Source organism: Natrarchaeobius halalkaliphilus (assembly GCF_003841485.1).
Lineage (GTDB): Archaea > Halobacteriota > Halobacteria > Halobacteriales > Natrialbaceae > Natrarchaeobius > Natrarchaeobius halalkaliphilus.
In genome coordinates, this window is sequence record NZ_REFY01000003.1 from 454,667 (window position 1) to 639,802 (window position 185,136).

Annotated in this window: 187 protein-coding genes, 4 tRNA genes and 4 pseudogenes (1 of these 195 running past the window's edge); 100 read left to right on the plus strand and 95 right to left on the minus strand. The window is 62.4% G+C overall.

The features are described 5' to 3' along the window. Nucleotides 1-1,210, plus strand: partial view of a replication factor C large subunit gene (locus tag EA462_RS09200; RefSeq protein ID WP_124178271.1) — the 3' portion only. It extends 341 nt beyond the left edge of the window; the window shows 1,210 of its 1,551 coding nt (coding positions 342-1,551); the start codon falls outside the window, past its left edge; it ends in the stop codon at nucleotides 1,208-1,210. 17 nt (nucleotides 1,211-1,227) lie between these two features. On the opposite strand, the gene EA462_RS09205 is transcribed toward EA462_RS09200, so the two are convergent. The 5 genes from EA462_RS09205 to EA462_RS09225 form a co-directional block, all read right to left on the minus strand. Continuing rightward, complete coding sequence (locus tag EA462_RS09205; RefSeq protein ID WP_124178272.1) at nucleotides 1,228-2,469, minus strand: aminotransferase class I/II-fold pyridoxal phosphate-dependent enzyme; 1,242 nt, start codon at nucleotides 2,467-2,469, stop codon at nucleotides 1,228-1,230. A gap of 183 nt (nucleotides 2,470-2,652) precedes the next feature. Beyond that, nucleotides 2,653-3,222 carry a PKD domain-containing protein gene (locus EA462_RS09210; RefSeq protein WP_124178273.1) on the minus strand — a complete coding sequence of 190 codons (570 nt, stop codon included), beginning with the start codon at nucleotides 3,220-3,222 and terminating at the stop codon, nucleotides 2,653-2,655. 84 nt (nucleotides 3,223-3,306) lie between these two features. After that, on the minus strand, nucleotides 3,307-4,464 hold the full coding sequence (locus tag EA462_RS09215) for a pyridoxal phosphate-dependent aminotransferase (RefSeq protein ID WP_124178274.1): 1,158 nt from the start codon (nucleotides 4,462-4,464) through the stop codon (nucleotides 3,307-3,309). A 2-nt stretch (nucleotides 4,465-4,466) separates the two neighbouring features. Beyond that, a complete protein-coding gene (locus EA462_RS09220) occupies nucleotides 4,467-4,952 on the minus strand; it encodes an Lrp/AsnC family transcriptional regulator (RefSeq protein WP_124178275.1) in 486 nt (161 codons plus the stop codon). A 71-nt stretch (nucleotides 4,953-5,023) separates the two neighbouring features. Then, on the minus strand, nucleotides 5,024-5,767 hold the full coding sequence (locus tag EA462_RS09225; RefSeq protein WP_124178276.1) for a beta-ketoacyl-ACP reductase: 744 nt from the start codon (nucleotides 5,765-5,767) through the stop codon (nucleotides 5,024-5,026). A 265-nt stretch (nucleotides 5,768-6,032) separates the two neighbouring features. On the opposite strand from EA462_RS09225, the gene EA462_RS09230 reads away from it, so the two are divergent. Together EA462_RS09230 and EA462_RS09235 are read left to right on the plus strand one after the other, a co-directional pair. After that, nucleotides 6,033-9,278 carry an MMPL family transporter gene (locus tag EA462_RS09230; protein ID WP_124178277.1) on the plus strand — a complete coding sequence of 1,082 codons (3,246 nt, stop codon included), beginning with the start codon at nucleotides 6,033-6,035 and terminating at the stop codon, nucleotides 9,276-9,278. Beyond that, the gene (locus EA462_RS09235; protein ID WP_124178278.1) at nucleotides 9,275-10,027 is read left to right on the plus strand and encodes a TrmB family transcriptional regulator; all 753 of its coding nucleotides are present in this window, start codon (nucleotides 9,275-9,277) and stop codon (nucleotides 10,025-10,027) included. Before EA462_RS09230 ends, EA462_RS09235 begins: the two co-directional genes overlap by 4 nt. 113 nt (nucleotides 10,028-10,140) lie before the next feature. Here EA462_RS09235 and EA462_RS09240 read toward each other — a convergent pair whose 3' ends face one another. After that, entirely contained in the window at nucleotides 10,141-11,280 is a 1,140-nt protein-coding gene (locus EA462_RS09240) for a glycosyltransferase family 4 protein (protein ID WP_124178279.1), read from the minus strand. A 163-nt stretch (nucleotides 11,281-11,443) separates the two neighbouring features. On the opposite strand from EA462_RS09240, the gene EA462_RS09245 reads away from it, so the two are divergent. Together EA462_RS09245 and EA462_RS09250 are read left to right on the plus strand one after the other, a co-directional pair. Next, complete coding sequence (locus EA462_RS09245; RefSeq protein ID WP_124178280.1) at nucleotides 11,444-12,550, plus strand: Gfo/Idh/MocA family protein; 1,107 nt, start codon at nucleotides 11,444-11,446, stop codon at nucleotides 12,548-12,550. Between the two features lie 42 nt (nucleotides 12,551-12,592). Next, the gene (locus EA462_RS09250) at nucleotides 12,593-14,056 is read left to right on the plus strand and encodes a flippase (protein ID WP_124178281.1); all 1,464 of its coding nucleotides are present in this window, start codon (nucleotides 12,593-12,595) and stop codon (nucleotides 14,054-14,056) included. A 7-nt stretch (nucleotides 14,057-14,063) separates the two neighbouring features. Here the strand turns inward: EA462_RS09250 and EA462_RS09255 are convergent, their stop codons facing one another. Then, complete coding sequence (locus EA462_RS09255) at nucleotides 14,064-16,292, minus strand: right-handed parallel beta-helix repeat-containing protein (protein WP_124178282.1); 2,229 nt, start codon at nucleotides 16,290-16,292, stop codon at nucleotides 14,064-14,066. 391 nt (nucleotides 16,293-16,683) lie between these two features. Between EA462_RS09255 and EA462_RS09260 the strand changes: the two genes are divergently transcribed. Further along, nucleotides 16,684-17,808 carry a WD40/YVTN/BNR-like repeat-containing protein gene (locus EA462_RS09260; RefSeq protein ID WP_124178283.1) on the plus strand — a complete coding sequence of 375 codons (1,125 nt, stop codon included), beginning with the start codon at nucleotides 16,684-16,686 and terminating at the stop codon, nucleotides 17,806-17,808. Nucleotides 17,809-17,875: 67 nt separating this feature from the next. Here EA462_RS09260 and EA462_RS09265 read toward each other — a convergent pair whose 3' ends face one another. Both EA462_RS09265 and EA462_RS09270 read right to left on the minus strand, forming a co-directional pair. Further along, nucleotides 17,876-19,684, minus strand: coding sequence for an MFS transporter (locus EA462_RS09265; protein WP_124178284.1), 1,809 nt, complete (start codon nucleotides 19,682-19,684; stop codon nucleotides 17,876-17,878). Nucleotides 19,685-19,766: 82 nt separating this feature from the next. Continuing rightward, nucleotides 19,767-20,807 (minus strand): DUF1616 domain-containing protein, encoded by a 1,041-nt coding sequence (locus EA462_RS09270; RefSeq protein WP_124178285.1) that lies wholly within the window; start codon nucleotides 20,805-20,807, stop codon nucleotides 19,767-19,769. 254 nt (nucleotides 20,808-21,061) lie between these two features. Here EA462_RS09270 and EA462_RS09275 point away from each other — a divergent pair, with 254 nt between their 5' ends. From EA462_RS09275 to EA462_RS09285, 3 genes are all read left to right on the plus strand, one after another. Then, complete coding sequence (locus EA462_RS09275; protein WP_124178286.1) at nucleotides 21,062-22,072, plus strand: GNAT family N-acetyltransferase; 1,011 nt, start codon at nucleotides 21,062-21,064, stop codon at nucleotides 22,070-22,072. 177 nt (nucleotides 22,073-22,249) lie between these two features. After that, on the plus strand, nucleotides 22,250-23,863 hold the full coding sequence (locus EA462_RS09280; protein ID WP_124178287.1) for an alkaline phosphatase family protein: 1,614 nt from the start codon (nucleotides 22,250-22,252) through the stop codon (nucleotides 23,861-23,863). 85 nt (nucleotides 23,864-23,948) lie between these two features. Further along, on the plus strand, nucleotides 23,949-24,356 hold the full coding sequence (locus EA462_RS09285) for a hypothetical protein (RefSeq protein WP_124178288.1): 408 nt from the start codon (nucleotides 23,949-23,951) through the stop codon (nucleotides 24,354-24,356). Between the two features lie 42 nt (nucleotides 24,357-24,398). Here the strand turns inward: EA462_RS09285 and EA462_RS09290 are convergent, their stop codons facing one another. After that, complete coding sequence (locus EA462_RS09290; RefSeq protein ID WP_124178289.1) at nucleotides 24,399-24,824, minus strand: universal stress protein; 426 nt, start codon at nucleotides 24,822-24,824, stop codon at nucleotides 24,399-24,401. A gap of 161 nt (nucleotides 24,825-24,985) precedes the next feature. Between EA462_RS09290 and EA462_RS09295 the strand changes: the two genes are divergently transcribed. Both EA462_RS09295 and EA462_RS09300 read left to right on the plus strand, forming a co-directional pair. Continuing rightward, nucleotides 24,986-26,113, plus strand: a complete 1,128-nt coding sequence (locus EA462_RS09295; RefSeq protein ID WP_124178290.1) for a tyrosine-type recombinase/integrase — start codon at nucleotides 24,986-24,988, stop codon at nucleotides 26,111-26,113. A gap of 229 nt (nucleotides 26,114-26,342) precedes the next feature. After that, nucleotides 26,343-27,725 carry a sulfatase gene (locus tag EA462_RS09300; RefSeq protein WP_124178291.1) on the plus strand — a complete coding sequence of 461 codons (1,383 nt, stop codon included), beginning with the start codon at nucleotides 26,343-26,345 and terminating at the stop codon, nucleotides 27,723-27,725. 30 nt (nucleotides 27,726-27,755) lie between these two features. Here the strand turns inward: EA462_RS09300 and EA462_RS17265 are convergent, their stop codons facing one another. Beyond that, a complete protein-coding gene (locus EA462_RS17265) occupies nucleotides 27,756-27,893 on the minus strand; it encodes a hypothetical protein (RefSeq protein ID WP_165872038.1) in 138 nt (45 codons plus the stop codon). Nucleotides 27,894-27,996: 103 nt separating this feature from the next. Here EA462_RS17265 and EA462_RS09305 point away from each other — a divergent pair, with 103 nt between their 5' ends. Then, nucleotides 27,997-28,551, plus strand: coding sequence for a GMP synthase subunit A (locus EA462_RS09305; protein WP_124178292.1), 555 nt, complete (start codon nucleotides 27,997-27,999; stop codon nucleotides 28,549-28,551). Between the two features lie 318 nt (nucleotides 28,552-28,869). Continuing rightward, nucleotides 28,870-29,772, plus strand: a complete 903-nt coding sequence (locus tag EA462_RS09310; RefSeq protein ID WP_124178293.1) for an NmrA/HSCARG family protein — start codon at nucleotides 28,870-28,872, stop codon at nucleotides 29,770-29,772. A 14-nt stretch (nucleotides 29,773-29,786) separates the two neighbouring features. Here EA462_RS09310 and EA462_RS09315 read toward each other — a convergent pair whose 3' ends face one another. From EA462_RS09315 to trpC, 6 genes are all read right to left on the minus strand, one after another. After that, entirely contained in the window at nucleotides 29,787-30,323 is a 537-nt protein-coding gene (locus tag EA462_RS09315) for a hypothetical protein (RefSeq protein ID WP_124178294.1), read from the minus strand. A 131-nt stretch (nucleotides 30,324-30,454) separates the two neighbouring features. Then, complete coding sequence (locus EA462_RS09320; RefSeq protein ID WP_124178295.1) at nucleotides 30,455-31,027, minus strand: SprT family zinc-dependent metalloprotease; 573 nt, start codon at nucleotides 31,025-31,027, stop codon at nucleotides 30,455-30,457. Nucleotides 31,028-31,220: 193 nt separating this feature from the next. Then, complete coding sequence (locus EA462_RS09325) at nucleotides 31,221-32,018, minus strand: 2-amino-3,7-dideoxy-D-threo-hept-6-ulosonate synthase (RefSeq protein ID WP_124178296.1); 798 nt, start codon at nucleotides 32,016-32,018, stop codon at nucleotides 31,221-31,223. Between the two features lie 25 nt (nucleotides 32,019-32,043). After that, entirely contained in the window at nucleotides 32,044-32,949 is a 906-nt protein-coding gene (trpA, locus tag EA462_RS09330) for a tryptophan synthase subunit alpha (protein ID WP_124178297.1), read from the minus strand. After that, the gene (gene trpB / locus EA462_RS09335) at nucleotides 32,946-34,274 is read right to left on the minus strand and encodes a tryptophan synthase subunit beta (protein WP_124178298.1); all 1,329 of its coding nucleotides are present in this window, start codon (nucleotides 34,272-34,274) and stop codon (nucleotides 32,946-32,948) included. Before trpB ends, trpA begins: the two co-directional genes overlap by 4 nt. After that, entirely contained in the window at nucleotides 34,271-35,140 is an 870-nt protein-coding gene (gene trpC / locus EA462_RS09340; RefSeq protein WP_124178299.1) for an indole-3-glycerol phosphate synthase, read from the minus strand. Before trpC ends, trpB begins: the two co-directional genes overlap by 4 nt. Before the next feature lie 115 nt (nucleotides 35,141-35,255). Between trpC and EA462_RS09345 the strand changes: the two genes are divergently transcribed. Beyond that, the gene (locus EA462_RS09345; RefSeq protein ID WP_124178300.1) at nucleotides 35,256-35,726 is read left to right on the plus strand and encodes an MGMT family protein; all 471 of its coding nucleotides are present in this window, start codon (nucleotides 35,256-35,258) and stop codon (nucleotides 35,724-35,726) included. A gap of 75 nt (nucleotides 35,727-35,801) precedes the next feature. Here EA462_RS09345 and EA462_RS09350 read toward each other — a convergent pair whose 3' ends face one another. From EA462_RS09350 to EA462_RS09370, 5 genes are all read right to left on the minus strand, one after another. Next, nucleotides 35,802-36,632 (minus strand): phosphatase PAP2 family protein, encoded by an 831-nt coding sequence (locus tag EA462_RS09350; protein ID WP_124178301.1) that lies wholly within the window; start codon nucleotides 36,630-36,632, stop codon nucleotides 35,802-35,804. Then, nucleotides 36,632-38,416: an ABC transporter substrate-binding protein gene (locus EA462_RS09355; protein ID WP_124178302.1), complete on the minus strand. Its 1,785-nt coding sequence runs from the start codon at nucleotides 38,414-38,416 to the stop codon at nucleotides 36,632-36,634. The genes EA462_RS09350 and EA462_RS09355 overlap by 1 nt, the downstream gene beginning before the upstream one ends. 97 nt (nucleotides 38,417-38,513) lie before the next feature. After that, complete coding sequence (locus tag EA462_RS09360) at nucleotides 38,514-39,284, minus strand: DUF7001 family protein (protein WP_124178303.1); 771 nt, start codon at nucleotides 39,282-39,284, stop codon at nucleotides 38,514-38,516. Between the two features lie 166 nt (nucleotides 39,285-39,450). After that, nucleotides 39,451-40,380 (minus strand): sulfide-dependent adenosine diphosphate thiazole synthase, encoded by a 930-nt coding sequence (locus EA462_RS09365; RefSeq protein ID WP_124178304.1) that lies wholly within the window; start codon nucleotides 40,378-40,380, stop codon nucleotides 39,451-39,453. A 248-nt stretch (nucleotides 40,381-40,628) separates the two neighbouring features. Further along, nucleotides 40,629-41,066 (minus strand): cupredoxin domain-containing protein, encoded by a 438-nt coding sequence (locus tag EA462_RS09370; RefSeq protein ID WP_124178305.1) that lies wholly within the window; start codon nucleotides 41,064-41,066, stop codon nucleotides 40,629-40,631. Nucleotides 41,067-41,199: 133 nt separating this feature from the next. Between EA462_RS09370 and EA462_RS09375 the strand changes: the two genes are divergently transcribed. From EA462_RS09375 to EA462_RS09390, 4 genes are all read left to right on the plus strand, one after another. Continuing rightward, nucleotides 41,200-41,925, plus strand: a complete 726-nt coding sequence (locus tag EA462_RS09375) for a protein sorting system archaetidylserine synthase (protein WP_124178306.1) — start codon at nucleotides 41,200-41,202, stop codon at nucleotides 41,923-41,925. A gap of 72 nt (nucleotides 41,926-41,997) precedes the next feature. Further along, nucleotides 41,998-43,344, plus strand: a complete 1,347-nt coding sequence (locus EA462_RS09380) for a HEAT repeat domain-containing protein (RefSeq protein WP_124178307.1) — start codon at nucleotides 41,998-42,000, stop codon at nucleotides 43,342-43,344. A 72-nt stretch (nucleotides 43,345-43,416) separates the two neighbouring features. After that, a complete protein-coding gene (locus tag EA462_RS09385) occupies nucleotides 43,417-44,316 on the plus strand; it encodes a thiamine-phosphate synthase family protein (RefSeq protein ID WP_124178308.1) in 900 nt (299 codons plus the stop codon). 52 nt (nucleotides 44,317-44,368) lie between these two features. After that, nucleotides 44,369-45,058, plus strand: a complete 690-nt coding sequence (locus EA462_RS09390) for a class I SAM-dependent methyltransferase (RefSeq protein WP_207891647.1) — start codon at nucleotides 44,369-44,371, stop codon at nucleotides 45,056-45,058. An 83-nt stretch (nucleotides 45,059-45,141) separates the two neighbouring features. Here EA462_RS09390 and EA462_RS09395 read toward each other — a convergent pair whose 3' ends face one another. After that, nucleotides 45,142-45,555 carry an acyl-CoA thioesterase gene (locus EA462_RS09395; RefSeq protein WP_124178310.1) on the minus strand — a complete coding sequence of 138 codons (414 nt, stop codon included), beginning with the start codon at nucleotides 45,553-45,555 and terminating at the stop codon, nucleotides 45,142-45,144. 94 nt (nucleotides 45,556-45,649) lie between these two features. On the opposite strand from EA462_RS09395, the gene EA462_RS09400 reads away from it, so the two are divergent. The 3 genes from EA462_RS09400 (at nucleotide 45,650) to EA462_RS09410 (ending at nucleotide 47,260) form a co-directional block, all read left to right on the plus strand. Then, nucleotides 45,650-45,928, plus strand: coding sequence for a ribonuclease P protein component 4 (locus tag EA462_RS09400; RefSeq protein WP_124178311.1), 279 nt, complete (start codon nucleotides 45,650-45,652; stop codon nucleotides 45,926-45,928). A gap of 163 nt (nucleotides 45,929-46,091) precedes the next feature. After that, complete coding sequence (locus EA462_RS09405) at nucleotides 46,092-46,340, plus strand: YhbY family RNA-binding protein (protein ID WP_124178312.1); 249 nt, start codon at nucleotides 46,092-46,094, stop codon at nucleotides 46,338-46,340. Then, on the plus strand, nucleotides 46,337-47,260 hold the full coding sequence (locus EA462_RS09410) for a mechanosensitive ion channel family protein (RefSeq protein WP_124178313.1): 924 nt from the start codon (nucleotides 46,337-46,339) through the stop codon (nucleotides 47,258-47,260). The genes EA462_RS09405 and EA462_RS09410 overlap by 4 nt, the downstream gene beginning before the upstream one ends. Before the next feature lie 138 nt (nucleotides 47,261-47,398). Here EA462_RS09410 and EA462_RS09415 read toward each other — a convergent pair whose 3' ends face one another. The 5 genes from EA462_RS09415 to EA462_RS09435 all read right to left on the minus strand — a co-directional run bounded on the left by EA462_RS09415 (nucleotide 47,399) and on the right by EA462_RS09435 (nucleotide 53,411). Continuing rightward, complete coding sequence (locus tag EA462_RS09415; protein ID WP_124178314.1) at nucleotides 47,399-48,190, minus strand: LolA family protein; 792 nt, start codon at nucleotides 48,188-48,190, stop codon at nucleotides 47,399-47,401. A gap of 125 nt (nucleotides 48,191-48,315) precedes the next feature. Then, a complete protein-coding gene (locus tag EA462_RS09420) occupies nucleotides 48,316-49,113 on the minus strand; it encodes an endonuclease V (protein WP_124178315.1) in 798 nt (265 codons plus the stop codon). Between the two features lie 290 nt (nucleotides 49,114-49,403). Beyond that, nucleotides 49,404-50,357 carry a rhomboid family intramembrane serine protease gene (locus EA462_RS09425; RefSeq protein ID WP_124178316.1) on the minus strand — a complete coding sequence of 318 codons (954 nt, stop codon included), beginning with the start codon at nucleotides 50,355-50,357 and terminating at the stop codon, nucleotides 49,404-49,406. Between the two features lie 73 nt (nucleotides 50,358-50,430). Next, nucleotides 50,431-52,233 (minus strand): glutamine--fructose-6-phosphate transaminase (isomerizing), encoded by a 1,803-nt coding sequence (gene glmS / locus EA462_RS09430; RefSeq protein ID WP_124178317.1) that lies wholly within the window; start codon nucleotides 52,231-52,233, stop codon nucleotides 50,431-50,433. After that, nucleotides 52,233-53,411, minus strand: a complete 1,179-nt coding sequence (locus EA462_RS09435; protein WP_124178318.1) for a sugar phosphate nucleotidyltransferase — start codon at nucleotides 53,409-53,411, stop codon at nucleotides 52,233-52,235. The genes glmS and EA462_RS09435 overlap by 1 nt, the downstream gene beginning before the upstream one ends. A gap of 128 nt (nucleotides 53,412-53,539) precedes the next feature. Between EA462_RS09435 and EA462_RS09440 the strand changes: the two genes are divergently transcribed. The 3 genes from EA462_RS09440 to EA462_RS09450 all read left to right on the plus strand — a co-directional run bounded on the left by EA462_RS09440 (nucleotide 53,540) and on the right by EA462_RS09450 (nucleotide 54,784). Further along, the gene (locus EA462_RS09440) at nucleotides 53,540-54,319 is read left to right on the plus strand and encodes a hypothetical protein (protein WP_124178319.1); all 780 of its coding nucleotides are present in this window, start codon (nucleotides 53,540-53,542) and stop codon (nucleotides 54,317-54,319) included. A gap of 41 nt (nucleotides 54,320-54,360) precedes the next feature. Continuing rightward, a tRNA-Ser gene (locus tag EA462_RS09445) sits at nucleotides 54,361-54,444 on the plus strand. Between the two features lie 133 nt (nucleotides 54,445-54,577). After that, nucleotides 54,578-54,784 (plus strand): hypothetical protein, encoded by a 207-nt coding sequence (locus tag EA462_RS09450; protein WP_124178320.1) that lies wholly within the window; start codon nucleotides 54,578-54,580, stop codon nucleotides 54,782-54,784. Nucleotides 54,785-54,903: 119 nt separating this feature from the next. Here the strand turns inward: EA462_RS09450 and EA462_RS09455 are convergent, their stop codons facing one another. From EA462_RS09455 to leuS, 5 genes are all read right to left on the minus strand, one after another. Further along, nucleotides 54,904-55,368 (minus strand): hypothetical protein, encoded by a 465-nt coding sequence (locus EA462_RS09455; protein WP_243641389.1) that lies wholly within the window; start codon nucleotides 55,366-55,368, stop codon nucleotides 54,904-54,906. Nucleotides 55,369-55,398: 30 nt separating this feature from the next. Continuing rightward, entirely contained in the window at nucleotides 55,399-55,776 is a 378-nt protein-coding gene (locus EA462_RS09460; RefSeq protein WP_124178321.1) for a cupin domain-containing protein, read from the minus strand. A gap of 84 nt (nucleotides 55,777-55,860) precedes the next feature. Next, entirely contained in the window at nucleotides 55,861-56,463 is a 603-nt protein-coding gene (locus EA462_RS09465) for a DUF420 domain-containing protein (protein ID WP_124178322.1), read from the minus strand. Between the two features lie 41 nt (nucleotides 56,464-56,504). After that, entirely contained in the window at nucleotides 56,505-56,810 is a 306-nt protein-coding gene (locus tag EA462_RS09470) for a HalOD1 output domain-containing protein (RefSeq protein ID WP_124178323.1), read from the minus strand. A gap of 237 nt (nucleotides 56,811-57,047) precedes the next feature. Then, the gene (leuS, locus tag EA462_RS09475) at nucleotides 57,048-59,720 is read right to left on the minus strand and encodes a leucine--tRNA ligase (RefSeq protein WP_124178324.1); all 2,673 of its coding nucleotides are present in this window, start codon (nucleotides 59,718-59,720) and stop codon (nucleotides 57,048-57,050) included. A 169-nt stretch (nucleotides 59,721-59,889) separates the two neighbouring features. Between leuS and EA462_RS09480 the strand changes: the two genes are divergently transcribed. From EA462_RS09480 to EA462_RS09490, 3 genes are all read left to right on the plus strand, one after another. Beyond that, the gene (locus EA462_RS09480; RefSeq protein ID WP_124178325.1) at nucleotides 59,890-60,114 is read left to right on the plus strand and encodes a DUF7123 family protein; all 225 of its coding nucleotides are present in this window, start codon (nucleotides 59,890-59,892) and stop codon (nucleotides 60,112-60,114) included. 100 nt (nucleotides 60,115-60,214) lie between these two features. Next, nucleotides 60,215-60,655, plus strand: coding sequence for an SRPBCC family protein (locus EA462_RS09485; protein ID WP_124178326.1), 441 nt, complete (start codon nucleotides 60,215-60,217; stop codon nucleotides 60,653-60,655). Between the two features lie 5 nt (nucleotides 60,656-60,660). After that, on the plus strand, nucleotides 60,661-61,512 hold the full coding sequence (locus tag EA462_RS09490; protein WP_124178327.1) for a nitrilase-related carbon-nitrogen hydrolase: 852 nt from the start codon (nucleotides 60,661-60,663) through the stop codon (nucleotides 61,510-61,512). A gap of 255 nt (nucleotides 61,513-61,767) precedes the next feature. On the opposite strand, the gene EA462_RS09495 is transcribed toward EA462_RS09490, so the two are convergent. Next, nucleotides 61,768-63,324 carry an aldehyde dehydrogenase family protein gene (locus EA462_RS09495; RefSeq protein WP_124178328.1) on the minus strand — a complete coding sequence of 519 codons (1,557 nt, stop codon included), beginning with the start codon at nucleotides 63,322-63,324 and terminating at the stop codon, nucleotides 61,768-61,770. 113 nt (nucleotides 63,325-63,437) lie between these two features. Continuing rightward, entirely contained in the window at nucleotides 63,438-64,247 is an 810-nt protein-coding gene (locus EA462_RS09500) for an RIO1 family regulatory kinase/ATPase domain-containing protein (protein ID WP_124178329.1), read from the minus strand. Between the two features lie 141 nt (nucleotides 64,248-64,388). On the opposite strand from EA462_RS09500, the gene EA462_RS09505 reads away from it, so the two are divergent. The 3 genes from EA462_RS09505 (at nucleotide 64,389) to EA462_RS09515 (ending at nucleotide 67,036) form a co-directional block, all read left to right on the plus strand. Next, nucleotides 64,389-65,579, plus strand: coding sequence for a DUF7544 domain-containing protein (locus tag EA462_RS09505; protein ID WP_124178330.1), 1,191 nt, complete (start codon nucleotides 64,389-64,391; stop codon nucleotides 65,577-65,579). A gap of 97 nt (nucleotides 65,580-65,676) precedes the next feature. After that, the gene (locus EA462_RS09510) at nucleotides 65,677-66,822 is read left to right on the plus strand and encodes an acyl-CoA dehydrogenase family protein (protein WP_124178331.1); all 1,146 of its coding nucleotides are present in this window, start codon (nucleotides 65,677-65,679) and stop codon (nucleotides 66,820-66,822) included. A 34-nt stretch (nucleotides 66,823-66,856) separates the two neighbouring features. Continuing rightward, on the plus strand, nucleotides 66,857-67,036 hold the full coding sequence (locus EA462_RS09515; RefSeq protein ID WP_243641390.1) for a hypothetical protein: 180 nt from the start codon (nucleotides 66,857-66,859) through the stop codon (nucleotides 67,034-67,036). Nucleotides 67,037-67,114: 78 nt separating this feature from the next. On the opposite strand, the gene EA462_RS09520 is transcribed toward EA462_RS09515, so the two are convergent. Continuing rightward, on the minus strand, nucleotides 67,115-67,891 hold the full coding sequence (locus EA462_RS09520) for a DUF6517 family protein (RefSeq protein WP_124178332.1): 777 nt from the start codon (nucleotides 67,889-67,891) through the stop codon (nucleotides 67,115-67,117). A 183-nt stretch (nucleotides 67,892-68,074) separates the two neighbouring features. Beyond that, on the minus strand, nucleotides 68,075-68,533 hold the full coding sequence (locus EA462_RS09525; RefSeq protein ID WP_124178467.1) for a DUF2062 domain-containing protein: 459 nt from the start codon (nucleotides 68,531-68,533) through the stop codon (nucleotides 68,075-68,077). Between the two features lie 586 nt (nucleotides 68,534-69,119). On the opposite strand from EA462_RS09525, the gene tbsP reads away from it, so the two are divergent. The 4 genes and pseudogenes from tbsP to EA462_RS09545 all read left to right on the plus strand — a co-directional run. Continuing rightward, a complete protein-coding gene (gene tbsP / locus EA462_RS09530; RefSeq protein ID WP_124178333.1) occupies nucleotides 69,120-69,938 on the plus strand; it encodes a transcriptional regulator TbsP in 819 nt (272 codons plus the stop codon). Nucleotides 69,939-70,075: 137 nt separating this feature from the next. Next, nucleotides 70,076-70,780, plus strand: a complete 705-nt coding sequence (locus EA462_RS09535) for an RNase P subunit p30 family protein (RefSeq protein WP_124178334.1) — start codon at nucleotides 70,076-70,078, stop codon at nucleotides 70,778-70,780. After that, nucleotides 70,764-71,402 carry a class I SAM-dependent methyltransferase gene (locus tag EA462_RS09540; RefSeq protein WP_124178335.1) on the plus strand — a complete coding sequence of 213 codons (639 nt, stop codon included), beginning with the start codon at nucleotides 70,764-70,766 and terminating at the stop codon, nucleotides 71,400-71,402. The genes EA462_RS09535 and EA462_RS09540 overlap by 17 nt, the downstream gene beginning before the upstream one ends. Next, a pseudogene (locus EA462_RS09545) lies at nucleotides 71,399-71,731 on the plus strand (Rpp14/Pop5 family protein); the annotation flags it as partial. The gene EA462_RS09540 and the pseudogene EA462_RS09545, both read left to right, overlap by 4 nt. 33 nt (nucleotides 71,732-71,764) lie before the next feature. Here the strand turns inward: EA462_RS09545 and EA462_RS09550 are convergent. Then, on the minus strand, nucleotides 71,765-72,205 hold the full coding sequence (locus tag EA462_RS09550; RefSeq protein ID WP_124178337.1) for an acyl-CoA thioesterase: 441 nt from the start codon (nucleotides 72,203-72,205) through the stop codon (nucleotides 71,765-71,767). A gap of 139 nt (nucleotides 72,206-72,344) precedes the next feature. Here EA462_RS09550 and EA462_RS09555 point away from each other — a divergent pair, with 139 nt between their 5' ends. The 3 genes from EA462_RS09555 (at nucleotide 72,345) to purM (ending at nucleotide 75,857) form a co-directional block, all read left to right on the plus strand. After that, complete coding sequence (locus EA462_RS09555) at nucleotides 72,345-74,117, plus strand: TraB/GumN family protein (RefSeq protein WP_124178338.1); 1,773 nt, start codon at nucleotides 72,345-72,347, stop codon at nucleotides 74,115-74,117. After that, on the plus strand, nucleotides 74,114-74,749 hold the full coding sequence (locus tag EA462_RS09560) for a metalloprotease (RefSeq protein WP_124178339.1): 636 nt from the start codon (nucleotides 74,114-74,116) through the stop codon (nucleotides 74,747-74,749). The genes EA462_RS09555 and EA462_RS09560 overlap by 4 nt, the downstream gene beginning before the upstream one ends. 106 nt (nucleotides 74,750-74,855) lie before the next feature. Then, the gene (gene purM, locus EA462_RS09565; RefSeq protein ID WP_124178340.1) at nucleotides 74,856-75,857 is read left to right on the plus strand and encodes a phosphoribosylformylglycinamidine cyclo-ligase; all 1,002 of its coding nucleotides are present in this window, start codon (nucleotides 74,856-74,858) and stop codon (nucleotides 75,855-75,857) included. A gap of 18 nt (nucleotides 75,858-75,875) precedes the next feature. Here the strand turns inward: purM and EA462_RS09570 are convergent, their stop codons facing one another. Then, complete coding sequence (locus tag EA462_RS09570; protein WP_124178341.1) at nucleotides 75,876-76,445, minus strand: macro domain-containing protein; 570 nt, start codon at nucleotides 76,443-76,445, stop codon at nucleotides 75,876-75,878. A gap of 209 nt (nucleotides 76,446-76,654) precedes the next feature. Between EA462_RS09570 and EA462_RS17270 the strand changes: the two genes are divergently transcribed. Together EA462_RS17270 and EA462_RS09575 are read left to right on the plus strand one after the other, a co-directional pair. After that, the gene (locus EA462_RS17270) at nucleotides 76,655-76,822 is read left to right on the plus strand and encodes a DUF7331 family protein (RefSeq protein WP_165872039.1); all 168 of its coding nucleotides are present in this window, start codon (nucleotides 76,655-76,657) and stop codon (nucleotides 76,820-76,822) included. Between the two features lie 179 nt (nucleotides 76,823-77,001). Continuing rightward, a complete protein-coding gene (locus EA462_RS09575) occupies nucleotides 77,002-77,406 on the plus strand; it encodes a hypothetical protein (protein ID WP_124178342.1) in 405 nt (134 codons plus the stop codon). 107 nt (nucleotides 77,407-77,513) lie between these two features. Here EA462_RS09575 and dpsA read toward each other — a convergent pair whose 3' ends face one another. Further along, on the minus strand, nucleotides 77,514-78,059 hold the full coding sequence (dpsA, locus tag EA462_RS09580) for a DNA starvation/stationary phase protection protein DpsA (RefSeq protein ID WP_124178343.1): 546 nt from the start codon (nucleotides 78,057-78,059) through the stop codon (nucleotides 77,514-77,516). Between the two features lie 352 nt (nucleotides 78,060-78,411). Here dpsA and EA462_RS09585 point away from each other — a divergent pair, with 352 nt between their 5' ends. From EA462_RS09585 to EA462_RS09615, 7 genes are all read left to right on the plus strand, one after another. Beyond that, entirely contained in the window at nucleotides 78,412-79,389 is a 978-nt protein-coding gene (locus tag EA462_RS09585) for a hypothetical protein (RefSeq protein ID WP_124178344.1), read from the plus strand. Between the two features lie 184 nt (nucleotides 79,390-79,573). Continuing rightward, on the plus strand, nucleotides 79,574-80,983 hold the full coding sequence (locus EA462_RS09590; RefSeq protein WP_124178345.1) for a metal ABC transporter substrate-binding protein: 1,410 nt from the start codon (nucleotides 79,574-79,576) through the stop codon (nucleotides 80,981-80,983). Between the two features lie 46 nt (nucleotides 80,984-81,029). After that, nucleotides 81,030-81,770 (plus strand): metal ABC transporter ATP-binding protein, encoded by a 741-nt coding sequence (locus EA462_RS09595; RefSeq protein WP_124178346.1) that lies wholly within the window; start codon nucleotides 81,030-81,032, stop codon nucleotides 81,768-81,770. Nucleotides 81,771-81,805: 35 nt separating this feature from the next. Further along, a complete protein-coding gene (locus EA462_RS09600; RefSeq protein ID WP_124178347.1) occupies nucleotides 81,806-82,906 on the plus strand; it encodes a metal ABC transporter permease in 1,101 nt (366 codons plus the stop codon). Between the two features lie 160 nt (nucleotides 82,907-83,066). Then, nucleotides 83,067-85,163: an acetate--CoA ligase family protein gene (locus tag EA462_RS09605; protein WP_124178348.1), complete on the plus strand. Its 2,097-nt coding sequence runs from the start codon at nucleotides 83,067-83,069 to the stop codon at nucleotides 85,161-85,163. Then, nucleotides 85,160-86,302, plus strand: a complete 1,143-nt coding sequence (locus EA462_RS09610; RefSeq protein ID WP_124178349.1) for a phosphotransacetylase family protein — start codon at nucleotides 85,160-85,162, stop codon at nucleotides 86,300-86,302. Before EA462_RS09605 ends, EA462_RS09610 begins: the two co-directional genes overlap by 4 nt. Before the next feature lie 127 nt (nucleotides 86,303-86,429). Beyond that, on the plus strand, nucleotides 86,430-86,723 hold the full coding sequence (locus EA462_RS09615) for a PRC-barrel domain-containing protein (RefSeq protein ID WP_124178350.1): 294 nt from the start codon (nucleotides 86,430-86,432) through the stop codon (nucleotides 86,721-86,723). A gap of 18 nt (nucleotides 86,724-86,741) precedes the next feature. Here EA462_RS09615 and EA462_RS09620 read toward each other — a convergent pair whose 3' ends face one another. Beyond that, entirely contained in the window at nucleotides 86,742-88,190 is a 1,449-nt protein-coding gene (locus EA462_RS09620) for a DHH family phosphoesterase (RefSeq protein ID WP_124178351.1), read from the minus strand. A gap of 164 nt (nucleotides 88,191-88,354) precedes the next feature. On the opposite strand from EA462_RS09620, the gene EA462_RS09625 reads away from it, so the two are divergent. Beyond that, nucleotides 88,355-88,428, plus strand: a tRNA-Lys gene (locus EA462_RS09625). Between the two features lie 366 nt (nucleotides 88,429-88,794). On the opposite strand, the gene EA462_RS09630 is transcribed toward EA462_RS09625, so the two are convergent. Then, nucleotides 88,795-89,193 carry a hypothetical protein gene (locus tag EA462_RS09630; RefSeq protein ID WP_207891648.1) on the minus strand — a complete coding sequence of 133 codons (399 nt, stop codon included), beginning with the start codon at nucleotides 89,191-89,193 and terminating at the stop codon, nucleotides 88,795-88,797. Between the two features lie 90 nt (nucleotides 89,194-89,283). Between EA462_RS09630 and EA462_RS09635 the strand changes: the two genes are divergently transcribed. The 4 genes from EA462_RS09635 to EA462_RS09650 all read left to right on the plus strand — a co-directional run bounded on the left by EA462_RS09635 (nucleotide 89,284) and on the right by EA462_RS09650 (nucleotide 91,626). Further along, nucleotides 89,284-89,763, plus strand: coding sequence for an MOSC domain-containing protein (locus EA462_RS09635; RefSeq protein ID WP_124178353.1), 480 nt, complete (start codon nucleotides 89,284-89,286; stop codon nucleotides 89,761-89,763). A gap of 74 nt (nucleotides 89,764-89,837) precedes the next feature. Continuing rightward, nucleotides 89,838-90,635 (plus strand): YqcI/YcgG family protein, encoded by a 798-nt coding sequence (locus EA462_RS09640; RefSeq protein WP_124178354.1) that lies wholly within the window; start codon nucleotides 89,838-89,840, stop codon nucleotides 90,633-90,635. Further along, complete coding sequence (locus EA462_RS09645; protein ID WP_124178355.1) at nucleotides 90,632-91,219, plus strand: cysteine hydrolase family protein; 588 nt, start codon at nucleotides 90,632-90,634, stop codon at nucleotides 91,217-91,219. Before EA462_RS09640 ends, EA462_RS09645 begins: the two co-directional genes overlap by 4 nt. Before the next feature lie 44 nt (nucleotides 91,220-91,263). Continuing rightward, nucleotides 91,264-91,626, plus strand: a complete 363-nt coding sequence (locus EA462_RS09650; RefSeq protein ID WP_124178356.1) for a hypothetical protein — start codon at nucleotides 91,264-91,266, stop codon at nucleotides 91,624-91,626. Between the two features lie 68 nt (nucleotides 91,627-91,694). Here the strand turns inward: EA462_RS09650 and EA462_RS09655 are convergent, their stop codons facing one another. Next, nucleotides 91,695-92,447, minus strand: coding sequence for a DUF2797 domain-containing protein (locus EA462_RS09655; RefSeq protein ID WP_124178357.1), 753 nt, complete (start codon nucleotides 92,445-92,447; stop codon nucleotides 91,695-91,697). A gap of 89 nt (nucleotides 92,448-92,536) precedes the next feature. Here EA462_RS09655 and EA462_RS09660 point away from each other — a divergent pair, with 89 nt between their 5' ends. The 3 genes from EA462_RS09660 to EA462_RS09670 all read left to right on the plus strand — a co-directional run bounded on the left by EA462_RS09660 (nucleotide 92,537) and on the right by EA462_RS09670 (nucleotide 94,983). Then, complete coding sequence (locus tag EA462_RS09660) at nucleotides 92,537-92,794, plus strand: BsuPI-related putative proteinase inhibitor (RefSeq protein WP_124178358.1); 258 nt, start codon at nucleotides 92,537-92,539, stop codon at nucleotides 92,792-92,794. A 102-nt stretch (nucleotides 92,795-92,896) separates the two neighbouring features. Next, nucleotides 92,897-93,802, plus strand: coding sequence for a CbiX/SirB N-terminal domain-containing protein (locus EA462_RS09665; RefSeq protein ID WP_124178359.1), 906 nt, complete (start codon nucleotides 92,897-92,899; stop codon nucleotides 93,800-93,802). A gap of 2 nt (nucleotides 93,803-93,804) precedes the next feature. Continuing rightward, entirely contained in the window at nucleotides 93,805-94,983 is a 1,179-nt protein-coding gene (locus EA462_RS09670) for a DR2241 family protein (protein ID WP_124178360.1), read from the plus strand. A gap of 12 nt (nucleotides 94,984-94,995) precedes the next feature. Here EA462_RS09670 and EA462_RS09675 read toward each other — a convergent pair whose 3' ends face one another. The 4 genes from EA462_RS09675 to EA462_RS09690 all read right to left on the minus strand — a co-directional run bounded on the left by EA462_RS09675 (nucleotide 94,996) and on the right by EA462_RS09690 (nucleotide 96,861). Further along, nucleotides 94,996-95,577, minus strand: coding sequence for a DUF7524 family protein (locus tag EA462_RS09675; RefSeq protein ID WP_124178361.1), 582 nt, complete (start codon nucleotides 95,575-95,577; stop codon nucleotides 94,996-94,998). A 15-nt stretch (nucleotides 95,578-95,592) separates the two neighbouring features. After that, nucleotides 95,593-95,793: a methytransferase partner Trm112 gene (locus EA462_RS09680; protein WP_124178362.1), complete on the minus strand. Its 201-nt coding sequence runs from the start codon at nucleotides 95,791-95,793 to the stop codon at nucleotides 95,593-95,595. A gap of 78 nt (nucleotides 95,794-95,871) precedes the next feature. After that, nucleotides 95,872-96,570: a CPBP family glutamic-type intramembrane protease gene (locus EA462_RS09685; RefSeq protein WP_124178363.1), complete on the minus strand. Its 699-nt coding sequence runs from the start codon at nucleotides 96,568-96,570 to the stop codon at nucleotides 95,872-95,874. A gap of 6 nt (nucleotides 96,571-96,576) precedes the next feature. Beyond that, on the minus strand, nucleotides 96,577-96,861 hold the full coding sequence (locus tag EA462_RS09690; RefSeq protein WP_124178364.1) for a DUF5789 family protein: 285 nt from the start codon (nucleotides 96,859-96,861) through the stop codon (nucleotides 96,577-96,579). A 271-nt stretch (nucleotides 96,862-97,132) separates the two neighbouring features. On the opposite strand from EA462_RS09690, the gene EA462_RS09695 reads away from it, so the two are divergent. Beyond that, on the plus strand, nucleotides 97,133-98,206 hold the full coding sequence (locus tag EA462_RS09695; RefSeq protein WP_124178365.1) for a DUF7139 domain-containing protein: 1,074 nt from the start codon (nucleotides 97,133-97,135) through the stop codon (nucleotides 98,204-98,206). A gap of 266 nt (nucleotides 98,207-98,472) precedes the next feature. Here the strand turns inward: EA462_RS09695 and EA462_RS09700 are convergent, their stop codons facing one another. Next, nucleotides 98,473-98,973 (minus strand): metal-dependent hydrolase, encoded by a 501-nt coding sequence (locus EA462_RS09700; RefSeq protein ID WP_124178366.1) that lies wholly within the window; start codon nucleotides 98,971-98,973, stop codon nucleotides 98,473-98,475. Between the two features lie 53 nt (nucleotides 98,974-99,026). Further along, complete coding sequence (locus EA462_RS09705) at nucleotides 99,027-99,554, minus strand: CinA family protein (protein WP_124178367.1); 528 nt, start codon at nucleotides 99,552-99,554, stop codon at nucleotides 99,027-99,029. Between the two features lie 95 nt (nucleotides 99,555-99,649). Here EA462_RS09705 and EA462_RS09710 point away from each other — a divergent pair, with 95 nt between their 5' ends. Beyond that, nucleotides 99,650-100,750: a pyridoxal phosphate-dependent aminotransferase gene (locus EA462_RS09710; RefSeq protein ID WP_124178368.1), complete on the plus strand. Its 1,101-nt coding sequence runs from the start codon at nucleotides 99,650-99,652 to the stop codon at nucleotides 100,748-100,750. Nucleotides 100,751-100,818: 68 nt separating this feature from the next. Here the strand turns inward: EA462_RS09710 and EA462_RS09715 are convergent, their stop codons facing one another. Beyond that, nucleotides 100,819-101,202, minus strand: a complete 384-nt coding sequence (locus EA462_RS09715) for a hypothetical protein (protein ID WP_124178369.1) — start codon at nucleotides 101,200-101,202, stop codon at nucleotides 100,819-100,821. A gap of 268 nt (nucleotides 101,203-101,470) precedes the next feature. Here EA462_RS09715 and EA462_RS09720 point away from each other — a divergent pair, with 268 nt between their 5' ends. Next, a complete protein-coding gene (locus EA462_RS09720) occupies nucleotides 101,471-102,670 on the plus strand; it encodes an ArsA family ATPase (RefSeq protein ID WP_124178370.1) in 1,200 nt (399 codons plus the stop codon). A 170-nt stretch (nucleotides 102,671-102,840) separates the two neighbouring features. Here the strand turns inward: EA462_RS09720 and EA462_RS09730 are convergent, their stop codons facing one another. After that, nucleotides 102,841-103,452, minus strand: coding sequence for a DNA-3-methyladenine glycosylase family protein (locus EA462_RS09730; protein WP_124178371.1), 612 nt, complete (start codon nucleotides 103,450-103,452; stop codon nucleotides 102,841-102,843). Nucleotides 103,453-103,607: 155 nt separating this feature from the next. On the opposite strand from EA462_RS09730, the gene proC reads away from it, so the two are divergent. Genes proC through EA462_RS09745 form a run of 3 tightly spaced genes read left to right on the plus strand, consistent with a single transcriptional unit; the run spans nucleotide 103,608 to nucleotide 106,531 of the window. Continuing rightward, nucleotides 103,608-104,384 carry a pyrroline-5-carboxylate reductase gene (gene proC, locus EA462_RS09735; protein ID WP_124178372.1) on the plus strand — a complete coding sequence of 259 codons (777 nt, stop codon included), beginning with the start codon at nucleotides 103,608-103,610 and terminating at the stop codon, nucleotides 104,382-104,384. Next, nucleotides 104,377-105,210, plus strand: coding sequence for a glutamate 5-kinase (proB, locus tag EA462_RS09740; protein ID WP_124178373.1), 834 nt, complete (start codon nucleotides 104,377-104,379; stop codon nucleotides 105,208-105,210). The genes proC and proB overlap by 8 nt, the downstream gene beginning before the upstream one ends. Continuing rightward, the gene (locus EA462_RS09745) at nucleotides 105,203-106,531 is read left to right on the plus strand and encodes a glutamate-5-semialdehyde dehydrogenase (protein ID WP_124178374.1); all 1,329 of its coding nucleotides are present in this window, start codon (nucleotides 105,203-105,205) and stop codon (nucleotides 106,529-106,531) included. The genes proB and EA462_RS09745 overlap by 8 nt, the downstream gene beginning before the upstream one ends. A 24-nt stretch (nucleotides 106,532-106,555) precedes the next feature. On the opposite strand, the gene EA462_RS09750 is transcribed toward EA462_RS09745, so the two are convergent. From EA462_RS09750 to EA462_RS09760, 3 genes are all read right to left on the minus strand, one after another. After that, nucleotides 106,556-107,899: a RimK family alpha-L-glutamate ligase gene (locus tag EA462_RS09750; RefSeq protein ID WP_124178375.1), complete on the minus strand. Its 1,344-nt coding sequence runs from the start codon at nucleotides 107,897-107,899 to the stop codon at nucleotides 106,556-106,558. Nucleotides 107,900-107,982: 83 nt separating this feature from the next. Beyond that, nucleotides 107,983-109,452 (minus strand): flippase, encoded by a 1,470-nt coding sequence (locus EA462_RS09755; protein WP_124178376.1) that lies wholly within the window; start codon nucleotides 109,450-109,452, stop codon nucleotides 107,983-107,985. Between the two features lie 381 nt (nucleotides 109,453-109,833). Continuing rightward, nucleotides 109,834-110,583 (minus strand): GNAT family N-acetyltransferase, encoded by a 750-nt coding sequence (locus tag EA462_RS09760; protein ID WP_124178377.1) that lies wholly within the window; start codon nucleotides 110,581-110,583, stop codon nucleotides 109,834-109,836. A 180-nt stretch (nucleotides 110,584-110,763) separates the two neighbouring features. Here EA462_RS09760 and EA462_RS09765 point away from each other — a divergent pair, with 180 nt between their 5' ends. The 5 genes from EA462_RS09765 to EA462_RS09785 all read left to right on the plus strand — a co-directional run bounded on the left by EA462_RS09765 (nucleotide 110,764) and on the right by EA462_RS09785 (nucleotide 115,510). Then, the gene (locus tag EA462_RS09765) at nucleotides 110,764-111,858 is read left to right on the plus strand and encodes a succinylglutamate desuccinylase/aspartoacylase family protein (RefSeq protein WP_124178378.1); all 1,095 of its coding nucleotides are present in this window, start codon (nucleotides 110,764-110,766) and stop codon (nucleotides 111,856-111,858) included. A 135-nt stretch (nucleotides 111,859-111,993) separates the two neighbouring features. Continuing rightward, complete coding sequence (gene sdhC, locus EA462_RS09770; RefSeq protein ID WP_124178379.1) at nucleotides 111,994-112,422, plus strand: succinate dehydrogenase, cytochrome b556 subunit; 429 nt, start codon at nucleotides 111,994-111,996, stop codon at nucleotides 112,420-112,422. Continuing rightward, nucleotides 112,422-112,787, plus strand: a complete 366-nt coding sequence (locus tag EA462_RS09775; protein ID WP_124178380.1) for a succinate dehydrogenase — start codon at nucleotides 112,422-112,424, stop codon at nucleotides 112,785-112,787. The genes sdhC and EA462_RS09775 overlap by 1 nt, the downstream gene beginning before the upstream one ends. Nucleotide 112,788: 1 nt before the next feature. Further along, a complete protein-coding gene (locus EA462_RS09780; protein WP_124178381.1) occupies nucleotides 112,789-113,673 on the plus strand; it encodes a succinate dehydrogenase/fumarate reductase iron-sulfur subunit in 885 nt (294 codons plus the stop codon). A 1-nt stretch (nucleotide 113,674) separates the two neighbouring features. After that, entirely contained in the window at nucleotides 113,675-115,510 is a 1,836-nt protein-coding gene (locus tag EA462_RS09785; RefSeq protein WP_124178382.1) for an FAD-binding protein, read from the plus strand. A gap of 77 nt (nucleotides 115,511-115,587) precedes the next feature. On the opposite strand, the gene EA462_RS09790 is transcribed toward EA462_RS09785, so the two are convergent. Next, nucleotides 115,588-115,782 (minus strand): XapX domain-containing protein, encoded by a 195-nt coding sequence (locus EA462_RS09790; RefSeq protein WP_124178383.1) that lies wholly within the window; start codon nucleotides 115,780-115,782, stop codon nucleotides 115,588-115,590. A 284-nt stretch (nucleotides 115,783-116,066) separates the two neighbouring features. Between EA462_RS09790 and EA462_RS09795 the strand changes: the two genes are divergently transcribed. Beyond that, complete coding sequence (locus EA462_RS09795) at nucleotides 116,067-116,291, plus strand: helix-turn-helix domain-containing protein (RefSeq protein ID WP_124178384.1); 225 nt, start codon at nucleotides 116,067-116,069, stop codon at nucleotides 116,289-116,291. Nucleotides 116,292-116,320: 29 nt separating this feature from the next. Here EA462_RS09795 and EA462_RS09800 read toward each other — a convergent pair whose 3' ends face one another. Both EA462_RS09800 and EA462_RS09805 read right to left on the minus strand, forming a co-directional pair. Next, nucleotides 116,321-117,136: an HD domain-containing protein gene (locus EA462_RS09800; protein ID WP_124178385.1), complete on the minus strand. Its 816-nt coding sequence runs from the start codon at nucleotides 117,134-117,136 to the stop codon at nucleotides 116,321-116,323. Nucleotides 117,137-117,194: 58 nt separating this feature from the next. Continuing rightward, the gene (locus tag EA462_RS09805) at nucleotides 117,195-117,674 is read right to left on the minus strand and encodes a redoxin domain-containing protein (RefSeq protein ID WP_124178386.1); all 480 of its coding nucleotides are present in this window, start codon (nucleotides 117,672-117,674) and stop codon (nucleotides 117,195-117,197) included. Nucleotides 117,675-118,115: 441 nt separating this feature from the next. Between EA462_RS09805 and tatA the strand changes: the two genes are divergently transcribed. The 9 genes from tatA to EA462_RS09850 all read left to right on the plus strand — a co-directional run bounded on the left by tatA (nucleotide 118,116) and on the right by EA462_RS09850 (nucleotide 127,671). After that, a complete protein-coding gene (tatA, locus tag EA462_RS09810; RefSeq protein WP_124178387.1) occupies nucleotides 118,116-118,433 on the plus strand; it encodes a twin-arginine translocase TatA/TatE family subunit in 318 nt (105 codons plus the stop codon). A gap of 12 nt (nucleotides 118,434-118,445) precedes the next feature. Next, a tRNA-Arg gene (locus tag EA462_RS09815) sits at nucleotides 118,446-118,518 on the plus strand. Between the two features lie 356 nt (nucleotides 118,519-118,874). Further along, complete coding sequence (locus EA462_RS09820; protein WP_124178388.1) at nucleotides 118,875-122,249, plus strand: ATPase, T2SS/T4P/T4SS family; 3,375 nt, start codon at nucleotides 118,875-118,877, stop codon at nucleotides 122,247-122,249. Further along, complete coding sequence (locus EA462_RS09825; RefSeq protein ID WP_124178389.1) at nucleotides 122,246-124,312, plus strand: type II secretion system F family protein; 2,067 nt, start codon at nucleotides 122,246-122,248, stop codon at nucleotides 124,310-124,312. The genes EA462_RS09820 and EA462_RS09825 overlap by 4 nt, the downstream gene beginning before the upstream one ends. Nucleotide 124,313: 1 nt before the next feature. Continuing rightward, nucleotides 124,314-124,868, plus strand: a complete 555-nt coding sequence (locus EA462_RS09830) for a DUF7287 family protein (protein ID WP_124178390.1) — start codon at nucleotides 124,314-124,316, stop codon at nucleotides 124,866-124,868. Nucleotide 124,869: 1 nt separating this feature from the next. Next, nucleotides 124,870-125,508 carry a DUF7288 family protein gene (locus EA462_RS09835; RefSeq protein WP_124178391.1) on the plus strand — a complete coding sequence of 213 codons (639 nt, stop codon included), beginning with the start codon at nucleotides 124,870-124,872 and terminating at the stop codon, nucleotides 125,506-125,508. Beyond that, nucleotides 125,502-126,407, plus strand: coding sequence for a DUF7261 family protein (locus tag EA462_RS09840; protein WP_124178392.1), 906 nt, complete (start codon nucleotides 125,502-125,504; stop codon nucleotides 126,405-126,407). Before EA462_RS09835 ends, EA462_RS09840 begins: the two co-directional genes overlap by 7 nt. Beyond that, nucleotides 126,404-126,886 (plus strand): DUF7266 family protein, encoded by a 483-nt coding sequence (locus EA462_RS09845; RefSeq protein ID WP_124178393.1) that lies wholly within the window; start codon nucleotides 126,404-126,406, stop codon nucleotides 126,884-126,886. The genes EA462_RS09840 and EA462_RS09845 overlap by 4 nt, the downstream gene beginning before the upstream one ends. Beyond that, nucleotides 126,883-127,671: a DUF7289 family protein gene (locus tag EA462_RS09850; protein ID WP_124178394.1), complete on the plus strand. Its 789-nt coding sequence runs from the start codon at nucleotides 126,883-126,885 to the stop codon at nucleotides 127,669-127,671. Before EA462_RS09845 ends, EA462_RS09850 begins: the two co-directional genes overlap by 4 nt. Before the next feature lie 14 nt (nucleotides 127,672-127,685). On the opposite strand, the gene EA462_RS09855 is transcribed toward EA462_RS09850, so the two are convergent. The 8 genes from EA462_RS09855 to EA462_RS09890 form a co-directional block, all read right to left on the minus strand. Then, nucleotides 127,686-128,951 carry a hypothetical protein gene (locus EA462_RS09855; protein ID WP_124178395.1) on the minus strand — a complete coding sequence of 422 codons (1,266 nt, stop codon included), beginning with the start codon at nucleotides 128,949-128,951 and terminating at the stop codon, nucleotides 127,686-127,688. Between the two features lie 177 nt (nucleotides 128,952-129,128). Continuing rightward, the gene (locus tag EA462_RS09860) at nucleotides 129,129-129,647 is read right to left on the minus strand and encodes a chemotaxis protein CheD (protein ID WP_124178396.1); all 519 of its coding nucleotides are present in this window, start codon (nucleotides 129,645-129,647) and stop codon (nucleotides 129,129-129,131) included. Then, on the minus strand, nucleotides 129,644-130,903 hold the full coding sequence (locus EA462_RS09865) for a chemotaxis protein CheC (RefSeq protein ID WP_124178397.1): 1,260 nt from the start codon (nucleotides 130,901-130,903) through the stop codon (nucleotides 129,644-129,646). Before EA462_RS09865 ends, EA462_RS09860 begins: the two co-directional genes overlap by 4 nt. Then, nucleotides 130,900-131,505 carry a chemotaxis protein CheC gene (locus EA462_RS09870; protein ID WP_124178398.1) on the minus strand — a complete coding sequence of 202 codons (606 nt, stop codon included), beginning with the start codon at nucleotides 131,503-131,505 and terminating at the stop codon, nucleotides 130,900-130,902. The genes EA462_RS09865 and EA462_RS09870 overlap by 4 nt, the downstream gene beginning before the upstream one ends. A gap of 88 nt (nucleotides 131,506-131,593) precedes the next feature. After that, nucleotides 131,594-134,929, minus strand: coding sequence for a chemotaxis protein CheA (locus tag EA462_RS09875; protein ID WP_124178468.1), 3,336 nt, complete (start codon nucleotides 134,927-134,929; stop codon nucleotides 131,594-131,596). Beyond that, the gene (gene cheB / locus EA462_RS09880) at nucleotides 134,922-136,112 is read right to left on the minus strand and encodes a chemotaxis-specific protein-glutamate methyltransferase CheB (protein WP_124178399.1); all 1,191 of its coding nucleotides are present in this window, start codon (nucleotides 136,110-136,112) and stop codon (nucleotides 134,922-134,924) included. The genes EA462_RS09875 and cheB overlap by 8 nt, the downstream gene beginning before the upstream one ends. Further along, on the minus strand, nucleotides 136,109-136,471 hold the full coding sequence (locus tag EA462_RS09885; RefSeq protein WP_124178400.1) for a response regulator: 363 nt from the start codon (nucleotides 136,469-136,471) through the stop codon (nucleotides 136,109-136,111). The genes cheB and EA462_RS09885 overlap by 4 nt, the downstream gene beginning before the upstream one ends. 180 nt (nucleotides 136,472-136,651) lie before the next feature. Then, a complete protein-coding gene (locus EA462_RS09890) occupies nucleotides 136,652-137,428 on the minus strand; it encodes a chemotaxis protein CheW (protein WP_124178401.1) in 777 nt (258 codons plus the stop codon). 108 nt (nucleotides 137,429-137,536) lie between these two features. On the opposite strand from EA462_RS09890, the gene EA462_RS09895 reads away from it, so the two are divergent. The 5 genes from EA462_RS09895 (at nucleotide 137,537) to acs (EA462_RS09915) (ending at nucleotide 145,436) form a co-directional block, all read left to right on the plus strand. Then, nucleotides 137,537-137,989, plus strand: a complete 453-nt coding sequence (locus tag EA462_RS09895; protein ID WP_124178402.1) for a chemotaxis protein CheW — start codon at nucleotides 137,537-137,539, stop codon at nucleotides 137,987-137,989. An 82-nt stretch (nucleotides 137,990-138,071) separates the two neighbouring features. Beyond that, nucleotides 138,072-138,572 (plus strand): universal stress protein, encoded by a 501-nt coding sequence (locus EA462_RS09900; protein ID WP_124178403.1) that lies wholly within the window; start codon nucleotides 138,072-138,074, stop codon nucleotides 138,570-138,572. A 143-nt stretch (nucleotides 138,573-138,715) separates the two neighbouring features. After that, complete coding sequence (gene acs, locus EA462_RS09905) at nucleotides 138,716-140,686, plus strand: acetate--CoA ligase (protein WP_124178404.1); 1,971 nt, start codon at nucleotides 138,716-138,718, stop codon at nucleotides 140,684-140,686. 174 nt (nucleotides 140,687-140,860) lie between these two features. Continuing rightward, nucleotides 140,861-143,104: a bacterio-opsin activator domain-containing protein gene (locus tag EA462_RS09910; RefSeq protein WP_124178405.1), complete on the plus strand. Its 2,244-nt coding sequence runs from the start codon at nucleotides 140,861-140,863 to the stop codon at nucleotides 143,102-143,104. Nucleotides 143,105-143,411: 307 nt separating this feature from the next. Next, on the plus strand, nucleotides 143,412-145,436 hold the full coding sequence (gene acs, locus EA462_RS09915; protein ID WP_124178406.1) for an acetate--CoA ligase: 2,025 nt from the start codon (nucleotides 143,412-143,414) through the stop codon (nucleotides 145,434-145,436). A gap of 125 nt (nucleotides 145,437-145,561) precedes the next feature. On the opposite strand, the gene EA462_RS09920 is transcribed toward acs (EA462_RS09915), so the two are convergent. Continuing rightward, entirely contained in the window at nucleotides 145,562-146,014 is a 453-nt protein-coding gene (locus EA462_RS09920) for a universal stress protein (protein WP_124178407.1), read from the minus strand. Nucleotides 146,015-146,170: 156 nt separating this feature from the next. Further along, nucleotides 146,171-148,315 (minus strand): hypothetical protein, encoded by a 2,145-nt coding sequence (locus EA462_RS09925; protein ID WP_124178408.1) that lies wholly within the window; start codon nucleotides 148,313-148,315, stop codon nucleotides 146,171-146,173. Nucleotides 148,316-148,461: 146 nt separating this feature from the next. On the opposite strand from EA462_RS09925, the pseudogene EA462_RS17555 reads away from it, so the two are divergent. The 6 genes and pseudogenes from EA462_RS17555 to EA462_RS09955 form a co-directional block, all read left to right on the plus strand. Then, nucleotides 148,462-148,611 (plus strand): annotated as a pseudogene (locus EA462_RS17555) (Rpp14/Pop5 family protein); the annotation flags it as partial. Nucleotides 148,612-148,615: 4 nt separating this feature from the next. Continuing rightward, nucleotides 148,616-149,377, plus strand: coding sequence for an archaeal proteasome endopeptidase complex subunit alpha (gene psmA, locus EA462_RS09935; RefSeq protein WP_124178409.1), 762 nt, complete (start codon nucleotides 148,616-148,618; stop codon nucleotides 149,375-149,377). A 107-nt stretch (nucleotides 149,378-149,484) separates the two neighbouring features. Beyond that, complete coding sequence (locus EA462_RS09940) at nucleotides 149,485-150,210, plus strand: ribosome assembly factor SBDS (protein WP_124178410.1); 726 nt, start codon at nucleotides 149,485-149,487, stop codon at nucleotides 150,208-150,210. A gap of 245 nt (nucleotides 150,211-150,455) precedes the next feature. Continuing rightward, the gene (gene hflX / locus EA462_RS09945) at nucleotides 150,456-151,757 is read left to right on the plus strand and encodes a GTPase HflX (RefSeq protein WP_124178411.1); all 1,302 of its coding nucleotides are present in this window, start codon (nucleotides 150,456-150,458) and stop codon (nucleotides 151,755-151,757) included. A gap of 98 nt (nucleotides 151,758-151,855) precedes the next feature. Further along, entirely contained in the window at nucleotides 151,856-153,010 is a 1,155-nt protein-coding gene (locus EA462_RS09950; protein ID WP_124178412.1) for a thiolase family protein, read from the plus strand. Then, the gene (locus EA462_RS09955) at nucleotides 153,007-153,369 is read left to right on the plus strand and encodes an OB-fold domain-containing protein (RefSeq protein ID WP_124178413.1); all 363 of its coding nucleotides are present in this window, start codon (nucleotides 153,007-153,009) and stop codon (nucleotides 153,367-153,369) included. The genes EA462_RS09950 and EA462_RS09955 overlap by 4 nt, the downstream gene beginning before the upstream one ends. A gap of 23 nt (nucleotides 153,370-153,392) precedes the next feature. Here EA462_RS09955 and EA462_RS09960 read toward each other — a convergent pair whose 3' ends face one another. After that, a complete protein-coding gene (locus EA462_RS09960; protein ID WP_124178414.1) occupies nucleotides 153,393-154,163 on the minus strand; it encodes a DUF7547 family protein in 771 nt (256 codons plus the stop codon). Between the two features lie 250 nt (nucleotides 154,164-154,413). On the opposite strand from EA462_RS09960, the gene EA462_RS09965 reads away from it, so the two are divergent. Continuing rightward, on the plus strand, nucleotides 154,414-154,707 hold the full coding sequence (locus EA462_RS09965) for a HalOD1 output domain-containing protein (RefSeq protein ID WP_124178415.1): 294 nt from the start codon (nucleotides 154,414-154,416) through the stop codon (nucleotides 154,705-154,707). Here the strand turns inward: EA462_RS09965 and EA462_RS09970 are convergent, their stop codons facing one another. From EA462_RS09970 to EA462_RS09985, 4 genes are all read right to left on the minus strand, one after another. Beyond that, the gene (locus EA462_RS09970; protein WP_124178416.1) at nucleotides 154,708-155,103 is read right to left on the minus strand and encodes an acyl-CoA thioesterase; all 396 of its coding nucleotides are present in this window, start codon (nucleotides 155,101-155,103) and stop codon (nucleotides 154,708-154,710) included. A gap of 85 nt (nucleotides 155,104-155,188) precedes the next feature. Beyond that, entirely contained in the window at nucleotides 155,189-155,941 is a 753-nt protein-coding gene (locus EA462_RS09975) for a ribonuclease H-like domain-containing protein (protein ID WP_124178417.1), read from the minus strand. 113 nt (nucleotides 155,942-156,054) lie between these two features. Further along, nucleotides 156,055-156,687, minus strand: coding sequence for a DUF7504 family protein (locus EA462_RS09980; protein WP_124178418.1), 633 nt, complete (start codon nucleotides 156,685-156,687; stop codon nucleotides 156,055-156,057). A 590-nt stretch (nucleotides 156,688-157,277) separates the two neighbouring features. Then, complete coding sequence (locus EA462_RS09985) at nucleotides 157,278-158,534, minus strand: magnesium transporter (protein ID WP_124178419.1); 1,257 nt, start codon at nucleotides 158,532-158,534, stop codon at nucleotides 157,278-157,280. 349 nt (nucleotides 158,535-158,883) lie between these two features. On the opposite strand from EA462_RS09985, the gene EA462_RS09990 reads away from it, so the two are divergent. Continuing rightward, nucleotides 158,884-159,402, plus strand: a complete 519-nt coding sequence (locus EA462_RS09990) for a DedA family protein (RefSeq protein WP_124178420.1) — start codon at nucleotides 158,884-158,886, stop codon at nucleotides 159,400-159,402. A 204-nt stretch (nucleotides 159,403-159,606) separates the two neighbouring features. After that, nucleotides 159,607-160,383, plus strand: coding sequence for a hypothetical protein (locus tag EA462_RS09995; RefSeq protein WP_124178421.1), 777 nt, complete (start codon nucleotides 159,607-159,609; stop codon nucleotides 160,381-160,383). Nucleotides 160,384-160,407: 24 nt separating this feature from the next. On the opposite strand, the gene EA462_RS10000 is transcribed toward EA462_RS09995, so the two are convergent. Together EA462_RS10000 and EA462_RS17275 are read right to left on the minus strand one after the other, a co-directional pair. Continuing rightward, the gene (locus EA462_RS10000) at nucleotides 160,408-160,677 is read right to left on the minus strand and encodes a hypothetical protein (protein ID WP_124178422.1); all 270 of its coding nucleotides are present in this window, start codon (nucleotides 160,675-160,677) and stop codon (nucleotides 160,408-160,410) included. A gap of 44 nt (nucleotides 160,678-160,721) precedes the next feature. After that, the gene (locus tag EA462_RS17275; protein ID WP_165872030.1) at nucleotides 160,722-161,270 is read right to left on the minus strand and encodes a hypothetical protein; all 549 of its coding nucleotides are present in this window, start codon (nucleotides 161,268-161,270) and stop codon (nucleotides 160,722-160,724) included. Nucleotides 161,271-161,954: 684 nt separating this feature from the next. Here EA462_RS17275 and EA462_RS17990 point away from each other — a divergent pair. Continuing rightward, nucleotides 161,955-162,326 carry a DUF7344 domain-containing protein gene (locus tag EA462_RS17990; protein ID WP_449289205.1) on the plus strand — a complete coding sequence of 124 codons (372 nt, stop codon included), beginning with the start codon at nucleotides 161,955-161,957 and terminating at the stop codon, nucleotides 162,324-162,326. On the opposite strand, the gene EA462_RS10010 is transcribed toward EA462_RS17990, so the two are convergent. The 6 genes from EA462_RS10010 to EA462_RS10035 all read right to left on the minus strand — a co-directional run bounded on the left by EA462_RS10010 (nucleotide 162,311) and on the right by EA462_RS10035 (nucleotide 166,439). Then, nucleotides 162,311-162,652 carry a HalOD1 output domain-containing protein gene (locus EA462_RS10010; protein ID WP_124178424.1) on the minus strand — a complete coding sequence of 114 codons (342 nt, stop codon included), beginning with the start codon at nucleotides 162,650-162,652 and terminating at the stop codon, nucleotides 162,311-162,313. The genes EA462_RS17990 and EA462_RS10010 overlap by 16 nt on opposite strands. Before the next feature lie 361 nt (nucleotides 162,653-163,013). Then, nucleotides 163,014-163,087: transfer RNA gene (locus EA462_RS10015), tRNA-Thr, on the minus strand. Nucleotides 163,088-163,099: 12 nt separating this feature from the next. Then, nucleotides 163,100-163,606, minus strand: a complete 507-nt coding sequence (locus EA462_RS10020) for a GNAT family N-acetyltransferase (protein WP_124178425.1) — start codon at nucleotides 163,604-163,606, stop codon at nucleotides 163,100-163,102. Nucleotides 163,607-163,686: 80 nt separating this feature from the next. Beyond that, nucleotides 163,687-164,307 carry a CBS domain-containing protein gene (locus tag EA462_RS10025; RefSeq protein ID WP_124178426.1) on the minus strand — a complete coding sequence of 207 codons (621 nt, stop codon included), beginning with the start codon at nucleotides 164,305-164,307 and terminating at the stop codon, nucleotides 163,687-163,689. Nucleotides 164,308-164,399: 92 nt separating this feature from the next. Then, on the minus strand, nucleotides 164,400-165,161 hold the full coding sequence (locus EA462_RS10030) for a GTP cyclohydrolase III (RefSeq protein WP_124178427.1): 762 nt from the start codon (nucleotides 165,159-165,161) through the stop codon (nucleotides 164,400-164,402). A gap of 126 nt (nucleotides 165,162-165,287) precedes the next feature. Then, complete coding sequence (locus EA462_RS10035; RefSeq protein ID WP_124178428.1) at nucleotides 165,288-166,439, minus strand: acyl-CoA dehydrogenase family protein; 1,152 nt, start codon at nucleotides 166,437-166,439, stop codon at nucleotides 165,288-165,290. A 115-nt stretch (nucleotides 166,440-166,554) separates the two neighbouring features. Between EA462_RS10035 and EA462_RS10040 the strand changes: the two genes are divergently transcribed. Then, complete coding sequence (locus EA462_RS10040) at nucleotides 166,555-168,528, plus strand: 3-hydroxyacyl-CoA dehydrogenase/enoyl-CoA hydratase family protein (RefSeq protein ID WP_124178429.1); 1,974 nt, start codon at nucleotides 166,555-166,557, stop codon at nucleotides 168,526-168,528. A gap of 97 nt (nucleotides 168,529-168,625) precedes the next feature. Further along, nucleotides 168,626-169,198 carry a response regulator transcription factor gene (locus EA462_RS10045; protein WP_124178430.1) on the plus strand — a complete coding sequence of 191 codons (573 nt, stop codon included), beginning with the start codon at nucleotides 168,626-168,628 and terminating at the stop codon, nucleotides 169,196-169,198. On the opposite strand, the gene EA462_RS10050 is transcribed toward EA462_RS10045, so the two are convergent. The 3 genes from EA462_RS10050 to EA462_RS17280 all read right to left on the minus strand — a co-directional run bounded on the left by EA462_RS10050 (nucleotide 169,195) and on the right by EA462_RS17280 (nucleotide 172,843). Continuing rightward, entirely contained in the window at nucleotides 169,195-171,255 is a 2,061-nt protein-coding gene (locus EA462_RS10050; protein ID WP_124178431.1) for a PAS domain S-box protein, read from the minus strand. The two genes, EA462_RS10045 and EA462_RS10050, sit on opposite strands and share 4 nt — an antisense overlap. A gap of 223 nt (nucleotides 171,256-171,478) precedes the next feature. After that, entirely contained in the window at nucleotides 171,479-172,630 is a 1,152-nt protein-coding gene (locus EA462_RS10055; protein WP_124178432.1) for an acyl-CoA dehydrogenase family protein, read from the minus strand. Nucleotides 172,631-172,678: 48 nt separating this feature from the next. After that, entirely contained in the window at nucleotides 172,679-172,843 is a 165-nt protein-coding gene (locus EA462_RS17280) for a hypothetical protein (RefSeq protein ID WP_165872040.1), read from the minus strand. A gap of 265 nt (nucleotides 172,844-173,108) precedes the next feature. On the opposite strand from EA462_RS17280, the gene EA462_RS10060 reads away from it, so the two are divergent. The 5 genes from EA462_RS10060 to EA462_RS10080 all read left to right on the plus strand — a co-directional run bounded on the left by EA462_RS10060 (nucleotide 173,109) and on the right by EA462_RS10080 (nucleotide 177,447). After that, a complete protein-coding gene (locus EA462_RS10060) occupies nucleotides 173,109-174,422 on the plus strand; it encodes a cobyrinic acid a,c-diamide synthase (RefSeq protein WP_124178433.1) in 1,314 nt (437 codons plus the stop codon). A 121-nt stretch (nucleotides 174,423-174,543) separates the two neighbouring features. After that, nucleotides 174,544-175,467, plus strand: a complete 924-nt coding sequence (locus EA462_RS10065; protein ID WP_124178434.1) for a hypothetical protein — start codon at nucleotides 174,544-174,546, stop codon at nucleotides 175,465-175,467. Next, nucleotides 175,464-175,913, plus strand: coding sequence for a hypothetical protein (locus EA462_RS10070; protein ID WP_124178435.1), 450 nt, complete (start codon nucleotides 175,464-175,466; stop codon nucleotides 175,911-175,913). The genes EA462_RS10065 and EA462_RS10070 overlap by 4 nt, the downstream gene beginning before the upstream one ends. A 51-nt stretch (nucleotides 175,914-175,964) precedes the next feature. Beyond that, the gene (locus EA462_RS10075) at nucleotides 175,965-176,591 is read left to right on the plus strand and encodes a hypothetical protein (protein WP_124178436.1); all 627 of its coding nucleotides are present in this window, start codon (nucleotides 175,965-175,967) and stop codon (nucleotides 176,589-176,591) included. An 88-nt stretch (nucleotides 176,592-176,679) separates the two neighbouring features. Next, a complete protein-coding gene (locus EA462_RS10080; protein WP_124178437.1) occupies nucleotides 176,680-177,447 on the plus strand; it encodes a hypothetical protein in 768 nt (255 codons plus the stop codon). A gap of 62 nt (nucleotides 177,448-177,509) precedes the next feature. On the opposite strand, the gene EA462_RS10085 is transcribed toward EA462_RS10080, so the two are convergent. Then, the gene (locus tag EA462_RS10085) at nucleotides 177,510-177,728 is read right to left on the minus strand and encodes a hypothetical protein (RefSeq protein ID WP_124178438.1); all 219 of its coding nucleotides are present in this window, start codon (nucleotides 177,726-177,728) and stop codon (nucleotides 177,510-177,512) included. Nucleotides 177,729-177,911: 183 nt separating this feature from the next. Between EA462_RS10085 and EA462_RS10090 the strand changes: the two genes are divergently transcribed. After that, complete coding sequence (locus EA462_RS10090; protein ID WP_124178439.1) at nucleotides 177,912-178,343, plus strand: universal stress protein; 432 nt, start codon at nucleotides 177,912-177,914, stop codon at nucleotides 178,341-178,343. A gap of 6 nt (nucleotides 178,344-178,349) precedes the next feature. Here EA462_RS10090 and EA462_RS10095 read toward each other — a convergent pair whose 3' ends face one another. The 5 genes from EA462_RS10095 to EA462_RS10115 form a co-directional block, all read right to left on the minus strand. Then, entirely contained in the window at nucleotides 178,350-179,120 is a 771-nt protein-coding gene (locus EA462_RS10095) for a DUF5803 family protein (RefSeq protein WP_124178440.1), read from the minus strand. 1 nt (nucleotide 179,121) lies between these two features. Next, the gene (locus tag EA462_RS10100; RefSeq protein ID WP_124178441.1) at nucleotides 179,122-179,814 is read right to left on the minus strand and encodes a DUF2110 family protein; all 693 of its coding nucleotides are present in this window, start codon (nucleotides 179,812-179,814) and stop codon (nucleotides 179,122-179,124) included. Continuing rightward, the gene (gene tfe / locus EA462_RS10105; RefSeq protein WP_124178442.1) at nucleotides 179,815-180,339 is read right to left on the minus strand and encodes a transcription factor E; all 525 of its coding nucleotides are present in this window, start codon (nucleotides 180,337-180,339) and stop codon (nucleotides 179,815-179,817) included. Between the two features lie 86 nt (nucleotides 180,340-180,425). Then, entirely contained in the window at nucleotides 180,426-180,680 is a 255-nt protein-coding gene (locus EA462_RS10110; protein ID WP_124178443.1) for an amphi-Trp domain-containing protein, read from the minus strand. A gap of 186 nt (nucleotides 180,681-180,866) precedes the next feature. Continuing rightward, on the minus strand, nucleotides 180,867-181,073 hold the full coding sequence (locus EA462_RS10115) for a hypothetical protein (protein ID WP_124178444.1): 207 nt from the start codon (nucleotides 181,071-181,073) through the stop codon (nucleotides 180,867-180,869). A gap of 191 nt (nucleotides 181,074-181,264) precedes the next feature. Between EA462_RS10115 and EA462_RS10120 the strand changes: the two genes are divergently transcribed. Further along, nucleotides 181,265-181,498: a hypothetical protein gene (locus EA462_RS10120; protein WP_124178445.1), complete on the plus strand. Its 234-nt coding sequence runs from the start codon at nucleotides 181,265-181,267 to the stop codon at nucleotides 181,496-181,498. 24 nt (nucleotides 181,499-181,522) lie between these two features. On the opposite strand, the gene EA462_RS10125 is transcribed toward EA462_RS10120, so the two are convergent. From EA462_RS10125 to EA462_RS10145, 5 genes are all read right to left on the minus strand, one after another. After that, nucleotides 181,523-181,756 (minus strand): hypothetical protein, encoded by a 234-nt coding sequence (locus tag EA462_RS10125; protein ID WP_124178446.1) that lies wholly within the window; start codon nucleotides 181,754-181,756, stop codon nucleotides 181,523-181,525. Nucleotides 181,757-182,184: 428 nt separating this feature from the next. Further along, nucleotides 182,185-182,574: a DUF7845 domain-containing protein gene (locus tag EA462_RS10130; RefSeq protein ID WP_124178447.1), complete on the minus strand. Its 390-nt coding sequence runs from the start codon at nucleotides 182,572-182,574 to the stop codon at nucleotides 182,185-182,187. Continuing rightward, nucleotides 182,571-182,771, minus strand: a complete 201-nt coding sequence (locus tag EA462_RS10135) for a hypothetical protein (RefSeq protein ID WP_124178448.1) — start codon at nucleotides 182,769-182,771, stop codon at nucleotides 182,571-182,573. The genes EA462_RS10130 and EA462_RS10135 overlap by 4 nt, the downstream gene beginning before the upstream one ends. Before the next feature lie 110 nt (nucleotides 182,772-182,881). Further along, the gene (locus EA462_RS10140) at nucleotides 182,882-183,403 is read right to left on the minus strand and encodes a hypothetical protein (protein WP_124178449.1); all 522 of its coding nucleotides are present in this window, start codon (nucleotides 183,401-183,403) and stop codon (nucleotides 182,882-182,884) included. Further along, nucleotides 183,400-183,642 carry a hypothetical protein gene (locus EA462_RS10145; RefSeq protein WP_124178450.1) on the minus strand — a complete coding sequence of 81 codons (243 nt, stop codon included), beginning with the start codon at nucleotides 183,640-183,642 and terminating at the stop codon, nucleotides 183,400-183,402. Before EA462_RS10145 ends, EA462_RS10140 begins: the two co-directional genes overlap by 4 nt. Before the next feature lie 290 nt (nucleotides 183,643-183,932). Between EA462_RS10145 and EA462_RS10150 the strand changes: the two are divergent. Continuing rightward, nucleotides 183,933-184,943: pseudogene (locus EA462_RS10150) on the plus strand (tyrosine-type recombinase/integrase). A 94-nt stretch (nucleotides 184,944-185,037) separates the two neighbouring features. Here EA462_RS10150 and EA462_RS10155 read toward each other — a convergent pair. After that, nucleotides 185,038-185,136 (minus strand): annotated as a pseudogene (locus EA462_RS10155) (IS1595 family transposase); the annotation flags it as partial.

Sequence of the window (185,136 nt, forward strand, 5' to 3'; positions counted from 1 at the left end):
CGACTACGGTGGCTCTCGAGAAGTCACGCGGCTCGTCAAGGACGCGAGCCAGCCGGTCGTACTGGTCGCCAACGAGTTCTACGATATGAGTCAGTCGTTGCGAAACGCCTGCGAAACGATCGAGTTTCGCGACGTCTCGGCGCGGTCGATCGTACCGGTTCTCCGGGACATCTGCAGACGAGAAGGCGTCGAGTTCGACGAGGCGGCGCTCGAGAAGATCGCTGAGTCGACGAGTGGCGACCTGCGCTCTGCGGTCAACGATCTCCAGGCGGTCGCTGAAGAAACCGACCAGCTGACCGTCGAAGACGTGGTTACGGGAGAACGCGATCGGACGGAGGGGATTTTCGACTTTCTCGACGCGCTCATCAAAGAAGAAAACGCCGAGGGGGCGCTTCGTGCGTCATACGACGTCGACGAGACGCCGGACGAACTCCTCAACTGGATCGAGGACAACGTGCCGAAAGATTATCACGGAGCGGAGCTCGCTGATGCCTACGAGTTCCTCTCCAACGCCGACCGCTGGCTCGGCCGTGTTCGGGCCACGCAGGAGTACTCGTTCTGGCGGTACGCGACGGACAACATGACCGCGGGCGTCGCCGCGTCCCGACGCGAGGACAAAGGCGGGTGGACTCGCTATGGTCCGCCGAGTTACTGGTCGAAACTCGGACGAACCAAGGGAACGCGAAACACCCGCGATGCGATCGCTGAGCGTATCGCAGAGCGGCAAGGAACGAGCGTTGCGACGGCACGACGGGAGATATTGCCGTTCCTCTCGTCGATGACCCACCACTGTCGAAACCGTGATCTAACGGTTCGTATGGCGGCGACATACGAGCTGGACGAGAGCGAGGTCTCGTTCGTCACCGAAAGTGGAAAGGACACCAACAAGGTCCAGTCGATCGTCGAAGACGCAGAAGCACTCCGCACGCGAGAGACGGTCGAGCACTCGGGATCGGCGTTCTTCGGGGGCGATGCCGCGAACGGTGATGGAGAAAGCCAGGCGGGAGAGACGGAACGCACAGCAGGTGCCATGGAGGACGACGACGGTGGGAGTCAGGAGACGCTTACGACTGCGAGCGACGCGAACGAACCCGATGGACGAGGGAACGTGTCTGACTCGGGGTCGCAAGGGAACGACGTGGATCACGAACAGACCGCCGACTCGCGTTCACAGGACGACGATCAGTCCGGACTGAGCGATTTCTTCTAACGGCTCTCCGCTCGACCTCACAGCAGTCCAACGTCTTCACCGACGGTCCGGAAGGCCTCGAGACAGGTGACGATGTCCGCTTCATCGTGAGACGCCATCGGCGCGATGCGGACCCGCGTTTCGTCGCCGGACGTGACGGAGTGACCGAGCAGCGACGCGACGACGCCCCGATCACGAAGCCCCTGAACGAGCAACCGGGCGTCGGAACGGTCCTCGACGGCGAGCGGAAGGATCTGAGAATCGCCGGGGGCGTCGAACCCCATCGTCTTCAAGCCGTCGCGCAGATGGGCGACGTTGTTCCAGAGGCGTTCTCTGAGGTCGGTGTGTCGGGCGAGGTGTAACGCCTCACTTGCCGCAGCGGCCGATGGTGGTGCCAGTCCAGCAGAGGAAAGGAAGGGGCGCGCCTCGGAGATCAGACACTCGATCAACGCGTCGCTACCGGCGACGTAACCGCCCTGGCTAGCCAGCGCCTTCGAAAACGTTCCAACCTGGACGTGGACACGCTCTTCGAGTCCGTCGGCCTGAACGATGCCACCGCCGTCCGCGTAGAGGCCCGTCGCGTCGCTTTCGTCGACCAAAAGCCATGCCCCGAACTCCCCGGCCACATCAGCGAGCTCCGAAAGCGGAGCGACGGAGCCGTCCGCCTCGAAGACGGAATCGGTGGCGATCAGCCACGATTCGTGCGCGCCCGCGTCGGTCCTCGGGCCGCCGTCGGTGCTCACTTCGACGTGTTCCGCCCTCGTTTCCATCTCCGATCGGAGACTGGACGGATCACGATGGTCGTACGCTACGGTCTCACAGTCGGTAAGTCGACAGCCGTCGATCAGGCTCGCGCGAGTTCGCTCGTCTACGAAGACGACATCGGGTTCGAGTGCCGTGATCGCCCCGATACTCGCCGCGTATCCCGACGAAAACGTCAGTGAGCGGTCGGTCGATTTCGTCTCCGCCAGCAGCCGCTCGAGGTCGTGATGAACCATCGTATCGCCGGTAACGGGACGGCTCGAACCCGCCCCCGTCCCCACCGTCGCCGCAGCCTGTCTGGCCGCGTCCTGAACCCGCTGGTCGTCGGTCAGCCCGAGGTAGTTGTCCGAAGCGAACACCAGCGCCTCTTCGGACTCGAGAACCGGGAGTCCGCCGCCGGACGGTTCCGCGAAGTATCCGCGCTCTGCGACGCGATCGACGGGCGACAGCGTCCGTCTTTGCTCGTGCTTCTCGAGGGTCGCCAACCGGTCCTCGAGATCGAACCCGCGATGTTCCATTCGGGTGGATGAAATCAGTCCCACGCTTTCACTTTCACGGTTCCGTTCCGTCAGTCGGGTCCCTCCTCGCGCGACCGGACGCCGTGACCGATCGACCGTGGATATCCGTCGGTAGTTCGAGACCGATCAACGCCAGCCGGTAACCGGTAGATGGAAAACCACAGCTGACTGGTGTCGCGAGTTCTACTCGGTTTCGACTTCGATATCACCGGCTTGCGCTGCCTCGTGGTAGGAGCAGATGTAGACTGCCATCTCTTCGGATGCGACGACGCCCTCGAGCGTCGTCTCTTCGCCTTCTTCACCGACGTCGTCGCTCACGTAGTCGTCGACGACCTCGTCGTTCTCGTCCCGGATCTCGAGGTTGTGCACAACGTCATCGGCGTTCACCCACCTGAAGTCGTACTCCTGCCCCTCGATGAGGGTGATCGTCGGATTGTCTTCGTCGGCGATCATCTCCGGCTCGAGGCCGGACCAGGCTTCGATGCGTCCCTCGAAGTAGAACTCCCCGACGTCGGCCCATTCGCCGTTACCGGTTTCCTCGTCCGGTTCGCCATTCTCTTCGGACTCGTCAGTGTCTTCTTCCGTTTCGGACTCGTCAGTGTCTTCTTCCGGTTCAGCCTCACCGAGATCATCTGCTGAGGGTTCGTCGTCGGCTTCCCCTTCCTCACCCGGTCCCCCACATCCCGCGAGGGCAGTCACGCCGGCAGTTCCGGCGAGCAACAATGCGGTTCGTCGGGTAACTCGGTCGGTCATCACTCGATTTGTCACCGAGAACGATAGTAAAGGCCTATTGACGAGCAACGGAAAGTCAAAAAATTTCAAAACCGACCGCGGTCGTCAGTCGTTTTCCTCGACGAACGTCTCTATTCTCGCCAGCGCTTCCCGAAGTTCCTCGAGTCCGGTTGCATAGGACACGCGAAGGTGACCTGTACCGCCCTCACCGAACACGTCGCCGGGAACGACCGCGACGCCCTGTTCGTGTAGAACCTCTTCAGCGAACTCGGTTGCACTGACGCCCGCTGGCACCTCGGGGAAACAGTAGAACGCGCCCTTGGCCTCGAAGACGTCCATCCCGATCTCACGGAACCGTGAGAGGACGAACCGACGCCTGCGGTCGTACTGATCGACCATCTCCCGAACGTCATCGTGACAGGATTCGAGGGCCTCGAGTGCGGCGTACTGGGCAGTAGTCGGCGCCGAAAGCATGGTGTACTGGTGGATCCTGTTCATCGCACCGATGACGTCGGTCGGACCGAGCGCGTAGCCCAGACGGAGACCGGTCATCGCGTGGGCCTTCGAGAAGCCGTTGAAGACGACGGTTCGCTCGCGCATGCCCGGTAACGTCGCGATCGATACGTGCTCACCGTCGTAGGTCAACTCGGCGTAGATCTCGTCCGAGAGGACTGTCAAACCATGCTCACGGGCGAACGCCGCGATCGGCTCGAGGTCGTCCTCGCGCATGATCGCACCCGTCGGATTGTTGGGATAACAGAGAACGAGCAGATCCGCGTCCGCAGCGCCTGCTTCCTCGAGGGCTCCGACAGTGAGTCGAAAGTCGTCGCCTTTGCTCGTCGGAACGGAGAGGACCTCGCCGCCGGCGAAGATCACACCCGGTTCGTAGGAAATGTAGGCCGGTTGGGCGATCGCGACCGTCTCACCCGGGTCGACGAGCGCCCGGAACGCGAGATCGACCGCTTCGCTCGCTCCGGCGGTCACGATGATCTGTTCGTCGGGATCGTACTCGAGGTCGAACCGATCGGAGACGTACGTCGAGATGGCGTCGCGGAGCTCGCGTTTCCCACGGTTTGCGGTATAGGACGTTTTCCCTTGCTCGAGGGAGGCGATCGCGGCGTCGCGTGCCGCCCACGGCGTCGAGAAGTCCGGCTCGCCCACGCCGAGGGAGATGACGTCGTCGCGTTCCTCGGCTATCTCGAAGAACCGTCGGATTCCCGACGGCGGGACCGTCTTGACGCGCTCTGAAAGTTCGATCGTCATGGTCAGGGCGAGAACGAGAGTCTGTCGTCCTCATCGCCGTTCCCGAGTTCGATCCCGTTTTCCTTGTAGGAGGTCATCACGTAGTGAGTGACCGTCTGGGTTATCTCGGGAACGGGAGCGACCTTTTCGCTGACGAACTGGGAGACTTCGCGAATGGAGTCGCCTTCGACCTCCATGTCGAAGTCGTAGTCGCCGCTGACCAGCCGCAGTGCTGTGACCTGTGGGAATCGTGCGAGGCGCTCAGCGATGTCACCGTATCCCGTCTCTCGGTCGAGTCTGACGTTCAACTCGACCTCGGCGCGGACGCGTTCGTCTTCCAGTTTGTCCCAGTCGACGACCGGCTGATATCCACAGATCACGCCTGCATCCTCGAGCTCTTCGATCACCGCGTCGACCTCCGACTCGTCGAGGTCGGTCATTCGCGCGATATCAGCCGTCGAATACCGCGCGTTCTCACGAAGGGACTCGAGCACCTCGCGTTCGCTCATACAATCCCGAAGCGCGAGCGCGAGTAAAAACGTTGTTGAATTCGGTCACGAACCGCCGGCGGACGCCTGGATCACAGATCCATTCCGCCGTTGACGTCGATCACTTCGCCGGTAACGTACGACGAATCCTCGCTCGCGAGGAAGCGGACGACGGCCGCGACGTCTTCGACGTCGGCCAGTCGGGCGAGCGGAATGCCGGCGATGATCCGATCGAGAACCGTTTCCGGGACGCCCTCGAGCATATCCGTCCGGGTGAATCCGGGGGCGACGCAGTTCGCGGTCGAACCGCCCTGGGCGAGTTCTAGCGCGATCGTGCGCGTAAACCCGAACATACCGCTTTTCGCAGCGGCGTAGTTCGCCTGTCCGAAATTTCCCTGCTTACCCACGACGCTCGAGATGTTGATCAACCGCCCCTCGTCGGCGTTCCAGATGTCGTCGTAGAACGTCTGCGTGCAGTTGAACATCCCGCCGAGGTTGACGTCCATGACGCGGTCCCACTCCTCGCGAGTCATGTCGGTAAACTGCGTGTCGGCCGTGATGCCCGCGTTGTTCACCAGCACGTCGATCGGACCGAACGCATCGTGACACACAGACCGCATCGCCTCGACGTCGTCACGGTCTGCGACGTCGGCCCGTGCGGTCACCGCGCTCCCACCAGCCGTTTCGATCGCGTCGACCGCCTCGAGTGCCGCCTCTTCGGAGGATCGGTAGTTAATCACGACGTTCGCGCCGCGCTCTCCGAGGTGCTGAGCGATGCCGCGACCGATACCGCGGGCCGACCCGGTGACGACACAGGTCCGTCCGTCCATAGCCATGAGTGGGTGACTGTTCTACCTCCGACAGTAAATAGCCACCCGGCAGTTCGGGCACTCGACCGACGGGCCGTAGTTCGTGGAAACCGTCCTCGATGAGGGCGGTTGGAATCTCTTCGTCTACGTTGTGGCGTACGTATCAGTGGCCATTATTTTCAGGTATTCATTCATCTGCAAACATGTATTGGTGGGCGGGTTTTGTAGGATCGTAACAACAGATGATTTCGCGTCGTTACCGATCGAGTCTCGAATCGAACGGAGTGGTTCGATGAGGACGGCCGAACGGATCGCAACGCTGGTCACCGCTCACTCTCGCGTCGTTCTCGTCGTTCTCGTCCTTTCGACTGTACTGATCGGCGCTGGAATGTCGATGGTCGACGACGACTCCTCACTGGAACAGTTCGAAAGCGAATCGCCCGAAGCCCAGGCGATAGAGAAGATCGACGAGGAGTTCGGCGTCGACGACGAGAATGCGACGACGAGCGTCCAGATCATCACGCGCGCAAGCGCGAACGAAACCGAGACTGTCTCCGACGGCAACGTTCTCGCCCGCGACTCCCTGATCGAATCGCTCGAGTTCCAGGCCGAAGTCGTGGAGAACGAGTCGATCGACGAAACGCTCGCCGACGACGATCCGATCACTGGCGTCGAAAACCTCGTCGCGATCACGGCGGAGACGACACAGCAATTGGAGGAGATCGAAGAGCGCGGCGCTGCACTCGAGGAGCGCGAGGCCGAACTGAACGAGACGAGCGAGCGACTCGAGGACGGGATCGACCGGTCGATCGCCATCCAGCGCGAGTACGAGGAACTCGCCGCCACGTACGACGAGAGCGATCCCGAGTATCAACAGGGTGCCGGCGACCTCGAAGCCGAGTTCGATTCCGTCATCGAGGAGGCGACCGTTGGCCTCGACGACGATCAGAGGACGGAGTACGAGGAACTGGCACAGCAGGCGCGAGAAATCGAATCCGATCGGGTTGAAATCGAACGGACGACCGACGATCCGGAGGACGTCCCCGAGTACGCTGAACTGACCGACGCCCTCGAGGACGTCTACGCAGGCGCGACGATGGGCGTTCTGGAGGCCGATTACGAGCGACTCGAGGACGATGCCGACGAACTCGAGGAGCGACAGACCGACCTCGAAGACGACGAGCGCGCATCGATCGACGATCAGATCGATACGCTCGAGGGACTCGACGAGGACGAGTTCGAGGACGCACTCGACGCGACGCTGTCGGACGCCGAGGAGAACCAGAGTCCCGCGCTCGCGTTCATGCCCTCCGACTACGATCCGGGTTCGACGACGGCGGACGCGAGGATGACCGTCGTCACACAGGAGATCGGTGACGCCGACGTGGAGACGGGTGCGGTCGACGATGCGGTCCTCGAGACGCAACTGGATCTCCGCGACCTCGCGGCCGGACACGACCACGACCAGATCGTCTTCGGCGTCGGCGTTATCAGCGACGAAATCGATCGATCGATGGGAGACAGCCTGGCGATCGTCGGTCCGATCGCGCTCGCGTTCGTGGTCGCTGCGTTGCTGATCGCCTACCGTGACCCCCTCGATATCGTCCTCGGCGTCGCCGGCATCGGAACGGTGTTGGTCTGGACGTTTGGCTTCATGGGCTGGACGGGGATCGCGTTCAATCAGATGATGATCGCGATCCCGGTGTTGTTGATCGGACTCTCGATCGACTACGCGATCCACGTCTTCATGCGCTACCGCGAACGGCGCGAACGAGACGGCGTCCAGAGTTCGGTCCGAAAACCGATGGGGATCGCACTCGCCGGCGTCGGTATCGCGCTCGTCTGGGTCACGGCGACGACCGCGATCGGATTTCTCGCGAACCTCGTCAGTCCGATCGACCCGATCCGCGAGTTCGGCGTCGTCAGCGCGTTCGGCATCCTCGCCGCGCTGATCGTCTTCGGCGGGCTCGTTCCAGCGGCGAAAGTCGAGATCGACTCGATCCTCGAGTCACGCGGGTTCGATCGACACAAACGCGCGTTCGGGACCGGCGGTGGTCGTTTCAGCGCCGTCCTCGCGTCCGGTGCCGTCGCTGCCAGGCGAGCACCGATGGCTTTGCTCCTCGCCGTATTGCTCCTCACGGCCGGCGGCGTCTACGGCGCGAGTCAGGTCGACACCAGCTTCGACGAGGAGGACTTTCTCGCGGAGAGTCCGCCCGAGTGGACGGAGTCGCTTCCGGGGCCGATGAGTCCGGGCGAGTACCAGGCGGCTGACGATCTGGATTTCGTCAACGAGAACTTCCAGCGCGACGATCTCCAGGCCCAGATTCTGATCGAAGGCGACGTGGCCGACGGTGACGTCCTCGAACGACTCGCGAGCGCACAGGACGACGCGGGGGAGAGTCACGTCGTCTACACGCTCGCAAACGATGAGGCCGACGTCGAGGGACCACTGTCGGTGATGGAAGAGGTGGCGACACAGAACGAATCGTTCAACGAGACGTTCACCGCAGCCGATACGACCGGCGATGACGTTCCCGACGAGAACGTCAACGACGTCTACGATCATCTCTTCGAGATCGATGAAGACGCTGCGAGTCAGGTCCTCCACCGAAACGCGAACGGGGAGTACGAGTCGGCTCGCTTGCTCGTCGCTATCGAAGGCGACGCGCAGTTCGACGAGACGACGAGCGAACTCCGGGCTATCGCGTCGACCATCGACAGCGCAGGTGTCGGTGACGAGCGAGGACTCGAGGCGGATGCCGACGCGGCCGGCGCAGATGCCGACGCTATCGAGGACTCCGAGAACGCCACCACCACGAACGTCGATGACGACGGAGTCGTCAGCGCCATCGCCACCGGTGATCCCGTCGTCAGCTATATCGTCGAGCAGGATCTGTTCGAGACCGTCTTCCAGAGCCTCCTGATCACGCTCGTCGCCGTCTTCGGATTTCTAACGGTGGCCTATCGCGTGACCGGAAACGGTGCGACGCTCGGTGTGGTGACCTTGCTCCCGGTCGCGTTCGCCGTCAGCTGGATCCTCGGAACGATGTCACTCATCGGGATGCCGTTTAACGTGTTGACGGGGATGATCACCAGCCTGACGATCGGCCTCGGAGTCGCCTACAGCATCCACGTCAGCGCCCGGTACACGCTCGAGCTCGAGCGCCAGGGGAACGTCTGGTCGGCGCTTCAGACGACGGTCACCGGCACCGGCGGCGCATTGCTCGGCAGCGCCGCGACGACGGTCGGCGGGTTCGGCACGCTCGCGTTCGCCATCCTTCCGGTGCTTCGGCAGTTCGGCATCATCACGGCGCTGACGATCACGTACGCCTTCCTCGCGAGCGTGATCGTACTGCCGACGTTGCTAATCCTCTGGACGCGGTACCTCGGCCCCGACGTCTCTTTCGATACCCGACCCGTGAGACAGACCACTCCGGCGATGGGCGACGGCGGAACGACAACGGACGGCGAGCGCTCTCGAGAACCCGGTGACGATCGACCGACCTCTCCGGGCACTACCGGTGGTGACGACGAGTGAGCGTCGACGAGAACGACGCTATCGAGGCTTTCGAGCGCCTCGGGCTCACCAGCTACGAAGCAAAGGTGTTCATCGCGCTCCAGCGTCTCGGCTCCGGAACCGCACGCGACGTCGCCCGCATCGCGGACGTTCCTCGATCGCAGGTCTACAGCGTCGCCGAGCGTCTCGAGAACCGTGGTTTGCTCGACGTCCAGCAGGCGAGTCCGATCCGGTACCGACCGGTCAGTCTCGAGAAAGCCCAGAGAACGCTCGAGGATCGGTTCGATCGCGAGTGCGAGCGGGCGCTAACGTACGTCGAACAGGTTCGAAACGAGTCGACCGGCGAGGAGACCCAGGAGGATATCTGGACGGTTCGAGGCCGCGAGCGCGTCGACGATCGGGTTGTCAACCTGCTCTCGAGCGCCGACGAACGGATCGTCTTCGGCACGCGGCTCTCGGAACTCGTCGTCGATCCGATCGAACGGTGCCTCGAAGAGCAGGCGAACGAGGGAACGGCGGTCGTCGTGATGAGTCAGAACGACTCGGTCCGAAATCGGTTGGGATCGATCGAAGGCGTCTGCACTGACGCGCCGCCGAGTCACCACGAGGGTGACCGACGCTCCGGACGGATCGTCATCGTCGACGACGACGGCGTCTTGTTGAGCGTGATCGACGACGACGGCGGCGAGACCGCGATCTGGAGTTCCGGATCGCGCTTTGCCTCCGTCCTGATCCAGTTGATCGAAGTCAGTACGCAGACGCCGGAATAGGGGTTTCCGGCCGTCATCGTCTCGCTTTTGCGTACCGGACGGTCGGCTCCAGAGAATCACTGCCGATTGACGGCTGACGCCCATCTTACCGCTCGAGTACCCATCGTCCCGTCTCAACGCTCGAGTATCCGTCGCCAATCGTCGCGTGCAGCCGCGTACGAATACTCCTCGCGAACCGTCGGAGCCGCCGTCGAGAGTCGTTCGTGAAGGTCGTCCTCGGTGCAAAGCGTCGCGAGCGCGTCGGCGTACGCCGCCGGCGTTCGCTGATCGACGACGAGCGCCGTCTCGCGGTGGCGGGCGACGTCCGGAACCGAGCCGACTCGAGGGACGATGGCGGGCGTTCCGGTCGCCATCGCCTCGAGCAGGGTTAGCGGGAGCGCATCACGCGACGACGTCAGAACGAAGATATGGGCGGCAGTGTAGTGCTCGCGAGGATCGTCGACCCATCCCGGAAGTTCGACGGCGTCCTCGAGGCCGTAATGGTCGATCGCTCGCACGACGTCCCGGTGTTTCCCTCCCGAACCGACCATCGCGGCACTGAACTCGAGGCCGGCTTCCGAGAGCATCGCAAGCGCGTCCACGAACAGAAGCGGATCTTTCTCCTCGCTGAACCGCCCGACCCAGAGGAAGTCATAGCGCGGTTCGACCGGCTCGTCCGGCGGGGCGTACCGGTCGGTATCGATCGCGTTCGACAGGATATCGATCCGGTCGTCGTCGATCCCCATCTCGCGAAGTCGTCGGCTGTGAACCGATCCGGGAACCGACAGGGAATCGAATCGTCTCAGTGCGACACGCGTCAGCGGTGCGTACGGCCCCCTCGCGTGAACGTCCAGATCGGCACCGATGATTCCGAGGTGGGTCCGGGCACCGACGAGCGGGCGTAGTGCCAGCGCGTAACAGCCGTAGGGAATCAAAGAGATGGAGACGATCGTGTCGTACTCGTTGCGAACGCCCTCTACGAGCGCGGCGAAAAACAACAGGACGATCCCGAGCGGCCGCCATCCGAACGTCGGGACGGTTCGGTACGTGATCGACTCGACCGACTCGTCCGGGGTGAGACAGACCATCGTGGTCTCGCCTGCGACCGCCGCGAGCGGACCGTAGTGGCGTTCGATTTTCGACGCGTTCGGATGATCAGCGACGATCAGAATCGATTCGGTTTCGGCCGTTCCGGACCGGTCGCACTCGGACGATTCCTCTCCGACCGATGTCGACGCCTTTTCCTTATTATTCGCCCCTTCCACGCGGTTCATCGTTCGTCCGTTCGTCGCGACCGACCCGTTTTGTTAATCCCCGTTGCCGGAGCGTTGCGCGTCCGTAAGGGGATCACTACCGTCGACGCGAGCGATCGACCCGATCGGTAACGGAAAGTAACAGGTCCAAAACTAATACTGTCAGCAATCACGGTGAAGCCACATGGTCGTTCAAACTGCAGTGGTCGGTGCGGGAACGGTTTCTCGCACTCACCTTTCCGGTATCCAAAAGAATCCACGAGCGGAACTGATCGGACTCTGTGACACCAACGGATCGGCTGCGAACGCCAGAGCGCGGGAGTACGGAACCGTCGCGGTAACCGATCTCGATCGGCTCTTCGAGATGGAACCCGACGCACTCCACGTCTGTACCCCTGTCCAGACGCACTTCGATATCGCGAGTCAGGCGATCGAGAACGGCATCGCAACCATCCTCGAAAAGCCGGCGACGGTCACCGTCGACGAACTCGAAGAGTTAGACGAGCTGGCCGACTCGAACGACGTCCCGCTGACGGTCGTTCACAACCACCTCTTCTATCCGTCGGTCCGACGGGCTCGAGAGCTGATCGACGCGGGCGAGCTCGGTGACCTTCGAGGGGTCGATACGATCTACGCGGGAATCACCCGGCCCGACAGCGTCAAGCGCGGTTCGTGGGTGTTCGATCTCCCCGGCGGCGAGTTCGAGGAGGCGCTACCGCACCCGATCTACTCGACGCTCGGTATCGGCGGGTTCCCAGAACGCGCTGACGATATCTCCGCACAGACCGCGTGCTCTCGGGAGTACGACGGCGGATTTAGCTACGATCAGGCACAGATCCAGTTTACGTCGGCCGACGGGACGCTGTGTACCACGAAGATGCTTTCGGAGACGAAACCCCAGCGGATGCACGTCATCAACGGATCGGAGGGGTCGCTCATCGTCGACGAGATCAACCAGTCCGTCTATCGGATCGAGGACGATTACACGACCTCGCCTATCGCCCGCTCGAAGAAGGGACTCGATCTGTCGCTCTCCCAGCTCTCGAGTACGGTCGAAAACGCGACGATGATGGCCTCCTCCCGGATCGACGGCGGCTGGGAGCGCGAGGCAAAGTTGAACTCTCACTACGCGATTTTCGATCAGTTCTCGCGAGCGGTCGAGACCGGAAGCGAGGTTCCGGTTCCGGTCGAACAATCGAAGTGGACCATTCAGGCGATGGAAGCGATTAGAAACGCTGCAGAGGGAGACGATATCCCGGAACAGGAACAGTCGGTTGCGGTCGGACACTGATCGACGTCTTTCGGTCTCGAAGCGCACGCTACACCTCCTCTCATGTCGATAGCAAACCGAATCGGTCGCGGAGTCAAAGCCACGCTCGGGGCCGATGTCGCACGGCTGGCCGCGAAAGGCGGGATCACGCTGTTGCTCACGCGCGTTTTTCTCGAGCCCGACGAGTACGGACTGGTGTTTCTCGCGATCGCCGTCTTCTCGATCGCGACGGTCGTCGGCTCGCTTGGCATTCCGAAGTCGACCGCGAAGTTCCTCGCGGAGTACCGGGAGAAAGACGACGCGCAGGTGCATCACGTGGTTCGAATCTCCGCAACCGCGCTCGCCGCCGTCGTCGTCCTCGTCAGTCTGTCGTTTTATTTTCTCAGCGACTGGATCGCAGGCGTCTACGACGAGCCCGCGCTTGCGCCGCTGCTCGCAATCGGAGCCGCGTACATCGTCGTGAAAGTCGCGTACGTCTACGTCCGTATCTCGTTTCAGGGGTTCGGACGGGTTCCGCTTTCCGCGGCGACGACGGCGGTCTCGAGCGTCGGACAGCTCGGGTGTGTCGTCCTCTTTCTCTCACTCGGCTTCGGGACGATCGGCGCGATCGGCGGCTACGTCGCGGGGTACGCACTCGGCGTCGCGTTCGGCGCCGTCTTTCTCGGCCGACTGCTGCGGGAGTATCCACGCTCTGGTCCCCCCGAGTCCGGGCTGGCGCGAAGGATACTCGAGTACAGCGTTCCGTTGACCGCCTCACAGGGTGGAAACCTGCTGTACAAACGGGTCGATACGCTCCTGGTGGGATTCTTCCTGACGCCGCTCGCGGTCGGGTTCTACGAACTGGCAAAACAGGTCTCCGAGTTCGTCATCGCGCCGGCAAACTCGCTCGGATTCACCGTCGCGCCGACGTTTGGCGAGCACAAATCGGGTGCCAAACTCGAGCGTGCCGCACGCGTCTACGAGCAATCGTTCGAGGTGATTCTCCTCTTGTACCTGCCGGCAGTCGCCGGGATCGTCCTGCTCGCGGAACCCGGCATCCAGTTCGTCTTCGGTCCGGCCTACGCCGGAGCAGCGCCCGTCCTCCAGATCTTTTCGGCGTTCGTCCTGTTCCAGGCCCTCGATAAGATAACGAACGACAGCCTGGATTACCTCGGCAGGGCAACGGAACGAGCGATCGGCAAAGGCATAACGGGAACGCTCAACGTCGGCCTCAATATCGCGTTGATCCCGACGATCGGTGTCGTCGGTGCCGCGATCTCGACGGCCGTCTGTTTCGCGATTATGGTGACGTACAACGTTTACCTGATCGACTGCGAATTGCCACTCGATCGCCACCGAATGGCGAAGTCGATCGCCGCCGTGTCGGTCGTCACCGGCGGAATGACCGCCGTTGTCTACGCGGCCCAGCCGTACGTCGACGGACTGTTCACTCTGTTCGGAGCCGTCGCAGTCGGCGTATTCGTCTGGGCGGTTCTCTCGGTCGCCGGTGGCCTCCTCGATCTCGAGGAGGTCCGGTCTCAGATCTGAGAGCGGCTCAGAGCGAGAGCTGAGACGGATCGACGGTGACACCGTTGACCGCGACGCTCGCGTTGTCGTCGACCTCGAGTTCGGTTAGCTCTCCGGAGAACCGGAAGCCGTCCTTCCCGCCACGGACCCAGCCCTCGATGGTCTGGTCGTCGACGAACTCGCCCCCGGTCCCGTACTCGGAGTGGTACTCGCTCCGTTCGATCTCGCCGCCGACGGCGACGCGGTACTCCGAAACGTCCTGCCCGCCCTCGCCGTCGAAGACGACCGAGTTCAACAAGGGTTCGTCGTCGTCCTCGTTTTCGTCTTCGTCGCCATCCCCGACGACGGCGTCCGGATCGACGGCTTCCCCGTCTACGTAAACGGTCGCATCGCCGTCGACGTCGAGTTCGGTCAGTTCGCCCTCGAGGTGAAAGCCGTCCTTCCCGCCGCGGACCCAGCCTTCGATGGTCTGATCCTCGACGAACTCGCCCCCGGTTCCGTACTCCGAGAGTTCCTCGCTGCGCTGGATCTCGCCGGTTGCACCGAATCGATACTCCGTGATTTCCTGACCGCCCTCGCCGTCGAACGCGAGCGTCGACGGCGAGTCGTCATTTCCCTCTTCGCCCTCGTCATCGTCGTCGAACTCCGCGGGATCGACCTCGATACCGTTGACGCGAACGGCCGCGTCGCCGTCGACTTCGAGTTCGATCAGCTCACCCTCGAAGCGGAAGCCGTCGACGCCGCCGCGGACCCAGCCCTCGATGGTCTGGTCGTCGACGAACTCGCCCCCGGTTCCGTACTCGGAGTGGTACTCGCTGTGGTCGATGTCGCCGTCGACGACGAAGTGGTACTCCGAAACGTCCTGTCCGCCCTCGCCGTCGAAGACGATCGTGTTCGGCAGTTCGTTCTCGTCTTCGTCGTCATCGCCTGATTGTCCGTCGTCACCCGACCCGTCGAACGACGGGTTCGGATAGTCGTACGCGTCATCCCAGTCGAACTCGAGATCGTCGCGGTCGGCCGACGCCGGGCCACTCGAGAGCCCCGGACTGACGGAGATGTTCTCGACCGATCCGTAGTTCCCCGCGCTTCCGCCGAGGGCGGACGCGCCGGAGTCGTTCTCGGTGTCGAAGATACAGTCGGAGACGTCGACCGACGTACTGCGCTGGATTCCGATACCAGGGACGTCGGACTGGTCGAGCATGAACTGACAGTTTTCGACCGACAGATAGCGGTTGTCGAACATTCGAACTGCACCGGTCGCGTTCGTGACGTCTCGGTAGACGAACGAACAGTCCTCGACGAGACCGCCGTCGGAGGCGCGTTCGCGTCGATCGGCCATGATGGCCGATGCGTTCGTCGAACCGCGACCGGGATAGCTCGAGGTCGAGCCGTCGAGGTCGTGGTCGCCGTAGAACGTACAGTTCCTGACGACCTCGTTGTCCCCGCCGAGGCGGATGCTCGAGGGGCTGTTGTTCGCGAAGACGCAGTTCTCGACGAGCATCTCGCCGGGCATTCGGGTGTAGATCGCGTTGTTCGGAAAGCCGGCGAGAACCGAGTTTCGAACCGTGAGTCGACCGGATCGTGAACACCAGATCCCGACGCGGCTGTGACCGCCGTTGTACTGTGCGATGTTGCCGTTGTTGTGGATCGTGATCCCGTCCAGTTCCATGTGGCCGCCCGAGGACTCGGCACCGACGGCGAACGCACGCGTGTGTGCGACGTCCCACGTTCGCGGACCGTCGTTGGCGATGTGGACGTTTCGGATCGACGCGACGTTGTCGACGATACACCGCATGCCGACGCCCGGACGCCCGTCGGAGTCGAACGTGAGATTGTCGATCAGGACGTTGTCGCCGGTGACGTTCATGAAGAACTCCTGGCGACCGTTCGTTCCCCAGTTCTCGGGGAGCATGATAGTCACGTCGCCGTCACCACGGATCCCCCAGTTACGCCGCGAGAGGGCAATTCGGGAGTTCCACTCGTAGGTTCCTTCGGGGAGAACCAGGAGTTCGCCGTTGCTCGAGTTCGAGACGTGCGAGGAGATGTCATCGCCGTCCGAGACGTCGAGTACGCGTTCGGACATCGCGTCTGGGTCGGCCGCCTCGGGTTCAGACCGGGCGCTCTGTGCTGTGGCGGCCCCACTCGTTGCGAGCACCGCACCGACTGCGGTGCCGGTCCATTTCAGGAGTGATCGTCGATCGAGAAACGCGTCATTACTGCTCTCATCGCTGTCCAGTACCGATTGATCGCGTGCCATGCCTTCGAGTAATTCAAGCATAACGGTATAAACTTTCTGTTAAAATATTCCTAATTTAGACAGAATGTAATGTGTACGTGAGTAATAGTCACATAATCATTTATATTTAGGTAGGAAATATAGACATTCATGAAAATATTTGTGAGAGTCATCGGGCGACCGTCGTGCGGTTTTTCCACCACACTTCGATCGTTCGGTTCGATGATATCGAACTCCTGTCTCTCCCGTCCGTTGATCGATCAAAGAACCGAACCCACGAGATCGATTACAGTGATTCCGTTAACCGTCAGCATCTCCGGACTCTACGGTTTCGTGGACGCTCAGGGAGAGGATTACAAACCGTCGTTCGACCGTCGGAAACGAACGAGGCTGCGACGGGTTCGCACTACCGATGAAACTACAGACGATTCACGACGGACGAATTCTGGCGACGCAGGGACGTTCGATCCACCTCGAGCCCGACGGAACCGGGGATATTGGAGGGAGAGAACCGAAACGCGGTCGACTGCCCGCCCCGTCGTCGGCCGGGATCGGGTATCGGCTCAAAACGACGCGTCCCGCTCGATCGGCGGTCACGGCGATCACGGGACGATTCCCGGCGGTCAACGTCTGGTCGATCGACGACGCGACGCTGCTCGCGAGTGCCGATCGATGGTTGTTTCGGTCGGCTGACGGCGGACGGCACTGGAGCGTCGTCGAAACGCTGCCCGCATCCTCGGCACCGATGGGCGTGCTTCCGAGCGCCGTCTGTACGGCTGATGGAACCACGTACGTGGGGGAGTATCCACTCGACGGCCGAACGACACCCCGGATCCTCGCATCCGAGGACGGGGACACGTGGTCGACGGCCGCCGAACTCGAGGACGTTCGCCACGTTCACGGAGTTCAGGCGGATCCCTACGCGGACGAGCTGTGGGTAACGACCGGCGACGCGGATTCCGAATGCACGATCGGTCGCCTCCGAGACGGAGGGGTCGAACCGGTCGGCGGCGGCGACCAGTCCTGGCGGGCGGTCGAACTGGCGTTCACGTCCGATGCGGTGCTCTGGGGAGTCGACAGCGTCTACGCAGAACACAAGGCTATCCGGAAACTTCCGCGAGAGCACGTCGACGATCCAGATCCGACTCCGGAGACCGTCCACAGGGTCTCGAGTTCCGTCTACTACGCCGAAACGATCACCGTGGACGGCGAGCAGTGGGTCTGCTTTTCGACCGCAAAGGAAGCGGGGGCGGACAGCACCGGCCCCGAAACACAGACGGTTCACTCGGACCGGACGTCGGTAGTCGCCGCCTCGTCCGCGTCCGGATTTACCGACTGGCACGAACTCGTCTCCTACGACAGACGGACCGCGCTGGCGGACCGGCTGAACCCGCGACAGCTCGTTCCGAGGGCCAACGCCTACGTCTTTCTCGCGGGCGATCCGGATCGAGGGTTGTTCGTCAACCCCTACAACACGGACCGAGACGACGGCCGGATTCGACTGATTCCGATGCGCGCGTTTGCCGAGTTATCCTGACGACGAACGGAGGTCCAGAGCGGGCTGACTTCGAGGCGAAAAACGGATCGCACCAATCAGAGAGCGGTCACGTCCGAACGCGGTAGGTGGTGACCTCGCCGTTGGACTGGACGCGATCGATGTTCGGATCGGCGTCGAGCGAGGCGAAATCCGACTCGGAGTAGTGTAAGCCCTGGTAGGCGACGGTCTCTCGCTGATGATCGATCTCGGATATCACGAGGTAGCGGTCAGTTCCGTAGTACTCAGCGGGTCCGGACTCGAACGTGTCGGTTGTGACGGTGGCGTGCGCGCCGGTTCGCGTTTCTGCCGCGTAAATCGCATCGGCGTACCGGTTCGGCGCGCCGCCGAATCCGGCGAACTCGACGTCGGGATCGGCCGCGTCGAAGGCGCTCTCGTAACCTCCCATCTGCGCGCTCGAGACGTGGTGAGATTGGCTGTAGACGTACGGAGAGGCGAAGACGGACGCGAGCGACAACACGAGGAGAACCGCGAACAGACCCACGGCGATCGTTCGGACGGAACGAGTCGAGAGCCGCTCGGACAGCGAGAGGATTCCCGCGTGGAGCGCGATCGACCCGAGGATGACGGTAAACACCGCTATCAGCCCGAACACCCTGAAGTACATCTCGTTCGTTACGCTGACGAAGTAGACGACGAACAATAGCCCCAGACCACAGAGGCCGGCAGCCAGGTAGATCGTGACGGCCGAAACGTCCCGATACCGTCTCGGACGTCCGGTCAGGACGACGGCGAGAACGAGGAGACCCGTAAGCGCCGCGAAGACGAGATGCGGGAAAAAGAGCTTGACGAAGATCTCGGTCAGGCTCACGCCGATGGCCGCGAGCGACCCACCCTGGGCGCTGATCGACGCTCCGGCTTCGCCCGATCCCGTGAGAATGTACTCGATCGCGGACGTCAGTGCACGATCGACGAAGCCCGAGAAGAAGCCGTGGTTCGCAGACCAGAGCAAGAACACCGCGACCAGAAGTAGCGTGTGACCGTAGAGACGACGGTGGCCCGCGATTCGTCGAACGGGCCTCGTACGTGAGACGAACGGAATCCGTGGAACCACCAGCTGTAATCCACAGATCGCCAGACAGACGACGAGGACGTGTGCAACGTACTGCGGGTGGAAGACGACCGCCGCCGCCGCGACGATGGCGAAGACGAACGCCAGTCCGCCCGAAGCGCCGTCGCTTACCAGGTACTTGAGGAGGACGTAGACGAACAGCGCGAACAGTAAGATCGTCTGCGTCATCGCGTGGGGCTGCATGAACGTCGAGATCGTCGTCACCGGCAAGAGCAAGAACGCGCCGAAAGCGGCGATGGTGACGGCGAGCTGATCTGGGACGACCGTCCCGACGCTGAGGGGAACGAAAATGACGAACGCGACCGTCGAGAGCAACACGACGAGCAACATCGAACTCGAGAGCGGGATACCGGTGACCGAGTTGATGAGCACGGAGAGCGTGTGAATGCCGGGATAGAGGAGATCGAACGGGGAGATGGTGCCGTCTGCGATCCCCTGTGCCCAGCCGAGGTGTGTCAACGCGTCGTGGTGGCCGAAGAAGTGGTAGCCACGGATGATCGGTAATCCCGCGAAAGCGGTGATCGCGAGTCCGCCGAGAACGAGCGCGAACGATCGACTCTCCCAGCCATCCGCTCCGGACGGTGCGAACGAGACGGCAAGCGAGACGAGCAATGCCGTCCCGAGACCTGCCCAGATCCACGGCGACGTCATCGTGTAGATCGACAGTTCGTATCCGGTCGCAGGAGTCCGGTGCGCGACGAGTACACCGCCGGCGAGTGCGACGAAGCCGAACGAGAGCAACAGTTTACGAAACGGCTCGTCGGCGGAGACTGACTGTGATGACATTCGAAGCTGCTGCGATCGTTTGCCGATCTCGGTCCTTGTTATGCACCAGTTGCTGACTGTAAGTTATCGGATACTGTCATCGTTATTCATCCGACGAGGCGTCGATCTCGTCGACGATTTCGGTCCAGAAATAGCCGTAACGGTACGCGTTCTCGGTCGTCGGCGTCTCGGGTACGTCGTCTCCCTCGTAGAGCAACACCGCGATTCGGACGTCACCACCCTCCGCAACGGGCGTAACGTCGCGGTCGCCGTGGGCAGTGTCGCCGTCGGACACCGCAAAGTCGATCCGCTGTAACTCGTTTCGTTCGATGACGGTATCGTCACTGATCCACTGCTCCTGGACGACCACGGTGTACTCCGCGTCCTGTCCCTCCCGGTTCTCGACGCCGATCGTCAGCTCGAACGGCTCGCTCGCTACGACTTCGTCCGGATGTTCGGTGACCAGTTCGCCAGCGTCGTTCTCGGTGAGGATCTCGAGGCCGGTGTACTGTTCGCCCTGCTGTGGCGCGACCAGAGCGTAGCCGACGGTCGTCAGTGCGACGATCAGACTGGCGACCAGGACGACGTTGACGGCCGCGTGAAACGACGACCGCGTGTCGAAAATCCGGGCGCGTGCCGTCTCGACGGTCGGAACGAGACTGAACCGGTAGCGCTCGCTCGTCGGGACGCGGAGCCGTCTGATGGCACCGATCCAGGCAACGACGGTCGCGTACCCCGCGACGGTTGCGACGACGACGCCAGCCGAAAACCCCCACGCGACGGCGATCACCAGGCCGAGCAGCGGGAGGATTGCGACGCTGAGACCGAAAGCCAGTGCGACCCGTTCGAGAGGGCTCACACCGCATCGATCGATCGAGACCGGAGAGCCGGATTCGTGGTCGGGACCGCCACGCGGAAACAACGCGGCGACGGTCACGTATCCCGGCACGAAAAACAGGAGCGGAAAACCGATCGCGGCTCTGGCGAGGATCGATCCGACGTCGATTACGGCGAGCAGGACAACCGCGAGGGCGACGAATCCGACGACGCCAGCCAGATCGGTCGGAAGCCGGGCTGCGAGGTGTTTACTTCCCTGTCGGACGGTCGTGAACGGCTGGAACGTTCGTGTCGATCGGTCTTTCATCTATTCGGTAGCTATCGACTGATCGAAGGGTCCGGGCATAGTTACCCGTCGCATAACTCGCTTGGCGCGAGACTCGGTGTAGACGCCGTGTTCGAAACGGTGACGTCCGAGAGTCGACGATCGTTCCGCACGAAATCGCCCAAACCTCGCAGAAGAAACAGGATCGTTACAAAGTGAGTCCGAGGCGATCAAACCGGCATGGTACGCCGAGCGACCGAGCACCCAGACGAATCGGATACTGGAGGCGTCCGTCCGTGAGCATCGACGTCCGCCTCGCGACCGACGACGACCGCGAGCGCTGGAACGAGTACGTCAGGCGATCCCCGCAGGGGACGCTGTGTCACGAACTCGAGGCCCTTCGCGTGCAAGCGGAGTACGCGGACGCGACGCTTCACCCGTTGATCGGCTTCAAAGGACAGGAGGTCGTCGGGCTCTTTCCCCTCTTCGAGGTCAAAAAACGGTTCGTCACGACCGTGTTTTCGCCGCCGCCACATCTCCGCGTGCCGTATCTCGGTCCCGCGTTTCTGAACCTCGAGAAACTGAAACAGCGAAAGCGCGAGCGACGACGCCAGCGATTCATGGACGGCTGTTTCGAGTGGATCAGCTCGGAACTGAACCCGAAGTACGGGCACGTCCGAACGTCGACCGGCTTCGAGGACGCTCGGCCGTTCATCTGGGACGGGTACGACGCGACGCCGGAGTACACCTACGCCGTCGATCTGTCGATTTCGGAAGACGAACTTCTGATGACGTTCAGCAGCGACGCGCGTAGCAACATTCGAAACACGGACGAGGATCGCTACGAGATCGGCGTCGGCGGTCCAGAGGAAATTCGACTGATCCACGAACAGGTCAGAAATCGATACGAGTCACAGGGGATCGGCTTCGACGTTCCCCTCGAGTTCGTCCTCGATCTGGCCGATCGATCGGAAAACGGCCACGTTCGGCCCTACACGCTCCGCGTCGACGGCGAGTTCGTCGGCGGCATCCTGGCGCTCGAGTACCGCGGGACGACGAGCCGATGGATGGGCGGCGTTCGAACCGACGCCGACGTCGACGTTCCCACGAACGATCTCCTCGACTGGGCGATCATGGAAGACGGCCTCGAGTCGGGCCTCGAGACCTACGACCTCGTCGGTGCCGATACGCGTCGGATCAACCGGTACAAGGCGAAGTTCGATCCTGCGTTGCGAACGTACTACAGCCTCGAGTACGGCTCGTTGGGGATGCGAACGATCGCGTCGCTGTACGACAGCGTAAAATGAAGACGACGATCCGATCCGACTCGCTCCCCACGTCGTGGCCGACCCGTTTCTTTCGATAGCAGATTGACCTCCTCTCACGTGAAGACGCTGGAATCAGGCGGCTTTCGACGCGAAGGCGATGAATTCCGGGATTAACTCCGCCCATAACCAAGGGTCGGCCCGATGGACTCGTCACCGATGAACGACGGATCCGCCCTCCGGACCCTGCTCGTCGGAATCGACGCCGCCTGCGACCGGGTGCTGGCACCGCTTTTCGAGGACGACGAGATTCCAACGCTCGAGTCGATCTACCGAAACGGAACGAGCACGGCGCTCGAGTCACAGATTCCTCCCTGGACGGCCTCGGCGTGGCCCTCGCTGTATACGGGTATGAATCCCGGCAAACACGGCGTCTTCGGCTTCCTCTCGTTCGCCGGCTACGACTGGGACGTCGTGAACGCGACCGACGTCTGCGAGCGGACGCTGTGGGAGCTACTGGACCGCCACGGGATCACGAGCGTCGTCGTCAACGTTCCGGTCACCCACCCACCGCGATCGTTCGACGGCGCGTTGATTCCGGGCTACACCGCACCGGAAAACCCGGACTGCCATCCCGCGGGGCTGCTAGAGGACGTTCGGGAGTCGATCGGCGGATACCGCGTCTATCCCGACGAGAACGCGGCCGATCTCGAGACGGCGTACGGCGAGTGTGTCAGGATGCGCGGCGAGGCGTTTTGCTACCTCGTCGACCGGTTCGATCCCGAGTTCGGATTTCTCGAGTTTCAGGCGACCGATTCGATCTTTCACAAAGAGCCCGACAACGACGCAGCGATTCGATCGATCTATCGCGAACTCGACGCGCAACTCGCGGAGATCATCGAGACGTACGATCCGGACAACGTCATCGTCGTCAGCGATCACGGGATGGGGCCGTACGACGGAACGGAGTTTCGCGCGAACGAGTTCCTCCGGAACGAGGGGTTCGTCTCGACCCGTCGCGGCGGGTCCGGGATGCCGACGTGGGCGACGATTCGAGACGACGATCTGAAACGCGGGGCGGATTCGAGCGGGCGCGACCTCGGGTTCGGTGAACGGGCGATGGCGGCCGCGGCGAGCGCCGGACTCACGAGCCAGCGAATCGGGGCCGCACTCGAGCGCCTCGGCATCGACGACTTCGTCGCCAGACGCACGCCTGCAGCCCTCGTCAACGCGGGGGCGACTCAGGTGGACTTTCCGGCCTCGGCTGCGTACGTGCGCTCGCGGATCGAACTCGGCGTCCGGATCAACCTCGAGGGCCGCGAACCGGACGGCGTCGTCCCGGCCGAGGAGTACGAGGTCGTGCGAACGCAACTCATCGACGCGTTGCGATCGGTGAGGACGCCGGACGGTGAGCCCGTTTTCGAGGCGGTTCGTCCGCGAGAGGAGTACTTCCACGGTCCCGAGAGCGAGAACGCCGTCGACGTCGTCACCGTTCCCGCCGAGTTCGATCACTTCCTCTCGGCGACGCTCCGAGGCGAACGCTTTGGTCCACCCTCGGAGCCGTGGAATCACAAGCTCGAGGGAACGTTCGCGGCCTCCGGCTCCGATATCGACCACACGACCGGAGCTGGAGCCGCACATCTCTTCGACGTCGCGCCGACGGTCCTTGCGACGTTCGGTCTCCCGATCGACGAGCGAATGGACGGCCGCCCGCTCGCGTGCGTCGAGTCGAGCGGCGTTCGGTCCTATCCCCGGTTCGACGGTGCCTCGTCCGTCGAAACGGACGACGACGCCGTCGAACAGCGTCTGGCCGATCTCGGGTACCTCGAGTGAAATCGCGTTCGGATCGGCCGAGCACAGCGACCGCACGGATCGAGAGCACGTAGTTTAACGGTCACTGAATCCGTCACGTCAGCTAATGAGTTCCACAGAGCGTCGATCGCTGCTGTACGTCCTCCTCGCCGCCGCGGTGCTTCTCACGATCGGGGTTCACGTCTCGCTCGTCCCACGATACTTCCCCGACGATCCGTTCATGGCCGCGCTGTCGCTCGGGGTCGGTTGGCTCTCGTATACGATCGTCTTCTATGCGGTCGGACGCGTTCGTTCCCACCCTGGCATTCTCCCGAGCATGCGGACCGCGGACATCGGGGCCGCGCTCTTTCTCGTCTCGTTGTTGCTCGCGCTGGCACTCGATTCGCTCGGGTTTCCGCCCACGCTCGTGATCGAAGCCTACGCGCTCCCCGCCGTTGGCATCTACGTCGGACTGGCTCTCATCGGCTGGTCGGTGGGCCGGCGAACGAACGCGATCAACGCTGTCGTCGAGTGAGGCTTCCGGAAAGCGGTGAACAACGCGGGTGTTCGTCGCGGATCACTCCGGAATGAACACCGGGACGTCACCGAGGCGAACGACGTGGTCAGTAACGCTTCCCAGCGCCGCTCGCGTCACGCCACCGCGTCCTCGAGTCCCCATCACGATGAGATCGGCATCGACCTCCGTTGCGTACTCGAGAATCTCGCTTTCGGCCGGCCCCGTTCTGACGGTCCCCGTCATCTCGAGACCGGTCTCCTCGCCGCGGGAGACGATCGTTTCGACGGCCCGTTCTGCGCGCGCTCGAAACGCTCCTTCCGGGCTCGCCGCATCTCCCGGTAGTCGGATGCTCTCGAGCGGGCCGGTGTCAGCGACGGAGAGGACGTGGACCGCCGCATCGTGTGTCTTCGCGAGTTCGAGTGCCATCTCCGCGGCCGACTCTGCGTACTCGCTGCCGTCCGTCGGGACGAGAATCGTCTCGAACATATACCTCGTTTCTCGAGCGCCTCGAACGTGAATCTGTCTCCCGTTCCACCCCGCCGACACCGGCCGAGATCCGAAACACGGATTTAGCGCCGCGAACCAGTACCGGACGAACGGATGGTACCGCGTGTCGATTCGTATTCGGCCGACGAGGTGACCGATCCGTGACTGGTGTCGCGATCGCTGACGCGGTCGATGCCTTCCTCGAGCGAAAGGCCGTCGGAGATCCCGACGGGCCGGGTGCCGGAAGCTACGCGTCGAACGCCGAGTCGATCCTCCGTCGGTTCGTCACGTGGGCCGAAGCCGAACACGGTATCGTTACCCTGTTCTCGCTCGAGCCAGAGCACATGCGGGCGTACGCCGTCGAACTGGGCGACCGAACCGAACGCGGGGAGTACACCGCGTCGACGGCCGGAACCTACTTCGCGGTCGTCCGCGCGTTTCTCTCGTGGTGCGTTCGTGGGGGTATTATCCCGGAAAACCCGGCGGCGACCGAGACGGCCGAGTCCGCTCTACCCAGCGGTGACGACCGGTCGACCGACGACGGCTGGACGGCGAGCCAGCGGCGTCGACTCGAGCGCCACGTCAGAGTGCGAGCACTCGACTCGAGTGCCGACTCGGTCGGCGTCGACGACCGTCGATCCCGGCTGCGCGAGTACGCACTCGTCGCGGTACTCACACACTCGGGCGCTCGCGGCTCGGAACTGTTTCGCGTTCCCGAAGACGATCGACGGACCGGGGCGACCTGGGACGACGTCGACTTCTACACCGGCACGATTCGCGTCCTCGGAACGGGCCAGCGCGACGAAGAGGTCTCGTTACTCGCACCCGCGCGGACGCCGTTGCGTCGCTACCGTATCGTTCTCGATCCGCCGACGAACGACTGGCCGTTGTTTCCGACCCGACACGCACCTTCGATCGCCCGCCACGTCAGAGAGCGGCTTCGGGGACGTGGATACGGCGACGACGAGATCGAGGCGATGCTTTCGGACCGGACGGCGATCGAACTCGCCCGCGAGCGAGCGATCGCTCCACCGGCGATCACGACCGAAGGCGCCCGATCCGTTCTCGAGCGACTCTGTTCGGAGGCCGACCTCGACGTCGATGGCGTCTACCTGACGCCGCGTGACGGACGAACCGACGAGGCCGATCACGTTCGGCGTGAGGCAACCGGCTCGAAGCCGGTGCTTCGAAGCCCGGGCGAACGGTCGATCGCGGTTCCGATCGACCGAACGGTACGGGCTGACACCGCCGATTCCGACGAACCCGACGGAGATCCGGAGCGGAACTGACCCATGACCAGGTGCGTGTTGATGACGGGTTTTTTCGGCGTGCTGTCGGCACGTCGTAGCCGAAACCAGGACCGTGATAGCCGAACTCAGCGACGTGTTTCGACGCGTGTTCGACTGTCCGGCCCCCACTGAACTTGGACGGATCGACACCATCGACTTTCGACTGCGGGTAGTCGGCTACTGCGGGTAGTCGGGCGGTAACAAAGTCAGTCTTCACGAAGATACTGGTATGTCGAACAGTCCGGACGTGCTGTTTCTGGTGCTCGATTCACTCCGCATGGACCGCGTCTCGACGTACGATCACGACCGAGAGACGACACCCGCGCTCTCGACGCTGTCGACGTACGCGACGACCTACGAGAACGCGTTCGCGCCGGCCCCGTGGACGCTCCCCTCACACGCCTCGATGTTTACGGGGACGTTTCCGTCCGAACACGGGGTGACTAACGGATTTTCGGACGATATGTGTCGACTCTCGCCCTCACGATCGACGCTCGCCGACGTCCTCTCCGAAGACGGGTATCGAACCGCCGGCTTCTCGAATAACCCGTGGGTCGGTCAACTCTCGGGTCTGGACCGCGGGTTCGACGAGTTCGTCGAGTGGGATCTCGAGATCTCGAGCGAGGGTGACGATAGCGTTCACACCTCTCGCGAGGAGCTGTACTCGCGGTGTCACTCGCTGCTTGGAAAGGGAGCTCGTCAGCCGGTGTTCGCGCTGAAACGACGGTTCTTCACCGACAGCCTCGTCGATCGGACGAAACGGTGGATCGAACGCGGGATCGACTCTGCGGAACCGACGTTTACGTTCGTCAATCTAATGGAGGCACACAGCCCCTACTTCCCGCCGAAGCAGGCCTTCGAAGAACTCGGACTCGAGGTCCCCGGGCCGCTCGAGCCGCGGGTTCTCAACACAAAGCTCCTCGCCTACGTGATGGGGAAAACCGATCTCGACCCGGACACGAGACGGCGAATCATGGAGTACTACGACGCGAGTACCCGATACCAGGATCGGAAAGTCGAGGAAATACTGAGCCTGTTACAACGCGAAGGCGTCTTCGACGACACGCTCGTCGTCGTCGCCAGCGATCACGGGAAGACACTCGGTGACTACCCGCGCGACGAGCATCCGCCCCATTACCTCCGGGACATCAACCTCAACGTTCCCCTCTGGATCAAGCGACCGGGACAGCGCGAGGGGGAAACGCTCGAGGACATGTTCGAACTCGCGTCGCTGTTCGACGTCGTCCGCGACGGCAACCCGCCCTCGGGACGCTACACACGAGACGTCGCCATCGCTGAGGATTTCGTTCCGCACGCGGGTCGGACGACGCCCGACGAAGTCGTCCGCTGGCGTGTCGCTGCTGATGAGGGGAACAAGTACGTCCGAAACGATACCGGCGCGGAGTTCCTCTTCGATCGCTCGAGCGACACGCTCCTTCGCTCACCCGATCCGGAGCGGTGTGACGTGGCCGCCGAGACGTTGTCCGAACGCGTTCGACAGTTCGGAAGGGACGACGGCGCCGAGCACGGAGGTGACGACGAATCGAACGCACCCGGCCGCGAGATCGATTCGGGTGTCGAGGCACAGCTCAAAGACCTCGGATACATGTGACGGACGCCTGCAACGGTCTGGCGACGACCGTTACAGCGACGCGAAGACGAGCCAGGGAACGACGAACAGGACGACCGTCAACAGCGCGAGGATCAACAGATAGCCGACGCCCGTCCCGGCGGCCGCAATCCACGACGGATGATCGAACGTTCGAGTGTCGTTAGCCATACGAGTCGGTTCCGTTTCGGCGCAATAAGCGTACCGCCTCGTCGAAGACCGTCGGCATCGACTTCCGGACCGTTTTTACCGGGTGGACGGCTAGGAGTCGCCAATGACGAAGATCGTCGTGGTGGACAACCACGGACAGTTTACACACCTGGAGCGTCGGGCGCTTCGTGACCTCGGCGTCGAGACGGAGTTGATCGAAAACGACACGCCGCCTGCGGACGTCGACGCCGACGGAGTCGTTCTCTCTGGCGGTCCGGAGATGGACCGCATCGGCAACTCGCCCGCGTATCTCGAGGAAGACGTTCCCGTACTCGGGATCTGTCTGGGAATGCAACTGATCGCGGAGGAACTCGGCGGACGCGTCGAGAGCGGCGAGTACGGCGGGTACGCCGACGTTACGGTCGACATCGTCGACGGAGACGATCCGCTCACGGGATCGCTCCACCCGCAAACGCGTGTGTGGGCGAGTCACGCCGACGAGGTGACGGCGGTTCCCGACGGCTTCGAACTGACCGCGAGAAGCGACGTTTGCGACGTCGAGGCGATGAGCGACACCGACCGCGACATTTACGGCGTGCAGTGGCACCCCGAGGTGGCCCACACCGAGGAAGGCGACGAGATCTTCGAGAACTTCATCGGCATCTGCGAATCGCGCTAACGCGAGGGACTGATACGGATTACTGTGTGACTCGTCGCGTCGGATTCCGTGTTCGAACCGTCAACGAACGACGACGTTGCCGGTCTATCGACCGGTTGTCGAGTGCGACGGCGATCACGAACCCCACTCAAACCGGCGAACTCGACAACCGGTTACACCGATGTTAGGTAGTGTCGGATGTGTCGCCAAGCGATTTATAGTTCGTAATGAAAGCAGGTGACGTAATGAAACCACCCGAGCAACGTCCTTCAGTCGACGACAGTCCTGACCGAAAGCCGCTATCAACGACCGACGCAACCACTGCGGAGGTGTGCTAACGTGACGACGAGCGTTCTCGTCACCGGTGCGACCGGTAATCAGGGCGGAAGCGTCGTCGATCACCTGCTCGAGGCGGAGACCGAGTTCGACGTCTCCGGGTTGACGCGCGACGCATCGAGCGAGGCGGCACGCGAACTGGCCGACCGCGGCGTGTCGATGGTCGAGGGAGATCTGAACGATCCCGACTCGTTCTCGGAACACGTCTCGGACGTCGATGCCGTCTTCGTGGTGACGAACTTCTGGACGGAAGGATACGAACAGCAAGTCGAGCAGGGGACGAACGTTGCCGATGTCGCGAGTGAGGTAGGCATTGATCACTTCGTCCTCAGCGGCGTCGGTAGCCACGAGCGCGACACCGGGGTTCCGCACTTCGACTCCGCATGGGAGATCGAACGATACGCCACGGATCTCGACCTGCCGATGACCGTCCTCCAGCCCGTGTTCTTCTTCCAGAACCTCGAGGCGTTCGCGGAGGACATCGTCGAGGACGGCCGGCTCGAACTGCCCCTCGAGGAGGACGTCTCGCTGCAGATGATAGACACCGACGATGTGGGTCGCGTCGCAGCCACCGTCTTCGAACGACGGGATGCGTTCGTCGGGGAACGACTCGAACTCGCTGGGGACGAGCGAACGCTAACCGAAACCGCCGAGGTCCTCTCGACGGTGACCGGCGTCGACGTCGAACCCGTTCACGTTCCGATCGAAGACGCCTACGACACCTTCGGTGAGGAGTTTACCGAGATGTGCGAGTGGTTCAACGAAGTCGGTTACAGCGCCGACATCGACGCACTCGAGGACAGATTCGGATTCGAGTATACCGACCTCGAAACGTATCTCCGCGAGCACGGCTGGGAGGACAAAGACGGGATGGCGTCCGTTCCCGGCTGGGTCAAGGCGATGTGATCGGTGACTGCACGTCAGGTCCGGTTCGCGAGCAGATCCGTGTGAACGACGGCGCGGTACTGGCGGTCGGTCGCCTCCTCGAGACGTTTGAGCAGTCCCGCCGCATCGGAGAACGTCTCGGGCAGTTCGAACGGATCGTCCTCGTCCTCATCACGGCGTGTACATCGTTTGACGAACGTGAGAAGCACCGGATACGTTCCCGGACGAGCGTACACCACGCCGAGATCGCCGGAGAGCTGCTCTCGCCAGTGTTCGATCACCGGCTCGGCCTCGAGTCGGGGTTTTCGCCCCCGTTCGGCCAGTTCGGTCGCGTCGATGTCGTGGTCTTCGAGGACGGAATCGAGTGCGTCCTGTAGCTCGTCGGTGTTCTCTTCGAGCGACGGCACCGCCTCCTCGTCCTCGAGCAACCGGACGAACGCCTCGAGTTCGTCTCGCCGGACGGCGACGGGGTAGACGAAATCGTGCGTCGCCTTCGAGAGCGTGTACGACTTCCCGTCGACGCCCTGCTCGCCGGGTCCCGACGTTCCCAGCATCAGGTCGAGTATTCCCATAGGTAACACAGGTCGACTACGCCGAATAAGTGTTCCGTGGAACGGCCGCCGAAACCGGCGAACCGGACACCCCGGTCCGGCTCGAGCGAGCGTGACAAGTCGGACCTCTGTCCGCAGTTCGCGACGACTCCTCACCAGTCGTCACCGAGCGCAGCCTTCGATCCGCCGTAACCGCTCGCCGTCGTCCACGTCCGTCCGCTTTCCGCGTGTTCGACTTCGTAGGATCCGCCACAGGATCCACAGCGGTACCGATCCGGGGATTTGACAGGCTTCGAAGCGCGGTGGCGCGTCGCCTCCCAGTCGCAGTCGGTCTCGCGACACCGGAGTACGTACCGCGGCTCGGAGAACGACTGGCAGTGACGCGGTGCATCGAGCGCCGCGGCGCGTTCGCGAAAACGTGCCCCGTGACCGGACTCGCCAAAGCGCTGGTACTCCCAGGCGTGGACGAGTTCGTGTCTGACGACGCCCGCGAACGTCGGCCAGTCGTAGCGCTCGTAAGCCCGGCGCGCGAGGATGATCGTCGCTATTTCGCGGTTCGGGTCCCACCGACACGCCCCCGCCCGACGGCGAGCCCGCAGTGACGTCTCCCACTCGAGGGCGTCTCTATCGACCGACAGATCGTACTCGTCGAGAACCGTTCGAGCGTGAATTCGCGCCCGTGCGACGATTTCGTCGTCGATCGTCAGCTGTTCGCCGTCCGTCACCGGCTCGACCGAGGGAGGGAGCGTCGGAAGTTCTTTCGGTCCGTCCGATCAGTCCGAACGTATGAGCGGTGAGAACTCGCCATCGAGAACGCTGCCCGTGTCGGTGCCGGGTCGTTGAGGAGCTCGTTCGTGACGATCCGATCGATATCGGGTCCTGAGCGGAACGTGCGTTCGGTGTCGGTCTCCGAGACGGTCAGGCTTCGAGAGTCAGTCCGGCCGCCTCGAGCGCTTCGTCGGTCTCGAGGTCGGCGTGGACGACGCCGGAGACGGCTCGAGCGATCGCCTCGGGGTTCTCGTGCTGGAAGATCGACCGCCCCATCGAGACGCCAGCACCGCCGGCGTCCATCACGCCGCGGACCATCTCGACCGTTTCGCGGTCGGTCCCCTTCGAGCCGCCGGCGATGACGACCGGAAGCCGGGTCGACTCGACGACGTGCTGGAAGCTGTCCGCGTCGCCGCTGTAGCCGGTTTTGACGATATCCGCGCCGATCTCTTCAGCGAGACGAACCGCGTGGCCGAGCGCTACGGGATCCTCGGAGTCGACGCCGGAACCGCGAGCGTACGCCATCGCGAGAACGGGTATCCCGAACCGGTCGGCCGTCTCCGTAATCTCTGCGAGCTGGGTGAGCTGGTTCGGCTCGTGGTCGGAGCCGACGTTGATATGAAAGGAAACGGCGTCGGCACCCGCCCGGATGGCTTCCTCGACGGTCCCGGTAAGACGTTTGTCGTTTTCGTCGGGACCGATTGTCGTCGAGGCGTTGAGGTGGACGATGTACCCCTTGTCGTTTTTGTTCTCGTGAACGCGCGGGGCGATCCCTTTCTGCGTGAGGACGGCGTCGGCACCGCCGCGCGTGACGCCGTCGATGGTCGATTCGATCTCTTTTAATCCCTGGACGGCACCCATCGTGATGCCGTGATCCATCGGGACGATCACGTACGATCCCTCTGTGCCGATTCGATCGAGTCGTGCGGTGGTTCCTGTCGTCGTCATTTGCGGGAGAGTAACAAGCTTGCCGTTATGGGTGTTCTGGTTCCGGTGTCCGTTCTTGCTCGCCGTCCGTGGCGTCGGCGTCCGCTGCGGCGCGTTCGGCACCCGCCTTGAGCTCTCGGGCTTTCTCCTCGAGGTCAGCCGCGGCGGGTGCGTCACCGTCCGATCCGTGCGCGGCGACGATGTCGACGAGGGCGCTGCCGACGATGACGCCGTCGGCTCCCGCCTCGACTATCTCGGCGGCGTGGTCGCCCTTGCTGACGCCGAAGCCCACCGCCTTCGGAACGTCGCTATGGCCCTCGAGACGCTCGAGGCTGTCGTGGGTCGCACTCGAGACGTCCGCCCGCGCTCCGGTCGTCCCCAAGCGGGCCTGAACGTACACGAAGCCCGAGGCCCGGGACATGATCGTCTCGAGGCGGTCGCCCTCGGTCGTTGGCGCGACGATGAAGACGACGTCGAGTCCGAACTCGTCACAGGCCGCACAGAGCGGCTCTGCCTCCTCTGCCGGCAGGTCGGGAACGATGACGCCGGAGATCCCCGCGTCTGCGGCGCGTTCGACGAACGGCCTAACGTCGGCCTCGGCTCCGAACTGTAACAGCATATTGTAATACGTCATCACCAGCAGCGGCGCGTCCGTCTCGAGGCCGTCGACGAGATCGAAAAACCCGGCCGGCGTCGTTCCGGCGGCCAGTGCGCGGTTGATCGCGCCCTGGATCGTCGGGCCCTCCGCGATCGGCTCCGAGAACGGCAATCCGAGTTCGATCAGATCCGCCCCGCCGCGGTCGAGCGCCTCCACGTACGCCTTCGTGTCCTCGAGCGACGGGTCTCCGGCGGTGATGTACGCGATCAGCGCGGGGTGGTTCTCGTAAATCGCGGCTTCGATCTCGCTGTCGACCGCCGGCCGGTCGCTGGAATCGTCTCGGTCGTCGCTCACGAGTCGAACACCTCCACGTCCGGCGCGGCCGCGAGATCGCGCGCTTCGGTCTCCTCGAGGACGGTCTCGAGGTCCTTGTCGCCCCGTCCGGAGACGTTGACGACGACGAGATCACCGAGGCCCTCCTCAGCCGCCTCCTGTGCGTGCTGTTCGTTCGACGTCTTCGCCGCGGGTCCTGCCGCGCGCTCGAGATATCCCAGCGCGTGGCTCGACTCGAGTGCCGGGATGATCCCCTCGAGAGTCGAGAGCCGGTGGAAGGCCTCGAGTGCGGTTTCGTCGTCGACGTTTACAGGTCTGACGCGCCCGGTCTCGACGAGATGCGAGAGTTCGGGACCGACGCCCGCGTAGTCGAGGCCAGCGCTGACGCTGTGTGATTCCATGATCTGTCCGTCGTCGCTCTGGAGGAGCTTGGTCATCGCGCCGTGAAGGACGCCGTCGGATCCCGTCGAGAGCGTCGCGGAGTTGGGCGCGATCCCGTCGCCTTCGTCGATCTCGAGACTCGAGCCGCCGGCCTCGACCGCGACGAGGTCGACGTCTGCGTCCGGGATAAACGCGTCGAACGCGCCCATCGTGTTCGAGCCGCCGCCCGCGCAAGCGATGACGGTGTCGGGAAGCCGACCGGCGCTCTCGAGTAGCTGTTCGCGCGCTTCGTCGCTGATGACTGCCTGAAAGTCTCTGACCATCGCGGGGAACGGATGGGGGCCGACGACCGAACCGATCACGTAGTGAGAGGTTTCGACGGTAGTCGACCAGTCGCGCATGGTCTCGTTGATCGCCTCTTTCAACGTCCCGCTTCCGGCATCGACCGGATTCACCTGTGCCCCGTTCATTCGCATCCGGTAGACGTTCGGTCGCTGTCGGTTGACGTCGGTCCGCCCCATGTAAATCTCACAGGGCACGTCCAGGTGGGCGGCTGCCATGGCGGTCGCGGTGCCGTGCTGGCCGGCACCAGTTTCTGCGACGATCCGTTCTTTTCCCATGTACTTCGCGAGGAGAACCTGGCCGAGCGCGTTGTTCAGTTTGTGCGCGCCGCCGTGGACCAGGTCTTCGCGCTTGAGATATATCTCGCGTCCGTACCGCTCGCTCAGTCGATCCGCGCGCTGAAGCGGCGTCGGCCGGCCGCCGAAATCGCGCAGTCGCTCCCGAAACTCGTCCATGAAGCCGTCCTCGTTCTCCAGAACGTAGCGCTCGTAAGCGTCCTCGAGTTCCTGCAGCGCCGGCATCACGGCTTCGGGGACGTACTGACCGCCGTACTCTCCGAACGACCCGTGGCTGGTACGCTCGCGCTGGTCTCCTCGCTCGTGGTCTCGTTCGCTCGTGCTCATGTATTGGATCCGCTCGTATCGCTCCCGACGTCGTCGGCTCGAGTCAGCCGCCGCGTGTTCTCGCTGACGTCGGTTTCTCCTTCGGCGTGGTCCATGATAGCGCTGCCGACCAGCAGCGCATCGGCTCCCGCCTCGCGCATTCGGGTGACGTCCGCCGGACCCGAAATCCCGCTCTCAGCGATCAGCGTGATCCCCTCGGGAACGGCGCCCACGCCGGCTTCGCCGTCGGTCGCGGTTCCGGACCCTGTCAGCTCCGACACCGCCGGTGCCACCGATTCGAACGTCCCGAGATCGACATCGAGACGTGCCAGATCGCGGTTGTTCACGCCGATTATCTTCGCACCCGCCTCGAGTGCGGTCTCGAGTTCCGCGCGATCGTGAACCTCGACGAGGGGCTGGAATCCGCGCTCGCGAGCGGCGTCAACGAGGGACTCAAGGTCGTCGACGAACCTGACGATCAACAACAGGAGATCGGCTTCGACGAGATCCATGCCCTCCACGTCGAGGACGAAGTCCTTGCGAAGGACGGGAACGTCGACCGCCTCTCGAACGCGCGTCAGTGCGTCCGCGGAGCCGCCGAAGTGAGTCGGCTCGGTGAGGACCGAGATCGCCGTTGCACCGCCTGCAACCATCTTTTGAGCCAACTCGACCGGATCGTCGCTTCGCGTTCCATCGGCCGTCGGACTCGTCGGTTTCACCTCAGCGATCACCGGAACGCGGCCGTCCGCGTTCGCTCGTTCGATCGCGTCGGGAAGCGAGCGCGCGTCGACGGAGACGGGAGCTCCGTCAGCGCTCTCCACCGAGCGCTCCCGCGCTGTCGACAGTATCGATTCCACCGCGGAATCGAGTTCCGTTTCGGAGTTCATTATTGTACATCGACGTACTCATATGTACAAAAGCCTTGCGCCATTCGACCGCACACTCATCCCGGTAAGCGACCAACCGGCGAATATTCAAGTTCCGTCCGCCTAGGGACTATACATGGAGGACGTGACGGAGGCCGGAATCTACGGACGGAAATCGTCGTACCTCGACCGATACGTACAGCTGGGTGCAGCGAGCGGCCGAGTCATCAGCGTTTCGTTCCCCGACGTTCCCGAGGACGAACTCGACGACGACCACCCGGTTCTCGAGTTACTGTTCGAGTATCTCGACGGCCTCGAGCCGGTCGTCTTCGACGACGTCACCGTCGCACTCACGATGCCGACCGATCAGCGAGCCGTCCTCGAACAGGTCGGAGAGATCCCCTACGGGGATCAAGTCGACGTGGAAACGCTCGCCAGGACGGTTCCCGACCTCGACCCCGACGACGACGACGATATCATCCTGATCCGAACGGCTCTCGACGAGAACCCTGCCCCAATCCTGATCCCCGATCACCGAGTTCGTGACGGACCGAGCGCCGCCCCGCCGGCCGTCGAACAGAAGCTACGCTCGCTCGAGGAGTTGTGAACGGTCGGCATCGCTCGTGGCGTCGGATCTCGACTTCTATCCGGTTGTCGTAGAACGTATCGGTCCCCGGTAGCACTATCGGACACTCGACAGCCGTCCGTCGATCCACTCCCCAACTGACCAGCGTCCGACGAGGTGGGCCGCGAGTGCAACGCTGACGTACGCGAGGACGATTCCTGCGAGAACGTCGATCACCCAGTGAATTCCGAGGTACATCGTCGAGATCGCCACGGAGACGCCGAGTATCGTGGCGACGAGAAACCACCGCGGGTAGACGTCTCGAGTCCGGTACGCCAGAAACGTCACCGTCGCCGCGAGCGAGGTGTGAAGCGACGGGAAGACGTTCGTATTGCGATTGACCTGTCGCGTCAGATGCTGATAGCGCGGATACGTATCGTACAGTAACGCATCGACCAGCTCGGGCATCATGTTTCGCGGACCGTACGCGATAACGAAGACGTACAGAATCAACCCGACCGTGTAGTTGAGCGTGTACGCCGTCAGAAGCTCCCGCAACGGTCGGGTGTTCGAGAGCGCGAAGTACGCGATGACCGGAAAGACGAGCATGAAGACGTAGGCGTAGATGTAAATGAACGAGAAGTACGCGGTCACGGCGGGCGTCGCTTGCTCTTGCAACCAGAGGATGAACTGGCCCTCGAGGTCGTAGATCGCCCAGGTTACGTTCCAGCCGATCATCCACGAGAGCTCCGGGACGACCTGCCTCGCCACGCTGTTGAACAGGAGAACGATCGCGAGAAGTGCCGTAACCGGCACAGCGGCTCGAACGCGAGTTCGCCACTCGAGGCGCGTGTCTCGAAGCCGATACCGGCCGACGAAGACCGCGATCGAGACGAGCGTCAACAGCGTGACGACGACGACCAGCTGGACCAGGACGCGAACCAGCATCAGCGCCTCACCCGGAGACGCTCGCCGTCGTGTCGAAAGCCGGCTTCTTCGACGGCGGCCCTGACCGCCGCGAGGTCGATCTCGCCGTTCGACCCGAGAAACGGCGTTACGGGATCGTTTCCGTCCCACTCGAGCGATTCGGGAGTCCATCCCGGCGTCACCGGCGTCGCGATGGGCCGTGCGTGGCCGTCGAAGACGTTCTCGATCAGCCACTCCTTATCGACGAGTCCCGCAACGAGACGGCGGAAACGGGGATTGGAGAACGGCCCGCTCCTGGTGTTGAACCCCAGGTGGTAGAACGACCACGACGGCGACTCGAGCACCCGAACGTCGTCGGGCGTCGACTCGAGAACGTCGTCGACGACGTAGCTTTCGAGCGGGAGCGACGTGACGTCGGCGTCGGCTCCGTTGACCAGTTCGATCGCCGACGTACTCCGTGGATCGATGGCGATTCGAACGCGATCGACGGTCGGTTCCGGTCGGTCGACGTCGTCCCGAAGCGAGAAATGATCCGCGAAGCGCTCGAGTTCGACGTAGTCGCGCTCGGCCCACTCGCTGAACGCGAACGGGCCGCTGCCGATCGGTGGAACGTTGTCGGTGACGAGCGCTTCAGTCGTTCCGCGCGCGACTCGAACTCCCCTGACGGTCGGGGAGCTCGCTCGCTCCGACCAGACGTGTTCGGGAAGAATCGGTACCGTCAACGCCTGTTCGGCCGCCGGCCGTCCCGTGGCAAACGACAGCTCGAGTTCGTACTCTCCAGTTACCTCGATCGTCTCGACGGATTCGATTCGACCTCTGTATCGTGGTGTGGGTGCCGACACGTCGTCACCGAGCGTGGTATCGGAGAGAAACCGATAACTGAACGCGACGTCGTCCGCGGTTAGCGTCTCTCCGTCGTGGAACAGACAGCGTTCCCGGAGATCGATCGTCATCGTTTCTTCGTCCCAGTCCCAGCCGACGGCGAGCCAGGGGACGAGTTCGTCCTCGGCGTCGACTGATCCAAGCGAATCGTACAGCAGGTCGAGCATCGTCCCCTGATCGCGGTACTCGACCGAAATCGGATTGAGATTCTCGGAGAGTCGGGCGTCGGTGTGGACGACCCGAAGCGTTTCGGCTCCGGTGTCGGTTCCGGTTTCGCCTTCGCTCTCGATCGGCTCGAGACCGAGATATCCGTCTCGTCTGGCGAGATGGGCGTCTTCCCACCCGTCGAATCGGTCCGTTCTGGCGAGCCGGTACTCGTCGGGGAAACAGATCGGCACGAACGGCTGTTCGGTCGCAACCGCCTCGAGCGTCTCCGTGACGGCCGTCTCGCGGTCGTCCTCGGCGGCAGCCCGTTGGCGCTCGAGGAGGTCGTCGACGACCAGGTTCGCGAATCCAAACGGATTCTGCCAGCCCGCCTCGTCGACGTATCGCGAGTGAAGCGTTTCGTAGAGGTAGTCCGGATCGGTTCCGCCGGGGTGTTGGCCGACGTAGACGTCGAAATCGTGGTTGATCAGAATCGACCGAAGGAACTCCTCATGAGATCGCATCTCGATCGAGACGTCCATACCGGCGTCCTCGAGTACGTTTCGGAGCGCTCGAGCGATCTGGATGCTCTCTCTGTCGCCGTCGGCCGGAACGGTCGTGATCGTCAGCTCGAGCTGATCGATTCCGTCGCGGTTGACGACGCTCCGGAGCTCCCGGACGCAGCCGCTGATCGAGACGGTCGCTCCTGTCGTCGCCGCTAACATCGCTCGTCGACCGAAACGGCGTTCGCTGTCACCGTCCGGAACGGATCCGATCATCTGGGTTCGTCCGACGGTTCACTACGTTCGGATAACAGTATTGCGTTACCGAATTTAGGGATCGGACCGTCGGCTTTGCCGGCGCCACGCCGACCGGTCATTCGTCGGTCCCGTAGAGTCGGGCGTGTTCCGAGCAGAACGCCGGACGACGCAACTGAGCCTCGATCAGATCTTCGTGGTAGTGTGCGTTGAAGAGCCGACACCCCTCTCGCTCACAGAAACCGCTCCCTTCCTCTATGAAGTGGTAGGCCTGCAAGACGTATCCCGCGAGTGCGTCGGTCGAGCGTGGATCGTTCTCGATCAGGAACTCCCCGTCGACCTGATTCTCGAGGACCTCCCGTGGAGGTGTGTCCCCGGAGATGAGCGAGTGTCGTTGTTTTTCCTTGTAGTACGCCTCGGGCTTTGCGGGGGCTTCGTACAGCCCCGGAACCGAGACGAGCGCCGGCTGTCCGAGGACGTTCACCCGCTTGTGCCAGCGTCCGTCGTGGCCGCCCCAGGTTCCGATCGCGCGATCTATGATCGGCACGTGAAGCGTCTCGAGTTCGCGTTCGCTTGCCGGAAGTACGCTGTTGAGCGTCCGCTGGACCGAGACGCCGTCGTAGAGGACGCCGCCCTCACGGTCGGGGTTTTCTAGTGCGCGCTCTTCGTAGCGGATCGTCCCGAGCATCGTGTTCCCGGTAGCGCGTTCGTACGGCGACGTCACGCGAGCCTCTGCGAACCGTTCGGGGAGCTCGTCGCTTCGATGAACCTCGAGAAACCGATCGCGAACGGCCACGTCGACGTCGGTTCGTCGCTCCAACCACGTGGCGAGTTCGTCGACGTCGACGACGCTCGACGGTGCCCGATAAAGGATCACTCGATCGACCATACACCACCTAGTCGTACCACCCGATGAAACGCTTGCGATCGATCACGTCACTATCGATAGCGAGGAAGTATCGACTATCGGTCGAGACGCCGCCAGATAGCCCGATCATCCGTCACACCCGCGATCTGCGTACGGGTGTGGTGACACGTCGGTACGGCGGATCGTATCAGTCGTCAGCCGGCGCCGCGCGCGAGGTCAGCTCGACGGGATCGGCGTCGACCTCGAGTTCGTCGAGTGCGACCTGGGCGGCGCGTTTGCCCGAGACGAGCATGGCACCGAAGGTCGGCCCCATCCGCGGGAGACCGTACGTCGTCGCGGTCGCCATCCCGGTGGCGATGAGCCCGTCGTGGACGAGTCCGGTGTGCTCGACGACGGCGTCTTCTGACTTGCCGACCCACATCGAGTCGTGTCCGGGCGAGTCGTGACCGGGCGCGCCGTAGGTGTCGCCGTCGGTCTGATCCATGACCTGACCGCGCTCTCGAGCGTCCTGGACGCCCGGCGCGTCGAGGACGCCGCGTTCGTCGAGTTTGGTGATGGCCATCGCGTCGTGACCGGTGGCGTCGATGACGAGATTCGCCTCGACCGCGATCGGATCGACGCAGGTAATCTCGCGCGGGAGCGCGTGCACCGGCGTCCAGTTCATGACGATGCCCGACACCTTGTGGTCCTCGCGAATGACGATGTCGGTGAACTCCGTCATGTTCTGCATCTTCGCGCCCGCGTCGCAGGCGGCCTTGATGAGTCCGGAACAGGCCTCCGGTCCGTTGGCGACGAACAGTCCCTCGCTGTCCTGGGACCGCTTGTAGGAAACGTCGAGTTCGTCGAGGACCTGCTGGGCGGGGTCGCGAACGGTGACCTTGTTCATCAGGAAACCGCCGAGCCAGAAGCCGCCGCCGAGGTAATTGTTCTTTTCGACGACCATCACCTTCACGTCGCGCTCTGCGAGTTCCTTCGCGGCCGTCAGCCCCGACGGACCGCCGCCGACGATGATGACGTCCGAGTCCGAGAAATCCATGAACTCCTCGGTCCACTCCTGTCCGATCGCACGCGTTACGTCGGCTTCACCGACATCGCTGAACTTGTCGAAGTCGCTCATACAACTAGGTGGTAACATCCAGTAGTGAAAAGTCTGTCGCGATGCGACGGATAGACGAAATAGCCGTTAAAACGTCTGATGATCCACACGATGGTACTTTCCCGGTCACGGAGAGCGGTCTCGAATGGAGCGGTGGCCCGCCGATCCATCTCGAGTAAAGAAGTGGCTCATCGGCAGGTGTGAGTGACGCACAGCGGCTACGCTACCCCGCTCAGTGTTCCGGTTTCGGCGTCGATTCCGCCCGTTCTTTACTCGGTCACGATGACCGTTCCGTCCATTCCGCCTTTGATATGGGGTTCACAGAAGTAGCCGTACTCTCCCGGGAGTTCGAAGGTGTGTTCGTACGTTTCTCGAGTTCCAAGGCGACCGCCACGGCTCCGATGCCAGGCTTCGACCGCAGTGGCCTGATCCTCGTAGCCGCCGGTCGCGAAGTACTCCGCGCCGTCGGGAAGCGTTCGCTCGAAGGCCGTTACCGTGTGGTCGGCTCCGCTCGTATTCTTCCAGACGACGGTGTCACCGACGCTGACTTCGTATACGTCGGGAACGAACTCGTTTCGAGTCATCCCGATATCGCAGCCGTCGCCGCTACAGGGCTCGCCGTCGAGCACGCTGAGGAGGGATGTACAGCCCGCAATGCCGCTCGAGGCCGCGGTTCCGACGGCCGCGAGGTAGACGCGCCGGTGCATACCCGTCGGTTGGCAAGATCCGAATATAACCCCCGCGGTTCGTTCTCGGCCGGTCGGAAAGCGGATGCGATTTCGCGCGGAGGTCGTGGGGAAACGAAAACACGTAAGGTACCCGCCCGCCGAATCCGCGAACATGCTTCCGCGGTTCGTCGGGCGACTCGGCGTCGCCGACGCGGTGACGATCGCGAACGCCGCGCTGGGATTCGTCGCCGTCGTCGTCGCGTTCGTCGACATCGACCTCGCCGCCAGATTGATCCTGCTCGCCGCCGTCGCTGACGGACTGGACGGCATCCTTGCTCGCCGCTACGGCGGTACCGAGGCCGGCCCCTATCTCGACTCGCTCGCTGACGTCGCCTCCTTTGCGGTCGCGCCGGCCGTCCTCGCGTTCGTCGTCGTCACCGCCGGTCTCAACATCGGTTTCGAGACGGTGACGGCCGGGTTGCTCCTCGTGACGGCCGTCTGTGCGCTGTTCGTCGCGACGGCCGTCACCCGACTCGGCATGTACACGGCCTACGACGTCACCGGCAGCTACACCGAGGGCGTCCAGACCACGCTCGCGGCGACAATTCTCGGCGCGGCGATCCTCGCGGACGTCGCCGGACCGTGGCTCGTGCTCGCGATCACGGGTGCGTTCTGTTACCTGATGGTCTCGAGGATCGAGTATCCGGACCTGCTCGTTCGAGACGCGGCGATCATGGGCGTCGTCCACGTGCTCGCGGTTCTCGTCCCCGAGTTCGCGGCTCGCTCGTTTCCGTTCGCGCTGTTGATCCTCGGGATGGCGTACATGACGCTCAGTCCGTGGTTCTACTGGCGCGAGGGACCGGAGACGGGACGGGCGGGCGTGCATGGAAACGCTTAGGGCGATCCTGACACGACCGTTTCGTATGGACACTGTCACGCGTCGGCATCGTTTCGTACGGAGGGAACAGAGATGAGCGACGACGAGGCGAACGGTGACGGGTCAGCCGGCGACGAGCCCGCGGATTCGGAACAGCGAGACGTCGATCTCGAGGGGATTCGCGACCGACTCGAGGGGTTCCAGTCCGACCTGGAGGGACTGACTGCGGACCTCGAGGCGGCAGAAACCGAAGCCGACCTCGACGTCGTCGAGGCGGATATCGACGAGTTCCGTGCGGAAATCGAGGACGTCGAGGTTCCGGAGCCGCCGGAGACGGACGAGGACGAAGACGACGAGGACGACGAACAGACCCCCGAAGAAGCACTCGAAGAGACCTACGACGGGATCGAAAGCGACGTCTCGGACCTCGAGGACGACCTCGAGGATCAGCGCGGTCCCTACGCCGAAGACGTCGTCGACGAAATCGACGGCACGACGAGCACGATCACGGACACTCGCTGGACGACCGAGGGTGACGAGGAGCTGATCGAGGGCGTCGAAAGCTTCCTCGCGGACGTAACTGAGTTGCTCGACGAGTCCGTCTCGGTCGACGAGGGCGACGACGTTCCCGAGCGGCTGGCGGCGACGCTCGAGGAGTGTGCGGACGCGGTCGAAGCGGTCGACCTCGACGCGGACGAGGACGCGGCGACGATCGCCGGATTGCTCGAGGCGACTGACGATCTCGAGTCGGACGTCGACGAGGCGACCGCCTGGACCGACCTCGAGGTGCGCGAACAGCTCCGCCGGGAAGGGTTCTACGACGTCCTCGATCACGTCAAGGATTTCCCGCCGGAGTGGCACGCGCTCAAGGTCCACGAAAAGCGAGGAAACGTCGACATGATCCTGCTCGCCTACGAGAGTCTCGGGTCGGACTTCATGGAAGAACACTGTCTCGAGGCCTTAGAGCGAATGGGACCCGAGGAGGCGATGGAACCGATGCTCCAGAAGGCGAATCGTCGGGACACGACGGCGATGAGCATTCTGGGGAAGATCGGCGTCACGGACGAGGAGGTCGTCGAGACGCTTCTCGATTACGTCGATTCCAACCCCGACCTGCAGAAACCGGCGTTCAGAGCGCTGGGCGAGGTCGGTGCCGAGGACGCGGTCCAGCCGATCGCGAACCAACTCGAGGCGGACAATCCGGACGTTCGAAGCTGGGCGGCCCGCGCGCTCGGCCTGATCGGTGACACCCGCGCGATCGAACCGCTCTCTGACCGTCTCGAGACCGACGAGGAAGACCGGGTGCGAGCCAGTGCCGCCTGGGCGCTCAACCAGCTCGGAACGCAAACCGCCCTCGAGATCGTTGCCGAGTACGCAGACGATCGGGCGTATCTGGTTCAAGCCGAAGCCGAGCGAGCGGATCTCGAGCCGGTTGCGTAACGTTCGACCGATTTATCCGCGTCTCTCCAGCGATCAGTATTTCCCGCCGGGGCTCCTATCGCCACGTAACGAATGCAATTCGTCGAAGAGATCGTCGTCGACGAGTTCCTGCCGACCGTCCGGTCGATGCTCGCCACAGCGCTCCGCGAGCGAGGACTCACCCAGAGCGAGGTCGCCCAGGTTCTCGGAATCAGTCAGAGCGCCGTTTCGAAATACGCCCACGGCGACGTCACGACGAACGATCGCATCGCCGGAGACGAACGGATCGAGGCGCTGGTCGAGGAACTCGCTGACGGGCTGGCGTCGGGGGACGTCACGCCCGTCCGCGCGCTGATCGAGATCGAGGTGCTCGTTCGCGAACTCGAGACCGGCGGAGACGTTCTCGCCCAGCTTCACGAGGAGGCCGTGCCGGAACTCGCGGACCACGGCTCGAGTTTTCGCGTCCACGATCCGGAGAACGACCTCCGAACGAGCGAGCGCGTCCTCTCGTCGCTCCGGCGGGGGCTGCGCATCCTCGAGAACGCGAGCGGCTTCGCGTCGCTGATTCCGGCGGTCGGCTCGAACCTGGTCGCCTGTACGCCCGACGCCGACGACATCGACGACGTCGCCGGCGTTCCGGGTCGAATCTTCGACGTGAAAGGTCAGGCGACGGTGCCGACGGACCCCGAGTTCGGCGTTTCGGAACACGTCGCAACGATCCTGCTCGCGTCGCGTCGTCACGACGCGCCGGTCTCGGCGGCGATCAACATCGCCTACAGTCCCGAGTTACTCGACCGACTCGTCGAGTCGGGACACACGGCCGCCGAGTTCGACGAGTCGAACGACATCGTCTCGAGCGTCGGGGCGGCGGTCGAGAACGAGCCGGAGGCGACGGTGCTGTACCAGACCGGTCGGATGGGAATCGAGCCGCTGATCTACGTCCTCGGATCCGACGCGGAGTCGGTCGCTGACGACGTTCGGTCGCTGTTATAACGAACGGTTCGCACTCATGGCTTCGAACTCCCTTCTCACGACGGTCCGGTCGATGGCGACGGAGGATGCACAGGAGTTCTACGGCCGCTGGTCGGGGCTTTACGACGTAATCGCCAGACGAACGCCCGGGATTCCCCGCCTTCGACGACGGACGGCCGCGGCCTGCCGGCTCGAGCCCGGAGACACCGTCGTCGAGATGGGCTGTGGGACGGGGGCGAATCTGCCGTACCTGCGCGAGCGCGTCGGCCCCGAGGGAACCGTCGTCGGGATCGATTTCACCGGACCGGTACTCGAGCGAGCCCGCGAGGCCACCGCCGGCTACGACAACGTTCACGTCGTGAGAGGGGACGCGACTCGGTTACCGCTCGCCGCCTTTCCGGAAGGGACGACCGAGATAGACGCGATCCTCGCGACGTTCGTCGTCGGTATGCTCAGCGATCCCGCCGGAGCGGTCGACGACTGGTGCGATCTGGTTCGACCCGGTGGACACGTCGTCCTCGCGAACGCGGCCCGAAGCGACGCGTGGTACGCGCCGCCGGTGAACGCTGTCTTTCGAGCGATCGTCGTCCTCTCGACGCCACCGACGACGAAACTTCGCTACGAGAACGAACCGCACCTGCGACTCGACGAGAAAATCGACGCGGCACACGCGCGACTTCGCGATCGGTCGGTCGCGGTCGCGGACGAAACGCGCGTGTTCGGCGTCGTTCGGCTGACCGGCGGCCGCCTCCCAAAGCACTAGTCCGACCCGTCCACACGAAACGGCGACCCCGTCCGTCGGCTCGAGGTCGGAACTCCGCTCGTCGACTCGAGGGTGCCGTCGACTCACTCCGCCGCGGCGTCGAGGTTTTCCGACGTTTCGATCCGCGTTCGGACGTCGTCGGGAACCGGAGCCGGCTGAACCGTCTCGGGATCGACGTAGACCATCGTCGTCTCGGCGGTCGCCGCCACGTCGTCGTCGGTTCGGATTTCGTATCTCATCGTACAGCTCGTCTCCCCGAGTTCGGAGACCCAGGTCGCCACGGTCGGCTCGTCCGAGCGCGTGATGGGACGCTCGTAGCTGATCTCGAGATTCGCGACGACGTACGAGAGGTCCTGCGGTTTTTCCTCGAGAAGCGACTCGAAGTAATCGATCCGTGCGGTCTCGAGGTACGTCGCGTAGACGGCGTGGTTGACGTGGTTCAGCGTGTCGAGGTCGCGGTACCGGACGGGAACGTCGACGGTGAAAGGGTCGCTCACGTGTTGTCGACGGCGATTGAAACGGATGTACGCTCCGATTTCGAGGCTTCGGTTGGAACGCAACATCAATAGGTGGACCGACGAAAAACGGGGTATGGACGTCGCCGCCGAACGGATCGATCGGCTCCACGACCTGGCTCGAGCGGCGGCAGCGGCGGATGACGACGACCGAGCCAGAGAGTACGTCCGGCTCGCGCGTCGAATCGCGGAACGAAACCGACTGACGCTCCCGAGATCGTTCCGACGGTTTACCTGCGACTCCTGTGATTCGTACCTTCGGCCGGGGAAAAACGCACGCGTCAGGCTCCAGGACGGCCACGTCGTCGTGAGCTGTGACTGCGGTTCCCACGCCAGGTATCCATACGAGACGTAGCGGCCCCGTCGCCGTCGGTCGTCGGTTTGGGGAACTCTCCGTGTTTGGCCGCTCTCGGTTCTGGCCAGTTTCGGTTCGGGACACTCTCGAGGGACGACACCCACCTCCGGCCGGCGTTTCGATTCGCGAAGATTCAAATCACTCGGATTCCTTATCCAGGGTTATGGATCGAGAAGAGCGGATGCGGCGGGCACACGACCTCGACGTTACCGTCTGGGTCGGCAAGAGCGGAATCGAATCGGTCGTCGACGAACTCGACGATCAACTGACCAACGGCGATCTCGTGAAGGTGAAGTTCTTGCGTGCCGCCCGCGCCGGCAGTTCGACCGACGAAACGGCACAGGACCTCGCCGATCGAGTGAACGCCGACCTCGTCGATACCCGCGGCCACACCGCGGTTCTCTACCGATGAGCGCCGTCGCGACGCCCCTCCAGAACGGAGAACCGGGAGGGGATTCCGGCATCGTCGCGGGCGTACTCGAGGAGAGCCTCGGTGACGCGACGGTCGCTGCGACGGTCGAACGGCTGGTGCTGTTCGTCGTCGCCTTTCTCATCGTCTACGCCGTCGGTCGGTTCGTCGTGATTCCGCTGTTGAACCGGGCGTTCGACCGCCGGGACCTGGACCGTCACGCGCGGAGACCGCTGGTGAAGATCACGAAGTTCGGAATCCTGTTCGTCGCGCTCGCAGCAGCCTTCGGCGCGGCTGACTTCGGTAACTTCCTCGTCTCGCTGGCCGGCATCGCCGCCGCCGGTGCGCTCGCGGTCGGTCTGGCGATGCAAAACGTCATCAGGAACTTCGTCGCGGGCGTGTTCATCTACGTCGACAAGCCGTTCAAGATCGGGGACTGGATCGAGTGGGACGATCACGCGGGCGTCGTCGAGGACATCAGCCTCCGGGTGACCCGGGTCCGGACGTTCGACAACGAACTGCTGACCGTTCCGAACTCGGCGCTGACCGAGAACGTCCTCAAGAACCCCGTCGACGCCGACACGCTTCGACTGAAGTTCGTCTTCGGAATCGGATACGACGACGACATCGAGCGCGCGACGGAGATCATCGTCGAAGAAGGCGACCGCCATCCCGAAATCGTGGACGATCCCGGGCCGTCCGTTCGACTGACGGAACTCGGTGACTCCGACGTCGGCCTCCAGTCACGGTTCTGGATCGAAACCCCCTCGAGAGCCGACTTCGTCCGCATCAAAGGCGAGTACGTGACGGCAGTCAAAGAGCGCTTCGACGAGGAGGGAATCGACATTCCCTACCCCGTCCGGACCCTCGAGGGCGATCTCGCGGTCGAAAACGGGATCGAGACGGCCCAGGTTAGCGACTAGCGCTCGTCGATCGGCTGGCACGCTGGCGCTCGAGGTATGGGATATTCGTAAAACAGGTACTCACCGCTCGCACTCGAAGGACCAGTACCGGCGTGTTGGCCGCCGGTTCGCGAGCGGGATCGCGTTGCCGTTCACCGACTACTCGATCTCGTCGACCGTCACGTTCTCCGCGGGCTCGAACGCGAACGTTCCGTCCGGGAGGTCGTTGTTGAACGACACCTCCTCGAAGCGCTCGGTCATCGTCTTTCGCTCACCGTTCGGTCCCTCGAACACCAGCTCTTCTTTCAGCGGATACTCGTACTCCGCGTCGATCCAGATCGTCTGTTCGAGTGCGACGAGTTCGTCGGCCGGATCGACCGTCTCGAGCGCGTAGACGTACTCCGTATCGCCAACGAGGACCGAGATACCGTCCTCGACCACCTCGTCTTTCGCCTCGACCGTGAGGACGTACGTCTCCCGGTCCGCGACCGTCTCGGTTCCCAGATACTCGAGATCGTAGCGCTCGAGTTGTCGCTCGGCCTGGTCTGCACGCGCCGCCTCGACGGCCTCGTTTTCGTGGGGCTCGTCGACCTCGTAGACGCTCGCGGCGTTCGATTCCGGATCGTACCACCACGAGGCCGTCGCGTTCGAGACGTAGACGTCTCCGGCGGTGGCGGCCATCGAAGACTCGAGGACTTCGCTCCGGTACTCGACGTAGGGGCGCTCGACGACGGAGGCGACCTCGGTGACGGTTTCGTCGCCGTCCGTCACCGTCGTCGTCCGCTCGCCGCGGACGTCGACGAGGTCGTCGCCGTGGACGAAGGCGGCTTCGAACACCGTCTCCGGATCGGGTTCCGGATCGCTCGAGGGGACGTCGAGGACGGCACAGCCACCGAGGACGACGACCACCGCGAGCAGACAGAAAACGAGTGGCAATCGGCGGGCACCCATTGATCACAACCCGTGCAAGCGTCGTCCTAAGTTTTTCTATCCCACTTCCCAACCCGCTCCTGTCAGCCCTGGTCAGGGACCGATCCACCTGACCGGGATACGGATCGAAGCGGTGAACCGGCCGTCTACTCCTCGAGCGTCCGTTTCGCCTCGTCGGCGTAGGCGTCGGCCAGCCGGATCGGTTCGGGGAGTTTGTAGGTCGTCGCGAGTTCGAGCGCACCGTCGGCGGCCGTCTCGGGCCCGACCCGGTGGCCCGGGCTGACGTAGAGCGGATTGATGGCGCGGTCGGGCGAGTCGTACTGGCGCGTCTGGACCGCGTAGCCGAGTACCGTTCCCGCCGGAGCGTCGACCCGCGAGTTCGCGTCGATCGGAACGGTGGTTCCCGCCGGCAGATCGTCGACGTCCCCGCGTGGCTCACCACAGAGCAGGCTCTTTGCGATCCCGACGCTCGGCACGTCGAGGACGACGCCGATGTGAGTCGCGATCCCCGCCTGCCGGAAGTGGATACGCCCGCTGCCGTCGAACAGGAACAGGTCCGGCTCCGTCGAAAGTCCCTCGAGAGCCGCGAGGATCGGTCCGCCCTCGCGAAACGCCAGCAGCCCCGGAATGTAGGGTATCTCGAGCGGCGTCACGGCGTGGACGCGCTCGACGACCTCCCCGGCCTGCATCACCACGACGGCGCTCAACGCCCGTTCGCTCTCGAGGAGAAACGACTGATCGACGCCGGCGACGAGCGGTGGTTCCGGTCGGTCGCGGTCGCTCGAGGCCGCCTCGAGCGGATTCGAAAGCGAACCGACGGCGACGTCGTGATCGTCTTCGAAGATCGCGGCGGCGGCGATCTCGCGTTGCATGGCTTCCATCTCTTCGCGCTCGAGGTCGGCGTCGGGCTCGAGATCGGGACGTGGTGTTCGGGGCTGGCGCATCGGTCGTGCGCCGATACGAGGGCGATGAAAATCAGTTGGTGGGATCTGCTCGGTCCGACACCGTCGGACGGTGGCTGATCGACGGGGATACGTCGGTGTCGGTTACGTTTCGTCAGAAGTACGAAAACATACGCTTCGGCCGACGTCCTCCTATACTTCGAAGATCAAAGTAATTCACTTCGGATTTCAAAGTAACGGGTTCGAAGCGCGTCCAACGTAGTGGGTTCGAAGCACGCTCGAAATAACGGTTCGAAGAACGTGGCGTCCTCAAATCGGCACTCGAAGAGAACCTAGAACCGACGACGACCGCCGGGACCACCCGGACCGCCGGGACCGCCCGGGCCGCCACCGAGTTGGAACTGACTCGGTGCGCGGACGTTCTGGGTCCGTTTGACGTATTCACCGTAACCCAACCCGATAACCAGGCCGACGAGGTGGGCCATGTGAGCGACGTTTCCGCCGCCACCAGTTCCGATAAAGAAGACGCTGATGACGGCCGTTCCGGCCGTGAGCAGCCAGATCGGAACGGGGAGGACGAAATACAGGTAGACCTTGAGGCTCGGGTTCAGCACGGTGATGACGCCCATGATCGCGAGCGCCGCACCGCTCGCGCCGAGGACGCCGCCCGCGGCGGGAATCGCTCCGAGGCCCTGCGTGATCTGGATTCCGATCTGGGCGAGACCGGCGAGTGCACCGCTGACGACGAAGAGGATCGCGAACTTCTTCGAGCCGACGTAGCGCTCGACGAGCGGGCCGAAAAAGAAGATCACGATGCTGTTGAAGACGATGTGGAAGATGTTGATCGGGCTGTGTGCGAACACCGACGTGACCCAGGTCCAGACGTACTCCGGATTCTGTGGTGCGAGTACGAACAGGGCCCGGTGGAGGTTCGGAAAGCCGAACGCGCCGCCGACGGCGATCGCGATCCACTGCAACAAGAACGTGAGCCACATCAGCGCGAGGAACGTGTAGGTCATGTTCCCCCGGAAGTACGCGAGTGGCCCGCCAGGACCGGTATCGATCGGCAGTTTCTCGAGAACCCGCGAGGACGCCGAGGACCGGCCGCCGTTCTGGACGCTGTCGTCGAAGCCGCTGTCGAAGACGCCGTTCGGATCGTTCCAGTCTTTCAGGCCGGAACAGCCGTGATTCTCCGGGAGTCTGTGTTCAGCACAGTAGGTCCCGCCGCAGTGCCGACAGTTGTACGGCATGCTTTCGTCTTTCCCACACGCGTCGCACTTGGCCATTGGTCCGGGGTATGCGTGGCACTGCTAAGGGATTTGGGGTTCGCGATCCCACCTGGCCGTGGGACTCGCACCGTCACTCGACCGTCACGCTCTTCGCCAGGTTCCGCGGCTTGTCGATCGGTCGTCCGAGCAGGTCCGCCGTCCAGTACGCGAGCAGCTGTAGCTGAACGTTCGTCAGGATCGGAACGAGGTGTCGGTGGGTTTCCGGCACCTCGAGGACGTAATCCGCGACGGGTTCGACGGGAGCCGACGACGTCGTAACGGCCACGACGGGAGCGCCGCGCGCCTCCACTTCTCTGACGGTGCCGAGGGTTCTGTCGACGACGTCCTCGCTGCCGGTGACGAGCGCGACCACGGGTGTCCGGGGGGTCACCAGCGCGAGCGGGCCGTGTTTCAACTCGCCGGCGGCGAACCCCTCCGCGTGTTCGTACGTGATCTCTTTCATCTTCAGGGCCCCCTCGAGAGCGACGGGGTACTGGTACCGGCGGCCGACGAAGAAGTACGCGTCGGCGTCGACGATCTCTTCAGCAACGTGCCGGGCGCTCGAGGTGTCGAGGACGTGTTGAATCCTGGACGGAAGGTCGCGAAGCGCCCCGAGGAACGGCTGGGACTGGCGCTCGGCCAGAACCGAGGCGATCATCGCGAGCGTGACCTGCTGGCTGGCGAAGGACTTCGTGGCCGCGACGCTGATCTCGGGTCCGGCACGGATGTAGACGGCGGCGTCGCACTCCCTGGCCGCCGAGCTTCCGACGACGTTCGTCACGGCGAGCGTCGTCGCACCGGCCCGGTTCGCGGCTCTGAGCGCGCCGAGCGTGTCCGCCGTCTCGCCGCTCTGGGTGACGGCGACGACGAGCGTGTCGGGTTCGATCGGAATCGAGTCGGCGTCGTACTCGCTCGCGACGAACGGCTGGGCTGGAATCCCGTGTTCGCACAGGAGCGAGGCACCGTACTGCATCGCGTAAAACGACGTCCCACAGCCGACGAGCTGTACGCGATCCGTCCCGGAGCGGACGGAAGCGGGAAGCTCCGACAGCTCCAGTGAGCCGGCCATCTCCGTCACTCGCCCCCTCGTACACTGCCGAACGGCGCGTGGTTGCTCGTAGATCTCCTTTAGCATATAGTGGTCGTAGCCGCTTTTCCCGACGTCCGCCGGATCCCAGTCGATCGATTCGACGGTGGGATCGACGAGCGAACCGTTGCCGTCGGTGACGGCGACGTTCCCGGGAGTGAGTCGAACGAACTGTCCGTCCTCGAGATAGATCACCCGATCCGTGTGCTCGATGAACGCCGGCACGTCACTCGCCAGGTAGCGTTCTTTTTCCCCCAGGCCGACCACCAGCGGGGATTGTCTTCGCGAGGCGTAGATCGCGTCCGAATCCGCAACGACGGCGGCGATCGCGTAACTCCCCTCGAGCCGGTCGAGCGCCCGTTCGAACGCCGCTTCGGGCTCGGCTCCGTCGTCGAGGAACACCCGCATCAGGTGGGGGACCACTTCGGTGTCGGTTTCACTTTCGAATCGGTGTCCCGCCTCGACGAGTTCCGCCCGGAGCGCGTCCGCGTTCGAGATGATACCGTTGTGAACCACCGCGACTCGACCCTCACAGTCGGTGTGTGGATGTGCGTTTTCGTGGGACGGGGAGCCGTGCGTGCTCCAGCGGGTGTGTCCGATGCCGACGGCTCCGTTGAACTCCCGGTCAGCGAGCGAGTTCTCGAGCGCCGAGAGCTCGCCGGATCTCTTGTGGACGTCGAGCGTCGAGTTGGCGACCGCGATACCGGCCGAATCGTAGCCGCGGTACTCGAGTCGCTCGAGCCCGTCGAGCAGGACCTCCTGCGCCGGCTGTCGTCCGGAGCCGACGTACCCGATGATTCCGCACATCAGTGGCCGACCTCCGTTCGTCCGGTGTTGCGTCCGCTGACGATCGAGCCGGTTCGAACGACGGCATCCGAACCGACGATCGAACCCGGCGCGTATCGCGTTGCTCCGCGGTCCTCGACGCGATCGCCGAAGAGCGCACCGAGACGACGATCCTCGAAAATCCGGTCCCCGATACGTACGTCGCCCGGACCGCCGGGGACGACCGTTCCGGCCCCGATGTGGACGCCGCGTCCGATGACGCAGTCTAGGAGCGTCGCGCCCTGGCCGACTCGCACGTCAGCGTCGACGACGCACCGCTCGACGACGGCGTTCGAGCCGACCGTCGTATTCGCACCGAGACAGACGTCGGGTCCGACGACCGCTCCCGCCCCGATTTCGCAGCCCGGTGCGGCGACGATCGGCGGCCTGAGCGCCGCCGACTCGTGGACCCGCGTCGACGTGAGATCCACGTCGTCGACTCGCGAATCGGTTTCGACGATCAGGTCAGCGACTTCGAGCAGATCCCACGGATAGGTCGCGTCCGCCCAGAAGCCGTCCGATTCGACGCCGACGACGGAGTCGCCCGACTCGATCTGTCCCTCAATCGCGTCGACGATCAAGTGCTCTCCCGCCCGCGGCGTCGCTCGTCTGATAGCGTCGAAAACCGTCTGATCGAACGCGTAGACGCCCGAGTTGAGTCGATACTCCCGATCGTCTCGGGGAGCTTCGACGATTTCGGAGATGGTCCCGTTATCTGTCAACACGCCACCGTACTCACCGATATCGCTCCGTCGCAGGAGTCCGATCGTCGTGACGGCACGGCTCGCGGCGTGTCTCTCGAGGACGTCGCGAACGATGCGATTGTCGATGACCTGGTCGCCGTTGACGAGGAGAAACGATCCGTCGACGTGTGGCTCGGCCGGGAGGACCGCGTGACCGGTTCCGAGTTGCTTCTCCTGGACGGCGTACGTGAGCGGGACGTCGCGGTACGATGGGCCGAAGTGAGACTGGACGTCGGTTCGTTTGTACCCGACGACGACCACGATGGACGTGATCCCCGCGTCGATCAGCGCGTCGAAGACGTACTCGAGAATGGGACGAACTCCCGCGGGAAGCATCGGCTTCGGACGGTGTCGCGTAAGCGGTCGAAGCCGCTTTCCCTCCCCAGCGGCGAGGACGACGGCCGTTCGATCGGACATGGCAGTACGGCCCATGGCGACCACCATAAAGCACCACCCGGAAGCCTCGAGCGGGAACGTGATCGTCGACCGCCGCCAGCGGACGAGAAAGCGTCGCGTTCAAGGGGCGGGGCGGCGGACTGTCGGCCATGATCGTGGTTGTTCCCGTCGCTCCGCCGCGAACGGACCTCGCCTGCGCTTCGCTGGTCGAGACGACGCCGTTGACCGACGCCCAGGCTGTCGCCCTCTACGAGGCCGCCGTCACCGACGTCCTCCGCGCTGCCGCGGCAAGCGGTGGCGACCTGCTGGTGAACTATCGCGACGAGGGAACGATTCCCGACGGGGTCGGCGGAACCGGTGGAGCGAAAACCGACGAGGCCGGCGGATCGACCGCCGATCCGGAGGACGAGGTTCGCACCCTCGTCGGGGACGCGTTAGAGAGCGTCGAGGACGTCCGATTCGAGCGACAGGTCGGCTCGAGTCACGCGGCGCGGATCGGAAACACCGTGACGCACCTGCTCGAGCGCGAGGATGCGGGAACCGTCGGCGTTCTGGAGCCGACGGCACCGCTGGTCGGGCGCTCCGAGATCGACAGCGCGTCGATGTCGCTTCGCCGCTACGATGCGGTTCTCGGTCCGTCGTCCGGTGGCCGAGTCTACTTCGCCGGATTCTGCGACCCGATCGACTTCACCGACGCGTACGCGACGCCGTCGCTCGCGACGCTCGCGAGGGGGGTCGAAGCCGCAGGTCTGAATCTCGGCTTCGCACCCGTCGTCCCGACCATCGCGACGGAGTCGGGGCTCTGTGCGACGATCGCCGCGCTCGAGGCTCGCCGGATCGCCGGTCGTCCGGGTGCTACCGCGACCGGACGCGCCGTCGACGAGCTGGGGCTGACAGTCGGAGGGGATGGACGACTCGAGCGCGAGTAGACCGATAACCCTTTTTGAACGCGCCGGGAACGGGTAGACGAGGTGGGGTGGCAGAGCGGCCCAACGCGCCTGCCTTGAGAGCAGGTGGCTGTCAAGCCTCATGGGTTCAAATCCCATCCCCACCGTTTTCCACCGATCGATCGGTTTTTCCGGCGAGCACGAGCGACGAGCGAAGCGAGATTCCGCCGACGAACTCGAGACTCCGGCTAGCGCCGAGAACGGGAAAACCTATGTGGGTCCGATCGACAGCGGAGTGCAATGGACGAGAACAGAACCGTCGTCGACATACTCGAGCGGGTTCGCGAGTCGCGTCGACACAGGCGGTGTCCCGATTGCGAGGAGGTCTGCGTGATCCGCGGGTTCAGAGGAGAGTACCGCTGGGAGTGTTCGAACTGTGAGAGCCTCGGAATCGGATACGCGACTCGAGCCGCCGCACTGGACGGGATCCGAAACCGACGCGGATAGTCCGTATCTGCGGTGGCAGTGAGATAGATCGTTGATATTGACGTCAGCGTCAGCAAGAACGGTTCGAATGCGAGAGTGCGCGACTGCCACGAACGCCGGCGACCCTCCCGCCGAGCTAGTCATCGAAGGGCGTTCAACACGTCCTCCGGAGCGTCCTCGAGATCGTCCGGGAGCCGACGAATGTCCCAGGCGACGTCGGTCACGATGTGGACGTAGAGGACGACACCGGTGATGAGCCCGAGCGGAGTCGATTCGACGGCGACGACGGAAACGACCGCGACGGTGATCAGGAGGTGGCTCAGCAGTCGCGAGAGAAGACCGACGTCGCCCCGGTCGAAGAGACGGTCCTGATCGACGACGGCGGCGCTCGGATGTGTAACGCAAAATCGGAGTGCGTTCCAGTCACCCGTCCTGAGACGGGCGATGACGAAGTGGTCGAGGTCGATGAAAACGCCGATAGCGGTTCCGTAGGCGACGACGATACCGAGCGGGACGACGACGCCACCGACGTCGATCGGCGGGAGGAAGAAGACCAGAATTGCCGTCACGACGAGCGACGTGACGGCGTGGTGTCTCGAGTACATCGGTGGAGAGTCCGGAGCGTGGGGATCGCGCTAGCCGGCGAAACCGGTGAGCAGCCATTCGCCACCCTCGTCGTCGTCGTCACCGATGCTCGGTGCGCTCACGAGGACGAACGCGCTCTCTTCGTCGCCGTTTTGGATCTGGCGGGTCGACTCGGGCGGGATCCAGAGCGCGTCTCCCGTCTCCATCTCGATCGGATCCTCGTCGACGACGACCGTCGCCTCGCCTTCGATCAGGACGTAGACTTCCTCGTGATCGTTGTCGGCGTGGTCGTGAGACTGACTCATCCAGCCGGGGTCACACCGGGCGACCGTCACGCCGACGCGTTCGGTCTCGAGCGGATCGCTGAGAAAGTGCATCGCGCTCGAGACCTGATCGACGTCTTCGTAGTTCACCTTTCGGTAGGACATACGGACCCATTCGATGGGATAACAGTAAAACTACGCGTTCCGCGGGGGCCCAGCGGAACCGAGTCGACCGTTTCGTCGACGAGCCTAGAGCAGCGGAGCGACGACCGCGCTGAACTCGTACTCGTAGACGTGATTGAGCAACAGATAGGTGACGATTCCGAGAGCCAGACTCAGGATCCACGACCCGGCGGCGACGCGTCCGATTCGAGCGTGTGGCGTCCGTCGAAGTTCGTTCGGCGTGTGCGTGATGCCGAGAATCAGCGCGTAGAGAACGACGGGGACGGCCACGATCGAGAGGACGATGTGAATCGCCAGCATGACGAGATACGCGTAGTAGACGGAATCGGGGCCGACGAACAGCTTTTCGCCCCCGCCACCGACCCTGATCAGGTAGACGACCAGAAAGAGGAGGATCAACGCGAACGCGCTCGTCATCGCCAGTCGATGCCTGTCGACCTGGTCGGTTCGGATCCAGTACCAGCCGGCGACGAGCAACGCAAGCGTGAGGGAGTTGATCACCGCAATGGCGTGGGTAAAGAGCGTTATCTGTGGGTTCGTCAGATCCGGATAGATGGGTAACTCGAGGAGGAACGTCCCGATGACCAGCGCGTAGCCGACGATCGTCAACGCGATCGTTACGCCGAGGGGACGCTCTCGAAGTCGTCGTCTCGCACCCGCGGTTTCCATATCTGATTCTCGGAGAGACGCCGTATCTGTCTTACTGTTCGCTACGAATCTTCGAACCCTTCGAGTCCGGACCGCGGCTCCACCGTCACCGAGCCGTTCGGTTCGACCAGAATCCGATAGCCACAGTAGACGAACGAAACGGTGCCGCCGGATCGGTGCCGTCCATCGGGTCGATCCGCGAACAGCGAATCGAGCGCGTCCGGATCGATAACCGAGTTGAGCGGTTCGTACTCGGGTGGACAAAGCGCATCGGTCGGCACACCTTCGGCGCTGGCGACGGCTTCGACGACTGCGTGACTGGCCGATCGCTGTGTCCGTTCGTCGACGTCATTGCCGCCGCGCTCCATGTGTCCCGGCACTTTCGAATCCGATCGAATAAACCTGTCCTTCCGGGCCCATCGTTCGGCAGTTTCGCCACTCGAAACCTTCGATATCGAAGGGTTGGGTTATCGACGGAGTGTCACAACGGATCGAAACGAACGAGTCGCTCGAGTGCGACCCTCTCGTACGGTCCGTTATGATTCTTTACCGGTGATAGCTGTCCCGTCCGAGCGATCGCCGGTAAAACGGGACAACGATCCGTATCAGTCGATCCGTATCGCGGGCTTTCCGGGCCGTGCCTTCTCGCCCAGCGCTTCGTCATCCGCTGGCCGGCGGACGACGACGTCGGCGTCGAACTCGTCGACGATCAGCCACTGCGCCTGCTCTAAAAGCCGCCGCTCCTCGTCGGCATCGAGCCGATTGGGCGGACTCGCCCGCTCGCGACGGCCGAGGAGTTCGCCAACGGCCGCCGCGACCGTCTCGCGCTCGAGCGATTCGTCCACCTCGAGAACTCGATCGACGAGCGCTGAGACGTCGACGTCCGACGACTCCTGTTCGTCGAGCAGGTTCCTGATACGGTACTTCCACTCCGGTGCGATCACCAGTTCGATCCGTTCGGGCTCGTCGATGGCGGCAACGTCGACGATATCGCGGACGTCACCGAGCGTGGTTTCGACGAGTCGCCGCTCGAGAGAGCGGTTCGTGACGTCGGTTTCCGGCTCGGGCCAGTCGGCTTCGACGACCAGTCCCTCCCCTCGGAGCTTGTTCCACAGCTCCTCTCCGAGATGCGGAGCCATCGGTGAGAGCATGGCTGCAAGGGAAAGCAGCCCGCGGCGATAGACTCCCCCGTGGGGACTGTCGTACTCCCGATATCGACGAAGGAGCCGCGCGAGTTCTTGGATCTCGGTCGCCGCGCGGTGAAACCGAAACCGCTCGTACTCGTCGGTCACCACAGCGATCGTCCGATCGATCTCTCGCTCGACGTACGCGTCGTGGCTGCGTTTTTCGACGCGAGTGTCCGTCTCGCCGATGAATCCGGTCGCCATCCGATACAGGGTTTGCTGGAGGTCGTAGACGCCACGGACGTTGTTCGCGGTCCACTCGAAGTCCTGTTCCGGATGCGCCGCCGAGAGGACGAACAGTCGCGTCGTCTCCGCACCGTACTCGTCGGGAGCGACCACGTTCCCTTTCGACGTGGACATCTTCTCGCCGTCGTAGAGCACCGTCCCCTGACTGACGAGTCGATCGACGGGTTCGCGGTGCTCGAGCAGGCCGAGGTCCGCAAGCGCTCGCGTCATGAATCGGATGTAGAGCAGGTGCAAGATCGCGTGTTCGTCGCCGCCGACGTAGACGTCGATTGGGAGCCACTCGTTGGCACGCTCGGTGTCGAACGGCGCGTCCTCGAGATCCGGCGAGAGAAACCGAAGGAAGTACCACGAGGAATCGACGAACGTGTCCATCGTGTCCGTCTCCCGTCGTGCGGGTTCACCACACTCAGGGCAGTCCGTGCGACGAAACGAGTCGTGTTCCTCCAGGGGGTTCCCCGTCGTTCGGACGAACTCCGGCAACTCCACGGGGAGATCCTCGTCGGGAACGAGGACGTGTCCGCAGTCCTCGCAGTGGACGACCGGAATCGGCGTCCCCCAGTACCGCTGGCGCGAGATCAGCCAGTCCCGGAGCCGATAGGTCACGTCAGACTCGATCGTCGCGTGATCCGCCACCAGTCGCTCCCGCGCCCGCTCGCTCTCGAGACCGTCGTACTCGCCACTTCCCACGAGCGTTCCCTCACCGACGTACGGCGACGACCCGTCCGCAGATTCGTCGGACGTCTCGTCGTCGGGGACGATTACGCGCTCGACCGGAAGATCGTGCTCGAGCGCGAAGCCGTGGTCGCGTTCGTTGTGACCGGGAACGCCCATGACGGCACCCGTTCCGACGTCCTCGAGGACGTAGCCGGCGACGTAAACCGGGAGCCGCTCGCCGGTAATCGGATGGACTGCCGTCGCCTCGGTCCGGACGCCCGAGAAGCCGACCTCGTCGGGCCCCCGCTCGCGAACCGTCTCGAGGTAGCCCGCGACGTCTTCGTTCCCGTCCGCCAGCTCCCGGGCCAGCTCGTGTCCCGGCGAGAGCGCGAGGTAGCTCACGCCGTAGACCGTCTCGGGACGGGTGCTGAACACGTCGACGGAGTCGGGCGCACTCGTCACCGCCGGCGTCGACACCTCGAAGCTGATTCTGGCACCCTCCTGGCGACCGATCCAGTTTCGCTGGATCTCCCGAACGCCGTCCGGCCACCCCTCTAGGTCGTCCAGCCCGCTCGCCAGCTCCTCGGCGTAGTCGGTGATCGTAAAGAACCACTGATCGAGTTCTCGACGGTCGACCGGCGTTTCACACCGCCAGCAGACGCGGCTTCCGACCTCGCGCTCTTCGACCTGCGCGTCGGCAAGCACCGTCTCACAGTCCGGACACCAGTTGACCGTCGCAGCCTCGTACTCGACGAGTCCCGCCTCGTAGAGTCGCGTGAACAGCCACTGGTTCCACCGGTAGTAGTCGGGCTCACAGGTGGTGACTTCTCGAGACCAGTCGTAGCCAAAGCCCATCGTCTCGAGTTCCTCGCGCATCCGACGGATACACGCCTGCGTCCACGACTCCGGATCGCTCGCCCGCTCGTGGGCCGCGTTTTCCGCCGGGAGACCAAAGGCGTCCCATCCCATCGGATGGAGAACGTCGTCGCCACGCATTCGTCGGTATCTGGCGTACGCATCCGATATCGCGTAGTTGCGAACGTGGCCCATGTGAAGCGTTCCGGAGGTGTACGGAAACATTCCGAGGACGTACGTCGGATCGTCCGCGTCCTCGGGAAGCTCGTAGACGTCGTCTCGCTCCCAGACGTACTGCCAGAACTCCTGTACCTGCGCGTGATCGTAATAACTCGACATTGGCACCCGTTGCCCAACACTGGGCGTGCCGGCTATATCATTGTTCGGCCGCGAGCGAAGCGGGCTCGCCCACTCGAGGAGGGACGTCGTCCCCGTTACGCGGCCCAGAACGGACCGTTGCCCTGAAAAACAGTTAAGGCTCTGAACACCCTATAGCGTGGTACGGACGATGACCGACTATTCCGACGAAGAGCAACGGATTCTCTCGTATCTCCGCGAGAACGCCGCCCGCGGTGAGCGGTACTTCCGAGCGAAGAATATCGCGAAATCGATCGGACTCTCGTCGAAGCAGGTAGGCGTCCGTCTCCCACACCTCGCTGAAAAATCGGACGACGTCGATATCGAGAAGTGGGGACGCGCCCGCTCGACGACGTGGAAAGTCACCATTAGCTGAGTACGCCATCCGATCGCTGGTCGGGAACGAACCCTCGTTCTCGAGGAAGCCGCGTCCAGGGTCCACCGCCTTTTTACCCGCCACCGACTCAGATAGAGCCATGACTGTACGGGTCGACCGTTCGTTCGAGCTTCGGGCCTCGCCCGAGCGGGTCTGGGAGTTCATCGCCGATCCCGCGAACCGCGCCCGGGCGATCAGTGTGGTAGATCGATACACGACTACCGGTCCGGATGGGCGTGAGACGACGTGGCACGTCGAGCTACCGATCCCGTTCGTTCGGCGGACCGTCGCCGTCGAAACCGAGGACGTCGTTCGGCGGCCGCCGGAGTACGTTAAGTTCGTCGGCAGATCGAACGTCCTAAAGGTCACGGGTGAACACCGAGTCAGCGAAACGGCGACCGGCGCTCGTCTCGAGAACCACTTCGTCGTCGACGGCAAACTCCCCGGCGTCGAGACGTTCTTCAAGCGCAACCTCGACGACGAACTCGAGAACCTGCGACGGGCTCTCGAGCGCGACCTGCGGACGGCCGAGGAGGACTGACGCCGATGCCGGACGGGATCGACACGGTCGACGGGACGGATCGACCGAGTTCGCGACAGATCGCGCTTGCACAGATACGCATCGAGGCGGGAGCGCTCGAGGACAACCTCGAGCGAGCGATCGCGGCGATCGAGGACGCGGCGTCTCGAGGCGCCGATCTGGTTGCACTCCCCGAACTGTTCACGGTGGGCTACTTCGCGTTCGACCTGTACGGCCGGTATGCAGAGGCGATCGAGGGGGAGACGCTTTCCCGAGTGAGCGAGGCGGCCGGCGATGCCGGAATCGCGGTCCTCGCGGGAACCATCGTCGAGGACCTCGCCGCGACGGATAGCGTCGAGACGCCGGCAGCGGACGGGCTCGCCAACACCGCGGTGCTGTTCGACGCCGACGGCGACCGACGCCTCGTCTACCGAAAACACCACCTCTTCGGCTACGAGTCGGCGGAATCGGAACTGCTCGTTCCCGGCGAAACGATCGAAACCGCCACGGTCGGAGGAGTTACCGTCGGCGTGACGACCTGTTACGATCTGCGGTTTCCGACCCTGTATCGTCGGCTGGTCGATGCTGGCGTCGAACTCGTCCTCGTCCCGAGCGCGTGGCCCTATCCTCGACTCGAGCACTGGCACACGCTCTCGAGGGCGCGCGCGATCGAAAATCAGTGTTACGTCGCGACGATCAACGGATCGGGAGCGTTCGACGACGCCACGCTACTCGGGCGGTCGACGGTGTACGATCCGTGGGGGGTAAGTCGCGCCTCGAGTGGCGACGAGCCGGCGCTGGTCACGGCGGAGGTCGATCCGAAAGCGGTCGCCGACGTCCGAACCGAGTTTCCGTCGTTGCGCGACCGACGACTCTAACCGGTCCGGGCGACGGACAGCCGGCGGAGATCCGCAGGCCGTGACGGGCGACCGCTGACTTTTTACCTCGAGACGTATTCGGTAGAATCGCCGGTAGAAGGCGCTTTTCACGTCTATGCCGGCAGAAACGTCGCTCCGGCCCGTCGCTGGCTCGTTTCCCGGGAACGAGCCATCCACTCCCGTCTCCTCGTCTCGCCGTTTCGGCCGTCGAGTCCCGACCGTGAAGCCGAACGCTCAGACAGACGACGGCACGAATCACTCCTCTCGATTGTCGGATCGCTCCTCTCGAGCGAAGAGGTCGACGGAGAGTCCCTGTGCCATTTCGATTTCCGTGGAGTTGTTCATCGTCCAGGCCGTTCGTTCGGTCACCGCCTCGATGGCTTCCCGCGCCGAGGGGTAGCCGTTGCCGGACTTTTTGACGCCGCCGAAGGGGAGCTGGACCTCGGCACCGATACACGGAAGGTTCGCGTACGCCAGTCCGAGCTCCGCCCGGTCACGGAAGTGATTGAGCTGGCGGTAGTCCTCCGAGATGATCGCGCCGGCAAGACCGTACGGTGTGTCGTTGTGGATCTCGAGCGCTCGTTCGATACCGCCGTCGTACTCGATGAGTGCGACGTGAGGGCCGAAACACTCCTCGGTCAGACAGCGAAGCTCGGAGTCGTACTCGATTTCGTAGACGAACGGGCCGACCCAGTGACCCGCTTCGTGTCCGTCTGGAATCTCCTCGTCGGGCAGTTCGAATCGATCGACCAGCACGTTCGCCCCCTCCTGACGGGCGAGGTCGTTGTGTTCGCGGATCTTCTCGACGTGGGCGGCTTCGATCGCCGGTCCCATGAACGTCCCTTCCTCGAGCGGATCGCCGACGACGACGTCGGTAGCGAGGTCGACGAATCGGGTTTTGAACTCGTCGTAGACGTCCGTGTGAACGATCAGTCGCTCGGAAGAGACGCAGCGCTGGCCGGTCGTCTTGAAACTCGACACGACCGCCGAGTGGACGGCTGTCTCGAGATCCGCCTCCTCGGTGATGACGATACCGTTTTTGCCCCCCATCTCGCAGGCGGCCAGTTTTCCCGGTTCACCGCCGACGGCGTCCGCGATCCCGTGGCCGACCTCCGCCGAGCCGGTAAAGAGGACGGTGTCGACGCGGTCGTCGTCCACGATTGCGGCACCCGCGTCGCCAAAGCCCTGGATCATGTTGAAGACGCCCTCGGGAACGCCGGCGTCCGCCATCATCTCCGCGATGATCTGGCCACACCACGGCGTCTGCTCGGCGGGCTTCCAGACGACGACGTTTCCCTCGACCAGCGCGATCGCCATGTGCCAGAACGGGATCGCGACCGGGAAGTTCCAGGGGGTGATACAGCCGACGACGCCGCGAGGTTTGCGACGCATGTAGGCGTCCTTGCCCGCGACCTCCGAGGGAACGACGTCACCGTGTGGATGGCGAGCGTTGCCCGCCGCCCACTCGACCATGTGCCAGGCCTCGGTTACGTCGGCTTTCCCCTCCGAGAGCTCCTTTCCGCACTCTTTGGTGACGATCTCTCCGAGCTCGTCGTGACGGTCGCGAAGCTCGTGGTAGATATCCCAGAGGTACTCCGCCCGGTCGATGTACGACAGCGACCGCCACTCCTCAAACGCCGAGTCGGCCGCCTCGAGCGCGGTCTCGACGTCCGCGGTCGTCCCGCGCCGAAACTTCGCCAGCGTCTCGCCGGTCGCCGGGTTCTCGCTTTCGAACGTCTCGGAGCCGTGACCGTCGGTCCACTCGCCGCCGATGTAGTGACCGTGACTCCGCTCGGTGGCTTGCTGGCCCATAGTGACGTATACGACCGACGCGATCAAAAGCACTGGTGGTCGGACACACTGGCCACGATACGACGCGTCGAATCGCTCGTCCAATCGGCCGACGGATCGCTCGAGACGTCGGATTATCGCCGGCCGAGGTCCGCCGCCTTCTCGAGTTCGCTCCGAAGTCGGGTCGAATCGAACTCGTGATCTGGACGAAGCCTGACGAAATCGAGGAATCGGCGAGCCGAGAGGAGTTCGGATGGTCCGTAGGCCGACGACGCCGCCTGAACGGCCGCTCGAGGACCGATTCGGGGCTCGAGGACGGCCAGTGCACAGGCCAGATCGTAGGCGGTCGTCTCCGAGACCCGGTCCTCGTGGACGCTCGTAGCGTCGATGAAGTAGAGCTCGCCGTCACAGAACAGGATGTTCTCGGCTCGCAGGTCGCCGTGAGCGAGCCCGTTTTCGTGAAGGCTCGAAAGCATCTCGAACAGCTCGGGCGACCGTTGCTCGACGACGCTGTCGGAAACCGACTCCAGGGATTCGAATTCGGGGAGGTATTCGAGGACGAGGACGCCCAGGCCGTTCACCTCGAAGGCTTCGATCGGCCGGGGGGCGTTGACACCGATCGAACGCATTCGCTCGGTCGCTTCGTACTCGTGTTCGACCATCTCCCGTGGCGTGTCGAACCGATCGAAGAACCCGCCGGTTCCCGAGGAGACGGCACCGACGTTTCGTCCGGTCGTCAAGAGCGCGTGTACGAGCGCGTTCTGCCGGGAGACGATCTTGACGAACCACTCGTCGTCGATGACACACGGTGTCGACAGCCAGTTGTCCGCCTCGAGAAACTCGACGCGGACGACATCGCGGTCGTGGCGGTCCGCCAGCGAGCGGACGACGCGCTCGATACGTTCCCACTCGACGGTGCCTCGAGCGAGCTGGCGGATATCCATACGCCGAAGAGACGCGCTTCGAAGTTAAATGCGTCCCGAAGTGTCGCCATCGAAACGTCTCGCTCGAGCGAGGTCGTCGACGACGATCAGTCGAACGTCAGAACAGAATTATTTTCAACGATGCGACCATACCTCGTGAGTATGCACTCCGTTGACGACCTCAGCGACGCGATCGACGTGACGCGAGACCTCCTGTTACCGATCCGGGCGAAACTGTGGCTCAAACTCGCCATCGTCGTGTTCTTCGTCGGCGGAATGGGAATGGGTGGTGGCGTCCCGACCGGTGACGTCAGCATGTTCGGTGACGACGTCCCCGTCGACGGAGTCGACGAGGGTGTCGATGCGATTCCAGAAGACGTGTTGCTCATCGTCGGGGCGGTCCTGTTGGTGTTACTGGCGCTGTGGTTGCTCTTTCAGGTGCTCGCAGCGATCATGGAGTTCGTCTTCATCGAATCCCTCCGTTCGAAGGAGGTACACATCAGACGGTACGTCAGAGCGAATCTGGGGAGAGGCCTCCGACTGTTCGGATTTCGGCTGCTCATCGGACTGTTCGCCTTCGCGGTCGTCGCCGTTCCCACCGTACTCGTCGTTCTCAACGCCTCGAGCACCGAAGCGATCCTCGGGAGCGTGCTGTTGTTACTTCTGGTTGGCGTCGTCGTCTACCTCGGTTACGCCGTCGTCATGCGCTTTACCTCCGAGTTCGTCGCCCCGATCATGCTCCTCGAGTCACGTGGCGTCCTGAGCGGCTGGAGCCGGTTCCTCTCGACGTTCAAAGCGAACTGGTCGGAGTACGTCGTCTACCTGATCCTGGTGTGGATCCTCCAGCTCGTCGTCAGCTTCGCCGCCGGAATTCTCATCCTCTTTGCCATCATCGTCATCGCGATCCCGTTCGTGATCGTGATTTTCGGGCTGCTCACGCTCGGTGAACTCGGACTCTGGCTCGCGGTTCCGGTCGGTATCGTCGCGGGGCTGATCATGCTGCTCGTCGTTGCGCTCATCGAAACGCCGATCCGATCGTACTTCCAGTACTACGCACTGTTGATACTCGGAGACACGGACGCAGAGCTCGATCTCATCCCGGAACAGCGAGCGGCGGTCCGAGGAGATGGCGGAGCGCCGATCGATCGCGACGAACCGGCTCACGACGACGACCGCTGGGACGGTGACGAATCCGACGACACCGCAACCTGGGACGACACGGACAGCGACTCCTCGAGCTACTGGGACGATCCGGACACTGGGAGCGACTGGGATGACTCGGACGGCGGAAGCGACAGGGATGATCGCGACGACCGCGACGACCGCGACGACCGCGACGACCGCGGCTGGTAGGCGATTCCGTCCCGTCGTCGGTGGTCTCGACCGGATCGGGTCGGGCTGGACCGTGATCCGGCGGTGAGTTTATTCCGCGTGCCGGCGAGTGTTCCGTATGGATCTCGAGTTGCCTGACGAACACCGAATGATCCAGGAGACCGTCAGGGACTTCTGTGAGACGGAGATCGAGCCCGTCGCACAGGAGATCGAAGACGAACATCGGTTCCCGACGGAAATCTTCGACCAGCTCGCGGAGCTCGACATGATGGGAGTCCCGATCGACGAGCAGTACGGTGGTCTCGGTGGCGATACGCTCATGTACTCGCTGGTTGCCGAGGAACTCGGTCGCGTCTCGGGTTCGATCGGGCTCTCGTACGTCGCACACGTCTCGCTCGCCTCGAAACCACTCGAGCGCTTCGGGACCGAGGAACAGAAGCGACGATGGTTGCGGCCGCTCGCCGAGGGGACACACCTGGGTGGCTGGGCGCTGACCGAGCCCGAAAGTGGATCCGATGCGTCCGACATGAGCACGACCGCCGAACGAGACGGTGACGAGTGGGTTCTCGACGGAACCAAACAGTTCATCACGAACGCCTCGGAGGCCGGTTCGATTCTCGTCAAGGCCGTCACCGATCCCGAAGCTGGCTACGACGGAATCTCGACGTTCATCGTCGATCCGCGCGAGGACGACGGCTTCGAGGTAACGACGATCTGGGAGAAGATGGGACTCAACGCCTCACCGACCTGTGAGATTCACCTCGAGGAGGTTCGGCTCCCGCCGGATCGACTGCTCGGAGAGGTTGGCGACGGGTGGGAACAGACCAAAACGACGCTCGACGGTGGTCGAATCTCGATCGCGGCGCTCTCGACGGGGCTAGCCCAGGGGGCCTACGAGCACGCCAGAGAGTACAGTTTAGAGCGCGAGCAGTTCGGGCAGCCGATCTCGTCGTTCGACGCGGTCCGAGACAAGATCGTCGATATGCACCGCAAGACCGAGCGAGCACGGCTGCTCACGCGCCGAGCCGCACGAACCGCCGACGCCGGACGGCCGGTCACTCGAGAGTCCGCACTCGCCAAGCTCGACGCGAGCGAGGCGGCTCGAGAGGTAGCCGAGGACGCTGTTCAGGTTCTGGGCGGATACGGCTATACGACCGATTTCGCACCCCAGCGGTTCTACCGGGACGCGAAGCTCATGGAGATCGGTGAGGGTACGAGCGAGATTCAACATCTGGTTATCGGGCGAGAGCTCGGGCTCACGTAGTGCGATATTCGTCGCAATCGCGGGCGTCGGACTCGTGGCTCTCGGTCTGGCCGGCGTTCGGTACGCGCCAGCGATCGTCGCGGCGCAGCATCGCCAGGGCATGACGCCGGTCGAAGACGACGCGATCAGCGGGACCGACCGGATTCGAGTGACGAAAGGAACAGGGCTGGTCGTTGCAAGCCTCGGCGTCGTCCTCCTCGCGTACTGGCTCTGAGCCGCGTATCTTTCCGACCCGATCGAAGCGAACGCTCCAGCCGTCGCGGTATCCGAACCGTCGAAATCGCCGACTCCGCTAGCTCACTGAGCCGATGTTGATCCCGTCATCGTCGCCGTCCCCGCCGTCGTCCGAAGATCCGTCGTCGCCGTCCCCGCCGTCGTCCGAAGATCCGTCGTCGTCAGTGTCATCGTCATCGGCCGGCTCGCCCTCCTCGAGCGACGACGTGACGGCTTCCGCGAGCGCCCGAACGTTGTCGGACTCCCCGGAGCGCAGTTGTTCCGGATAGACGCCGATCGTGACGATCAGATCCTCACCCGCCGAGACCGCTTCGGTGACGTGAAGATCGACGTCGACCGTCGTTCCGTCGAACGCGGCTTCCGCCGAAAAACGAGACTGCGGCGTCGACTCCCCGAGTATGGAGACGGACCGCTCGTCCTCGAGCGAGACGTCACCAATGTCGTCGTAGTTGCTCTCGATCAGTTCGACGAGTTCGCCGGCCGACATCTCCTCGACGGGATTGAACTCTCGTCCGAGAACGTCGACTTTCGGTGTCGAGAGAACGGTGAAAACGGCACCTCGCTGTTCTCCGAGAACACCCATCTCGACGGACTTCTCGTACTCGGTCAGGTAGTTTTCAGCGACGACTTCCTCCGTCAGTGGTCCGAGCGAGAGTTCGCGCTCGACGACGACCGAGTCGACGTCCGTCTGTTCGTAGCCCGTGTCGTCGCTAATCGATGGTTCGACACCCGCTGGTGATGAGACGTGTTCGTCCAGTCCGAGGACGCCGAGACATCCGGACAGCGCTGCGATACCTGTCGCACCGATCCCAGCTATGACGTCTCTTCGATTCATGAGTAACGCAAACTGATCGCCTGTTCATAAATGTTTGCTGGATCTCGATCAGATCTGTTCGGGAGGAATCAAGAACCGAATGCATGACATCGCCCGCGCCGTGAATCACCTCGGGATCAAGCCCCGGTGAATTCTCCTATACCGCTTGTAAACGGCGTAGAAGCGGTGTCCGGACAGCGGTCACTAACTATCGACGGTCGGTGTTCGTCGACGATTGACTCGAGTGAGATGCAAGACGAGAGCGTACCCCGTTAGTGACAGTCCGGCAGCGATCACCAGATTACCGACGAGCAGCTGATGGATTGCGTCCCGTGCGGTTTCAGTCAAGTCCTCACCGATGGGGACGGGATCCGTTCCGAGGACCGTCGCACCGACTTGAAAGCTCGCGAGGTAGACTCCCGGTTTGACGAGGGGGTTGAGTACCGCAATCGACGCGAATATCGCGGGCTTGCTAATCCACGACCACATCGAGACGAGGACGAAAAAAAGGCCGATTCCGAGACCACCGGTAGGCATTGCCGTGACGAAGATACCGATGGCGAAACTCGAGGCGACCTGATGTGGCGTGTGTTCTTCCCGAAACGCGGCTGTAAGCTCGCGCCGAATCCGATCACGATATAGCGCGAGACGTTCCGTTACCATTCCTCTTCTCACTGAAGGTTTCTCCGGGGCAACCAGCAAAAAGGTATCGAGACACTGCGAGTGCTCGACAGGTGTCACGCCGTCGATGGCGGACCTTTTCTCTCCAGCGAGCGCCAGCACACGAGCAGGGAAGATCCCGGTTTCTGACAGACGCACGGATAGCCTCGGCTGACTACGCTGTCTGCGGCGGTAAGGCTGGTTCGAGACGTGACGATCGGGAGAGCTACGGTCCACCGTACGTGCTAACTCGCGTTGCACGCATCGTCTGTCGGCCGATCCAGTGTGGCTCTTCCGATGGTGACTGCCACTGGTTATCGATTGATTCGATCAGACCCCATTGGAATCGATCACAGCTCACACCCATACGATACTGCAATACAATAACGAGGATATATAATTATTGTAAGATATCTGTCTATGATCCGAACAATGTGAGCGGAACGCACGCGTCAAACGATTGTTCGATTCATCGACAAAGCAAGTCAATTTCGGACAAAAATTACCGTCAGCCATCGGTACGAGAACTTCTGGTGTGAGAACGGCCAGCAAAATTAAGTGATGTGGGTCCGTTTACTTGTGTATAGGCATGACCTCGAATTTACTCAATCACCAGATTGACGATATCCTCGAGTCGGTTCTCGAGGACGCACGTGGAGACGTCTACATGGTCAACCCCTCACGGGAGGCTATCGAAGAGTTCGTTACCGTTGCAACGTCGTTCGACGGAGCGGTCCCGTCCGTTCACATGCTCGCTGACGAGCGAACGTTAAAAGACGTCATGGACGACTTCATCGTCGCCTCGAACGCCGCCGACCTCATCGCGGACGGAACGCTCTCGCTTCGAACGATCGAGCAGGCTCCGGAAAACTCGCTGTTGGTAACCGAAGACCGCGTTATCGCGGTCGTCCACGCCGGTGACCGAGTCGGGGGGCTCGTCACCGACGAGGAGAGTTTCGTCGAGGATACGTACGACACCTACACGAACCGCTGGGACGACGCAGCGTCGTACAACCTTCGAACGCCACCGATTACGGACGTTCGTGAGACGCTCGCAGACGAGATCAGTCCGGATGCAGAAGACGACTTTACGGCGATCCTCAACTCGCTCGAGACCGCTCGCGGCGATGGCGACGGTCTCGACGAAGTCACGATCTCGCTGCTCGTCGCCGCGAAAAACGAAGCGTTGCTCTACGACATCAGCAAGTGGGGCGAAGACGTGGGGATCGCCTCCAAAGCGACGTTCTCGCGTACGAAGACGAAGCTCGAGGATATGGGCCTGATCGACACCGAGAAGGTTCCGATCGACGTCGGTCGACCGCGACTTCGGCTCAAAATCGGTGACGATCGCCTTCGCGAGGCTGACAACGGACAGCTCGCGACGGTTGCACAGAGCATCCTCAACTGAACTCGGCGTTCTTTCGCGTACAAATCGTTTCGACGGAGCGTACTGTCTCGATCGGAGTGAAACCGGGACGGCGCCGACTATCAACTGAGACTGGGGATGACGCAAGCCCCAAGTAAGCGCCACGCAACGAGTCGTGTATGTACGAGGCCGTCCACGCTCAGCCCGACGGAGAGAGCACGGTCGCGACGCTCGTTGAGACGGCGGCTGCGTACGGCTTCGAGGGCGTGGTCGTGCGAAATCACTCGAACGCTCGAGCGAGCTACGATGCGACCGAGCTCCGAGCGGAGCACGATATTGACATCGTTCGGGGCGTCGAGATTCGTGCGGAGAATCCACAGCACGCAAGCGGCGCAGTGGGAAACTTCCGGACCGACGAGACGATCGTCGTCGTCGAGGGCGGAACGAACGACCTGAACCGCTTCGCGGTCGAAAACGAGAAGGTCGACGTGCTCGCCCATCCGATGGCCAACGGCGGCGACGTCAATCACGTCATGGCGAAAGCCGCCGTCGAAAACGGCGTTCGACTCGAGTTCTCGCTCGCGGACGTCTTGCGAGACCACGGTGGCCACCGGGTTCGGGTCATCCAGTCGCTTCGAAAGCTCGCGGAGATCGTCGACTACTACGACGTCCCGTACGTCGTAAGCGCGGACCCGTTCTCTCACCTGGCGCTTCGCGCGCCGCGAGAGCTCCGTGCACTCGGTGATGCGATCGGCCTCTCGTCGACGTTCGTCGAGGACGGACTCGACGAGTGGGGGCGAATCGCAACCCGAAATCGTCGGATCCAGTCCGAGTCGTTCATTGAGCCCGGGGTCGAACGAGGGAGATATGAAGCGGACAATTGAGGAACACGCCGCTCGGTTCGACGAACAGGCAAGCGATTACGACGACGAGAAATCAGCGGAGTATCGCGCCTGTGCGAATCTGGTGATCGAACACGCCACGCCGGGCGACGACGATGTCGTTCTCGATCTCGGAACCGGAACCGGGGCCATCGCGCTTGCGCTTGCGCCCGACGCAGACCTCGTCGTTGGCCGCGACATCAGCGAGGGAATGATGGAAAAAGCCGAGACGAAAGCGGCGGACCGCGGGTTCGAGAACGTCGAGTTCGGGTACGGAACCTTCCGCGAGCCCGAGGTCGACCTCGAGTCGTCGGAGACGTCGGGCGTGGACATCGTCACGTCGAACTTCGCGATGCACCACCTCTCGGACGACGAGAAACGCGAGGCGATCTCGGTTATCGCGGCTCTCGGCGCGGAAAAACTCGTCCTGGGTGACATCATGTTCTTCGACGAGCCGGATTCGGATACCTCGTTTTACTCGCCGGTCGTCGACGATCCGGCGACCGTCGGTATCCTCGCCGACGCCGTCACTGACGCCGGCTTTTCGCTGACGGCCGTCGAACGGGTCCACGATCTGGTCGGAGTGCTCGTCGCTGAACGGTCCCGGCCGTCCGGAGACGAATGAAACACCTTCCGAAACACCTGCGTCCCCGGTGGCGATACCTCGTTGTCTCCCTCGAGACGTGGCCGGGAGACGCCGTCGACAGACGGTCGTTCCAGCGGGAGTGTTGGTACGCGGGACAGAACCTGCTCGGCGATCCGGGGAGTGCCCACGCCGACCTCTCGGTCGTCAGATTCGACTTCGAGAACGCGACCGGGACGGCTATCGTCAGGGTCCGTCACGGACGGACCGAACCGGCACGAGCAGCACTCGCCTGCATCGACGAAATCGACGGCGTTCCCGTCGGCGTACGCGTCGAGCGGATCAGCGGAACTATCCGTGCTGCAACGGACGAGACCACGTAGCTCGAGCAGGCTCAGGCGACGCTACGTTCCGTTTCCCTCGAGCGCTTTCGTTCGGAGCCGTTCGCCCTCTTTCGTCCCGGTTGTCAACTCGGGAACCGACGTCGGTCGGTTGTCGTCGTCGATCGCCACGTAGACGAAGTACGATTCGGTCGTCTTCTCGCGCTCTCTTGTCCGCAGGTCCTCGCGTTCGGTGACGAGCCGGACGCGAACGCTCGAGGTCCCGGCGTCGTAGACGTAGGCCGTAATGTACGCCGTATCACCGACGGGAATTGGCCGTTCGAAGTCCATACGATCGACTCGGACGGTGACGCAGGTTTCTCCGGCAAAGCGCATCGCTGACATCGCGCCGACCTCGTCCATCCACTTCATCACGTTGCCGCCGTGGGCGACCTCCAGCATGTTCGCGTGGTTGGGCTGAACCATCTCTCGGTTTTCGACCAGCGTCTCGACGAGATCGGTCATACGGCGACTTTCGGAAGGACGAAGATCAGTCTTGTCGTCGAGCCTGACTCGAGTCCCTCCCCATCTCCGGTGGCTGTCGAGTCGGGCTCGATCACCCAGTTCGATACTGGTAAAAGTCGCGGCCGAGTGTTCTGTCCTAATGAGCGATGCAGGCGACGCCGACGTACCCACGCCCCCTGAGACGCCGGAGCGCGAGCAGGGGTCGGTTCACGTTCTCGGGACGGCACACGTCTCGAAGGCGAGCGTCGACGACGTTCACGAGGCCGTCGACCGGGAACAGCCCGACGTCGTCGCCGTCGAACTCGACGAGGGTCGGTACCGCCAGATGCAGGGTGGAACCCCGGACGACATCGAGGCCAAGGACCTTCTATCGGGGAACACCGTCTTTCAGTTTCTGGCCTACTGGATGCTCTCGTACGTCCAGTCGCGTCTCGGGGAAAAATTCGATATCGAACCCGGTGCCGACATGCGAGCCGGAATCGAGGCCGCAGAGCGCAACGGAAGCGGCGTTGCCCTCGTCGACCGGGATATTCAGGTCACGATTCAGCGGTTCTGGCGGCGGTTATCGGTCGTCGAGAAACTCAAGATGGTCGGCGGACTCGCGCTCGGGATTACCGACCCCCGAACGATCGGACTTACGCTCGGTGCCGTCGCCGGTATACTGCTTGGCACCGTCGTTACCGTCTTTCTCGCGCCCTTACTCGGGCTCGAGGAGACGCTTCTCTTCGGGATCACCGCGACGACAACCCACCAGTACATCGGAGCCGTCGGCATCGGTGCCCTCGTCGGTGCCTTCGTCGGCTTGCTCTTTCTTCCCACGCTCGAGTCCACCGAGCGCTACACTGGCGGTTTTATAAACGGGTTCACGATGCGGATTCTCGCCGGCGTTGGGGTCGGTATCGCGGCCTGTCTCGCTCTGGTCGCGACCGAGACGTTCGTCGGACCGTTCTCCGCCGGACGGTTCGAGACCGCCGGGATCTACTCGATCCGCGGCGGCGCTGGCGTGATCGCCGGACTCGGACTCGGCGTTCTCGGCGGAGCGGTCCTCGGTCTGGTGCTCGACGTTCTAAGCGGTGACGTCGACGACGTCGAGGAAATCGACATCGAGGAGATGACCGACGGCGACGTCGTCGCGGCGATGATGGAGGAGTTCCGGCAGTTCAGCCCGCGCGGGGCGAACGCGCTGATCGACGAACGCGACGCCTACATCGCACACAACCTCCACGAACTCCGCCAGCAGGGCTACGACGTGTTGGCCGTCGTCGGCGCGGGACACAAAGCCGGCATCGAACGCTACCTCGAGAAGCCATCGACGCTGCCACAGATGGAGTCGCTGACCGGAACCGCCTCGGGCCGGCGCTTCTCGCCGTTGAAGATCTTCGGCTATCTGGTTATGGTCGGCTTCCTCGGCTTTTTCTTCCTGTTGATCATGGCGGGAGTCAGAAACACCTTCCTCCTCCAGCTCTTTGCGGCCTGGTTCCTGTTCAACGGGATCTTCGCGTTCACGCTTGCACGACTGGCAGGCGCACGCTGGGCCAGTGCGGGAGTCGGCGGATCGGTGGCGTGGCTGACCAGCATCAATCCGCTGTTAGCGCCGGGCTGGTTCGTCGGCTACGTCGAGCTCAAGTACCGCCCGGTGAACGTCCGTGACGTCCAGACGCTCAACGAAATCGTCGGTGACACGGAGCGACCGATCGGTGAGGCCGTCGAGGATATGTTCGACGTGCCGCTGTTTCGGCTCATCATGATCGTCGCGCTCACCAACGTCGGTAGCATGATCGGGACGTTCCTCTTCCCGTTCGTCGTCTTGCCGTGGCTCGCACCCGAGATCGGCGGCGTCGATGCGCTCATGGGCGAGTTGATCCAGGGTGCCCAAAACAGCCTCGAGCTGATTCGTTCGGTGATCGCATGAGCGTTCGCGTCGGTCGCCAGCCCGAGCCGGAACTGACGTTCAGCGACAGAGAGCTGTTCGATCTCGCTCTGGCGTGGATCACGCTGAGCGTCGCCTTCGCGCTGTTGTTCGCACCGATCCACCGGAGCGCTGGTACCGATCTCACGTTCTTCGCGACAATGGTCGGCATGAGCTTCGTGACCGTTGGCGTTGCCTTTCTGTTGCACGAACTCGCCCACAAGGTCGTCGCGATCGAGTACGGCCAGATCGCCGAGTTCCGAGCCGATTACAAGATGTTATTTCTGGCAGTCATGAGCGCCCTGATTGGGTTTCTCTTCGCCGCACCCGGCGCGGTCTACCACCGGGGACGAATCACCATAAAGGAGAACGCGATGATCGCGGTTGCCGGTCCAGTGACCAATCATCTGCTCGCACTCCTTTTCTTCCCGATGATGCTCTTCGGGGGCTACATCGGTCTGATCGGACACATGGGGGTGCTGATCAACCTCTTTCTCGCCGCGTTCAACATGATCCCCTTCGGTCCGCTCGACGGAAAGACGGTCCTCGAGTGGAACACGCCCGTCTTCGTCCTCGTCTTCGGTCTGAGCCTGCTCGTACTGGGCGGGTTCGTCTTCCTCTTCGGATTCTGGTGACCGGTTTCGAACCCGAGCGCTGGGTATTACTGTCCGCCGCTCCGCCGTCCCCGTCGCGTCGTCCGGGACCGGTGGTCTTTTGCTCGACCCACGCGGTCGTTCGCACATGACCGATTCAGCGGACGACGGACGCGAGGGCGACGGCGATCGGCTCACCTACGCCGAGTCCGGGGTCGATATCGAGGCGAGCGAAGACGCGACCGCGGCGCTGCTCGAGGCGTTCGGAAGCGACCTGCGGACGGAGTACGCCGGAGTGATCGACATCGGGAATCGGTACCTCGCGCTCGCGACGGACGGCGTCGGGACGAAGCTTCTGGTCGCAGAAGCGATCGGGGACTTCTCGACGATCGGCATCGACTGTATCGCGATGAACGTCAACGATCTCGTGGCAGCCGGCGTCGAACCGGTCGGGTTCGTCGATTATCTCGCGATCGACGAACCCGACGAAGCGCTAACGAACCAGATCGGAGAGGGACTCGCCGTCGGCCTCGAGCAAGCAGATCTGACGATGCTCGGCGGCGAGACGGCGGTGATGCCGGAAGTCGTCGAGGGATTCGATCTGGCGGGCACCTGCGTCGGTCTCGCGACCAAAGACGAGATCTTCGCGGGGAAGGCAAACGAAGGCGACGCACTCGTTGGCTTTCCGTCGAACGGGATCCACTCGAACGGGCTCACGCTCGCCCGCGAGGCGGTCACGCGAAATCACGACTACACCGACACCTTCCCGCTCGATCCCGAACGAACGATCGGGGAGGAACTGCTCCGGCCGACGCGGATCTACACTGATCTGCTCGAGTCGATGCGCGACCACGGCGTTCACGCGGCGGCACACGTTACGGGCGGCGGCCTGACGAATCTGCTCCGGATGGGTGAGTTCGAATACGTCGTCGACGATCCGTTCCCCGCACAGCCGATCTTCGAGTTCGTCCAGCAAGAAGGAAGCGTCACCGACGAGGAGATGCACCGAACGTTCAACATGGGAACCGGCTTCGTCGTTTCCCTCCCCGACGCACAGGCGGAGAAACTCGCAGCCGAAACGGACGGACGGATCATCGGACGCGTCGAAGAGGGGTCGTCGGTCGAGATACGCGGTCTCTCCCTGTCCTGACGATTCGATCGATACACGCTATGGGTTCGACCCCGTCGTCTCCTCGGATTCGGTGGCACTCACCGACTCCGCCGTATCCGCAGAACCAGTAGCACCTCGGACTGCGGTAGAAATCGTCTCGTATTCCTCGTCGCTGTAGGCGATGAACCGCACGTCTTCGAGGGAGTTCGGCTCGTATCGACCGATCTCCTCACCGATTATTTCGGCACCCGCCTCGAGGTCGAATCCGGCTACGCCACAGCCGAGTGCCGGGATCACGATCGACCGACAGCCGAGTTCGTCGGCGCGCTCGAGCGCGTTTCGGGTCGCGTCGCGAACGCTCGCCGCGGTCGCTTTCCCGTCGCCGTAGTGTGGCATGGCGGCCGCGTGAACGACGTAGTCGGCCTCGAGATCGTAGGCGTCCGTAACCGCAGCCGAACCCAGATCGACGGGACCGTTCTCCATCGCCGCGCGATTGATCTCCTCGCCTGCACCGCGTCGAAGCGCACCGGCGACGCCCGACCCCATTCGCAGGTTCGTTCCGGCCGCGTTGACGAGTGCGTCGGCGGACTGTACAGCGATGTCGCCCTGGATCACCTCGAACTCCATACGCGGATAGAGGTTCTCGAGTCAATTGAAACCTCGCGAGAGTAGCCATTGCGCGTCACTGGACAGATCGTACGACAGCCGTGCGATCAGTGCGTAAATCGGTGCGGTTGTTCCGACGGGAAGAACTCATCGGCGTGACGATACGTCGATATGACACAAATTAGGTCGACCAAAACCTTTTTAGATTTAGGGTCACCTAACTCATCGTGATGGACGCACCCGCCCGCAGGCAGGATTCCGACACCGACGACCGACTCGAGGAGCCGACAGCGATCGTAACCAGCCACGAGACGAGTCCGGGAAAGGTCGTATTCACCGAACGCGACAACACCGACGGCTGGATAGCGACCGACGTCGCGGTCGACCTCGAACCCTGAGACGGTCTATTGTAACGATTACCGGTGGGACCGCGACCCGTCTGCGGTCCCACCGGCAATGGCTTACAATAGCCCGTATGAGTCCGCGCGCGACGACTCGCGAACGCTCGCGTTCGGTGTGGACGACCTGGCGACCGCGATCACGAACTCGTTTTAGCCCTCGAGTGTGCGTCTCGACTATGGAGCGATTCCGACTCGCGCTAGCGAAGGGGTGTCTCGTGGCGATGGGTTTCTTTCTCGCCACCGGCGTCGTGACCGGCCTGCTCCCGACGTCGCTATTCGACCGGATGGTGTCTCGCTCCCTCCTCGACTACGCCTTTCTCTCGCTCACGTCGGTCCTCACGGGCGTCTACGTCGTCCAGCGTACGTCGCTCACCGAGTGTTCGGGTGATCGCTGTGCGTACGGTGGCGGTGCCGCCGGGTTTTTCGCCGTCGCCTGTCCGCACTGCAACGCGATACTGGCGTCGCTGTTCAGCGCGACGTGGCTCGCGACGTACGTCGATCCGATTCGGCCCCTGCTAGGTCTGATCGCCATCGCACTCTTTACCGTCGTGATCGCCAGCCGTCGGTCGCTGATGTCGTAATTCACGGCTGTTCACAGCCGTTCCTCTTCGCGTCGGATGTGTCGATCGACGGGAGAATCACCCCGCGTTCGCAAAAAATCGGTGTCCGTCGCGCCGTCGCAGTCGCGCTACTTCGTCGCCTCTTCGAGGACGAGGGTGTCGTCTTCGAGGTAGTGTTCGAAGTGGTGTCCGTCTTCCTCGAGCGTGACGAGGATCTCCCGGAGGATCTCCGCCGTCGCGTAATCGCCGAGGTTCTCCGCGAGTTCGATGCTGTCGCGCATCGACTCGATGATGTCGCCGTACATCTCGAGGTCGTTCTCGAACATCGTTCGGACGTCGTAGACGTCCTCGCCCTCGAACTCGACGGTCGCGCGTCGTTCCTGATTCGCCGGCCCCGAAACCGGAACGCCACCGAGCGCCTGAGCGCGCTCTGCGATGACGTCCGCTCCTCCTTCGACGTGTTCGTATGCCTCCTCTAAGAACTCGTGCAGCGGAAGGAACTCGGCTCCCTCGACGACCCAGTGGTGCTTTTTCAGCTGGTGATACAGGACGTACGAGTTCGCAAGTTCCGTGTTCAGTGCGTCGACGATCTGTTCTGCTTTCTCCTGGTCGAGTCGGAGTTCGTTCTCCTCGACGGCGTCGGCCGACTGACGGACGGTTTTCTGAGTGCTCATCGTACGACGTGAATACAGTCGCATTCCACTTAAAGCTTCGCCCTCTACGAAATGATGTTTACGTATTTGAAAAATTAATTTCCTAATTGAGAAATATTGACATCGGACGTCGTCCACCGGGTGAGTCGACCAGAACTCGAAGGGGTCGAATGCGACGTGCGTTTTCATCTCGCCTGCCACCGCGATCACCTGAACCTGGCCCGATGTGCCGGCGTCGTACTCGAGGGTTGTGCTCCCCCAACGGCCGAGATCTCGTTAAGATCTTGCTACGCATCTAGTAGGGTTTAGCTCCGCTTAACAATATCGTTAACTTCATTAGTAATCCATCACAACGAAGAGGTGGTGACTACGTATGACTGACAAGGCACGATCGACCTCTCGTCGAAAGCTTCTCGCAACCACAGGATCTCTCGCTGCGCTCGGAATCGCTGGCTGTCTCGGTGATGACGACGGTAGCGACGGAAACGGTGGTGACGATCACGACGACGACCACGATCACGACGATGACCATGACGATCATGATCACGACGATGACCATGACGATCATGATCACGACGATGACCACGACCACGATCTCGCAGTTGCTGAGTTCGAGGTCCTAGACCGCAACCACGACGAGGACGTTCTCGTCTACGTCCACGGAACGCACTGGCACCAGGATCCACTCGAGGTCCCCCACGACGATACCCTCTCGCTCGGTGCCTACGTCGAGGACGAAGACGGCAACGAGGTCGAACTCGGTGACGGAATCGAATTCACCGGTGCGGTCGTCGACGACGCGACCGAGCTCGTCGAGGTCGAGTCACACGGCGATCACGTCCACGTCCACGGCAACGAAGACGGGTTCACCGACATCGTCTTCCAGCTGATCGAGGACGGCGACGTCGTCTACGAGACGCCGGAACTCGAGACCGAGGTCGGCCATCACGACCACGACGATCACGATCACGGTGAGGTCGACGAACTCTCGATTCTGGATCGGGCCGAAGATCCACACGAGGAAGTCGCGACGTTCCACGACGGACACTGGGACGGGGAGGTACCACACGTCCACGTCGACGATAACGTCTCGCTCGGTGCGGAGTTCCTCGACGACCACGACGACGAGATTCCGATCGGAAGCTCCGAAGAGTACGAACTCGCGGTGATGCTCGCAGACGACGCCGAGGAAGGTGTCGTCGAGATCGATCCGGACGACCACTGGCACGGCGATCACGTCCACATCTACGGCAAATCCGAGGGCGAAACCGACGTCGTCTTCGCGCTCTGGCACGACGATCACGCCGACTGGGAAAGCGAACCGATCGCCGTTTCCGTCGAGGACCACTAGCGACGCTCGATCTCGAGGCGCGCGTGCTCGCTCGCTTTTCGGTTCGTCGGTTATCGAAGTCGGTTGTCGGTGGCTGTTTGTGTCTCGCTTCGTGTTACTAACACTACGCTAGCGTGTACCACGAGTTAATAAAAAACCATCATCAAGTAATAAGACTTTTATTCACGGGCCCGTAGGTACTGATATGACTCTCTCACGCCGTTCAGTACTGACGTGTGGCGGGGCCGCCCTCGTCGGCAGCAGTCTCGGAGGCTGTTTGAGCGAACCAAACGAGAGCGATCCGAACGGATCGGATGGGACGTCGAAGGGATACGCCGCGTTCTTCGCGCTGTGGGACTGGGCGAAACACGTAAGCGGTGAGGAGATGGGCTTCGAGAATCCGATCGAGGCCGGCGAGATGGGACACGGCTGGGAACCCCCCGCAGACATCCAGCGCGAAATCGCCGACTCGGACGTCTTCATCTATCTCGACACCGCCGAGTTCTCCTGGGCCCAGACGATCGCATCGGATCTCGAGATGGATTACGACGACGTCACGGTGATCGATGGGATGGCCGATCTCGAGAACGAGTTGCTCCCGATCGACAGGGAGACGGACGACGATCGCGAGCCGGCAACCGATTACGATTTCGATCCCGACTCCGTCTCGATCGGCGGGTTCGACGTGTACGACGGCCAATCCGGCGAGGAGGTCGCCTACTGGCACGGCGATCACTGGCACGGCTCCCTTCCGCCGATCCCCCTCGACGGATACGCGACCGTCGAGGGCGTTTTCGAGGACGGAGACGAGCGAGTTCTTCCACTCGGTGAGGACGAACAGTTTCGAATCGACGCGCGGATCGTCGACGGCGCAAACGAGGACGTCGTCGAAATAACGTCTCGAGGGGATCGCGTCGAGCTCCACGGTCTCGAGACCGGTCGGACGCGGATCGTGTTCGAACTGGTCGGTGACGGAGACGTCGTCTGGGATACCAGCGACGACAACATCACCACAGAAACCGTCGAGGAGTTGGACGAATCGACGGCACCGGAGTTCTACGATCCACACGTCTGGGTCGATCCGGTCATCGCACAGGACATCGTCCGAACGATCGCTGACGGTCTCGCTGACGTCGATCCGGACAACGCAACCGTCTACGAAGAACACGCAGCGACCTACACCGACCGGCTCGCGGACGTCGATCGGCAGTTCGAAGAGCTCGTTGAGGAGGCCTCGCGCGACGTTGCCGTCCTCGCCGGTCACGACTCGTTCCAGTACATAGAACACCGCTATGAGTTCGATATCCACACTCCGGTCGGTATTTCGCCCGACGCCGCCGAGACCGAGTCGGACATCTCCGAGACGATTCGGGTCGTCGACGAACACGGGATCGACACGATCCTCTACGATCCGTTCGAGACGCCCAACCCCGACGAAGACGTCCCTCAGATGGTCGAGCTCCTCCTCGAAGGTACCGACGCCGAAGAGTACGCCCCGCTTACTCCCGCAGAGGGGACAACAGCGGAGTGGAACGAGCAAAACTGGGGCTGGGTCGAACAGATGGAAGAGATCAACATTCCGTCGCTCCGACGAGCGCTCGGAGCGAGAGAATAGTGGAAGAACTAAGCGGGCCCACGTCAGAGAACGAAGTGAGTGTACAGTGACCTCGGTCGTCGACATTCGGAACGTAACGTTTGCCTACGGCGAGAAGATCGCGCTCGATGACGTCTCGCTATCGATCGAGGCGGGAGATTTCCTCGGCTTGATCGGACCCAACGGATCGGGCAAGACGACGTTGTTGCACATCATGCTCGGGTTGCTTACCCCCGACAGCGGTTCGGTCGATCTGTTCGGCCGGCCGATCGACGAGTTCGATCAGGGCGAGCGGATCGGCTACGTTTCACAGCAGGCGACCAGCGGCGGCGGCACGATGCCCGTTACCGTCCGCGAGTGTGTTCGGATGGGACGGTTCGCTCACGTCGGTCACTCGAGACTGAGCGACACCGACCGACAGATCGCAGACGAGGCCCTAGAGACCGTCGGCATCACGGGCCTCGCTGACCGTCGAATCAATCAACTCTCTGGCGGACAGCGCCAGCGTGCCTACATCGCGCGGGCGCTCGCCTCGGAAGCGGACCTCCTCGCACTGGACGAACCGACCGTCGGCGTCGACGCCGAATCGAGGGACGCGTTCTACCGGCTGCTCGATTCGCTGAACGACTCCGGGATCACGATCATCCTGATCGAACACGATATCGGCGTCGTCACGGACCGAGCGGACCAGATCGCCTGTATCAACACGAAACTGTACCACCACGGTGACACCGAATCGTTCGTCGAAAGCGACGCACTGAGCGAAGCCTACGGCGCGACGGGAACGGTCGTTCACCATCACCACTGACCGACGCGGAGCCATCGAGTACTGATACGATACTGATGAGCGGACCAAACGAACACGCAACGGAATCGACCACCGTCTCGGAACCGAACAGCCACGCGTCCGCCGATCGTTGGCGAGCGCTCGAGGTCGTCGGCGTTTCGATCGTCGGCGTTCTCGGCGCTCTAATGATCGGCGTCATCACGCTCGATTGGCTCCGACACTACCCGTCGCTCGGGAACGGTCCCGTTCTCCTGTTCGAGCAGCTTCGAATCGCAGGGATGTGGGCCGACCACTACCTGGGAACCGATGTCTTTGCCCACCCGTTCATGTGGCGTTCGATCGCCACAGGCGTGTTGATCGGAATCGTCGCACCGCTCGTCGGGACCTATCTGGTTCACCGACAGATGGCGCTCATCGGGGAAACGCTCGCACACACCGCCTTCGCCGGCGTGGCGATCGGCCTGCTGGTTATCGCGGTGACCGGATTCGAAGGATCGCTGTTGCTCGTCGCCCTCGTCGTAAGCGTCATCGGCGCGCTCGGCGTCCAGTGGCTCACGGAACGCACCAGCACGTTCGGTGACGTTCCCATCGCAATCATGTTGACCGGGAGTTTTGCGATCGGAACGTTGCTCATCAGCTGGGGGCGCGGATTCATGTCGGTCTCGATCGAGATCGAAGGGTTTCTGTTCGGGAGCCTCTCGGTCGTCAGTCCGAGCGGAGCGCGGATGATGGCCGTTCTCAGCGTCGCCGTCGTCGCCGTCGTCATCTACACGTACAAACAACTGCTGTTCATCACGTTCGACGAACAGGCGGCGCGGGTCGCACAGTTCAACGTCTCGGGCTACAACACGTTGCTCGTCGTCATGACTGCCGTCGTGGTCGTCGGCGCGATGCAGGTTCTCGGCGTGATCCTCGTCGCAGGGATGCTCGTTATCCCCGTCGCGGCCGCCACACAGATCGCACGGAGCTTCCGCGAGACGCTGTATCTCTCGATCCTGTTCGGACAGCTTTCGATCGGCGGCGGCTTCGCGTTCGCCATCAGCCAGAGCCTCCCCTCCGGCGGCTCGATTATCCTCGTCGCGATCGCCATCTACCTGGTTTCGATTTTCGTCTCGCTGCTGGCGGGTCGCTCGAGCGCTGCGATCTCGATGCACTGAGTCGACCCGTTGTGCCGGTATCCCGGCGAAACCGTCGGGCGTTCGCGGTCTCACCGGAACTGGCTCACGGCAGTCCCGACCGAGGCACACTCACACGCATCCACCCATTCGTCGGGAACAGGCCACGGTTTTAATCCGCGTCGGGGCGACCTGTCGAACGATGGGACGGCTATCCGAACTGTTCGATCCGGCGTCCGTCGGCGTCCTCGGTGCGACCGACCGGGAGGGTGCAGTGGGTCGGGCGATCGTCGAGAATCTCCGTGCGGACTTCGACGGCGACATCGTTCCGATCAATCCCTCCCGAGAGGAAGTCCTCGGGCTGGAGTGCTATGCCGACGTGACGACCGCACCGCAGATCGATCTGGCCGTCGTCGTCGTGCCGCCGCCGGCCGTCCTCGAAACGGTTCGAGAGCTCGCCGTGGCCGGAATCGAGAACGTAATCGTGATCACGGCCGGCTTCGCAGAAACGGGTGACGAGGGAGCCGAGCGCGAGCGGGAGTTGGCCGAGATCGCCGCCGAGTACGACCTGAACGTCGTCGGGCCGAATAGTCTCGGCGTCATCTCGACTGACGCCGGAATGAACGCCACGTTCGCTCCGGAGAACGCCCGCCAGGGATCGATCTCCTTTCTGAGTCAGTCGGGCGCGTTCATCACCGCCGTCCTGGAGTGGGCCAACGAGCAGGGGATCGGTTTTCGGAACGTCGTTTCGCTCGGAAACAAGACGGTGCTCGACGAGACGGACTTCGTTCGGGAGTGGGGACACGACCCGGAAACGGACGTCGGTATCGGCTACCTCGAGTCGATCGACGACGGACGGACGTTTATGGATGCGGCAGGGGAGGTGACAGCCGAAACGCCGATCGTTCTAGTCAAATCGGGACGAACCGACGCCGGTGCGCAAGCTGCGTCCTCCCATACGGGTGCGATCGCCGGCAGCGAACGCGCCTACGAGGCCGCTCTCGAACAGGCTGGCGTGATCCGCGCGACGTCGGTCCAGGAGCTCTTCGACTACGCGCGAGCGCTCTCCGGACTCACCGAACCCGAATCGGACGGCGTCGCGGTCGTGACCAACGCCGGCGGTCCTGGCGTGTTGACGACCGACGCGGTCGGTGACTCGAGACTCGAGATGGCGACGTTCACCGACGAAACGATCGGGAAGCTGACCGAGGTGCTGCCCGACGAATCCAACGTGTACAATCCGATCGACGCCGTCGGTGATGCGGACGCAGATCGCCTCGGTGACGCCCTCGAAATCGCGGTTTCGGATCCAAACGTCGGCAGCGCCGCAGTCGTCGCCGCCCCGACAGCAGTGCTCCAGTACGACGTCCTCTCCGAGACGATCATCGAAAAACGCGAGACGTCCGGAAAACCCATCGTCACCAGCCTGATGGGAGGCCAGTCCGCCCGAGCGGCCGAAGAAGTCCTGCGCGAGTTCGGAATTCCCAACTACTTCGATCCATCCCGAGCGGTCGCGGGGCTCGATGCACTCGCACGGTATCGTGACGTTCGCAGTCGAACCGTCGACGATCCGGAACGCTTCGACGTTGACCGCGAGCGCGCCCGGGAAATACTCTCTCGCGCCGCCCGCCGCGGAGACAACCGCCTCGGAGTCGAGTCGATGGAGTTGCTCGAGGCGTACGGGATTCCGACCCCGGCAGGCGAAATCGTCGACGATCCCGATCGGGCACGTGCGATGGCCGAATCGATTTCGGGCGACGTCGTCGTCAAGGTCGTCAGCCCCGATATCTCACACAAATCGGATATCGGTGGCGTGAAAGTCGGTGTGACTGATGAGCAGGTGTGCGATGCCTACGAAGACGTCGTCTCCCGAGCGCGAACCTACCAGCCCGATGCGACGATCCTCGGCGTCCAGATCCAGGAGAAACTCGACCTCGAAGGATCAACGGAGACGATCGTGGGAATGAGCCGTGATCCCCAGTTCGGACCGCTCGTGTTGTTCGGTCTCGGGGGAATCTTCGTCGAGATTCTCGAGGACACCTCAGTTCGCGTCGCCCCGGTCGACGAGGGGGCGGCTCGACAGATGATCGAGGAGATTCGAGCGACACCGCTGTTTCGGGGTGCTCGAGGGCGCGAATCCGCGGATATCGAGGCGATCAGCGAAACGATCCAGCGACTCTCACAGCTCGCGACGGACTTCCCGGCGATCCTCGAACTTGACGTCAACCCGCTCGTAGCAGGGGCCGACGGCGTACGGGCGATCGATCTCAGACTCACCGTCGACACGGAGGAGCTATGACTGACACGCAATCCGAACCGGAGCCGGAAGCGGAATCGAAAACTGAGCGAGAAGCAGAACCCGAACCGAAAACCGGGACTCGCCCGAAACCGATCCTCGTCGCCTCGCTCTCAGAGAGCACCGGAAAGACGGCGATCACGCTGGCGCTCGCCCGACTCGCTCGAGTCGACGGCCAGCGCGCCGGCTACATGAAGCCAAAGGGGACGCGCCTACAGAGCGACGTCGGCAAGACCCTCGACGAGGATCCGCTGTTGGCCCGCGAGCTGCTCGGTCTCGAGGCGGAAATCCACGATCTCGAGCCGATCGTCTACTCCCCGACGTTCGTCGAACAGGCGATCCGCGGACGGGAGAACCCCGACGAACTTCGGACGCGGGTTCGGGAAGCATACGAGACGCTTTCGGCGGATCACGACCGCATGTTTCTCGAGGGCGGCGGCGAGTACGGGATCGGCGGCATTGTCGATCTGACCGATGCCGATCTCGCGGAGCTACTCGACGCCCGCGTCGTACTCGTCGCCCCCTACGGCGTCCCCGCGGACATCGACGACGTACTCGGTGCCGTCGAGGACTTTGGCGACCGTTTCGCCGGTATCCTCTTCAACGACGTTCACGACGCGGCGTACGATCAACTCGAGACCGACGTCGTCCCCTACCTCGAGAACCGCGGCGTTCGCGTGTTCGGCGTAATTCCGAGCGAACGCCGGCTTTCGGGCGTCACGGTCGGAGAGCTTGCCGACGAACTCGGCGCGGAACTCCTGGTCGAGGCGGGAACGGACGCCTACGTCGAGCGCTTTTCGGTCGGCGCGATGGGTGCCGACAGCGCCCTGCGACGCTTCCGGCGGACGAAAGACGCGGCGGTCATCACCGGTGGCGACCGCGCCGGGATCCACACCGCTGCACTCGAGGCACCCGGCGTCCGCTGTCTGATCTTGACCGGCGGCCATCGACCCTCGGGATCGGTCCTCGGACGGGCGGCCACGAAGGATGTTCCGATTCTCTCCGTGCGAACGGACACCCTCACGGCGGTCGAACGCGCCGAGGACGTCGTCCGGAGCGGGCGCACGCGAGACGAAGAGACCGTCGATCGGATGACGGAACTTCTGGCAGATCACGCCGACGTCGAGTCGATGCTCGAGTGAACGCGACGTGGTCGACGACGAAAGCCTATCGCCACGACGAACGAGGTCGCCCTGCAGCAATGGCCGAGGTTCGATCGGCACTCTGGTCTGACCAAGAATTAAGAGCCAGCCATACGTGGGGGTAGGCATGGACGACACTCCACAGGAGATCACCTCCCTCGTCGGTCGCGAGATCTACTCGAACAACGGCGTCTTCGTCGGTGAAGTCGAAGACATACAGCTACACTTAAACGGCGAGGCCGTCACGGGACTCGCACTCGGCAACCTGAACGCCGAACTGTTTGCCGAAGAAGCGCGGACAGAACAGGGAATCATCGTTCCGTATCGCTGGGTCCGGGCCGTTGGCGACGTCATTCTCGTCAACGACGTCGTCGAGCGCGTCCGAGATCCCGACGAAGAACAGGACGAAGTGCTCGCCTAGACCGGACACCGCGGACAGCTAACTCCCGTTCGATCCTTCCGATCCGTCGACGCCCATCGCGTCGAACAACGTTCGTTTGACCGCCTCTTCTGTCAGCTCGAGTAACGTATCTCGAGTGTCCTCGGAGATTTCGATACCGGTGAAGATTCCGAGCGGAATCTCCGCGCTCGCCTGAGTCGAGTGGCCGGCCGTCTCCCCCATCTCGCCGTAGGCGTCGTCGAGGACTTTACCGATGTTGATCCGGATATCCTTCGAGCGACCGGCGAGGAAGATGGTCTCCTCGGCGATCCCGAAGACGGCGGTCGTGGTGACACCCTCGAGATTGAGGAGGTGGCTGGCGGCCTGGGTGAGCGCTTCTCGATCGCGAACCAGTCCGGCGTTCGAGACCAGGTGGCTTCCCTGAACGTCGCGATTGGTGATCGCTTCCGCAAGGACATCGAGCGTCTCCGGCGACATCGACGGCGACTCGACCTGCTCTAGCGTGTCGTGGTTTGCGAACGGGTAGAGATACGCGGCTGCGGTCAGATCCGCGGGCGTTGTATCGCGTTTGAAATCGAGCGTCTCGGCGCGGATACCGTACAGCAACGCGGTTGCGACCTCCTCGGAGACGTTCATGTCGAACTCCTGGATGTACTTCGTCATGATCGTCGACGTCGAGGAAACGTTCGGACGAATGTCGACGAACTCGGGTTCGTAATCGGCGTCCGGCTCGTTGTGATCGATGATTACGTCGACGGTCAGATCCATCTCTTCGGAGGTCGCGTGATCGACGAGCGCAACGGTGTCGTAGACAGAGTGATCTTCGAGTTCGTCCCACTGGATCAGGTCGATGCCGAGAAGGTTGACGAACGCTCGGTTTTCCTGGTGGCCCACGTCGCCCAGATAGATGATGTCCGATTCGACCCCCAGGTGATCCGCGATCGCCTGAAGTGCGGCTGCACTCGCGATCGAATCGGGGTCGGGACTATCCTGGGTGACGATCGCAAGCTCGTTCGAGGTTTCCTCGAGAAGCTGGGCCAGCTTTCCGGCGTTGTACTCGAGTTCGCCCGACTCGAGCGCACGCAGTGCGGATTCTGCGATCACCGAAGAGGGATTAATCACGATATCCGCGCCCAGCTCCTCGAGTTCGTCTCCGGAAACGGGATCGCTCGCGCGCGCAACGACGAACTGATTTTCGTTGTTCGCACGAATGTGCTCGACGGCCTGTTTGTTCGATTCGACGTCGGACGCGAGGATCAAGACGACGTCCCGATCGGCAACCAGGTCGGCGGTAGCCGGTTCGCGAATGTCGGCGCTCCGTGCGTCCAGATCCTGATCGCGAAGCGATTCGACCCGACTTTCGTCGCGGTCGACGATACGGACGTCTTTGCCCTGTTCGACCAGTTCCTCGGTGACCGCGTAGCCGACGCTTCCACAGCCAAGGATCGCATAGTCAGATATCGACGAGATCGTGACCCCCGTACTCATTGATCGTGTGGTCGGTCCGACCGCACTTAACGGTCCCGAAGATTGGTACGTCACGACAATACGGAATAACACGAATTATGACGATTCGAGAGCCCGTGGCGTTCTCTGGCATGCTCGAACCCAAGGGAAACGTATTTCACCAACCGACCAAAAGTCGTGGATGAGGGCCGGTAGCTCAGTTAGGCAGAGCGTCTGACTCTTAATCAGACGGTCGCGTGTTCAAATCGCGCCCGGCCCGTGCAACGAACTGGTGAGCGCAGCGAACAGTGAGTGAACCGGCAGGCACGATTTGAACGCAGAGAGGGCGTGCGCAACGGAGTGAGCACGTCCGACCGTGTGTTCAAATCGCGCCCGGCCCGCTTTTGCCACGAGCAATCACGCGAGGAGCAAAGTGGTTCTGCGATTTGAAGTAGACGAGTCACAGCCAGCGATAGATCTTCGATCCCTCGAGCAGTACGGCGAAAGTTAGACAATCGAAACGCGCTGCGACGGAGTGGCGCGAGTGGAGCGGCGCAGCGACAGCGCCTGAATCCACGCCGTCGACTGATCCCGAACGTGACGTCGATTCCTCGAGCGTAAAGAACGATAGGCAGCGAACGGGTCGTTAGTCGTCCTCGAGTGCGTCTGCGATTCGCTTGATCGCCCGCGTCTGATCGCGCATCTCGTCGCGAAGCTGTCGTACTTCACGAACGAGTTCCTCGTTGCTCTCCTCACCGCCGCGTCCGCCCGGACCGGGGGCACCGCCGGGGCCACCGGGACCGCCGCCCATCATGCCGCCCATCATCTGTGCGAACGGGTTTCCGCCGCCACCCATGCCGCCCGGACCGCCACCGCCGCCGCCGAACGGACTTTCCGGCGGCTCGCCCTCGCCTTCTTCGGCTCGTTTCTCTCGGATCTCCTCGACTCGATCGCGGAAGGATTTCTCCTCTCCGTCGTCGCCGTTGGATTCGTTTTCGTCCGACATACACTCGGATTCTCCATCTGCGCGGAAAAGGGTTGCCATGTTTTCGATTCACCGGAGTCGCTAGCGGAACTCGAGGCGCTCGTCGTCGGAAGACGAACGATATATTTCGATCCGACCCTATCTCACGGTATGGCCGGACACGTTCACGCGGTTCACGTCGCTCCCGTGCGGGGAGAACCCGTAGAGCGCATCGAGCGCGCAACCGCCGTCGCCGGCCGTGGACTCGAGGGTGATCGGTACTTCGCCGCCGAGGGCAGCTTCTCCGATCGGGAGGGGAGCGACCTGACGTTGATCGAAGTCGAGACGCTCGAGGCCGTCGAAGACGAGTACGGAATCGCACTCGAGTCGGGCGTCCACCGACGCAACGTGACGACGACGGGAGTGAAGCTCGACCAGTTGGTCGGGAGTCGATTCCGCCTCGGTGGCGTCCGCTGTGAGGGCGTCGAGCGCTGCGAGCCGTGTTCGTACCTGGAACGACATCTCGAGCGGGCGGGCGTCCGCGAGGCGCTCGTCCACCGCGGCGGACTTCGAGCTCGAATACTCGAAAACGGGACGATCACGCCGGGAGATCGAATCGAGATCGAATCGGGAGTACACGTGCCCGAGTGACGAACCGACGCTGCTTTCGAGAACCGAACCTCAACGATCATGACGCCGACCTCGAACAACCAGACAGACCGAGCATGAACGAACCAGGTATCCAGTCGCTGATGGACCAGGAAACGCTCGACGATCGAATCCGCCGCGGCGAGACGCCGCGGTGGGTCAGAGATCACTGGGAGTCCTTTCGGGACGGGCTCCTCGGCCGGCGAAACGGGACTCCGTTCCCGTGTTTTTTCGGCGCGGAGTCCGTCGCAAACGGAGACCCGCTGTACACCACGGTCCCCTCGATGAGCGACGCGGAGGCGCTGTTGACGCTCAGAGATCGAGTCCTCGAGTACCTCGAGGTGTATCGAGCCCACTCCGATCGGGCGTCGCTTGTCACCTTCTTCAAACCGCCGGAGACGCCGCTGTCCGAACGCGAGTATCACGAGTCGCTCTGGCACATCCTCCAGACGCTCCACCTCCACGATCCCGAACCCTGGCCCGAGGAGATTCCCACCGATCCGGACGATCCGTACTGGGAGTTCTGCCTCGGCGGCGAGCCCATGTTTCCGACCTGTCGCGCACCGTTTTACGACGCGCGAAAGAGCAGGTACTGTCCGATCGGCCTCGAGATCACGTTTCAGCCGCGAGCGCTGTTCGAACGGATGGGCGTCACCGCCGATACCGACGCGGGGGAACACGCTCGAGAGGTCATTCAGGGTCGCCTCGAAGGATACGACGGCGTCTGTCCGCACGCCGACCTCGGTGACTGGGGCGTCGAGGGCGACCGGGAGTGGTCACAGTACATGCTCTCTTCGGACGACGACCAGGCACCAGAAACGTGCCCGATCACCGTCACTCGAGAACATCCGAAACCGGCCGCGAGGATCCCGTGACCCAAACAGGCCAAGGCGACGCACGGACGAACCGTGGCGTACCAGACGACGCGGTGTTGCTCCTGATCGACTTTCAGCGGGGGTTCGACGATCCGTCGTGGGGAACGCGAAACAACCCCGACGCGGAACGACGGGCCCGACGGCTCCTAGAGCACTGGCGGGCGACCGACCGGCCGCTCGCACACGTTCGCCACGACTCCACCGAACCCGACTCGCCGCTCCGGGGAGATCGACCCGGGTTCGCGTTCATTTCGGAGACCGCGCCCGTCGAAGGCGAGCCGACGTTCGTCAAATCGGTCAACGGTGCGTTCGTCGACACCGACCTCGAGTCGTGGCTTCGATCGTCCGGCTACGAGACGCTCGTTCTCGCGGGACTGACGACCGATCACTGCGTCTCGACGACGGCGCGAATGGCCGAGAACCGCGGCTTCGACGTGATCGTCGTCGCGGATGCGACCGCGACCTTCGACCGGACGTTCGACGGCGAGCGGTTCGACCCGGAGACCGTTCACCGAACCGCACTGGCCCACCTCGAGGGTGAGTTCGCGACGGTCGCGGAGACGGACTCGATCGTTGACGGCTGACAGGTACCCCAAACGGGAACCCCATCGGCGTGGGAGGTGGGCGTATGACCGATGAGGGTTCGGACAGACCGGCGATCGTCAGCGAGGGACGGTACAGCATTGTGGATGCGAGCGCGGGCGAGCCAACCGATTTCTGGCTGGTCAGAGCGGACACCGAAAGCCGCGATTCGGGAGGGGTGGAAGTCGACGTCGCTCACCGCGTTCCGATCGACGACACGGAAATCGACGATCTCGATTCCACGATCTCTCGGTTTCGGAACACCCGAAGCGACACGACAGACGGCACAGATCAGGTCGAACTCGAGTGCCACGAGTGTGGCAAGCGCTGGACGTACACCGGCTCCGACGACCACGCGGCGTGTCCGAACTGCGAAACCGAGGTCCCCGTGAAGGGGATCGGACCCTGAGTCCCCGTCGAGATGTCGTCCTCGAAAACCCCGCATCGTGGACCGAGCCGAGGACACGGAGAACCGTCTCAGCCGAAGGAACCGAGCGACGACTGGAGGTTTCGGTCCGTCTCACCCGTCTCGAGTTCGTAGCCGACGAGATCGCGCATGTCGACGGCGTAGGTCGTCCCGCCGTTCTCGAGGACCAGCAGCCGCCCCTTCAGGCCGACGACGATTCCCGTCGCGATCGTCTCGCGAACGGGTCGGGTCTCGACGTCGAAGCCGTACTCGAGATCGAACCGGTCGATCACGTCGAACGACGTCAGGACGTCTAGCCAGGCGTCCTCGTCGACCCGACTGGCGAGCGAAGCGACTTTCGCGTCCGTTCGAACGCGGTCGACGAGCCGCCTTGCGATCTCGGCTTCGATCTGGCGGGCGATCCGGCCGTTCGAAACGGTGTGGACGTGAGCCGCACGGTCTGCACCCTGTTCGCGAAGACGGGTCTCGAGCCGCCGGCGTCGGGTGACGCCGACCTTGAACGTTTCGGGGGCGAACGCCGCGAGGTAGACCGCGTGTTCTTCGTAGCAGTCCATCTCGTCTTTCAGACAGGTTCCCGTACAGCGGGCACAGACCCAGGTGCTGGTATGAAAGTCACAGTACGGTGCGGCCGAGCGTTCGCAAGCGAGGTGCGTCCCGTCGTCGATCACGCCCGCACAGCGACGCGAGCCGAGGGCGTACGTGAGTCGGTCGCCGGGCTCTATCACCCGTCGTTCGATCGACCCGCCGTTGCTCACGAGAAGCGCCGACCCGCGTCCGCTCGGTTCGTACCCGACCAGTTGCACGCCTCCGGGTTGGACGCGGCCGCCGATATACTGTTCGTCTCGAGGCGGATCCAACCAAGAGATATGTCCGCCGGGCCGAAGCCGACCGCATGACGCTCGAGGGAACGCTCGAACCGACGGTCTCGATCGGCGGTGGGGGTACCCCTGCCGTGGAGTTCGCGTTCTCCGATGGGCGCGCGTTCGCTCAGGTGCTCGGCTCCGAGCGCCTCGATACCGACGACGTCGCGACGTACGACGGGAGCTGGACCGATGCACAGCCGGGCCAGTACACCGCCGTCGCTGAGCTGCTCGCACGAGAGACGTCCTGCGAGGCGCGCGCGGAGATAACCGTTCCACAGAACGGGTGAGCGGATCGAGAGACGACGAGTCCGACCCCGATCGCTGGGCGGATGGCGGTGACGACCACCGACAGCGAAGTCCCTAAATCGCTTCCAGCCTAACGACGAGCCATGCAAGCGCTGGTCATCGCGGCACACGGATCTCACCTGAATCCGAACGCTTCGGATCCGACGTACGCTCACGCGGACGCCATCCGAGAGACGGGCGCGTTCGACGAGGTTCGTGAGGCGTTCTGGAAAGAAGAACCACACTTTCGCGAGGTTATCCGAACCCTCGAGTCCGAATCGGTGTTCGTCGTTCCGCTGTTCATCAGCGAGGGCTATTTCACCGAGCAGGTCATCCCGCGCGAACTTCGACTCGAGGAGTGGGATCCGGCGCTGTGGGACTCGAACGGAACCGACGCCTCCCAGGCGACGCTCGAGGCGACCGACGTCGGAAAAACGATCCACTACTGCGGCCCGGTTGGAACGCACGATGCGATGACGGACGTGATCGTCGGACGAGCCGAAACCGTCACGGATGATCCGAGCGTGGGCGAGGGATTCGGCCTGGCGGTCGTCGGCCACGGTACCGAACGCAACGAGAACTCCGCGAAGGCGATCGAGTACCACGCGGGCCGGATTCGAGAGCGCGAACGCTTCGACGAGGTGAACGCCCTGTTCATGGACGAACCGCCCGAAGTCGACGACGTCACGGACTACTTCGAGAGCGAGGACGTCGTCGTCGTCCCGCTGTTCGTCGCTGACGGCTACCACACGCAAGAGGACATCCCCGAAGACATGGGCCTGACGGCGGATTATCGACGCGGGTGGGACGTCCCGGCAGAGGTCGACGGCCACCGCATCTGGTACGCCGGTGCCGTCGGGACCGAAGGGTTGATGGCCGACGTGATCCTCGAGCGGGCGGCCGACGCCGGGGCCGACATAGACGAGGCGATCGCAGCCGTCCGCGCGGCGACGACGGCCACCGGCGATGGTGGCGTGAATTCGGACGCGAGTACCGGAGCGGGTGACTGATCGTGACGGTGTCGAGGACACACGTCGAGTCGCTGCTCGAGCGCGCCGACGATGGAGTCGCGCTCGATGGATTCCGTCTCGAGCGATCCGAAGACGGCGACGGGCGATACGTTCTCGAGACGCCGGATCAGCGACGACCGTCGCTCGACGAATCCGCACTCGAAGGAGCACTCGAGTCGACAGCGGAGTACGTCACGAACTGGTCCTACTGGCAGGAAACGGTCGGCGGCGAGGGGACCGCCCGGCGTGCGTTTCTCCGGTGGTGTGAACGGGCACCGGTTGGGGAAACCGAACCGACGGCCGCCGGAAACGGAGACCGAGGAATCACGGAACGGGGGACGGCGGAGACCGAACCGATCCGCTCGCTCCCGGAGCGCTACGACGCAATCAGAACCGGCATCAGTCGCGAGTGGGGACAGCTTTCCATCACCGTGAGCTTCGACGACGGCGACGACCGTCGCGGGGGGCGCGTCTACGAACTTCGACACGTCGACGACGACGGGGCTCAGCGCGAGGATCTCGAGGCGCTGGACGAGCCTCGAGACGCACGCGATATCGCGACTACCGACGAGAACGGGCGCTATCGACCGCTGAAGACCGCGCCGACGCTCGAGTCGGGCTGGGTCTTTGCCGACCTCGCGGGCGACGACCTCGTCGAGGCCGTCGACTTTCTGTATCCGGCGACGATCGCGAACTGGCACCGCGAGCGACGGGGTAATCTGGACGTCGACCACTGGCTCGAGACCGCCGAGCGCCAGACGGGGATCTACGACGTGGTCGACGAACTACCCCGCGAGGCCGTCGAGTGGATGGCTGAAGCCTGCTGTGTCGACTCGCAGTGTCTGCGCCGTCGAGAGTGGGAGTACGAGGAGGATGCCGAACTCGACGTCGACGGTGGCGACGGCCAGTTCCCCTGTCGCGAGCCGTGTTCGCTCGTGATCGCCGCAGCCCGGAAGTGGACGATCCTCGAATCGGAGGACGAACGGACCTACGAACTCGAGTTGACCACGAGCGAGTTCAATCAGCTGACCGAGCTGATCGATGCGGTCGCGGAGGGACGAACCGACGAGGTTCGCGAGGCGGACGTCTACGACGGTGCGAACCGGTATCGGGCGCGGTACCTCCGAGCGAAGCGCTTCGACGACGGCGCGCTCACGGCGCGGTCGTCCGACGAGGAGTGAACCGCTTCGGCGCTAGTACAACAGCAACCACAGTGCAACGAGTACGCCGGCACCGACGATGGCGAGTCCGATCAGCGCCATCAGGCCGCCGATCGTCGCCGCGGTGATCGTCGCGATAGCGACCGCGATCGCGCCCAGTGCGAGGACGGCGATCGCTGACGTATCGAGGACGAGGCGGGAGAACAGTTGTTCGAAGGGGCTCGGTTCGGGCGTTGGTCGCGACGGTTTCGAAAGTGACCGATCGACGTCGATCCCGGTGTCTGGTGCGGGCGTAACCGTCAGATCGATCGTCAGGGATTCCGCGCCGTAGCCCGTCACAATTTCGAGTTGTCCGTCGACGGGCTCGTCGATTCGAGCCGAGTCGATCTCGACCGGAACGCCCGTTTCGACTCCCGGCTCGAGGTAGTAGTTCGACTGGTCGATCGAGACGATCCGATCGAGATCTCCCAGAATCCGGCAGTGAACGTGTGCTGGCCGTTCGTAACCCTGTAGATCGAGCGTGAACGTCCGATGAGTCTCTATCGACTCGGTCTCAGCTTCGAGCGAGTCGGTGGTGCCGCGGTTGACGTACACGGTGATCTGGGTCCCGGACACGGTCGATCTGGCCGATCAGGCCGGTGTTTCCTCGCGCATGTCGGGTGGCAGCAGGTTGGGAATTCCGTCTTCGATCCGGTATCGCTCGCCACATTCGACACAGACAAGCGTGCCGGCCACGATCTCATCGCCGTTCTCGCCGTATTCGGCGTCCTCGAGCTCGAGTTCGTGTTTGTCCATCGGACAGCGCAAGATATCCAGCAGCGACTCCTTCATAGTACGTAGGGAGAGCGCCTCCAGCAAAAGGTTTCGGGAACGAAACGATTCGGTCCGGTTTCGTGGCTCGCCGGACGCTCACAGCGGGATCGGCACCCACTCGAGGTACTGAAGTACCGGCGTCGGATCGAACAGCGGATCGTGCAGGATGAGCCAGTCGAGCAAGACGAGACCGGCACCGTGGGCGATGACGGAGGGGAGAATCGAGTTCGATTTGTAATCGACTGCGCCGAAGAGGACGTCGGTCGGTCCGGAGAGCAGGAATTCGATCGGGGGCTTCGAAGCGTGGTGAATCATGTAGACGATCGGGCTGATGAACACCGCCTTGAAGCCGATCTCCTTGATACCGACACAGAGCAGCCCCCGATAGTAGGTTTCGGTCGCCAGCGCGAGCAAGAACAGTTGTGCGGCGTGTGGCACGAACTCGCCCAGTGCGGCCGAGGTGTACCACATCGGATAGAACTCCCGAATCGTCGGGAGCGTCGAGCCGACGAGATAAAACGGGAGAACGAACAACGACAGCAAGACTGCGTTTCGGACGGCAACGCGGTTGATATTCCATCCGATGTGTCGGCCGTGAGTGAGTCCCAGCGCGAGCGGCCCGCCGATCAGGAGAATGCCGTCGACGACGATCCGCTCGTCCAGGTCGCCCGGAACGAAGTACATCCAGAGGAGCGTCAGTACTGCGCCGGTCAGCAGGGACTTCTGGACCCAGGAGAGTCGGTCGAACTGGCCGCGAATCCGGCGTTCGATCCGCGTTTCGTCCTCGGTCGCCACGGGTGGTTACTCGTCCGCTGTCGGAATCGGACCCGTCCCGATAACCGCGCGAACACAGCCCTCGAACTCCTGACTGCGCTGGAAGTACGTCTCGTCGACATCCTCGAGAATCGACGACAGCGGTGTGGGACCATCGGGCGTCCGAACGACGCTCTCTCCCTCGAGGCGGTCGATCTCGCTTTTCTCTTTCGGCCAGGTCAGTCGCGAAGTCACGCGGGCGAGGGGCGCGCCCTCGACGGGGGTGTGCTCTCCGAGTGAGACGGCAGGTTCCTCGTCCTCGTCGTCGCTCATACGACTGGGTTCGTGAGCGCGTCGATTCAAGGTTTCGCTTCTGACGGATCCTGATCGTCCGCTCTGGTACGGAACGATCGATCGGAGCGAACTCGAGTCGGTCCAGCGCGTCTCTGGACGGGCACCCAGGACGGGTGAATATCCGGAAGTATATTGCCACCAATTCCGCCCGATCAGCCGTGAAATATCGGGGAGGTTGACGATCGATCTCTCCGGAAATTGATCGGTGTCTGACGTACTGCTTTTGTGAGAGGAGTTCGAATGCCTACGCATGACAAGCCTGACGGACGTCTACGAGGGGAGCACCGGGGAGATGCGTGATCCCCGACGGCTGTACGCGGGGACGGCGCTCGTCCTGTTCGGCGCAATCCTTGCGGTTGTGGCCGTCCTCATGGCGGCGACCGACCTCTTTAGCGGATTCGTCACCGCGCTCTCCTGGGAGATGGCACCACAGTACGCGTCCGTCCGTATCGCCGGCGGACTCGCCGGGTTGGGCGTTCCAGCAGCGCTCGTCGGCGTCTTCATCGTTTTGCCCGCGAACCGACGCGTCAAGGCCGCAGCCGCGATCAGCGCGAGCCTCTGTCTGTTCGGTGTCGTCCTGTTCTGGCACGCCTATCCCTACCACTGGAACGGCGTCGGAGAGGATCTGACGTTTCAGGTTTCGGTTGTCTATCTGCTCGGACTCTTTACCGCGGTCTGGTGTCTGTTCACCGCCGTCGTCAACTTCAAGACGCGAAACGACCCCGGTGGAATGCTCGAGATGAACGTCACGCGTCACAATCAGACGATCCTCGAGGTTTCCGACGAAGACCGCGAGTCGAGTCAGTTCGGCGGAGTCGGGTTCCTGGGCGGAACGCCCGACGGTGAGGTCGAAACGCAGACCAACGCGCCCGGTGCTGGAACAGGCGACGAAAAAGCGACGACTGACTCGGAGGGGCGGTCCTCCGGTGACCCAGAACCCGCTCGATCGTCCGATCCGACAACCGCGGACGAAGACGGGGGGACGATCCTGTCTTCGGGATCGAAAACGGGACCCGATCGTTCGAACGGGCCGACGAAACCGCGCCGCGGACTCGGTGGCGTCCCATCGAGCGATGGTGGCTCTGCTGCGTCGGACGTCTCCTCACCCCTCGATGAGGCACCGACCGGCGAAAACGGAGCGGAGATCGTCGAATCAGCGGCTTCCGGGCCGAATCCCGACGAACCGACCGATCGATACTGCGGAAACTGTCGTCACTTCGAGTACGTTCGATCGACCTCCGGCATGGTTCCGTACTGTGGGTATCACGAGCAGGCGATGGACAATATGGACGCCTGCGAGGAGTGGATGCCGAACCGACGATAAGAGCCGCCGTCCGAACGGCGATATTCTGGCCTGAACTGACCGGTGAAACCACCGGCGTTCGGGCGGTTTTCATTCCTCATACGAATTACTATAAATCATTGCCGGCGCACCCGCCGCCCGGGTCGCGGGTGCGCCGGTAAATCGTTACAGTAATCCGTATCAGTGGACGGCCGATACGGACCGTTGTAAGCCGTTTCCGATAGGACCGCAGACGGATCGCGGTCCCAGCGGTAAATCGTTACAATAGATCGTCTGAAAGGGGATGGCTAGATTCCGATCGTTTGTCGTCCGAGTTCGAAGCCCCACTGTGGAACCTCGTAGACGATCGCTGCGGCGAGGGCTAGCTCACCAGCCGTGACGATCACCGTCACGACGGTTGCGTATTTGCTGCTCACTGCGACCCCCGTCGGCAGACTGTACTCCGTCGAGGACAGCGGATAAAACAACGCGATCCCTCGTCTGCTGCCCGCGACGTCCAGCACGTAGTGCGTGAGTACGCCGATCCAGACGTACTCGAGGTTGCCCGCGAACGCGTACGGGTAGGCGACGAACGCACCCAGGACCGCCAGATTGTGTAGCGTCTTCCGGTGTTTTCCGAACGCCGTGTCGACGTCCGGAAACAGCGCACCGAGAGTCACCGGAACGGCGATCATCACTATCGATTCGATCGTCGCCTGTGCCTGTGAGAGTTGCGTTGCCGGCTCGAGTAGGTATCCCAGTCCGATACTCAACAACACGGCGTTCAGGACGTGTCCCTTCTTGTTCATTCACACCCTACTCGGAAACCGACCGCCGAATAGCTTTCTCTCGAGACCGTCAGTTACGCCTTCATTTTCTCGCGATCCTCGATCGATTCGAGCAGGTCCTCGAGCGCCCGATCGGCGGTTTTCGCCCGAACCGCCGCGCGATCGCCGTCGAACTCGTAGCGGGCGGTCGTGGCGAACGAAGATTCGCTGTCCCAGGGGCCGGCGTATGCGATGCCGATGTAGACGGTTCCGACGGGGGTTTCGTCCGTCCCGCCGGTCGGGCCGGCGACTCCGGTCGTCGAAACACCCCAGGAGACGTCGGTGACGTCGCGGACTCCACGCGCCATCTCGCGTGCGACGGGTGCGGAGACGGCACCGTGTTCGTCGAGCGCCTCGCGACTGACCCCGAGGAGACGTCGTTTTGCGCCGTAGGCGTAGGTCGTCAGTCCGGCCTCGAAGTACTCGCTCGCGCCCGGAACGGCGGTGATCGCCGCACCGATCAATCCCCCGGTACAGGACTCGGCAACGGCGAGCGTCTCGTCGGTCGCTCGCAAGGCGTCCGCGACCGCCATCGGGAGCCCCCGGTCGATGTCGTCGTTCATGATCGCACCGACGGGCGGGACCACCGTGAAACCAGCGCCGGCCGAGGCCGAATCGAACGAAAAGAACGACGTGTTGCGACTCCTCACTCTCGAGCATGGAGTACGAGACGCCGCTGTTCTTTCGCGTCATCGAGTACGCCTCGCGCGCTGATCGCGACGTCATCGATATGGTGAGCGGCAAGCCGGACTGGGAACCACCGTCGGCGGTTCGGGACGGGCTCTCGGAGTACGCAACCCACCCCTCGGACGCGTTTCAGTATCCGCCCAGCGAGGGACTCTTCGAGTTGCGCGAGGAGATCGCGAGGCGACGGGGCGTCGACACCGAGCACGTCGTCGTCACCAACGGCGCTGCTGAGGCGAACTACCTCGCGATGGCGTGTGCACTCGAGCGCGACCGGGGCGACGAAATCCTGCTCACCGATCCGGTGTATCCCTATTATCCCGGGAAGACGACGATGCTCGGAGGGACGCAATCGTTCGTCCCGACTGACGCGACGGGACAGCTCGATCCGGCAGCCGTTCGCGCGGCCGCGAGCGACGAGACCGCGGCGATCGTCGTCAACTCACCGAACAATCCGACCGGTGCGGTCTATCCGGCGGAGACGATCCACTCGCTGGTCGCGATCGCGGAGGAGTACGACGCGATCCTCATCAGCGACGAGGTGTACGACCGCTACGATCTGTCCGGGGAGTTCGAAAGCGCCCTCGCAGCGAAGTCGAATCATCGAGTCGTCACGAACGCGTTTTCGAAGTCGATGGCGATAACCGGCTTTCGCGTCGGCTACGCGATTTTCCCGCCGAAGCTCGCGGCGAGCGCCAAGAGCCGACACATGCTGGTCAACGTCACCGCCAGCAGACCCGCACAGTACGCGGCGTTAAACGCACTCCGTGAGACCGACCCGGAGTACTACGATGGAAATCGCGCGCTGCTCCGCGAGCGCGTCGAAACGTTTACCGATGCTCTCGAGGCCGCGGGTGCGTCGTACACGACGCCGATGGGGTCGTTCTACGTGATGGCCCGCTTCGAAGAGTATCCCGGCACCCTCGAGAACGTCTTCCGGCTGATCGACGAGGCCGGCGTCGCGGGGATGCCCGGCGAGGCGTTCGGTGACTCGCGAGCGGCCTGGGTTCGGTTCGCGCTCGTCACCCCCCGCGTCGAAGCGGCGGCCGAGCGACTGGCGGCCTTCTTCGAGTGAGGGGGATCGCTGTCGCTGGGTGGCGGTACAACCGGAGATGTAGCCCGGAGCAGCAATCCGTCTGTCCTCTACCGCAGCGATCCGTCCCAGGAACACTCGACGCAGGTGAACAGCCCTGCGCCGTTGACCGTCGCTTCGCCACAGGCCGGACACGAGAGCCGCCCGGCAACGCCGGTCGTGTCGCACGCACGATCGGATCGGAGAACGCCGTTGGCGGACGGGGACGGAAGTTCGCTCGCGGTCTCGTCGATACGGTACGGAAACGGTTCGAGTACGTCGGTCGTACAAGCACTCGAGGAGGGATCCGTCGAGGGAGTCGCACCCGAATCGGTGAGCGGATCCGATCCGGTGTCGGTCGAATTCGTCGTGCTCGCACGTGGAGTCAGGTTCGCGGTCATGGGTGGTTCGCAGGCGGGTGATCGGACGGAATTCACACCACCCGCCGTTCGCATCGATCGACAACGAACTCGCATATAATGCTAGGCGTTATATGATAATACTGACCAGGGGTATCTCGATATTGTTTGTATAATATAATGGCGTTTGAGGACGACTCCGATCAAGGTTTGAGATCGGTTCCGATCGCCGTTTCGGGACCGCGCCGATCGAGAGTGAGGACAGTTTTGATCGGCGAGACGACGACCGTCTCGCCGGTCGGCGGTTGAAGACGGACGGAGACGGACCGACGAATACTCGTGTCAGCGGTGGATATCGACGGGTATGAGCGGGATCGACGTCGAGCCGGTCGAAGAGGAGGACCGAACCGAGGCGACCCACGACGACGGCGCACACGCGATCGAGGTGACGCCGACGGACGACGTCGGCTCCGCGAGCGACCGCGAGACGATCGAGGTCGAGCCCTCCGACGAGCCACTCGAGGGACCGGAGTACGTCCTCTACGGAGGAAAGGGTGGGGTCGGAAAGACGACGATGGCGGCCGCGACGGCGCTCGACAGCGCCCGCGGCGGTACGCGGACGCTGGTCGTCTCGACTGATCCTGCCCACTCGCTTTCGGATACCTTCGAGACGGACGTTCCGGCGGAGCCCGGTCGAATCCGCGACGACGTTCCCCTTTTCGGGGTGGAGATCGATCCCGAAGCCGCCATCGAGAGCGGGAAGGCGACGTTTCCCGGGACCGGAGCGGGCTCCGACGCGGGTGAAGGGGCGGCTTTCGACAGCGACACCGGCATCGGTGGCGGGGCTGGCGATCTCGGCGGACTCGGAGAGATGCTCGGGGGCGAAAACCCCATGGACGCCCTCTTCGGCGGAGCGATGCCCGGTGCCGACGAGGCGGCGGCGATGCAGCTCCTGCTCGAGTACCTCGACGATCCGCGCTTCGAGCGCGTCGTGGTCGATACGGCACCCACCGGTCACACGTTGCGGCTCCTCCAGTTGCCCGAACTGATGGACAGCATGATGGGACGACTGCTCCAGTTCCGCCAGCGGATCGGCGGTCTGTTCGACCAGATGAAGGGCATGTTCGGTGACGACGTTCCCGAACAGGCGGGCGGAATGGAGGACCTGGAGGCGCTTCGAGAGCGAATCGAGCGCCTTCGGGCAGCTCTTCGAGATCCCGAACGGACGGATTTCCGGATCGTCATGGTTCCCGAGGAGATGAGCGTCTTCGAGTCAAAGCGCCTCCGCCAGCAACTCGAGGAGTTCGACATCCCGGTGGACACCGTCGTCGTCAACCGCGTCATGGAACCGCTTTCGGACGTCACCGAGGACGTCACCGGCGAGTTCCTCCGGCCGAACCTCGAGGACTGTGCGTTCTGCCAGCGCCGCTGGGACGTCCAGCAACAGGCGCTCTCGGAGGCCCAGGAGCTGTTTCGAGGGACGGACGTCCGTCGCGTGCCGCTGCTGGCCGAGGAAGTTCGCGGCGAGGGTATGCTCGAGGTCGTCGCGGCCTGTCTGCGGTAACGCTCCGGTCACGAACCACTCACGAAACCAGCGGAGGGACGGATGGTTCGCCGGTGGCGTATCATACGGATTACTGTAACGATTTACCGGCGCACCCGCCGTCCGGGTCGCGGGTGCGCCGGCAATGATTTACAGTAAACCGTATCAGTGGTTCCTCGCACGGTCGTCGATCAGGACTCGTACTCCGCCCAGACGTACCGCGTCGCGAGGCTTCGATGCGGCCGCCAGGGTCTGGCGATTTCGCGCATCTCCGCTCGAGTCAGTTCCTGTCCGTCGTTGTATAGGGTCTCGATCCCGCGCCGGACGGCGAGGTCACCGAGCGGGAGGACGTCCGGCCGCTGAAGGACGAAGATGAGGTACATTCGGGCCGTCCACGGGCCGACGCCCGCGATCCGCGTCAGCTCCGCTCGCACCTCGTCGTCGGCGTGGTCGGCCAGCCCCGAACGCGTCAGGTCTCGCTCGAGAAACGCTCGAGCGGCGTTTCGGACGAAGTCGACTTTCGTTCGCGAGAGACCGGCGTCCCGGAGGTCGTCGCTGGAGGCCGTAAGTACCGCGTCGGGCGTGACCTCATCGTCGAGGACCGAAAACACGCGGTCGCGGACCGCGGCCGCGCTCGCGCTCGATAACTGCTGGTTGATGATCGACACGCAGAGGCGCTTGAACTCGTTTTCGGCGGGCTCGAGCGGATCGAGGTCGTGGCGGTCCATCACGGCGGCAAGTACGGGGTCCGATCCGAGCACGGACGCTCCGTCCTGACTCGTCTCGGTGTCGGGTTCGACCATCGTTCGAACGGAAGTACGGGCGACGGACCAAAAGGATCGTGGTCGACCGAGACGGAGATCCGATTCGATCGCGAGCGAGTCGCCGTCGAGGACGCTGGCGGTCGCTTCGAAATCAAAGTTGCTATGTGCCCCTCGCCCCGTCGAATGGACATAGAATGGTACGTGCCAGCGTCATCGGATGTGGAAACATGGGGAGTGCCCTCGTTCGAGGGCTTTCGCGGACCGGCAAACACACGATTACGGCGTACGATATCGATCCGGACGCGCTCGCGGCGGTCGAGGATCACTGCGCGGAGACGACGACCGATATCGAGCGTGCGACCGAACCCGATCTCGTCATCGTCGCCGTCAAACCCGATCTCGTCGCCGTCGTTCTCGAGGATCTCGACCTCTCGTCGGACCAGACGCTCGTCTCTATCGCCGCCGGCGTTCCGACGGAGTTCATAGAGGACCGAACGGACGCGACGGTCGTTCGAATCATGCCGAACCTGGCCGCCGAGACCGGCGACATGGCGGCCGCGGTGACCGGATCGGAGATCCCCGACGAGGTCAGGGCGCTCCTCGACGACGTGGGCGAGTACGTCGAGATCGACGAGGCCCGGATGGACATCGCGACGGCGGTCAACGGCAGCGGTCCGGCGTTCGTGTTCTATCTCATCGGCGCGATGAAAGGTGCCGGGGTCGACGCCGGACTCGAGGCCGATCAGGCCGAAACGCTCGCGGCACAGACGTTCAAGGGCGCAGCGGAGACGATTCTCCGGTCGGAAGAGTCGATCGAGGATCTGATCGACGCCGTCTGCTCGCCCAAGGGGACGACGATCGAGGGCATGGAGGTCCTCTGGGACAGCGCCGTCGAAGCGGAGGTCGGAGACGCGGTCGCCGCGGCCGAACGTCGCTCGAGAGAACTCGCGACGGAGTTTACGGATGAGTAATACGGCCGAACCCGGTGCCGTCGAGGCGGCGAGACGGCTCGCGATGGACGCCGAGCGGGTCGTCGTCAAGGCTGGAACGAACTCGCTGACCGACGAGGAGTCGAACCTCGACAACGAGAAGCTGGATAAGCTCGTCGACGACGTCGTCTCCCTGCTCGACCAGGACAGGGACGTTCTGTTCGTCTCCTCGGGCGCGGTCGGAGCCGGGACGGGTCGGGTCGGCTACACCGACGATACGGTCGAAGCCTCACAGGCGCTGTCGACCGTCGGCCAGTCCCACCTCATGCACCGGTATACGGAGAGTTTCGGGCGATACGACCGGAAAGTCGCCCAGATACTGCTGACGCAAAACGATCTGGACAACCCGGATCGGTTCACCAACTTCAAAAACACGGTCGAGACGCTGCTCGAGTGGGGTATCGTTCCGATCATCAACGAAAACGACGCCGTCGCCACCGAGGAGATCCGCATTGGCGACAACGACATGCTCTCGTCGTCCGTCGCGATCGGCGTCGACAGCGATCTGCTCGTGACGCTGACCGACGTCGGCGGCGTCTATACGAGCAATCCGAAAGAGGACCCCGACGCGGAGCGAATCGAGGCCGTCGGACGCAACTACGCGGACGTCCAGACGCTGGTCGATCGGAGCTCGTCGGCCAGTTTCGGCGGCATCCAGACGAAGGTGTCCGGCGCGCGAACCGTAAGCGAACACGGAATTCCGGCCGTCATCGCGAAGTCGACCGAAGCGGACGTCCTCGAGAAGATCGTTGCTGGCAAGGCAGTCGGGACACTATTCGTACCACCCAACGGATCAACCGATGACTGAGAAATCCACCGAATCCAAGGTCGAAGAGGCACAGACCGCCGCCCTGGAGCTTGCGAAGTACTCCAACGACGAGCGTTCGCGCGCGATCCGCTCGATCGCCGATGCGATCGACGCCCGCCGCGACGAGATCATCGCGGCGAACGCGACGGACGTCGAGGAGGCGGAGCGACTCCTCGAGGCCGGCGAGTACAGTCGGGCGCTCGTCGACCGGCTGAAGCTCTCGCCGTCGAAACTCGAGAGTATCACGGACATGGTCCGAAGCGTGGCCGGTCAGGACGACCCCCTGGGGAAGACCCAGACCGCGCGACGGCTCGACGATGATCTCGAACTCTACAAACAGACGGTTCCGATCGGCGTCATCGGAACGATCTTCGAGTCGCGTCCGGACGCGCTCGTCCAGATCGCAGCTCTCGCGCTCAAGTCGGGCAACGCGGTCATCTTAAAAGGGGGGAGCGAGGCGAGCGAGTCGAACAGGGTCCTGTTCGAGATCATCCGGGAGGCGACGAGCGAAGCGCCGGCGGGCTGGGCCCAGCTCGTCGAGGCCCGAGCGGACGTCGACGCGTTGCTCGAGATGGACGACTCGATCGATCTGGTCATGCCGCGCGGTAGCTCCGCGTTCGTCAGCTACATTCAGGACAACACGAGCATCCCCGTCCTCGGCCACACGGAGGGAGTCTGTCACGTCTACGTCGACAGCGAGGCGGATCTCGAGATGGCGACGGAGATCGCCTACGACGCGAAGGTGCAGTATCCCGCGGTGTGTAATGCGGTCGAGACTCTGCTGGTCCACGAGGAGGTCGCGGAAGCGTTCCTCCCTGCGACGATCGACCGGTACGCTGAGGCGGGCGTCGAACTCCGGGGCGACGACGCCTCGCGGACGATCGTCGACATCGACGCGGCGACCGAGGAGGACTGGGCGACCGAGTACGGCGATCTGATCCTCTCGATAACCGTCGTCGACTCGCTCGAGGCGGCGCTCTCTCACGTCAACGCCTACGGCTCGAAGCACACGGAGTCGATCGTCACGGAGGATTCGGATCGGGCGGCGACGTTCATGCGGAGTCTCGACTCCGCGAGCGTCTTTCACAACGCCTCGACCCGGTTCAGCGACGGCTACCGCTTCGGTCTCGGTGCGGAGGTCGGCATCAGCACCGGCAAAATCCACGCCCGCGGCCCCGTCGGTCTCGAGGGGCTGACGACCTACCAGTACTACCTCGAGGGCGACGGGCAGGTCGTCGGAACGTATGCGGGCGCGGACGCCAAGGAATTCGTTCACGAGGACTTCGACGGCTCGTGGACGCCCGGCTCGCGCTCTCGGTGAACCGTCTTCGAAAATCGAGTTTCGTTACTCCTCTTCTTCCGGCGTGTCGGACGCGTCGCGGTCGGTTCGTCGGCTGACGTCGACCCGGTAGTTTTCGAGGATGTCCCGACCGAGCAGGACGGGGTAGTCCATGTGACCGCGGTCCTCGACGCTCGCGGTGACGGTGTGTTGGTTTCCGCCGACGCCGACGACGACGTCGACCACGGGGCGACTCTTTGCGGTCTTCGAGCTGCCGGATCTGATCCGGGTGATCGACTTGATCGGACCGGCCCCGATGTCGGCGGCGAGGGCGGTGTCGATGCTCGTTCGGGTCGCGCCAGTGTCGGACTTCGCGAGGACGGATTTCGAGCCGCTCGTTCCCGAGAGGACGACGTCTTCGGTGTAGCCGATGACGGCCGTTTCCTCGGTTCCCGCGCTCGTCTGAACCGGCTGTGCCGTCGGCTGGGAATCGTCGAGGACGTTCGAGAGTTCCGCGACGCGCTCCTCGTCGACCTCGCCGCCGCCGCGTTCGATCGCGAGCTTTGCGATGTGTGGTGCGGGGCTGATGTGGGTCGCCTCGTACAGTCCCTTGAAGCCGGCCGTCGGATTGACCTCGAGGACGAACCAGCCGTCGTTGCTCTCGACGAGGTCGACGCCCGCGTAGTCGAGGTCGACGGCGTCGGCCGCGCGTCGTGCGAGGTCACGAACCTCCTCGGGAAGGTCCTCGGTCGCGTCCTCGACGCTGCCGCCGAGTGCGACGTTCGTGCGCCAGTCGTTGTCCGGCGCATAGCGGTACATCGCGGCGATGATCTCGCCGCCGACGACGTAGACGCGAACGTCGCGGTGGCGGGAGTCGTCCCGGTCGATGAGTTCCTGGAGGAACGCATACCGGTTCCCGACTTTCGCGTTGACCGGCTCGTTCGGGCCGACCTTCCACGTTCCGCCGCCGTGGGTTCCGATCGCCGTCTTGTAGACCGCCTCCTCGCCGTATCGGTCGCGGACGGCGTTCAATCGTTCGCTGTTGAGCGAAAGCGTGACGTCCGGCGTCCGAACGTCGTTCGCAGAGAGCGTCGTCGCCGTCGAGAGTTTGTGGATCGCCGTCAGCACCGAGGCGGGCTCGTTGAGCATCGGAACGAGCTGTTTGAACGTGTTCGCGAGGCCGAGTTCCTCGGCGGGCTGTTCGGTGTTCGAGAGCAACATCCGATTCGCGATCACGTCGACTGACGGCTCGAGGGAGACGGTTCCGTCCTCGACGCTGACGGACGTGTTCTCGTTGCGAAGCCACTCGGTGTCGTGGCCGAGGGATTCGACTGCGTTGAGGATCGCTTTCGTCTCTTTGCTCGTATGCAAACTTAATACGCCCACAGTAACTGGATCGACGCCGGTCATAGCGGATACACACAAACCAGTCGGATAAGTATTCCCAGTTGTCCGTACGTAGGGACGCTCTTACCCACGTTTGTCTTTCACAATCATCCGATGATCGAGCGAACCTCCCGCGGGTCGACGAATCCGCTCGCGATCACGAGCGCGGCCCAGGTGCAAGCGCCGAGCCCGATCGCGATCAGGAGCATCACCACGTTCGAGATCAGCGGCGTCACGAGCGAGACGGCGACGGCCATCGCGGCCGTGATCGTACAGATCAGCGCGATCGACCGCGCGAGTCGACCCACGCGCAACGAGAGCTCGAGGTGGACGATGTAGAGATTGACGACGACGTACACCGAGTGCGTGAGCACGGTCGCAATCGCAGCACCCACGACGCCCATCGTCGGGATGAGTAGAATATTCAGGCCGAAATTGGCCGCCGCGGTTCCGCCTTTCGCGACCGCTCGCGCCCGCGCTCGTCCGAGATAATCCAGGCTGTCGCTCGTCAGGTTCGTGATCGCCTGGAGGACGATAAAGCCCGCGAGAATCTGGAGGACCGGAACGGCACCCGCGTAGTCGGCCCCGAACACCATCGTGATGAACGGCTCAGCGACGATCACGAGACCGGTCGCTGCCGGGATGTACACCAGCATCGTGTGCGTTAGCGACGTCTCGTAGATCTCTCTGGCCTGCTCGAGCTTTCCCGTGGCCTTCTGTTCACCGAAGTTCGGAGAGATGGTAAATCCGAGCGACTCCGCGGGGGCGAGAACGAAGTCCGTGATCTGTTTGCCGAGCGTGTAGAACGCCACCGCGGCGGGCGTCAGGAAGACTCCGACGAGAACCGTATCGATCTGTTTGTCGACCACGTTCGCACTCCGGGTCGCGGTCAGAGGAACGCTGTACTCCGCGAGCCGTCGCGAGAGCCCCTCCTCGTACGTCTCGGCGGGCTCGTACGTTCGGTAGAACTGGAAGTAGAGGACGGTCAGGCCGAACGTGGCGGCGATCGCGTAGCCGACGACGTATCCGAGCAGTGCGCCGAGGGCGCCCAGTCCCAACAGCACGAACGCGACCGCAAAGAGCAATCGCGTCGCGCCGCCGATCGCCTGGACTGCCGCGCTGTAGCCGAGCCGATTGAACCCCTGGAACGCGATCTGGCTGAACACGTTAAACGAGTTGACGATCACGTAGAGAACGCCGGCAGCGAGAAACGGCGCGGCGTTCGGATCGCCAAGGAACACGGCGATTTGTTCGTAGAACAACAACAACGCCCCACAGACCACGCCGAGGGCGGCGAGCTTGTAGGAGACGACAGTCCGCAGCAGGTGCGGGATCTGTCCGGGATCGCTCTCGTTGTATTCCGAGACGTACCGAGCGAGGGACTTCCCGAACCCGAGGTCGGCACACAGCTGGACGACGGCGAGGATTCCGATCGTCCAGTACAGCGCGCCGTAGCCGTCGGGATCGAGCAGGTACCGCGCGAGGACGAACATCAACAGCGCGCTCGAGAGCATGTAGATCGCTCGAGCGACCAGCGTCGCCTTGAAGCCTCGAACGATGTGTTCCCGTGTGTTCATAGCATCATCAGTGGGTTCAAATGGACTCGAGACCGGCCGTGGTCCAATACTTCGATTATCAAAGTGGTGGATTGTAATGCGGATCCAACAGCGCCGCCCGACCGGCCGCCGACGATCGTTCGCGGGCGATATTCGGAGCCCCCATTCGACCGACCCGTCCCCACCCACTTCGTTAGGGCGAGCCGACCGCCGGGAACTCGAGCAGCGACATCGGTCGAACGAACGGTACAGCGTGGCTACTGACGGTAAGTGATGGGTATTCGATCAGTTCGACCCGGACCGGTGGACACCCGGCAGGGATATCGGATCTCGGTGTGACTTCCCCTGAATCTCGAGCGCGTCGGGTGAAAGCCGAACGTTATCCGGACGTCGGCGGGATCGCTAGAGGTACGACGAGTCCCAGCGGGTCGCTTTCCGCCGGTTTCCACAGACGTTGCACTCGATGCGCCCCATCGAGTCCATCGCGTTGTCGAGCGAGTCGCAGTTTCCACAGAGCCAGGCGTAGCGCTCCGCGCGGTCTGGACTGCCGTAGGCGGTGTAAAAGGGCGCTTTCGAGCCGCGGGCGGCCTCGCCGTAGCTGACGTAGACGACCTCGCCGTCGACCTCGAGTTCGTCGACCGCACCCCAGCCGTCGTCCTCGAGTTCGCCTTCGGCGTAGACGTTCTCGGTGAACGTCTCCGCGCCGATCTCGACCTCGCGCTGGCCCGCGCGCTCGAAGCCGTTGCTCCGGTAGAACTCGTTGCCGCCCTCGTTGTCCTCGAGGACGAAACACTGGATCCCTTCGGCACCCTCCCCGAGGAGGCGCTCTCTCGTTCGAACGAGCAGACGGACTCCGATTCCACCGCCTCGCGTCTCGGGGTCGATGTGAAGCCACAGGAGCCGTCCGGTCCTGTGTTGCTGGCCGATCAGGTCACTCTGTGAGAAGCCGACGATGTCGCCATCGCGTTCGACGACCAGAACGAGCGAGCCGTCGTCTTCGAGCTCGCTCGCGAAGGAGTCACCGTACCACTCCTCGATGGCGTCGTCGACGGTTTCTTCGTCCAGAAAGTCGGTGTACGTCGAGCCGAGCGAACGGTGAGCGAGCGAGCGGATCGTGTCGACGTCGGAGTCTGTGGCCTCTCGAATCTCCATGTCTGGTGGTAACACATCGATATACAAAACCTATGCCCACGTCGAGCCTCGGTCGACCGCCTCCGCCCGCGGGTCACGACGGCGGATTCCCCCTCGAGATTACACGGCGCTCCGGGGGGACGCGTTCTGTCCGTCCACCGAGAAGACAAGGTTCACGTCGCTTCCCGACCAGGCGTCCGTATGAACGACGAGGCCTCGAGCGGCGAGGCGCCCGACGGGCGATCCGACTCGGATTCGATCGAGGGTGTGTTCACCTACAACGGCGGTCGAGTCGATCCCGGCGAGTCGACGAACATCCGGTACAGCATCAGCGAGACGTATCTCGGTGATCCCGTCAAGATCCCCGTCACGGTGATCAACGGCAGACACCCCGGACCGACGGTCTTCCTCTCGGCGGCGGCACACGGCGACGAACTCAACGGGATCGAAGTCGTCCGCGAGGTGGCCCACGACTGGGACCACTCCGAACTCTACGGAACGCTGATCTGTCTGCCGGTGATGAACGTGCCGGGATTTCTCGCACAGGAACGATATCTCCCGATATACGACCGGGACCTGAACCGATCGTTCCCCGGTCGGGAAGGATCGACCAGCGCCCGGCGCATGGCACACGAGATCTTCACCAACTTCATCGAGCCGTGCGATCTCGGAATCGACTTTCACACGTCGACTCGCGGCCGAACGAACATGCTTCACGTCCGTGCGGACATGAGCGATTCGATCGTCTCCCGGCTCGCCAACGCCTACAGCTCCAACGTCATCATCGCCGGCGACGGTGCGTCGGGAACCCTCCGACGGGAGGCGACCGAGGCCGGCATCCCGACGATCACCGTCGAGATGGGAGAGGCCCATCGGTTCCAGCGCCGCCTGATCGACCGCGCGCTGACCGGCGTCGCGAGCGTCCTCGCCGAGTTCGGCCTCCATCGGGACTCGTCGGTCCACTGGCCGGGCTGGCGGACGATCATCGACGACGACGACGAAAAGACCTGGCTGCGCGCCGACGCGGGCGGCATCGTCGACATGAAGCAGGGACGCGGCGCCCTCGTCGAGGAAGACGACGTGATCTGTACCATCACGAATCCGTTCAAAGAAGAGGACGAGGTCGTCACCGTCGACGCTCCGTTCACCGGCCTCATCGTCGGCGTTCTCGAGAACCCCGTCGTCTATCCGGGCAATCCGCTCTGCCACCTCGTCGGGCTCTCGCCCGATACGCGCATCGCCCTCGAGCGAGAACGGACGGCCGAGCGGTCTCGAGCGGACCTTCGGTCGAGCTAACCTGATTCTCAGCTGAACGAAACGGTTTCCACGAAACGCTCGAGTGAACCGTCTCGGAGTCGAGCCTCGAGGTTTCCCGTAGAAGCCGCAAAAGTAACTTCTATACCTCCACGGTCTAACCGTCCACGTGAGCGTATGAGTCAGTCTTACAATCGCGGTCTCGTCGAGGACTTCGGTCGCTGGAAGGAGTTCTCGGCCGGCATGTGGGCGTGGATCTTCCACAAGTTTACCGGGTGGATACTGATCGGCTACCTGTTCACCCACATCGCCGTGTTGAGTACAGCAATCGGTGCAGCGAGCGGTGATCCATCACTTATTCAACAGGAGACGGACGTCTACACGACGACGATTCAGGGACTCGAGAGTCTCTTCATCGTCCGCGTGATGGAAGTCGGTCTGCTCGCGGTCGCCGTCTTCCACATCCTGAACGGGCTTCGACTGCTGATGGTCGACCTCGGTATCGGACTCGAGGCACAGGACAAGAGTTTCTACGCCTCGCTGATACTGACGGGAGTTATCACCGTCGCGAGCGTTCCGACGTTCATGAGAGGGGTGGGTTTCTAATGGCGGAGCGATACTCGTCGTTCGCCCCCGGCGGGACCGCGTGGCTCCTCCAGCGTGTCACGGCGGCGTTTCTCGTCGTCGTCCTCGCCTTCCACTTCTTCCAGTTGCACTTCGTCAATCACGCCGCTGACGTCACGTTCCTCGGAACGCAAGCGCGCATGGAGAACGTCGGCTACTTCCTCACGATGGTATTGTTCCTCATCGCGGGGACGTTCCACGGCGTCAACGGCGTCTACAACGCACTCGTCAACCAGGGCCTCGAGGGCACCCAGAAGAAGATCGTACTCGCCGTGCTGACGATCGCAAGTGTCGCACTGATCGTCCAGGGTATCTGGGTTGCACTCGCCATGGCGGGGATGATCTAACATGAGTACACAACAAGAACAACCACGCGAACCCGAATCGCAAGAGGCACCGAAAGACCCGGAGATGAAGGGGTCCAAGTCGCCACAGCAAGAGCGACTCCGGAAGAAAGAAGCGGGACTGGCCGACGAGCGATCGGAAGCCGAAGCCGAAGCGACGGGCGAGACGGTCCACATCAAAGTGTTCCGTTACGATCCCGAGGTCGAAGCCAAACAGGAACCGCGCTTCGACGACTTCCACGTCCCCTTCGAGAAGGGGATGACCGTCCTCGACGCGGTCATGTACGCCCGCGACGAGTTCGACTCCTCGCTGACGTTCCGACACTCCTGTCGACAGGCGGTCTGTGGCTCCGACGCGTTCTTCGTCAACGGCACCCAGAAACTCGGCTGCAAAACGCAGATTTCCGATCTGGAACAGCCGGTTCGTATCGAACCGCTCCCCCACCAGGAGGTCGTCAAGGACCTGGTCGTCGACATGGATCACTTCTACGACCAGATGCACGCCGTCGAGCCCTACTTCCAGCAGGAAGACCTTCCCGAGGGCGAACTCGAAGAGCAGCGCCAGTCGCGTGAAAACCGCGAGAAAGTCAAGATGTCCACGCGATGTATCTGGTGTGGTGCGTGTATGTCCTCGTGTAACATCGCGGCGGGTGACAACGAGTATCTCGGCCCGGCGGCGATCAACAAAGCCTACCGCTTTGCGATGGACGAACGCGAGGACGAGGAGATCAAAGAGCACCGACTCCGCATTCTCGAGCAGGAACACGGCGTCTGGCGGTGCCAGACTCAGTTCTCCTGTACGGAAGTGTGTCCGAAAGACATCCCGCTGACCGAGCACATTCAGGAGCTCAAGCGGGAGGCCGTGAAGAAAAACCTGAAGTTCTGGTAATATGTACGAACACGACGTTATCGTGGTCGGCGCGGGCGGTGCCGGCCTCCGAGCCGCGATCGCAGCGAACGAGGCGGGAGCCGACACGGCGATCGTCTCGAAACTTCACCCGGTCCGCAGTCACACCGGCGCAGCGGAGGGCGGAATCAACGCCGCACTCAGAGAGGGGGACGACTGGGAACTCCACGCCTACGACACGATGAAAGGGTCGGACTACCTGGGCGACGCGCCGGCCGTCGAGACCCTCGCACAGAACGCACCAGACGAGACGGTCAACTTAGAACACTGGGGAATGCCGTTCTCTCGCGAGGACGACGGCCGCGTCTCCCAGCGCCCGTTCGGCGGTCTCTCGTTCCCGCGGACGACGTACGCCGGCGCGGAAACCGGCCACCACCTGTTACACGTGATGTACGAACAGGTCGTCAAACGCGGCATCCAGGTCTACGACGAGTGGTACGTGATGAACCTCGCGACGACCGACGAGGAGGATCCGAACGACCGCCAGTGTGAGGGTATCGTCGCCTACGATGTCCAGTCCGGAAACGTGGAGGGCTTCAAGGCCAACCGGGGTGTCATCCTCGCGACCGGCGGTCCCGGACAGGCGTTCGACCACACCACCAACGCCGTCTCCTGTACCGGCGACGGCCACGCGATGGCTTACCGTGCCGGTGCGCCGCTCGAGGACATGGAGTTCATCCAGTTCCATCCGACCTCGCTACCGTCGACGGGCGTCCTCATTTCGGAGGGCGTCCGCGGCGAGGGTGGAATCCTCTACAACGAGGGCGGCGAGCGGTTCATGTTCGAGTACGGCTACGCGAACAACGACGGCGAACTCGCGAGCCGCGACGTCGTCGCCCGAGCCGAACTCACCGAGGTCGGAGAGGGCCGCGGCGTCAACGACGAGTACGTCCACCTCGACATGCGCCACCTCGGTGAGGAGCGCATCACCGACCGCCTCGAGAACATCCTCCATCTCGCGGAGGACTTCGAGGGCGTCGACGGCCTCGTCGAACCGATGCCGGTCAAACCCGGCCAGCACTACGCGATGGGCGGCATCGACGTCGACGAACACGGCCAGACCTGTATCGACGGACTCTACGCCGCCGGCGAGTGTGCGTGTGTCTCCGTCCACGGAGCCAACCGCCTCGGCGGAAACGCGCTGCCCGAACTGATCGTCTTCGGCAAGCGCGCCGGTCGCCACGCCGCGGGCGAGGACCTCGGGGAGCCGGAGATCCGGACCGGATACGGTGACGACGTCGAGGACGAAACCGACACCGAACTGCCGGTCCAGCCCGGGTCGGCCGGCCTGGGGACGGGCGACGACGTCGCCGCAGACGGCGGCGTTACCGCCGAGGTCGACGTCCTCGAGCACGCCGTCGAACGCGAGCGCGAGCGCGTCGAACACCTGATGAACAAAGACACCGGCGTCCAGCACGCCGAGATCCGCTCGAAGCTCCAGAGCGCGATGACCGACTACGTCAACGTCTTCCGGACCGGCGACGGCATCAAGAACGCGCTGAAGATCATCCGCGAGTGCCGCAAGGAGTACCAGGACGTCTACGTCGACGATCCGTCGAGGACGTTCAACACGGACCTCCAGCAGACCTACGAGACGCGAAACCTGATCGACGTCGCGGAGACGATCGCGCTGGGCGCGCTCGTCCGCAACGAGTTCCGCGGAGCCCACTGGCGACAGGAGAACCAGATCCGCGACGACGAGAACTGGCTCAAGCACACGCTCGTCTCCTGGGACGACGGCGAACCCGCAATCTTCTATCGACCAGTCATCCTCGAGGGCGGAGACAAGACCTACGAGCCGAAAGAACGCAGCTACTGAGACGGGCTCCCGTCAGTATTTTCGGTCTTATCGTGATCGTCGGGCGGCTATCCGGTACTGACTTACAGCAGACCGTATCAGGCACCGAGCGCCTCGAGGAGGTCGACGCCCACGTCGAAGTGATCGATCAGCCTGTACCCGACGTAGATTCCGACGATGCCCATCAAGCCGGGTAGTTCCGGCGGAGCGGGAATCGGGATGTTCAGGAACCGAAACAATGCGCCGGTGAGCAAGCCGGTCAACAGCGCCAGAACGGTGATCTGCGTCGTCATCGTATGTACCGACGGACGCCAGTCGTTGAAGCGTTTTCGACGGCACCAACAGGGGAACGCGACCGTATCAGCCCGCGACCGCTGGCGGTTCGTTCGCGAGGTGATTTCCGGTACGACGATCGTACAATCACCGATTCAGACGGAAACGACCGTCAAAAGGTGTTTCGCTCGGATTCGGGACGAACAGCTCGAGTTCGAGTCCCCGCATTCGGCCGGATCGAAGCAGGGATATCGACGATCGTTGTAACACAACTTTATTATCGTCGAAACCCAGGGATTCGAGTATGAACTCGAGCGTGGCCGCGGAAATCGAGATCTCGATTCCGCAGGAGATCAGTTCCGCGCAGGCGAAACTGGTCTACTATTATCTGGCGACGAACGGCGGCGGAACGGTCGACGATCTTCACGACGAACTCGATATCAGCAAGGGAACCGCACTCTCGATCACCGGAACGCTTCGTGACCAGGGACACGTAGAGCGGATTGACGGCCGGTACGAGCTCGTCTGATCGGTCGACCGGAGACGGCGAGCGAACGACTACAGCTCGATTCGTTCGACCAGCTGTTCGTGCGTTTCGTTCGTGTTGACCGCCACGATTCGGATACTGTCCTCGAGTCCCGAGCCCCGGAGTTTCGCCTTCAACAGGTTATCGACCTGATACACGCCGGCGGCGTTCGTCATCGCGATTTCGACGAGCACCGGACTCGTTTCGCCTTCGTGTAACGAGACGCGCTTGATCGCCTGACTCGAAAGCGTGTTGATTCCCCGACCGCCGTGTTCGTAGGGAATACGCGATCGGCCGCTTTCCATGTCGAGCGCGTCGGAGACGCGGATAACGCCTGCTTCAGTCGTCAGCGGCGTTTCTGCCGTGTGATGACAGAGGATCGCGTGCAACACTTCGCCCTTCACTCGAACGGTATCTGCAACGTCGTAGAACTCCGCGAGCACCCGGTCGAGGACGTTGGCTGCCAGCGGGATCGAGTAGTAGACGTGCTCGTCCCGGTGGACGACGTGGCCGATGTCGTGTAGCGTCGCCGCGAGGGCGATGATGACCGACTCGTCTTCTTCCTCCAGTCCCTGCTGGCGAGCGCCGTTGAAATCCACGTCGCTCGCTTTGAGCAGATCGTACAGACACAGGGCGCGATTGCGGACGATCTCGATGTGTTTTTGCCCGTGATCGTTGTACTGCATCCGATCGACCGCGTTGACGTTCTGTGCCTCGAGATAGGTCTGGATCTCCTCGTCGTCGTCGACGTACTCGAGGATCGCGTTCAGTTTTTCGTCCGGGAAGTTGTGATCGGCCCCGGGGGAGTAAACACGGTAGGACTCCGTTTCTGCGTCGGGATCGCTCATACGTCCCCGTCGGCAGCCGGCTAAAAAAGCTCTCCGACGAGAACTCGATCGGACGGATTCAGGCTGCCTCTTCGACCGCCGCTTCGACTTCGGCGTACTCGGGTTCGATGCCGGGATCGTCGCTCACCCACGAGTAGACGATCTCGCCGTCGGCGTCGACGACGAACACCGACCGCTTTGCGACGCCGTACACTCCGAGATCGTCGAAGTCCATCTCGATTCCGTACTCTCCGATAACCTCGCCGTTGAAATCGCTCAGCAGGCCGAACTCGAGGTCGTTTTGCTCGCGGAACTCGTTGAGCGAGAACGGCGAGTCACGGCTGATACCGTAGACGGAGGCGTCGACGGCCTCGAACGCCGAGAGTCGTCCCTGAAACGTACACATCTCGTCCGTACAGACGCCCGTGAACGCGCCGGGAAAGAACGCGAGAACGACCGGCGCTTCCTCCTCGAGCGCCGCCGAGAGGGTGAACGAATCGACGTCGCCGTTTGCAAGCGGTACCGTGAAATCGGGTGCAGTGTCGCCAGTTTCTGGCATCGGTTGCTCCTTACATTCTGGACGGAAAGACAGTTTCGTTCGCGGAACGGAGTCGACCGGGACTGGCACGTCGAGTTCGGAATGACTTCGAGTTCGGAATAAGGTCGTTCACGCGAAATTCGACGCGCCGAGATTTCACGATCGTACCACCAGCGTTTTGACGGCGTAAGCGGCGTTTCACTGCACCGCGAACGCGTTATTGCACACGTGGCCCCTCCACGAAACGGACGTGTTCCGAACGCCGATCTCAGTCCGAATCGGACACAACGCAGCGAACACTGAACGCGGCTCGAGACGTGAGCCACGGCGGTCGGTGGAGCTGGCCACTCACCGACCGCACTCGAGTGGGGATGTATTGACGTTCGACGAGCGCTATCGCCTCTCGCTTACCTGTTCGGTCCAAAAAGGTTATAATTGCCAGCCGGTAAGCCACGCATAGAGATGGTAGCCGAAATCGCACCGCTGTTCATCCCTGGAGCACCCGGGGGTCCGGAACTACTGATCATCCTTTTCATCGCCATTTTGCTCTTCGGGGCAAACAAGATCCCGAAGCTGGCTCGATCGACCGGGGAGGCTATGGGCGAATTCCAGAAGGGACGTGAAAAGGTCGAAACTGAACTCGAGGATATGCGTGACGGAGACTTCGAGGAACTCGACGAGGACGAGGACACCGAGTTCGTCGACACGGAGCCGGTCACGACCGAGGAAGCCGAGACCGATGCTGAAATCGAGACCGATACTGAAACCGAAACGAACTGAGCCGTTTTCCTGGGGCGTGTGGCCTAGCGGAGAGGGCAGAAGGTTCCTAACCTTCTGATCGCGGGTTCGAATCCCGCCACGCCCGTGCAGCGAGCCACACAGCGGCGAGCGAACCGGCATGGCGAGATTCGTGAACCCTGCCAGTCGCAGCGCGAACGTAGCGAGTGATCGTTCGGCGGGAATCGATCCACAGACGACGCAGGTCGAGTGCCTCGGGAGCGTGACCACAAGGCTGTTCACCGAAAACTCACGTTGAAATATCGGTGGTAGCGCCGATCATTATTTTGTTTCTGAAAATACGGAGCCCGATACGGGTTTGGTCCGTGGCTATTTATGGAAAAACAATGGCTTTTTCGCTGGTAATACGTCTCACTGCTGGGATTATCAGGGGTGATAATGTGCACATGAATTTTTTGAGGGGTGACCGATTGAATGGTACCAATGGCTATTGACGACGCCGATCGGTCGGATGCCGGGGATTTTGCCGAGGGCACGGCATCCGACGACGTATCGGAAGGGCAATCGGGACCCACCGACGGAACCGATTCCCGTTCTGTCGCTCGAGTTGGCGAGTACACCTGGGCAGCGTTCATGCGGGAGTATGGACACGGAGAAGAAGTGTCTACACTCTACCCGTACGAACCGGGATCGAACGCGCCGGGCGAACAGCTCGGCCTCGACACCGACGAAGACGAGTCGTGGGTACCATCGGGCGAAGACTGGGACGACGTCGAGTTCGACCCGGAGGCGTATCTCGGCTTTCCTCCCGACTTACTTTCCGATCGAATCCTTCCGGTCGCCGGGGACAACGCCGAGTTCGTAGAGCAAACGTTCCTCGAGTACGTCGATCCGGAGACGACGCCGGTCGTCAAGGACGTCTGGTCCTGGGAGCACTACAAGTGGGAGTACTACTACGACGAGAACGGTGATCGACCACGGGACGAAGCGGGTGAGATCGTTCCACACGACGAACACGCGGCGCTCGGGTTCGATCCGGGCGCCATCGAGGACGAACTCTCACGCGGAGACGACATCGCGATGGCCCTCGAGGAGATCGTCGACGAGCGAACCGTAAACGTCCAAGAAGACGTAGACGAAGACGAGTTCTTTTCGACCGTCGACGGAGCCACGACCGTCACTAATCGCTACGACCTCGAGAAGGCGGTCCCGTTCGAGAAAAAAACGCACTTTCGGGAGATCGAACGGTACTGGGTGAACAAACCCTACGCCTGCGTCGTTATCTTCCACTCGGAAAAGGAAAACGAGAAGAAATACTACGTCATCGAACCGTACCTCAACGAGATCGAAAGCGATCTTCAGGAGTTCCTCTCCGGAAAGCTCAGACGAGCGATCAAGTACTCCGAGGACGGGATCAAAGAGAAAGCAAGCGAGGACGGAAGACGATCCGTCATCGAAGCGGAAACGAGACGCCTGTTGAAACGGTACGATCTCTTCGAGAAGACGGCCGGGAGCACGAAGGCCGGACTCCTCGAGTCGGTTCGGACGATTCTCGCTGACGACGACGGCGAAGAATCGGAGGAACCAGCCGAACTCGACGGGATCGAGGTTCGACCGGAGCCGATTATTCTGGCCGAAGATCCGGATACGCTGAACGAATACCAGGTCGAAAAGCTCCTCTACCAGCTCAAACGAAATTTTATCGGCTACGAGCGGATCGACGGCATCAAACACGACATCAACGTCGAGGACGTCTCGTGTGATGGATACAACTCGCCCGTATTCGTCTATCACTCGGAGTACGAACAGATCATCAGTAACATCTATCACGGCGAAGACGAACTCGACGACTTCGTCGTAAAGCTGGCACAGCGATCCGGAAAGGGGATCAGCAAACGCCTCCCGCAGGTCGACGCGACGCTACCGGACGGCTCACGCGCACAGTTGACCCTCGGAAAGGAGGTGTCCGACCACGGGACGAACTACACCATCCGACAGTTCAAGGACGTGCCGTTCACTCCGATCGACCTCATCAACTGGAACACCTTCTCGCTCGACGAGATGGCGTTTCTCTGGCTGGCGATCGAAAACCACAAGAGCCTGATCTTCGCGGGCGGGACCGCGTCCGGAAAGACGACCTCGCTGAATGCGGTGTCGCTGTTTATTCCGAGCAACGCAAAGATCGTCTCCATCGAGGACACGCGCGAGGTCGAACTTCCACAGCGAAACTGGATCGCGAGCGTCACTCGCCCGTCGTTCAACGACGACGCGGCGGGCGACGTCGACGAGTTCGATCTGCTCGAGGCCGCACTTCGACAACGTCCGGACTACATCGTGATGGGTGAGATCCGGGGCGAAGAGGGTCGGACGCTGTTTCAGGTCATGTCGACAGGTCACACGACGTACACCACGTTCCACGCGGACTCCGTCGACGAGGTTCTCAAGCGGTTTACGACCGATCCGATCAACGTCTCGAAGACGATGTTCACCGCGCTGGATCTGGTCTCGATTCAGACCCAGACGCGGGTTCACGGCTCGAAGGTCCGCCGAAACAAGTCCCTCACCGAGATCAATCACTACGAGGCGGAACACGACGAGATCAACGTCCAGGACGTCTACCAGTGGCAAGCAGAAACCGACGAGTTCCTCAAGATGGGTGATTCGAACACCCTGGGAGAGATCCAGTTCGACCGCGGCTGGAGCAGAGAGAAACTCGAAGAGGAGCTGTTCAAACGCGAAGTCATCCTCGCCTACCTCATCAAAAACGGGTTGAACACCTACGCCGAGGTCGCAGCGACCGTCCAGGCGTTTATCAACGATCCCGACACGATACTCACCCTCATCGCGAACGGACAACTCGAGGAGAGTCTCACGGATCTTCGGGAGATGGAAAGCGTTCTGATCGACGTCGACAAGGAAAAAGAAGAACTCGTCCCACGTCCCTCCTCGACGACCGAAACGTACAACCTCTCGATGGATTTGCTCGAGCGGGCCGAGGAATCGCTGTTCGAGGAGTACCGTGGGCAGGTTCCGGGCGGCCTCGCGAGCGCACTCGGAGATATCACGGACGATGGACCGACCGAGGTCGAACCGGAGGACGAGTTCGACTTTTCTGGCGGTCTCGACGACGAATGGGGGTTCGACGACGCGACATCGTTCGAGTCCGGGGCCGACACCGGTGGCGACGATCCGTCGTGGGCGGACAACGACGCCGGTTTCGCGACGACCGCCTCGAGCGCAGACGGTCAGCTCGAGCCGGCGGACGCCAGCGTGAGAGAATCGGCTGCCGACCCGGACGAGACGAGCCGAACGGAGGCTGCGGGTATCGAAGACGAGCCGGCTGACGACGACGAACAGCTGGATGGTCTGTTCGACGATATGGACGCCACGCTAGATACGATCGAGCGGGACGAATCCGACCAGCGGACCGCGTCCAGTGGGCCGTCCGCGGGTCGCAGTCCGGAGCCGATGTTCCCCGAAGGCGAGTTGGAGATCGTCTTCGATCCGGACTCCGACGGCGACTCCTCGAGCGAATCTCGCGACGACGCGTCAGTCGCGGACGATCCGGAGGAATCACCGGATCGGAATTCGAGCGGGGATGACGAGCGGATCGACGATGTGACGTCAATCTTCGGAGCTCATCCAAACTCGCCGTTTGGCGGCGAAGCCGAGACGAAAGCCGGCAGCGGAGAGACCGAGCAGAATATCGACGCCGCCGGTGACATCGAGGGCGACGATCCGGGAGGGGGCGACGAACGACTGTTTGGCGGAAGCGACACGTCGCCCGGTGAGGGGTCGATCTTCGACACCGGTGGGGACACCACGGACGAATCCGACGACGAGGAGAGCGACGAATGAGCCTCCAGACCGATGATCGGGGGGCGGGTGGCGACGGCGACGTCTCGGCGCGGTCTGACGTCCTCGGTGATGCGTTCTATCCGCTGTACAGCCGGTTGTTCGATGACGAAAGCGAGTTCGTCGCCGACGTCGAGACGAAACTCGCACAGGCTCGAATGACCGATACCGTCGAACTCTACCTCTCGAGATCGCTCGGTATCGGTGTTATTACGGGCTTTGCACTCTGGTTGCTCGGACTCATGCTCGGCTACGGACTGTTCGCTACTGGTTTCATCCACATCGAACACATTCTGGGCATTCCCGTCGGAAATCAGACCGTTCTCGAGATCATCGACCTCCTTCGGATTCCGGCGCTGGTCGGAGTCACCGGCGTTCTGTTCGGAACGATCGGATTCGCGCTCGGCTTCGGTTCACTCGTTGCGATTCCGTACTCGCGCGTTTCCGCTCGGAAGCGCGAGATAAACATGCTCCTCACCGACTCCGTCTCGTTTATGTACGCGCTGTCGGTCGGCGGGCTGAACCAACTCGAGATCATCGACGCGATGGCCGAAGCCGACGACACCTACGGCGAAGTCTCGATGGAGTTTCAAAGCATCGTCAAGGAGACGGAGTACTTCGGCGTCGACTACCGGACGGCGATCCGAAAGCAAGCGATCGAGACGCCGAGCGACGAGCTGTCGCAGTTTCTGACGGACATGCTCTCGATCGTCAACAGCGGCGGGGACATGCAGAGCTTTCTCGAGGACAAGAAAGAAAAGCACATGCGGACGGCCAAACAGGAACAGGAACTCACCCTCGAGACGCTCGAACTCTTCGGGGAGATGTACATGACGCTGTCGCTGTTTCCGCTGTTGTTGATCATCATCATGGTCGTCATGCAGATGATTCCCCAGGCGGACGTCGCAGACGAAATGCTGTATATGACCGTCTACGCTCTGATTCCGCTGATCGGGATCGCATTTCTCGTGCTGGTCTCGACGGTCAAACACGACGAACCCGGCGACGGCTACCTCACGATGGGAAGCGACGATCGGCGTCATCACGACGTTCAGGATAGCGGCGTTCTCAACCTCGGCTTCGTCGAGCAGTTCACCGGCGACCGGAGCGTTTTCGATCGGATCAAAAACCGGGAGGGTACCTACGAGACCAAGCAGGTCCTACAACAGCCCCATCTCTTCTTCCGGGACAATCCGCTGTATACGCTCGCACTGACCGTTCCGCTCGCGGTCGTCGTCGTTGCCACCGCCATGGTTCGTGGATCGACACCGCTTTCGTGGAACGGACTCCTTGCGAATCCGATCTGGGGAACGTTCATCTACGTCTACGTTCCGCTGTATCTCGTTGCGATTCCGCTCGCGATCTTCCGAGAGTGGAACGTCCGATACAGAACCGCTGTCGTCAGCCAACTCTCAGAAGATCTTCGGAAACTCTCGAGTGCGAACGACACCGGCCTCACCTTACTCGAATCGCTCAAATCCGTTTCGGACACCACCTCCGGAAAGCTGGCGCGGGAGTTCGAAATGATGCACACCAAAGTCAACTACGGAATGAGCCTCAAAGAGGCGTTGATCGAGTTCAACAACACCTACCACATTCCTCGACTTGCACGGACGACGCGACTGATCACCGAAGCACAGGAGGCGTCCAACCAGATTTCGGACGTCCTCCGGACCGCGGCACAGGCGAGCGAAAACCACGACGATATCGAGCGTGAACGCAAGTCTCGAACCCGGATGCAGGTCGTGATCATCATCATGACGTTCATGACGGTGCTCGCCGTGATCGCGATCCTCAAGACACAGTTCATCGACACGATGGCGGGACTTGAAGCGGGCGGCGGTGACACTGCAGCCGATTCGGACGGGGAGTTAGCGCAGGCGGATCTAAGCGAGAACGTCGATATCGACATGTTGTCGGTGCTGTTCTTTCACGCGATTACGCTTCAGGGGATTATTTCGGGTTTCATCTGCGGGTATATCCGCGATGCCGACATCTTGAGCGGAATGAAATACGTGATCGTGCTGGCGACGATCGCACTCTTCGGATGGACGATGGTGGCCTGAGATGACTCGAGAACGACCCGATCCATCCCGGAGTGCAGCGATCGATCGCGAACGACGGGGGCAGACGACCCAGGATTTCGTGGTCGGTATCGGCATATTCGTTCTGGCCGTGGCGTTCGTCTTTACGACGGTCCCGAGCTTCGTCGCCACGCCGACGGGGTCGATCGATGGCGGTGATACCGCACAGATCGACCGGGTCGCCGCGACGATCGTCTCCGATCTCGAGACGGAAACGCCGAACGAACTCGACGGTGAGGCGTTCAACCGGACCTACAGTCACCACTGGAACGACGAAAACGCGACGGAGTGGCTGGGGTTACGAACGAACGCGGACGGTGATCGGTTCGACAGGGTGAACGTCACGGTTCGGAATCTCGCTCTAAGTGGGGCCGACGAACCGGTCGAACTCGAGAGCGGGGTCTCGCTCGCGGCCGGCGACACGTATCGTAACCAGACGGACGTTCGCGTGACGCGAATCGTGACGGTAACGGATATCAACGAGAGCGGCGACCTCGAGCAGGGTGACCCGCTTCGACTCGAGGTGCGGATGTGGTAAGATGAGGACAGGTCGAACCAGAACTCCGGAGGCGACGGCCCAACGGGGCCAGGTCTACACGCTCGAGGGGTTGACTGCCGCGGCGGTCGTCCTGTTTGCCCTGTTGTTCGCGATGCAGGCGGTGGTGATCACGCCGGGGACCGGCGGTGCGGTGGATCGAACCGCCCAGGCACAGAACCAACAGGAGCTACAGGACGCACTGATCGTCGCAGCCCACGCGGACGACGGCGAGGGAACGCTGTCGGAACTGGTCCGCTACTGGGCGAGCGAATCTGAGTTTACCGCTCGCACGTTCGACGAGGATTTCGCGGATCAGTTCGTTCTCGGAGAGATTCTCGACTCACACCTCGCCGGTTCGGGTGCCGGCGATCGGTACGGACTCGAGTTCGTCTATCTCAACGAGAGCGAGCCAGAACGAACGGGGGTTGCAGGATCGACGACTACGGATCCGAGTGCGGTTACGGCGAGCTATACGGTGACGATCTACGAGGGACAAAACATGACGACACTCGAGAACGGTGCGGTCGAGCCGATAGCAGAAAACGGAGCGATAGACGAAGAAGACAGCAGGCTCCCGCCGTCCGAATCGAGTTCGGGACCCGTCTACAACGTCGTGGAGGTTCGAGTGACCACATGGTAGCTCCGACTCGAGACCGCGGTCAGGTAATTCTCATCGGTGCGATCGTCATTGCGTTCGTTATTCTTGGCACCGTCGTCGCGTTCAACGGGCTCGTTCAGACCGAAGAGGCGTCCTCGAGCGCGACGAGCCAGAGTGTAACCCACGCAACAGTGGCCGAATCCGAACTACAACAGGGACTCCAGAATCTCGCAGCCCACGACGTTCAACGCGCCGGCGGATGGGAAGCTATCATCGACGACGAGAGGGTGTCGACTGCGCTCAGAGACGACTCGGAGTGGGAAGACGCCGGTCGCTCTCTGGGCGAACTCCACGGGAACCTCACTCGAAGCGAGCGGGTCGCGGTTACCGATATCCGTGTACACCATGCCGGCGGTGATGAACGCCTCGAGGCGATTTATGGAGAGCGAAATCCCCCCGGCCACGAGGATATTCTGGAACGATCAGCAACTGACGGGTCACGGGTTCTCTCCCTCAATCTCACCGGGTGGACACCGAACATGGACGGTGAGTTGGTGATCCGAGAGACGAACGGACAGACGACGCACGTCGAGATCGAAAGCGGATCGGATCCGACTCCGGTCACCATCAACTCGACGAGTGACCGATTCGCTGGAGAGCGTTCGTGCGAGGCTGACGCGGTCGACCTCGTCACCGGTACCATCGAAAACGCGGCCGGGAGCTGTGACGAGATGGCGATCGTCGATAGCTCCCGTGAGTACGAGTACATCGAATCGCGAGAGGGCAACGGACAGTTTACGTACGATCTGGTCGCGATCGGTGACGTCGTTGGCGAAGACGACGGTGTGTCCGCGTCGGTAACCGTTACGTATACCTACCACTCGAACGATCTGCGCGCGGAACGAACGACGACGGTCGATCTCTACGGTGATCTCGAATGAGGGACACCCTCACTCGAGACGAACGCGGCCTCTCAACCGCAGTTACGCACGTCCTGACGATGGGGATCACGACGGTTCTCGTCGCCGGATTGCTCGTGAGTTCGGGAACGCTCATCGACCATCAGACAGATCGAAGCGCCGAGCAATCGCTCGAGACGATCGGTGAACGGCTGGCAGGAGAGATCACGCACGTCGACCGACTGGCAAGCGACGGTGACAGCGTAACCGTGATCGCCACTCATCCACGGACGATCGCGGGCTCGACGTATCGAGTCGGGATCGAAGACAGCCGGACCTGCGCCGGGGAACCACTCCTGGACGGGAGTACGGTGTGTCTTCGGTTGAGTTCGACCGACGCAGACGCCGAGGTCTTCGTCCCCATCTCGAACGAGAGCGAGCTGAACTCAGAAAGCCTCGTCACCGGCGGAACGATCGAGATCGAACACAACGGAACGACGAACGAGATCGAACTCCAATGATCGGATCACGACCCACTCGAGCGAGATGGTCGGACCGCCGCGGAATCACGGAAGTTCTGAGTTTCGTCCTCGTCTTCGCCATCGTCTTTCTCTCCGTGCTCCTGGTCGGCGTGGGTGGCTTCGGAGCGATCAGTGAGTACCAAGAACACGAGCGACTCGCGAGCGCACAACTGGCGATCGAAACGTTTGCAGAAAACGGAAACGATCTCGCTCGAAGCGACGGCGTGACCGACCGGACGGGGGCGCTTGGACTCCAGACGGGGACCGTCTCGCCGGGCGAACGCGGGACGACACTGAACGTGACGGTGTTCGACGACGATGGAGACGCCTGGAACTGGAGCGAGGACTATCCCGATGAGGACCTCGGTGCGTTCGCCTACCGGACCGGTTCGGAGGCGATCGTCTACGAAGGCGGTGGTGTCTTTCGGACCGGGGGAGACGGCTCGAGCGCCGTCGTCTCGGATCCGATGATCACCTGCCGTGAGAACGTTGCGGTGATCACGCTCGTAAAACTCACCCACGACGACCGAACGATCCAGAGCGACCAGCGTCTCACATTCGCGCTCGAACAGGACCGAGCCAACACCACGAGAGCGTACTACGACGAGGCGGAGAACGTGACGATCGAGATCGAAGGCGGGCCGTCTTCGGGTGGCTGGGAGATGTTCTTCGAAAACGAAGAGCGCTGGACGTTCGACGAAGACGACGAGCGTTGGGCGTGTGCCAGTGATCGAGTCTCGATCGACGTGGTCGAAATCGGGATCGACTATTCGGAACTCGAGTAATCGACGGGACGCGGTTACGACGACTCCCAGTCGCCGGTCAACATCGCCCGCAATCCGGCTCGAGCAGCGAGTGTTCGTACCCGTTCCGCGTGATCTTCGATATTACCGCCGGTCTCGATCGAGAGACCGTTCGAAAGCTGGCGTGGTGCGATCATCGACGAACCGTCGTCACGGGTCGGCCCGTCGTTCAGAACGGTCGGTTGGCCGTCGGCCGGACTCCAGGGAACGGTAAGCTCGGACAATCCGCGTTCGAAAAGGTACTCGGCGGCGTGGACGAGCGCCTGCTCGGAACTCGAGTGACCGATCGCCCCGATCGAACCACCGTCGCCGAAGAACCGAACGACGTACTCGCCGGTTCGTCCCTCGGACCGATCGCGGTCGGACCCCTCGTTCGACGCTGACCCATCGTCTACCGGCGATTCGCCGCCGGAGCGGTCAGCGGTGGCCGATCGATCGTCGGGTGTATCGTCGAATTCTCTCGAGGCGGTCGATTCTGCGAACTGCAGGGAAACGTCTCCAGGGTCCGTTTTCGAGTCGCGATCGGTCTGGTTCTTCGAATCACGATCCGACTGTTTCGGCGGCTGGCGTTTCGCGTTCGATCCGCCATCTTCTCCGTCACCATCCTCCACACACTCTCGCTCGAGTCGATCGTATTCGTCGTCCGAGAACGCGACGATGAGTCGATCGAGGAATCGATCGGTCGCCGCTTCGAACTCCTCGAGGTGCTGGGTATCGCCACCGGCCGCCCCGTTCAACTGTTCGACGATCGACTCGAGGACCGTCGAGTGCTCGAGTGCGAGTCGTCTCGCGACGACGGCGGTTCCCAGTTCGTCGACGCGTCGGTCGATCGCCCCTCGAGAGAAGTGTTCGATCGACGATTCGTGATCCGTGAGGGAGGGTAACCGACAGACGAGGCGCTCGACGTTCGTCGTTCCGGCGAGCAAGGCGTAGTCGCGGCCGTTGGTGTAGATCGCTCGATCGACCCCCGTCCAGGACATGGCCTCGAGAAGCGCCGTTGCGCGTGATTCCTCGAGAGAATCCTCGTACGCCTCGACGGCGACGAACAGGGCTGGTATCGACTCCACGGCGAGAACGTACTCGAGGTGGACGCCCTCGACGGTATCGTCGACGGCTTCGGTGTCGGCGTGGACGTCCCAGCCTAGCGACTCGAGGAAGGGCTCGACGAGCCAGCGTCGGGTTTCGCGTGCGGTCGTCGGCGGTTCGGAGTCGACCAGCGTCCGCGAACGGGAAACGAACGGGCGGAGGTCGGTGCCGGTCATCGTACGGGAGTATTCCGCCAACCATCATGTAGTCGATGGTTGGGTCACAGCGCGAGAGGACGCTCGAGTCGCACCGCCCGTCAGCATCCGACTCCGGTCCGGGTTCGGACGGGTGGGGTCTGACGAAGCCCGGATCGGTCTCGATAAACGAAAACGGTGACGAAACGCCGCCGCCGGTCACAGCTCGTTCACTCCGGACTCGTTCCCGTCTGACGTCGTCACGACGAGTGTCCCCGTACTGGGGGTAAACTCCACCGTTCGACCGTGATCACCACCCGTATCCGTGGCGACGATCGGAACGCCGAGTTTCTCGAGTTCCGATCCGGCGGCGGCGACGTTTCGCTGACCCACACCCTCACCGAAGCTCTCGAAGTCGAACATATCGCTGCCGCCCGCGATCTTCGCTTCGACCGATGCATAACTCGCACCCCGGTCGACCATGCGCCGCAAGAGCGCCCTGATCGCGGTGTCTGCATACTTTCCGGGTTTTCGGTCGCTGTTGTCCGACGTATCGCCGTCAGGTAACATGGCGTGTGCCAGACCGCCGATTCCGCTCTCGGGATCGTAGAGGGCGATCGCGAGACACGATCCGAGCCCGTAGGACTTGAGCGTGTCGTCGCCGTCGCTGACGGCCAGTTCTGAGATACCGACCTGGACCGGCGACGGTGCACCCGGTTCGCTTCCGTACGTTTTCATACCGTATCGACTTCCTGAAACTCCGCCGTCGTGGGCGTCCCTTCGATCCGATCGACGTCGAGATCGTTCAGCGCACGCTCTAGGTCGGACTCGTCTGCGATCGCATACACCTCACAGCCGAACTCGCGTCCGTCCGCGACGACGGCGGTATCGAAGACGAACGCGAACTCCTGATCGGCACCGAGTTTGACGATGACGGGATCGACGGCTGCGGCCCCGAAGTCGTGGATAAACTCCGGGGGCGAGTGGTCGATCGTCGTGTCCAGAACGTTCGCCCAACCGTCGAGGAATCCACTCGCCATGATGTTGCCGAGTTCCGTGATCGCGCTCGTTCCCATCTCGCCAAAGCCGTCCTCGTCGATGGATGCAGGAACCATCGCGTCGACGATTTCCCGGGCCGACTCTTCGTCGAACAAAAAGAGCAGGTAGCCACTGGGAACGCCCTCGAACTCGAAGGCGACGCTGACCAGCTTCTCGGGTGGCACCTGCTCGGGTATCGTCTCGAGTGAAACGAAGTTGAGCCGACGGATCTCGACGCTCGTCTCGATACCTGTGAGTGTCGTGGCAGTCTTTGCGATCTCCTCTGCACCGCGTTCTGCCATTCGATCGAACCCATCGAGTTTGTCGTACTCGATTCCGTCGCTCGTTCGCAACCGCTCGAGTAGCCGTGCCATCGACGATCGTTTCGGAAAGAGGTAGTGACTGAAGCTGATTTCGGTGTCGACGGCCTCGATCGTGCTCTGAAAGAGCAACGCGAGGTCGTCGTCGGTGGGAGCCTCCGCAACGTCGTCGAAGAGGAGTGCAGCCGACTCCCCCTCGACGAACTCGGGCGTCGAAACGTCGATAACCGTCTCGAGGACGTCGGCCCAGCCGTCGATAAAGCCGCTGTTCATGATGTGGCCGACTTCGGTGGTTGCGCTCTTTTCCATGCGGGAAAACTCCCCGGGATCGATGTCGAGGTCCGAATCGGGCTCTGCCTCCTCGAGGAGGGTTTCGACGATTCGGATCACGTTATCGCGATCGAAGACGATCAGTGAATAGCCCTCGATCGCCCCGGAGAGTTCGACTCGAACGCCGACGTTCGTCTCCGACTCCGCGAAGTCCCGACGGATTTCGCGTCTGCGCATGAAGTTGAGCTTCGTCACGCCGACTCGAGTCTCGACGCCGGTCATGTGAGTCAGCCGGCCCGCAGCGAGTCCCGCGCCTTCTCGTGCCATTCGGTGGAACGTGCCGAGGGCGTTTACGTCGAGTCTCATGCGGTTTGAACGTCGATTCCGTTGACCATTTCGACGAACTCCTCGAGGTCGGGAAACGCATATATTTCGGCTTCGATCTGATAGCTCGGGACCGTGAGATCCGAATCGAAAAGGAGGGCGAGATCGTCGCCGCCGAGTGCAGCGGTTCGGGTGACGATATCACCCCCTGGCGCGTAGACGAGTTGAGGGGCTGCGATATCGATTACCCGCCCCAGCACGTCGGCCCAGCCGTCGATGAAACCGCTCGCCATCATGTTCCCCATCTCTTCGACGGCACTTCTGGCCATTTTTCCGGAGACGTCGGACATGTCGTCGACGACATCGCTCAGCATGATCGCCGTGATTTTCTTGGCGCTTGCCTCGGGAAACAGGACGAGGATGTGACCGTGTGGCGGGTCGAGTAACCGAACCCGGACGCCGACTCGCTTGCCGGGCTCGAGTTGGGTCTCGATATCGTCGATATCGATGAAGTTGGTCTTGGTCACGTCCATCTGGGCGTTTTCGCCAGTCAGTTTGCCCATGTTTTCAGCGACGCCGTTCGTCCCGACTTTCGCCATCTCGTTGATGAAACTCAGCTTCCGAATGTCGACCATCAACGTCATTGGAACCTCCGCGTTCCGCTTCGTCGATGCTCGTGACGTCGTGTGCAGTTACCGTCGTGACCGTCTTCGTGCTGATATTCGTATTCAATCATAGCGTTGTTACGTCGATAATGTTGACTACTTTTCCTCGACCCCGAACTGTTGCCCCGCTGAGACCGGGAATGTCGCTCATGAACCCATCGAACGGTTTGACGACGACTTCCTGTTGGCCGTGGACGCGATCACAGCGAACGGCGATCGGCCGAACGCTATCGCGAATGCGAACGGCGACTCCGTCTTTCGCGACGGTTTCGATCCGACCGTCCTCGGCATCGCCGCTACGCCCGCTCTCGCCGCCAGATCCTCGTTCCGACACACCCAGTGCGTCGACGAGATCGACGACGGGGTACGTCTGATCGTCGACGGGGAGAATCGATCCGTCGGCTCCCGTCTCGATCGGTCGTGCCGACTCGACGGCGTGGACGGCATCGGTCGGAATACCGAACTCCTCGTCGCCACACTGGATGAACAGGACGTCGTCGATCGCGATCGACACGGGAAGGGTCATCGTAACCGTCGTTCCCTCGTCCGGTGAACTCGCGATCGAGACGGTTCCGTCCATCTCTTCGATCGTTCGCTTGACGACGTCCATTCCGACGCCGCGGCCGCTCACATCGGTCACCTCCGTTGCCGTCGAAAATCCCGGCTCGAAGATGAGCTGTGCAACCTCGTCGTCGTCGAGCGCCGTGGCTTCGTCCTCCGTGAGGACGGACGCATCGATCGCTTCCGATCGCAGTCGATCGAGATCGAGTCCACTTCCGTCGTCGGAGACCTCGATTTTCACTTGATTTCGTGAACGCGTCGCGGAAACCTCGACCGAGCCGTCCGCCTGCTTCTCGATCGCCTCCCGTTCCGATGGCGCCTCGATTCCGTGATCGACGGCGTTACGGACGAGATGGATCAACGGATCTCGAATTCTGCCGAGGACGCTGCGATCGAGTTCGACGTCGGTTCCGTTCGTCTCGAAGTCGACCTCCTTGCCCTGATCGCGAGCGATGTCGCGGACGACCCGTGGCAACCGATTTACGACGGTCTCGAGTGGGACGAGACGGACGTCCATCACCGTCTCCTGAAGCTCGGTCGTCAACGCCTCGAGGTCGTCGAGTTCGTCCTCGATCGCCTGAAAACCTCGGTCGGACTCGACTTCGTGTCGAAGCCGAACGCGACTCGTGACGAGGCCTTCGACGAGCGTCGACAGCTGCTCGACCCGGTCGGTATCGACCCGAACGGACTGGATCTCCTCGTCGTCGTCAGTTTCCGGTCGACCCGATCGTTCCGGAACCGTGATGTCGGGGATCTCGAGGTCGGGTTCGTTGTACACCCGCTCGACGTGTTCGTCGTCGACGTCCGCCGACTCGCTGTCGTCCGTCTCGGCGGTCGATCCCTGATTTCCTGCCGTACGGAACGCCTCGTCGATCCCGACGCCGAAATCGCTGTCGTCGAACGCGTCGTCCCCGAACGCCTCCTCGAACGAGTCCGATTCGTCGTCGACGAGATCGCTCGGATCTACCGACTCCGTGCCGTCATCGACGTCAGACACGAATTCGTCGGGCTCGCTCGAGTCCGACTCCTCGTCGGTTCCGACCGTCGAAGTTGATTCGAGCTCGTCGTTCGATGGGGCGGAAAATCCGTCGTCGGATACGCTCTCTCCAAACTCGGCGTCTTCGCTCTGGGTCCAGTCGGCCGTTTCATCGTCGAACCCGCTTTCCTGGGGATCGTCGACCGGTGAAACGGTCGTCTCGGAGTCCCGCTCGAACTCGTCGAAAGAGATCTCGGTCGCAGGATCGGGCTCGGACGCGGCGGACGCTGTTGGTTCATCCGATTCGTCGTGGCCCTCCTCGAGACGATCGTCCGCCGAATCGGCCAACGGATCGTCATCGGATCCGGCGTCGGTCGCTTCGTCGTCGAAAAACGAGTTGTCCTCGTCGATGTCGACACTGCCGAAGCCGTCGTCGGTTGTGCCATCGTCAGCGGTCACCCGATCGTCGGCACCGGCGTCGTCGACTACTGGTTTGTCGTCATCGCCGTCGTCGACTACTGCTCCGTCTGTGCCGTCCTGTACATCCTCACCGACGGCCTCGAGGCCTCCGTCGGCTTCGTCGGCCGCATCGTCCTCCCCGAACTCATCACCGAGGAGTTCGTCCATGCTGACTTCCTCTTCGTCGTCGAACTCGTCGAACTCGAGTTCATCCAGTTCCGCTTGAAGTTCGTCGAACCCGACGGTCTCGACTTCGTCTTTGAGTTCTTCGAAGACCGAACCGGCGTCCTCGACGTCGTCATCGGTCGAGACGCCATCGTCCGTGGCGTCGGTGGCTGTTCCGGCGGCGTTCGTCTCACTTCCGCCGGCGGACGCGACATCCGATTCGGTTCCCGGTTCAGGTGACTCGACCGGGACCTGTTCCGACGGCTCGTCGGCCACAGTCGCCTCGAAAAGGTCGTCGAAGGAACCAGCGTCACCCATCTCGTCGAAGACGTCGAGATCGTCGTCAGCTTCGACCTCCGTTACTTTCTCGTCGAGGTCGTCGAACTCGTCGAACTCCTCGAGGAGGTCATCGATCTCGAGCGCTCTGGCTTCGTCGGCGGAAATCGAGGCAGCGTCGACGTCTTCTGCGAGGGTTCCCGCTTCGATCGGGGAACCGGAGACGTCCGTGTCGACGTCGGAGTCGAACCGTCCCGTCACCTCGACGATCTCGACGTCCGAAACTCGTTCGATCGGTTCCAGTCCGGATACGATGGCGGTTTCGTCCACCGCACAGCCGAAGACGGCATCGAACGTCCGATTTGCGGGACCGTCATCGATCCGCTCGCGAGACGGTACCGTTCCGATCAGATCGAACGCGTCGGTCAGTGCGTCGACGACCAGCCCTCCGCTCGAGCAGTCGCCGTCGTCGTTCAGTTCCGTGACCGCGATCCGTGCGAGATAGGCGTCGTGGCTGTCGTCTGCCGGTGGGTCGAATCGAGACAGTATGGACTCGATCTCGTCGTCCGACGGCTTCTCGACTGACGTGATCGATTCGGCCTCGAGGTACGTTCGAAGCGCGGAGATCGTGGGGGACGGATCCGTCTCGACCGCGTCGTCGGCCTCGAGTTCGTCGACGATCGTCTCGAGTTCGTCGACGGCGTCGAAAACGTCGTCCATCAGCTCGGCCGTGACGTCGATTCGGTTCGATCGGACTCCCTCGAGGACGTCTTCGATCGCGTGAGCGAGGTCGCTCGCCGCCTCGAGTCCCGCCGCCCCACAGTTGCCTTTCAGCGTGTGGGCGATCCGAAAGATCTCCTCGACCGTCTCGTCGTCGGGCGCTCGCTCGAGCGTCAACAGGGCGTTGTTGAGCTCCGTAATCCGTTCGCGACTCTCTCGAACGAAGTCAGACGGATACTCAGTCACGATGCTCACCCGTACAGGTCTCGACGATCTCATCAGCGATGTCGGGTTCGGCCGCGACCCGATCGACGCATCCGGTCTGGATCGCCCGTGCGGGGATACCGAAGACGGGACTCGTCGCCTCGTCCTGTGCGATCGTCGCCCCGCCGGCGTCGCTGATCGCCTCGATACCGGCCGCACCGTCGCTTCCCATTCCGGTCAGAACGACGCCGCAGATGGGGTCGGTGACGTGCTCTGCGACGCTTTCCATCGTGACGTCGATCGACGGGCGAACGCCGTTGACGGGATCGCCGTCATCGAGTCGGACCCGGAGAGAACCGCCGACGTTGGCCGTCACCACCAGGTGTTCTCCTCCGGGTGCGACCACGATCTCTCCAGGGTCGATCCGCTCGTCGTGACCGGCCTCGCGGACGTCGTATGCGGTTCGCCCATCGAGGCGCTCTGCGAACCGCCTGGTGAACTCGGCCGGCATGTGCTGAACCACGAGACCGGTCGCCTCGAGCGACCTCGGGAGCCGTTCGAGCAGGCGTTCGACGATCTTCGGACCGCCGGTCGACGCACCGATCACGATGGTCGGATCCGCGAGGCAGTCATCGAATTCGACGCGACTCGAGTGCGGATCAGCCAACCGATCGGGTCCCGGTTTGCCGGCGGCCGGGGTGGCCGATCGCAGCTTCGCGGACGATCCGAGAGCCGGTCCCGAAGACGACGAGGGCTCAAAGGAAGGTTGTGAGGCTCGGACCGCTCGAACCGACCGAGCGGCCGAGGCCGTGTGGGCGACTGCGAGCGACGAGACGTCGGCATCAGCGAGGCTGTCGACGGTTTCGATGAGGTCTTCGATCAGGTGGGCGACGTTCCGCGAGCTCGATCCGTCGGGTTTCGTGAGGAAGTCGACGGCCCCGCTATCGAGCGCCTCGAGGGTTGCGTCGGTTCCCTCGTCCGTGTACGCGCTGAGCATGAGAATCGGGATCGGGTCGGTCGTCATAATCCGTTCGACGGCTTCGATGCCGTCCATAACAGGCATCTGGACGTCCATCGTTACGACATCCGGTTCGAACGCCTGGACCGCCTCGAGAGAATCAGCGCCGTTTTCGGCCGTTTCGACCTCGTATCCGGCGCGAGAGAGTGCGTTGCCGATAACCGTCCGCATGAACCGTGAATCATCGACAACGAGTACTCGCGTCATGCCGCGGCGACGTCCGTGAGTGCCTTTTTTACGCTCGGTTCTTCGAAGGGTTTCGTGACGTAGCCGTCGGCACCGGCTTTGACGGCGAGTTTCATCTTCTCTCGCTGACCGACGCTCGTACACATAATCACGCGAGCGCTCGGGTCGATCTTCTTGATCGCGGCTGTCGCTTTAATTCCGTTACACTTCGGCATCACGATGTCCATCATGACGATATCGGGATCGTGTTCTTTGTACAGTTTGACCGCCTCGGCACCGTTCGTCGCCTCTCCGATGATGCGGTAATCCTGCTCTAAGATTTGCTCGAGCAGATTTCTCATAAAATGAGAGTCGTCTACGATAAGGACCCCTGTCGACATTTACTAGTTCACCAAATGATTGTAGAAATAGAACTACTATAAATGCTGTCTCTCGATTATCAACCGTGATAATGCATGGATATCGGCGGTTCCTCGGCTCCGCTGGATTCCGTGACGAGTCGACGAGCGCATCCGGTCGTGACGGATTTAAACGCGATCCCACGCGATTTTCCCGTCGGCTTAATCGGCAGAGATGGGATGGCCGGACGCCAGTAGAACGTCTTCGACGCTGACGAGCGGAACGACGTCGACGACGACGCGCCGCTGTGACCGTTCGCCACTCCCCGTCGAAATTCGCTTATCGCCGTTGGACTCGACGAGCTCGGAGTCCGACGCGGCGTCACTCGAGGTCGGACGGTCGAGCGCGGTCGAACCGCGTTCCGATCGGTTCGTTCCGTCGGCCGCCTCGAGGGTGACCTCGGTCGGAGAACGCTTGCCTTCCTGGGGTATCGATTGGCGCTCGCGTTCGATGAGCGCCTCGACGAGTGGATGCTCGAGGGCGTCACCGGAGTACTCGAGCACGTCGGTGTCGGCAGCGTCGGTGATGTCGTCGTCGGATACCGTGTCGATACCGAGGACTTCGCTGACCCGGATCGCGGCGGGCTGCTCGTCGGCTGGCGGGTCGAATACGAGTAGCTGATTCGCGTCGGGATGGCCGTCGTCACTCGGGAAATATGCCGTCAAATCAATCACCGCGGTCACCTCCCCCCGAAGATCAGTCAGCCCCTCGATCGCTTTCGGTGCCCGCGGTACTCGCGTGAAATCGGACGGAACGTCCGCGATCGTTCTGACGACATCGACTGGCACGGCGAGCTGGTGGGTGCCGATTTCGAACCGGACGACGCGGAGGGCCGCTTCGGATTCGTCCAGAGACTCTCGACGACGGTCGTCGTCCGCCTCGTCGATATCGATTCCAGGCAGCTTTTCGGGGAGATCCGGGGCCATCTTCGTACGCATCTATTTTATTCCACAAATAAAACATTGACTGCTGGCTGGATCTCGCGAATTCCGAACCGTCGGACACCACAATAGATATAAGAGGATGACTTATTTCCACTGGAAACGATGTCGTCGCCCTCCAGTCGTGACGAGCGAGCCGCCGAATCCGATCGGATAACCGTCCTTCCGTTCTCACTCGGTGGAACGCGGTACTGTGTCCGGGTTGACGCGATCGAATCAGTCGTCGGCGTCGCCAAAGCGGGATTGCTCGAGAACGCAGCGGACCCGTGGGCTGCGGGCTCGACCGCCGTCGACGGGACGCGGGTTCGCGTCGTCGACCTCCTGCGGGTGATCGAACCCGCGCGTTCACGAACTGACGATCCGACGCTCCTGGTCTGTCGAGAAACGGATGAACGCGGAGCCCACTACGGGTGGGTCGTCGGCACCGTCGACAGCACGGAAACCGTCCGTACTGACGACGTGGTGACCGCGAGCGCGAGCGCACAGTTCATCGAGGGTCGGATCGAACGTCCGGACGGAGCGGTGATCTGGCTCAACGACCGGGAGATAAACGGCTAACGAGTCCCCTGTGGCGGGTCAGCTCCGTTATTCCGTCGGCGGAGCCGAACATTTACCACGTCGTATCCTGTGTGATAACCGTATGACACTGCTCGTTCCGTTCGACGCCTCGACGCTGGCGACGAACGCACTGGCGAAGGCGGCGACGTTCGGAGAACTCCTCGAGGAACCGGTCGTCGTTCTGACGGTCCTTCCGGACGATGCCGAATACGCGCGGAGCCGAGGCTGGATCACGGAGGGTGAACCGTTCGATCGAGAAGCGATCGAACGCGGGCTTCGGGGCCGCGCAGAAGACGTCGCACCGAACGCGACGTTCCGGACCGAGCGAGTCAGCTCCGACGAACCGACGGCAACGGCCACGACCGAGGTCGTTCGAGAGATTCGACGCGTTGCCGGCGACGTGGAGGCGAGCGTCGTCTTTATCGGATCCGAAAACGCCGGTTCGGTGATCGCACCCCAGTCGAGCATCGGCAGCCCCGTCGCGAACGACCAGCGCTACGACGTCTACGTCGTCCGCCAACCCGACGCTGAGGATCGTCCTGAGACGACCGGCTCGATCCGAGACGACGGATACGGTCTGTGACGACGGACGATCACCTGCTATCGCGATTGACGACGATGGGAGTGGACGAGCTGCCGTCGGAATTTTCCCGGCCCGTTCAGGCGGTTGATCGGCGCGGGTGGAGGAACGTTTATTCGCCTGACTGACTTCGGTCCGAACGAGACATGGACGATCGGAACGGATGGGGCCGCGACCGACCGGTTCCCGCCGGATCGCCCCATCAGCCCCCCGAATCGTTCGTCGAACAGGCGAACGTGACGGACGAGGCGATCGACGAGAAGTTCGAAGAGAACTGGCCCGAGTGCTGGGAGCGAGCCGCCGGATCGCTCTCGTGGGACGAACCGTTCGACACCGTCCTCGAGGACGGGGACGCACCCCTGTATCGGTGGTTCGCGGGCGGGAAGCTCAACGCTTCGTTCAACTGCGTCGACCGGCATCTCGAGGCCGACCGAAAGACCCACGCCGCGATCCGCTGGGAGGGAAAACACGGCGAGCGCGAGACGTACACCTACCGGGACCTGTACGTGGCGGTCAACGAGTTGGCGGCTGCGCTCCGTGAACTCGACGTCGAAGAGGACGACGTCGTGACGATCTACCTGCCGATGATCCCGGAGTTGCCGATCGCGATGCTCGCCTGCGCTCGCATCGGCGCGCCACACAACGTCGTCTTCGCCGGACTCTCGGCCGATGCGCTCGCGGCGCGGATGGACGCCGCTGACAGCGAATTTCTCATCACCTGCGACGGCTACTACCGTCGCGGAGACGCGTTCAATCAGAAAGGAAAGGCCGACAACGCCCGGCTCTCGCTCGAGGCCGACGTTCGAACCGTCGTCGTCGATCACCTCGGTGCGGACCTTCCCCACGTTCTGGGGGACGACGAGTACGATTATCACGATCTCCGCGAGGAGTTTGCCGGCCGGACCGTCGATCCCGTCCCGCGAGATGCCGAGGACATGCTGTTTCTGATGTACACCTCGGGAACGACGGGAGAGCCCAAGGGAGTCGTTCACACGACCGGAGGCTACCTCGCACACGTCGCCTGGACGAGTCACGCGGTCCTCGACGTCAAGCCCGAGGACACCTACTGGTGTGCGGCCGACATCGGCTGGATCACGGGCCACTCCTACATCGTCTACGGCCCGCTCGCGCTGGGGACGACGACCGTCATGTACGAGGGCACTCCCGACTACCCGGACCGCGACCGCCTCTGGGAGATCGTCGACCGCAACGCGGTGGACGTCTTCTATACGGCACCGACGGCGATCCGCGCGTTCATGAAGTGGGGCGAACAGTACCCGGCAAGCCACGACCTCTCGAGTCTCCGATTGCTCGGCACCGTCGGCGAGCCGATCAGCCCGCGGCCCTGGAACTGGTACCGCGAACGCGTCGGCGGCGGCTGTCCGGTCGTCGACACCTGGTGGCAGACCGAAACCGGCGCGATGATGCTCTCGACGCTTCCCGGTATCGACGAGATGAAACCGGGTGCTGCGGGGCCGGCGCTTCCGGGAATCGAGGCTCGCGTCGTCGACGAGACCGGAGCCGACGTCGCAGCCGGCGAGGCGGGCTATCTCACCATCACTCGCCCGTGGCCCGGAATGGCTCGAACGCTGTACGACGGCGACGATCGCTACCGCGCGGAGTACTGGGAACCGTTCTCCGATCCCGAAACCGGCGATTGGCGATACTTCAGCGGCGACACCGCCTCGATCGACGAGGACGGCTACGTCACCGTTCTCGGCCGCGTCGACGACGTGATCACCGTCTCCGGCCGGCGACTGAGTACGATGGAGATCGAGAGCGCGATCACCGACGTCGCCGGCGTCGCTGAGTCCGCCGTCGTCGGCCGCTCGAGCGACCGTGAAGGAACCGAGATCTACGCCTACGTGAGCACCGAAGGTGGGTTCGAACCCACCGACGACATCCGCGACGCGATCGTCGACAGCGTCGGCGGCGCGATCGGACCGGTCGCGACGCCCCACGAGATCGTGTTCACGCCCGAACTCCCGAAGACGCGCTCCGGGAAGATCATGCGCCGCCTGCTCGAGGACATCGTAAACGGCGAGGAACTCGAGGACACGAGTGCGCTTCGAAACCCCGAGATCGTCGGAGAGATCCAGACCGGACGCGAGGAGTGAACAATATTTCGCAGTTCCAAGAGTGACGAAACATTTCGGAACACCGTCTACAAACGCTCTAGAACCCAGAATTCGGGATTATCGTGACGTCTCCGTAACTCGACGTGACGTCTCCCGCTGGTTCAACGCGGCGTAACCGGCAGATCTATTTCGTTTCTCTTGGAACTTCGAAATATGAGTCTCGAGACGGCCGACGAGTCGACGATCTCGAGGCGGCAGTACGAAGTGCTGGTCGGCGTTGCCGAAACGTATCGAGAGGCACTCGTGATCCGTCTCTGTGGCCAGGTCGGGCTTCGCCCGGCGGAACTCGTTCGGCTGTCGGTCGACGACGTCGAGCAGGTTCGAATCGATCCGCCCCGGTATCTCGTTCGGGTTCCCGACGGGGACGACCGTCACGAAGACGGCCGCCACGGCGTTCGAACCGCCTACCTCCCCGTCGACGTCGAACGCGAACTCCGCCGATACGCGCGAAGCGAGGGGCTGTCGGCGGACGACCGAATATTCACCGTGACGCCCAGACGACTCCAGATGCTCGTCTCCGACGTCGGAGACCGCGCGAGCGAGGCGTTCGACGACCCCGCTCTGGCCGAGGTCTCGACGGCGGATCTTCGCCGGTACTTCGCGCATCGCGCACTCGTCGACCACGACGTGAATCCTCGCGCGGTCAAAGCCGCCGGCGGCTGGCAGAGCTTCGAAGCCCTCGAGTTCTTCTTTCGCGAGCCGACGGACGACGAACTCGTCGACGCCTTCGACGCCGTCGAACGCCCGTCGAGACCGGGCTGGGGCCACGACGGTCGACAGCCCGACGAGCCGGTGAGCGACGACAGCGTCGTTCGCCTCTTGCTCGCCGCGAGCGACCGGTACGCGCTCGTTCGACTGGACGCGGACGGCTACGTCGATCGGTGGAACCGCAGCGCCGCCGCGCTGTTTGGCTATCGGGCCGGCGAGATCGTCGGAACTCACGCCTCGACCTTTTATACCGACGACGCTATCGAAGACGGTGCTCCCGAGCGAACGCTCGCTGTGGCCCTCGAGTCGGGGGGACACGAGGTCGAGGGCTGGCGCGTTCACCAGGACGGATCGCGGTTTCGCGTGACTGAGGTCGTCTCGGCGCTCCGTGACGACCGGGGCCGCCACCGTGGCTTCGCCGTCTTCGTTCGCGACGTTTCCGCCCATCACGACGCACTCGAGTCGGCCCGCGCTCGTGGGGACGAACTCGAGCGGCGACGCGCCGTCGTCGGACGACACCGCGCCGTGACTCGCTCGCTGCTCGCGTCGACCGATCACGCCGAGATCGAAACGAACGCCTGCGCGTCGCTCGTCGACGGCTCCGCCTACGAGTTCGCGTGGATCGACCGGGCGACGCTCTCCGATGGTCGCCGGGAGTGGCGAACCGCGAGCGGTCTCGAACCGTCCGCCATCGACCGGATCGTCCCGGACGGCTGGGGAAGAAACGCGTTCGAAGACGGCCCGAGCGACCGCGCGGACGGCTCCGGCGAGGCCACCGAATCGGCGGTGTCGGTCGCGCGGGACGTCACGGCGGGCGTCGAGGAACGCCGCTTCGAAGGAGCGCTCGCGTGCGTTCCCGTCGAGTACGGCGAAACCCGGTACGGAACGCTCTCTGTCGGAACCGCCCGAGCGGCCGCGTTCGACGAGGAGGAACGGCGAGGGCTCGAGACGACGGGCCGCGAGATCGGAGCCGCGATCAGCGCGGCCCGTCGACGAACGCTCCTCTCGTCGGACCGGGTGGTCGAACTCGAGATCCGCTGTCGGGACACGGGATCGTTCTTCGTCGACGCCTCGCGGACGCTCTCGTGTCGCTTCGAACTCGACTCGCTCGTCCCCGTCTCGGAGTCGACGCAGCTCTACTACCTCCGCCTCGAGGGTGCGTCCCCTGCCGAGGTCTTCGAACTCGCAGACGTCGAAGAGGAGATCGAAGACTGTCGGGTGATCGAAACCGACGAACGAGGGTCGCGTCTCGAGGTCGTCGTCGACGGATCATCCCCGGCGCTAACGCTGACCGAGTACGGTGCGACCGTCCGCGAGGCGAACTTCGAGGATGGGCGAGCGACGATCACGGCCGACTGCAGCGCCGACGCGGACCTCAGGACGATCGTCGACGGACTGCGCGCCGCCTTTCCGGAAACCGATCTGATCGGCAAGCGAGAGACCGACCGGTCCGTCCGGACGACAGCCGAGTTCAGGGCGGGACTCGAGGACCGACTGACGGATCGTCAGGAGGCGACGCTCCGTGCGGCGTACGTCGGCGGCTACTACGACTGGCCGCGCGAGAGCACTGCCGAAGAAGTGGCAGACGCCATGGGAATTACCTCTCCGACGCTGCACAACCACCTCCGAAAAGCCCAGCACGAGCTGTTGCGGACGTTTTTCGAGGGGGATCGGACCGATCACGACTGAGCCGATGAGCCGTCGTCGGTATCGTGGACCCTCGTCGTTCTCACGAGCTATTGTCGTTCTCGTGGACCCTCGTCGTTCTCACGAGCTATTGTCGTTCTCGTGGACCCTCGTCGTTCTCACGAGCTATTGTCGTTCTCGTGGACCCTCGTCGTTCTCGAGCGGCTGCCCACACGCGTCGCCACTGGATTCTAGACAGGGTGGGGCGACTGATTTCTGGACCGGCGGGCCGAACCGGCCGTGGAGCGCTAGATTTTGCACAACTAGAGGCCAGCTTTACTATCATCGTTGTGTATTGTTCGAACGTATCATGACACAGGAGGAAGCCAACCTCGAGGTACGACTCGAGGAACAGGAGGAGTTCGAGCCACCGGAGTCGTTCGTCGAGCAAGCGAACGTGTCCGATCCGGGGATTTACGAGGAGTTCGAGGAGAACTGGCCGGAGTGCTGGGAGGGTGCGGCCGACCTCCTCTCGTGGGACGAGCCCTACGAGACGGTGCTCGAAGACGACGATGCCCCGTTCTACGAGTGGTTCACGGACGGCGAACTGAACGCGTCGTACAACTGTCTCGATCGACACGTCGAAGACGGTTCGAAAAACCGGGCGGCGATCAAGTGGGAAGGCGAAGGTGGCGAGACCCGAACGTACACCTACGGCGACCTGTTGAACGAGGTCGAAGCCTTCGCCGCGACGCTGCGCGACCTCGGCGTCGAGGAGGACGACGTCGTCACGCTCTACATGCCGATGATCCCGGAGCTGCCGATCGCGATGCTCGCCTGCGCTCGCATCGGCGCGCCACACAGCGTCGTCTTCGCCGGCTTCTCCGCGGACGCGCTGGCGACCCGGATGAACTCGGCCGACAGCGAGCATCTGGTCACCTGCGACGGCTACTACCGTCGCGGAGACGGACTCGACCACATCACGAAGGCGAACGAGGGTCTCGAGGGCGTCGATCACGAGGTCTCCGACGTCGTGGTCGTCGACCGACTGGGCGACGAACTCGAGCACTCGCTGTCGGACGGCCAGCACGATTACGATGAACTGATAGCCGATCACGAGGGCGCGTCCGTCGAGCCGGTTTCGCGAGACGCCGAGGACATGCTCTTTTTGATGTACACCTCGGGAACGACCGGCAAGCCGAAAGGGGTCAAACACACCACCGGCGGCTACCTGTCCTATGCAGCCTGGACGAGCCACGCGGTCCTCGACGTCAAGCCCGAAGACACCTACTGGTGTGCGGCCGACATCGGCTGGATCACCGGCCACTCCTACATCGTCTACGGCCCGCTCGCGCTGGGGACGACGACCGTCATGTACGAAGGGACGCCGGATTATCCCGACAAGGACCGGCTCTGGGAGATCGTCGAGAAAAACCGCGTCGACATCTTCTATACGGCACCGACGGCGATCCGCGCGTTCATGAAGTGGGGCGAACAGTATCCCGCGCGCCACGACCTCTCGAGTCTCCGATTGCTCGGCACCGTCGGCGAGCCGATCAACCCGCGCGCCTGGAAGTGGTACTACAAACACATCGGCGGCGAAGAGTGTCCGATCGTCGACACCTGGTGGCAGACCGAAACGGGCGGCATGATGATCACGACGCTTCCCGGCGTCAACACGATGAAACCGGGGACGGCTGGACCGCCGCTTCCGGGGATCGGTGCCTCGGTCGTCGACGCGAACGGCGACGACGTCGGTGCCGGTGAGGCCGGCTACGTCACGGTGAACAAGCCGTGGCCGGGCATGCTCCGGACGCTGTATAAAAACGACGAACGGTTCATCGAGGAGTACTGGGAGGAGTACTCCGACGAGGACGCCGTCAACAGACAGTTGACGAGCCCTCACTCGACGTCGTCTCGTGAGGACGCGGACGAGTGGGTCTACTTCCCCGAGGACGGGGCGAAACTCGACGGCGACGACTACATCACCATCCTCGGTCGCGTCGACGACGTGATCAACGTCTCCGGACACCGACTGGGCACGATGGAGATCGAGTCGGCCGTCGTCGGCGTCGAAGGCATCGCGGAGGCCGCCGTCGTAGGCGGACACCACGACGTCAAAGGCGAAGCCGTCTACGTCTACGCGATTCCGGAAGACGGGTACGAGGCTGACGCCGACCTCGAGGAACGAGCCGCCGAAGGCATCCTCGAGTCGATCGGTCCGATCGCGAAACCCGAGGAAGTGATCTTCACGCCCGAACTCCCGAAGACGCGCTCTGGGAAGATCATGCGCCGCCTGCTCGAGGACATCGCCAGCGGGAACGAACTCGGCAACACCTCGACGCTGCGAAACCCAGGCGTCGTCGACGACATCGCAGAACAAGTCGACAACTAGACCGGGCGAGTTCTCGTTTTCCTACCGGCGAGCGGGGCGGAGCGAATCGGAGAGAGGCGCTCGGTGCGCCGTCGGAACTCGAGCCCACACGGACCGACCATCGACCGGTCGTCCGCCGTCCGGATTCACTCCGTTTCGACCGGCGTTTTGACGATCGTGACCGGACGATCGGACATGTTCGCCACCCGTTCCGCGACGCTGCCGAGGAGGCGGCGATACTCGCCCGATCGGTTCTTCGAGCCGACGACGGTGAGTCCGATGTCCTCTCTGGACACGTACTCGAGGATGGCCCCGTGTGGAACGCCGTGTTCGATGCTCGTTTTCACGTCGATCCCTTCGTCGGCAGCGGTCTCGCTGATCTCTTCGACGGCGTCGCGACCGGCCTGCTCGAGGGCACTCTCGAGTCCTTCTAGCTCGTGGACGTACTCGTCGCCCGGATACGAGCCGTAGGTTTCGGTATCGACGACGTATAGGACGTGGAGTTCGGCGTCGTATCGCGAAGCCGCGTCGATCGCGTGATCGATGGCTCGGTCGACGCCCGTGCCGATATCCGTCGGCAAGAGGAGGCGATCGTACATTGCCCACGACAGTACGAGGTCGGCGGGAAAATAACTGTCCGTCAGTTGCGGCGACCGACCTCCGGATCGCGATATCACGCGGTTTGCTATCCCGACGTCATGGCGCAGCCGCTGGACGGTCGCGACCCCACCGGAACCGACTGACAGCGCTCCACGTCAGGAATCGAACTCCGGTCGAAGCTCCTCGGACCAGTAGACGTCACCGTCGTAGATGACGGATGCTTCCGTCTCGTCGAGCAACGCTGCGAGCTCCGACCGCGAGAGGGTGAAGTTCGATTCGGTCCCGCAGAGATACGCGTATTCGTTTCCGGCCGTGTGCGGGAAGTAGTACGACCCCGTCGCCCGGGTCGAATAGCAGTCGAACGTGACGAGAAACTGCTCATCGGCATCGTCGCCGGTCGGGCCGTCCGCTGTCCGTCCGTCGAGTGGCTCGACGATCACCGTCGTCGGCAGCCGGTGTTCGCCCTGCGTGAGCGAGTGAGTGCCGTCACCGACGACGGCGTAATCTTTCCCCATCATGATTCGACGGCGCGCGAGGCGCATCGCGCGTTCGATGCTGAACCCGTGAACGAGGAGTTTGGCGAACGCCGAACCGACTTTGACGGCGTGATCGTTCAACACCTTGGTGAACGTCACAGCACCGGCAACGCTTCCTTTCTCGATCAGCGCCGTTCCTTCGTAGAACGAACCGCAGGCGTTGAGGAAAAACGTCTGGACGTTCGATCGATCGAGGCTCGAGGTCGAGAGATAGCCGTCGGCACAGCGGAGTCCGTCGGTTTCACAGTGACCGATGTAGTGGACGAAGTCGTGGTCGTCCTCGAAGAGTCTGGCGAGTTCCACAACGCTCAACGAGTCTTCGACGGTGACCTGGATCGGGAGCTCTTCGGAACGACGACGATAAATCTCGGCAACGCTGTCGTGCTCGCCGCTCATTTCGGGATCGTTCAGGATGACGCGAATCGACGTCGTATCGCTCGCTCGGTCGACGTAATCGAGCCGGTTGTAGTAGGCTTCGGGTGCGGATTTGAAAACGTCGATCGGCACGCCGTCGGCAAGCCAGCCGTGTATTCGTCCGTTTTTGAGTTCGGGCTTGACGATATCGACCGATGCGACCCGGCCGACGCTGGCTCGTCCGCCGACGGTCGCGGAACTCCGGTCCCCGCCACGGTAGAAATCCGCAAGCGAGCGCTCGACGAGTTCCTGTCCGTCGAGTTCGGACGTCCGGGGGGGATAGATCATACTCAGACGATCGAGCAAGAACGGAACCATCTCGACGTGGTCGTAGCTGGGCGTGACGTACGTGGAGAGGTGCCAGTCGGGAAGCCGGTGTTCGATCGCAGCGTACGGGACGTCGAGATACGTCTCGAGGCGACGTTCCGAAGACAGTTCGTACAACCGCGTTGGGTCCAAACCGAGCGCAGAGAGGAGGTTCGTCGAGGCGAGGTTCGTTCCGCACGGACCCGCGTTCCGAACCAGACAGTCCATAAAAAACGTTTTTCGGAGTACGCGCTCGACGTCGCACTCGAGGGTCGGCATCGGAGAGAGCCGTTCGTCGACGTCTATATCCGGGATTCGAATCCGGGGGTGCTCCGGATCGCGACGGACCCCCTCGGCCTCGAGCGTCCGGATCGTCGCCTGCAGATAGTACGCGAGGGGCGCGACGGTGAACATCGTCTCGTACTCCGACGGGACGAGCAGTTCGATGCCGGTATCGGGCGTTTCGTTTCGAATCTCCGGAGGGATCTCGAGGGAATCACCGGCTTCGAGAAACGGTGGGTGACCGCGGAGCGTCGGGTACGTCCTGTCGGGCTTCGTGGTTTTGTGTGACGAGGAGAGGTGCGTTATCGCCGTGGCGACCTCCTCGGGCGAGTCGGGAACGGTTATCGTTCCGCTCGGACGTTCGTGTCGGCTTCGAAAGCCGGCGACGACCGTCGTCCGCTCCGAGAAGGTAACGACGAGCGACTCGAATCCGTCCGATCGGTTGATCGTCGCTGGGCCGCTGATCCGAAGATAGGTTTTGATGTCGGTATCGATATCGATCACGAACTCACCCGACGGAAGCGAAAGCGAGCCACGACGCGGGTCGAGTTCGTACTGGTCGTTCGAATCCAGCGAGAACGCATAGACGACCGCGTGGGGGAATCGAAGCTCCCGTGCGGTGACCGCGACCGTTTCGTCGACCGGGCGTGGAACGTCGGAACTCGTCTCCTCGACACCGATGTCGTCGCCGTGGACGATCAACTCGGTGTTATCCGCGTCCGTGACGCGGAGTGCATGGGCCCCAACCTCCCACTCTATCATTCGGTACGCTGAATGTGTCCCCGCGAAGTTAGTTGTATCGGAATGTCACCTTTGAGTCGTGCGGTTTGTTTCGGCCTGTGAAACTCCGCACCCCTCGTCGGCCTTGAGTCTTTGTCTGGCGGAGAGTGCGGGTCGGGTAAGTAAACTATTTAGGACGCCGTGGGCAAGTCACGGAAGAGAGAAACGTCGTGTTCTGGAACGAAGAGCGAGTCGCCGTCGGACGCAATGGATCTACTGACGCGGGACTCGAGGAGCCGTTCTCGAATGCGACAGACCTCGATTACGATTTAGCGTGATACTATGCAGGGACAAGCTCAACAGCAGGCATACGACCGAGGCATCACGATCTTCTCGCCAGACGGCCGACTCTACCAGGTCGAGTACGCACGCGAGGCGGTCAAACGCGGAACGGCGAGCATCGGCGTCCGAACGTCGGACGGCGTCGTTCTCGCCGTCGATAAACGCGTTCCGTCACCGCTGCTCGAGGACTCGAGCGTCGAGAAGATTCACAAAGCAGACGACCACATCGGGATCGCCAGCGCGGGCCACGTCGCGGACGCGCGCCAGCTGATCGACTTCGCACGCCGACAGACGCAGGTCAATCAGCTTCGCTACGGCGAACCGATCGGCGTCGAGACGTTGACCAAAGAGGTTACCGATCACATCCAACAGTACACCCAGGTCGGCGGTGCCCGTCCGTTCGGCGTCGCACTGATCGTCGGCGGCATCGACAACGGCGAGCCGCGCCTGTTCGAGACGGACCCCTCGGGGACGCCCTACGAGTGGAAGGCGCTTGCCGTCGGTGCCGACCGCGGTGAACTCCAGGAGTTCTTGGAGGAGAACTACGACGGCGACGCCGACCTCGAGGGCGGAATCGCGCTGGCGCTCGACGCGCTCGCATCCGTCAACGATGGATCGTTGCTCCCGAGCGAAGTCGGGCTCGCGACTGTCGACGTCGAAAGTGAGTCCTTCGAGCAGTTCGAGCAGGACCGTATCGGTGACCATCTCGAGGAAAACGGCCTCCTCGACGACGGTGAAGAAGAGGACGAAGGCGACGAATAAGTACGGTAATCGAGCGTCCGGAACCGGAACCGAGCCGACGATCCTTTTTGGCGTCGAAATCCTCGGTCAGGAAAAGCTCTTTTACCCGCCCGTGGCTACTCATCGATATGATATCGCTCGACGAGGCGGTGACGGCGCGGCTCGAGTCACACGGGGCCCGTTTCGAGGTACTGATCGACCCGGACGCCGCACTCGCGATCAAGCGCGACGAGTTCGAAGGGGACCTAGAAGAGGTCATCGCCGCCGAAGACGTCTTCGAAGACGCCTCTCGTGGCGATCGACCCGCCGAAACCGATCTCGAGACGGTCTTCGAGACCACCGATCCGATCGAGATCATCCCCGAAGTAATCAAGGAAGGCGAAATTCAGATCACGGCCGACCAGCGCCGTGAGATGCAAGAACAAAAGCGCAAGCAGTTGATCGACACGATCGCACGCAACGCGATCAACCCTCAGATGGACGATGCACCCCACCCACCGGAGCGAATCGAAAACGCTCTCGAGGAGGCCGGCTTTACCGTCGATGCGATGGAGCCGGTTCAGTCACAGGTCGACGACGCACTCGACGCGCTTCGACCGGTTATTCCGATCCGGTTCGAGGAGGTGACGATCGCCGTCCAGATCCCCGCAGAGTACGCAGGCAGCGCACAGGCCAATGTCCGACAGTTCGGTGATCTCGAGCGCGAGGAGTGGCAACCCGACGGGTCCTGGATCGGCGCGGTTACCTTCCCGGCCGGCATGCAAAACGACTTCTACGACGTCGTCAACGAACACTCGAGCGGCGAAGCCGAAACGCAGATGGTCAAGGACAAAGACGATCTGCGGACCCGGTAACGACCCGCTGACTCCGCCCGTCTCTCGACGCGAGCCGACAGCGACCGACCGGAAAGCACCGCGGCGGAGAGCGCTCATCGGGCACTGGATTCAAGTCGGTCGACCGCGTACCGTCGACTATGTCCGACCGTCGTTTAACGGGGGTGTTCGACCGGCATCACTAGCACGCCGAACGGTATCTCGCGCGCGAATCACCGATCCGAGTTGGTCACGTGTTCGCAGACGAGTGGCGGTCCGGTGTCCGCATGAGCGCTATCGTCGCAAAACGGGTCGATTCCGGGACCGCCGATACGACGGAAATCCGTGATCTCGCGGCGGCGGCTGGCTATACGATCAGCGGCGAGGTGACACAGTCACGGCGAGCGGATCCGGCGCTCCAGTTCGGTGAAGGGAAAGCCGAGGAACTCGCAGCCAGAGTCGATGAGACCGACGCGAAGACGGTCGTCTTCGACAACCGGCTCGGACCGTATCAGATGTACAATCTGGGACAGCTACTCCCGGACGGTACCGAGGTCATCGACCGGTTCACGCTGATCCTCGAAATATTCGGTCAACGTGCCCAGACCCGGAAGGCACAGCTACAGGTCGAACTGGCCGAACTTCGGTACGAGCTGCCCCGAGCGGAGGCGAAATCGAGTCTTGCAAAGCGCGACGAACATCCCGGATTCATGGGCCTCGGTGAGTACGACGAGAGCCGCGAGCGAGACATCAAGGCCCAGATCAGCCGGATCACGGACGAGCTCGAGCAGATCGAACGAACCGAAGAACACCGCCGAGAGCGTCGACGCGACTCCGGGTTCGATCTGGTTGCACTGGCGGGCTATACGAACGCCGGCAAGTCGACGCTTCTTCGACAGCTCGCAGCGGACCTCGAAATCGACGAAAACGAGGACCTCCACCCGGACCTAGAGTCGACGGCGGAGTCCCAGGACAGGCTGTTTACGACCCTGGGGACGACGACCAGACGCGCTGCTATCCAGCCTCGTGACGTGTTGGTCACCGATACCGTTGGGTTCATAAGCGATCTGCCACACTGGCTGGTCGAATCCTTCAAGTCGACGCTCGACTCCGTCTATCGGGCGGATCTGGTGTTGCTCGTCGTCGACGTCAGCGAACCGGTCGACGAGATTCACGAGAAGGTCGTCACCTGTCACGACACGCTCTACGAGCGAAACGAGGCACCGATCGTGACGGTTCTGAACAAAATCGACCGCGTCGACGACGAGGAGCTCACGGAAAAGCGCGAGGCCCTCTCGGGGCTTGCACCCGGTCCGGTGTCGGTCAGCGCACGAACGGGGACGAACGTTGAGGAGTTGTTAGAGCGGATCGACGACGAGCTTCCCGACTGGCTGGAAGAGCGCCTCGTCTTACCGATGACCGACGACACGATGAGCCTGGTCTCGTGGATCCACGACAACGCGAACGTCAACGACGTGACCTACGGCGACGAAGACGTTCACGTCTCGTTCGAAGCACGACCCGCGGTGGTCTCGAGGGCGCGCTCTCGCGCGGGCGAACTGGAGAGAACGTCCGTCGAATCCGCCTGATCGATCACCGATAGCGGGGTCGATTCGGTTCCCCGGTCCCTCCCTCGTCTTCGGGTCGGACCCTCACATATAAATCGTAGACTCGAGTCCCGTAGGATATGGAACGTGTTGCGATCATCGGTGCGTCCATGACCCAGTTCGGACAGCGGGACGACTGGATTCTGGATCTCCTCGCGGAGGCGGGAATCGAGTGTCTCGAGGATGCAGGCGTTTCGGCGGCGGACGTCGATCACCTGTACGTCTCGAACATGGCCAGTGGCGAGTTCGAAGGACAGACGGGGGTCGTGAACGCGCTGGCACACGACCTCGACGCGGTACCGGCGTACACACAGCGCGTCGACCAGACGAGTTCGAGCGGCGGCGCGGGAATCTACGCCGCCTGGCAGTCGGTGGCAAGCGGTGCAAGCGACATGACGTTGCTCGTCGGCGGCGAGAAGATGACCCACCGGACTACCGGCGAGTCGACCGACGTCATCGCCTCACTGACCCACCCTGTCGAGTACAAACAGGGAGTGACGCTCCCCTCGTTCGCCGGGCTGACGGCGCGGCACTATCTCGAGCGCTTCGATGCGCCTCGCGAGAGCCTCGCGAAAGTCGCCGTCAAAAACCACGCTAACGGGGTCGACAACCCACACGCACAGTTTCAAAAGGAAGTGGACGTCGAAACCGTCCTCGAGTCCCCGATCGTCGCGGATCCGCTTCGGCTGTACGATTTCTGTCCGATCACGGACGGCTCCGCGGCGCTGTTGATCTGTCCCGAGTCCGTGGCCAGCGAGTACACCGACGAGTACGCAGTCATTTCTGGAATCGCTGGCGCAACTGACACCCACGTCGTCCACGAGCGGATGGATCCGACGGTGATGGGTGGCGTCGTCGAAAGCGGCGAGAACGCCTACGAGATGAGCGGCTACGGGCCCGACGAGATCGACGTGGCCGAACTCCACGACATGTTCACGATTCTCGAGTTCCTCCAGATGGAGGGGCTCGGATTCGCCGCGCAGGGCGAGGCCTGGACTCTCGTCGAGGAGGGATACACGGAGAAAGACGGCGAGTTACCGATCAACACCTCCGGCGGGCTGAAATCGAAGGGACACCCGCTGGGTGCCAGCGGTGTCGCCCAGGGCGTCGAGGTGTACGAACAACTCGTTGGCGAAGCCGGATCGCGACAGGTCGACGCCGACGTCGGCCTTTCCTGTAACGTCGGCGGATTTGGCAACTGCGTTATTACGACAATCATGGAGGCAGCACGATGACGATGGAGGCGACTCGGTACGACGACGGCTCGATCAGTTATCCGGGTCATCCGCGTGGACCCGGCGAGACGCAACCGGTCGAAACGATCGACCTGAGCGAGTACACCGCCACAGTCGTCACCTGGACGGTCAGCACCGCAACGCCGCCCGGTGTTCGCGAACCAAACACGCTCGCGATCGTCGAGTTCGACGTCGACGGCCAGCCCGTTCGCGCTCTCGGTCAGGTGACGACGCAAGACGTCGAGACCGGTGACGTGGTCAGGCCCGTTCACGTCGACGAACTCCGCGAGCCGGGTGCGGGTATCCGCGAACCGAACAGTCAGGACTGGGACGGCTACCGGTTCGAACCGGTGTCGTAGTCCCGCCACTCGCCAGTCGAATCCTACTCGTCTTCGTCGGAATGCTCCCCCGCGTTCTCGCCACCGGAGTCGTCACTGCCACCGTGATCGGCGCTCCGGTCCCCCTGTTCGGCACTGTTTCCCGCGTCGTCACCGGAAACGTCGTCTCCGACGCTCGAGGAATCCGGGTCGTCATCCGGACCGTACTGGTCTTTCAACGTCTCGAGTTCGGCGTCGACGTCGACGTTCGACTCGGCGTCGCCGTCGACACTCCGCTGGTCGGCTCCTGAACTACCCTCGTCGATATCGATCTCGACCGACTCCGACGACGGCGATCCGTCGCGTTCGTCGGGATCGAGACCACCCGCCGCGTCTTCGAGTCGGTCGTCGACGTCGTCGCGGAGACGGCGGGCGTCGGTGAGCAACTCGCGAGCCCGTTCGTCGGCGGGCAACGTCCCTTCGGAGGCCGCCCGCTGGAGTTCCGCGAGGACGGTATCGAGCCGGGAGAGCGTCGTCTTTCGGAGGTCGTTCGCTCGTTCGCTCGAGACGACCTCGCCGGTCCGTTCTCTGACCTCTCGTTCGGTTCTGACCAGTTCGAGGCCGCGCTGGAACGTCTCGAGCGTTCGAACGCTCGAGTTGAGTACCGCGAGCATCGCGGGGAGGGCCACCTCGTCAGTAAATGCGAGCAGTTCACGCGGCGTCGGAGGGCGTAACGGCGGACGGCGAGGCTGTGGCTCGAACTCTCGAGAGAGATCGTCGATCGTTCGCGTGAGCTCTCGAATGGCCTCGGTGAGCTCGTCGTTCTCGTCGACCATACCCGTCCTACGAGGTCCTGTATGAAAAGAGAGACGATTGGTGACACGGCCGTGAACGGACATCCCGACGGAGGTGTGTGTTTCTGATTGCAGTCCGATACGACGGGGGGACTCAATCACAAAACCAAATATGATGAAATAATAAATAAATACATTACTGTTTCTAATTGGACATCGATGGGTATAACAGTACGTCAACCCGAGATTGAGGCCAGAGGATTTATAAGCAGGCGCGGAAAGAGTCCGGCCAATGCTACTCTCAGTTGATCGTTCAGAGAAGGATTCCGTTCGCTCTCTCAGTTTCGAAGTCATCGAAGCGGTTGCCGAACGAGAAGGCGTCGATCCGACGGATATCGAACCACCAGCGTACGACGCATTATATGACGCGATCAATCCGGAGGCGCTGGACGCGCTGTTTGCTCCTCGAGCGGACGGAACCGAACGGACGACGGGCCACGTCGAGTTTACGTTCTGTAACTACCGAGTGACCGTCTCGAGCGAGGGTGACGTCGTCGTCCACGGCGACGAATCCGATCCGGTATAGTCAGCCCGTCCGGTCGATTCGTCGTCGCCACTCTGTGGGTAAGGTTCGCGATTCACCAGTCTCGGGATCGACGACGACCTGGACGGTTCTGGCCGTCGCCGCTCTGTCACCGTCCGCGCGAATTTCGTACTCGATCGGCAAACTGGATTCTCCGAGCTCCGGGACGCCCAGTGCGACGGTTACCTCGGCGTCCGCGTCGATCGAGTGAACGTAGTCGACCTCTAGATTGACGAGTACGGTTCCCACGTCGACGAGCGAAACGCCGAGGACGTCCCTGAAGTACGCCTCTCGAGCCTGCTCGAGGTACGTCGCGTAGACGGCGTTGTTTACGTGCCCCATGAAATCGATATCGCGAAGTCGAACCTCGAGGCGACTCTCGTAGTCGTATTCGTTCATGTTTCAGAACATGTGATCCATCACCGTATGGTTGCCGTTCTCATTCACGTCAGCGGTGGTGACGGGCGGACAACTTCGAGGTCAATTACCGCGTGGCACAGGCGGCCTCGAAAACGCGGTCGTGGAGGCGATTCGTAACGGTTTCGAGTAACGGCTTCATGTTCTTCGTGTCCGCACGGTTGTAACTGATTAGCGTCTCGAGGGCGGCATCGTCGCCGCGTTCGTACTGGTGCCAGAGACGCACCGCTTCGCGACCGTCGATGTCCGGCAGGTCGCGCTCGATTCCGAGTTGACCTTCGATCGCTTTGAGGCCGCCGTCCAGTCCGATCTGCTTGCAGGGATACATGAGATCGAGATGCGGAACGGAGACGTCCAGATCGTAACACGTCTCGAGAAACGGAACGTCGAACCGCTGGCCGTTGAACGTGACCAGTAACGCCGCGTCCTCGAGTTCCGTCGCGAGGCGCTCACCAGTGAGGTCACGACCGTTGACGAGCGTTTTCGTCTCGCCGGCGCGATGGAGGCTGACCGTCGTTACGTCGTTTCGCGTCGCGTCGAGTCCCGTCGTCTCGATATCCAGAAAACACGTATCGGCGCGGACGTTCTCGTAGAGTCGCCACCGACTGGCGGCCGGGAGTCGGTCCGCGAAGACGGAGACGTCGCCGCGATCCAGGTGGTCCCATCCCTCGTCGATGAACGACTCGATCCGCCCGGCCAGCGTCTCCCCGACGACACTGCCGTCGAACTCGTCCCAGTGAGTAATACCGTGTTCCCAGAGCCGCCGCTCGGTCGTTTCTCCGACGCCGCGGACGGGAATAAAGCTGTTCTCGATTCGCACACCAGTTCAGGGGAGGGGAACGGTCAAAAACGCTTGGGTCGGAACCGTCCGAGGTCGGAGCCCGTATCGAACGGTAGTGCTTTCGACCGTTCTGTGAGCGTCCCGGCGGCGACTCACTCGAGTCGGATCCAATCGGTCGGCGCTTCTCGGTCACGGAGATGCCACCGTTGTTCGTGGACGCCGTCGTCTGTCCGGAGTTCGACGACCGCATCGAACATCGGTTCGAAAAGGGAGACGGCGTCGTGGTCGCGGGAGACCGGTAAATGGTAATGCCCCATTCCACGCGCCCGTTCGGTCCGGGACATCACGACGTGAAGCAATCGGAACACGGCTTCGGTCTCACACTCCTGTAAGAGCGAGACGAGCGAGTCGACGCAGACCCGGAGTTCGGACGGCTCGAGTCCGTCCGCAGCAGCCTCGAACTCGTCGATAGCATCGATAACCTCGAGACCGAGATTGCCGAGTGCGGTGCCGTCGGGATTCGATTCCGCGGTGGCGTACTCGATGGTGGTCGTCTCGGTTGGCCGTGTCAGACCGTGACGATGCGTGGTCGAATCCGCGGTGACGAGCAGCCGGTACCGCGGCTCCTGGCTGGACAGAGCGCTGAGACGACGACAGACTAGCTCGTGGCCCTTGCTCGTCCGACTCCCGACGAGTAACAGGTTACACCCCTGGCGCTTGAGCGAGTCGAGCGTCTGTGCAAATCCTGATCGATCTCCCCCCATGCACCCCGACGTACTTTCCATTCGTCAGCCAAAACGGGAAAGAATGCGATAAATATTGCGGCCAAATATTTTCTAAAAGTCGAGTCCTGAGTTGTAGTAACGACTGGAACGGGCGACATACGGATCGGACAGTGATCGGAAATGAGACTGACCGTCGGTGCCGACAGTACGGTTCGTAACCTGAGTGATCGCGGTGGGCCTCAGGTAGTCGTCTGTCACGGATCTCAATAGCTGATAGCGGTAGTTAATTGCTCGTGGTTGTGACAGCGAGTGCCGGCTTCACCCCGTTCCACGGTGGGACGAGGAACCCCCCTTGATACCCAGATTGAAGCCGAGGATTCAAGCCAGTACTTCGGCTTTTAGATGAGGAGGAGGTTGTTGATGGGTGAATTACCTGTACTTACCGCCAGGTCAGTAGTCCGCTAATAGGGAGATCCGGGACAGTGAGCGTACACTCCACGTGCTTACTGATCACCGAGATTTCTACCAGTACAAAGAGATGTTTCGACAGCCGTACGAGATACTTCGCGCGTATCTCGCATAGAGAGCAGTCGGATCGGAGTTAGCAGGTCGACCACGTACATCCAATGACAGGGGTTTACCAGCGGCGCTTACAATAGGACTGCTTGGGCCAATCCAAGGAAGACGAAAAAGCCAAGCACATCGGTCGCCGTGGTGATGAAGATCGTCGCAGACGTGGCTGGATCGTACCCGATTCGGTCGAGCAACAGTGGCGTAATAGCACCGAAAAAGCCCGCGATGACGAGATTTGCTACCATCGAGATACCGATGACGGCCCCGAGTAAGAGGCCAAACTCGCCGAACGAAAAGGCAATAGCGATCACGGCGACGAGCACACCAGTAATCATCCCATTGACGGCACCGGCAGCAACTTCGTTGAAGATGACACGCTTGCCGGTGTTGAGTGACACCTCACCGAGTGAAATCCCACGAACCGTGACTGCCATCGCCTGTGTACCAGCATTTCCACCCATTCCAGCGACAACAGGCATATATGCTGCCAAAATGGCAACAGCAGCAATAGTTGACTCGAACAACCCAACCACCGCTGCAGCCATAAACGCCGTTCCGAGGTTGAGGATCAACCACTTATACCGTCGTCGTACCTTCGTTCCCGGGCCGTCAAGAACGCTCTCTTCTTCAGCGACGCCAGTGAACTCGTAGAGCGTTTCACCCCGCGCCTCTTCGAGCATCCGAAACAAGTCCTCGGCGTGGATCACTCCGAGGATGTCTTCGTCTTCATCGAGTACGGCAACGGAACGCTCGCGGTTTTGCTTGAACACCTCAAGAACTTCTTCATCATCGCGGTCGTACCGGATATGCGGCGTCTCTTGGACGTAGTCATTGATCGTCTCGGCTTCCTCATCAGCCACGGACAGCGCTGCGCCGGGGAGTTCGCCTTGTAATTCCTCATCGTCAGTGACGAAGATCGTCGGAACCTGTCCCATTCTATCCTCGAACCGACGAACGCGTTCGATCACTTCGGGGAAGCCCCGCGCTTCATCGACGGTGACGTAGTCGAGGCTCATCACCCCAGCTGCACTTTCAGGATTAAACGAGAGCAGAAAATCAATTTTTTCGCGGCGCTCGCTATCGAGCGTTGTGAGCAGTGCCTCTCGCGTCTCTTCGTCAGTGAACCAGAGAACCGCAGTCACTTCGTCCGGATCGAGCCGGTCGATAAACGTCTCCAATTCAGACCGACTCATGTCCACGATGAGGTGTTCTTGCACCTCTTCCGGAAGTGAGAAGAACACGTCTCGCCACTCGTTCAGTGGCAAGTCTGTGAACGGGTTCGACGGTTCCGAAGCCATCGCAACCGTCTCATGTATGTCTGTCTGCCGAGCCATATACGGAGTATATAAGCCGAACACTAAATCATGACCGATGGCGCTATCATAAAAATACGCTATCGGTAGTGGCCGCTCCAACGACACTGACCAGCCAAATCATTTCGATAAACAGGCAAAGAAGGGATTTTCGCTGCTGAATTTATGCTCTGTATCTCGCACGGCGTTCTTGACAGGAATCAAGTAATTAAACGAACCGATCGGGACGTGAGTCCCCCTGTACTTACTGGCAGATCAGTAGTCCGCGAACACCGGAATCTTGGACCTACACTACACGTACGATCTGAACGATTGGGACATGGGATAGTAAAAGACAATACATTTGATTTCATATAGTTTCCTAGAACGTATGCCCGTATCCGGCCAGTTAATTGATTTGGCCTTTTCGCTTTTGTTGGTTTTCGACGAGCCAGCGTTATTTCTGTTGTTCGTCCTAAAAGGGGCGATAATCGGAAAGGTATTTCCAACATCACTCTTTTTGCCGGGCTATCTTCTTGCTATCAAAGCGTCTTCGGAGCAGATCGCTGTCGGGATTGTTGTAGCCTCATTTGGATATGTTACAGGACAGTTACTAATCTACTGGATATCGAATAATTATGGAACGACCGCCGTTGGCTCGCTTCCCGCTGTTTCTGTTTCGGATGAACAGGTGACACGGGCTGAAGAGCTGTTTCAGCGGTACAGCGGTATGGGTATCTTCATTACGAATCTCGTCCCGTTCGTCGGGTCCTTCATCATGATTCCTGCCGGGATGACCTCATATTCGATTCCCCTGACAATTTTGTACGCGCTCTCATCAACGGTTCTGAATTATATACTTATCGTTTTGATAGCTTTTGAGTCACTCGAATTCCTTAGCCTGCTATAATTTTTCACCCGATTCATCCTTCACCTGCACTGAGCAACCACGCTTCTTCGCAGATTTCCTCTCAATCTGTGCCGCATTTGCGCTGTGTATTCACCAAGCCTCCTGTCTCAACCCTGGAGGGGAATAAAACAAAACTATAGGTGGGGTGGTAATCCCTATCAGTGGTTCGAAAGACATATCAAATTACAATTTAATCATGCTGATATGAATCGCAGACAGCTCCTCCTCGCAAGTGGCGTAACGCTGACGAGTGCGGTCGCTGGATGTGCTGGTGAAACCGACGACGAAAACGGAAATGGAAACGGAAACGGGAACGGTGATGACAGTGATCCCGAGCCCGAGCCTGACGATGCCGGGGAGTCCCCCGAAGAAGACTCCCCCGAGCCGGACGACGACCCGGAACCCGATGACGATGGTTCTGACGGGGACGAAGACGACGTCGACGAGCCCGACCCGCAGTCGTTCTCAGGCAGCGGTGCAGCTGTCGAGGACGGAGTCCGAATCATTGGTAACCTGACAGTGGTCGAGGCCGAACACGACGGTGAGTCAAACTTCGCTGTTCACCTTGTCGACGACAGCGACCACGATGATATGTTCGTCAACGAGATCGGCACGTACGACGGCGAGACGGCCGAACTCGTCGAACAGGGCGAGTACATGCTCGACGTCGAAGCTGACGGGGACTGGTCGGTCGACGTTCGCCAGCCTCGAGCGGCCAGCGGTGATGAACTCCCACAGTCGCTCTCCGGTGACGGAAACCAGGTCTTCGGCCCGTTCGAATTCGACGGAACGCACGTCGCGGAGGGGGAGCACAGCGGTGAGTCGAACTTCAGCACCCACGTCTACCCCGCCGAAGGGTCGTTCGGAGAGCTGGTGTTCAACGAAATTGGTGAATACGAGGGCGAGACAACGTTCAACTTCGACGGTATTGGGTGGGTGGCCGTCCAAGCCGACGGTGACTGGTCCATCGAATTGGAATAATCGCACTGTCTCGAAACCGCAGAACTACCATCCGCGACGAACCTCTTTTCGCACACCGGAGACAGACGTCGAGACCTCGTCGACGAACTCGAGGCTGCAACTGGGTTCCATCCCATCCTCGAAGGTCCGTCGCTCGAGGACGACCTCTTCGTTGCTGAACGCCTCGACTTCGTAGGCGTAGCCGACTCTGGCGAGCTGTGGGACGATCCCGAGCGACCTGCCGAGGCGGTCGACGAACCATTCGACGAAAGAACGTAGTATCCCAGAAGGCGAGAGTTGTAACCTACCTAGCACGGCATCAATATCTCCCGCAATGATCGGGTGGGGTCTTTTAGCCGTTAGGTGAGGTCGACTTCGAACGAAGAGTGAATCGTCTCGTTTTGTTCAGGGCGTAGCCGACTCCGTTCTACTGCATGATCGAGATATTCGGTCGCCCATAAGAACTCAGACACACTCTCGACATCGAAGTGAAATCGCCACGGACGATGTTCCCGGTGTGTCGAATAGACGTCGACGTCGATATCCTGGTGCAACATATATGCCGACTCAATCGTCTCTGAGTCCACCTGTTCGGGATTCTCGATCGTCGCATCGAGCACTACACCACCCTCCGACCACCAGATCACGCCGTTCAGGAAGACGTTTTCAACGCGCCGTTTGATTCGTTCCCTCCGAGACTCAGGGAATCCTTCCTCGAGGACAATCGTGGAGAGACGGCCCCGAGCGAAGCGTTCGACCTTCGATGGTGGTGTAGCGATCCTGGGCTGGATGCTTCGCTTCCAGACTGCGTCAGCCAATTCGTCTCGACCCCGATCGACGAGTGGTTTGATCAAATAGCCGGCGGCCATTCCGAGGACGAAGACGGCGCCGGGGAGGGTTTCGAGCATAACTACTGATAGATCGTTCACAAATATATATCATCGGACGAATCAGAGTGCTTTCTACGCTACTGTAGCTGCGACACTTCCAGTTCCGCCGCGCACGGCGCACGATAAAGTCTCTCGCTACAGAACCTTCGAGGTCTGCCATCCAATCAATTCGCTCGCGACGGCTTTCCCGGCCCTGACGAACTCGAGGACTTCGAGGGCGATCGTCTCTTCCGTGCGCTCCAGCAACTATTAGGCGGGCCGCTGGCCAGCCACGGCAGCCTCCCAGTGGGACGATCGGTTCGCGGACCCCTGGATCAGGCAGGGTCACACGCGGGTCCGCCTCCTCGATCTCCTTGATCCGTTCAAAACAACCGTTACAGTACCTCGGGTTGTGCCAGACGAGCCGGTCGAACGCCCGTTGTGGTGAGACGTGGTTGTCTGTGGATTGAGTTCCCGTTGTTGACATGGTTAGAGAAAAGCGTCGCTGCAGGGCAGACGCGTTCATCGCCGGCGACGACCGCGGCCGCCGACTCGACGCCCCTTTGCATGACGTGTGTTTTCCTTATTGCGATGAACGTATAACAAACAAATAGAGAGACTCGAATTTCGAGTTGATTCTATAGCGAACCGAACGAGTAAGTGTTTGTAGGCTGATTGGTATTCACCAACAATTAACATGCACCGCGTTGAATTCCAAAGGCCATGGGATCCCCCAGTACATCAGATGGATCTAAGGAATGCATCACGCTCGAGACCAACGAAGACTGTCTGAGTCCATCAGCAGCATTTGAACTACTGGCTGATCAGCACCGTCGTTATTTTCTACATTACTTCCGAGTTGAAACCACTCGCACAGCAGAGACCGAGGAGGTTTGTGAGTTTATTGTAAATGGATTACCCGATTCGGACACTGACAAGGATTCATTGCAAATCGAACTACGGCATCAACATCTTCCAAGGCTCACCCAATGTAATATCATCGAATACGATAACAGGCACGAGACAGTCCGATACTACAGCGATCCAGTAGTTGAACAGTGCTTAGAGTTCGTTTCCTCTCACGATCTTGGATGATCTAACTCAATATCTGCATTTGAGATGTCGATACAAACAACATCGGATGCATAGACTGTAATTTCGAAATTATAGTACTCGAAAGAGACTTTCCCCAGGGTACGGTCATTTTCTTCGGATGACGGTCCAAATAGCGAATCAAGTGCGTCTGGATCGACAACCGAATACAGTGAAGGAATTTCTTCGACTTGTTTGCCAGTTATAGCTGCAACACCCCGGGCAATGACTACTGGTAGTGAGGAGTCTTTTCCACGGTCATACTCTATATAAACTTCGTCGGTTGACGGATCGTATCCAATGTGGTCTGATTGACAAACTCCCTTCATGCGAATGTTAACAAATAACTTCCCTAATACGCCGTCAGTATCCAGATATATAACTCATGGGGATCCAGGGGAAATCTGGAAATACCATCAGTAATAATATTTGGCCGGTATCCCGACGTCCTCGAGATCTCCGTCGTCGAGGTGGACGTTTCGCGAGCTCCGGGCGCTCGGTGATGTATTGGACACACCCGTCGAGTGCGCCGCCGCGGGCTTCGCGACGACCGATCATGCCGCGACACCTCCGTCTGCCGTCGGTATCGTGGTATGTGATCGACTGGTATCACTATCGAAGGTGTCCGGTACTCCCAAGCAGGGTGGTTCTACACTCCTTTTTACCTGGGATAATTCAGAAATTTGACAGAGCCAGGAGTGGGATTTGAACCCACGAAGTCCCGATTACAAGTCGAGTGCATGCACCACCCATGCTCTCCTGGCGCGGTCCGTTGGTTAGCGGTCCTCCTTTGAGTGTGTGTCGTTTTCCGGTCGGTCGTCCAGCGAGCGATCCATCGCGACTCGAAACGTCTCGTAACCTCGCTGTCGGTAAAATCGCCTGGCGTCTTCGTTCGTTGCCATCACCTCGAGCGTGAGGACCTCGACACCGTTCGCGGCGAGGGTCTCTTCGGCGGTGTGAAGTAGCGCCGATCCGACGCCCCGGTCGCGATATTCGGGTTCGACGTAGAGGTTCGAGAGCGTTCCCCGGGTGGCGTCGAGTTCGAGACTGCCGCGCTCGATCGAAAAGGAGGCGAACCCAGCCAGATCAGGGCCGACGCGGGCGACCAAGAGCCCATCAGTGGCGCGGTGAGCGGCGAGTGTCTCACGCATCGTCGAGCGGTTCGCCTCGGGACGAACGTACGAATCGTAGGCCCGCTGACCGCGAGCGAGTCGGACCCAGAGCTCGGTGATCCCGTCGATATCGTCCGCTTCGGCTGGTTCGATCGTCAGTTCGGGAGCCATTCGAATCGATCGATGCCGTTCACTCGAGTACGGATTCTGAAAGCGTTTTCCATCGGTTTGGTCGAGCCGTTCACCCCGCCTCAGACGGACCGGCAGTCCGAACAGACCAGCCGTCCGTTGGCGTCCCACAGCGCGTCCGAAAGCGAGCCACAGGCTTCACAGACGCCTTGCGTGGAAAACTCGTCGCCGCCGTTGGGAAGCGCGCGTTCGTCGGCCGCCTCGCTAACCGACCGTGTGACCGACTCCTCGGTGTCGACCTCGTTCGCCGTCGAGACGCTGCCCGTGCTCGCACTCGAGCGGGTAGGGGTCATCGTGGCCTGGAACGATCCAGCCGCGGTGATGACGTCTCGCTGCGTGACGAGTCCGAATACCTCATCGCCGGCCTCGACGACGACGTTTCGGATGTTTTCACGCCCCATCATCGTCGCCGCGTCAGCGAGCGACCGGTCCGGACCGAGCGAGATGACGGGCGCGGTCATCGCGTCACCGACCGTCGTCTCCGTGGGGTCGTCTTCATCAGCCATGATGCCGAGGACGTCCCACTCGGTCATGATACCAACCGGCTCCGAGCCGCGAACGACGAGAACACAACTTGCACGCTCTTCGCGCATTAGCTGTACCGCCGCGAGGACGGTGTCTGACTCGCTGACACCGACGTATTCGGTCGTCAGGACGTCCCTGACCGACAGTTCCGATTCCATGTGTGAACAATACCCACGGACCGGCTAAAAGCTACTCCCGCTACACTTAAGCACGCATCCCCCGAATGTAGGTGGTTAGCCGGTTCGAGCCGCTACCACTCGAGTTCGACGCGCGTTCCGTCGGCACGACAGGTCTCGAGGGCGTGTTTCGCCGCGAACCCCGCATCGTGAGCGCTGATACCGCGGCCGACGCCGACCTGAAGTTCGACGTCGACGGCCGCTTCGACGTGCTGGATTGCCGTTTCGTACTCCGATCGCTCGAGATCGGGACAGACGACGATGATGTTGTCGCCGCCGACGAAAAACGAGAGGCTCTCGTGGTCGGAACGCATGTGGCGCATGAGTTCCGCATAGCCCTGTTCGATATGGATGAAGCTGTCGAACGCGTTGAGTTCGTCCGTGTACTGCCCCGTCGCGTCCACGACGTCGAAGTGGGCGATCTGGACGTCGTCGTCGGTTCTGTGGGCGTCGTCGATGACGCGGCCCTCGAGGCACTCTCGTCGGCTCTTGTCCTGTGCACTGCCGGCGTCCTGGACGAGCGACGTGGCATCCGAGAGCGCCTGTACCGGTGAGGTGCCAGTCGCAACGCCGAGACTGAGGGTGACCGGATAGCGATTCCCCATCGTTTCCTGCAGGAGCCGGTGGTCCGACATCGAGAGACCGTTCGTGACCGCGATCATGTTGTCAAAACGGGTGAAGAAGACGTACCCGTCGCGGTTGCCCACGAACTGCGAGATGTCGGCGTACAGGCGAGATTGGAGCGTCTGGAGGTCGGCTTCCCGCCTCGGTTCGGGCGTTACGGTCCACGGCCCGTAGTTGTCGATCTGAACGAGCGTAACCTGCGTATTAGTCACGGTAGCGGTCTCTTTCGAACCCCGTCGTATAAGTGATACGTAATCCAGATTCGTGATGGATGCGCGTGGTCCGCGACGCCTCCGACTTCGTCCGAGATCGTACGACGGTGTACCAGCGTTTCGGTCCTAGAAGCCTTTTCCGAGCATCTCGCGAGCGATGATGTTCTTCTGAATTTCGGTCGTTCCCTCGTAGATCTGGGTGATCTTGGCGTCGCGGTAGAGGCGTTCGACGGGGAAGTCGTTGACGTACCCCGCGCCACCGTGGATCTGGACCGCCTCGTCCGCGACGTCGACGGCGACGCGGGAGGCGTGCTCTTTGGCCATCGACGCCAGCTTCGTGATGTCTTCGCCCTGATCGACCTTCCAGGCGGCCTTGTAGGTCAGGTTGCGGGCCGCTTCGGTGTCCGTCGCCATCTCCGCGAGTTTGTGCTGGATCGCCTGGAACTCCGAGATCGATTTCCCGAACTGTTCGCGATCCGTGGCGTACTCGAGGGCTGCCCGGATCGCACCTTTGGCGATCCCGACGCCCTGTGCGGCGACGGCGGTACGGGTCTCATCGAAGAACTGCATCTGTTGCATGAACGCGGCATCGCGCGTTCCGATGAGGTTCTCTTCCGGGACACGAACGTCGTCGAAGACGAGTTCGGCGGTGTCGGAGGCGCGGATACCGAGTTTCCCGGTGATCTTTTCGGCCGAAAAACCCTCGCGATCGGACTCGACGACGATCTGACTGAAGCCGTTGTACCGTCCCTGTGCGTCGGGATCGGTCTCACAGAGGACGACGAAGAAGTCACCGACCGAGCCGTTGGTGATCCACATCTTGGTCCCGTTGATCACCCACTCGTCGCCGTCTTTCTCCGCCCGCGTCGAAACCGAGGAGACGTCCGATCCGGTGTCGGGTTCCGAAATCGCAGCGCCGGAGATTTTCTCTCCGAGTGCGACGGGCTCTAGGAATCGTTCTTTCTGGTCTTCGGTCCCGAAGTTCATGATCGCTTCACAGCCGAACGAAGTCGAGACGATCGAGAGCGCGATCCCGGGATCGTACGAAAATAGCTCTTCGGTGATGATCGCGGTATCGAGGATCGAGTAGCCCGCACCGCCGTAGTCGATCGGAATGTACGCCCCGGTCAACCCCATCTCGGCGGCGCTCTCGACGACATCGTACGGATACGTTTCGTTTTCGTCGTGGTCCGCCGCGACGGGAACAATTTCGTTCTCTGCGAATCGCGTTACTTCGTCGCGGATTTGCCGTTGTTCGTCGCTGAGACCGAACTCCATGAGACGCCCTACCGGAGCGACCGATAAAGACCTTTGTAACCAGATATAAACTAAATTGTAGTTTTCTTTACTGGATAGGGAAACGTTCAAACGGGAGCAAATTGCATGTTCACACATGGATCTGGAAGAGATCAACACCATCGCAGTTCTCGGAGCGGGCAATATGGGCCACGGTATCACGGAGGTCGCTGCCATGGCTGGCTACGACGTGAACATGCGCGATATCAAAGCGGAGTTCGTCGAAGACGGCTACGACCAGATCGAGTGGTCGCTGAACAAACTTGCCGAAAAGGACCGACTCTCACGGGAGGACGCCGACGCTGCTCTCGAACGGGTTACGCCGCTCGTGGACATGGAGGCGGCCGTCGCCGACGCCGACGTCGTCATCGAGGCCGTGCCGGAGCAGATGGAGATCAAAGAGGAGGTCTATCGCGAACTCGAGGCGTGTGCTGGGGACGACGCGCTCTTCGTGACGAACACGTCCAGCCTCTCGATTACGGACCTCGCGGAGTTCACCGACCGCCCCGAGCGATTCTGTGGAATGCACTTTTTCAATCCGCCCGTCCGGATGCAACTCGTCGAGGTCATCTCGGGAGCGGAGACGGCCGAGGAAACGCTCGATGTCGTCGAAGAGCTCGCCGAGGAGTTCGGAAAGACGCCCGTTCGCGTTCACAGGGATTCGCCGGGATTCATCGTCAACCGTATTCTCGTCCCGCTGATGAACGAAGCGAGCTGGCTCGTCAGCGACGGTGAGGCGACCATCGCAGAAGTCGATTCGACCACGAAATACGAGCTGGGGCTGCCGATGGGCACGTTCGAACTCGGGGATCAGGTCGGCAACGACATCAGCTACCACGTCCTCGAGTACATGCACGATGTTCTCGGTGACGCCTACGAGCCAGCGCCGCTACTCGAGGAGAAAGTCGAGAACGAAGAGCTCGGCAAGAAAACGGGCGCGGGCTTCTACGACTACGAGAACGGCGACGGCGTCCAGATTCCGACGGACGAACACTCCGACCTCGTCGAAACGCGCCTGCTCGCGACGATGGCGAACGAGGCGGCAAAACTCATCGGCGGCGACGTTGCCCCGCCGGAGTCCATCGACGAGGCCGTCAAGCTCGGCGCCGGCTTTCCGGACGGACCGGTGAAACTCGTCGACGAGTACGGACTCGAGCGCCTCCACTCGGCGCTCGAAGACGCGTACGAGGACACCGGTCACGGACGCTACGAACCCGCCGACTACCTCGCGGAACGCGCGGCCGAGGGCGGCTTCGTCGACGCCGGTGGCGACTCCGATGCGGTCAGTTTCGAGGCGATCCGCGTCGAGTATCCGGGCGAGATGGTCGGTCACATCGCTATCGACCGACAACACCGAATGAACACCATCAGCAACGAGGTCCTCGACGAGCTTTCGACGGCGATCGAACTGCTCGAGGACGACGACGACGTCCGTGCCGTCCTCCTCACCGGAGCCGGCGAGAAGGCGTTCTCCGCCGGTGCGGACGTCCAGAGCATGGCCGGCAGCGGGGGAGACCCGCTCGAGGCACAGGAGCTCTCACGGCGAGGGCAGTCGACGTTCGGCACGCTCGAGTCCAGTTCGATGCCCGTCGTCGCCGGCATCGACGGCTACTGTCTCGGCGGCGGCATGGAGCTTGCGACCTGTGCTGACATTCGGATCGCGAGCGAGCGATCGGAGTTCGGACAGCCCGAACTCAATCTCGGCTTGATTCCCGGCTGGGGAGGGACGCAACGGTTGCGACACATCGTCGGGGAGGGACGAGCCAAAGAGATCATCCTCACCGCCGAACGCTACGACGCCGAAACGATGGAATCGTACGGCTTCGTCAACGAGGTCGTCGACGACGACGAACTCTCGGAGCGGGCGTTCGAACTCGCTTCGGAACTTGCAGCCGGACCGCCGATCGCCCACACGTTCACCAAGCGCGCGATGGCCGCCGGCCGCGACGACGTCGACGCCGGACTCGAGTACGAGGCGTCCGCGTTCGGTCATCTGATGGCAACTGACGATTTGATGGAAGGAATAACCGCGTTCATGGGCGACGGAGAGCCGACGTTCGAAGGAAAATAATCATATCAGGATTGATAACTGGTCGCGAGATTTATCACCCAGAGGTACCATTGGTGAGCCGTGGCTGCAACGATGAAGAGAACGGAGGGGGAATCTGATGAGTGACGAGCTACGCGTACTCGTCGTCGACGACGAGGCCCGTCTCGCGGATCTATTTGCGACTTGGCTCGAGGGAGAGTGGAGCGTCGATACCGCATACGACGGTGAAGAAGCGCTCGAGAAGATGTCCGACACCGTCGAGGTCGTCCTGTTGGATCGGCGCATGCCGGGACTCTCGGGCGACGATGTCCTCAAAGCGATTCGAGACGAAGGCTACAACAGCCGGGTCGTTATGGTGACCGCCGTCGATCCCGACTTCGACATCATCGAGATGGGGTTCGACGACTACCTGGTCAAGCCGGTCTCGAAGGACGAGCTCCTCGAGATCGTCGAAGAAGTCACCGACCGTTCGGAGTACGAGTCGGACATCCTCGAGTACTACGCGCTCGTCTCGAAGAAGGCGCTGCTCGAGTCCGAAAAGGCAGAACGCGAGCTCACGGCCAACGAGGAATACCAGGATCTTCGCGGACGAATCGAAGAGCTCGAAGCGCGCGTCGACGAGAGCGTTTCGGGGCTTTCCTCTCACGACGATTTCGTCGGCGCGTTCCAGGATCTGGAATCCGAGAACTAGTCCCGGTCGAATCGAAACTCGAAGCGCGCCCCACCGTTTTCGCTTTCACGAGCGGCGACCGACCATCCGTGGCCAGTTGCGACTTCTCTGACGATCCAGAGTCCGATCCCGAGGCCGTCCGGCGACGACGAGACCGACGGATCGAAAAGCGTCTCTCGAACCTCCGTCGGAATCCCGCTGCCGTCGTCCTCGACGAAAAAGCCGCGAGACCGCTTGTCGCCCGTCTCGAGCGATCCGACCCGGACGTCGAGCGTCGGTTCGGGACCGCTACCGGGCGTTGCGTGTTCGGTCGCGTTCCGAAAGAGGTTCTCGAGCAATCGAAGGAGCCGTGATCGATCGGCTTCGACGGTGTCCGTCTCTGCGATCGAAAGCGTCGCTTGCTCGGTGGAGACGTTGTCCCATGCCTCCCGTGCGACCGCGTCGAGATCGACGGGATCGGTCTCTGCGGCCCACTCCCCGTCTCGGGCGATGGCGAGTACGTCCTCGATGATCGACTCCATCCGGTCGAGCCCGCTTCGGACGTGTTCGACGTACTCCGTCGACTCCGTCTCGTCGATGATGTCGACGTACCCCTGAGAGACGCTGAGCGGATTTCGCAGGTCGTGGCTGACGATCCGGGCGAACGCGTCGAGGCGCTCGTTTCGCTCCCTGAGTTCGCGCTCTCTTCGCTTTCGTTCGGTGACGTCTCGGACGACGCCGACCGACCCCAGAAACGTCTCGTCTCGAACGATTATCGCGAGCTGGGCCTCACAGGGGATCGTCGCTCCGTCTTTCGTCTCGAGTGTGAGTTCGACCGTCTCGGTCGTCTTTCCGTCCTCGTTTTCGAGCAGGGATCGGATCGTCGACAGGCCGGCGTCGACGCTCGCGTCGTCGATCAGAATCGACGCGTGTTCACCGAGCAGTCCCTCGCGGCTGTAGCCGGTCATCCCGACGAGTGCGTCGTTGACCGTCATGATGTGACCCTGATCGTCGAAGACGTACATACCGTCGCCCGCGGTCTCGACGAGCTGTTCGTAGCGCTGGAGCGCCCGTTCGCGCTGCTCGAGCCGACCGTGAACCGCGATGGTATCGAGGACGGACGACGCCGTCCGGCCAACCGACCTGATCGCTTCCCGTTCGGCATCCGTGATTGGATCGACCGAGTAGACGACGAGTACGGCGTACAGCTCGTCGTTTGTCGCCAGTGGCGTGGCCGCGACGGCGTGGATCCCCTGTTCTGTGCCACGTCCTCCGAACGGTACCTCGCCGGGATCGTGTGCGATCGGCTGGCTGACCTGAAGTGTACGGCTGCGTATTACCCGCTCCAACAGCGGATGGACGTCGTCTCCGATCGCGAACGTCCGCCGGAGCGGCCACTCTCGGTCGTCCGAACCGGCCAGCCAGGGAACGATCTCGTGCTCACCGCGGTCGTACTCTCCGATCCAGACGAACGGAAACCGATCGAGCTCGGTGAGCGACTCCCGCAGAACGCGTTCGACCGTGAGCGGAGATCGAACGTCGACCAGCTGGCGTCGAACCGAATCGACGACGTCCTCGAGATCGTCGTCCGATCGCTCTGATCCGATCGCGGGACGCAGGGCCGATTCGGGTGACTCGGAGACGGGGGGCGGCCCGTCGGGCTCGCCGTCGATACCGTGTTCGTGTCGATCCGGCCCGGACGTCCGACGCGATTCGATTCGAGCCGTGAGAACGTCGACGAGTCGCGGCGAGGCGTCCGCGCCGTCGATTGGCGAAACCGCCTCGGTCAGCACGGCGTCGGAACTGGCCCCGCCTCCATCGGGTGTTTCCCAGTAGACAAAGACCGGGATTCCAGGCGTTTCCGATTCGACAGCTTCGACGATCGCAGGAACCGACTCGACCGTGGTTCCGTCTATGAGGACGCAGTCGATCGATCGATTCCCGCTCGTTTCCGTTCCGGCCTCCTCCTCGAGGCGCGTGATCGCGTCCGACGGGCGGTGGGCGATCACGACGTCGACCGGCGCGTCGGTGAGCGAAAGCGTGATCGACGCCCGGATCGATCGATCGAAACTCACACACAGAATTCTGGGACGGCTCATCGGGAGAGGTACCTCCAGTACTCAGTCATTGTCCGATTCGTGTTATTTAACTATCCATTTCAGTCTGGACGGATTGTTCTTTCGGCAGCCGACCAGCCAGCGGAGGAAAACAGTGGACGAGAACGAACCACGGAAACGGTGGGCCCGGTCGACCGCTTCGGCCTGGCCGTATCTACCCGTGAAGAGCCACCTGGAATCGCGGGAACGCGTAGGATCCGTCGAATCAGGGGGCCTGTCGATAGACGAGGTTGCGCTGGACCTCGTTTGCACCCTCGTAGATCACCGGAACCCGAGCGTCGCGATAGACGCGGGCGATCCGTCGTTCGTCGAGAATCGACCGTCCGCCGTGAAACTGCATGCCCTGTTCGGAGACGGAGACCGCCGTCTCGGTCGCGCCCGTTTTGGCCATCGCCGCCCAGTAACCGGCGCTCTCGCCTCGGTCTACCTTCTCACAGGCGCGCCAGGTGAGCGCTCGAGCGCCCTCGAAGTCGATCAGCATGTCCGCGAGTCCGTGCTGGACGGCCTGAAACTGGTTGATCGTTCGACCGAACTCCTCGCGGTCGTGGGTAAACTCCCAGGCCTCCTCGATCGCGGCTGCGGCCAGGCCGAGGCCGTGGCCAGCCACGATGACGCGACCGTGATTGAAAAACTCCGCCAGCATCCAGAACCCTGCTCCCTCGGTTCCGATCAGGTTCTCCTCGGGAACTCGGCAGTCCTCGAGCGTGATGTGGGCCTGCTTCGAGGCGCGCATCGCCATCTTCTCCGGGATGTGTTCGGCCTCGTAGCCGTCGGTGTCGGTCGGGACGATGAACATCGAGTGATTGCCGTAGCGGTTGTTCTCGTCGTCTCCGGTTCGGGCGTAGAGGGTCACCCAGTCGGCCTCGACGCCGTTTCCGATCCAGTACTTCTCACCGTTGAGAACGTACTCGTCCCCGTCTTTCTCCGCCGTCGTCTCCATGCCCGCCAGGTCGCTTCCCGTCTCCGGTTCCGAGACGGCGAGCCCCGAAAGCTGCTCGCCCGCCGCGACCGGCCGGATGTACTCCTCGCATTGCTCGTCTGAGCCGTACTCGTAAGTGATCTCACAGCCGAAGCTCGCGAGTTGGAGCGTCAGGCCGATACCCGCATCCGCCCGGTAGAACTCCTCGGTGATCGCGAGCAACTCCGGAAGACCGAAGCCGTTTCCGCCCCATTTCTCGGGGATATCCCCCGCGACCAGACCTGCATCCTGGCCCGCCTCGAGTATCTCGTGGGGATACTCCCCCGATCGAAAGTGTTCCTGTGCGTGCGGTTCGATCCACTCTCGAGCGAACTCGTGAGCCCGCGCTTTGAGGTCGTGGGCGTGCTCCGGAACGATGCTGTCGTCGAGCAGTTCCATACGGTATCGATCGGTTCCGACACGAAAATAGACCGGGGTGTCCGGAGCCTACTCGTCGTATTCGTACTCGCGAAACACGGCGGCAACGGTGTTCGAGACCTCGTCGATGGCGACGGCGTTCGTCTTTCGGAGGTCGCCCTCTCGAGCGGCCTCGAGGTGCCGAAGCGCCTCTCTCAGATGGTGTTCGGTCAAACGGTCGGTTGGGTCGGTCATCGGTCGGGGTCAGTGATAACGGACTCGTGGGGATATGTTCACCGGTCGTGACGTTCGTCCGATAGACTGACTGTCCGCTCGAGTGATCGGACGGATCGAACGAGGACGAACCAGTCCACCGACGGTTTCAAGTTCACCGATCCGAATCCACGGACAGGATGACACTCGAACTACCGGTGTCGATCGGAGCGCCGTCGGGACGACCGTGGGGGGTCAACGGACGAAGTCGAAACCAGACGGCCACCGCGAGGCTAACGCCGTGTCCATGAAGGGGTTCGTCGTCGGCGGCGTCAGCTCCGGCGTCGGCAAGACCGTCGCGACGCTCGCGATCGGACGGGCGCTGATAGACGACGGCTACGCGGTTCAACCCGCAAAAGCCGGTCCGGATTTTATCGATCCGAGCCACCACGAGGCGATCGCCGGTCGTCCCTCCCGGACGCTCGACCGGTGGCTCGAGGGAACCGAAGGGCTTCGACGTAACTACCACCGTGGCGAGGGCGACGTCTGCGTCGTCGAGGGCGTCATGGGACTGTACGACGGCGACGGCTCGAGCACTGCGATGGTGGCCGAGGCCCTCGACCTCCCGGTCGTCCTCGTCGTCGACGCCAAGGCGGGGATGGAAAGCGTCGCCGCGACGGCGCTCGGCTTTCGGGAGTACGCAGAGACGAGCGGTCGAGAGATCGACGTGGCGGGGATCGTCGCCCAGCGAGCCCACGGCGGCCGCCACGAGCAGGGGATCCGCGACGCGCTTCCCGCGGACCTCGAGTTCTTCGGTCGCATTCCGCCGAACGACGACCTCGAGATACCCGATCGACACCTCGGCCTCGAGATGGGCGGGGAGGCCGCGCTTCCGGCGGACGCGTTGCGGGAGGCCGCCGACTCGCTCGAGACCGAGCGGTTGATCGAGGTCGCGAGCGAGCCGCCGACGCCGTCGACGAACGGCCGCGACGAGTCCGGCCGCGTCGATGCCCGCGTCGCCGTCGCCAGCGATTCCGCCTTTTGCTTTCGGTATCCCGCGACGATCGAGCGGTTTCGCGAACGCGGCGAGATTGTGTCGTTCTCGCCGGTCGCGGGAGATCCGGTCCCGGAGTGCGACGGCGTCTACCTGCCGGGGGGGTACCCGGAACTCCACGCGGCGGACCTCGAGTCGACCGGGACGCTGTCCGAACTCGGTGCGCTCGCGAGCGACGGGCTTCCGGTCCTCGGGGAGTGCGGCGGACTGATGGCCATGAGTCAGTCGCTAACGACGGCCGAGGGCGACCGACGCGAGATGGCCGGTATCCTGCCCGCCGACGTAACCATGCGCGATCGCTACCAGGCGCTCGACCACGTCGAACTCGACGCGCTCTCTGGGACGCTCACCGCTGCCAGCGGCCAGCGAATTCGTGGCCACGAGTTTCACTACTCGAGCGCCGACATCGACGGGGACGCACGGTTCGCCTTCGAAACCGTCCGCGGCGACGGCATCGACGGTGACCACGACGGACTGACCGAGTACGACTCGCTCGGCACCTACGTCCACGTCCATCCCGAAAGCGGCGCATTCGACCGATTCCTCGAGACGGTCGAGTCCGAGTAACGTCCCGGCTCCGACCGACGTCCCCGTTTCCGATCGGGCGCGACCGGTCACCGGTCGAAAAGTCGGTCGCACACGCAAGGCCAATTACCACAACGCCATCGCCTGTGTGTGTTCCCGGATAATGACCGAAGGGACAACAGACGGGTTCGAGGACCGCTCGGATTCCGTCGGAATCGTCGACCACTCGCGGTGTCGGCCGACGCGAGCGACCGCCGCCGACCGGGCGAGACCGCTTCGGCTATTGACCGATGGCGGTCAGGCGCAAGTCGAAGAGGACGAACAGAATCACGACCAGGAACGCGAGAGTGAGGGGGAAAACGGCGGTGATACCGATGGAGAGGACGACGACGAATCGGCGGACGAGACGGCCGAAGGTGCTGAAGACGACGGTAGTGAACGAGACGATCTCGAAGGCGAGTCCACCGGCGACGCCGAAGACGGGATGGACGACTCCCACGTCGAAGACGCCGAAGACGTCTACGAGGGCGACGACGCGTCCGGCGTCTTGCACCTCGATCTCGACGGACTGTTTCTCGATCTGCTCGGGCTCGAGGTCAATCTGAACCCGGTCACGCTCGACGTTTCGGCTCGACCCGGCGAGAACAACCTGCTCGGGAATCTGCTGTCCGCGGTCACCGGCTTACTGGACGGGACCGCTTCGATGATGGATCGGCTGACGTCGCTGTTAGGAACGCCCAAAAAGTTGCTCGGCAAGATCACCGGAACGCTCAGGGAGACGGCTGCAACCCTCCTCGGGAAGCCCCGCGACGTCGTTCGTGGACTCACCGGCGGAAGCGAGGACGGTGACAGCGAAGACGACAGCGACGGCGAAGACGACACGACGGGCGGAGCGCTCTCGTCCGTCACGAGCTGGATCACATCGCGGCTGGCCGGACTCGTCCCGTCGCTCCCGGTCGAAGAACTCCTCGCGACGGTCATCCGTGAGATCATTCGAGGAGTGATCGACCAACTCGAGCCGCCAGCGGACGAATCGGACGGCGAGTCGGAAACCGGTGCGGACCAACAGGCGGAGGCAGGATCATGAGTCAGGAATCAACGACGGAGACGGAGGGTGAATCGGAATCGGCATCACTACCGGGCGGACTCGACTACGAGCGGATTTCGGACAACGTCGACGTCGGTGAACTCGTACAGGGAACCCAGTGGGAAGACGAGATCGACGAGGACGAACCACTCGGCCAGGCGATCGGCGGGCTGATCGGTTCGTCCGTCGGCCGACTGATCGGAGAGCGGATCGGACAGACCGTCGGTGAGATGTTGATGGACGAACTGTTCGACCCCGGATCGGCTGACGGCGACTCCGACGCGGACGACGAGTCGGCGGCGGATGAGAGCGAAGAGTCCGGTGAGGACGAAAGCCAAGAAGCTGACGCGCAGGACGAAGACGAAAGCCAAGAAGCTGACGCGCAGGACGAAGACGAAAGCCAAGAAGCTGACGCACAGGACGGTGAGGAGGGGGAGGAGGGCTAACCGTGCCGGTGGTTCGGTTCGGAAGCGACGCGCGAACTCGAGGTGACGGCGATGGGTGACGGATCGGGACTGAAACGGGTCGTCGTCGAGGAGGTCGGCAACCAGATCGATGCCGGTGATCTGATCGGGGACGGATCGATCGAAGCCGGGATCGACGGTCGCGAGGTCGGCGCGTCAGTCGGTCGATCGACCGGGGAACGAATCGGGCGAGAGCTGGGGGAGTCGATCGGCCGCTCGATCCACGAAGCGCTCGAAGCGGGGCTCGAGGACGAGGATACCGATATCGGATCGCTCCGCTCGGCTCTCGCGGAAGCCGTCCGTGACGCGATCGCGGAGTCGATCGGGGACAACAGCGCCGGCGACGCGCTCGAGTCGGTCACCGAGCCCGTCACCGACGACGAAGAGATCCCCGAAGACGAAGCGGCGGGCGACGATGACGTCGGCGACGAGGAGTCGACATCCGCCCCTTCGGGCGACGACCTCGAAGATCTCAAACGAGAAACGCTCGAGGATTTCCTCGGACTGCTGTCCTACGAGGACCTCCAGTCCATCGCCAAGGACGTCGACGTACCGGCAAATCTCAGTCGCGAAGAGATGATAGACGAGATCCTCGAGGCGGTTTCGGACGAGTACGAGCCGATCGCGGAATCCGACGAGAAGAGCGATTCCGAATCGTAGTGGGGCCGATTCGACTCGACGTCCGGACAGCGCGGAGCCACCGACGAAAACGACCACCAATCACATGACAGATCACCGCTCTGATCGCGTGTCCGAACTCCTAGACGCTGCCGACGCTGGCGGTGCTTCGCTCGTCGGCAGCGACGACGATCGCGACGAGTCGGTCGAAGAAGCGACGTCGACGATCCGCGACGCAGCCAGGGAGGCCGACGAACTCGTCGCGACGACGGAACCGAACGAACTGCTCGAGGCGGTTGGAATAGCCGTTTCCACCGACGACGACGCTGACGACACGATCCCGGCGGCGATCGCCCGCGGTGACGCCGACCGACTCGAGGACCTCAACCGACTCCTTTCCCTCGCGAGACTCGGCGGTCGCTCCGACGAAGACTCACAGGAGCAAGCGGTCGATCTCCTGACGAGCGCCCGCAAATCGGAGTCCGTCGACGACGGCGTAACTGCCGGCGAAGCCGACGCTGGAACCGATCTCGAGGACCGTCTCCGGTCGACGATGTCGACGACGATCGACTCGGCCGAGGACGAGCTCACACAGCTTCGAGAGCGACTCGAGAGCGCGAGCGCCGCCGCGGTGGACGGACGCGCGGACGACGAAAACCGAGTCGAGGAGGACGAAAGCGAATCGGACACTGAAGACGAGACGGATAGCGAGGACGAAAAGACGGCTACAGAGGGAGAAACGGACGACGACGGTTTCGGGTTCGGATCGGCGGGTGGTCGTAGTAGCTCATCCGGACGAAGTGGCCGACATTCTACGGTGGCTCCGTCTCCGTCCAGGCGCGCGGACATGAAGGCGGTTCGCCGGTTTTCGACGATGCCGGAAACGACCGACGGATGACGAGAGCACGATCGTTCGGGGGAGGGAGCAAGCGGTCCTCGGAAGTGCTGTACGGGATCCGTTCACTCCCGGCTCTGACGATCGTCGACGAACAGTCGTATCCCCATGACGGGGATGAACAGGAAGAACGCCAGCATAACCGACGAAACCATGACCGCGTTCAGGTACTGCGGCGAAAGCCGTGGCGTCAGCAACCAGCTCGCGACCGCAACTCCGCCGATCACTGAGACGATCAGCAGCGCCACGAGATCCGACCGGTTGACCGGAACCTCCTCGGACATAGCGAACTGTGGGCCGTCGACGTACTAGTAGCCACTGACTTTTGCTCGCGGCGTCTCCGACCACGGATACTCGCGGCGTCTTTCAGCGACTCCGGTTCGAGCCGATCTCGATCCACTCCGAAACGATCGACTCGACGTCCCTCGCGGGCTAGCGCTTTGACGACGCGGTGCGAACGTGGTCGTATGTACGACTCGATCCTCGTTGCGACCGACGGGAGCGACGACGCGACCACAGCGGCCGACCACGCCGTCGGCCTGGCGCGCCGACTCGAGGTTCCGCTGTACGGAATCGCCGTCATCGAGTCTCGAATCGAGTACGACAACGCAATCGTCGATCCGGCCGAGATCGACCGGCGACGGCGCGAACGGACAGACTCGTCGCTCTCGAAACTCGAAAAGGCAGCCGACGACGTGGGGGTGACGGTCGAAACGACGGTTCGATCCGGCGTTCCGCACGAAGAGATTCTCGAGTACGCCGACGACTGTGACGCGGGCGCGATCGTCGTCGGTTCGCGGGGTCGATCCTCGTTTAGACGGGCACTGTTAGGGAGTACCGTCGACGCGGTCGTCAGGCTCGCCGTACGTCCGGTGATCGTGATCGAAAGCGAGGACTAGGGTCGGTCACTTGAGGCCGGGCGGTGGGCCGTCGTCGTCGTCCTCGATTTCGACGTCGAGGCCCAGCTCCTCGCGTTGTTTTTCCAGTCGCTTGACCTGCCGGTAGTAGTAGGCGATTCCGGTTCCGCCGAGGACGGTCACGACCGCGACGAGCCCCAAAAAGAGGGGGATATCTCTGGTCTGGTAGAATCGCAACGAAACCGTGCTGTCGACGTGCTCCCAGGTCAGTCGTTCGCGGTCGTCGATGACCTCACGATCGTAGCCGCTCGGGTTGACGTTTCCGAGGAAGAAGTTCGACGTTCTGTGTCCCTCCGGAAGCGTGACCTCGTAGCTGCCGTGGGTGAACGCCGGAAGCTGGAACGTCTTGGTCCCACTACTCCCCGAAACCGCGAGCGTGCCGTTCTCGTCGGGAACCCCGACCACCGTACTCGAGCGGCTCTGGTCGACGTCCAGTTCCGAGCCCGTCAGTTCGGTTCCGTTGGGATACCAGTACCTGACGCCGTGGATCTCGAGCGCCTGGTTCTGGTAGAACGTCGACCGGTACATGGTCACCTCTTCGGTTTCGTTCAGATCGTACACCGCACGGAACTCGCTGTTGCTGAGCAGGCTGCCGTCCTCGATGTCGATAACGACGTCCGAATCGGCGTCTCGCAGATCGTCGTACTCCGCTTCGCGGTCGAGGTCCTCGTCGGAGATGCCGCCGAAGATCATCGAACAGCCTGCGAGACCGACGAACACAACGACCACGATCGATGCGAGGATCAGCCGCCTGTTCATGTTACGGAACGACACACCGCAGTTCGGCCGGGAGGTACTCACCGACGCTCGCGAGCAGTCCCGGCGGATCGGTGTCCTCGGTGCAGACGACGCTCTGTTCGAGCAGTCCCAGCCGTTCGACCGTGACGTAGTCCTGGGCGTGGCCCGCACGGTTGAGCGTGGCCCGAACCTCCGCTCGCGTGGCGCAGTTGACGTTGAGCCGACCGTTGCCACGGGTCCACTCGTACAGCCGATCACGTTCGGCGTCGGTCAGGCGACTCGGAGTCGCCGTCCCCTCGTTCGGTTCGTCGCCGCCGTAAACGAACGCCAGTGGGACGTGCTGGACGAGTCCGAAGCGTTCGCGTATCTGTTCGGCCGATCCCGGCCCCAGACCGAGTTCGTCGGTCGGAATGCGAACCGCCTGCCCGGCATCGAGAACGAACCCGTCGTCGTCCCATGACTCGAGCGTGCCGACGTACGTTTCCCCGGACTCGAGATCGGAAACGATCTCTCCGAACTCCTCGCGGAGGACGTTCCGGGCCACGGTGGCGTCTGCACCCTCGATCGTGACGGACGGGAACTCGTCGTGGCGAACCCCCAGGTCGAACTCGACCTCGAGGTCGCCGATCTCGTTGGTGACCAGCGAGCGAAGCGAATCGAGCGACCGCTCGCGAGCGTCGCCGTCGACGTACAGTTTGGTAGCGAGTACGACCATTTAGGCGTCCGCGTCGATGTTGAGTTCGTCCTCGAGTGCGGCGAGTCGCCCCTCCATCGCGTCGACGAGACGATCGTTGTCCATCGACTCGAGCGGCGAGCCGCATTCGGGGCACTCGAAGCCAAAGTCCATCGCCTCACCGAACTCGAAGCGAATGGAACAGATCTCACAGAGATAAAACTCGTGATTTCGTTCGTACTCCTGGCGCTGTTCGAGCGCGTCAGTGAGTCGGTACATCTCCTCTTCTAGGTTCTCCGGGATGTTGTCGTACTCGAACGTCCAGAGGTAGGTGAGCCAGCCCGAATCCTCATCGCGCAGCCGACGGTAGCTGGCCAGATCGTTCTCGTACAGGATAAACAGCGCCCGTCGCACGTCGTTCAACTCGAGATCGAGTTCTTCCGCGAGCTCCTCGTCGGTCACTTCCCCGTCCGGCGGCGCTGCCGCGACGGGCATCCCTTTGGGACCGACCAGCTCGTGCAAGTACTTCTGGATTACCGGATCCTCGAGCAGGTCCTCAAAAGCCATTACCTACCCGTAACGGCATGCAGCCATTAAGTCTTTTGAGCCGAGCGGCTCGATCGGGATCCGTTCCGTCGTCACGCCCCGTGGCGTTAGCGGTCTTCCTCGTGGTTGACGTCCCACTCGAGGGAGACCGTGATCTGCTCGCGGTCTCCGCCGAGCATCGGGGACCGCTCCTCGACGTCGATTCCGTACTCGATCACCGAATCCGGCGTCAGGGTCAACATCTTGTTTCCGACCCGAACCTCCGCTGGCCCGCCGTCGCGTAACTCGAGGGCGAGTTCCTGGAGCAGATCGGCAGCCTCCTCACGCGAGACGTCCTCGTCGTGGCTCGTCGTTTCGCTCATACGTCGATTGCACCGAACGAACACAAATAGATTGGCCGGGAACTGGCAGGCACGAGCCCGATCGGGTGCCGGTCGACGGTCGGGAACGGCGCGAGCGACGGACGCGAAAGCCGATATCCATCGGTCACTCTGTCGAGTTCCGAGACACGGGGGTGTGATCCCCACGAGACAGATTGGCGACTCGAATCAGTCCTCGGCGTGCTCGCAGACGTCCCGCATTCCGCTATCGCGACACGCACCGGCGAGGAGGTCCGCCTGGGACTCCGTCGTGATCCCCTCCTCACGGATCGCCTCGAGTCTCCGTCGTTCGCGTTCGCTACAATCCGGTTGGTTCACCCGCCATTCGATCACGTGCTGACACGGCGCCCTCGCTCCGATTTCGTTCGACGACATACAACTGGGTTGGGTCGACATTCACAAGCAAGCTCACCCACGATACCATGGGCTATTATATGCATCCGCGATCGGACGGGTTCTCTCACACCGCTCGACTCGGCGTACCGTCGGCACCTGAGGGCGATCCCGAGGCCCAGTTCGCGAACCTATACTGTTATTAAACCAACCGAGAAAGCCACCGTTGTCTAATGGACGCTCGAGAATACTGGAACCTCATCGTAAGCGTCGTCGCGATCGGTATCGGCATCTCGGTAGTCGATACGAGCATCGTCGCGGCCATCTGTCTCGTCACGTACGGCTCACTCGCAGGCCTCCAGTTGTTCAACGAGGAGTTCGAGGCGTTCGTTTCGAACCACTCCGCTGCAGTGTCTGCCTTCCAGACGCTGCTTCTGATAGGGGCACTCGCGGCTCTGTATCTCTAACGGAGGATAGCTCGCTCTATCGCCTCACTCCGATTCGACGCGCGATCGAGCCGCGGCCGTGAACTCGAGCATGCCGACGGCGGCGACGCAGTCGGAACAGAACGATTTCGTGACGGACTCGTAATGGCCGGTGAGTTCCGGGCAGGGCTCACTCGAGAGGTGGATCACCCGCGCTGCCGGAACCGAGTCGCCACAACGGCCGCAGACGAGGTCGCGCGGTGTACGCCCGGCGTCGGCGGGTCCGTCCCTCGAGTTCATCGGGGGTGGCACCTCGGTCGTCGGCTCCGCGATCGGTGTGTGGCGGCGTCTCGAGTCGCGGTGGAGCGGCCGCTGAGTCGGAGCGGGCCGTGCCCGGTAGCGATACTGAACTGTCGTGCGAGACCTTTTTGTCTCGGTAGCGGTAACGAAAGCATGGCAACCGAACGTGAGCGTTTGGAAGCCACCGTCTCGGGTGTTTCCAGCACCCGGGGCATTTCGTACGCATGCCCCCGCGTCACCGTTATTGGAGCGCGATGGCTTCCATTCAGATGTTCGGTTTGGACAATAATATAATTACTGGTGTGAAGTAAAGGAAGTCCGATGTAGGGGAACGTTCGTGAGCAGTACGATCGTATCGGCTGCTAGCGGAAACACCGGGAGACTGAACAAGCGAAGATAGCGATTCAGACGTTTTCTGACAGAATTCGTTACTCGTCGCCTTTCCGGATGACGTTCACCGATGTCTCGACACCGAAGGTAACCGCCCGAGTCAGGTCGTTCCGCTCGAGGACGCGACGAGCCGCTCGGACGAGCGTGTCGACGTCTTCGCACACGAAGTAGATCCGGTACAGGTACGCCGTCTCGAGGCGGTAGGATGGGTCTGACCACGGAAGAATGGGCTGTTCGTCGTAGTCGAGACACACTCGCCACGTTTCGCCGCCGCTCTCGAAGGTGCCGGTCGGCTTCCCGTTGGTCGCCCAGTCGTGATTTTTCCGAACGTCCGTGAGCGCGTAGTACGGCTTCAGCGCCTCACGCACGAGGTGAAAGTGCGCGTCGAACTCGTGGCACTGGAACCGGAGGAACTTCCGTGCGCTCACAGTAACCCCTCCCGTTCGGCGAAGCAGGCCGTACACAGCGGTACCGAATGCTGGAGTCGGGCCTTCACCTCGTAGCCGACGTACTCGCAGTCGACGCACTCCGACCACGTTTCCGAAACCGTTTCCGATAATTCATTCTCGTCGTCATCTTCCGGCGAGTCCCGCGGCTCGAGGCCGAAGGCAGTCAGGTCCGACATCGGTCATCGACCCCGACTGTTCTCGAGATCCGACCGCCGGACGAGATCGGCCCCGCACTCCGTACACCGGTAGCACTTCTCGCTCCAGGCACCGCAAACCGGGCACGATGTCACGGTCGATCACCTACCGTAACCGACGAATCAACCGTCTCGGGATCGATCACGTGCGACCACGCGAGTTTCGCTACCTCGTTCTCTGACCGTGGGCCGCCAACGTCGTACCACCGACCGGACAGCAACTCGTCGACGATCGTCGCCGGGACGATCGCCCTCGCCACCTGGGGAAGCCCCGGCCGCGGAATGTAGACGACGAACAGGTACATCCCGCCCGCCTCGAGCAACCGCGAATGGGCCTCGCGCTTAACGTAGAACCGTCCGCGCGTCGATCCGCTCCCGTTGCTCGTCTCTATCTGGCACCCTTTGATTTCGACCGGAACGCCCGGTTCGACGACCACAATTCCGTAGAACGGCAGGCTCTCGGCTGGTTCGAGAAGCGTCGTCGTTCGGGCATCATGCCACGTTGCGGTCCGATCGCCGACGTACTCGAGGGCGTCGAAGGACTGAATCAGGTGCGCCTCGAGCGCGTCGCCGCTCGCTTTCGGACTCTCGAGGGCCGAGGTTCGGGAACTCACTCGCGTTCACCCCCGTCCGTGAGCATCGGCGGTTTGCGGACCGAACCCGTTCGTCGAAGTCGCCGGGAACAGCCTTTCGCGTGTCCCGCTTCGCCGTCTTTGTTTAGCAGGCGGGTGCAGCGTGCTTCACACTCCGGACAGACGAACTCTCGAGAGGTGCGAGGCTTCGGATGTGAACAGATCCGTCGGTCGAGTTCGTCCCGGTCGATCTCGCCGAGCAGATCCTCGAGCGGCTTCACGCCGACCACCCCGTATTTGCGCAGCAAACCGCCCGACGTGAAGGGGCCGCGGGTTGCCTCCCCCTTGGATTAGATTGAGAAGGCGAAGTAGAAACGACCAATTTGTCCGAATACGCAACTCTCGAGGTGTCTACGGAGGAAAGTAGTTTGGAGCGAGAACGGGTTAATTTCGCATGGGCGCTGCAGGCTCTCGGTCACGAGGTGAACGAAGTCCCTTGCTGGCCCTGAAACGGCGTAAATCGGCGATCTGAAATCGGTGGTTCTGGCCTCGAGTTCGCACCCAGAGAGCCATGAGTTTGGAATCAATCGAACCAGAAACCGCGCTCGAACTGTACCTGGCCGACAGGGAGAACAACGTCACTGAAGCCACCATTCGCTCGCACCGATCCCGCCTTGGGCATTTCATTCGGTGGTGCGACAACGAGGGAATCACGAACCTGAACGACCTGACCGGACGGAAGTTACACCGATACCGTCTTTGGCGGCGCGACGAGGGAAACCTTTCCCCTGCGACCGAGAAGACCCAGATGGACACAATTCGCGTCTTCATCAGGTGGGTGGAATCGATCGACGGTGCACCGGAGGATCTCCACGTGAAGATTCGCTCGCCGACGCTAACCGGCGACGATAACGTGCGTGACGAGATGCTCGAGGAGGAGCGCGCCGAAGAACTCCTCCAGTATCTCCGTCGCTACGAATACGCGTCTCGACACCACGTGGTGATCGCACTAATGTGGCATACGATGATGCGGGTCGGGGCGATTCACTCGCTTGACGTGGGCGATTTCGATCCCGAAGAGAAATCCTTGGAGGTCGTCCATCGTCCTGAGACGGATACGCCGATCAAGAACAGCACAGATGGCGAACGATTTATCGCGCTGTCCGACGAGGTGTGTCAGCTTCTGATCGACTGGATTGACCAGCGCCGGCCAGCGTCGGTTGACGAGTACGGTCGCAAACCGCTGCTTACGACGTCACAGGGCCGAGCACATACGACGACCCTTCGAGGAGACTGTTATCGATATACGCGGCCATGCATTTCGACTGGGGAGTGTCCACATGGGCGTGACATCGACGACTGTCCAGCGACTGAATACGAACGTGCCTCGGAGTGTCCCTCGAGCGAGAGCCCGCATGCACTTCGTCGCGGTGGGATCACGCACTCGCTCCAGCAAGACTGGCCGATGAAGGCAGTCGGCGATTGAGCAAACGTCTCCGAGCAGGTGCTCGAGATGCACTACGACCAACGCACAGAGAAAGAGAAGATGGAACAACGGAGGGATTACCTGGATCGGCTATAACACGACACTCTCTCCATATCGAGCAGTAGGTGATTCTGAGCGCATCATAGAAGATTCATATATCTATCGCTCTTGTGAAGCACGTTGTTGATTTTCAGAGCGCAGCATCGATAGCATGTTTGAGAGCTTCATCGCCTGGTTTTCTATAGAGTTCACGTCGAAGCTGAAACGCTCTGAGATACGGTGTTAGCTT

What these genes read in the sequence shown, in the direction of transcription:
- EA462_RS09800 (WP_124178385.1), bottom strand. Translation starts at nt 117,136, where the DNA reads ATGAGCGATCCCGACGCAGAAACGGAGTCCTACCGTGTTTACTCCCCC.
- EA462_RS09240 (WP_124178279.1), bottom strand. Translation starts at nt 11,280, where the DNA reads ATGAACCGCGTGGAAGGGGCGAATAATAAGGAAAAGGCGTCGACATCG.
- EA462_RS09435 (WP_124178318.1), bottom strand. Translation starts at nt 53,411, where the DNA reads ATGTCCGATCGAACGGCCGTCGTCCTCGCCGCTGGGGAGGGAAAGCGG.
- EA462_RS09470 (WP_124178323.1), bottom strand. Translation starts at nt 56,810, where the DNA reads ATGGAGCGCGGCGGCAATGACGTCGACGAACGGACACAGCGATCGGCC.
- EA462_RS09840 (WP_124178392.1), top strand. Translation starts at nt 125,502, where the DNA reads ATGGTAGCTCCGACTCGAGACCGCGGTCAGGTAATTCTCATCGGTGCG.
- EA462_RS10095 (WP_124178440.1), bottom strand. Translation starts at nt 179,120, where the DNA reads ATGAACAGGCGGCTGATCCTCGCATCGATCGTGGTCGTTGTGTTCGTC.
- EA462_RS17990 (WP_449289205.1), top strand. Translation starts at nt 161,955, where the DNA reads ATGGGATCCCCCAGTACATCAGATGGATCTAAGGAATGCATCACGCTC.
- EA462_RS09610 (WP_124178349.1), top strand. Translation starts at nt 85,160, where the DNA reads ATGACTGACACGCAATCCGAACCGGAGCCGGAAGCGGAATCGAAAACT.
- EA462_RS09900 (WP_124178403.1), top strand. Translation starts at nt 138,072, where the DNA reads ATGACACTGCTCGTTCCGTTCGACGCCTCGACGCTGGCGACGAACGCA.
- EA462_RS09365 (WP_124178304.1), bottom strand. Translation starts at nt 40,380, where the DNA reads ATGAGCGACTTCGACAAGTTCAGCGATGTCGGTGAAGCCGACGTAACG.
- EA462_RS10050 (WP_124178431.1), bottom strand. Translation starts at nt 171,255, where the DNA reads ATGAGCCGTCCCAGAATTCTGTGTGTGAGTTTCGATCGATCGATCCGG.
- EA462_RS17275 (WP_165872030.1), bottom strand. Translation starts at nt 161,270, where the DNA reads ATGCTCGAAACCCTCCCCGGCGCCGTCTTCGTCCTCGGAATGGCCGCC.
- EA462_RS09345 (WP_124178300.1), top strand. Translation starts at nt 35,256, where the DNA reads ATGGAGGACGTGACGGAGGCCGGAATCTACGGACGGAAATCGTCGTAC.
- EA462_RS10075 (WP_124178436.1), top strand. Translation starts at nt 175,965, where the DNA reads ATGGGTGACGGATCGGGACTGAAACGGGTCGTCGTCGAGGAGGTCGGC.
- EA462_RS09825 (WP_124178389.1), top strand. Translation starts at nt 122,246, where the DNA reads ATGAGCCTCCAGACCGATGATCGGGGGGCGGGTGGCGACGGCGACGTC.
- EA462_RS09350 (WP_124178301.1), bottom strand. Translation starts at nt 36,632, where the DNA reads ATGCTGGTTCGCGTCCTGGTCCAGCTGGTCGTCGTCGTCACGCTGTTG.
- EA462_RS09390 (WP_207891647.1), top strand. Translation starts at nt 44,369, where the DNA reads ATGGCGACGGAGGATGCACAGGAGTTCTACGGCCGCTGGTCGGGGCTT.
- EA462_RS10065 (WP_124178434.1), top strand. Translation starts at nt 174,544, where the DNA reads ATGACCGAAGGGACAACAGACGGGTTCGAGGACCGCTCGGATTCCGTC.
- EA462_RS09370 (WP_124178305.1), bottom strand. Translation starts at nt 41,066, where the DNA reads ATGCACCGGCGCGTCTACCTCGCGGCCGTCGGAACCGCGGCCTCGAGC.
- EA462_RS09455 (WP_243641389.1), bottom strand. Translation starts at nt 55,368, where the DNA reads ATGTACTCGAGACACCACGCCGTCACGTCGCTCGTCGTGACGGCAATT.
- EA462_RS09495 (WP_124178328.1), bottom strand. Translation starts at nt 63,324, where the DNA reads ATGGGCCAGCAAGCCACCGAGCGGAGTCACGGTCACTACATCGGCGGC.
- EA462_RS09640 (WP_124178354.1), top strand. Translation starts at nt 89,838, where the DNA reads ATGAACGAACCAGGTATCCAGTCGCTGATGGACCAGGAAACGCTCGAC.
- trpC (WP_124178299.1), bottom strand. Translation starts at nt 35,140, where the DNA reads ATGAACTCCGAAACGGAACTCGATTCCGCGGTGGAATCGATACTGTCG.
- EA462_RS09680 (WP_124178362.1), bottom strand. Translation starts at nt 95,793, where the DNA reads ATGAAGGAGTCGCTGCTGGATATCTTGCGCTGTCCGATGGACAAACAC.
- EA462_RS09245 (WP_124178280.1), top strand. Translation starts at nt 11,444, where the DNA reads ATGGTCGTTCAAACTGCAGTGGTCGGTGCGGGAACGGTTTCTCGCACT.
- EA462_RS09955 (WP_124178413.1), top strand. Translation starts at nt 153,007, where the DNA reads ATGACGATGGAGGCGACTCGGTACGACGACGGCTCGATCAGTTATCCG.
- EA462_RS09405 (WP_124178312.1), top strand. Translation starts at nt 46,092, where the DNA reads ATGGATCGAGAAGAGCGGATGCGGCGGGCACACGACCTCGACGTTACC.
- EA462_RS09510 (WP_124178331.1), top strand. Translation starts at nt 65,677, where the DNA reads ATGGATCTCGAGTTGCCTGACGAACACCGAATGATCCAGGAGACCGTC.
- EA462_RS09650 (WP_124178356.1), top strand. Translation starts at nt 91,264, where the DNA reads ATGACCGATGAGGGTTCGGACAGACCGGCGATCGTCAGCGAGGGACGG.
- tbsP (WP_124178333.1), top strand. Translation starts at nt 69,120, where the DNA reads ATGACCTCGAATTTACTCAATCACCAGATTGACGATATCCTCGAGTCG.
- EA462_RS09460 (WP_124178321.1), bottom strand. Translation starts at nt 55,776, where the DNA reads ATGTCCTACCGAAAGGTGAACTACGAAGACGTCGATCAGGTCTCGAGC.
- EA462_RS09355 (WP_124178302.1), bottom strand. Translation starts at nt 38,416, where the DNA reads ATGATCGGATCCGTTCCGGACGGTGACAGCGAACGCCGTTTCGGTCGA.
- EA462_RS17265 (WP_165872038.1), bottom strand. Translation starts at nt 27,893, where the DNA reads ATGGCTAACGACACTCGAACGTTCGATCATCCGTCGTGGATTGCGGCC.
- EA462_RS09910 (WP_124178405.1), top strand. Translation starts at nt 140,861, where the DNA reads ATGAGTCTCGAGACGGCCGACGAGTCGACGATCTCGAGGCGGCAGTAC.
- EA462_RS09830 (WP_124178390.1), top strand. Translation starts at nt 124,314, where the DNA reads ATGACTCGAGAACGACCCGATCCATCCCGGAGTGCAGCGATCGATCGC.
- EA462_RS09385 (WP_124178308.1), top strand. Translation starts at nt 43,417, where the DNA reads ATGCAATTCGTCGAAGAGATCGTCGTCGACGAGTTCCTGCCGACCGTC.
- EA462_RS09630 (WP_207891648.1), bottom strand. Translation starts at nt 89,193, where the DNA reads ATGGCAACCCTTTTCCGCGCAGATGGAGAATCCGAGTGTATGTCGGAC.
- EA462_RS17270 (WP_165872039.1), top strand. Translation starts at nt 76,655, where the DNA reads ATGGACGCACCCGCCCGCAGGCAGGATTCCGACACCGACGACCGACTC.
- EA462_RS09490 (WP_124178327.1), top strand. Translation starts at nt 60,661, where the DNA reads ATGCCGGACGGGATCGACACGGTCGACGGGACGGATCGACCGAGTTCG.
- EA462_RS09560 (WP_124178339.1), top strand. Translation starts at nt 74,114, where the DNA reads ATGAGCGTTCGCGTCGGTCGCCAGCCCGAGCCGGAACTGACGTTCAGC.
- EA462_RS09215 (WP_124178274.1), bottom strand. Translation starts at nt 4,464, where the DNA reads ATGACGATCGAACTTTCAGAGCGCGTCAAGACGGTCCCGCCGTCGGGA.
- EA462_RS09940 (WP_124178410.1), top strand. Translation starts at nt 149,485, where the DNA reads ATGATATCGCTCGACGAGGCGGTGACGGCGCGGCTCGAGTCACACGGG.
- EA462_RS09860 (WP_124178396.1), bottom strand. Translation starts at nt 129,647, where the DNA reads ATGAAAACGTACGGAAGCGAACCGGGTGCACCGTCGCCGGTCCAGGTC.
- acs (WP_124178404.1), top strand. Translation starts at nt 138,716, where the DNA reads ATGGACGATCGGAACGGATGGGGCCGCGACCGACCGGTTCCCGCCGGA.
- purM (WP_124178340.1), top strand. Translation starts at nt 74,856, where the DNA reads ATGACCGATTCAGCGGACGACGGACGCGAGGGCGACGGCGATCGGCTC.
- EA462_RS09300 (WP_124178291.1), top strand. Translation starts at nt 26,343, where the DNA reads ATGTCGAACAGTCCGGACGTGCTGTTTCTGGTGCTCGATTCACTCCGC.
- EA462_RS09925 (WP_124178408.1), bottom strand. Translation starts at nt 148,315, where the DNA reads ATGATAGAGTGGGAGGTTGGGGCCCATGCACTCCGCGTCACGGACGCG.
- EA462_RS09990 (WP_124178420.1), top strand. Translation starts at nt 158,884, where the DNA reads ATGCCCGTATCCGGCCAGTTAATTGATTTGGCCTTTTCGCTTTTGTTG.
- EA462_RS09220 (WP_124178275.1), bottom strand. Translation starts at nt 4,952, where the DNA reads ATGAGCGAACGCGAGGTGCTCGAGTCCCTTCGTGAGAACGCGCGGTAT.
- EA462_RS10025 (WP_124178426.1), bottom strand. Translation starts at nt 164,307, where the DNA reads ATGGAATCGGAACTGTCGGTCAGGGACGTCCTGACGACCGAATACGTC.
- EA462_RS09480 (WP_124178325.1), top strand. Translation starts at nt 59,890, where the DNA reads ATGACCGACTATTCCGACGAAGAGCAACGGATTCTCTCGTATCTCCGC.
- EA462_RS09535 (WP_124178334.1), top strand. Translation starts at nt 70,076, where the DNA reads ATGTACGAGGCCGTCCACGCTCAGCCCGACGGAGAGAGCACGGTCGCG.
- EA462_RS09755 (WP_124178376.1), bottom strand. Translation starts at nt 109,452, where the DNA reads ATGAACACACGGGAACACATCGTTCGAGGCTTCAAGGCGACGCTGGTC.
- EA462_RS09890 (WP_124178401.1), bottom strand. Translation starts at nt 137,428, where the DNA reads ATGCGTACGAAGATGGCCCCGGATCTCCCCGAAAAGCTGCCTGGAATC.
- EA462_RS09210 (WP_124178273.1), bottom strand. Translation starts at nt 3,222, where the DNA reads ATGACCGACCGAGTTACCCGACGAACCGCATTGTTGCTCGCCGGAACT.
- EA462_RS09525 (WP_124178467.1), bottom strand. Translation starts at nt 68,533, where the DNA reads ATGGTAACGGAACGTCTCGCGCTATATCGTGATCGGATTCGGCGCGAG.
- EA462_RS10090 (WP_124178439.1), top strand. Translation starts at nt 177,912, where the DNA reads ATGTACGACTCGATCCTCGTTGCGACCGACGGGAGCGACGACGCGACC.
- EA462_RS09720 (WP_124178370.1), top strand. Translation starts at nt 101,471, where the DNA reads ATGAGCGGGATCGACGTCGAGCCGGTCGAAGAGGAGGACCGAACCGAG.
- EA462_RS09870 (WP_124178398.1), bottom strand. Translation starts at nt 131,505, where the DNA reads ATGACGTTGATGGTCGACATTCGGAAGCTGAGTTTCATCAACGAGATG.
- psmA (WP_124178409.1), top strand. Translation starts at nt 148,616, where the DNA reads ATGCAGGGACAAGCTCAACAGCAGGCATACGACCGAGGCATCACGATC.
- trpB (WP_124178298.1), bottom strand. Translation starts at nt 34,274, where the DNA reads ATGAGCACGAGCGAACGAGACCACGAGCGAGGAGACCAGCGCGAGCGT.
- EA462_RS09500 (WP_124178329.1), bottom strand. Translation starts at nt 64,247, where the DNA reads ATGGATATCCGCCAGCTCGCTCGAGGCACCGTCGAGTGGGAACGTATC.
- EA462_RS10070 (WP_124178435.1), top strand. Translation starts at nt 175,464, where the DNA reads ATGAGTCAGGAATCAACGACGGAGACGGAGGGTGAATCGGAATCGGCA.
- EA462_RS09590 (WP_124178345.1), top strand. Translation starts at nt 79,574, where the DNA reads ATGACTCTCTCACGCCGTTCAGTACTGACGTGTGGCGGGGCCGCCCTC.
- leuS (WP_124178324.1), bottom strand. Translation starts at nt 59,720, where the DNA reads ATGTCGAGTTATTACGATCACGCGCAGGTACAGGAGTTCTGGCAGTAC.
- EA462_RS09305 (WP_124178292.1), top strand. Translation starts at nt 27,997, where the DNA reads ATGACGAAGATCGTCGTGGTGGACAACCACGGACAGTTTACACACCTG.
- EA462_RS09835 (WP_124178391.1), top strand. Translation starts at nt 124,870, where the DNA reads ATGAGGACAGGTCGAACCAGAACTCCGGAGGCGACGGCCCAACGGGGC.
- EA462_RS09705 (WP_124178367.1), bottom strand. Translation starts at nt 99,554, where the DNA reads ATGAACGACGACATCGACCGGGGGCTCCCGATGGCGGTCGCGGACGCC.
- EA462_RS09690 (WP_124178364.1), bottom strand. Translation starts at nt 96,861, where the DNA reads ATGAGCGACGACGAGGACGAGGAACCTGCCGTCTCACTCGGAGAGCAC.
- EA462_RS09270 (WP_124178285.1), bottom strand. Translation starts at nt 20,807, where the DNA reads ATGAAAGACCGATCGACACGAACGTTCCAGCCGTTCACGACCGTCCGA.
- EA462_RS09795 (WP_124178384.1), top strand. Translation starts at nt 116,067, where the DNA reads ATGAACTCGAGCGTGGCCGCGGAAATCGAGATCTCGATTCCGCAGGAG.
- EA462_RS09555 (WP_124178338.1), top strand. Translation starts at nt 72,345, where the DNA reads ATGAGCGATGCAGGCGACGCCGACGTACCCACGCCCCCTGAGACGCCG.
- EA462_RS09765 (WP_124178378.1), top strand. Translation starts at nt 110,764, where the DNA reads ATGAACGACGAGGCCTCGAGCGGCGAGGCGCCCGACGGGCGATCCGAC.
- EA462_RS10125 (WP_124178446.1), bottom strand. Translation starts at nt 181,756, where the DNA reads ATGAACTCGAGGGACGGACCCGCCGACGCCGGGCGTACACCGCGCGAC.
- EA462_RS09505 (WP_124178330.1), top strand. Translation starts at nt 64,389, where the DNA reads ATGCACTCCGTTGACGACCTCAGCGACGCGATCGACGTGACGCGAGAC.
- glmS (WP_124178317.1), bottom strand. Translation starts at nt 52,233, where the DNA reads ATGTGCGGAATCATCGGGTACGTCGGCTCCGGACGACAGCCGGCGCAG.
- EA462_RS10060 (WP_124178433.1), top strand. Translation starts at nt 173,109, where the DNA reads ATGAAGGGGTTCGTCGTCGGCGGCGTCAGCTCCGGCGTCGGCAAGACC.
- EA462_RS17280 (WP_165872040.1), bottom strand. Translation starts at nt 172,843, where the DNA reads ATGACCGACCCAACCGACCGTTTGACCGAACACCATCTGAGAGAGGCG.
- EA462_RS09415 (WP_124178314.1), bottom strand. Translation starts at nt 48,190, where the DNA reads ATGGGTGCCCGCCGATTGCCACTCGTTTTCTGTCTGCTCGCGGTGGTC.
- EA462_RS09845 (WP_124178393.1), top strand. Translation starts at nt 126,404, where the DNA reads ATGAGGGACACCCTCACTCGAGACGAACGCGGCCTCTCAACCGCAGTT.
- EA462_RS09970 (WP_124178416.1), bottom strand. Translation starts at nt 155,103, where the DNA reads ATGAACGAATACGACTACGAGAGTCGCCTCGAGGTTCGACTTCGCGAT.
- EA462_RS09775 (WP_124178380.1), top strand. Translation starts at nt 112,422, where the DNA reads ATGGCGGAGCGATACTCGTCGTTCGCCCCCGGCGGGACCGCGTGGCTC.
- EA462_RS09615 (WP_124178350.1), top strand. Translation starts at nt 86,430, where the DNA reads ATGGACGACACTCCACAGGAGATCACCTCCCTCGTCGGTCGCGAGATC.
- EA462_RS09995 (WP_124178421.1), top strand. Translation starts at nt 159,607, where the DNA reads ATGAATCGCAGACAGCTCCTCCTCGCAAGTGGCGTAACGCTGACGAGT.
- EA462_RS09600 (WP_124178347.1), top strand. Translation starts at nt 81,806, where the DNA reads ATGAGCGGACCAAACGAACACGCAACGGAATCGACCACCGTCTCGGAA.
- EA462_RS10120 (WP_124178445.1), top strand. Translation starts at nt 181,265, where the DNA reads ATGGACGCTCGAGAATACTGGAACCTCATCGTAAGCGTCGTCGCGATC.
- EA462_RS09620 (WP_124178351.1), bottom strand. Translation starts at nt 88,190, where the DNA reads ATGAGTACGGGGGTCACGATCTCGTCGATATCTGACTATGCGATCCTT.
- EA462_RS10035 (WP_124178428.1), bottom strand. Translation starts at nt 166,439, where the DNA reads ATGGAGTTCGGTCTCAGCGACGAACAACGGCAAATCCGCGACGAAGTA.
- EA462_RS09785 (WP_124178382.1), top strand. Translation starts at nt 113,675, where the DNA reads ATGTACGAACACGACGTTATCGTGGTCGGCGCGGGCGGTGCCGGCCTC.
- EA462_RS09660 (WP_124178358.1), top strand. Translation starts at nt 92,537, where the DNA reads ATGACGCTCGAGGGAACGCTCGAACCGACGGTCTCGATCGGCGGTGGG.
- EA462_RS09855 (WP_124178395.1), bottom strand. Translation starts at nt 128,951, where the DNA reads ATGACCGGCACCGACCTCCGCCCGTTCGTTTCCCGTTCGCGGACGCTG.
- EA462_RS09750 (WP_124178375.1), bottom strand. Translation starts at nt 107,899, where the DNA reads ATGACCGGCGTCGATCCAGTTACTGTGGGCGTATTAAGTTTGCATACG.
- EA462_RS09585 (WP_124178344.1), top strand. Translation starts at nt 78,412, where the DNA reads ATGACTGACAAGGCACGATCGACCTCTCGTCGAAAGCTTCTCGCAACC.
- dpsA (WP_124178343.1), bottom strand. Translation starts at nt 78,059, where the DNA reads ATGAGCACTCAGAAAACCGTCCGTCAGTCGGCCGACGCCGTCGAGGAG.
- EA462_RS10110 (WP_124178443.1), bottom strand. Translation starts at nt 180,680, where the DNA reads ATGAGCGAAACGACGAGCCACGACGAGGACGTCTCGCGTGAGGAGGCT.
- EA462_RS09250 (WP_124178281.1), top strand. Translation starts at nt 12,593, where the DNA reads ATGTCGATAGCAAACCGAATCGGTCGCGGAGTCAAAGCCACGCTCGGG.
- EA462_RS09440 (WP_124178319.1), top strand. Translation starts at nt 53,540, where the DNA reads ATGATCGTGGTTGTTCCCGTCGCTCCGCCGCGAACGGACCTCGCCTGC.
- EA462_RS09315 (WP_124178294.1), bottom strand. Translation starts at nt 30,323, where the DNA reads ATGGGAATACTCGACCTGATGCTGGGAACGTCGGGACCCGGCGAGCAG.
- EA462_RS09850 (WP_124178394.1), top strand. Translation starts at nt 126,883, where the DNA reads ATGATCGGATCACGACCCACTCGAGCGAGATGGTCGGACCGCCGCGGA.
- EA462_RS09605 (WP_124178348.1), top strand. Translation starts at nt 83,067, where the DNA reads ATGGGACGGCTATCCGAACTGTTCGATCCGGCGTCCGTCGGCGTCCTC.
- EA462_RS09540 (WP_124178335.1), top strand. Translation starts at nt 70,764, where the DNA reads ATGAAGCGGACAATTGAGGAACACGCCGCTCGGTTCGACGAACAGGCA.
- EA462_RS09425 (WP_124178316.1), bottom strand. Translation starts at nt 50,357, where the DNA reads ATGGCCAAGTGCGACGCGTGTGGGAAAGACGAAAGCATGCCGTACAAC.
- EA462_RS09805 (WP_124178386.1), bottom strand. Translation starts at nt 117,674, where the DNA reads ATGCCAGAAACTGGCGACACTGCACCCGATTTCACGGTACCGCTTGCA.
- EA462_RS10085 (WP_124178438.1), bottom strand. Translation starts at nt 177,728, where the DNA reads ATGTCCGAGGAGGTTCCGGTCAACCGGTCGGATCTCGTGGCGCTGCTG.
- EA462_RS10100 (WP_124178441.1), bottom strand. Translation starts at nt 179,814, where the DNA reads ATGGTCGTACTCGCTACCAAACTGTACGTCGACGGCGACGCTCGCGAG.
- cheB (WP_124178399.1), bottom strand. Translation starts at nt 136,112, where the DNA reads ATGACGCGAGTACTCGTTGTCGATGATTCACGGTTCATGCGGACGGTT.
- EA462_RS09665 (WP_124178359.1), top strand. Translation starts at nt 92,897, where the DNA reads ATGCAAGCGCTGGTCATCGCGGCACACGGATCTCACCTGAATCCGAAC.
- EA462_RS09760 (WP_124178377.1), bottom strand. Translation starts at nt 110,583, where the DNA reads ATGGAGATTCGAGAGGCCACAGACTCCGACGTCGACACGATCCGCTCG.
- tatA (WP_124178387.1), top strand. Translation starts at nt 118,116, where the DNA reads ATGGTAGCCGAAATCGCACCGCTGTTCATCCCTGGAGCACCCGGGGGT.
- EA462_RS09520 (WP_124178332.1), bottom strand. Translation starts at nt 67,891, where the DNA reads ATGAATCGAAGAGACGTCATAGCTGGGATCGGTGCGACAGGTATCGCA.
- EA462_RS09710 (WP_124178368.1), top strand. Translation starts at nt 99,650, where the DNA reads ATGGAGTACGAGACGCCGCTGTTCTTTCGCGTCATCGAGTACGCCTCG.
- EA462_RS09790 (WP_124178383.1), bottom strand. Translation starts at nt 115,782, where the DNA reads ATGACGACGCAGATCACCGTTCTGGCGCTGTTGACCGGCTTGCTCACC.
- EA462_RS09885 (WP_124178400.1), bottom strand. Translation starts at nt 136,471, where the DNA reads ATGTCGACAGGGGTCCTTATCGTAGACGACTCTCATTTTATGAGAAAT.
- EA462_RS09280 (WP_124178287.1), top strand. Translation starts at nt 22,250, where the DNA reads ATGAACGACGGATCCGCCCTCCGGACCCTGCTCGTCGGAATCGACGCC.
- EA462_RS09375 (WP_124178306.1), top strand. Translation starts at nt 41,200, where the DNA reads ATGCTTCCGCGGTTCGTCGGGCGACTCGGCGTCGCCGACGCGGTGACG.
- EA462_RS10115 (WP_124178444.1), bottom strand. Translation starts at nt 181,073, where the DNA reads ATGTCGTCGAACGAAATCGGAGCGAGGGCGCCGTGTCAGCACGTGATC.
- EA462_RS09450 (WP_124178320.1), top strand. Translation starts at nt 54,578, where the DNA reads ATGGACGAGAACAGAACCGTCGTCGACATACTCGAGCGGGTTCGCGAG.
- EA462_RS09205 (WP_124178272.1), bottom strand. Translation starts at nt 2,469, where the DNA reads ATGGAACATCGCGGGTTCGATCTCGAGGACCGGTTGGCGACCCTCGAG.
- EA462_RS09325 (WP_124178296.1), bottom strand. Translation starts at nt 32,018, where the DNA reads ATGACGACGACAGGAACCACCGCACGACTCGATCGAATCGGCACAGAG.
- acs (WP_124178406.1), top strand. Translation starts at nt 143,412, where the DNA reads ATGACACAGGAGGAAGCCAACCTCGAGGTACGACTCGAGGAACAGGAG.
- EA462_RS09265 (WP_124178284.1), bottom strand. Translation starts at nt 19,684, where the DNA reads ATGTCATCACAGTCAGTCTCCGCCGACGAGCCGTTTCGTAAACTGTTG.
- EA462_RS09980 (WP_124178418.1), bottom strand. Translation starts at nt 156,687, where the DNA reads ATGGAAAGTACGTCGGGGTGCATGGGGGGAGATCGATCAGGATTTGCA.
- EA462_RS09985 (WP_124178419.1), bottom strand. Translation starts at nt 158,534, where the DNA reads ATGGCTCGGCAGACAGACATACATGAGACGGTTGCGATGGCTTCGGAA.
- EA462_RS09865 (WP_124178397.1), bottom strand. Translation starts at nt 130,903, where the DNA reads ATGAGACTCGACGTAAACGCCCTCGGCACGTTCCACCGAATGGCACGA.
- EA462_RS09255 (WP_124178282.1), bottom strand. Translation starts at nt 16,292, where the DNA reads ATGGCACGCGATCAATCGGTACTGGACAGCGATGAGAGCAGTAATGAC.
- EA462_RS09400 (WP_124178311.1), top strand. Translation starts at nt 45,650, where the DNA reads ATGGACGTCGCCGCCGAACGGATCGATCGGCTCCACGACCTGGCTCGA.
- EA462_RS09420 (WP_124178315.1), bottom strand. Translation starts at nt 49,113, where the DNA reads ATGCGCCAGCCCCGAACACCACGTCCCGATCTCGAGCCCGACGCCGAC.
- EA462_RS10020 (WP_124178425.1), bottom strand. Translation starts at nt 163,606, where the DNA reads ATGGCTCCCGAACTGACGATCGAACCAGCCGAAGCGGACGATATCGAC.
- hflX (WP_124178411.1), top strand. Translation starts at nt 150,456, where the DNA reads ATGAGCGCTATCGTCGCAAAACGGGTCGATTCCGGGACCGCCGATACG.
- EA462_RS09230 (WP_124178277.1), top strand. Translation starts at nt 6,033, where the DNA reads ATGAGGACGGCCGAACGGATCGCAACGCTGGTCACCGCTCACTCTCGC.
- EA462_RS09290 (WP_124178289.1), bottom strand. Translation starts at nt 24,824, where the DNA reads ATGTTCGAGACGATTCTCGTCCCGACGGACGGCAGCGAGTACGCAGAG.
- EA462_RS10045 (WP_124178430.1), top strand. Translation starts at nt 168,626, where the DNA reads ATGAGTGACGAGCTACGCGTACTCGTCGTCGACGACGAGGCCCGTCTC.
- EA462_RS09410 (WP_124178313.1), top strand. Translation starts at nt 46,337, where the DNA reads ATGAGCGCCGTCGCGACGCCCCTCCAGAACGGAGAACCGGGAGGGGAT.
- EA462_RS09920 (WP_124178407.1), bottom strand. Translation starts at nt 146,014, where the DNA reads ATGTACGATCGCCTCCTCTTGCCGACGGATATCGGCACGGGCGTCGAC.
- EA462_RS09960 (WP_124178414.1), bottom strand. Translation starts at nt 154,163, where the DNA reads ATGGTCGACGAGAACGACGAGCTCACCGAGGCCATTCGAGAGCTCACG.
- EA462_RS09485 (WP_124178326.1), top strand. Translation starts at nt 60,215, where the DNA reads ATGACTGTACGGGTCGACCGTTCGTTCGAGCTTCGGGCCTCGCCCGAG.
- proC (WP_124178372.1), top strand. Translation starts at nt 103,608, where the DNA reads ATGGTACGTGCCAGCGTCATCGGATGTGGAAACATGGGGAGTGCCCTC.
- EA462_RS09550 (WP_124178337.1), bottom strand. Translation starts at nt 72,205, where the DNA reads ATGACCGATCTCGTCGAGACGCTGGTCGAAAACCGAGAGATGGTTCAG.
- EA462_RS09635 (WP_124178353.1), top strand. Translation starts at nt 89,284, where the DNA reads ATGGCCGGACACGTTCACGCGGTTCACGTCGCTCCCGTGCGGGGAGAA.
- EA462_RS09895 (WP_124178402.1), top strand. Translation starts at nt 137,537, where the DNA reads ATGTCGTCGCCCTCCAGTCGTGACGAGCGAGCCGCCGAATCCGATCGG.
- EA462_RS09715 (WP_124178369.1), bottom strand. Translation starts at nt 101,202, where the DNA reads ATGCGAACGGCGGGTGGTGTGAATTCCGTCCGATCACCCGCCTGCGAA.
- EA462_RS09225 (WP_124178276.1), bottom strand. Translation starts at nt 5,767, where the DNA reads ATGGCTATGGACGGACGGACCTGTGTCGTCACCGGGTCGGCCCGCGGT.
- tfe (WP_124178442.1), bottom strand. Translation starts at nt 180,339, where the DNA reads ATGGCTTTTGAGGACCTGCTCGAGGATCCGGTAATCCAGAAGTACTTG.
- EA462_RS09260 (WP_124178283.1), top strand. Translation starts at nt 16,684, where the DNA reads ATGAAACTACAGACGATTCACGACGGACGAATTCTGGCGACGCAGGGA.
- EA462_RS09745 (WP_124178374.1), top strand. Translation starts at nt 105,203, where the DNA reads ATGACTGAGAAATCCACCGAATCCAAGGTCGAAGAGGCACAGACCGCC.
- EA462_RS09360 (WP_124178303.1), bottom strand. Translation starts at nt 39,284, where the DNA reads ATGGTCGATCGAGTGATCCTTTATCGGGCACCGTCGAGCGTCGTCGAC.
- EA462_RS10010 (WP_124178424.1), bottom strand. Translation starts at nt 162,652, where the DNA reads ATGAAGGGAGTTTGTCAATCAGACCACATTGGATACGATCCGTCAACC.
- EA462_RS09700 (WP_124178366.1), bottom strand. Translation starts at nt 98,973, where the DNA reads ATGAACAAGAAGGGACACGTCCTGAACGCCGTGTTGTTGAGTATCGGA.
- EA462_RS09950 (WP_124178412.1), top strand. Translation starts at nt 151,856, where the DNA reads ATGGAACGTGTTGCGATCATCGGTGCGTCCATGACCCAGTTCGGACAG.
- EA462_RS09965 (WP_124178415.1), top strand. Translation starts at nt 154,414, where the DNA reads ATGCTACTCTCAGTTGATCGTTCAGAGAAGGATTCCGTTCGCTCTCTC.
- EA462_RS09465 (WP_124178322.1), bottom strand. Translation starts at nt 56,463, where the DNA reads ATGGAAACCGCGGGTGCGAGACGACGACTTCGAGAGCGTCCCCTCGGC.
- EA462_RS09730 (WP_124178371.1), bottom strand. Translation starts at nt 103,452, where the DNA reads ATGGTCGAACCCGACACCGAGACGAGTCAGGACGGAGCGTCCGTGCTC.
- sdhC (WP_124178379.1), top strand. Translation starts at nt 111,994, where the DNA reads ATGAGTCAGTCTTACAATCGCGGTCTCGTCGAGGACTTCGGTCGCTGG.
- EA462_RS10040 (WP_124178429.1), top strand. Translation starts at nt 166,555, where the DNA reads ATGGATCTGGAAGAGATCAACACCATCGCAGTTCTCGGAGCGGGCAAT.
- EA462_RS09820 (WP_124178388.1), top strand. Translation starts at nt 118,875, where the DNA reads ATGGCTATTGACGACGCCGATCGGTCGGATGCCGGGGATTTTGCCGAG.
- EA462_RS09380 (WP_124178307.1), top strand. Translation starts at nt 41,998, where the DNA reads ATGAGCGACGACGAGGCGAACGGTGACGGGTCAGCCGGCGACGAGCCC.
- EA462_RS09285 (WP_124178288.1), top strand. Translation starts at nt 23,949, where the DNA reads ATGAGTTCCACAGAGCGTCGATCGCTGCTGTACGTCCTCCTCGCCGCC.
- EA462_RS10055 (WP_124178432.1), bottom strand. Translation starts at nt 172,630, where the DNA reads ATGGAACTGCTCGACGACAGCATCGTTCCGGAGCACGCCCACGACCTC.
- EA462_RS09575 (WP_124178342.1), top strand. Translation starts at nt 77,002, where the DNA reads ATGGAGCGATTCCGACTCGCGCTAGCGAAGGGGTGTCTCGTGGCGATG.
- EA462_RS09780 (WP_124178381.1), top strand. Translation starts at nt 112,789, where the DNA reads ATGAGTACACAACAAGAACAACCACGCGAACCCGAATCGCAAGAGGCA.
- EA462_RS10135 (WP_124178448.1), bottom strand. Translation starts at nt 182,771, where the DNA reads ATGTCGGACCTGACTGCCTTCGGCCTCGAGCCGCGGGACTCGCCGGAA.
- EA462_RS09695 (WP_124178365.1), top strand. Translation starts at nt 97,133, where the DNA reads ATGACAAGCCTGACGGACGTCTACGAGGGGAGCACCGGGGAGATGCGT.
- EA462_RS09570 (WP_124178341.1), bottom strand. Translation starts at nt 76,445, where the DNA reads ATGGAGTTCGAGGTGATCCAGGGCGACATCGCTGTACAGTCCGCCGAC.
- proB (WP_124178373.1), top strand. Translation starts at nt 104,377, where the DNA reads ATGAGTAATACGGCCGAACCCGGTGCCGTCGAGGCGGCGAGACGGCTC.